This is a genomic window from Methanofollis formosanus, from assembly GCF_019633745.1.
GTDB classification, from domain to species: Archaea; Halobacteriota; Methanomicrobia; order Methanomicrobiales; family Methanofollaceae; genus Methanofollis; species Methanofollis formosanus.
This window is the reverse complement of record NZ_CP037968.1, coordinates 2,713,483-2,944,168: the sequence shown is the minus strand read 5'-3', so window position 1 is coordinate 2,944,168 and position 230,686 is coordinate 2,713,483. Positions and strand designations below refer to the sequence as shown.

General features: G+C 61.0%; 203 protein-coding genes, 2 tRNA genes, 1 pseudogene, 1 CRISPR repeat array and 1 riboswitch (2 of these 208 running past the window's edge). Of the genes and pseudogenes, 99 read left to right on the top strand and 107 right to left on the bottom strand.

Going from position 1 to position 230,686, the window contains the following annotated elements; all coding sequences use genetic code 11:
• The 3 genes in view from E2N92_RS13415 to E2N92_RS13405 are tightly spaced (at most 12 nt apart) and all read right to left on the bottom strand, a layout consistent with a single transcriptional unit that may run on beyond the window.
• Window positions 1-594, bottom strand: partial view of a type IV pilin N-terminal domain-containing protein gene (locus E2N92_RS13415; RefSeq protein WP_220681644.1) — the 5' portion only. It extends 18 nt beyond the left edge of the window; 594 of the gene's 612 nt are visible here — the first part of the coding sequence; it begins with the start codon at window positions 592-594; its stop codon lies beyond the left edge, outside the window.
• A gap of 12 nt (window positions 595-606) precedes the next feature.
• A complete protein-coding gene (locus E2N92_RS13410; protein ID WP_220681643.1) occupies window positions 607-1,200 on the bottom strand; it encodes a type IV pilin N-terminal domain-containing protein in 594 nt (197 codons plus the stop codon).
• Window positions 1,194-1,835 (bottom strand): type IV pilin N-terminal domain-containing protein, encoded by a 642-nt coding sequence (locus E2N92_RS13405; protein WP_220681642.1) that lies wholly within the window; start codon window positions 1,833-1,835, stop codon window positions 1,194-1,196. The genes E2N92_RS13410 and E2N92_RS13405 overlap by 7 nt, the downstream gene beginning before the upstream one ends.
• A gap of 297 nt (window positions 1,836-2,132) precedes the next feature.
• Between E2N92_RS13405 and E2N92_RS13400 the strand changes: the two genes are divergently transcribed.
• The 7 genes from E2N92_RS13400 to E2N92_RS13370 all read left to right on the top strand — a co-directional run bounded on the left by E2N92_RS13400 (window position 2,133) and on the right by E2N92_RS13370 (window position 12,174).
• On the top strand, window positions 2,133-4,754 hold the full coding sequence (locus E2N92_RS13400) for a hypothetical protein (RefSeq protein WP_220681641.1): 2,622 nt from the start codon (window positions 2,133-2,135) through the stop codon (window positions 4,752-4,754).
• Window positions 4,755-6,462: 1,708 nt separating this feature from the next.
• On the top strand, window positions 6,463-8,016 hold the full coding sequence (locus E2N92_RS13395) for a type II/IV secretion system ATPase subunit (RefSeq protein ID WP_220681640.1): 1,554 nt from the start codon (window positions 6,463-6,465) through the stop codon (window positions 8,014-8,016).
• Window positions 8,013-9,812: a type II secretion system F family protein gene (locus tag E2N92_RS13390; protein ID WP_220681639.1), complete on the top strand. Its 1,800-nt coding sequence runs from the start codon at window positions 8,013-8,015 to the stop codon at window positions 9,810-9,812. Before E2N92_RS13395 ends, E2N92_RS13390 begins: the two co-directional genes overlap by 4 nt.
• 10 nt (window positions 9,813-9,822) lie before the next feature.
• Window positions 9,823-10,227 carry a type IV pilin N-terminal domain-containing protein gene (locus E2N92_RS13385; RefSeq protein WP_220681638.1) on the top strand — a complete coding sequence of 135 codons (405 nt, stop codon included), beginning with the start codon at window positions 9,823-9,825 and terminating at the stop codon, window positions 10,225-10,227.
• A 1-nt stretch (window position 10,228) separates the two neighbouring features.
• Window positions 10,229-11,098, top strand: a complete 870-nt coding sequence (locus E2N92_RS13380) for a hypothetical protein (protein ID WP_220681637.1) — start codon at window positions 10,229-10,231, stop codon at window positions 11,096-11,098.
• Window positions 11,095-11,652, top strand: coding sequence for a type IV pilin N-terminal domain-containing protein (locus tag E2N92_RS13375; RefSeq protein WP_220681636.1), 558 nt, complete (start codon window positions 11,095-11,097; stop codon window positions 11,650-11,652). Before E2N92_RS13380 ends, E2N92_RS13375 begins: the two co-directional genes overlap by 4 nt.
• 3 nt (window positions 11,653-11,655) lie before the next feature.
• Complete coding sequence (locus E2N92_RS13370) at window positions 11,656-12,174, top strand: type IV pilin domain-containing protein (RefSeq protein ID WP_220681635.1); 519 nt, start codon at window positions 11,656-11,658, stop codon at window positions 12,172-12,174.
• Window positions 12,175-12,218: 44 nt separating this feature from the next.
• On the opposite strand, the pseudogene E2N92_RS13365 reads toward E2N92_RS13370, so the two are convergent.
• The 10 genes and pseudogenes from E2N92_RS13365 to E2N92_RS13320 all read right to left on the bottom strand — a co-directional run.
• Window positions 12,219-12,566: pseudogene (locus E2N92_RS13365) on the bottom strand (RNA-guided endonuclease InsQ/TnpB family protein); the annotation flags it as partial.
• A 168-nt stretch (window positions 12,567-12,734) separates the two neighbouring features.
• Complete coding sequence (locus tag E2N92_RS13360) at window positions 12,735-13,295, bottom strand: winged helix-turn-helix domain-containing protein (protein ID WP_220681633.1); 561 nt, start codon at window positions 13,293-13,295, stop codon at window positions 12,735-12,737.
• A gap of 153 nt (window positions 13,296-13,448) precedes the next feature.
• Complete coding sequence (locus E2N92_RS13355; protein ID WP_220681632.1) at window positions 13,449-14,855, bottom strand: MFS transporter; 1,407 nt, start codon at window positions 14,853-14,855, stop codon at window positions 13,449-13,451.
• 550 nt (window positions 14,856-15,405) lie between these two features.
• Complete coding sequence (locus E2N92_RS13350; RefSeq protein WP_220681631.1) at window positions 15,406-16,704, bottom strand: APC family permease; 1,299 nt, start codon at window positions 16,702-16,704, stop codon at window positions 15,406-15,408.
• Window positions 16,705-17,625 carry an acetamidase/formamidase family protein gene (locus E2N92_RS13345; protein ID WP_220681630.1) on the bottom strand — a complete coding sequence of 307 codons (921 nt, stop codon included), beginning with the start codon at window positions 17,623-17,625 and terminating at the stop codon, window positions 16,705-16,707.
• 335 nt (window positions 17,626-17,960) lie between these two features.
• Entirely contained in the window at window positions 17,961-18,740 is a 780-nt protein-coding gene (locus E2N92_RS13340; RefSeq protein WP_220681629.1) for an ABC transporter ATP-binding protein, read from the bottom strand.
• Window positions 18,734-19,789, bottom strand: a complete 1,056-nt coding sequence (locus tag E2N92_RS13335; protein WP_220681628.1) for a FecCD family ABC transporter permease — start codon at window positions 19,787-19,789, stop codon at window positions 18,734-18,736. The genes E2N92_RS13340 and E2N92_RS13335 overlap by 7 nt, the downstream gene beginning before the upstream one ends.
• A 6-nt stretch (window positions 19,790-19,795) precedes the next feature.
• On the bottom strand, window positions 19,796-20,983 hold the full coding sequence (locus E2N92_RS13330) for an ABC transporter substrate-binding protein (RefSeq protein WP_220681627.1): 1,188 nt from the start codon (window positions 20,981-20,983) through the stop codon (window positions 19,796-19,798).
• A complete protein-coding gene (locus E2N92_RS13325; RefSeq protein ID WP_220681626.1) occupies window positions 20,980-21,453 on the bottom strand; it encodes a hypothetical protein in 474 nt (157 codons plus the stop codon). The genes E2N92_RS13330 and E2N92_RS13325 overlap by 4 nt, the downstream gene beginning before the upstream one ends.
• A gap of 101 nt (window positions 21,454-21,554) precedes the next feature.
• Window positions 21,555-22,298: a SagB/ThcOx family dehydrogenase gene (locus E2N92_RS13320; RefSeq protein ID WP_220681625.1), complete on the bottom strand. Its 744-nt coding sequence runs from the start codon at window positions 22,296-22,298 to the stop codon at window positions 21,555-21,557.
• A gap of 95 nt (window positions 22,299-22,393) precedes the next feature.
• Here E2N92_RS13320 and E2N92_RS13750 point away from each other — a divergent pair, with 95 nt between their 5' ends.
• Together E2N92_RS13750 and E2N92_RS13310 are read left to right on the top strand one after the other, a co-directional pair.
• Window positions 22,394-23,686, top strand: coding sequence for a universal stress protein (locus tag E2N92_RS13750; RefSeq protein ID WP_220681624.1), 1,293 nt, complete (start codon window positions 22,394-22,396; stop codon window positions 23,684-23,686).
• A 92-nt stretch (window positions 23,687-23,778) separates the two neighbouring features.
• Window positions 23,779-25,425: a bifunctional metallophosphatase/5'-nucleotidase gene (locus E2N92_RS13310; RefSeq protein ID WP_220681623.1), complete on the top strand. Its 1,647-nt coding sequence runs from the start codon at window positions 23,779-23,781 to the stop codon at window positions 25,423-25,425.
• On the opposite strand, the gene E2N92_RS13305 is transcribed toward E2N92_RS13310, so the two are convergent.
• Window positions 25,402-26,070: a DUF2115 domain-containing protein gene (locus E2N92_RS13305; protein ID WP_220681622.1), complete on the bottom strand. Its 669-nt coding sequence runs from the start codon at window positions 26,068-26,070 to the stop codon at window positions 25,402-25,404. The genes E2N92_RS13310 and E2N92_RS13305 overlap by 24 nt on opposite strands.
• A gap of 264 nt (window positions 26,071-26,334) precedes the next feature.
• Between E2N92_RS13305 and E2N92_RS13300 the strand changes: the two genes are divergently transcribed.
• The gene (locus E2N92_RS13300) at window positions 26,335-26,484 is read left to right on the top strand and encodes a hypothetical protein (protein ID WP_220681621.1); all 150 of its coding nucleotides are present in this window, start codon (window positions 26,335-26,337) and stop codon (window positions 26,482-26,484) included.
• 298 nt (window positions 26,485-26,782) lie between these two features.
• On the opposite strand, the gene E2N92_RS13295 is transcribed toward E2N92_RS13300, so the two are convergent.
• Complete coding sequence (locus E2N92_RS13295) at window positions 26,783-27,424, bottom strand: hypothetical protein (RefSeq protein ID WP_220681620.1); 642 nt, start codon at window positions 27,422-27,424, stop codon at window positions 26,783-26,785.
• Window positions 27,425-28,031: 607 nt separating this feature from the next.
• Complete coding sequence (locus tag E2N92_RS13290) at window positions 28,032-28,406, bottom strand: YigZ family protein (RefSeq protein ID WP_220681619.1); 375 nt, start codon at window positions 28,404-28,406, stop codon at window positions 28,032-28,034.
• 84 nt (window positions 28,407-28,490) lie between these two features.
• Here E2N92_RS13290 and E2N92_RS13285 point away from each other — a divergent pair, with 84 nt between their 5' ends.
• The 4 genes from E2N92_RS13285 to cutA all read left to right on the top strand — a co-directional run bounded on the left by E2N92_RS13285 (window position 28,491) and on the right by cutA (window position 32,424).
• A complete protein-coding gene (locus tag E2N92_RS13285; RefSeq protein WP_246589245.1) occupies window positions 28,491-29,027 on the top strand; it encodes a cupredoxin domain-containing protein in 537 nt (178 codons plus the stop codon).
• Window positions 29,028-29,051: 24 nt separating this feature from the next.
• Window positions 29,052-29,975: a radical SAM protein gene (locus E2N92_RS13280; RefSeq protein ID WP_220681618.1), complete on the top strand. Its 924-nt coding sequence runs from the start codon at window positions 29,052-29,054 to the stop codon at window positions 29,973-29,975.
• An 881-nt stretch (window positions 29,976-30,856) separates the two neighbouring features.
• Window positions 30,857-32,104: a Glu/Leu/Phe/Val family dehydrogenase gene (locus tag E2N92_RS13275; RefSeq protein WP_220681617.1), complete on the top strand. Its 1,248-nt coding sequence runs from the start codon at window positions 30,857-30,859 to the stop codon at window positions 32,102-32,104.
• Entirely contained in the window at window positions 32,104-32,424 is a 321-nt protein-coding gene (gene cutA / locus E2N92_RS13270; RefSeq protein WP_220681616.1) for a divalent-cation tolerance protein CutA, read from the top strand. The genes E2N92_RS13275 and cutA overlap by 1 nt, the downstream gene beginning before the upstream one ends.
• Window positions 32,425-32,427: 3 nt before the next feature.
• On the opposite strand, the gene E2N92_RS13265 is transcribed toward cutA, so the two are convergent.
• From E2N92_RS13265 to E2N92_RS13255, 3 genes are read right to left on the bottom strand one after another with little or no spacing between them, the layout of a single operon-like run.
• A complete protein-coding gene (locus tag E2N92_RS13265) occupies window positions 32,428-33,237 on the bottom strand; it encodes a proline dehydrogenase family protein (RefSeq protein WP_220681615.1) in 810 nt (269 codons plus the stop codon).
• 37 nt (window positions 33,238-33,274) lie between these two features.
• Window positions 33,275-34,843 carry an aldehyde dehydrogenase family protein gene (locus E2N92_RS13260; RefSeq protein WP_246589244.1) on the bottom strand — a complete coding sequence of 523 codons (1,569 nt, stop codon included), beginning with the start codon at window positions 34,841-34,843 and terminating at the stop codon, window positions 33,275-33,277.
• Between the two features lie 13 nt (window positions 34,844-34,856).
• Complete coding sequence (locus E2N92_RS13255; protein ID WP_220681613.1) at window positions 34,857-36,167, bottom strand: acetyl ornithine aminotransferase family protein; 1,311 nt, start codon at window positions 36,165-36,167, stop codon at window positions 34,857-34,859.
• A 599-nt stretch (window positions 36,168-36,766) separates the two neighbouring features.
• Between E2N92_RS13255 and E2N92_RS13250 the strand changes: the two genes are divergently transcribed.
• Both E2N92_RS13250 and E2N92_RS13245 read left to right on the top strand, forming a co-directional pair.
• Window positions 36,767-37,897 (top strand): aminotransferase class I/II-fold pyridoxal phosphate-dependent enzyme, encoded by a 1,131-nt coding sequence (locus tag E2N92_RS13250; RefSeq protein ID WP_246589243.1) that lies wholly within the window; start codon window positions 36,767-36,769, stop codon window positions 37,895-37,897.
• Window positions 37,898-37,956: 59 nt separating this feature from the next.
• Window positions 37,957-40,695, top strand: a complete 2,739-nt coding sequence (locus E2N92_RS13245) for a cation-translocating P-type ATPase (RefSeq protein ID WP_220681612.1) — start codon at window positions 37,957-37,959, stop codon at window positions 40,693-40,695.
• Window positions 40,696-41,443: 748 nt separating this feature from the next.
• On the opposite strand, the gene E2N92_RS13240 is transcribed toward E2N92_RS13245, so the two are convergent.
• On the bottom strand, window positions 41,444-41,929 hold the full coding sequence (locus E2N92_RS13240; protein WP_220681611.1) for a universal stress protein: 486 nt from the start codon (window positions 41,927-41,929) through the stop codon (window positions 41,444-41,446).
• A gap of 807 nt (window positions 41,930-42,736) precedes the next feature.
• On the opposite strand from E2N92_RS13240, the gene E2N92_RS13235 reads away from it, so the two are divergent.
• The 3 genes from E2N92_RS13235 to E2N92_RS13225 all read left to right on the top strand — a co-directional run bounded on the left by E2N92_RS13235 (window position 42,737) and on the right by E2N92_RS13225 (window position 49,903).
• The gene (locus E2N92_RS13235; protein ID WP_220681610.1) at window positions 42,737-44,743 is read left to right on the top strand and encodes a methyl-accepting chemotaxis protein; all 2,007 of its coding nucleotides are present in this window, start codon (window positions 42,737-42,739) and stop codon (window positions 44,741-44,743) included.
• 107 nt (window positions 44,744-44,850) lie between these two features.
• On the top strand, window positions 44,851-49,089 hold the full coding sequence (locus E2N92_RS13230) for a response regulator (protein WP_220681609.1): 4,239 nt from the start codon (window positions 44,851-44,853) through the stop codon (window positions 49,087-49,089).
• Window positions 49,090-49,537: 448 nt separating this feature from the next.
• Complete coding sequence (locus E2N92_RS13225; protein ID WP_220681608.1) at window positions 49,538-49,903, top strand: SpoIIAA family protein; 366 nt, start codon at window positions 49,538-49,540, stop codon at window positions 49,901-49,903.
• A gap of 541 nt (window positions 49,904-50,444) precedes the next feature.
• Here the strand turns inward: E2N92_RS13225 and E2N92_RS13220 are convergent.
• The gene (locus tag E2N92_RS13220; protein WP_220681607.1) at window positions 50,445-51,230 is read right to left on the bottom strand and encodes a pyrroline-5-carboxylate reductase family protein; all 786 of its coding nucleotides are present in this window, start codon (window positions 51,228-51,230) and stop codon (window positions 50,445-50,447) included.
• 509 nt (window positions 51,231-51,739) lie between these two features.
• Between E2N92_RS13220 and E2N92_RS13215 the strand changes: the two genes are divergently transcribed.
• On the top strand, window positions 51,740-52,549 hold the full coding sequence (locus E2N92_RS13215; protein ID WP_220681606.1) for a fasciclin domain-containing protein: 810 nt from the start codon (window positions 51,740-51,742) through the stop codon (window positions 52,547-52,549).
• A gap of 663 nt (window positions 52,550-53,212) precedes the next feature.
• Here E2N92_RS13215 and E2N92_RS13210 read toward each other — a convergent pair.
• Entirely contained in the window at window positions 53,213-53,608 is a 396-nt protein-coding gene (locus E2N92_RS13210; protein WP_220681605.1) for an SHOCT domain-containing protein, read from the bottom strand.
• A 108-nt stretch (window positions 53,609-53,716) separates the two neighbouring features.
• On the bottom strand, window positions 53,717-55,531 hold the full coding sequence (locus tag E2N92_RS13205; protein WP_220681604.1) for a PAS domain-containing protein: 1,815 nt from the start codon (window positions 55,529-55,531) through the stop codon (window positions 53,717-53,719).
• A gap of 205 nt (window positions 55,532-55,736) precedes the next feature.
• Between E2N92_RS13205 and E2N92_RS13200 the strand changes: the two genes are divergently transcribed.
• The gene (locus E2N92_RS13200) at window positions 55,737-56,966 is read left to right on the top strand and encodes a BaiN/RdsA family NAD(P)/FAD-dependent oxidoreductase (RefSeq protein ID WP_343222850.1); all 1,230 of its coding nucleotides are present in this window, start codon (window positions 55,737-55,739) and stop codon (window positions 56,964-56,966) included.
• Window positions 56,967-56,970: 4 nt separating this feature from the next.
• On the opposite strand, the gene E2N92_RS13195 is transcribed toward E2N92_RS13200, so the two are convergent.
• The gene (locus tag E2N92_RS13195) at window positions 56,971-57,429 is read right to left on the bottom strand and encodes an EVE domain-containing protein (RefSeq protein WP_220681602.1); all 459 of its coding nucleotides are present in this window, start codon (window positions 57,427-57,429) and stop codon (window positions 56,971-56,973) included.
• An 89-nt stretch (window positions 57,430-57,518) separates the two neighbouring features.
• On the bottom strand, window positions 57,519-58,199 hold the full coding sequence (locus E2N92_RS13190; protein WP_220681601.1) for a potassium channel family protein: 681 nt from the start codon (window positions 58,197-58,199) through the stop codon (window positions 57,519-57,521).
• Between the two features lie 106 nt (window positions 58,200-58,305).
• Window positions 58,306-58,367: riboswitch (Fluoride riboswitch) on the top strand.
• Between the two features lie 4 nt (window positions 58,368-58,371).
• Between E2N92_RS13190 and E2N92_RS13185 the strand changes: the two genes are divergently transcribed.
• Together E2N92_RS13185 and E2N92_RS13180 are read left to right on the top strand one after the other, a co-directional pair.
• Window positions 58,372-59,229, top strand: a complete 858-nt coding sequence (locus tag E2N92_RS13185; protein ID WP_220681600.1) for a prenyltransferase/squalene oxidase repeat-containing protein — start codon at window positions 58,372-58,374, stop codon at window positions 59,227-59,229.
• A 23-nt stretch (window positions 59,230-59,252) separates the two neighbouring features.
• Window positions 59,253-59,651, top strand: coding sequence for a hypothetical protein (locus E2N92_RS13180; protein WP_220681599.1), 399 nt, complete (start codon window positions 59,253-59,255; stop codon window positions 59,649-59,651).
• A gap of 90 nt (window positions 59,652-59,741) precedes the next feature.
• Here E2N92_RS13180 and E2N92_RS13175 read toward each other — a convergent pair whose 3' ends face one another.
• The gene (locus E2N92_RS13175) at window positions 59,742-59,981 is read right to left on the bottom strand and encodes a DUF2173 family protein (protein ID WP_220681598.1); all 240 of its coding nucleotides are present in this window, start codon (window positions 59,979-59,981) and stop codon (window positions 59,742-59,744) included.
• 593 nt (window positions 59,982-60,574) lie between these two features.
• On the opposite strand from E2N92_RS13175, the gene E2N92_RS13170 reads away from it, so the two are divergent.
• The gene (locus E2N92_RS13170) at window positions 60,575-61,066 is read left to right on the top strand and encodes a HEAT repeat domain-containing protein (RefSeq protein ID WP_220681597.1); all 492 of its coding nucleotides are present in this window, start codon (window positions 60,575-60,577) and stop codon (window positions 61,064-61,066) included.
• A 606-nt stretch (window positions 61,067-61,672) separates the two neighbouring features.
• On the opposite strand, the gene E2N92_RS13165 is transcribed toward E2N92_RS13170, so the two are convergent.
• A complete protein-coding gene (locus tag E2N92_RS13165; RefSeq protein ID WP_220681596.1) occupies window positions 61,673-62,077 on the bottom strand; it encodes a pyridoxamine 5'-phosphate oxidase family protein in 405 nt (134 codons plus the stop codon).
• 62 nt (window positions 62,078-62,139) lie between these two features.
• On the opposite strand from E2N92_RS13165, the gene E2N92_RS13160 reads away from it, so the two are divergent.
• From E2N92_RS13160 to E2N92_RS13835, 5 genes are all read left to right on the top strand, one after another.
• Complete coding sequence (locus E2N92_RS13160; RefSeq protein ID WP_220681595.1) at window positions 62,140-62,919, top strand: winged helix-turn-helix domain-containing protein; 780 nt, start codon at window positions 62,140-62,142, stop codon at window positions 62,917-62,919.
• 25 nt (window positions 62,920-62,944) lie between these two features.
• Window positions 62,945-64,447, top strand: a complete 1,503-nt coding sequence (locus E2N92_RS13155) for a methanogenesis marker 14 protein (RefSeq protein WP_220681594.1) — start codon at window positions 62,945-62,947, stop codon at window positions 64,445-64,447.
• 11 nt (window positions 64,448-64,458) lie between these two features.
• Window positions 64,459-64,698, top strand: a complete 240-nt coding sequence (locus tag E2N92_RS13150; RefSeq protein WP_220681593.1) for a hypothetical protein — start codon at window positions 64,459-64,461, stop codon at window positions 64,696-64,698.
• A gap of 125 nt (window positions 64,699-64,823) precedes the next feature.
• Entirely contained in the window at window positions 64,824-65,009 is a 186-nt protein-coding gene (locus E2N92_RS13145; RefSeq protein WP_246589241.1) for a type II toxin-antitoxin system prevent-host-death family antitoxin, read from the top strand.
• Window positions 65,010-65,016: 7 nt separating this feature from the next.
• Window positions 65,017-65,283: a type II toxin-antitoxin system RelE family toxin gene (locus tag E2N92_RS13835; protein WP_220681592.1), complete on the top strand. Its 267-nt coding sequence runs from the start codon at window positions 65,017-65,019 to the stop codon at window positions 65,281-65,283.
• A gap of 307 nt (window positions 65,284-65,590) precedes the next feature.
• Here E2N92_RS13835 and argF read toward each other — a convergent pair whose 3' ends face one another.
• From argF to E2N92_RS13120, 4 genes are read right to left on the bottom strand one after another with little or no spacing between them, the layout of a single operon-like run.
• On the bottom strand, window positions 65,591-66,526 hold the full coding sequence (gene argF, locus E2N92_RS13135) for an ornithine carbamoyltransferase (RefSeq protein ID WP_220681591.1): 936 nt from the start codon (window positions 66,524-66,526) through the stop codon (window positions 65,591-65,593).
• Window positions 66,523-67,818, bottom strand: a complete 1,296-nt coding sequence (purD, locus tag E2N92_RS13130) for a phosphoribosylamine--glycine ligase (RefSeq protein WP_220681590.1) — start codon at window positions 67,816-67,818, stop codon at window positions 66,523-66,525. Before purD ends, argF begins: the two co-directional genes overlap by 4 nt.
• A 27-nt stretch (window positions 67,819-67,845) precedes the next feature.
• Window positions 67,846-68,358 (bottom strand): orotate phosphoribosyltransferase, encoded by a 513-nt coding sequence (gene pyrE, locus E2N92_RS13125; RefSeq protein WP_220681589.1) that lies wholly within the window; start codon window positions 68,356-68,358, stop codon window positions 67,846-67,848.
• Complete coding sequence (locus tag E2N92_RS13120; protein WP_246589359.1) at window positions 68,352-68,852, bottom strand: CDP-2,3-bis-(O-geranylgeranyl)-sn-glycerol synthase; 501 nt, start codon at window positions 68,850-68,852, stop codon at window positions 68,352-68,354. The genes pyrE and E2N92_RS13120 overlap by 7 nt, the downstream gene beginning before the upstream one ends.
• Before the next feature lie 178 nt (window positions 68,853-69,030).
• Between E2N92_RS13120 and tes the strand changes: the two genes are divergently transcribed.
• Complete coding sequence (tes, locus tag E2N92_RS13115) at window positions 69,031-70,500, top strand: tetraether lipid synthase Tes (RefSeq protein WP_220681587.1); 1,470 nt, start codon at window positions 69,031-69,033, stop codon at window positions 70,498-70,500.
• A gap of 292 nt (window positions 70,501-70,792) precedes the next feature.
• Here the strand turns inward: tes and E2N92_RS13110 are convergent, their stop codons facing one another.
• Window positions 70,793-71,728, bottom strand: a complete 936-nt coding sequence (locus tag E2N92_RS13110) for an ornithine cyclodeaminase family protein (protein ID WP_220681586.1) — start codon at window positions 71,726-71,728, stop codon at window positions 70,793-70,795.
• A 238-nt stretch (window positions 71,729-71,966) separates the two neighbouring features.
• Here E2N92_RS13110 and E2N92_RS13105 point away from each other — a divergent pair, with 238 nt between their 5' ends.
• Both E2N92_RS13105 and E2N92_RS13100 read left to right on the top strand, forming a co-directional pair.
• Complete coding sequence (locus E2N92_RS13105) at window positions 71,967-72,557, top strand: hypothetical protein (protein WP_220681585.1); 591 nt, start codon at window positions 71,967-71,969, stop codon at window positions 72,555-72,557.
• A 101-nt stretch (window positions 72,558-72,658) separates the two neighbouring features.
• Window positions 72,659-73,462 (top strand): ATP-grasp domain-containing protein, encoded by an 804-nt coding sequence (locus E2N92_RS13100; protein ID WP_220681584.1) that lies wholly within the window; start codon window positions 72,659-72,661, stop codon window positions 73,460-73,462.
• 537 nt (window positions 73,463-73,999) lie between these two features.
• Here the strand turns inward: E2N92_RS13100 and E2N92_RS13095 are convergent.
• The 8 genes from E2N92_RS13095 to E2N92_RS13060 all read right to left on the bottom strand — a co-directional run bounded on the left by E2N92_RS13095 (window position 74,000) and on the right by E2N92_RS13060 (window position 79,862).
• Window positions 74,000-74,287 (bottom strand): UPF0058 family protein, encoded by a 288-nt coding sequence (locus E2N92_RS13095; protein WP_220681583.1) that lies wholly within the window; start codon window positions 74,285-74,287, stop codon window positions 74,000-74,002.
• Between the two features lie 55 nt (window positions 74,288-74,342).
• On the bottom strand, window positions 74,343-75,566 hold the full coding sequence (dnaG, locus tag E2N92_RS13090) for a DNA primase DnaG (protein ID WP_220681582.1): 1,224 nt from the start codon (window positions 75,564-75,566) through the stop codon (window positions 74,343-74,345).
• A 130-nt stretch (window positions 75,567-75,696) separates the two neighbouring features.
• The gene (locus tag E2N92_RS13085; protein WP_220681581.1) at window positions 75,697-76,029 is read right to left on the bottom strand and encodes a DUF167 domain-containing protein; all 333 of its coding nucleotides are present in this window, start codon (window positions 76,027-76,029) and stop codon (window positions 75,697-75,699) included.
• 192 nt (window positions 76,030-76,221) lie between these two features.
• Window positions 76,222-77,487 (bottom strand): dihydroorotase, encoded by a 1,266-nt coding sequence (gene pyrC, locus E2N92_RS13080; RefSeq protein WP_220681580.1) that lies wholly within the window; start codon window positions 77,485-77,487, stop codon window positions 76,222-76,224.
• A 14-nt stretch (window positions 77,488-77,501) separates the two neighbouring features.
• On the bottom strand, window positions 77,502-78,497 hold the full coding sequence (hypE, locus tag E2N92_RS13075; protein ID WP_220681579.1) for a hydrogenase expression/formation protein HypE: 996 nt from the start codon (window positions 78,495-78,497) through the stop codon (window positions 77,502-77,504).
• A complete protein-coding gene (locus E2N92_RS13070; protein ID WP_220681578.1) occupies window positions 78,494-78,835 on the bottom strand; it encodes a hydrogenase maturation nickel metallochaperone HypA/HybF in 342 nt (113 codons plus the stop codon). The genes hypE and E2N92_RS13070 overlap by 4 nt, the downstream gene beginning before the upstream one ends.
• Window positions 78,836-79,060: a HypC/HybG/HupF family hydrogenase formation chaperone gene (locus tag E2N92_RS13065; protein WP_209629221.1), complete on the bottom strand. Its 225-nt coding sequence runs from the start codon at window positions 79,058-79,060 to the stop codon at window positions 78,836-78,838.
• Window positions 79,061-79,553: 493 nt separating this feature from the next.
• Window positions 79,554-79,862, bottom strand: coding sequence for an Hsp20/alpha crystallin family protein (locus E2N92_RS13060; protein WP_220681577.1), 309 nt, complete (start codon window positions 79,860-79,862; stop codon window positions 79,554-79,556).
• 136 nt (window positions 79,863-79,998) lie between these two features.
• Between E2N92_RS13060 and E2N92_RS13055 the strand changes: the two genes are divergently transcribed.
• The 4 genes from E2N92_RS13055 (at window position 79,999) to E2N92_RS13040 (ending at window position 84,940) form a co-directional block, all read left to right on the top strand.
• On the top strand, window positions 79,999-81,321 hold the full coding sequence (locus E2N92_RS13055) for a sodium-dependent transporter (protein WP_220681576.1): 1,323 nt from the start codon (window positions 79,999-80,001) through the stop codon (window positions 81,319-81,321).
• 346 nt (window positions 81,322-81,667) lie between these two features.
• Entirely contained in the window at window positions 81,668-82,462 is a 795-nt protein-coding gene (locus tag E2N92_RS13050; protein WP_220681575.1) for a class I SAM-dependent methyltransferase, read from the top strand.
• Window positions 82,463-83,281: 819 nt separating this feature from the next.
• Window positions 83,282-83,701: a tRNA (N6-threonylcarbamoyladenosine(37)-N6)-methyltransferase TrmO gene (gene tsaA, locus E2N92_RS13045; RefSeq protein WP_246589237.1), complete on the top strand. Its 420-nt coding sequence runs from the start codon at window positions 83,282-83,284 to the stop codon at window positions 83,699-83,701.
• Window positions 83,702-84,535: 834 nt separating this feature from the next.
• Window positions 84,536-84,940 carry a pyridoxamine 5'-phosphate oxidase family protein gene (locus E2N92_RS13040; protein WP_220681574.1) on the top strand — a complete coding sequence of 135 codons (405 nt, stop codon included), beginning with the start codon at window positions 84,536-84,538 and terminating at the stop codon, window positions 84,938-84,940.
• A gap of 793 nt (window positions 84,941-85,733) precedes the next feature.
• Here E2N92_RS13040 and E2N92_RS13035 read toward each other — a convergent pair.
• From E2N92_RS13035 to E2N92_RS13005, 5 genes are all read right to left on the bottom strand, one after another.
• Window positions 85,734-86,921 carry an argininosuccinate synthase gene (locus E2N92_RS13035; protein WP_220681573.1) on the bottom strand — a complete coding sequence of 396 codons (1,188 nt, stop codon included), beginning with the start codon at window positions 86,919-86,921 and terminating at the stop codon, window positions 85,734-85,736.
• A gap of 239 nt (window positions 86,922-87,160) precedes the next feature.
• Window positions 87,161-90,265 carry a PKD domain-containing protein gene (locus E2N92_RS13645; RefSeq protein ID WP_246589236.1) on the bottom strand — a complete coding sequence of 1,035 codons (3,105 nt, stop codon included), beginning with the start codon at window positions 90,263-90,265 and terminating at the stop codon, window positions 87,161-87,163.
• 59 nt (window positions 90,266-90,324) lie between these two features.
• Complete coding sequence (locus E2N92_RS13015; protein WP_220681572.1) at window positions 90,325-91,539, bottom strand: hypothetical protein; 1,215 nt, start codon at window positions 91,537-91,539, stop codon at window positions 90,325-90,327.
• A gap of 826 nt (window positions 91,540-92,365) precedes the next feature.
• Window positions 92,366-92,761 carry a hypothetical protein gene (locus E2N92_RS13010; protein ID WP_220681571.1) on the bottom strand — a complete coding sequence of 132 codons (396 nt, stop codon included), beginning with the start codon at window positions 92,759-92,761 and terminating at the stop codon, window positions 92,366-92,368.
• Window positions 92,762-92,795: 34 nt separating this feature from the next.
• On the bottom strand, window positions 92,796-93,758 hold the full coding sequence (locus E2N92_RS13005) for a radical SAM protein (RefSeq protein WP_220681570.1): 963 nt from the start codon (window positions 93,756-93,758) through the stop codon (window positions 92,796-92,798).
• A 139-nt stretch (window positions 93,759-93,897) separates the two neighbouring features.
• On the opposite strand from E2N92_RS13005, the gene E2N92_RS13000 reads away from it, so the two are divergent.
• The gene (locus tag E2N92_RS13000; protein WP_220681569.1) at window positions 93,898-94,134 is read left to right on the top strand and encodes a hypothetical protein; all 237 of its coding nucleotides are present in this window, start codon (window positions 93,898-93,900) and stop codon (window positions 94,132-94,134) included.
• 169 nt (window positions 94,135-94,303) lie between these two features.
• Here the strand turns inward: E2N92_RS13000 and E2N92_RS12995 are convergent.
• The 3 genes from E2N92_RS12995 to E2N92_RS12985 form a co-directional block, all read right to left on the bottom strand.
• Window positions 94,304-94,375, bottom strand: a tRNA-Thr gene (locus E2N92_RS12995).
• A 133-nt stretch (window positions 94,376-94,508) separates the two neighbouring features.
• Window positions 94,509-95,222 carry a sugar phosphate isomerase/epimerase family protein gene (locus E2N92_RS12990; protein WP_220681568.1) on the bottom strand — a complete coding sequence of 238 codons (714 nt, stop codon included), beginning with the start codon at window positions 95,220-95,222 and terminating at the stop codon, window positions 94,509-94,511.
• 61 nt (window positions 95,223-95,283) lie between these two features.
• The gene (locus tag E2N92_RS12985) at window positions 95,284-95,964 is read right to left on the bottom strand and encodes a hypothetical protein (protein ID WP_220681567.1); all 681 of its coding nucleotides are present in this window, start codon (window positions 95,962-95,964) and stop codon (window positions 95,284-95,286) included.
• A 1,099-nt stretch (window positions 95,965-97,063) separates the two neighbouring features.
• On the opposite strand from E2N92_RS12985, the gene E2N92_RS12980 reads away from it, so the two are divergent.
• The 17 genes from E2N92_RS12980 (at window position 97,064) to E2N92_RS12900 (ending at window position 112,059) form a co-directional block, all read left to right on the top strand.
• Window positions 97,064-97,627, top strand: coding sequence for an archaellin/type IV pilin N-terminal domain-containing protein (locus tag E2N92_RS12980; RefSeq protein WP_220681566.1), 564 nt, complete (start codon window positions 97,064-97,066; stop codon window positions 97,625-97,627).
• 12 nt (window positions 97,628-97,639) lie between these two features.
• The gene (locus tag E2N92_RS12975) at window positions 97,640-98,248 is read left to right on the top strand and encodes an archaellin/type IV pilin N-terminal domain-containing protein (protein WP_220681565.1); all 609 of its coding nucleotides are present in this window, start codon (window positions 97,640-97,642) and stop codon (window positions 98,246-98,248) included.
• A 48-nt stretch (window positions 98,249-98,296) separates the two neighbouring features.
• A complete protein-coding gene (locus E2N92_RS12970) occupies window positions 98,297-99,079 on the top strand; it encodes a hypothetical protein (protein WP_220681564.1) in 783 nt (260 codons plus the stop codon).
• Between the two features lie 12 nt (window positions 99,080-99,091).
• Window positions 99,092-99,577 carry a flagellin gene (locus E2N92_RS12965; protein ID WP_220681563.1) on the top strand — a complete coding sequence of 162 codons (486 nt, stop codon included), beginning with the start codon at window positions 99,092-99,094 and terminating at the stop codon, window positions 99,575-99,577.
• Window position 99,578: 1 nt separating this feature from the next.
• On the top strand, window positions 99,579-100,061 hold the full coding sequence (locus E2N92_RS12960; protein ID WP_220681562.1) for a hypothetical protein: 483 nt from the start codon (window positions 99,579-99,581) through the stop codon (window positions 100,059-100,061).
• Window positions 100,062-100,066: 5 nt separating this feature from the next.
• Window positions 100,067-100,807 (top strand): archaellum protein ArlH, encoded by a 741-nt coding sequence (arlH, locus tag E2N92_RS12955; protein WP_220681561.1) that lies wholly within the window; start codon window positions 100,067-100,069, stop codon window positions 100,805-100,807.
• Between the two features lies 1 nt (window position 100,808).
• On the top strand, window positions 100,809-102,683 hold the full coding sequence (locus E2N92_RS12950; protein WP_220681560.1) for a type II/IV secretion system ATPase subunit: 1,875 nt from the start codon (window positions 100,809-100,811) through the stop codon (window positions 102,681-102,683).
• 3 nt (window positions 102,684-102,686) lie between these two features.
• Window positions 102,687-104,288, top strand: a complete 1,602-nt coding sequence (gene flaJ / locus E2N92_RS12945; protein WP_220681559.1) for an archaellar assembly protein FlaJ — start codon at window positions 102,687-102,689, stop codon at window positions 104,286-104,288.
• Window position 104,289: 1 nt separating this feature from the next.
• On the top strand, window positions 104,290-105,423 hold the full coding sequence (locus E2N92_RS12940) for a hypothetical protein (protein WP_220681558.1): 1,134 nt from the start codon (window positions 104,290-104,292) through the stop codon (window positions 105,421-105,423).
• Window positions 105,416-106,210 (top strand): CheF family chemotaxis protein, encoded by a 795-nt coding sequence (locus E2N92_RS12935; RefSeq protein WP_220681557.1) that lies wholly within the window; start codon window positions 105,416-105,418, stop codon window positions 106,208-106,210. Before E2N92_RS12940 ends, E2N92_RS12935 begins: the two co-directional genes overlap by 8 nt.
• Before the next feature lie 76 nt (window positions 106,211-106,286).
• Entirely contained in the window at window positions 106,287-106,649 is a 363-nt protein-coding gene (locus E2N92_RS12930; protein ID WP_220681556.1) for a response regulator, read from the top strand.
• Between the two features lie 2 nt (window positions 106,650-106,651).
• A complete protein-coding gene (gene cheB, locus E2N92_RS12925) occupies window positions 106,652-107,686 on the top strand; it encodes a chemotaxis-specific protein-glutamate methyltransferase CheB (RefSeq protein ID WP_220681555.1) in 1,035 nt (344 codons plus the stop codon).
• Window positions 107,679-109,595, top strand: a complete 1,917-nt coding sequence (locus E2N92_RS12920; RefSeq protein ID WP_220681554.1) for a chemotaxis protein CheA — start codon at window positions 107,679-107,681, stop codon at window positions 109,593-109,595. Before cheB ends, E2N92_RS12920 begins: the two co-directional genes overlap by 8 nt.
• 8 nt (window positions 109,596-109,603) lie before the next feature.
• Window positions 109,604-110,218, top strand: a complete 615-nt coding sequence (locus E2N92_RS12915) for a chemotaxis protein CheC (RefSeq protein ID WP_220681553.1) — start codon at window positions 109,604-109,606, stop codon at window positions 110,216-110,218.
• Between the two features lie 11 nt (window positions 110,219-110,229).
• Complete coding sequence (locus E2N92_RS12910) at window positions 110,230-110,721, top strand: chemotaxis protein CheD (protein ID WP_220681552.1); 492 nt, start codon at window positions 110,230-110,232, stop codon at window positions 110,719-110,721.
• Window positions 110,706-111,725, top strand: coding sequence for a ligand-binding sensor domain-containing protein (locus tag E2N92_RS12905; protein ID WP_220681551.1), 1,020 nt, complete (start codon window positions 110,706-110,708; stop codon window positions 111,723-111,725). Before E2N92_RS12910 ends, E2N92_RS12905 begins: the two co-directional genes overlap by 16 nt.
• A gap of 52 nt (window positions 111,726-111,777) precedes the next feature.
• A complete protein-coding gene (locus E2N92_RS12900; RefSeq protein WP_220681550.1) occupies window positions 111,778-112,059 on the top strand; it encodes a hypothetical protein in 282 nt (93 codons plus the stop codon).
• 46 nt (window positions 112,060-112,105) lie between these two features.
• Here the strand turns inward: E2N92_RS12900 and E2N92_RS12895 are convergent, their stop codons facing one another.
• The 3 genes from E2N92_RS12895 to E2N92_RS12885 all read right to left on the bottom strand — a co-directional run bounded on the left by E2N92_RS12895 (window position 112,106) and on the right by E2N92_RS12885 (window position 114,531).
• Window positions 112,106-113,281: a hypothetical protein gene (locus E2N92_RS12895; RefSeq protein ID WP_220681549.1), complete on the bottom strand. Its 1,176-nt coding sequence runs from the start codon at window positions 113,279-113,281 to the stop codon at window positions 112,106-112,108.
• A 333-nt stretch (window positions 113,282-113,614) separates the two neighbouring features.
• Window positions 113,615-113,923, bottom strand: a complete 309-nt coding sequence (locus E2N92_RS12890) for a hypothetical protein (protein WP_220681548.1) — start codon at window positions 113,921-113,923, stop codon at window positions 113,615-113,617.
• Between the two features lie 8 nt (window positions 113,924-113,931).
• Entirely contained in the window at window positions 113,932-114,531 is a 600-nt protein-coding gene (locus tag E2N92_RS12885) for a hypothetical protein (protein ID WP_220681547.1), read from the bottom strand.
• A 141-nt stretch (window positions 114,532-114,672) separates the two neighbouring features.
• Between E2N92_RS12885 and E2N92_RS12880 the strand changes: the two genes are divergently transcribed.
• From E2N92_RS12880 to E2N92_RS12870, 3 genes are all read left to right on the top strand, one after another.
• Window positions 114,673-114,912, top strand: coding sequence for a hypothetical protein (locus tag E2N92_RS12880; RefSeq protein ID WP_246589235.1), 240 nt, complete (start codon window positions 114,673-114,675; stop codon window positions 114,910-114,912).
• A gap of 596 nt (window positions 114,913-115,508) precedes the next feature.
• On the top strand, window positions 115,509-115,934 hold the full coding sequence (locus E2N92_RS12875; protein WP_220681546.1) for a fasciclin domain-containing protein: 426 nt from the start codon (window positions 115,509-115,511) through the stop codon (window positions 115,932-115,934).
• 329 nt (window positions 115,935-116,263) lie between these two features.
• Window positions 116,264-117,052, top strand: coding sequence for a hypothetical protein (locus E2N92_RS12870; RefSeq protein ID WP_220681545.1), 789 nt, complete (start codon window positions 116,264-116,266; stop codon window positions 117,050-117,052).
• Window positions 117,053-117,179: 127 nt separating this feature from the next.
• Here the strand turns inward: E2N92_RS12870 and E2N92_RS12865 are convergent, their stop codons facing one another.
• The 8 genes from E2N92_RS12865 to E2N92_RS12830 all read right to left on the bottom strand — a co-directional run bounded on the left by E2N92_RS12865 (window position 117,180) and on the right by E2N92_RS12830 (window position 122,495).
• Window positions 117,180-118,448 carry an STAS domain-containing protein gene (locus E2N92_RS12865; RefSeq protein ID WP_220681544.1) on the bottom strand — a complete coding sequence of 423 codons (1,269 nt, stop codon included), beginning with the start codon at window positions 118,446-118,448 and terminating at the stop codon, window positions 117,180-117,182.
• A 10-nt stretch (window positions 118,449-118,458) separates the two neighbouring features.
• On the bottom strand, window positions 118,459-118,866 hold the full coding sequence (locus E2N92_RS12860) for an ATP-binding protein (RefSeq protein ID WP_246589234.1): 408 nt from the start codon (window positions 118,864-118,866) through the stop codon (window positions 118,459-118,461).
• 2 nt (window positions 118,867-118,868) lie between these two features.
• Complete coding sequence (locus E2N92_RS12855) at window positions 118,869-120,239, bottom strand: PP2C family protein-serine/threonine phosphatase (RefSeq protein ID WP_220681543.1); 1,371 nt, start codon at window positions 120,237-120,239, stop codon at window positions 118,869-118,871.
• Complete coding sequence (locus E2N92_RS12850; protein ID WP_220681542.1) at window positions 120,239-120,595, bottom strand: STAS domain-containing protein; 357 nt, start codon at window positions 120,593-120,595, stop codon at window positions 120,239-120,241. Before E2N92_RS12850 ends, E2N92_RS12855 begins: the two co-directional genes overlap by 1 nt.
• A 142-nt stretch (window positions 120,596-120,737) precedes the next feature.
• Complete coding sequence (locus E2N92_RS12845; RefSeq protein ID WP_220681541.1) at window positions 120,738-121,370, bottom strand: class I SAM-dependent methyltransferase; 633 nt, start codon at window positions 121,368-121,370, stop codon at window positions 120,738-120,740.
• The gene (locus E2N92_RS12840) at window positions 121,357-121,857 is read right to left on the bottom strand and encodes an FKBP-type peptidyl-prolyl cis-trans isomerase (RefSeq protein ID WP_220681540.1); all 501 of its coding nucleotides are present in this window, start codon (window positions 121,855-121,857) and stop codon (window positions 121,357-121,359) included. The genes E2N92_RS12845 and E2N92_RS12840 overlap by 14 nt, the downstream gene beginning before the upstream one ends.
• Before the next feature lie 79 nt (window positions 121,858-121,936).
• Window positions 121,937-122,245, bottom strand: coding sequence for a DUF1894 domain-containing protein (locus E2N92_RS12835; RefSeq protein ID WP_220681539.1), 309 nt, complete (start codon window positions 122,243-122,245; stop codon window positions 121,937-121,939).
• A gap of 178 nt (window positions 122,246-122,423) precedes the next feature.
• Window positions 122,424-122,495, bottom strand: a tRNA-Thr gene (locus E2N92_RS12830).
• A gap of 393 nt (window positions 122,496-122,888) precedes the next feature.
• On the opposite strand from E2N92_RS12830, the gene E2N92_RS12825 reads away from it, so the two are divergent.
• On the top strand, window positions 122,889-123,875 hold the full coding sequence (locus E2N92_RS12825; RefSeq protein WP_220681538.1) for a glycosyltransferase family 2 protein: 987 nt from the start codon (window positions 122,889-122,891) through the stop codon (window positions 123,873-123,875).
• Window positions 123,876-124,382: 507 nt separating this feature from the next.
• Here E2N92_RS12825 and rfbB read toward each other — a convergent pair.
• The 6 genes from rfbB to E2N92_RS12795 form a co-directional block, all read right to left on the bottom strand.
• The gene (gene rfbB, locus E2N92_RS12820) at window positions 124,383-125,339 is read right to left on the bottom strand and encodes a dTDP-glucose 4,6-dehydratase (protein ID WP_220681537.1); all 957 of its coding nucleotides are present in this window, start codon (window positions 125,337-125,339) and stop codon (window positions 124,383-124,385) included.
• Between the two features lie 21 nt (window positions 125,340-125,360).
• The gene (locus tag E2N92_RS12815) at window positions 125,361-126,437 is read right to left on the bottom strand and encodes a glucose-1-phosphate thymidylyltransferase (RefSeq protein WP_220681536.1); all 1,077 of its coding nucleotides are present in this window, start codon (window positions 126,435-126,437) and stop codon (window positions 125,361-125,363) included.
• 465 nt (window positions 126,438-126,902) lie between these two features.
• Entirely contained in the window at window positions 126,903-127,298 is a 396-nt protein-coding gene (locus E2N92_RS12810) for a thioredoxin family protein (protein WP_246589233.1), read from the bottom strand.
• Between the two features lie 93 nt (window positions 127,299-127,391).
• Window positions 127,392-127,664, bottom strand: a complete 273-nt coding sequence (locus E2N92_RS13830; protein ID WP_425515769.1) for a PGF-pre-PGF domain-containing protein — start codon at window positions 127,662-127,664, stop codon at window positions 127,392-127,394.
• A gap of 148 nt (window positions 127,665-127,812) precedes the next feature.
• The gene (locus E2N92_RS12800; RefSeq protein ID WP_220681535.1) at window positions 127,813-129,312 is read right to left on the bottom strand and encodes a serine hydrolase; all 1,500 of its coding nucleotides are present in this window, start codon (window positions 129,310-129,312) and stop codon (window positions 127,813-127,815) included.
• 694 nt (window positions 129,313-130,006) lie between these two features.
• Complete coding sequence (locus E2N92_RS12795; protein WP_220681534.1) at window positions 130,007-131,014, bottom strand: phosphate signaling complex PhoU family protein; 1,008 nt, start codon at window positions 131,012-131,014, stop codon at window positions 130,007-130,009.
• Between the two features lie 146 nt (window positions 131,015-131,160).
• Here E2N92_RS12795 and E2N92_RS12790 point away from each other — a divergent pair, with 146 nt between their 5' ends.
• From E2N92_RS12790 to phoU, 4 genes are read left to right on the top strand one after another with little or no spacing between them, the layout of a single operon-like run.
• Window positions 131,161-132,024 (top strand): phosphate ABC transporter substrate-binding protein, encoded by an 864-nt coding sequence (locus E2N92_RS12790; RefSeq protein ID WP_220681533.1) that lies wholly within the window; start codon window positions 131,161-131,163, stop codon window positions 132,022-132,024.
• Between the two features lie 37 nt (window positions 132,025-132,061).
• Window positions 132,062-133,900, top strand: coding sequence for a phosphate ABC transporter permease PstA (gene pstA / locus E2N92_RS12785; RefSeq protein ID WP_220681532.1), 1,839 nt, complete (start codon window positions 132,062-132,064; stop codon window positions 133,898-133,900).
• Between the two features lie 3 nt (window positions 133,901-133,903).
• Window positions 133,904-134,668 (top strand): phosphate ABC transporter ATP-binding protein PstB, encoded by a 765-nt coding sequence (pstB, locus tag E2N92_RS12780; RefSeq protein ID WP_220681531.1) that lies wholly within the window; start codon window positions 133,904-133,906, stop codon window positions 134,666-134,668.
• 7 nt (window positions 134,669-134,675) lie between these two features.
• Complete coding sequence (gene phoU / locus E2N92_RS12775; protein WP_220681530.1) at window positions 134,676-135,329, top strand: phosphate signaling complex protein PhoU; 654 nt, start codon at window positions 134,676-134,678, stop codon at window positions 135,327-135,329.
• Here phoU and E2N92_RS12770 read toward each other — a convergent pair.
• Together E2N92_RS12770 and E2N92_RS12765 are read right to left on the bottom strand one after the other, a co-directional pair.
• Entirely contained in the window at window positions 135,322-136,290 is a 969-nt protein-coding gene (locus E2N92_RS12770) for a TIGR00341 family protein (protein ID WP_220681529.1), read from the bottom strand. The two genes, phoU and E2N92_RS12770, sit on opposite strands and share 8 nt — an antisense overlap.
• A 908-nt stretch (window positions 136,291-137,198) precedes the next feature.
• Complete coding sequence (locus E2N92_RS12765; protein ID WP_220681528.1) at window positions 137,199-139,301, bottom strand: acetate--CoA ligase family protein; 2,103 nt, start codon at window positions 139,299-139,301, stop codon at window positions 137,199-137,201.
• Window positions 139,302-139,435: 134 nt separating this feature from the next.
• Here E2N92_RS12765 and E2N92_RS12760 point away from each other — a divergent pair, with 134 nt between their 5' ends.
• A complete protein-coding gene (locus E2N92_RS12760; RefSeq protein WP_220681527.1) occupies window positions 139,436-140,380 on the top strand; it encodes an EF-Tu/IF-2/RF-3 family GTPase in 945 nt (314 codons plus the stop codon).
• Window positions 140,381-140,694: 314 nt separating this feature from the next.
• The gene (locus E2N92_RS12755) at window positions 140,695-141,564 is read left to right on the top strand and encodes a hypothetical protein (protein WP_220681526.1); all 870 of its coding nucleotides are present in this window, start codon (window positions 140,695-140,697) and stop codon (window positions 141,562-141,564) included.
• Between the two features lie 642 nt (window positions 141,565-142,206).
• Here the strand turns inward: E2N92_RS12755 and E2N92_RS12750 are convergent.
• The gene (locus tag E2N92_RS12750; RefSeq protein ID WP_246589231.1) at window positions 142,207-142,443 is read right to left on the bottom strand and encodes a hypothetical protein; all 237 of its coding nucleotides are present in this window, start codon (window positions 142,441-142,443) and stop codon (window positions 142,207-142,209) included.
• A 1,027-nt stretch (window positions 142,444-143,470) separates the two neighbouring features.
• On the opposite strand from E2N92_RS12750, the gene E2N92_RS12745 reads away from it, so the two are divergent.
• The gene (locus tag E2N92_RS12745) at window positions 143,471-143,884 is read left to right on the top strand and encodes a hypothetical protein (protein WP_220681525.1); all 414 of its coding nucleotides are present in this window, start codon (window positions 143,471-143,473) and stop codon (window positions 143,882-143,884) included.
• A gap of 16 nt (window positions 143,885-143,900) precedes the next feature.
• Here E2N92_RS12745 and E2N92_RS12740 read toward each other — a convergent pair whose 3' ends face one another.
• Window positions 143,901-144,305: an FxLYD domain-containing protein gene (locus E2N92_RS12740; protein ID WP_220681524.1), complete on the bottom strand. Its 405-nt coding sequence runs from the start codon at window positions 144,303-144,305 to the stop codon at window positions 143,901-143,903.
• 261 nt (window positions 144,306-144,566) lie between these two features.
• Here E2N92_RS12740 and E2N92_RS12735 point away from each other — a divergent pair, with 261 nt between their 5' ends.
• Complete coding sequence (locus tag E2N92_RS12735; protein ID WP_220681523.1) at window positions 144,567-145,415, top strand: hypothetical protein; 849 nt, start codon at window positions 144,567-144,569, stop codon at window positions 145,413-145,415.
• A gap of 291 nt (window positions 145,416-145,706) precedes the next feature.
• Here the strand turns inward: E2N92_RS12735 and E2N92_RS12730 are convergent, their stop codons facing one another.
• The 5 genes from E2N92_RS12730 to E2N92_RS12710 form a co-directional block, all read right to left on the bottom strand.
• On the bottom strand, window positions 145,707-146,435 hold the full coding sequence (locus E2N92_RS12730) for a flavodoxin family protein (protein ID WP_220681522.1): 729 nt from the start codon (window positions 146,433-146,435) through the stop codon (window positions 145,707-145,709).
• 153 nt (window positions 146,436-146,588) lie between these two features.
• On the bottom strand, window positions 146,589-147,017 hold the full coding sequence (locus E2N92_RS12725) for a tetratricopeptide repeat protein (protein WP_220681521.1): 429 nt from the start codon (window positions 147,015-147,017) through the stop codon (window positions 146,589-146,591).
• A gap of 247 nt (window positions 147,018-147,264) precedes the next feature.
• Window positions 147,265-149,049: a DNA mismatch repair endonuclease MutL gene (gene mutL / locus E2N92_RS12720; protein WP_246589230.1), complete on the bottom strand. Its 1,785-nt coding sequence runs from the start codon at window positions 149,047-149,049 to the stop codon at window positions 147,265-147,267.
• A complete protein-coding gene (mutS, locus tag E2N92_RS12715; protein WP_220681520.1) occupies window positions 149,046-151,700 on the bottom strand; it encodes a DNA mismatch repair protein MutS in 2,655 nt (884 codons plus the stop codon). The genes mutL and mutS overlap by 4 nt, the downstream gene beginning before the upstream one ends.
• Window positions 151,701-151,771: 71 nt before the next feature.
• On the bottom strand, window positions 151,772-152,092 hold the full coding sequence (locus E2N92_RS12710; protein ID WP_220681519.1) for a HEAT repeat domain-containing protein: 321 nt from the start codon (window positions 152,090-152,092) through the stop codon (window positions 151,772-151,774).
• Between the two features lie 486 nt (window positions 152,093-152,578).
• Between E2N92_RS12710 and E2N92_RS12705 the strand changes: the two genes are divergently transcribed.
• The 6 genes from E2N92_RS12705 to E2N92_RS12680 all read left to right on the top strand — a co-directional run bounded on the left by E2N92_RS12705 (window position 152,579) and on the right by E2N92_RS12680 (window position 165,541).
• Window positions 152,579-153,049 carry a peptidylprolyl isomerase gene (locus tag E2N92_RS12705; protein WP_220681518.1) on the top strand — a complete coding sequence of 157 codons (471 nt, stop codon included), beginning with the start codon at window positions 152,579-152,581 and terminating at the stop codon, window positions 153,047-153,049.
• 94 nt (window positions 153,050-153,143) lie between these two features.
• Window positions 153,144-153,512 (top strand): hypothetical protein, encoded by a 369-nt coding sequence (locus tag E2N92_RS12700; protein WP_220681517.1) that lies wholly within the window; start codon window positions 153,144-153,146, stop codon window positions 153,510-153,512.
• A 567-nt stretch (window positions 153,513-154,079) separates the two neighbouring features.
• Window positions 154,080-158,558: a NosD domain-containing protein gene (locus tag E2N92_RS12695; protein WP_220681516.1), complete on the top strand. Its 4,479-nt coding sequence runs from the start codon at window positions 154,080-154,082 to the stop codon at window positions 158,556-158,558.
• Between the two features lie 1,099 nt (window positions 158,559-159,657).
• Complete coding sequence (locus E2N92_RS12690) at window positions 159,658-160,839, top strand: hypothetical protein (RefSeq protein ID WP_220681515.1); 1,182 nt, start codon at window positions 159,658-159,660, stop codon at window positions 160,837-160,839.
• Between the two features lie 17 nt (window positions 160,840-160,856).
• Entirely contained in the window at window positions 160,857-164,423 is a 3,567-nt protein-coding gene (locus E2N92_RS12685; RefSeq protein ID WP_343222849.1) for a NosD domain-containing protein, read from the top strand.
• A gap of 17 nt (window positions 164,424-164,440) precedes the next feature.
• On the top strand, window positions 164,441-165,541 hold the full coding sequence (locus E2N92_RS12680; RefSeq protein ID WP_220681513.1) for a hypothetical protein: 1,101 nt from the start codon (window positions 164,441-164,443) through the stop codon (window positions 165,539-165,541).
• A gap of 74 nt (window positions 165,542-165,615) precedes the next feature.
• Here E2N92_RS12680 and E2N92_RS12675 read toward each other — a convergent pair whose 3' ends face one another.
• Window positions 165,616-166,824 carry an ATP-binding protein gene (locus E2N92_RS12675; protein ID WP_220681512.1) on the bottom strand — a complete coding sequence of 403 codons (1,209 nt, stop codon included), beginning with the start codon at window positions 166,822-166,824 and terminating at the stop codon, window positions 165,616-165,618.
• A 122-nt stretch (window positions 166,825-166,946) separates the two neighbouring features.
• Between E2N92_RS12675 and E2N92_RS12670 the strand changes: the two genes are divergently transcribed.
• Window positions 166,947-167,684, top strand: coding sequence for an SAM-dependent methyltransferase (locus tag E2N92_RS12670; RefSeq protein WP_220681511.1), 738 nt, complete (start codon window positions 166,947-166,949; stop codon window positions 167,682-167,684).
• Between the two features lie 46 nt (window positions 167,685-167,730).
• Window positions 167,731-169,254, top strand: a complete 1,524-nt coding sequence (locus tag E2N92_RS12665; protein WP_220681510.1) for an MBL fold metallo-hydrolase — start codon at window positions 167,731-167,733, stop codon at window positions 169,252-169,254.
• A 1,193-nt stretch (window positions 169,255-170,447) separates the two neighbouring features.
• Here E2N92_RS12665 and E2N92_RS12660 read toward each other — a convergent pair.
• Window positions 170,448-170,588 carry a hypothetical protein gene (locus E2N92_RS12660; RefSeq protein ID WP_220681509.1) on the bottom strand — a complete coding sequence of 47 codons (141 nt, stop codon included), beginning with the start codon at window positions 170,586-170,588 and terminating at the stop codon, window positions 170,448-170,450.
• Between the two features lie 287 nt (window positions 170,589-170,875).
• Entirely contained in the window at window positions 170,876-171,184 is a 309-nt protein-coding gene (locus E2N92_RS12655) for a ferritin family protein (protein ID WP_220681508.1), read from the bottom strand.
• 323 nt (window positions 171,185-171,507) lie between these two features.
• On the opposite strand from E2N92_RS12655, the gene E2N92_RS12650 reads away from it, so the two are divergent.
• Genes E2N92_RS12650 through E2N92_RS12635 form a run of 4 tightly spaced genes read left to right on the top strand, consistent with a single transcriptional unit; the run spans window position 171,508 to window position 174,782 of the window.
• Window positions 171,508-172,404 (top strand): glycine betaine ABC transporter substrate-binding protein, encoded by an 897-nt coding sequence (locus E2N92_RS12650; RefSeq protein WP_220681507.1) that lies wholly within the window; start codon window positions 171,508-171,510, stop codon window positions 172,402-172,404.
• Between the two features lie 16 nt (window positions 172,405-172,420).
• Window positions 172,421-173,545, top strand: a complete 1,125-nt coding sequence (locus E2N92_RS12645; RefSeq protein ID WP_220681506.1) for an ATP-binding cassette domain-containing protein — start codon at window positions 172,421-172,423, stop codon at window positions 173,543-173,545.
• Complete coding sequence (locus tag E2N92_RS12640; RefSeq protein ID WP_220681505.1) at window positions 173,545-174,180, top strand: ABC transporter permease; 636 nt, start codon at window positions 173,545-173,547, stop codon at window positions 174,178-174,180. The genes E2N92_RS12645 and E2N92_RS12640 overlap by 1 nt, the downstream gene beginning before the upstream one ends.
• Window positions 174,174-174,782, top strand: a complete 609-nt coding sequence (locus E2N92_RS12635) for an ABC transporter permease (RefSeq protein WP_220681504.1) — start codon at window positions 174,174-174,176, stop codon at window positions 174,780-174,782. The genes E2N92_RS12640 and E2N92_RS12635 overlap by 7 nt, the downstream gene beginning before the upstream one ends.
• Window positions 174,783-175,403: 621 nt before the next feature.
• On the opposite strand, the gene E2N92_RS12630 is transcribed toward E2N92_RS12635, so the two are convergent.
• The gene (locus E2N92_RS12630) at window positions 175,404-175,880 is read right to left on the bottom strand and encodes a pyridoxamine 5'-phosphate oxidase family protein (RefSeq protein ID WP_220681503.1); all 477 of its coding nucleotides are present in this window, start codon (window positions 175,878-175,880) and stop codon (window positions 175,404-175,406) included.
• Between the two features lie 58 nt (window positions 175,881-175,938).
• The gene (locus tag E2N92_RS12625; RefSeq protein ID WP_220681502.1) at window positions 175,939-176,223 is read right to left on the bottom strand and encodes a DUF427 domain-containing protein; all 285 of its coding nucleotides are present in this window, start codon (window positions 176,221-176,223) and stop codon (window positions 175,939-175,941) included.
• 466 nt (window positions 176,224-176,689) lie between these two features.
• On the opposite strand from E2N92_RS12625, the gene E2N92_RS12620 reads away from it, so the two are divergent.
• A complete protein-coding gene (locus tag E2N92_RS12620; protein WP_220681501.1) occupies window positions 176,690-178,081 on the top strand; it encodes a WD40 repeat domain-containing protein in 1,392 nt (463 codons plus the stop codon).
• Here the strand turns inward: E2N92_RS12620 and E2N92_RS12615 are convergent.
• Window positions 178,078-178,971, bottom strand: a complete 894-nt coding sequence (locus E2N92_RS12615; RefSeq protein WP_246589228.1) for an HhH-GPD family protein — start codon at window positions 178,969-178,971, stop codon at window positions 178,078-178,080. The two genes, E2N92_RS12620 and E2N92_RS12615, sit on opposite strands and share 4 nt — an antisense overlap.
• Window positions 178,972-179,581: 610 nt before the next feature.
• On the opposite strand from E2N92_RS12615, the gene E2N92_RS12610 reads away from it, so the two are divergent.
• A complete protein-coding gene (locus E2N92_RS12610) occupies window positions 179,582-180,037 on the top strand; it encodes a ferritin-like domain-containing protein (protein ID WP_220681499.1) in 456 nt (151 codons plus the stop codon).
• A gap of 16 nt (window positions 180,038-180,053) precedes the next feature.
• Here E2N92_RS12610 and E2N92_RS12605 read toward each other — a convergent pair whose 3' ends face one another.
• From E2N92_RS12605 to E2N92_RS12585, 5 genes are all read right to left on the bottom strand, one after another.
• A complete protein-coding gene (locus tag E2N92_RS12605) occupies window positions 180,054-181,385 on the bottom strand; it encodes a deoxyribodipyrimidine photo-lyase (RefSeq protein WP_220681498.1) in 1,332 nt (443 codons plus the stop codon).
• A 1,093-nt stretch (window positions 181,386-182,478) separates the two neighbouring features.
• Window positions 182,479-184,224 (bottom strand): ABC transporter ATP-binding protein, encoded by a 1,746-nt coding sequence (locus E2N92_RS12600; protein ID WP_220681497.1) that lies wholly within the window; start codon window positions 184,222-184,224, stop codon window positions 182,479-182,481.
• A complete protein-coding gene (locus tag E2N92_RS12595) occupies window positions 184,217-186,004 on the bottom strand; it encodes an ABC transporter ATP-binding protein (RefSeq protein ID WP_246589226.1) in 1,788 nt (595 codons plus the stop codon). The genes E2N92_RS12600 and E2N92_RS12595 overlap by 8 nt, the downstream gene beginning before the upstream one ends.
• 91 nt (window positions 186,005-186,095) lie before the next feature.
• The gene (locus E2N92_RS12590) at window positions 186,096-186,416 is read right to left on the bottom strand and encodes a hypothetical protein (RefSeq protein ID WP_220681496.1); all 321 of its coding nucleotides are present in this window, start codon (window positions 186,414-186,416) and stop codon (window positions 186,096-186,098) included.
• Between the two features lie 113 nt (window positions 186,417-186,529).
• Window positions 186,530-187,942: an MFS transporter gene (locus E2N92_RS12585; protein ID WP_220681495.1), complete on the bottom strand. Its 1,413-nt coding sequence runs from the start codon at window positions 187,940-187,942 to the stop codon at window positions 186,530-186,532.
• A 116-nt stretch (window positions 187,943-188,058) separates the two neighbouring features.
• Here E2N92_RS12585 and E2N92_RS12580 point away from each other — a divergent pair, with 116 nt between their 5' ends.
• From E2N92_RS12580 to E2N92_RS12565, 4 genes are all read left to right on the top strand, one after another.
• Window positions 188,059-188,535: a YbhB/YbcL family Raf kinase inhibitor-like protein gene (locus E2N92_RS12580; protein ID WP_220681494.1), complete on the top strand. Its 477-nt coding sequence runs from the start codon at window positions 188,059-188,061 to the stop codon at window positions 188,533-188,535.
• A gap of 250 nt (window positions 188,536-188,785) precedes the next feature.
• On the top strand, window positions 188,786-189,070 hold the full coding sequence (locus E2N92_RS12575; RefSeq protein WP_220681493.1) for a hypothetical protein: 285 nt from the start codon (window positions 188,786-188,788) through the stop codon (window positions 189,068-189,070).
• Window positions 189,071-189,263: 193 nt separating this feature from the next.
• Window positions 189,264-190,523, top strand: coding sequence for an AAA family ATPase (locus E2N92_RS12570; protein WP_220681492.1), 1,260 nt, complete (start codon window positions 189,264-189,266; stop codon window positions 190,521-190,523).
• Between the two features lie 2 nt (window positions 190,524-190,525).
• Entirely contained in the window at window positions 190,526-191,140 is a 615-nt protein-coding gene (locus E2N92_RS12565; protein ID WP_220681491.1) for an RloB family protein, read from the top strand.
• A gap of 179 nt (window positions 191,141-191,319) precedes the next feature.
• Here E2N92_RS12565 and E2N92_RS12560 read toward each other — a convergent pair whose 3' ends face one another.
• From E2N92_RS12560 to E2N92_RS12515, 10 genes are all read right to left on the bottom strand, one after another.
• On the bottom strand, window positions 191,320-191,850 hold the full coding sequence (locus E2N92_RS12560) for a hypothetical protein (RefSeq protein WP_220681490.1): 531 nt from the start codon (window positions 191,848-191,850) through the stop codon (window positions 191,320-191,322).
• A complete protein-coding gene (locus tag E2N92_RS12555; RefSeq protein ID WP_220681489.1) occupies window positions 191,851-192,180 on the bottom strand; it encodes a transcriptional regulator in 330 nt (109 codons plus the stop codon).
• Between the two features lie 1,377 nt (window positions 192,181-193,557).
• On the bottom strand, window positions 193,558-194,511 hold the full coding sequence (locus tag E2N92_RS12550) for a hypothetical protein (RefSeq protein WP_220681488.1): 954 nt from the start codon (window positions 194,509-194,511) through the stop codon (window positions 193,558-193,560).
• Complete coding sequence (locus E2N92_RS12545) at window positions 194,512-194,904, bottom strand: type IV pilin domain-containing protein (protein WP_220681487.1); 393 nt, start codon at window positions 194,902-194,904, stop codon at window positions 194,512-194,514. It abuts the gene before it with no gap.
• Between the two features lie 2 nt (window positions 194,905-194,906).
• Window positions 194,907-196,724: a type II secretion system F family protein gene (locus E2N92_RS12540; protein ID WP_220681486.1), complete on the bottom strand. Its 1,818-nt coding sequence runs from the start codon at window positions 196,722-196,724 to the stop codon at window positions 194,907-194,909.
• Window positions 196,699-198,318: a type II/IV secretion system ATPase subunit gene (locus tag E2N92_RS12535; protein ID WP_246589225.1), complete on the bottom strand. Its 1,620-nt coding sequence runs from the start codon at window positions 198,316-198,318 to the stop codon at window positions 196,699-196,701. The genes E2N92_RS12540 and E2N92_RS12535 overlap by 26 nt, the downstream gene beginning before the upstream one ends.
• A 162-nt stretch (window positions 198,319-198,480) precedes the next feature.
• Window positions 198,481-199,110 carry a hypothetical protein gene (locus tag E2N92_RS12530; RefSeq protein ID WP_220681484.1) on the bottom strand — a complete coding sequence of 210 codons (630 nt, stop codon included), beginning with the start codon at window positions 199,108-199,110 and terminating at the stop codon, window positions 198,481-198,483.
• 88 nt (window positions 199,111-199,198) lie between these two features.
• Window positions 199,199-200,614, bottom strand: a complete 1,416-nt coding sequence (locus E2N92_RS12525; protein ID WP_220681483.1) for an ABC transporter ATP-binding protein — start codon at window positions 200,612-200,614, stop codon at window positions 199,199-199,201.
• 5 nt (window positions 200,615-200,619) lie between these two features.
• Window positions 200,620-201,483, bottom strand: a complete 864-nt coding sequence (locus E2N92_RS12520) for an energy-coupling factor transporter transmembrane component T family protein (RefSeq protein WP_220681482.1) — start codon at window positions 201,481-201,483, stop codon at window positions 200,620-200,622.
• On the bottom strand, window positions 201,416-202,024 hold the full coding sequence (locus tag E2N92_RS12515) for an MptD family putative ECF transporter S component (RefSeq protein ID WP_220681481.1): 609 nt from the start codon (window positions 202,022-202,024) through the stop codon (window positions 201,416-201,418). The genes E2N92_RS12520 and E2N92_RS12515 overlap by 68 nt, the downstream gene beginning before the upstream one ends.
• Window positions 202,025-202,304: 280 nt before the next feature.
• Between E2N92_RS12515 and E2N92_RS12510 the strand changes: the two genes are divergently transcribed.
• The 3 genes from E2N92_RS12510 (at window position 202,305) to bchH (ending at window position 207,589) form a co-directional block, all read left to right on the top strand.
• Window positions 202,305-203,006: a type IV pilin N-terminal domain-containing protein gene (locus tag E2N92_RS12510; protein WP_220681480.1), complete on the top strand. Its 702-nt coding sequence runs from the start codon at window positions 202,305-202,307 to the stop codon at window positions 203,004-203,006.
• Between the two features lie 2 nt (window positions 203,007-203,008).
• Entirely contained in the window at window positions 203,009-203,575 is a 567-nt protein-coding gene (locus E2N92_RS12505; RefSeq protein WP_220681479.1) for a type IV pilin N-terminal domain-containing protein, read from the top strand.
• Window positions 203,576-203,791: 216 nt separating this feature from the next.
• Window positions 203,792-207,589, top strand: coding sequence for a magnesium chelatase subunit H (bchH, locus tag E2N92_RS12500; RefSeq protein WP_220681478.1), 3,798 nt, complete (start codon window positions 203,792-203,794; stop codon window positions 207,587-207,589).
• Window positions 207,590-207,601: 12 nt separating this feature from the next.
• Here bchH and E2N92_RS12495 read toward each other — a convergent pair whose 3' ends face one another.
• The 7 genes from E2N92_RS12495 to E2N92_RS12465 form a co-directional block, all read right to left on the bottom strand.
• Complete coding sequence (locus E2N92_RS12495) at window positions 207,602-208,204, bottom strand: TolB family protein (RefSeq protein ID WP_220681477.1); 603 nt, start codon at window positions 208,202-208,204, stop codon at window positions 207,602-207,604.
• Between the two features lie 9 nt (window positions 208,205-208,213).
• On the bottom strand, window positions 208,214-208,693 hold the full coding sequence (locus E2N92_RS12490; RefSeq protein WP_220681476.1) for a hypothetical protein: 480 nt from the start codon (window positions 208,691-208,693) through the stop codon (window positions 208,214-208,216).
• Window positions 208,694-209,000: 307 nt separating this feature from the next.
• Window positions 209,001-209,174, bottom strand: coding sequence for a hypothetical protein (locus tag E2N92_RS12485; RefSeq protein ID WP_220681475.1), 174 nt, complete (start codon window positions 209,172-209,174; stop codon window positions 209,001-209,003).
• A gap of 23 nt (window positions 209,175-209,197) precedes the next feature.
• Complete coding sequence (locus E2N92_RS12480) at window positions 209,198-209,455, bottom strand: hypothetical protein (RefSeq protein ID WP_220681474.1); 258 nt, start codon at window positions 209,453-209,455, stop codon at window positions 209,198-209,200.
• Window positions 209,456-209,716: 261 nt separating this feature from the next.
• On the bottom strand, window positions 209,717-210,913 hold the full coding sequence (locus E2N92_RS12475) for a TolB family protein (RefSeq protein WP_220681473.1): 1,197 nt from the start codon (window positions 210,911-210,913) through the stop codon (window positions 209,717-209,719).
• 21 nt (window positions 210,914-210,934) lie between these two features.
• On the bottom strand, window positions 210,935-212,563 hold the full coding sequence (locus E2N92_RS12470) for a hypothetical protein (protein ID WP_220681472.1): 1,629 nt from the start codon (window positions 212,561-212,563) through the stop codon (window positions 210,935-210,937).
• A 3-nt stretch (window positions 212,564-212,566) separates the two neighbouring features.
• Window positions 212,567-213,613: a P-loop NTPase family protein gene (locus tag E2N92_RS12465; RefSeq protein ID WP_220681471.1), complete on the bottom strand. Its 1,047-nt coding sequence runs from the start codon at window positions 213,611-213,613 to the stop codon at window positions 212,567-212,569.
• 209 nt (window positions 213,614-213,822) lie between these two features.
• Here E2N92_RS12465 and E2N92_RS12460 point away from each other — a divergent pair, with 209 nt between their 5' ends.
• The 6 genes from E2N92_RS12460 to E2N92_RS12435 all read left to right on the top strand — a co-directional run bounded on the left by E2N92_RS12460 (window position 213,823) and on the right by E2N92_RS12435 (window position 219,210).
• Window positions 213,823-214,320, top strand: a complete 498-nt coding sequence (locus E2N92_RS12460; protein WP_220681470.1) for a hypothetical protein — start codon at window positions 213,823-213,825, stop codon at window positions 214,318-214,320.
• Window positions 214,317-215,510: an ABC transporter substrate-binding protein gene (locus E2N92_RS12455; RefSeq protein ID WP_220681469.1), complete on the top strand. Its 1,194-nt coding sequence runs from the start codon at window positions 214,317-214,319 to the stop codon at window positions 215,508-215,510. Before E2N92_RS12460 ends, E2N92_RS12455 begins: the two co-directional genes overlap by 4 nt.
• A 7-nt stretch (window positions 215,511-215,517) precedes the next feature.
• On the top strand, window positions 215,518-216,573 hold the full coding sequence (locus E2N92_RS12450) for a FecCD family ABC transporter permease (RefSeq protein ID WP_220681468.1): 1,056 nt from the start codon (window positions 215,518-215,520) through the stop codon (window positions 216,571-216,573).
• Window positions 216,567-217,352, top strand: a complete 786-nt coding sequence (locus E2N92_RS12445) for an ABC transporter ATP-binding protein (RefSeq protein WP_220681467.1) — start codon at window positions 216,567-216,569, stop codon at window positions 217,350-217,352. The genes E2N92_RS12450 and E2N92_RS12445 overlap by 7 nt, the downstream gene beginning before the upstream one ends.
• 30 nt (window positions 217,353-217,382) lie before the next feature.
• Entirely contained in the window at window positions 217,383-218,126 is a 744-nt protein-coding gene (locus tag E2N92_RS12440; protein ID WP_220681466.1) for a class I SAM-dependent methyltransferase, read from the top strand.
• A 514-nt stretch (window positions 218,127-218,640) separates the two neighbouring features.
• Window positions 218,641-219,210 (top strand): YIP1 family protein, encoded by a 570-nt coding sequence (locus E2N92_RS12435; protein WP_220681465.1) that lies wholly within the window; start codon window positions 218,641-218,643, stop codon window positions 219,208-219,210.
• Window positions 219,211-220,411: 1,201 nt separating this feature from the next.
• Here the strand turns inward: E2N92_RS12435 and E2N92_RS12430 are convergent.
• The 3 genes from E2N92_RS12430 to E2N92_RS12420 all read right to left on the bottom strand — a co-directional run bounded on the left by E2N92_RS12430 (window position 220,412) and on the right by E2N92_RS12420 (window position 223,740).
• On the bottom strand, window positions 220,412-221,821 hold the full coding sequence (locus E2N92_RS12430; RefSeq protein ID WP_220681464.1) for an amino acid permease: 1,410 nt from the start codon (window positions 221,819-221,821) through the stop codon (window positions 220,412-220,414).
• A 297-nt stretch (window positions 221,822-222,118) separates the two neighbouring features.
• Window positions 222,119-223,051: a hypothetical protein gene (locus tag E2N92_RS12425; RefSeq protein ID WP_220681463.1), complete on the bottom strand. Its 933-nt coding sequence runs from the start codon at window positions 223,049-223,051 to the stop codon at window positions 222,119-222,121.
• Window positions 223,052-223,236: 185 nt separating this feature from the next.
• Window positions 223,237-223,740, bottom strand: coding sequence for a hypothetical protein (locus E2N92_RS12420; RefSeq protein WP_220681462.1), 504 nt, complete (start codon window positions 223,738-223,740; stop codon window positions 223,237-223,239).
• Between the two features lie 110 nt (window positions 223,741-223,850).
• Here E2N92_RS12420 and E2N92_RS12415 point away from each other — a divergent pair, with 110 nt between their 5' ends.
• Window positions 223,851-224,096, top strand: a complete 246-nt coding sequence (locus tag E2N92_RS12415; protein ID WP_220681461.1) for a hypothetical protein — start codon at window positions 223,851-223,853, stop codon at window positions 224,094-224,096.
• 53 nt (window positions 224,097-224,149) lie between these two features.
• Window positions 224,150-224,533, top strand: coding sequence for a VOC family protein (locus tag E2N92_RS12410; protein WP_220681460.1), 384 nt, complete (start codon window positions 224,150-224,152; stop codon window positions 224,531-224,533).
• Between the two features lie 19 nt (window positions 224,534-224,552).
• On the opposite strand, the gene E2N92_RS12405 is transcribed toward E2N92_RS12410, so the two are convergent.
• Complete coding sequence (locus E2N92_RS12405) at window positions 224,553-226,007, bottom strand: SulP family inorganic anion transporter (protein ID WP_246589224.1); 1,455 nt, start codon at window positions 226,005-226,007, stop codon at window positions 224,553-224,555.
• 149 nt (window positions 226,008-226,156) lie between these two features.
• Here E2N92_RS12405 and E2N92_RS12400 point away from each other — a divergent pair, with 149 nt between their 5' ends.
• Complete coding sequence (locus E2N92_RS12400) at window positions 226,157-226,579, top strand: universal stress protein (protein ID WP_220681459.1); 423 nt, start codon at window positions 226,157-226,159, stop codon at window positions 226,577-226,579.
• On the top strand, window positions 226,576-226,773 hold the full coding sequence (locus E2N92_RS12395; RefSeq protein ID WP_220681458.1) for a hypothetical protein: 198 nt from the start codon (window positions 226,576-226,578) through the stop codon (window positions 226,771-226,773). Before E2N92_RS12400 ends, E2N92_RS12395 begins: the two co-directional genes overlap by 4 nt.
• A gap of 6 nt (window positions 226,774-226,779) precedes the next feature.
• On the opposite strand, the gene E2N92_RS12390 is transcribed toward E2N92_RS12395, so the two are convergent.
• The gene (locus E2N92_RS12390; RefSeq protein ID WP_220681457.1) at window positions 226,780-227,172 is read right to left on the bottom strand and encodes a hypothetical protein; all 393 of its coding nucleotides are present in this window, start codon (window positions 227,170-227,172) and stop codon (window positions 226,780-226,782) included.
• Between the two features lie 150 nt (window positions 227,173-227,322).
• On the opposite strand from E2N92_RS12390, the gene E2N92_RS12385 reads away from it, so the two are divergent.
• Window positions 227,323-228,480 (top strand): ORC1-type DNA replication protein, encoded by a 1,158-nt coding sequence (locus tag E2N92_RS12385; protein ID WP_220681456.1) that lies wholly within the window; start codon window positions 227,323-227,325, stop codon window positions 228,478-228,480.
• Between the two features lie 98 nt (window positions 228,481-228,578).
• A complete protein-coding gene (locus E2N92_RS12380) occupies window positions 228,579-229,160 on the top strand; it encodes a 3'-5' exonuclease (RefSeq protein WP_220681455.1) in 582 nt (193 codons plus the stop codon).
• A gap of 179 nt (window positions 229,161-229,339) precedes the next feature.
• Window positions 229,340-230,686: direct repeats of the CRISPR family, unit length 29 nt; unit sequence CGGTTCATCCCCACGCGTGTGGGGAACTC (it continues 7,101 nt past the right edge of the window).

Genomic DNA, 230,686 nt, shown 5'->3' with positions numbered 1-230,686 from the left:
TTTGCTGTAGATCTCCTTGCCGCTTGGCAGGTGAATGAGTTTCACCTCGACAGGACTCCCCTCACCAAAGCCATATTCGTCGTTGATGATATCGAAGCCCAGGATACCGGCGCCATAGTTGCTGCCGGTCCCGATCGTCGTCCCTGACGAGAGGATATCTCCCGACATAAAGGTGAAGCTGCCGAAGTCCACTTCAGGGTCGCCAGGACTCCCTTTCGAGACATCGTTGAGGAACGGGATCTTGACCTTCTTGCCGTCACCGAAGATGTCCCGTCCTCTCACGAGCGGCGTGATCTCGTTGCTATGGGGAAGGCCCCCGGGCTCGGTGTAGAAGGTGAGGATCTTCAGGTCCTTTGTCGGGATCGGATCCCCGCCCAGGTGCTCGAAGGTCATCACGTACTCGTTGCCGCTCTCGCCGCCGTTCGAGGTGATCTTCACGTCGATCGCGGCCGATGGGGCCTTCTCGGCGTTGCCGCTGAGGTTGCCGGCAAATGCCCCTGCCACCGCAGCGATGATGATGGTCACGACGAGCATCAGCATCACGCCGACGACCGGCGAGACCGCTTCATTTCCGGTTTTGTGTTCCTGTTTCATATCTCATGCACCTCACGGATTTTCGTGCGGCGCCCCAAACACGCTACTTGCGAGCACCTGGCCTGATTTGCGGTCGGTGAGCGTGAACGAGTTGCCCATCCCCCATTCCAGGCCGATACTGGAGTAGGACTGGCCTTCACGGTAGACACTGTAACCCATCATCCCGAAACCCCGGTTCGTATCGGCGTAGACCCTGAACTTCTCTCCGGGACGCAGGGTGCAGTAGTTCTCGTAAAAATCGTGCCCGGTCACTCCCACCTTCTGGAACCGGTCCTTGACACTGTCGTCGAGATGGCCGACGTACCGGCCGTGGTCTCTGGCGAATTCGTCGAAGTACCCGAACTCGCACTGGGTGTTCCCGCACCGAAGTTGGATCTGCAGGTCGCGCAGGTCGATCGGGTCGCCGCCGGCGTGCTCGAACTCGAGGCCCTGGAACCCTGAGGTGAGCACCGGCCCCACGAACTTGATCTGTGCGTCCGGGGCCTTCGCCTCGTCGTTGGCGAGACCTCCGGCAAAAGAACTGACGACCGCCGCAATGATGACGGTCACCACCAGCATCAGCATCACGCCGACGACCGGCGAGACCGCTGCATCTCTGTCTACCATACGACCTCCACATCCTTGTCGAAGATGAATTTCCCGCTAGGTTTGTGGACGATGGTCACATGGACGATCGCACCCTCGCCAAAGCCGTACTTATCTTTGTCATCGATATCGAACCCCAGAAGAGGATCGAGATCTCGACTCGGCCAGTTCTGCATCATCCGGCCGGGACGCCAGAGATAATTCCCGAAATCCTCTCTATTGTCCACTCCCATCTCGTTGAGAGAGGGCAGGCCGTCGTTGTTCACCTGGGGTTCGTTGAAGGGATCGAGACTATTGTCCCATGAGTTTGCACCACCCGAAGTAAGCGAACCGTCGATGGTGTGTTTGATCGTCTTGCCCGCATTGTTCACATCCTTGCCGAGATAATGAGTAGGGACCGTGTAATAGGTGATGATCTGCAGGTCGTGCGTCTTCAGGCTGTCGCCGCCCAGGTGCTTGAAGTTCATCAGGGGGTCTGATGCCCATGCCATCCCCGGGTTCATGATGATCTTCACATCAATGGTGGCGACCGGCGCCTGCTCGGTGTGTTCGCCCATCCCGCCGGCGAACGCGCTGACGATGGCGGCGATGATGATGGTCACGACGAGCATCAGCATCACCCCGACGACCGGCGAGACTGCCTCGGTGGGGGGCATCGATCTCCTGGTCACAGGGGTGCCCTCCATGCGTAACGATGTCTACTGGGGTCCATGTTCTCTTCAACCTCGCATGATAATCAAAAATACTTTTTCTAATTCAAAGTAATTTGAGACATCCTGATATAAGCGTACCTCTTAATCAATCTTCCTTTGGGGCCTATTTTTGCTTTTTTGAGGTGCAAGGTCGGCATGCGAGGTCGCATTCCGACATTGCATTGCAGCCAAGATAAATAGAACTAAAGCAAATAATTTTGAAAATCCCAGGGGATACCAGGATCCCGGAGTGTCAGAGATATGAACAGTTACCGGAATGCAGTATTGCTATGTATATTCTTCATCGCCGCCGGCACTCTCGTCCCGGCGGTCTCGGCACGTTTTGCCACATCAGAAGGGCCGAACGCCGGGATCGGGAATGGCGACACCGTCTTCCTCGGCGAGAGAAACGTCAACTTCTCGGCCTTTGCAGACCCTGCAAAGGGCGAACTGAGACAGATGGTAAGGATAGAAGATGGAGAACCCACCGACCCCATCCAGATCGCCGACTTCGTCGCGACCTCCATCCCGCGCGGGATCGCCGTCAATGCGAGGTATTACCCGGTCTACTATGATCCTGCAACCGGGACCTTCACCGACCCTGACACCGGCACATTCTGCTGGGTCCAGGACGCGGGGGCGTACCTCGGCGACCTCAAGGTCAGGGTCTACGACATCGACATCACGCCGACGCCCGCCCTTGCGAGACCTGAGACGATCCCCTACACCATGGGCGTCCAGTTCCTCCTCCCCGAGAACACCCTGCCGGTCACCGAGTTCAACGGGCCCTGGTACGAGTACGAACTCAAAGGCACGGTCAAGACCACCGAGGTCGTAAACCTCGACGGGGAACACCTCTCCCTTGAAGACCTCTCGGGAAACCCGGCCGAGGAAAACCGAAGGTTTGCCTTCACCTTCGCCGACCAGGACGCCGTCGACCGAGACTCCCGGGCGACGATGACCTTCAGGATGACCCTCAACGACCTCGATTACGAGCGGTCGTGGACCTTCAATGTACAGGACTACTCGCTCGCCCTCCAGCTCGCCGACACCTCGACCGAACGCGGGAAAGACCTCGGACTCACCCTGCACGGCGTACCCTTTACCCAGTATGTCCTCTCTCTTGAGAAAGCACCCGACTATCCCTTCTTCTCAGGGGGCGGATGGGACAGCAAAGTTTCGGACTTCAAGATAACCGCCCACCCGGGATGGGACGGCACGGCCGCTCTCCGCATCGAGATCCCGCGTGCCGCTCCCCTCACCACCTATGCCGTGCAGGCAAAAGACCCCGACACCGCGGACCAACCGGTCTCGGCCACCTTCATCGTCGCCGCACCCTCGGGTTCGACGAGCGACCTGGTCTTTGAAAATCCTGAACTGGACGATTACTCCTACGCCCTTGGAGACATGATCAAACTGCACGGCTGGTGCAAGAACGTCAAAGAGAAGATCCCGATCTATCTCTATGCGACCGGCCCGAACCTCCATGAGAACGGCGCACCCCTCACCGACCCGACGCGCGAGGTCGTGGACGGCGACACCTCCACCTTCACCGTCACCTACTATGACCCCTTCTTCAACCGCTGGGACTACCAGTGGTGGACCCACTATTATGCAAGGGCCGGATGCGAAGGGGAGACCTACACTGTCCATGCCAACTTCGACCCCATCGGCTACATCTACAGCGCTCCCGACGGTGCAGGGAGTTTCGAGGGCGATGCCCCGCCGGCATGGGAGATCGCGCTGAACGAACCGACCATCAATGCAAAGTTCGACGAACGTTCGGGATCGGTCTTCGCCCAGGGCGACCGCCTCTATTCCTGGTGGCATGCCAGGGGCAGTCCCGGCCTCACCGGCATTGCGGCCACCCATGGCCACCTCAAGTGGTACATCTTCGGGAACAACTTCAGGTACGCCGACTATGACGCCCATTTCCCCATCTACGAGGGTTCGTCCTCATCGGGTTCACTCCTTGACGACAACGGTCAGGGAGATCTTCCCATCGGAGTGTACGGCTTCGATTATGCCCGCAACTTCACCTACGACCTCACTCCGGGAGAGTACTACATCGTCTACCAGCACCCGGGACGCAACAACCAGTTCGACCTCCTCCCTGAGAACAACCCCTACTTCAGGGGACGGGTGAACGAGGTCGTCGATGCGACGAACAAAGTTCCCTCGGCCCGTGTCGGGTCGCTGGAGGCAAGGGAGGCGGCGCAGGCGCTGACCGACGCCCTCGACTCGCCGTATGTTGACGACATCTATGTCATGGACACCTTCACCGTCGAAAAACCCCGGATCACCATCTCGTCGCCAGGCGACGTGGCCGTCGGGGAGAAACTGACGGTAAAGGGCACGACCAACCTCGCCGGTGAGAACAAGGCCGCCGACGACGTGGAAGTCGGAGATGAACTTGCCCTCACCGTCAGCCGCCTCGACCTCGACGCCGGGCACAAGGGGAACGCGGCCATGAAGTTCAAGACCATCTACACCTACCCCTCGACAAAACCCGACCCCGCAACCGGGAAGCGGACCTTCGTCTTCGAAGACGTGGAGACCGCCTCCTGGTACCCGGGACAGTACCTGATCACCGTCGAGTGCAAGGACGCCAGGTACAAGCAGACCCTCTCATTCGAACTCCTCGGCGAAGGAGTACGCCGCGACACGACGGCAACCGACCCGGCACACGACCCGGCGCTCTCTGAGAACCCGTCGCACCCGGCCGCCTCCTCGACTCTGTCGTGGGAGGAGGAGGACGAGGAGTGGCCGACCCCCTATCAGACGACGGTCCCGACGACCACGCCGCAGCAGTCTGCCGGGCTCCTGCCGGTCGCGGCATGTGCCTTCCTGCTCGCCGCCCTCATACCCCCGAGGAGGTGGTGACCATCGACCTCAATTTCGACGAGTCGTTCTTCAACACCGTGATCGTCGTCCTGGTCATCGGGATCGCGGTCATTGGCGTTCTGGCAGGCCTGAAGATCATGGGAGTCTTCGACCCCCTCGCAGACCCGACGACGCCGTCCGTGGAGACGGGAGACGAACCCGACCCCGGCCTACTCAGGCAGCCGACCGGACCGGTCGCCGGCCAGAAGAACTACTCATGGGAGTTCCTGGGCGAGAGCATGACGATGGACCTGTACATCAGCAACAGTACCTATCAGACCTTCACGCACCGGCAGCACCCGGGCGTCATGGATCCCGACCCTGAAACGCTCGCCGGGACCGCCGACTATGTCGTGACCGACGGCGACGGCGACACCGTCGGGAAGGTCGCCGCCTGGTTCCTGGAGGAGAGCCGGGAACAGGGATGGGGCGACTATGAGACCGTCTCCAACCTGCTCGCCTTTGTCGGGAACATCACCTACACCACCGGCCAGAAGCGCCCCGCATACCCGGTCGAGACCCTGGTCAGGGGGGAGGGGGACAGCACCGACCACGCCGTCCTCGCCGCCGCCGTGCTTGAAAGAATGGGCTACGCCGTCTCGCTCCTCTCGTACCCCCCGACCTACGACCGGCGCACTCTCATACCGGGCGCCACCGCCGTCGGTCTGGTCTGTGACGACTCGGTGCCTGGTCGGCGGTATGGCGTGAATGCAACCACCCCGGCCGGCACGTTCGTCTACCGTCCGGCCGACGGCACGGTCACGGTCGGTCCGCTGCCCCCGGCATGCCCCACAGAAGGTGGCTGGTACGCCGGCGAGGCGGTCTGGAGCGCGGGCGAGAATGTCACCGGCGCCCTCGGGCAGGCCAGGTACTACCCGGCGAACCGGACCTTCGTCACCTCGCTTACCCCGGACGCCGCCGCCGACTTCAGGGAGAAGAGCGGCGAGGAGATCACCTACGTCATCGAGGACGCCGTCTGGACCGTGCCGCTCACCGTCTCTGCCGCATGGACGGTGGAGACCGATAAAGTCGGGACAGCCCGCGGCGCCTACGACGCCATGGTCCCGGTCTTCGTCGGCGGCGACGGCCTCTGGTACGGCCGGGGCCTGACCCGGAACGCCGGGATCACCGACGACCTCACCGCGGCCAGGAGGATGCCCCTTGGTGAGAAGACGCCCTTCGCCACCGGCGAGGGCCTGACCGACGTCCTCCGCATCCCGACCCCGGACCGGGCGGGCCCGGCACCCGCCGACGGGTGGCCCGACCGATCAGAGGAGTATTATACCGACCGCTGGGTGCCTTCCGGGGTCACCTGGACCCATGACGGCGACTGGAAACTCTTCGACCACACCCTCGACATCGGCGAGGACGGTGCGCTCTACGACCCCTGGGGCGAGACACATCTCACCAGCCCCGCGGCATGGCGGATCTCGTACGAGATCCTTGAGAAGGACAAGGAATACTACAAGAAGATGACCCCGTACAGCGACGTCCGCTTCGCGGTGTACCGCATCGACGAGACGACCGGCACGGCCGAACTCGAACGGACCTTCGGGTGGCAGAGCCGGTGGGGCGCCGAGAACGAGAACCACGAAGCCGTCTTCGGACCCGGCACCTACGACGTCGCCGTCTTTGTCAGGAACTGCAATGTCGAGGTCGAGATCGAGTACAACCAGAAAGCGGAGATCGAGCCCTGCGGAGGCTGGATATGAACCTCAGCCTCTCCGCGCTCATAGGGAAGATCCGCCCGGACGGTCCCTCAGGGAATGGGGCCGGCCCTGAGACCGCCCCGCCGCGGCCCCTCGATCTTCCGCCCCTGAACGGCGACGGCGACGGAGACGGAGACGTCCTCGACCGATACTGGCTCGTCCCCCCCTTCTCCTATGCGAGCGTCGTCAGGACCGGTCCCGTCAACCTGCGCTACGAAGTCGTCGAGCCGAAGGTGACCGAGAAAGAACTCGTCGTCCTGGAAGAGACCTTCGAGCACCTCAGAACCGCCCTGGTCTATGACAGTCCCAGAAAACGGGGCGAGATGGACCTGGACCCCGACCTCGCACGGAAGGTGATCCGTTCCTTCGACCCCGAGATCGCCGACGAACGGGTGGAAGTGCTCTATTACTATCTCCGCCGCAACTTCCTGGGCTACGGGAAACTCGAACCCCTGATGCACGACGAACAGATCGAGGACATCACCTGCAACGGCGCCGGGGTGCCGCTCTTCCTGTATCACCGGCGGTACGCGAGCATCGAGACCGACTGCGTCTTCGACGACACCGAACTGAACAAGTACGTGCTCAAACTCGCCCAGAAGGCCGACAAACAACTCTCGCTCACGACGCCGCTCGTCGACGCCGCCCTCCCCGAAGGGTCGAGGGCGCAGATCACCTACTCTGACATCATCTCCTCGAAAGGAAGTTCGTTTACCATCAGGAAGTTCAAGGCCGACCCCATGACCCCGGTCGATCTCATCGAGAACCATACCTACGACGCCGACCTGATGGCCCACATCTGGCTCGCGGTCGAGAACCACAAGAGCATGATCATCTCAGGCGGGACCGCGAGCGGCAAGACCTCGACGATGAACGCCGCCTCCTTCTTCATCCCGGCGGTGGCAAAGATCGTCTCCATCGAGGACACCCGCGAGATCCAGCTCCCGCATGCCAACTGGCTCCCGATGCGGACGCGGGAGAGCGCGAACGTGAGCGGCACCGGGAATGTCGGGATGTTTCGTCTCCTCAAGGCGGCGCTCAGGCAGCGGCCAGAGTTCATCATCGTCGGCGAGGTGCGTGGCGAAGAGGCGCAGACCCTCTTCCAGGCGATGAACACCGGGCACACCACCTACTCCACCCTCCACGCCGGCAGCGTGAAAGAGGCGGTCAACCGTCTCACCCACGACCCCATCAGCGTCCCGGTGGCGATGTTCGGTGCTCTCGACCTCATCCTGGTCCAGAGCCTCCTGTACGAAGGAGGCCGGGGATTCAGGCGGTGCCTCTCCCTCAACGAGGTGGCGGTCGAGGGCGACGAGATCAGGTGGGTCCCGCTCTTCACCTGGGACCACCGGCAGGACCGGTTCGTGCGGGTCTATGAGACCTCCGAGGTCTTTGGCGACATCGCCTACCGCCATGGGTGGGACCGGGCCGACCTCGACGAGGCGCTCGCCGTCCGCCGGGCGGCCCTGGAGACGATGGCCGCCGGCGGCGTGCACGATCCGGTCGAGATCGGGCGGCGGGTGCAGGAGACGATGGTGCAGGGACAGGCATGAACGGCACACTCTTCTCCAGACTCTCGGGGGGCGACGAACTCGCCCGATCGCTCCAGGCGGCGCATATCCCCATCCCGGCCGGAAAATATTCCAGGATGGGCCTGGTGGTGACGCTGCTGGCAGGCTTCGTCTACCTCTGCGGCGTCCTCTTCCTGGCCCTGTACGGGATCGAGGTCAACATCGTCCCGGTCCTCCCGTACGGCGTGACCGTCCTCCTCGGCTTCTTCGTCCTGGTCGGCGGGATCTACGGTGCGACATACTCGTACCCGGCCCTCCTGGCACGGGGGCGCAAGGCGCAGATCGACCTCGACCTCCCGTACGCCATCACCTACATGCAGGCCCTCTCCTCGACGGTCACGCTGTACGACATCTTCAGGCACGTCTACGAGGCCGGCGACCTCTACGGCGAGGTCTCCAAGGAGTGCGGGCTCATCGTGCGGGACGTCGAACTCTTCGGCCTCGACCTCCTCACGGCGATGCGCAATGTCCAGGAGGTCACCCCCTCCGAGAACTTCAAGGAACTCCTCAACGACCTGGCCCTGGTCTCCCGGAGCGGCGGGAACCTCACCCACTTCTTCGACTCCAAGTCTGAGACCTACCGCGAACTTGCACGCCAGGAACTCGACGCGCTTCTCCAGATCCTGGAGATGATCGCGGAGATCTATGTGACCGCCTTCGTGGCCGGACCGATCGCGATCATCATCATGCTGGTCGCCCAGAACCTCACCGGCCAGAGCCAGCTCGAGGGCGTGATGCCGTTGATGTACATCGGTCTGCCCCTGGGTGCGATGGCGCTCATCTTCATCCTGTACATCCTCCTCCCCTCCGACAACCTGGAGGTCGCGCACCGTGAGGTCAGGGAGGCGGAGTACACTGCGGAGATCCTGGACCGCGACTCTCTGGAGGAACCGGACGAGAAGTTCCTCAAACACCTGGAGTCCAGGAAACGCTGGCTGCGCCTGATGGATATCCTCCGCCACCCGTTCAGGTTCTTCATCTCAGACTACCAGGTCGGGGCGGTGATCGGCGCCGCTCTTGCTGCCGTGGTCACGCTCCAGTTTCGGGCGGGGGCGTTCAACGCCGTCTTCCCGGCATACACCACCGAGGCCTTCCTCTGCGTCGTGATCATCGCGGCGGTCTTCCCGGTGATGATCGCCTACGAGGCCCGCCGCCGGTACGCGATGAAGGTGGAGTCGCAACTCCCTGAGTTTCTCCGTGAGATCGCGGATATGCGCGACGTCGGGATGACCCTGCAGGGCGCGATCTTCATGATCGCACAGAGCAAGATGGGTGTCCTCTCCTCTGAGGTGCGGGTCGTCTCAGAGGAACTGCGCTGGGGGTCGAGCATCTCGAGCGCACTCGTGCGCATGGAGGAGCGTATCGGTCTGGTCTCGGTGAAGCGGGCGATCTCGCTCCTGGTGCGGGCGAGCGAGGTGACCGACTATATCAGGGAGATCCTCACCATCGCGATCAGCGACCTCGAACATTACCTGAAGATGAAGACCAAACGGTTGAACGTCTCGTTCGTCTACCTGGCCGTCATCTATCTTTCTTTCGGGATCTACCTCTACTCGGCCTACCAGATGAACGTCGCCTTTGTCTCCAGTTTCGAGGCCTACGACGTCACCTTCGACCTCACTTCCAATATCAGCGATATGTTCCATATCGCGATCATCCTCGGGTTCTTCTCAGGGATCATGGCCGGACAGCTCTCCTCGAACAACGTGCTCGCGGGGCTGAAGCACGCGAGCGTCTTCCTGGCGGCGTCGGTCGTCCTCTTCATCTTTATCCTCTGAGGCACGGACAATGAACAGCGAAAAAAATCATGACGAAGCGGTCTCCTCGGTCGTCGGCGAGATGGTGCTGATGGCCCTGGTGATCATCCTGGTCGCTCTCTTCTCCACCTCGGCCTTCCATCTCCTGCCCGGCGACCGGGAGGACTCGGTCGATGTGCTGATGGACAACACCACCGATTCGGTCACCTTCTATCACAAGGGCGGGGACTGGGTGGAGAAGCGCGACCTGCGGGTGATCGTCATCGACGACGACGACCTGACAAGGACTGAGTTCGGGGCCGAAGCGTTTCTCCTCTCCCCGGACACCGAGGCCTTCGACCTGGGCAGCAACCTGACGATGCACACCCATCTCGGTGGCGGGGAAATCGTGCGCCTTGCAACGAAACGGAATGTCATCTGTTCGGAGGAGATCTGAGATGCGTGAACAGGACGAAGCAGTCTCGTCGGTCGTGGGGCTGATGCTGGTCCTTGCGATCATCGCGACGGTCCTGGCGATCTACTCGGCGACCTATCTGCCCGGACTCAAGCAGCAGTCCGAGATCGTGCACACGCACGAGGTGCAGGACGCCTTCGCACGGTTCGGGGGCGAGATCGAGCATGCGGTCGCGCAGAAGTCATGGTGTCGTTTGAGCGAATCTTTCGCCCTCGGCGGGGGAGACGTCCTCCTCAGTCCGGGGAAGTCGAGCGGGACGCTCTTGGTCAGTGAGGGAGAGCCGCTTCTTGCGGAGGTATTCTTCAACGAGATCGAAGGCGCGGCCTCCAATGCAAGCCTCGTCTCCATCGCCTACCAACCCTCATTCACCACCTGGGAGCCGCAGGGCTACACCTGGCAGTACGGGTACATCAATGTGACCAAGGGGGAGAAGGAGACCCCGCTTCATGATTACACGATGGACGAGGTGAAAGCCCCTCCGTTTGCACGATCTTTTGTCGAGATCAGGGACGAGAGTCCTCAGGGCTCAGGTGCCTGCACCAACCTTACGGTGACGCTCGTGAAGATGCATCCGGGAGATAAGGCCACGGTCACCGGGAACGGGATGGCAAATCTCTGTCTCGTCTCGACGGTGCCAGAACCGGAGAAGAAGGAGACCGACTATCTGGAGGTGCGGGTGAATAAGGACATCGCACTCCCTGAGTTCGCATCGGCGGTGAACCAATCGGTTGTGACGGCCTGCACCGCTCTGGCCGATTATCCGAATGTGCAGTATGACAGCGGCGCCCTCCGCTTCTCCGCCCCGGTCACCGTGACGGTGCGGACCGTCGATATCGAGGTGAACGCACGATGAGAAATGATGCAGCGGTCTCGCCGGTCGTCGGGACGATGATCCTCCTGACCGTGGTGATTATCCTGGCCGCCGTCGTCGCCGCCTTTGCCGGCGGGGCGGCGGAGGTGCAGCAGGCCGCGCCAGAGGCAGAGGTCGCGGTGTACCCGGCGGGCAGCGGCGACGACGTCGTCCTCGTCTTCGAGCACCGTGGGGGGGACGCAGTGCGGACTGAGGATGTGAAGATCAATACCTGGGTCCACCTCCCTGACGGCGGTCTGGCGGCGTCGGCCCACACCGCTCTCTCGAACCGCTCGGCCTGCGGCGACTCCCGGGTCCGCCTCCCGGCGGTGCCCGGCGATGCCCCCTCTGATACGAGAGAGTTCGGGAAGGCGGTCTGGCGGCCGGGCATGATCGCCGTGACCGGTGATACAGCCGCGACAGCGGCGTTCCTGGGCCTCGGCGACGCAACGTTCCGCGAGTGTGTCGAGAAGGAGGCGGTGCTGGAGGTGGAACTCCTCCACCTGCCGAGCGGGACGGTGATGCAGAAGAGTACAATGCTCCTGAAGGAGGGATGAACGATGAGAATCACGTGTGAAGAGGCGGTCTCAGAGGTGATCGGGGTGATGCTGATGATCTCGGTCACGCTGGTCATCGTGGGCCTGGTGGCGGTGTACGCCACCGGCGCGGCGAGCGGGGACGAACAACCGATCAGGGCAAGTCTGCTTGCGTCTGAGGTGGCCCAGGGTGGAGATGGGGGATATCAGGTGGTCTTTGAGCATATGGCCGGCGACCCGTTCACGCTGGACCAACTGGAGGTGAGTCTGGGCATACGGGACGACCTCGCGCAGCATATCGTCGTCAGGAACGATCCCGGCAAACCGCAATATCTCCAGAGTTATGCGGAGAACGGCAAGGATGTTCTTCTCGGCGACCGGTTCGTCCTCTGCGACGACGGGGACGGCAGCAAGAAAGAACTCTCCTGGCAGGGTGACGGAGGGGCGTTCACGGTCGAGGAGGGTCATTATCTTACCTACCGTTTCATCGACCGGCGGACCGGGGCCCCGGTCTCGTCAGGCGAGATTGCGGTCGAGATGTGATCTGTGACTGCTCCCCCGACTGAAGTCGGGGGCATCCTGGGATGTTACCCCTGAGATTGCAGCCCCAATCTCATACTATTGATCGCCGCGTTCTGGTCGCGATCCATCTCCAGCCCGCAATGCGGGCAGGAATGAACACGATCAGAAAGCGTCTTGGCGACGATCATCCCACATCTGGAACATTGCTGTGATGTATTCCTGGGGTTCACCAGGACCACGCGTGAGCCAGCATCCTCCGCTTTGCTCTCGGTGATCGTGATGAACTGATTCCAGGCAACATCTGCAATGCTTTTTGCCAGATAATGGCTCTGTTCCATTTTTATGACGTTCAGATCCTCGAACACAATGGTACCGAACCGATCCACCAACTTCCGGGAAGTCTGGTGAGCAAAATTGAGTCGTCTTGCTTACATAATGTTATCGGAGGACGGCATTCACCTCCCCACTGAAGTGGGGAGCACTCTGCCTGTTTTCTTCGTAGAGATCATCGTGATGGGTCTCTTCGGCGGGGGCTGGCCGACCCCCCGGAACTCCGGGATGACTTCCTCACGAAAAAAATATCATACCGGCCGTATGACGGCGACGGCCCCATAGTCTTGGTCTTCGAAGACGACCGGGACGGTCCAGACAAAATAGGCGCATCCCTCGCCTTCGAGGAGGTGCCAGGTGTTCTGGTCGTCTCTCTCCCCTCTCATGGCCTCACCGAGGCGGTCGGACGTTCCCAGGAGACGGAGGATCGCACAGGATGCCTTCGAGACGTCTGAACCGGCGACGGCGGTCTCGTCGAGATCGAAGAGATTGCAGAAGTGTGCATTGGCACGCCTCACCCTGAAGTCCGAACCGATCGTAACAGCGGCATCGGGGAGGAACGGGAAGATGGCCGAGACCGGGAGACGGTGGGCGAGGCGGTAGACTCTGGCCGACCCGACGACCTGCATCTCGACCCTGCCGGCGATGACGAGCATGTTCAGGTACTTCGCGACAGAATTGCGGTTGAGGTCGATCTTGCGGGATATGTCGGAGATCGAAAGTCCATGGGTCTCCTCTTCCAGTACGGTGAGGATCCTGATCCTCCCGTCCTCGCATCCTGGTGCCGGGTACGGTTCCCTTTCCTCTTCCATATCCAACTTATTTTCTTTATAGTAACATAAATTGATTAACCTCGCGCTCTGAGATAGAGCCGTTTCAGGAGTGCATCCGCCCCAGGTACGCCGTCGGTGGCTCCGGGAGCGCATGGGCTCTGAAGCACGCCGGGTCCGCACCTCGATTTTTTTTCAGGCCCGGTGCGGATCCTCCCGCACCCGCCCCCGTGCAAGAGAGAAGAAGATCCCGACGACGCAGAGGGCAGCAAAGAGCATGAACGCCAGATTGATGCTCGAGAGGAGGGGAGCGTGCTCGGCCGGGGTGATCGCCACCCGCCCGATGACCACCGAGAAGATCATCATCACGATCCCCATCGAGAGCATCATCCCGACCTGCCTGGAGGTGGCGAGAGTCGCGGAGGCCACCCCGTAGTACCGCTTCTCCACCGAACTCATGATGGCGTTGGTGTTCGGCGAGGAGAAAAGGGCGTAGCCGGTGCCAAGGACGACAAGGGAGATGAGGATGTACGGGACAGGGGTCTCTTCGGTGAGGACGGTGAGCAACGCGAGGCCCGCGGCCGAGAGGGTCATCCCGACCGAAGAGACGATCCTGGGTTCGACCCGGTCGGAGAGGCGGCCGGCCGCCGGGGAGATGAGGGCCTGCACGACCGGTTGGGCCAGGAGGATGAGGCCTGCGGCCTGGGGGTCGAGGCCGCGGTTATACTGGAGGTACAGGGAGAGGAGGAAACTCACCGCAAAGGTGGCGCTGTAGTTGATGAGCGCGGCGATGTTGGAGAAGGTGAAGACATGGTTCTCGAAGAAGAGGCGCACCTGGAGCACCGGGCTCTCGGTGTGCGACTCCTGCCAGAGGAAGAGGAAGATCCCGACGACGCCGACGGCGATGAGCCCGAAGCCCGTCGCTTCAGGGAGGAGGGTGAGGCCGTACATCAGCGCGAGGAGGGTCGTGCCGTAGACGACCGACCCGATCAGGTCGAAGCGTTCGTCTCGGGGCGTCGACCACTCGCCCCTGGCCCGCAGGGTGAGGGCGACGGCGATGAGGCCGAGCGGGACGGTCACCAGGAAGATGCTCCGCCACCCGAGGTGCTGGGTCAGCACCCCGCCGAGGAACGGCCCCATCGAGAGGCCGGTATAGACCGCGGCCACGTTGATCCCGAGCACCCGCCCGCGCTCGCCTGCCGGAAAGACCGCGGTGAGCACCGCCACGGCGGTCACGGCGATCATAGCAGTTCCGACCCCCTGCACCATCCGCAGGGCGATGAGGGCGTTCACCGTGGGCGAGAGGCCGCAGAGGAGCGTCGAGAGGGTGAAGATGGTGATCCCGGTCAGGAAGATCTTCTTCATTCCGTGGATGTCGGCGAGTCGTCCGAAGGGGACGAGACAGATCGCCGAGGCCAGGAGATAGGCGGTCTGGATCCAGCCGAGCAGGACGGCATCGGTCGCGAACTCGGCGCCGATGACCGGGAGAGCGATGTTGATGGACGAACTCATGAAGGGCGTGAGGAACGAGGCGACGGTGGCGATGACGAGAATGCACCGCCGGTCAGGCGCGGTGCATTCCCCAGGTGGACGGACACTCATAATCAGTGAGAAGGGATGGTCTCTGCTCAGATATGAATGCCGCGACAGCGCTGCCTCGAAAAGAAGCATGGCCATGTTGTACAACAAAATTGTCAGGTAACAATTCTGTTATGCTCCATTCCAGGACTACCATGAAAATGATCTCGGAGATCGCCTCTCCGGGTTTTCATGATGATTTGATCATAAGGCTCGATCACCATCTGGATCGAGACTCTTTCTGGCCATCACTACTCTGCCTTCCCTGCTCCAATCGCAAGCCGGGCTTGATGGATGGAGGAAGGCGTGATGATCCGATACGCCGCCCACAGAGAGCATAAAGAATGGTTCCTTGCTCTCTCCTGCCGGGGGGAGACCCCCCGGACCCCCCACGACGAAGATGGGTGGGGGCGGCGATGAAGTGGTCGCCCTATGTGGTGTCCTGCTCCGAAGAGGGAGCAAGGATCCACTCACCAGAGACCACCAGGAATGTTCATCCCGTGTGCTTGAGGCGTGCTCTCGCTTCATGAGTGATTCAACAAAACCCAAAGCCGAGCAAAAGAAAAGAAAAAAATTATTCCACCGGGAGGGTGGTCTTCACCTTGAAACCCCTCGTGATGAAGGCAAGGTACACGATCCCGATGATCACCCAGACAAACCCGATCTCTTTTGCGAAGATGTCGAGACCGTACCAGATCGCCCCGGTGAGGAGGAACCCGATCGCCGGGATGACGGCCAGTTTCGGGGTGCCCTCGATCTTGACGTACCGGTACGCGAGCGAGAGGTGCAGGAGCATGAAGGCCGAGAGCGCCCCGAAGTTGACCAGGGACGAGAGGTCCTGGAGGGTCAGCACGTAGAGGAGCACGCCGGTGACGGCAGCGACGCTGACGATCGAGATGTAGGGCGTCTTGTACTTCGGGTGGAGCCTGGCGAAAGCCGCCGGGATATGGCCCTGGCGTCCCATCGAGAAGAGAACACGGGAGACACTGGCCTGGGCGGCGAGACAGTCGCCGACCCCCCAGGCGATGACCGTGCCGAGCATCGCGAGGATCTGGAGCCAGTCCCCGCCGGCCTCCTGGGCGATGAAGAAGAAGGCGACGTCGGGATCCTCGAAGGTGGCGCCCGGGTGGATAACCGCACCGAAGTAGGTGAGCGAGACGAAGAAGAAGGCGATGAGCGGGATGACCAGGACGACGGCCTTGCTCACGACTTTCCGCGCCTCGACCGTCTCTTCGGCCAGGGTGGTCATCATGTCGAAGCCCAGGAAACTGAGCACCGCCACCGAGGCGCCCGAGAGGATTGCCCCCGCACTGAAGGTCTCCGGGTTATAGAACGGCGCAAGCGTGAACGAGAGCGACGGGTCGGTGATGATCTTTGCCGCGGCTACGATGACAAAGATCGCAAAGACGGCGATCTCGAAGAAGAAGAGCGCCATCGTGACCCGTGCGGCCTGCTTGATCCCGAGGATGTTCAGGATGGTCGTCGGGACGAGGAAGACGAGCGCCCAGAGATAGAATGCCACGCCGGTCGCGGCTTCAAGCCAGAGGGCCGAGACCAGGACGACCAGTCCGGGGATCAGGATATAGTCGAGCAGGATCGCCCACCCGGCTATGAACCCGATATGGGGGCCGAACGTCTCTCGCACATAGGCATAGGCCGATCCGGCCTCAGGGAAACGGCGTGAACACTGCCCGTAGACCCAGGCGGTGACCGACATGACGATCGCAGCGAGGAGGTAGACGAGCGGGACGTGCCCTTCGGAGAGGACGGCGACGATCCCGTAGATCCCCATCGGGGCGATGGGGACCATGGTGATGATCCCGAAGGCGAGAAGATCGCGCATATTCAGGACGCGGTCGAGTTGTTCGGCCATTTATGCCTCCGTATGCAGCGCCTCGAGGAGCGCCCCGAGCGAGACGTGGGTCTTTGGGATACGTACCCGAACGGTCTTTCTCGGGTTGACGAGCTGGCTCACTCCGGCGTCGACGACGAGGCTTGCGAGCATATAGGCGTCCTCCCAGGAGAGGTCGTTGGCCTTCGCAAGGGCGCGGACGGCACAGGCGAACCCCTCTTCAAAGGCCGCGGCCAGGTCCTCGTTGGAGACCAGGATCGAGAAGGCGTCCTCAGTCTCGACGACCGGCCAGGCCGGGGCGAGATCCTTGCAGAGGTCGACTTCCACGGTGACCTCGGCCGGCACCTCGCAGGCGGCGACGCAGGCCTCGCCGTCGCCCATGACCGCATGGACGTCGCCGAGCGCGAGCAGGCCGCCCTCATGGAAGACCGGGAGGTAGAGGGTTGCGCCGGCACCGATGAGCGTGGTGTCAAGGTTGCCGCCGTGCCTGCCCGGGTTGCCGCAGGAGACTTCTTCGTCTCCGGCGACGCCGATTACTCCGACCATCGGGCGGGCCGGGATCCTGATGCCACAGAACTCGACGATGCCCTCGTTCACCGGGCAGCGTCTGGTCGTCGCCTGTTTCGTCAGGGCGCCGAGGACGCCGGCGTCAGGGACGGTGACGATGGTCCCGAAGGCCCCGGGGGCGATATCGAGGATCTTCACCCTGAGGGCGTCGCCCCGTACGGCGCCTTCGATAGCCACCGGGCCGGTTGCCGGGTTGACGCGTGAGAAGTCGATCCCGGTCACGAACTGGTCTTCTGCGGTGATCTGGTTGGAAAAACAGTCCAGAGTTTTGAATCGTACGATGCTTCCCGGTCCGACCGTCTCCACCGTGTTGTTGGAGGGGCCGAAGGCAAAGATGCATCTGTCGTCATGTATTTGATGGAACGAACGCTGCATATGCTTGAAAGCTCCTGGCAGTCATCCATGGGAATGATATACCAGAGTGTGCGGTTGGCGCCGATGCAGGAAATAGAATTCGATTTCTTTCAGTTATGCGGGTCTGGATCGGGGATCTCATCAAATATTGGGGCTGATGTGTTTTTTCGGGGATGTTCCGGAGATTATGACTGCGATTCAAAAAATAGAATGCAAATTATACCTTCAAAGGGATGTCATCCCCGACCTCTCTGCTCCTCCCTTGCCGGGTACCGAGCGCCCCATGGCATGCCATGGCAGGGCACGGGTTCCCGCACCGCCAGGGTGAGGGGGCGCGCAGATCCTCCGTCTTTCTCTCAAAGGTCAGGCCGCGGCCTGAGCGGGAAGATATAGGGCACCCCGTCGCGCTCCTCGACCGCCGCCTCGACCCCATAGACCTCGGCGATGAGGTCGGGGGTGAGCACCTCGGCCGGTGGGCCGCTGGCATGGACCCGGCCGTGCTTCAGAACGACGAGCATCGTGCACGAACGGGCGGCGAGGGTGAGGTCGTGGATGGCCATCACCACCAGGCGCCCGTCGCCCTCATGGGCAAGCCTGCCGACCGTCTCCATCACCTCCATCCCGTTTCTGAGGTCAAGGGCGCTCGTCGGTTCGTCAAGGAGCATGAGCGGCGAACCCTGGGCCAGGGCCCGCGCGACCATCACCCGCTGCCGCTCCCCGCCGGAGAGGTCGCGGAGCCGTCTGAAGGCGAACGCTTCCACCTTCAACGCCTCCATTGCCCTCACCACTGCCTCCTCGTCCTCCTCGCTCACCCGCCAGGAGAGGTGCGGGCGGCGCCCCATCAGGACGGTCTCGTAGACGGTGGCGTGCGAGTGGTTCGTGATCCCCTGCGGGACATAAGCGACCCGTCTGGCGACCTCGGGCCTGGGAAGAGAGGCTACAGTCGCTCCGTCAAGGAGGGCCGTTCCCTCTGGTCTGAGTATCCCGTCGATGCACTTGATCAGCGTCGTCTTGCCCGACCCGTTCGGGCCGACGAGTCCGACCACTCCCGGGCTCTCCGCAGCAAACCCGACCCCTTCGAGGACCGGTCGGTCGCGGTACGAGAAGGAGAGGCCTTCCACCTCAAGCCTCACCACCCGGCGTCCCTCCTGCGCATGAAGAGATAGATGAAGAACGGGACACCCAGGAAAGCGGTCATGATCCCGACCGGCAGGACTGTCGGGGCGAGGAGGGTCCTGGCCAGGCTGTCGGCCCCGAGGAGGAGGAGCGCCCCCACCAGTCCGGAGGCCGGGAGGAGGAACCGGTGGTCGGTGCCCACCACCATCCTGGTGATGTGTGGGGCGACGAGGCCGATGAACCCGATCGTCCCGGTGAAACAGATCACCGCCGCGGTGAGAAGCGAGGCGATGAACATGAAGATGGTCATCGAGCGGTTGACCGGGACGCCGAGGCTCTCGGCGATCTCGTCGCCCTCGGCCAGGGCGTTGAGGTCCCAGGCGCGGTAGACGAGGTAGGGCATGCAGACCAGGAGGAGAGCGGTGACGATCCCGAGTTTCGGCCAGGACGACCGATCCAGAGACCCGAACATCCAGAAGACGACCTCCTGGAGTTCGTCGGCTGTTCCCAGGTACTGCAGCAGCGAGGTGACCGCCGAGAAGAGGTACATCAGAGCGATACCGGCAAGGATCATCGAGGTGGCCCCCATTCCCCGGTACCTCGCCATCGCATAGATGATGAAGGCCGCGAGGAGCGCGAAGAGGAAGGCGTTCCCGACGATGAGATAACTTCCGCCGACAAAACCGGCGCCGAGGACGATCGCCACCGAAGCGCCGGTCGAGGCGGCCGAGGCGATGCCCAGGGTGAACGGACTTGCCAGCGGGTTCCTGAGGATCCCCTGCATCACCACTCCCGCCACCGCGAGTCCGAACCCGGCGGCGACGGCGAAGAGCACGCGGTGGAGGCGGAAGTCCCAGACGATCGTCTTCGCCAGATCTGATGACTCAAAAAAGTCAGGAAAGAGTCCGGCGAGGACGGCGCGATAGGCCTCGGCGACCGAGAACCCAGCGCTCCCGAGGGTGACGGCCACACCGATCAGGGCGAACAGAGCCAGAATGGAGGAGAGAAAGAAGACCGCCCTTTTACGCCGGGCGGCCGCTATTTCTTCCCTGAGTGCGTCTGGTGTCATGGGGGATCAGGGGTAGACAAAGATCCTGTCGGCTGGATCGATGTCCAGGTGCTGGAACTCCTTCAAGTAGGTGCGGTGGAGGGACTGTGGGTCGAGGGTCGAGGCAAGATCAGGATAGTACCACTCGGCAAGGTAGGTCATCCCGATGAAGTGCTGCGGGCCGCCGAAGATGTTGTTGTGGAGGAGGTGGAGACGGTCGCCCTTCACGGCGGTGAGGCTCTGCCACCCCGGCCGCGCGGCGAGGGAGTCGTAGACTTCGGCGACCTTCTCGTTCTCGGTGTCCGCATACCCGCCGTATGGGTAGGCGCCTTCGCCGATGAGTTTGACGATCACGTCAGGATCGGCGGCGATGACCGCTTCGGGGTCGACCTCAGGGTAGTCGGTCGGGAGATCTGAGAAGATGTTCTTCCCGCCTGCCAGGGTGATCTTCTTCTCATATCCTGACCCGGCCGATCCGGTTTTGTAGTCCTTCCAGTTCTCCAGATAGACCGTGGGACGCTCGCCCTCAGGGGCACCGGCGTTGGCGGCCGAGAGGTTCTCGAGGGCACCGGTATAAAAGGTGGCGAAGCGTTCGGCCCTGGTCTCCTTGCCAAAGATCGTGCCGAGTGCCAGAACCTCGTCGGCATAGGTCTCAGGGGTGAAGCAGTCGAACCTGAAGACCTTCACGCCAGGGATCGAGTCCTCGAGTTTTCGCTGGATCTCGTCGCAGGACTCCTTGCTGGTGGTGGCGTACAGGAAGACGGTGTCGGGCTGAAGGGTGATCACCTGCTCGTAGTCGGGGGACCAGATACTCCCGACCACCGGGGTCCCCCGGTACTCGGGGAAGAAGGACTCCCGCTCTACGGAGTACTTGTCCACCCCGACGACCAGGGAGGGATCCACGCCAAGGGTCCGCATCGTCTCCAGGGTCTCCCCGTTGAAGACGACGACCCGCTTCACCGGCCCGTCGAGGGTGATCTGCCGGCCGGAGAGGTCGGTGACGGTCCGCGATTGTTTCGACGGGATGGCGAGGTGGGACGCGGCCCCCTCTACGGTCGCCAGGTCAGGGGCGTCCTCTCCACCGGTGAGGAAGGAGAGGACCATCCTGACAAACTCATCTTCAGAGACCGTGTCGGTCGGGGCCTGGAGGGCGGCCGCCGGCGCGGTGGTGAGGAGGAGGAGAACGAGAAGAAGAGTGAAGGTCCCTGCTCTCACTGACGCCGCCCCCTTGCGATGATAAGGCCGGCAAGCACGGCGATGAGGAGAGCCGGGGCCGGGCCTGGCGAACCTGCGGTCTCGGTGGCCCCCGCCCCGTCGACACCGATGCGCGAGGGCTGGATGGTGCCGTTGAGCCGGTTGACGAAGTCATACCATTCTCCCGTGATCTCGCCGCTTCCCTTTTCGGGAGCGACGATCTGGTAGGATACCGAGGTCTCGTTGAGCAGGGCAAAACAGATTCTGTCCTCATCGGCCGCCACCCGGTCGGCCGGGAGACTGCTCCCTGCAAAGGCGAAACCGGGTGGCAGGTGCTCGACCACCCCTCCGGCGGCGATCTCCTCAATCGACAGGGTGACATCCACCACACTCCCGGCCTCGGGTGCCGGGGTGCTGAGGGTGCGCTCGACATCGGCGGCACCGGTCAGGCAGGGGAGGCCGGTGAGGCAGATGCATAGGAACAGGATCAACACTTTCCGCATGCGTATCAGTCCAGATGTACGTGATTCAGCTATGACATCACGGGTTAGAAACTTTGTGCTACTCGGTCAGAATAAAAACAGTATGAGTATTACCCCTTCTGCCCTACCGCGGCGGCGTAGATGGCGAAGAGCCTCTCACCGTCGAGGCCGAGGAGAGCATTGAGGGCGTCGTCGTCGAAGGCGGCCATGGCACAGACCCCGCACCCGACGGCTTCGGCACCAAGATAGAGGTTCTGGCAGGCATGCCCGGCGTCCATGAAGATGTACCGGTAGCCCCGCTCGCCGTACCGCCAGGTCATCCGGGAGATGTCGGCCGCCCAGAGGAAGACGACGGCGGCGTTGCCGACCATCGGCTGGCTGATCAGCGCCTCCTCGACGGCTTCGGCAGCGTCCTCAGGGGCTTCGATCTCTGAGAGACCATGTGAGAGGGCTGCATAATGGTACAGCCCCGGTGCAAGCCCTTCCACCTGATTTATGAGGAGATAAGTCTCCAGAGCGTGGCGTGCCCCGGCCGACGGCACGGTCCTGAAGGTCCAGGCGTCTCTGTAGACCGAGGTCACACCCTGCGAGCACCAGAGAAGGTACGAGAGGGTGGCAAGCGGCAGGGGTTCCGGAGCATAGGTGCGAACGCTCCGTCTTCGGGCGATCGCCTCGACCAGGTCGACCGGCCTGAGGTCGGCATCTTCTGGAGGCGGGAGCGATGTCACCGGCCCGGCATGCGGGCGCTCGAGCGGCGGTTGCGGCCTGCCGAGCACCTGGTCTGACGGTGCGAGGTACACAAACTTCGTCTCTTCAAGAAAGGTACGTCCGGTACGGCTCATTGTTCTCTGCATGGGCACACCCGTACCGGGCAGGCATGAAAAGATTTGCGCCGGATCAGACCAGAGGGTATTTAGCCGGAGAGGCCCCCACCCGGTATCGAGGGATTATGGTTTCCTGGCTCTTTGATCGGGTGGTCTTTGCAACAGATTTTTCTCAGAACGCAGAGGAGGCGGGAGCGGTGGTGCCTCTCCTGCCGCGCCTCGGGCGGGTGACGCTGCTCCATGTTCTCGGGCCCGGGGAGGAAGGGCGACCGTGGTTCGCAGGTCAGTCGTTGCAGTCGCCCGAGGAAGCGGCGGAACGGGCGCTCTCAAAGTGTGCCGAAGCGTACCGGAGGACCGGAGTGAAGGAAGTCGGGTACCGCATTGTCCGTTCCGGGGACGGGGTGGTCGCCACTGCGGTCCTGACCGCGGCCAGGGAGGAGGAGGCGACGGCGGTCGTCGTCGGCGCCCAGGGATACGGACTCATCGGCACGCTTCTTCTCGGGAGTGTCTCGACCAGGGTGCTGGAGGAGGCAGGGGTCCATGTGGTGATCGCCAGGGACGGCGCCGAAAGACAGCGTCCGGGAAACACTCCGGTCCTCTGCCCGGTGGCCTTCGGCCGCCCGTCACGAGAGGCGGCGGCACTCCTTCCCGCCCTCGGGGCCGATGAGGTGGTGCTCCTCCATGTGCTCACGAGTGGTCATAGCGTGGAGGAAGAGCAGGCCGCCGAGGAGGAACTCGCGAGGTTGAAGAGTCACCAGGAGTCCTGCGGAATCGAGGTGCGGACCCTTCTCAGGACCGGCCGGCCCTCCGACGAGATCGTCAGGACGGCCAGGGACGCAGGGGCCGGGCTGATCGTCATCCCTCGTCTTGGCAGGACCGACTATATCAGGAACATCCGGATCGGGAGCACCGCCCTGGCCGTCGCCAGGAAGGCGCCGTGCTCGGTCCTGGTCCTTGCCCGGCCCTCCGACCTCCACGAGGAGGTACGTGAACTTGCGCCCGAGGAATTCCCACTCGCCGAGGATATCTGGACCGGGTACCACGGGCAGACGGCCGACCCGGCGACCGACCGGATCTTCGGGCTCTTTGTGGAGGGGACGCTCGCGACAGTGGCCAGGTGCCGCCGCCACCCCGACGGTCTGGAGGTGGACGGCGTCTTCACCCCCATGGAGATGCGAGGCCGGGGGTATGCCAGGAAGGTCACCGAAGCGCTGGTCGGTGCCTGCGGCGGAGAAGACCTGTACATGCACTCGACCCTCCAGCTTGTCGAATTTTACGGGGACTATGGTTTTGTCTCCATCCCCGAATCCGACCTCCCCTCCTCGATCAGGGCGCGGTTCTCCTTCGCCATCGGCGACCTTGAAGGGGCGAACGTCCGGCCGATGATGCGCCCGGCCTCCGACGGTCTCCCTGAATAATACTCCGGCACCTGCCGGAGAAAAGACCAACTATTATTTTCCGGCCTCCCCCACTGTAGAGGGTGAAAATACCGTCCGCTCTCTCTCCCAGCATGAAGGCCGTACTGCTCCTCCTCGCTGTTGGCCTCCTCACGCTCTCGGTCTATGGTGCGGCGTCGCTCCTCTCCCATGAAGGTCCACGAGAGATCGCCATCATGACGACGGCCGACCTCCACGGCCACATCTTCCCCTACGCAAACGACACCGGCGCGAGCGTCGGGGGCATCGAGCGGATCGCGAGCGCGAAAGATGCGATCGCAGCAGATGTCGACGGATGGATGCTGCTCTCGGCCGGAGACGACCTGACCGGTCCGCTGTACGCCACCTATGGCGGCGAACCAGAACTGAAGGCCATGAGCCTTGCCGGGTATACCGCGGCCTGCCCGGGCAACCACGAGTTCGACTATGGGGTGGCACATTATCTGAATGCCACCCGCCATGCCGGGTTCCCGCTCCTCTCGGCCAACCTCGAGATCGGCGACGCCGACCTCGCCGCGGTCATCAGGCCCTCTACAATCGTCGAGGTCGACGGGATCAGGGTCGGGCTCTTCGGCCTGATCACCCCCGACCTCGCTCTCATCACCAACCCCGGCCCGAACGTCGCGGTCGACCCCGACTATGTGGGCACGGCCAGAGACGAGGTGAAGGTCCTCAGGGACGAAGGCGCCGATATCGTCGTCACTCTCTCGCATATGGGCGCGGCCTGCGACGAAGACCTTGCACGGCAGGTCGAGGGGATCGATCTCATCGTCGGCGGGCATGACCACACCTATGTCTGCGAGAGCGTCGACGGCCCGGACGGGTGGACGACGCTCATCGTCCATGACGGCAGTCAGGGCGAGTGTCTCGGTGTCCTGAGGTGCACGATAACCGACGACGGGATCGAGGACTGGCAGTGGGAGACGGTGCCGATGGACGAATCGGTCGGGTCCGACCCGGCGGTCAGGGAGTATCTCGCGCCCTTCAGGGAGGCGATGGAAAAGCAGGAGCAGGAGGCGATCGGCGAGAGCACGGTGCCGATCGACGCCGTGAAGGCGCACCTGCGCACGCGGGAGATGCCGCTCGGCGACCTGGTCGCCGATGCCTGGCTGGCATGGTTCGACAAGGCCGAGGTCGCCGTTGTCAACAGCGGGGGGATCAGGGGCGACCGCGTCTTCCCGGCAGGCCCGATCACGCGGGGGATGCTCGCCGAGATCTTTCCGTTCGGCAACGAGGTCGTGGTCGTCAGCATGAACGGGACCGAGGTGCGCCGGATGTTTGAGATGAGCGCATCGGCCCTTGGCCCCGACTTCGAGGGCATTCAGGAGTCGGGGTTCCTCCAGGTCGGCGGGGTGCGGGTGGTGATTGACCCTGCGATGCCTGCCTATGCCGCGGTCTATGATAAAAAAGCGGTCCAGGAAGTGCGGTGCGAAGGCTCACGGGTGCAATCGGTGCTGGTCTGGAAAGACGGGGCATGGGTGCCGGTCGCGGACGAAGGCGTGTACACCGTCCTGGTCAACGAGTATATTGCGGGAGGAGGGGACGGGTATGCCCTCTTCGCCGATATACCGGAGGAACGAAAACTCAGGACCGGGATCAAGGTCATCGAGGCGGTGGAGGCCTATGTCAGGGCCCGTTCGCCCCTCGCCCCGGTCACCGACGGGCGGTTCGCCACCTCTGCCGGATCAGGTTCTTTCTCATCCGTGGTAGTGCCGGCGTGACTTTTCGATGACCCCTAATTTTTCGATCCTCTCCATCTCGTCCCGGCGGTGGAGGGAACAGACGCCGGTGTCCTGCCGCGCCGGGCAGTACGGGCAGAGGGAGAAGGGGACATCACCTTCCTTCTCCCTGACCGGACAATAATATACCTCGCCCTCGGCGTAGACTTCAAGCCCGCCGGGGAACGGCGTCCCGACCGGGTGGGCGGGGCGGCCGCGGACGTACATGGTGTAGGCCGCAAGGAGATACTTGAGGAAGAGGAGGTCGGGCTCTTTCCCGGCCGCCACCCTGGCCCGGCAGGCCTCCGCGACCATCTCCGCGTAGGCAGGGAGGGAGGCGTCCACCGGGCCATCTTCAAGGTTCTTCTCGCCCCGGCAGGTGAGGGCGAGGTCGTGGTACGCCCCCATCACCTGTTCCTCCACCTTCGGCAGGAGGCGGCGCCGGTATCCTGGCTCGAGGTCTTCGGTCTTTCTCCTGAAGTTCCCCATCATCGCCCGCAGGTCGGTGACCTGGAAGAAGGAGACCCCGCGGCCGACGACCGCAAGGAGGTCACGCTTCGTCTCCGCACCTTTCATCTCCGCACAGATCGTCTCTACTTCTTCCGGGGAGAGCAACGTCCCGCTCTTCTCCCGGGTCGGGGCGAGCACCTCCTCCCACATCGCCGGCCCGGGAGCCGGGGGCGGCGTGATGCTCTTCGGTGAGGAGCGACAAAAAAGTCTGTTGAGGAATTCTGGTCCCACAGAAAAAAGTCGGCGCCCGGTGGAGAAAAGAGTGCGTATCCGGGTCAAGGGGATAGTAGCAACTTGGCCCCGCAGTTGGGGGTCAGGTTCACCTCTTCGCTGTCGGCCAGAATCCGCACGACGAAGGCGACATCGTCGGCGACCGGGCCTGGGAGGGACAGAGGTGTCGTAGTGGGTGCAGACCACGACGGTCAGGTTGCTCTCCCCCTCCTTCATACCGACGACATTCCAGGTCGTGACCAGGTCTCCCGCCGGCATCCTGGCCGGGCATGGCTCCAGCGTGACGGTGAGTCCGTGACTCTCCATGCTCCTGACTATTGAGGCGGTGGCCCCGGCATCTTCGAACCCGACAGTCTGTACGTATCCGGTCAGGGCGATCAGGGCGGTCTGCCGACGCCCCGAAGGTAGGGACGAAGAAGAGCAGCAAGAGAAAGAGAGCCCTATTCACCGTCACGGTCGAGAAAAACCCGAAATGGAGCGTATCTAACTGCAGGGGCAGGGTGCGGGTCTGGTGGTGCATCCGGTCCCTGCATGGACGCCGGATCGACGTCCGTGTTCTGAGATCTGTTTCTAGAATTATATAGCAATTCTGAGCTATTTCTATACAGGCAGGGCGCTCCTAGGCAGGGCTGACGGGACTATCTGGACGCGGATTTTGCGGATCACTCTTTCTATCATTCGGCCACAAATCGGGTACCAATTTAGAATAGAGCTTGATTTCATCATTTTTCTGGTCATATCCGATGTACACCCTCTCACCCGCTTCCTCCTCAAACTCCCAGAAGTACGGCATGACCGGTTCGCCGCCGGAGACGCTCACCATGCGTGCCTTCCATTTCCCACCGGTGTAGCCGGCATTGCGGAGCATGAGGATCGCCGCCGTGAAGGGGGGGTGCATCCACGCGACGGTCCCTGAGAGGTCATGTCTCCATTGAGAAAAATCCGGTGTTCCGTTTTCAGAGACGGAAATTTGTGCGACCGCCGTGACCTCTTCCCGATGGAACGGGACCAGATAGAAGTCGCGGATATTCCGGTCCAGCGACCGCACCAGAGTGGCATCGCCGGCGACGGCGCCGGTAAGGTTGGAGGTGAAGTGCCGTTCCGCCTCTCTGACGACCGCCGGAATCTCGTCGGGCGGGACGATCTCGAGCGAGACCTGCGGCCCTCCGTGGCCGGGATGGAAGACGAGGAGGACACCGAGACCGACGAACGCCACCACGAATGTCAGGAGGAGTGCCGTAGCGAGAAGCCTGAGTTTCATCTGAAGTCACCTTTCAACAGGCGGCGATATTATTTTCTTAAATATATATTTTTTTGATGCATGTTGCGGAAGTTGCTAGTTTAAACCTATCCTGTTCTGTAAACCTGCCCTCACGGAGGGATCGATGACGGCGTATCCCAGGCCGTTCCACGTCCTCGTGCCCGGGGTTGCAAATCCAGGTTCTCATCTAAATTGGGCTCTGTTGAATCGGGCATGAGCCTGGGGTTCATGCTGAATTACCATGAAAATGATCCTGACGGCCCTCTCTTCAGGTTTGCATGAGAGATTTAAATCACTATATTCCGTTGAAGCCAATACGCAGATTATAGAGAGTTCTTCTGATGGATCGGCCGCACAATCGTCGAGATTTACATGCCAGCTCGCGCCAGGGGACGGCATGATGCTCGACTTCGATTCGCTCCTAGAACGGAAGGATGAGGGTCAAGAATCGATCCAGTTCTGAGATGATATTTTCATCACGTATGCTTGAGGCGGGCGCTCGCCTCATGAAAAATTCTACAAAGCCCAAGACCGGGAGAGACTTCAGGGATATGATCTGAGAGTGTTTCTGGTATCAGGTGTTTCCCGGCGCACCACCAAAACCCTCTCATCCCTCATGCAGATAATACTCGGCCACACTCTCACCGGCGTCCCTGAAGGCCCTGGTCACCCCGCCGGGGCCGAGCTTGATCCCGCCGAAGAGTCGGGAGACGACGAGAGCGTGGTGGTCGAGGGCATGTTTTTCCAGGACGCCGAGGATGGCCTTGCCCGGATGACCGACCTCGCCGTCGTTTTTGGTGGCCTCGACCGGGTCTCTGCCCGGCAGAAACCGCACGGCAGAACAGTGGTGGGCGGCCTTGCGGTACATTTTTCTGTGGAGGTCGAGCACCTCCGCAATCTCGTCGGGGTCGTCGAGGGCATAGAGGTGGGCGTAAAAGCGCGATCTTTTCACCTCGGTCTTCACGGCAGCGAGTTCGCGCATCACTCTAGGGTTCGATGCCCCGGCATATAGAGAAGCCCGAAAGATATATGAACTGGTATAGCCCTGTGCGGCACCATGCATGCTATGGTACGCTTGCTGGCACTCGCCGCCCTGGTCGCCCTGGTCATGGCGGCCGGGTGTACGGGGGAACCAGGGACGACAACACCCACGCCGACACCTATAGAGACGACCGTGACCGAGACGGTTACCGAACCCGTAACCGAGACCATGACTGAGACCGCAACCGAGACCACCGTTGAGGTCGTGAACGAGACAACGAATGAGACGACGAACGAGACCGAGACCGAGGAGATCGTGTCCTCAGGGGAGAGCGTTACCTTTGACCTGAGCGCCCTGAACAACCAGTTCAACACCGACGAGATCAGCGTCCCGGCCGGGGCGCCGGTGATCATCAACTTCGACAACCAGGACGAGGGGGTCGACCACAACTTTGCCGTGTACGAGACCGAAGCCGCTGTCGAAGTGATCTTCCGCGGCGATGTCATCACCGGCCCGGCCCAGATCTCCTACACGTTCACTGCACCCGAGGAACCAGGGGACTACTTCTTCCGCTGCGACGTCCACCCGGCACAGATGACCGGCAGGTTCGTCGTGACCTGACCAAACACCGCCAGGTTCTCACCAATGGGAGAGAGGGAGGCCTCATACCTCTCCCTTCTCAGGAGCGGGGAACTTGCACGCCGGGCCGAGGCGGCCCGGGCGATTCTCTCTGCCTGCACGCTCTGCCCGCGGCAGTGCAGGGTCGACCGTCTCCATGGAGAGCGGGGATATTGCCGGAGCGGGGCAGACCCAAAGGTATCGAGTTTCGGGCCGCACTACGGGGAAGAGCCAGAACTTGTCGGCCGGTACGGTTCGGGGACGATCTTTTTTTCCAACTGCACGATGCGTTGTGAATTTTGTCAAAATTATTCCATCAGCCAGGAGGGCGCCGGGTATGAGGTCTCCTGCGACGACCTTGCCATGATGATGCTCGCCCTCCAGCGACGGGGCTGTCACAATATCAACTTCGTCACCCCGACCCACTATGTTCCCCAGATCCTGGGGGCGCTGGTGATCGCCGCCGGGGCCGGGCTCTCCGTCCCGCTCGTCTACAACACCGGCGGCTACGACTGCGTCCATACCCTCAAATTCCTCGACGGAGTCTTCGACATCTACATGCCCGACGCCAAGTACGGCGACGACGAGACCGCACGCCGTCTCTCCCATGCCCCACACTACACCCGACACATGAAGGCCGCGCTCCTCGAGATGCACCGGCAGGTCGGCGACCTCGTCGTCGACGACGAGGGAGTCGCGGTGCGGGGCCTGATCATCCGCCACCTCGTCCTCCCCGACGGCCTGGCCGGGAGCCGCGAGGTCTTTCGTTTCATCGCCGAGGAGGTCTCGCGGGATGCGTACGTGAATGTCATGGACCAGTATCGCCCGATGTGGCATGCCGCCGCGGAAACGGCGCCGTGTCAGGAGAGTCTGGGGCGTCCGTTGAGGGTGGAGGAGTACGAGGAGGCGGTGGCGGAGGCGCGGCGGGCGGGGTTGTATCGGGGGTTTTGATGGGCCGGGGGTGTCCGCCCCCTCCCGATCAAGAATTTAGGGATATGCTCACTATGAAACAAATTTCATCAGATAAGCATGAGCAACGAGTTTATGCTCGATTCAATACAGTCCTCAAATCGCTGATCATGGGCTGAAACGCCTCAATCATGTTGATCGCACCTCCGTCAGCGGGTACAGACGAACCGGCCCACGTTTCCCCCGTGCTAGATCCCGAATTTTATTTATTGGGGCATAATACGAACCGATCCCAGGTATATCAATTTGAAACGGCCCATAATTCCGTGAAATCATCCCAACGACCCCTGCAGTCAAATCGACGATACGAACTGTGCCCCCTGTATTTAGGACTGTATATCGGCTCGAAACGTCGATTGGAAAAATTCGGGTCGAAATTTCAACGACCAGATCTCCTGTGGTAGACCTGACGACGCGCGGAACTGAAAATTTAGATTTGTTGTGTTGTGTCAAAGCAACCGCCCCCAATTCTGCCGTACGGCGGCGTTCGACGTCGGATCGATCGAGGATCCGGTGAAGGTTATCCTAATAATATGACGGTCAATACCGTCCGGTACTGATTTTAGCACTTTTTCACGCTCCTAATCCCGATTTGCTGAGGAATTATAATATTGTAAAAAATAATTTGACGTAATAATACATGAAGATAGATTGACCAATTAATGCAGTATGTATGTATTTTCGATTTTTGATGATTTTTAGTCGGCCGATATGGATCGATCTGGCATGTTGTGCTATATTGTGCAGTATGTAAATTTTTTCCTCTTGCTACAATTTGAATTTGGTAACCAAGGGGCGCGCAGTGAACTCCCCCACCCCTCGACACCATATTTATCTCAGCGCGCGAGAATGCTGCCCTCACTATGAGCACGACCGGGCTCCTCGAAACCATCATCAGGCATGTCTGCACCTGCGTCGCCGACCTCGGACTGGACGCCGAAACCGAAGCCGCCCTCACGATGCCGATGCGCGAACTCCATGTCTCCATCCCAGTCAGGATGGACTCAGGGAAGATCAGGGTCTTCGAGGGGTTCAGGGTCCAGTTCAACGACGCACGCGGGCCCACGAAGGGGGGGATCCGCTACCACCCCGACGAAAGCCTGGAGTCGATCCGGGGGCTTGCGGCGATCATGACCTGGAAGTGCGCCCTCCTCGGCCTCCCGCTCGGCGGGGCGAAGGGCGGCGTGGTCTGCAATCCCAAGGAACTCTCCGAGGCCGAACTCGAACGGCTGAGCCGGGCCTATATCAGGGCGGTCTCCAGGTTCATCGGGCCCGACGAGGATATCCCCGCACCCGACGTCTACACCAACGCCCGGGTGATGGCCTGGATGATGGACGAGTACTCCAGAATCGCCGGGAGAAACGCCTTCGGGGCGATCACCGGCAAACCACTCTCGGTCTGGGGTTCTGAAGGCCGCGTCGACGCCACGGCAAGGGGCGGGTGGTACGTTGTCGAAGAGGCCGCAAAGGACGCCGGGATCGACCTTGCCAGGGCGACGGTCGCGGTCCAGGGCTTCGGGAACGTGGGGAGCCATGCCGCCCGCCTCGCCTCCATCCTCACCGGGGCGAAGGTGGTGGCGGTGAGCGACAGTCAGGGTGGGGTGATGAACCGGGAGGGCCTCGACATCAACCGCCTCATCGAGCACAAGCACGCCACCGGGGGGGTCGCCGGTTTTCCGGGCGGCAGGAAGGTGAGCAGCGCCGACCTCCTCACTCTCGACGTCGACCTCCTCATCCCTGCGGCCCTCGAGAACGCGGTCACCCAAGAGAACGCCGGGGAGGTGCGGGCCGGGATCGTCGCCGAGTTTGCGAACGGCCCGGTGGCCGTGGCGGCCGAGAGCGCCCTTGAAGAGAACGGGGTGCTCCTCCTCCCCGACATCCTTTGCAACGGCGGCGGGGTGGTCGTCTCGTACTTCGAGATGGTGCAGAACGCCACCCTCGACCACTGGGACGAGGCTGAGGTCGACCGGCGACTGCGCAAACAGATGAAGGACACCTACCATAGCGTCCACGAGAAGGCCCTCATCTCCGGCACATCGCTGCGCCGGGCGGCCTACTCCATCGCCGTCACCAACACCCTGGACGCCATGCGGACGCGGGGGTGGGTCTGATGGACACTGAGTTTGTCGTCGTCCTTTGCACCGCCCCGTCCGGTGACGCCGAAGAGATTGCCGGCCTGGTCGTCGAGAAACGGCTGGCCGCGTGCGTGAGTCTCTTCGGGGTGGGGTCGGTCTTCTGGTGGGAGGGGAAGATCACCAGCGAGCGCGAAGAGCTCCTGGTCATCAAGACGAGAGGCGATCTTCTCCCCGCCCTCACCGCCACCCTGAAGGGAGCGCACCCCTATGATGTCCCTGAGATCATCGCCCTCCCGGTCATCGGCGGCGACGCCGACTACCTGGCCTGGGTCGCCGGCGAGACACGGGAGAAATGAGCATCAGGGGAGCGGCATCCTCCCCAGTGCCCGCAGGGTCGCAAGGTAGCGACGCCGCCGTTCCACATAGGCCCCCGCCGCCTCGCCGAAGGGGAGGTACTCCCTCACCTTCCACCCCTGCCCAGCCATCTGCTCTTTTGTCCGGTCGGCCAGCCCGGTCAGGAAGGCGAACTCGACCTGCTCCTTCGAGGCGCCGCCGGCATGGAGGAGCCATGCCACCAGGTCGGGGTCGTGGGTGCCGACCGAGAAGGGACGGCCTGAGGCGATGAGCCTGGCGGCGACACTTTTGAACCGGTCCTGGACCTCGAAGAAGTCGTCGGCGTCCCCGAGGTACGCTCCCTTCACCAGGCGCGGCCTGGTCCCGGTCACTGCGAGGTGCGAGAGGTCGTCGACCGTCCGGTCGAGATAGGCCTGCACGGCAAGGGTGAGCGGGGGCTCGGCGGTCGCACACCGATACGCCGCCTCCATCGCGAGGTCCACCAGCCCCCGTCCCTCCATATCGAGTTCGATGGCGACGCCGCGCCGTTCGCCCTCGCCGACGATTGCGTCCAGTCGCTCGAGCGCACCCTCGGGATCGATGACCCCTCCCAGCGCAGTCAACTTCACCCCCACCGCGGCGTCGAGTTTGCGTTTGTCGGCGGCACGGACGGCTGCATTATATTCAGACGCCCACCTCTTCACTTCGTTTTTGTCTTTTGCAAACTCCCCGATCGGGGTCAGCGTGCACACGATCCCCTGCCCGTTCCTCTCCCGGCACCTCGCCACCGCCTGCTTCAGGTCGGGGAGGTGCCAGCGTTCCATGGCCAATCGCATGCCGGTGAATAGCAGGGGGGCCAGAAAAAGGTGGTGGTCAGAGGCCGTTCTGGCTGCTCTGCGCCTGCTCGCGGAGGTACGAGAGGAGATAATACGGCCCGCCGACGCCCTTCCCCGCCGACCCGCTCGCCTTCCACCCGCCGAAGGGTTGCACGCCCGGCCACGCCCCGGTCGTCGCCCCGCCCTGCCGGTTGGCATAACAGACCCCTGACCTGATCCCATCAAAGAAGGAACGCACCTCCTCCGGGTCTTCAGCAAAGATCCCGGCGATCAGACCGTACCCGGTATCATTGGAAAGTCGAACCGCCTCATCCAGAGATGCGACCGGTTGCACACAGAGGAAGGGGACGAAGAGTTCGTGCTTCATCAGGGGGTGGCTCTCGGGGAGGCCGGCGACGACCGTGGGCTGCACATAGAATCCGCGGGCCAGGGCACCCTTCTCCAGCACCTGCCCGCCGGCCAGCACCCGCCCGCCGTCCTGCCGGCATCTGGCGACCGCCGCCTCGAAGGTCTGTTTTGCCTGCGCCGAGATGAGTGGCCCCATGAAGACTTCCCGCTCCCGCGGGTCGCCGACGACGATCTCCCCGGCCCGCCTGATAAGCATCCTGGCAAACTCTTCGGCGACCTCGTGCTGGACATAGACCCGCGAGGTGGCGCTGCACTTCTGCCCGCCGTACCCGAATGCGGCGCGGGCCACCCCTTCGACCGCCTTCTCCAGGTCGGCCGTGCCGGTGACGATGCAGGGGTTCTTGCTCCCCATCTCGGCCACCACCGGTTTCGGGTACGCCTGCCGTGCCAGGAAGGTACGCATCAGCCACATTCCCACCTCACGTGACCCCGTGAAGGCGATCCCGTCGACCGCCGGGTGGGCGGTGACCACCTCGCCGAAGGGGTGGCCGGGGCCGGTGACCAGGTTGACGGCGCCGTCCGGCACCCCCCCTTCGACAAAGGCCTCATACAGACGGATGCCTGAGAGCGGGGTCTTGCTCGCGGGTTTGAGCACGACCGTGTTGCCGGTGAGGAGGGCCGCCCCAGCCGCCCCGGCCGCGAGGACGAGCGGGAAGTTGAAGGGCGATATGACCGCCCAGACCCCGTGCGGGCGCATCACGCTCCGGTTCGTCGCCCCCGGCACCTCTGGCCGCATCGGGACGACGAACCCGTCCGCCCGCTCATAGAGGTCGCAGTGGTACCGTATCATGTCGACGGCCTCCCCGACCTCGGCGACGGCCTCGGCCCTGGTCTTCCCGGCCTCCATCGTGATGAGGGCGGCGAGGTGGTAGACCTCGCGTTCGAGGGCCGTCGCCGTCGCCCGCATCGCCGCCACCCGCTCGGCCGGGTCGGTCCTGCTCCATGCCGGGTATGCGTCCCTCGCCACCTCGACCGCCGCCTTCGCTTCCTCCTCGCCGGCCTGCTGGAAGTGGCCGGTGATCACCTCCTGGTCGACCGGCGACCTGACTGCAAACTCCCGTGTCGTCGTAAACTGTTTCCCGCCGATGAAGAGCGGGTGGCGGTGGCCAAGCCGGCTCTCCAGGTCGGAGAGGGCCGCCTCATAGGAGGCATGCATCCCCTCGTCCGATTCCAGGCTGACATAGGTAACTTTTCTCATCTTCATCAACTCCTCAGAGGCCTTCCATCGCCTCGTCCAGAACCGCAAGCCCGGTCCTGATCTCCGCTTCGTCCATGACGAGCGGCGGGGAGAAACGGATCACCGACTCGCCCGCGGGGAGGAGGGTGAGTCCCCGCTCGAACGCTCGCACCAGGGCGCGGTTCCTGGTCTCCCGCGCCGGCACCCTGCTCACCCGGTCCTCGACCAGTTCGATCCCGGCCATCATCCCGACCCCGCGTACGTCCCCGACGACCTCGTGGCGTTCCTGGAGCCGGCGGAGCCCGTCGAGGAGCACGGCCCCGGCCTCCCTCACGTGCTCCCCGAACCCTGGCGCCTGCATGATCTCGAGCACCGCCAGTCCCGCGGCGCAGGCCACATTGTTTCCGCCGAAGGTGCTGGCATGCGATCCCGGCGGCCAGTTCATCACCTCCTCTGACGCGACGGTGGCGCCAAGCGGCATCCCGCCACCGAGGGCCTTGGCCAGACAGACGATGTCGGGGACGACGCCCCCGTGCTCGGAGGCAAGGAACCGCCCGGTCCGGTAGCACCCGGCCTGCACTTCGTCGGCGACCAGGAGGATCCCGTACTCGTCGCAGAGTTCCCGCAGGCCCCGCAGGAACCCGGGCGGCGGGACGACATACCCTCCCTCGCCCTGGATGGGTTCGACAACGATGGCCGCCACCTCCTCAGGCGAGACCTCGGTTCTGAAGACTTCCTCCCTGAGGTACCTGACCACGTCGACGGCGCAACTCACCGATTCGAGGCCGAAGGGACGGTACGGGTCGGGGTACGGGGCATGGATCACCGGCAGGAAGGGGCCGAAGTGCTTCCGCTGGATCACCTTCGTCGCCGTGAGGCTGAGCGCCCCATAGGTCCTGCCATGGAAACCGCCGTAGAAGGAGATGAAGTACTTCCGCTTCGTGTGCCGGCGGGCAAGTTTGAGAGCGGCCTCCACGCTCTCCGCGCCCGAGTTGGAATAATAGACCTGATCGAGTCCGTTGGGGAGCATCTTCACCAACTCCTCGGCAAACCGAACCGGCACCTCGGAGCAGAAGTCGAGGAACGCCCCGTGCGACAGAAGCCCCGCCTGTTCCCGCACCGCCTCGACGACCGCCGGGTGGTTCCACCCCACGTTCATCACCGAGATCCCGGCCGTGAAGTCGAGGTACCGGTTCCCGTCCACGTCCCAGAGGTTGGTGCCCGCGGCCCGTTCGATGACCAGCGGATACTCCCTGGCCATCGACTGGGAGACGACCCGCCGGTCCCGTTCCAGAACGGCCCGGGCACGCGGTCCCGGGGGTATGGTCGTGATGAGCGGTTCCATGGTGGAGATATCGCGTGGGTATATAATAATGAGCACATGCCGAAATCGATCAGAAGGCTGAACCGCCACGCGGATCAACGGGGTTGGTTCCGGAATTGTGCGGGGGAGAAAAACCTGATCACGCTCCTCACGACCGGGAGGCGGTTGGGAACACCACGGCCCGCTGCCCCCGGCACCGATGTTTGGGAAGGCACGTCGATCAGAACGGCCGCCCCAGATCGTCGAATCTTCACCATTGTCTCGCGCCGGGGGGAAACCCCCCGGACCCCCCACGACGAAGATAGCCGAGGGGCGGCATGATGCTCGACTTCGATTCACTCCTCGAACCCAAGGATGAGGATCAAGAATCGATCCAATTCTGAGATGATATTTTCATCCCCTATGCTTGAGGCGTGATCTCGCCTCATGCCCAATTCTACAAAGCCGAAAATTCTTCAGGGGGGGGCACGCCTGATCATCACGCCTTTCCCATCTTCACGCCGGGGGGCGGTCACCACCCGAGACCCCCGGAACACAGATCGGGCAGGAAAGGCAGAGGGCCAATCATTCAGAAGAGAACGCTCTCCCTCGCCGACATCCTTTATCCGCCAGAAAAACCAATGTCATCTCTTATGCATCTTCAGGACTTCAGACTCGAACGTTTTCTTGCACAGTACGAGTTCTCGGCCCCCCACCTCCTCTGCACCTCAGACTGCGAGTCGGTGCACCTCGCCGACCTGCTTTTGATGGAGGACGGGGCCGAAGAACGGTTCAAAGATCTCTGGCTCGGGTACACCGAGTCGGCCGGCGGCCCTGAGGTGCGCCGGGAGGTCGCCGGGATATACTCCGCAATCGCTCCCGACGATGTCCTTGTCACCGCCGGGGCGGAGGAGTCGATCTTTCTCTGCATGCACGCCATGCTCGGCCCCGGCGACCACGTCGTCGTCCAGTCCCCGGCCTACCAGTCCCTCCACGAGGTGGCACGGTCCATCGGGTGCCGGGTCTCGCACTGGACGCTCCGCGACGAGGACGGGTGGCGGCCCGACATCGAGGCCCTCAAGGACCTGGTCACCAGGGAGACTGAGGCCGTGGTCATCAACACCCCGCACAACCCGACCGGGTGCCACATGACCCATGAGGAGTTTCGGGCGGTGAGGGACATCGCCGAGGACGCCGGGGCCTGGGTCTTCTCAGACGAGGTCTACCGTTTCCTCGAGTACGACCCCGCCGACCGCCTCCCACCGATGGCCGATATCTACGAGAAAGGAGTCTCGGTCGGCGTGATGTCCAAGGCCTTCGGGCTTGCGGGCCTGCGGATCGGGTGGACGGCAACACGGGACGCCGAACTGCGCCGGCGGGTCGCCGCCCTCAAGGACTACACCACCATCTGCTGCAGCGCCCCCTCCGAGTTCCTGACCGCCCTCGCCCTCAGGCACACCGAGGAGATCGTCGGCCGCAACCTCGGGATCATCAGGTCCAACCTCGCCCTCCTGGACGCCTTCTTCGCACGTCACGCCGACCGCTTCGCCTGGGTCCGCCCCACGGCCGGTGCCATCGGCTTCCCGCGCCTGCTCACCGATGAGAGCGCGGAGGCCTTCGCCATCAGGACCGTGCAGGAGAGCGGGGTGCTCCTCCTCCCCTCGACGGCCTACGAGTACGGAGACAGCCACTTCAGGGTCGGGTTCGCACGGACCGATCTGCCCGCGGCCCTCCGGGCCTTTGAGGACTATCTCGACGGCAGAACTGCCTGATCACATATATAGCAGAGACGCGGAGAGACCCCGGGCAGATGCCCTGCCGGTGAAGGCCGATGGCGATCTATGCCGGGGACCGCGAGGAACTCTATGCCCGGACCGAGTCACGGGAGGAGGGGCTGACCGGAGCGGAGGCCGCCGAACGTCTCGGCGTCCACGGGCCAAACGTCATCCAGAAACGGGAGAAGAAGAACTATTTCAGGGTATACCTCCGCCAGTATACCCAGTTCTTCGCCGTCCTCCTCGAAGTCGCCGCCGTCCTCTCACTCATCGCCGACGCCTCGGCGCCGGGCGAAGGCTACGACATCCTGGGCTATGCGATCGCGGGGGCGGTGGTCATCAACGCCACCTTCGCCTTCTGGCAGGAGTACAAGGCCGACCAGACCGTCGAGGCGCTGCTGCGGCTCATGCCCTCGATGGTGACGGTGCGGCGTGAGGATGTCGCCGAGACGGTGGACGCCCGCGAGGTCGTGCCCGGCGACGTCCTTCTCCTCGAAGAGGGCGACCGGATCGCCGCCGACGCCGTGCTGACCGGGGTGAACTCGCTGTACGTCGATCTCTCCACGCTCACCGGAGAGTCGAGGCCGCGCCACCGGACCGCAGAGCCCTCTATAGCGGCATCGGTCCTTGAGGCCAGGAACGTCGTCTTTGCCGGGACCACCGTCACCTCCGGGAACGGGACGGCGGTGGTCTATGCCACCGGCCGGAAGACCGAGTTCGGGAAGATCGCCACCCTTGCAAAAGAGGTGGAGAAGCGCCAGACCCCGATGCAGAAAGAGATCGTGAGGATCACCCGGATCCTCACCCTTGCCGCCGTCCTGGTCGGCGGAGTCTTCTTCGTCCTCAGTTATTTTGCCGGGTTCGGGCTGCTCGTCGCGGCGATCTTCGCCCTCTCCCTCATCGTCGCCAATGTCCCGGAGGGGATGCTCCCGACCATCACCCTCTCGCTCTCGCTTGCAAGCCAGCACATGGCGAGGCGAAACGCCCTCATCAAGAACCTCGACTCGGTCCAGACACTCGGGAGCACCACGGTCATCTGCACCGACAAGACCGGGACCCTGACCAGGAACGAGATGACGGCCAGGGTGATCGTCCTCTCGAGCGGGGAAGAGGTCTCGGTCACCGGCGAGGGCTACCTGGGCGACGGCGAGGCGGTCATCAAGGGGCGGACCGAGGGCTCCGACGAACGCCTGGAATTTTTCCTCATGGCCGCGCTCCTCAACTGCCGGGCGGCGATCGAGGGCGACCACCTCCATGGCGACCCCACCGAACTCGCCCTCGTCGCCGCGGCCAGGAAGGCCTGCGTGGGGCCTATGGGATACGAGAAGGTGGCCGAGATCCCCTTCACCAGCGAGCGCAAGATGATGTCGACGGTCCATGCAAAGGACGGTGCCCGTCTCATCTTCACGAAAGGCGCCCCCGAAGTGGTCCTCCCGAAGTGCCGCGCCTTCCGGGACCGCACCGGGGCGGCCGTCACTCTCGACGAGGAAGAGCGGGTGCGGATCGCCGCACACGCCGAAGACCTGGAGAGGCAGGCCTACCGTCTCCTCGCGGTTGCGTACGGCGAGGGCGATGAGGAGGAAGATCTCGTCTATCTCGGGCTCATCGGGCTGATGGACCCGCCCAGGGCCGAAGTGCCGGGCGCGGTCGCGACCTGCCGGCGGGCCGGGATCAGGGTGATGGTCCTCACCGGCGACAACCCCATTACCGCGGGAGCGGTGGCGGAGGCGGTCGGACTCTCGGTGGATAGGGTGATCACCGGCGACGAACTGGCCGGGATCTCCGACGAGCGCCTGGAAGAGATCCTCAAAGACGAGGACGTCCTCTTTGCCAGGATGCGTTCGGACCAGAAACTCCAGATCGCCACCGCCCTCCAGAAGAACGGCGAGGTGGTGGCGATGACCGGCGACGGGGTGAACGACGCCCCGGCCCTCAAGAAGGCCGACATCGGGATCGCCATGGGCCTGAAGGGGACCGAGGTCGCGAAGGAGGCGGCCGACATGGTCCTCATCGACGACAACTTCTGCTCCATCGTCGCCGCCGTCGAGGAGGGGCGGACCGTCTACTTCAACATCAAAAAGTTCGTCACCTACATCCTCGCCTCCAACGTCCCCGAGATCGTCCCGTACATCCTCCAGTTCTTCCTCAGGATCCCGCTCCCGCTCACCGTGATCCAGATCCTCTCCATCGACCTCGGCTCAGACATGCTCCCCGGCCTCGCCCTCGGTTCCGAGCGGCACGAGAAAGATATCATGGAGATCCCGCCGGTGGGAAAGACCGAGCGGATCCTCGACCGCGAAGTCTTCAAGCGAGGCTACTTCTTCCTGGGGATCATCGAGGCGACCGCGGCGATGACCGCCTTCCTCGGGTTCCTCTTCCTGATGGGCTGGCAGTACGGCGACCTCTCCATCGCCGGCACCGAACTCCACCGGCAGGCGATGACCATGACTCTCCTCGGGGCGGTGACCTGTCAACTCGCCAATGTCTGGACGCTGCGTTCCTGGGAGTTCTCGGCCTTCGAACGCGGCCTCTTCACCAACAAACTGCTCATCGTCGCCGTGGTCCTGGAGGCGATCTGGATCTACCTCCTCCTCACCGCACCGTCAGTGCAGGCGATCTTCAACACCGCGAGCGTCCCGCCCGCCTACCTCCTCCTGCTCATACCCTTCCCGATCCTCCTCTTCGTGTCTCACGAGTTCTACAAATATCTCATCAGGCGCCGGACCGGGAAGGGGATACACCGGGCGGAGGAAGAACCTCTTCCGTCTGAGTTGTGCGGGGAGAATGAGGAGTGAGAGGGGCGACGGAACGATCTCCCCGACGATAGGAACGAGTCGTCACCAGCATGTATCTTGATGATATGATCGCCGGAGAAGACAGAGGACTCCGGCGCGAGACGGTGGTGAAGATTCTAAGTCTGGACGGTACGCCTGATCATCACGCCTTCCCATCCCCGTGACCCTGCAGATGGAATCGGGAGGGGGGAGAGCCGATCACTTTTCAACAGGATCACACGTGATGCCGTCCTTCCCTCCCGCGAAACGGCAGAAAAGGCCCTGTAGAAAACATCCTCTTTTCATCACCTCAGCCCCCTGTGACCTTCATCCATCGCCTTCCCTCATGCTCACTCCAGGGGCAGCGCCCCCGGCACCGATGTTTGGGAGGGCGTGATGATCAGATGTGCCGCCCTCATCGTAGAATCTTTCCTGGAATCTCGCACCGGGGATTTCACCCCCGGACCCCCCACGACGAAGATAGGTGGGGGCGGCAATGAAGTGGTCGCCCTATGTGGTGTCCTGCTCCGAAGGGGGAGCAAGGATCCACGCATCAGAGACCAACAGGAATGTTCATCGCGTATGCTTGAGCCCAAGGTTCATGCCCGATTCTACAGAGCCGCAGAAAAAAAATCCTGCAATGGGGACGGCATGATCTGATCACCATACCTTTTTCGTCGTCGCGACCCCGAAGATTGGACCTGGAAGGTGAGGTGAAGATCATGAGGAGATGCAGCCCCTGAGATCGGTTCTCATGCCCGGAAAAACTTCACCGGCCGATGCAGGCGTTCTGCGTCTCCCTGGTCACGATCAAGACCGGCACCGTCGACTTCCTGAGCACCTCCTCGGAGACCGAACCAACCACCGCACCGGCGAGGTTGCTCTTGCCGTGGCTGCCCATCACGACCAGGGAGACCCGTTCCCTCTTGGCCGTGGCCAGCACCTCGACGGAGGGGTAGCCCTTGCGCACCTCGGCCTTCGCCTTCATTCCGGCGCCTTTGATGACCGAGAGGATGCCGTTCAGTTTCTCCTGAGCGTTCTCCCGCATCCGACCTTCGAGTTTGGCGTCGTACTCGACCATCCGGTCGCCGGCCAGCCACCCGATCCCGGTCGAGACGAGGTCGATCTCCCGCTCGTCCAGTACATGGACGACGACCACCTCCTCGGTGCCGGCGGCCTTAAGAGTCTTGATATAGTCGAGGGCCTTGTATGAACATTCCGAAAAATCAGTGGGGTACAGCACTTTTCTGAACACCGAGGTCACGCTCCTTTCAATCAGAGATATCCTTGTTCCCTGAGGATATGAATCAGACCCTTCCCGTGCGGCTCTGGGCATGGGAGATCTGCCGAATGGATCGAAAAAAGGTTTCAAGAATCGGGCCCATGAAGAATCGGGGATGAGGCGATAGGTCGCCTCAAGCATACCAGATGAAAATCTATATCGCAGTCTTCTGAGGTGTGGAAAGATCGATCCTTGATCCTTCTCCTTGTAACCGAGGAACGAAGAGAAATCGAGCATCATACCGCCCCCTGGCTTTCTTCGTCCGTGGGGGTCCGGAGGGTGCAACCCCCAACTGCGAAATGGGGATGAAGATTCTACAATAGGGGCGGCACGCCTGATCATCATCCCCCACATTCTCCTGCAGGGGAAACCTTCACACTCTTGTCCGGATCACCTCCTCTAAACTCTCATCTGAGCAAAGATCCCACGCCTTTTCTCTCTCGCTTCCGCCAGGGGCTTCACCTCATAAAGGATAAATCATCCCAGCAGTCCCTAAAAATCCATTTGTTTCTCATTATTGGCATGAAAATCTCCTAAAAAGGCAATATATTGGCCTTAATGGACCATGATAAATACGTTAACTATATTAATACGAATCATATGGTTAATGGAAAATTATAAGCTCTTCCAATAATAACCTGAAAATATCCCCTTCTGTAGATAACGTCGGCAATAAGGGATCTATTGCGGCCCTGACCCCAAATATGGCCGTATGAGATCCCTTTTGTTCATCGGCCCACACAAAACACAGGGGCGGGAATGCTTTCCGAGGCAACATTTATGAAAATACAAGAGATCATCGGGGCTCTGGATGCCGTACCGGGAAAAGGGCCTCAAGTCCATCTGGACGAGACAGCGTGCGATACCGACCTCAGGCCAATCGCCGCCGCGGTCAACCGCACCATCTCCCGAAGATGGGATATGCAGAGACGAGTCGACGACCTCAACACAGACCTCACTCTCTACCAGGCCGCCGTCATGGAGAATCCCACCCCCATGCTCCTGCTGGACAGAGACCTTACGGTCGTCAGGGCAAACCGTGCCTTCACCGTGACGAGCGGGATCGGTCAGCGGCAACTGACCGGGATGGATCTGCGCAATCTCTCCGCCACCACGGTAAAGGGCAAAAGGATCATCGACGCCCTTCTTCATAATACCCATGTATCCGGCGAATGTATCGTCGATCTACCGGCCGGGAAAAAATATCTGAAATATCAGGCTATCCCGAACATCGACCAGGACGCAGGGGTTGAAAATCTCCTGCTGTTCCTCGACGATATCACGGAAGAACGGAAGCGAGATGAGGAAACCAGAAGAGCGATCGAGGAGGGGAAGCAGAGAAACGAATGGTTTGCGACTGTTCTCAACACTATCTCCTATCCGATCTCGATCACCGACCGCTCGATGAACTGGACCGGGGTGAACCGCGCCTTTGCCGAGACCTTCGGCATCGACCGCACCAAGGCAATCGGGCGGCACTGCAGTGCCACCAACGGCCCGCTCTGCCACAACGAGAACTGTATGATTAGACAACTCCAGAAGAGCGGGAAGGAGCGGATCGCCGCCACCTTCGAGCATGGAGGCAGGTTCCTCAAGGTCGGCGCCGCCCACCTCACCGATGACCGCGGTGACCGAATCGGCTACATCGAGATGATTGAGGACATCACTCCCCTCATGCGGCAGCAGAAAGAGGCCGAAGAGCAGGCCGCCCGGCTTGCAGAAAGTGCACGCGAACTCAAGGTTGCCATGGACGCCATGGCAAGACAGGACCTCACCTTCGCCCTGGAGGTCCGTGAGGACGATCCCCTCAGGAAACTCAAGGAGAACTATCAGGAGACCAGAGAGGGACTCAGGGGCGCGACCCTCGACCTCGCCGGGGCTATCAGGGAGATCACGGCCGGCACCGCGGACGCGAGCAGGAGCGTTGAGGAGATCGCACGGGCCGTTGAACAGATCGCGGCCCAGAGCCAGAAGGCCACCGACGATTCGAGGGCCGAACTCAACGATATCGAAGAATCAGCCGGGGCGATGGTCGGTCTCTCGGCGGCGATCGAAGAGGTGGCCAACACCTGCCAGGAGGTGCTTCAGGTCACCGAGAAGAGCGCCAAGATCGGTGAAGAGGCGAGCAGACTCGGCCAGACTGCCGCGGCAAAGATGGAGGAGGTGAAAGTCGCCTCAAAGGAGAGTGTGGCGGAGATCACGAGACTGAACTCCCAGATGCAGGAGATCACCAAGATCGTCAAACTGATCACCGACATCTCCAACCAGACCAACCTGCTTGCGCTCAACGCCGCGATCGAGGCGGCAAGGGCCGGCGAGCACGGCCGCGGCTTTGCCGTCGTCGCGGGTGAAGTGCGGAACCTTGCCGGAGAGTCGAAGAAGGCCACCGGCCAGATCGAAGACCTCATCGCCACCGTCCAGGCACAGAGCACCCGAACTTCGCGGGAGATCGAGGGTTCCTATGCCGAGATTCATGCCGGGATCGAGCGGGTCGGCAAGACCCTCGACGCCCTTGACCAGATGGTCCGAATGTCGGCAGAGATCAGGGCGAGCGTGACCGAGATCGCAAAGGCCACCGAAGACCAGGCCAACGATGCGACCAGGGTTACCGAGGCGATGGAAGGAACGAAGGAAAAGACGAGGGCGAACCTGAAGGCCGTCGAGGAGGTGGCCGCCCTCCTGGAGGAAATCTCGGCCTCGGCTGAGGAGGCGGGTGGCGGAGCCCAGGAAGTCGCCGGGATGGCGGCGCATCTCGAGGGGATGGTCGACCAGTTCAGACTCGATTGAGATCGCCATCAGGGCCGGGGATCCTCTACCCCTCTCCTGACTTCCATCCTTCTACCAGGAGGGATCGATCACAGCGGTTATATTCCCTGAATGTTATGAAGAAGAAGATGTTCTCCGTCCTCTACGTCGACGACGAACCGGCGCTCCTTGAGATCGGCAGACTCTTCCTGGAACGTTCGGGGCATCTCGCCGTTGAGACCGCTCGCTCGGCCGCAGAGGCGATCGAAAAACTGCATTCACAGAAATACGACGGCATCATCTCAGACTTTCAGATGCCCGAGATGGACGGGATCGAGTTTCTCAAGTATATCCGCACCCACTTTGGCGATCTCCCATTCGTCCTCTTTACGGGCCGGGGCAGGGAAGAAGTGGTGATCGAGGCCCTGAACCATGGGGCCGACTTCTATCTTCAGAAAGGAGGCGATCCGGTCTCCCAGTTCGTCGAACTGGAGCACAAGATCACCCTTGCCATCGAGCGGAAGGTGACGATGGACGAACTGCGCGAGTCCAGACAGCGGATGGCCGATGTGATCAACTTTCTCCCCGACGCGACCTTTGCCGTCGATCTTGAAGGAAAGGTGATCGCCTGGAACCGGGCCATCGAGGAGATGACCGGCGTAAAAAAAGAGGAGATCCTTGGAGAAGGGGATTTTACGTACGCCATACCCTTCTACGGGGAGAGAAGGCCGCTCCTCATCGATCAGGTCCTGGCCGAGGATAAAGAGGCCAAGAGCACCTATCCCCGCGTCATACGAAGGGGTAACAGACTGATCTCGGAATTTTTCGTGCCGCACCTGTACGGGGGCAGAGGCGCCTATCTCTGGTTTATCGCCTCACCGCTGTACGACACGAAGGGCACGATCATCGGGGCTATCGAATCGATCCGCGACGTCACCGATCGGAAACGGGCCGAGGAAGAGCGAGAGGCCGCCCATCAGAAACTTCTGGACATCATCGACTTCCTCCCTGACGCCACCTTCGTCATCGATACCGACCGAAGAGTCATCGCCTGGAACCGGGCCATCGAGGAGATGACCGGGGTGAAGAAGGAAGAGATGCTCGGCAAGGGGGATTATGCCTATGCCTTCCCCTTCTACGGGGAGACCATGCCGATCCTCATCGACCTTGTCCAGGAACCGGACGCCGAGTTCGGACCCAGATACCACTATCTGGAACGCGAGGGCGATACCGTCGTGGCCGAGATGTTCCTTCCCCTTCTCTCAGATGGCCGCGGAGCATATCTGTGGGGGAAGGCTTCGCCCCTGTACAACGATCAGGGGGAGATCATCGGTGCGATCGAATCACTCAGGGACATCACCGAGTACAAGCAGGCCGAAGACGCACGCCTGAATGCCATCGTGCAGGGTTCCCCGATCCCGCAGTTTGTCCTCGACGGCGATCACCGTGTGGCATACTGGAACGAGGCGCTGGAGGCGTACAGCGGGATCAGGGCCGCGGAGATCATCGGTACACGGGACCACTGGGAGGCGTTTTATCAAGACAAGCAACCGTGCCTGGCAGACCTGCTCATCGACGGCATGCCGGCCGAGTCGGCACTCACGGGAGAGGAGGGGGAGAAGTATGCGAAGTCGCGGTTTATCGAGGGCGCCTACGAGGGCACGGCCTTCTTCCCTGAGATGGGTGAAAGCGGGACATGGCTGCACTTCACTGCGGCCCTGATCCGGGACGCCAGGGACCGGGTCATCGGGGCGGTGGAGACTCTTGAGGACATCTCCGAGCAGCGACGGACCGAAGAAGCCCTGAAGGCGTCGGAGGTTAAGTACCGCACCCTATTCGAGAACAGCGGGAGCCCGGTGATCATCGTCGAGGAGGACACCACCATCTCGCTCGTCAACCGGGAGTTCGAGAGACTCAGCGGGTATGCCCGCGAAGAGGTGGAGGGCCGGATGAGCTGGCAGGAGTTCGTGGCATGCGAGGCCGACCTTCAGAGGGTAACCGGATATCACCGGTTGCGAAGGATTGAACCCGAACAGGCCCCGCCGGTTTATGAATGCCATTTCAAAAACCGGGCTCTGGAAGTGAGAGACGGGCTCATATCGGTTGCGATGATTCCGGGGACGCAGCAGAGCATCGTAGCCGTGATGGATATTACCGGGCGGAAAAAAGCGGAAGAGACCAGGCGTCTCGCCGACCTGATCCATTTCATGCCTGACGCGATCTTCGCCGTCGACCTTGAGGGGAAGGTGATCGCCTGGAACCGGGCAATCGAGGAGATGACCGGGGCTGCGGCGGCGGAGGTCCTGGGGAAGGGCGACCACGCCTATGCCGTCCCGTTTTACGGGGACCGGCGACCGCTCCTCATCGATCTTCTCTCCTCCTCCCCCGAAGAACTGGAAGAGAGAGCATATCACAAGATCGAGAGGCACGGAGATTTTCTGATCGCCGAGACCGGAGAGGCGCGGCCGCAGGGAAGGGAGGTGGTCCTGAAGGCATTTGCCGCTCCTCTCTACGACGACTCGGGTGAGGTGACCGGTGCGGTACAGAGCATCCGCGATGTCACGGAGTTCCGGCACGCCGAGGAGGCATTACGGGAGAGCGAGACCAAGTACCGGTCGCTCTTCGAGTACGCGAACGACGCGATCCTGCTCATCAAGGACGGCCAGATCACCGACTGCAACACCCGTGCCCTCACGATCTTCGAGTGCACCCGCGAGCGGTTTGTCGGCAGCACCCTCTCTGCATTCTCACCGTCTCTCCAGCCCGACGGTTCGGACTCGATGGAAACGGTTTCCAGGAGGATCCGGGGTGCTTTGTCGGGGGAGTCGCAGTTCTTCGAGTGTCAGTGTCACACCCTGGGGAAAAAGCCGTTTTTTGCCGAGGTGAGCCTGAACCGGATCCAGCTAGGAGACGAACGGTTTGTCCAGGCGATCGTCCGCGATATCACCACGCGCAAAGAAGCCGAAGAGGCGCTGAAGAAAAAAACTTACGACCTGAACGAGCGGGTCAAAGAGTTGAGGTGTCTGTACACCATCTCACACATCCAGGAGGAGGGGGCGCCGATCGACGGAGTGATGCAAAGAATCGCGGACGTCATTCCCCCGGCCTGGCAGTATCCGGCGATCACGGCGGTACGGATCACCGTGGACGAGAAGGAGTATCAGACTGACACCTTCCGGGAGACCGGATGGACACAGGAACGACAGATCGTGGTCGATGGGAAACCGGCCGGCAGGATTGAGGTGGTGTACCTCGAAGAACGGCCCGAACGGGATACAGGGCCGTTCTTGAAGGAAGAAGAAAACCTCATCACCATTATCGCCCTGCGGATAGGGCAGTTCATCACGCGTAAACGGGCGGAAGAGGCGCGGAGCGCTTCAGAGGCAGAGTTGAGGGCGTTGTTTGCGAGTATGACCGATGTCGTCATCGTCTATGATGCTGAGGGGCGGTACCTGAAGATCGCACCGACCAATCCGGCGCTTCTCTACCGACCAACGGAAGAACTGCTCGGGAAAGCCGTCGGCAAGGTGCTTCCGGGCCCGCAGGCCGGGGTTTTTCTCGACAACATACGGCAGGCACTGGAGACCGGGGGGGCGGTGAACTTCGAGTATCGTCTGTCCATCGACGGCCGGGAGATCTGGTTCGCCGCCGTGATCTCTCCCATGACTCCGGACTCGGTCATCCTGGTCGCGCGCGACATCACCGAAAGAAAGATCGCGGAGATGGCGGTCAGGACGGCAAATGAAAAGCTCAACCTCCTCTCCAGCATCACCAGGCATGATATTCTCAACCAGCTCACGGTGCTGCACGGCTATATCGGGCTTACGAAGACGGAGACGACCGATCCCACCTTGCTTGGGTACATCGAGAAAGAGGAGATGGCCGCCGAATCGATCCGCCGCCAGATCGAGTTTACCCGGGACTATCAGGAGATCGGGGTCGCGGCCCCCGCGTGGCAGGACGTGCACCGGACTATCGCCAGGAGTGTTCGGACCCTTGACCTGGGGGCGGTGGACCTTTCGATCGCGTTCGAGGGGCTTGAGGTCTATGCCGATCCCCTCCTCGAGAAGGTCTTCTTCAACCTGGTGGACAATGCCCTCAGGTATGGGGAAAGTGTCACGACGATCCGCTTCTCCTGCCTGGAGGACGAGGAGGGGATCACCATCGTCTGCGAAGACGACGGTGTTGGGATCCCGGAAAAATTCAAAGAAGGGATCTTCAAGAGAGAGTATTACAAGAATACCGGCCTCGGACTCTATCTCTCCCGCGAGGTCCTTGCCATCACCGGACTTCTGATCCGGGAGACCGGCGAGGCAGGAAGAGGCGCACGGTTTGAGATCTCGGTCCCGAGAAGGGGGTACCGATTTGTCGGGGAGAGAAGAGCATAGACTCTGGAGAACCGGGCATGAACCCCGGGCTCAAGCACACATGATGAACAGTCTGCGATGGGGGCGGCCATCGCCCGGCAGAAACATCGATCGAGGATTCAAAAAAGTTTTAATCATGAGGTCATCCCAAAACTCTTCGGCCTTGATATGTGACGAGAAGACGTTTCAGAAGTACGGCGCCGTTCAAGAGATTGCTGCCGCCCCTTGGCTATCTTCGTCGTGGGGGGTCCGGGGGGTCTCCCCCCGGCGGGAGAGAGCAAGGAAACACGCTTTCTTCTCTCGGTGGGCGGCACGGCTGATCAGTCCAGATACTTTTAGGATATGCTCCATTTTAAGCGGCTGTCTCTTTCCAATGTTCTTTTTCACTTCATCCCGGATTGGTGCGAAGTGGGGAGTATTATTATATTGATCTATCTCTTCCAGGTGCGAAAACACGAGAGGCAGAGGTATGATCGAGAAACTTAACGAGAGCAGCGGGAAGGTCGTGGGCTACCGGGTGAGCAAAAAGTTGACAACTGCCGATTATGACCGCATCTTCGCGGATGCTGAGGAGGTCGTCGAGGAATATGGGGCGATCAGGATGCTCTGTGATATGGAGGAGTTCCAGGGCGTCGGACTTGCGGCGCTCTGGGAGGACTTCGAGTTCGGGGTAAAGTACGGCCGATCGGTCGAACGTCTGGCGATCGTCGGCGATGCGGCGTGGGAGAAGTGGATTGCAAAACTTGCCGTCCCACTCTATGCCCATGAGGGGCGGTACTTCCCTGAGAGCGAGCGGGATGCGGCATGGGCGTGGCTGCGGGAAGGGACGGGGTGACGGAGATATTTCAGGGCGATAAAAACGGCCCGCATTTTGCGGTATCGAAGAGAAGGAATTTACTTTGATCCTCAGTCTGACCCCTTCACCTTCCTCCTCCTCGTCAGGAACGGGCATCATTCGGGTCCTGGTGCGGCATCGGCAAGCGTTTGATCGTCGATTTCCCGGCTTTGTTGAATCGGGCATGAAGCGAGAACACACCTCAAGCATGCTTGATGAAAATTTCTCATTGCTTGCTCTCTCTTTTCAAGACAGAAGAATCGGTGGAGTGCTTGTTCTGTCGCCGCCCCCACCGACCCTCGTCGTGGGGGATTCCGGGGGTGCAACCCTCCGGCGCGAGACGGGGATGAAGATTCGATGATTAAGGGCGGCCGATAACTCTGAGGAAGTTTCTATCCTCTGCGTATCGGCTTCAAAGGGATATAGCGAGTTCAAACTCTCATGCAAACCTGAAGAGAGGATTGTCAGGATCATTTTCAGAGTAAATGCCCTTGATGGCTCTCTTCGACGGGGGCTTGCCGCCCCCCGATCCCTTCGCCGGTCACTCCTCCTCACCGAGCGCTGCTGCGATCATGGCGTCAAAGACGCGGGGCCCTTCTTCGCTGATCACCGCCACGCCCTTCGCCGTGATCCCTCCTTCGGTAGCGACCCGCGATATGACCTCATCAAAACTGCTCTCTTCTTTTTCGAGCAGCCCGGCCGTCCCGGCGAGGGTCTCTGTTACCAGGAGGTCGGCAAGTGCCGGGGAGACCGCACCCCGCCGCACCGCCGCCGCGGCAAACTCTTTCATCATGGCGGCGATGAAAGCCGGGCCACAACTGGTGAGGAGCGTGAGGAGTTCGAACGCCTCTTCCTCCACCTCGACGGCCCGGCCGATCGCTTTCAGGAGGGTGCGGACCAGGTCGCGGTCCGCCGCCGTCGCCCGTTCACCGAAAGCGACGAGGGAGGCGCCTTTCAATACTTCCGAGGTGAGGGTCGGGATCACCCGCACCACACGTGCGTCGGTCCATGCGTGGAGGTCGGCCAGCGGCACCTCGGCGGCGATGGAAATGAGCAAGATCTGCGAGGAGAGAGCGTCGCCGAGTTCCCTGAGCACATCTTTCACCTCGCAGGGCCTGACGCAGAGGAAGACGACTCCGGCCTCGCGGGCCACGTCCTGGCAGTCTCTGCCGATGCGTATTCCAGTCTCCCGGGAGAGGGCGGTCGCCCTGCTGGTAGTGCGGTTGTACGCGATGATCTCCTCCGGGGCGGCCGCCCTGCTCTCAATAAATGTTCTGACGAGCATGCCGCCCATACTGCCCGTGCCGATGACGCCGATCTGAACCATAGTCTGTCTTTTGTATTGATCGGAGGCCGGGATAAAACCAGAGATCAGGTGCACGTTCATCACGAGTCACACCATATGCCGGTGAGAGCCACCTCTTTTTCCATTCGACAGCAAAAAGCCAATATTGGACAATGAGACTCTCAAAAAATTGCTGAACGATAGTCAGAATATCGATCCACGGTCTCGAAGCCCTGCAGGATGTGTGACGGAGGAGAGCAATACATCGGGGAAGCGGGAGACGGCGACTCACGATACGGCCGGCTCTAAAATAGAGAAGAGTATGTGTTCTATAATGCACTTGATCGCCTCTGCATGGCTCTTACAGAAATATTCATATAAAATAACTGAGTTTCTCAGGGGATGCGGGGGACGCATTCTCCAGTAGACGACAGCACCACAAGGACTACCATGCAACCAGCGGAGGCCATATATCTCATCTATCCAACCCGTTCGCCTGCTCATCACTGTCATTACGACTTCCCCCGTAGGACGCAAAATGAGGTGATCGTATGAAAGGAATGGAGATGTTCAGGGCTTTCCTGATCTGCGCCATCTTCATCGGTCTCTGCATTGTCCCGCTTGCTTCTTCACAGGAGAACGTCACCGACGAGCTGGACAATGTCACCGATGAGATGGACGAAGAGATGGACGATGTCACCGATGAGATGGACGATGTCACCGATGAGATGGACGAAGAGATGGACAATGTCACTGACGGCACAGGCGATCTGGTTGCGATGATCGCAGCAGACGAGAACCTGAGCATTCTGTCGACTGGAATTGAAATGTCGAGTGCAGAGCAACTCCTCGCTCTTGGCGGCCCGTACACCGTCTTCGCGCCCTCTGACGAGGCCTTCGAAGCTCTAGAACTTGACATGGCAGAAAATGAGTCCGTCGAAAATGAGTCCGTCGAGAACGAGTCGGTTGAAGCCGAACCTGTTGAAAACGAGTCCACTGAAAACGAATCGGCCGAACTTGTGTACATCCTGGCGAACCATATCGTGCTGGGCACATACGACTCGACCACTCTTGTCGACATGGCTGAGGAGAACGGAACCGTGCAGACACTCACCGGTGAGAACCTCACGCTCACTCTCGACGCTGAGGGCGGGTTGATGGTCAACAATGTCACCGTGATCATGCCTGATATCGAGGCGGAGAACGGTATCGTCCATGTCGTCGACGGTGTGCTGCTGCCCGAGGGGATTGCAGTTGAAGAAGAGGTAGTCGAAGAGGAACCAGTCGAAGAAGAGGTAGTTGAAGAGGAACCGGTCGAAGAAGAGGTAATCGAAGAGGAACCAGTCGAAGAGATGACATAACAAATCACGATGCGTTCGGCTGAATAGGGATGTCAGAGAGGGGAAAGAGATTTGTTTTTACCCCCTGCATCCCGTTTTCATTTCTGAAGAATCGGTATGGAACCCGGGCTCATGTATCCGTCTACACAGCCGATTTTTGGGATTCTGGCTTTTTGAATCAGGCATGAACCCCTGGCTCAAGCATATGGGATGAAAATTTCTCGTCGTTTGATCGCTCTCTCTATTCAAGACAGGAGAATCCGGGGGGATCGTGTTCCATCGCCGCCCCCACCTATCTTCGTCGTGGGGATCCGGGGGTTTCCCCCGGCGCGAGATTGTGGGAAAGATTTGACAATTTGGGGCGGCCGATCCATCAGAGGAATTTTCTATCCGCTGCGTATCGGCTTCAACGGGATATGGCAAGTTCAAACGCTCATGCAAACCTGAAGAGAGGATCGTCAGGATCATTTTCATGGTAAACCCTCACCTTTTCTGGGTGCGAGCGTGATTCAAGCGCCTTCCCCTATCTTCTCGCCGGGGGCGCCACCTCCGGACCCCCGGAATGGCGATTGAAGTGGGGGAGGCAGAGGAATAACTGGAAAGTGGCTCGATCCTGATGATTGATCGAGCCAGGGATATTTTTGGGATATGCTCCATGGTAAACCCCCCGTGAAGGGCGGCACCTCACAACTGGAGGATCTTCTTCTTCTTCGCTTCAAACTCCTCATCAGTGATGACACCCTTCTCCTTCAGGGCCGCGAGCCGTTCGAGTTCGTCGAGGTACGACTCCGACTGTGCCTCCTCGATCGTCCTGACGTCCTGGTCGGTCAGTTCCTGCTCCTTGATACCCAGGTCGTCCATGGCGATATTGAACTCGTCTTCAGAGAGTTCGTCGATCTTTTTTCCGGTGTATATCTCGATCCGGTCGATGTCCTGCTGGCGTACCTTGACGGCGTCCGCCGTCCCGCCGACGGCAAGCGCCACCATTCCCCCAGCAAGGGTCGTCCTCCTGAACTGCCGGCGCGTCACCCGACGTGAGGTCCGCCGGGCCGTCCGTCCGGCGGCGGGTCTTTGCATCATCTCTTCATCCCCTCTATGCCGGGCCCCGGGGTCCGCCGCACCCGGGGCCACCGGTGATCTGGCATACCCGGCGTCCTGATATTAGAAGATTGTGCGGCGTTCCCCTGCTCACGCCCGACCTGACCGGTACGCCTCGACCGGCACCAGGATCTCGAAGCGCGCTCCTTCACCCTCCCCACCGGTCTCTCTGATCTCGATCCCCGAGATCTCCAGCACCTCCTTTGAGAGGAAAAGCCCGAGTCCGGTCTTTCTCCCCACTCCTCTCTGAAAGATCCGCTCTTTCTCTGCGGTCGGCACACCGACGCCATTGTCCTCGATCACGATCGTCCCTACCGGATCGCCGGGCACAAAGGAGACGGAGACCTCGGTGACCCTGCCACCATGACTGGCCGCGTTCTCAAAGAGGTTGTAAAAGACCTTCTCAAGGAGAGGATCGGCAAAAACCTCCAGGTCGCCGACAGACTCGGTGTAGGCGATCTCTCCCGGGATGACCGCCGCCGCCCGCTGCAGGAGGTCGGAGACCCGCTGCCATTCGGCACCATGGACCCCCAGGTTCTCATAATCCCGGGTAAACGAGATCTGCTGCTCGATCCACCGGGTCGTCTCCTTGATCTTTCCGACCATCGGGGCCAGTTCGGAGTCTTCCGGGATACCTTTCTCGACCTCCCCGGTATAGAATGTCAGGGCCATGACCAGGTTGAGGATGTCGTGACGGGTAATGCCCGAGAGAAGAGCAAGTTTTCGGTTCGCCACCTCAAGGGCCTGGCGCGTCATGGTGATCTCGGTGACGTCGACCCCCTTCTCGATATATCCCACCAGGGTGCCTCCATCGTCATGGACCGGATAGGTGGTCATATGAAAGGTCCGGCCGTCGCGACGGGTCACCTCGTCTGAGACGGCCTTCCCGCTTTCGACAACACGGGGGATCCGGCACCACCGGCACCGCTTCTCGCTCTTCCAGACGACCTCATAACAACGCCTGCCGATGATCTCTTCCTTCTTCATCCCGAGGAGTCTGGCGGTGGCGTCATTGATCCAGATGATCCGACGGTCGCGGTCCAGGTAGATCATGACATCGTCAACAGAGTTCAGGATCAACGCCTTCTCGGCTTCAGATTGCTGCAGGGCCCGTTCAAACTGGATCTCGGCGGTCAGGTCGACGAGCGTGGTGAACTGATGGTACGGCTGCGCCACTCCTTTGCCCGCGTGCGGGATGCTCGAGGTCATCACCCACCGTTCCTCCCCCGAGACCGGGTCCTTGATCCCGACCAGTTTTCTGCATTTTTCCCCGGACCTGAGGGCGGCCTCGGCCGGGTGGTCCTCTCCGTCTTCGCAGACGGCATCCCAGCACGGGTCTGTCAGGTTCTTCCCGAAGAGTCGGGTGCGGGCCAGGCCGAGGATCGCCTCGGCGGCCGGGTTGGCGTCGATGATTCCACCGCCCGCGTCCTGGTAGACCACTCCCTGATTCATCGTCTCGAAGAGCATCCTGAACTTCTCCTCAGAACGACGGAGTCTCTCCTCGGCATTCCGTTGTCTGGTGATGTCGAGGACAATCCCGACGAGGCCGTCGACGTCCCCGGACCTGTCGGTGTACGTCGCCTTGTAAAAGACGACGCGGCGGGTCATGCCGTCGCCGGACCGGAACGAGAACTCGTACTCCTGGACACCGGCGTTGGCGAGGAGTTCAGTGTCCCGGATCTGGTAGGTCTCTGCGAACTCCGGGGGGAAGATGTCGTAGACTGTCTTCCCGATGATCTCGTCCTTTGCTAATCCGACAAATTCGGCGAAGGCGGAATTGCACCCGAGGTAGACCTGCCGCGTGTCCTTGTAGAAGAGGGGTATGCTGATGCTGTCGACCAGGCGCTGGAGGAAACCTGGTGCATCGTCCTGTCCCGAGGGGATTTTGTCAGGGGGAGAGTTCACCTGAATAATACCATTATCGTGTTGCTCGATATCTACTTTTCGATAATATAATCTTTTTATTTCGCCAGTGTTTTAGAGAAATCTAATAATATTATCTATTTTGAGGCACCATTTCCCGAAATCGTTGGATGTGGCCGGCCGACCGCGTCCGTGTTCCCATCAGATAATGCTAAGATCCCTCGCGCTCCACACATACCGGGATACTGTGGCCATTCAGACGATCATCATCATCGGCGGCGGGCCTGCCGGTCTCTTCTGCGCCATCCATGCTGCGGGAGAAGGACGGCGGGTGCTGGTGCTCGAGAAGAAACCGTCCTGCGGGAGAAAACTCCTCATCACCGGGACCGGCCAGTGCAACCTCACCCATGCCGGGGAGGTCGCCGGGTTCTTCGACCATTACGGCGACCACGGGAAGTTCCTGCGACCGGCCCTCCGGAGTTTCACCAACCGCGACCTCGTCGCGTTCTTCGAGGAACACGGCCTTTCGACCGTCACCGAACAAAACGGCAAGGTCTTCCCCGAGAGCAGGAAGGCCGCCGATGTCCTGACCCTTCTCCTTGATGAGTGTAGGCGGATGGGCGTGGAGATCAGATGCAACGAGCCGGTGAAGGAAGTCGCCGCAACGGAGAACGGGTTTGTGGTCCGCACCGGGGCGGTCTCCTACCCTGCCGACGCCCTTGTCGTCGCCACCGGCGGGGTCACCTACCCGGCCACCGGCTCGAGCGGCGACGGCTATGCCATGGCCAGGGCGCTCGGGCACACGGTCACCGCGATCGCCCCGGCCCTCGCCGCCGTCGAGGTGCAGGACCACCCCTTCGCCGACCTCGCCGGGATCTCGTTTGAAGGCCTTTCCATCTCACTCTTCCGCGAGAACAAAAAGATCCGTGAGCAGACCGGCGACCTCCTCTTCACGCACGCCGGACTCTCGGGGCCTGGTATCCTCCACCTCTCCAGGTACATCGCCGCCGGCGACGTGCTCAGGATCTCGTTCCTCCCGCCCACCACTCGCGAGGCCCTCGCCGCCGACCTCGTCGAGAAGACCGCCTCGAACGGGAACCGTCTGGTCAGGACTGTCCTCAACGACTACCCCCTCCCGGATCGCTTCATCCGAAAACTCCTACACGCCGCCGGAATCGCCGACGACCTCACCGCCGCTCACCTCGATAAGAAGGCCCGCAACCGGATCGTCACCCATCTCATCGAGTGGCCGCTCACCGTGCAGGCCATCTCCGGCTTCGACGAGGCGATGGTGACGCGAGGCGGGGTCTCGCTCGACGAGGTCGACCCTAAGAGCATGACCTCGAAACTGGTGCATGGCCTCTATTTCATCGGCGAAGTGCTCGACATCGACGGGGATACCGGGGGCTACAATCTTCAGGCGGCGTTCTCGACGGCCGTGGCGGCGGCACGGGCGATTGTGCGGGAAGAAGTATGACCTCTCAGTCCCGCGGCGTCTCGGCGGCCTTCATGATATAGGCATAGTCCTCCTCCGGGATCGTCCGCATCGCCTGTCCCCTGATATGCCCAGACCACTGCTTCTTGTTGGTGATGAATGCCAGTCTCGGGATGAGGGGTTTGAACTCAAGGGGCGGGTCGAAGATCTCTATGAGTGTGAGCCTGACCCGCAGCGGGAAGACCTCGTTCCCAAGTCCGGGAGGCAAGGTGAAGATCTTTTTTCTGTCTTCATAGACCACTGAGGTGATCGCAAAACACCCGGTGATCGCCGGCGGGAGCGTGGTGTCCCTGTCGACCACCTCCCACCCGACATAGACGAGAAGGGTGTCGCCTGGTCCGGTCTTCGTGATCTGGTTGACATATCGTTTCGAAACGCCCCAGATCAGTTTTTTCTCGATGACGGCGGCGTTGTCGCGGTTGGCGATGGCGAGCCAGTGAGTCATGAAGCCCTGCTCTGGTGAGCAGCGTTATCAGGGTATCGCCGGGAGGGGGGGGGTCATATGAGAGTGTCCGGGAATTTTGATCTCTCTGCCTACCACTCCATCGATCCCACAAGCCTTGCGATGAGCACCGCAATATAGATCGTCCCGGTCACCGCCTCGAAGGAGGCAGCCGACTCAGCCGCCGGGGAGAGGGGGTAGATGTCCCCATATCCCAGGGTGGTGATGGTGACGAAGCTAAAATAGACATAGTCCATCAGAGAGAGCACGCCTCCGGGCCCGGTCCCGCTGTCGTAGGCAAACGATCCGGGCTGGATCTCGTCCATGAACTGGTAGATCTGCGCCCAGGCAAGTCCCATGATCAGATAGACGCTGATCGCCCCGGCGATGGTGTCGCCGGTGATCGTCCTGGCCCTGAGCACGATCCCCAACAAATAGACGGCGAAAAACGAGAAGAAGAGGATGGCAAAGAGGTGACCGGTGATCTCGCCGGCAGCGGAGGGGAAGAGATATGAGATCCAGCGGGCGGTGATTGCAGGGATGGCAAGGAGCATGATGAAGATGAGAAAGTATCGTTTTCTCTGTGCCGCAAAGACCCCGGTGATGATGACCATGGAGAAGAAGACGAGAAAGAGAGGGTTGAGTTCTGGGTACATCACGGCCATCGGGATGATGAGGAGAGTAAGGATCAGGAAAAAGAGCAATATTCTGAACCGATAAGCAGAAAGTCCATCCAACCTGACCCTCAGACTCTCACGCCATCTCCCGTGCATCCTGATCACCCTGCAGATAAGTCTCTGTTCATATGAGTTTTTGCATCTCCGGGAGATGGACCGCCATCCTTATCCTCTCCCCCCCGAAACACTCTCTGATCAAAGACCGCATGCCGGCGATGACGTCCGCCTTCAAATGCCGACCAGGCTGATGACGTCTGCATGAGGTTCTATGCTCCCCGATGAGATCTCCTATTCCTGTATCCGATATATCGCCGAAAGGCGGTGCCCAGACGGCGGCTACTGTTTCTACCGTCTGAACGAACCAAACCCTGCGGACACCTTCTTCGCCCTCGACACCCTCCGTCTCCTCGGGGCGATGCCGGACGATCCCGACACCGCCTGCTGGCTCCTTGAGAGGCAGGGAGCGGACGGCCGGTACCATTCGCTGGAGAGCAGCACTTATGTCCTCTCGTCTCTCGCGGCCCTCCACCTCAGGCCAGAGCGCGACCCCCTCCCCTGGCTCTCGTCGGTCGTCCCCTCCGCTCGAGGCGGTGGCACGCGCCCGGTCGAGTCGACGAGTCTGCTCTCCAGGCCGTACTTCTTTGTCAGGCTCTGCCAGAGCCTGGGAGTGCCTCTTCCCCCCACGGTGCGGACAGCCTTCATCGACGCGGTCAGGGCCTGCCGCCACCCCGACGGAGGGTACGGCGGCGGCCCTTCCACCCTCGTCGAGACCTATCACGCCCTTGCTATCTCCGCCGCCCTTGGAAATCTTCACCCTGACACCCGGACTTTTCTCGCCCGCTGTGTCCACCCCATCTATGGATACCTGAACCTGCCGGGGGCGGTCCCGGCGTATCTGGAACATGTCGCCGCAGGCGTCGGAGTCGCCCGTCTTCTCGGGGTGCCGCCGGCAGACGGTGCCGGAGCATGTGTCCGCCGCTGCCAGCGGGAGACTGGCGGGTTTGCGCGCTCGGTCTTTGGCGGGACGGCGACGCTGAAGTATACCTGGCACGCCGTCACGACGCTCGACGCCCTCGAATGTTCTGGAAAAACACTTTCGGACCGCACGCACGCCGAGACTTCATAACCCCGGGACGCGGACAGGAACCTATGCACGCAGAGATCGTCATCAGACCGGCCGCCGTCACCGTTCTCGTCGCACCCAGGGAGGAGGTCGCCCTGGCCGTCAGGGAGACGAATCCGTCGCCGCTTTACTTCTGCGGGAGGACACACCCGGTCCTCGACGTGATCGGCGGTATGTTCGCCGGGGATGTGGACGTCTGGCCAGTGCGGGACGCCAGGGAAATCATTCTTCTGCTCGGTGAAGTAAAACGGCAGAGCATCGTGGTAGAACACGACCCGGCCTTCTATGCCCCGTGCCCCGAATGTGCGGCGGCACTCGGCCGGACGCTTCGGGAACGGGTGCAGAGGAGTCGGACAACGGTGGTCTATCTCGCGACGAGGAGGGATGGGTGGCTGGACGAAGTCGAGGAAGCCGCATGGTCATAGGTTCTCGAATATTTTTCGCACCGTAAAAAAAGAGGACAGGATCGTCCCCTTTGGGATCCGTCCTGTCGGTCCCCGCCATCTGGCGTAACTTTACCTCATCGGGGCGGCGAACTTCTGTCTGGACACCGACTCCGCCGACATTACCCGGTGCAGGTGATTGAAGTCCACCTTCGTCGTCTCAATGAAGATGCACCGGTTCCCTCCCATAATCACCGTCCAGTCCCCTCCGCTGTACATCCACACCCGCCGGGGCACCCACTTCATCGAGCTCATCGCAGTGTCCTCGCAGACCTCAAAGAGAACATATCCCGGTTCTGTAGAATCGGGCATGAACCTCTGGCTCAAGCATACGCGATGAAAATTTCTCGTCGCTTGATCTCCCATATTCCGACAGGAGAACTGGTTGATACCCCGCTCCATCGCCGCCCCGCCCCTATCTTCTCGCGGGTGGTTCGGGGGGCGGCCAGCCCCCCGAAGAAATAGCCATCCCAAGCATTTACCATGAAACCGATCCTGACGATCATCTCTCCGTGTTTGCATAATGGTTTGAATCCACCAAACGCTTTCTGGACTGGTACGCACATTACAGATCCATCTTCTGAATGATCAGCCCTCTGCCTTCCCGGCCCTATCGCAATTCCAGGGATCCGGGGGCAGCGCCCCCGGCGCAAGGGTGCGGGAAGGCACATCGATCTGATCGGCCGCCCTCCTCGCAGGATCTTTCTCGCTGTCTCGCGCCGGGGGGAAACCCCCGGATCCCCCACGACGAAGATAGGGGCAGGGCGGCAACAACTTCTTGAACGACGCCGTGCTTCAGAAACGTCTTCCATTCCTGCCGGAAGGCAAGCACACTCTCGACAAGACCGAACGGTCCGTTGATCGACCCATGCCTATCTTATACCTTCCCCGCCTACCAACCATCCATGCAAAACCCCGCAAACCCCGATCTCTCGGATGAAACCCTTCCTGTCGAGACCGATCTCGCACCTTCCCCGGAGGTGCTCGACTGCGCCGTCGAGAACGACCTCGAAGGGCTCACCGACTATCTCTTCCATGGTGAGTCGCAGAAGATCAGAGAGGACGCTGCCCTCGCCATCGGGATGATGATGGGAGAACAAGCCGTCGAGGCTTTCATCGAACTCTTCGGTCAGGAAGACAAGGATCTGCGGATGGCCGCCTCGTGGGGGCTCTCGGCCATCGGCGTCCCCGCGCTCGACGGCCTGATCGCCGCTCTTGCCGAAGGCGACGCCGTCACCAGGACCTGGGCCGCCTACACCCTCGGGACCATCGGGCACTGCAAGGCCGACACTCCGCTCACCGAGGCGCTCAAAGACGAGGATCCCCAGGTGCGGTGGTGGGCCGGGTGGGCCCTCGACCAGATCCTCAAGCGGAACAGCAGTTGCTCGAGCTGCTGATCTCATCTCCTATCTTTTTTCGGCTTTGTAGAATCAGGCATGAACCCCAGGCTCAAGCATACGCGATGAAAATTTTCTGAGCTGCGCTACGGCGTGTGGGCGGGATCCCAATCCTCGCGACAGGACCTTTGGAAGATCTGGTTTCATCGCCGCCCCCCGGCTATCCTCGTCGTGGGGGTCCGGGGGCAGAGCCCCCGGCGCGAGATTGCGGGAAAGATTTGGCGATTCGGGGCGGCCGATCCATCAGAGGGATTTTCTATCCTCTGCGTATCGGCTTCAACGTGATATGGCAAGTTCAAACTCTCATGAAAACCTGAAGAGAGGATCGTCAGGATCATTTTCATGGTAAATCATCATGATGGTTCTCTTCGCCAGGGGGCTTGCCGCCCCCCGAACCCCCCGCGCGAGCGATAGGCAACGGACTGCAACCCCCCTTTCAGGGTCATTGCTCCGCCTTCCGCCCAATCTTCATCCTGGGGGTCCGGGGACTCTCCCCCCGGCGTGAGCATGAGGGAAGGCGATGGATGAAGGTCACAAGGGGGTTGAGGTGATGAAAAGAGGATGTTTTCTACAGGGCCCGAAAAAAGAAAAAAAAGGTTCAGCAGTTCAGAGCAGTTTTTCCCCGGCTTCAGGGCCGGGGGTGCAGGAGAAGACCTCGGTGACCTTGACCACCAGGAGGTTCTTGGCCGGGGCCTTGGCCATCTTGGCGAGGACGATCTCGCGCATCTTCTGGAACTCCTCGCCCTCGGAGACGACCTTCACGTCGCCCTTGATCTGGAAGCAACCCTTGACCTCCGGCCCCCAGAGATAGAGGGAGAGTTTCGGGTTCTCTTTGACGTTGGCGAGCGTCTTCTTCATGAAGTTGTCCGCGATCCAGATCGTCTCATCGTCGACGAGCATGCAGAAACCGATCGGCACGACATTCGGTACGCCGTCCTTCGAAGCGGTGGCCACCGGGAAGACTCTAACCTTGGAGAAGGCCTCTTTCATCTCTTCATTCAGTTTAACCATGGTGATCATCCCTTCTATGAAATTCAGCAGATATATACCTGTGTGTCAGAAAACTATACCTCATGACATCTGCTCCAGAAGAATGCACCTGCGGGCAGGAGATCAGAGACGAACTGCGGGCCATCAGGAGAGAACTGCGACATCTCACCGAGGTGAGGGACCACGGCTACCTCGACGACCTCATGGCCGGACTGCGGAAAGAGTACGGGCGGGTGGCCATCGGCGCCCACCTGGAGAGCGTGCAGACCGGACTTGAACAGCACCTCGATCCCGGATGTGCACAGCGGGAGCAGTGCGCCGAGGTCTTCTACCGGATCATCAGGGAGAGCGCCCTCAAAGTGGGAGACGGCACCGTCACCCCCGACGAGATTGTTGCACAGAAAGAACAGCTCCTCGCTCTCAAGGAGAAGGCTCCCTCCTCGACGTGCAACGCCTGCTTTGACGCCACGCTCCTGCTCCTCGAAAAACAGGCAGAGATCGCCGAAGGATTCGGCCTCAGAGACGACCGGGGCAACGCTGAGATCGACGACATCCCGGTGGAAGAGACAGTGAGAGACCTCCTCGAACCGGCCGCCAGCGTCCCGAGACTCAACGTTCTCAAAGCCCTCGCCGAAAGTTCGCTCACCTTCTCAGATCTCTCCAGGCTGACCGGCCTGCGCGGTGGCAACCTCCTCTTCCACCTCTCGCGGCTCGAAGAGGCCGGGCTGATCGTGCAGCGTCGGAACCGGGGTGAATACCATCTCACCGGGACCGGGTATCTCTGCCTCCAGGGTATCGCCGGGATCTGCACGGCGCTGAAGCCGGCGAAGAAGAACTCATTTGGTCAGGATAGAAAGATATAAAGTCTCCAGAAGGAGAGAAAGGTATATGTGCGCCCGTTTTCTTGACCGCTTCTTTAAACCGAAGCCATATATCGTGGAGAGCGTACCGCCCCCCTCGGTCTCCCACGGTGCCGGGATGACCGTGCCCGAATACAAGGTCAAGCCCTACTTCATCGTCGCCTCGGTGGAGATGGGCAACACCACCACCAAGTGTATCCTCACCGGCACCAACCTGGAGACCGGCCACACCTATGTCATCAACAAGACCGTGAAGATGAGCAGGGACGTCAGACCGCCAAGACCCGGCGAAGAGGTCTTCGGGAAGACTCTGGACGGGACCGAGATCACCAGAGAGTCGGTCACCGACCTGGTCCGCGACACCCTCCTCCAGTGCCACAGGGATGCCGGACTCTCGATCACCGACGACCTCGACTTTGTGGTCAGGAGCACCGGCGTGGTGGCGGCGATGGACTCGCCCGACCAGGTCGGTGATTTCGTGATCGCCCTGGCCAACGGGTGCCTCGCGGCCGGTGTCCCGCCCAAGAAGATGACTCCCCCGATGTCCAAGGAGAACCTCACGAAGAAACTCCAGCAGCACAGTTTCGCCGACAAGGTCGTCTTTGTCGGGGCGGTCGCCGGCGTCGTCCCGCCGGTCGGAAGTTCGGGCGTCGAGATGGTCGCCAACGAGATGGAAGGCGAACTCGCCATGGCCGGGATCAAGGAAGGGGCGAAGAACACCCCGGTCGACTTCCGCAACCCCTGCATCTCTATCGACTTCGGGACCACGCTCGACGGGCGGATCACCTCCGACGTCGCGCCCGGCGATCCCGACCCCTTCGCAAAGACCATCGGAAACTTCTGCGGGCTTGCAGGTTCCATCCCCGACTCCATCGTCAGGGGCACCGGGCAGGTCGAGGGGCGGACCGGGACGGCGCTTGATATGTTCGGCGACAGGAGTGCTCTTGAAGGTGTCTCCAGGATCGGGAGGAGCGCCGGGATCGTCGAGGACTATGTCGGACAGATTCATCGGCATATCGACATCAGGCGTGTCCCGCCCGACCGCGAACGCTTCGGCCGGGTGCCGGTCAACTCCAGGATCGCCCACGACTCAGGGGTGGTCCTCATCGGCTGCGACGTCGGGGAGAACGGGAGCGAGACCGGAGCACTCAATACCCTCGGTGCAGAAATCTATGAGAAGTACGGCAAAGGTCTGCTCACCGATGTGATCGACCACGTCTGCTCCGAGATGGCCCTGCGGCTCATCGACGTCGCCGTCGAGCACGAGATGGTTCCTGAGAACTCGTCCATCGGCTTCACCGGTCGGGCGGCGATCTCCGGGAAGAAACCGCAGTATATTCTGAACGGGATCGCGGAACGCGGGCTGTACAAAAACCCACAGGACCATGTGGTCTTCGTGGACGACGGGCTTGCGAGGGGCGCCGCCCTGATGGGCAGGTGCATGAACTCCCTTGGCAAACCGAAGAACCCGCTCGGCGGCGTCCGCGGCGGACGGTGCATCATGGCCGAGCGGATCAAGATCGGAAAATGAGGCTGAACAGAATGGCAGAGGAAGAAGAACTCTTTGACCTCCTGATCCCGCCGGGCGTTCCCAGGTCGGCGATCAGGGCGATCATCGAAAAGTACGACGTCGACCTGGTCGACCGGGCAGAGCAACTCAATTTCGCCAATATGGAAGGGGACACCCGCTACCTCCTCGCCTTCCGTGGGAAGAAGGACGTGCTCGTAGAGGCCGAGAAAGATCTTCGCGCGATGGTCCGCGAGTTCATCGGCGAGGACTGAACTCTTTTTTTTGCTCTTCACCGTGAGCCGCGACTTTCCAGCCGTGCCGCTCTGATGTGGAGCCCTTCTCTTGTATGGAGAGATGGGTGATTATATATGACCCATAGCATACAAGAAGATCTGGGATGGTCGAAACGATGGGAGATGTAAAAGAACAATATATTGTCGATGAACACGGAAAGAGGGTTGCAGTCATCCTCCCTCTCCATGAGTACGAGCGGTTGCAGGAAGATCTTCACGATCTGGCTGTGGCAGCGGAGCGACATGAAGAGGGGACAATCAAATTTGAAGAATTGAAAAAACGACTTTGATCTATCAATGGGCCTCTATGAGATCCTTGTCAAGGCAGGTGCGGAGAAAGATATCACACGCCTCCCATATGATGTTGTTCCACGGATTCTCAAAAAGATCGAGGCCCTTTCTGAAACACCAATCCCACATGGGGCACGAAAAGTGAGCGGTACCGAATCTCTGTATCGGATCCGGGCCGGTGATTACCGGATCATCTATGAAGTATCCCATGAACGCAGGCAGATTACAATAGTTTATGTTCGTCATCGGCATAGTGCATATCGCAGGCTCTAATCGGATGTATTTTTCTCATTTTCGGGGTTTGTAGACATCATCTTGATGGTTCTCTTCGCCGGGGGGCTTGCCGCCCCCCGGTCCCCCCCGCGCGAGCGATAGGTGGCGGACGGCAATACCTTCTTCATGGTCGTTGATGGTGCCTTCCCGACCTGATCTTCATCCCGGGGGCGCTGGGGGAAGGCGGTAAAATCATACTCGAACCCAGAAAGTGAGGTTTTCTACAAAGCCCATTTTTGAGCTTTGTAGGAGCCGGAAAGAAGAGTTTCAAAAATCAAAATAAGAAAAAAGCGAAGGGAAAAATCCCTCACTCCATCCCGCAGGAATGGACCCTGTCGCTGAGGAGGTGGACCAGCAGCGCCTTCTGGGCATGGAGGCGGTTCTCGGCCTGGTCCCAGACCACGCTCTGCGGCCCTTCGATCACCTCGTCGGTGATCTCCTCGCCCCGGTGCGCCGGGAGACAGTGCATCACGATCGCATCGGGTTCGGCCCGCCTGACCAGGTCGGCGGTGAGGGTGTAGCCCTTGAAGTCCCGCAGACGCATCTCGCGCTCTTCCTCGTTCCCCATCGAGACCCAGACATCGGTGTACAGGGCATGCGCACCTGCCGCCGCCTCTTCGGGCGTCTCGCAAAAGGTGACCCGCGCCCCGCGCTCCTCCGCTTCCTCGATAGCCCATGCCGGCGGACGGTAACCCGGCGGCGTCGCCACCTGCAGTTCGAGTCCGGTGAGGGCCGAGGCAAGGAGCAGGGAGTTGCAGACATTGTTCCCGTCGCCGATCCACGCGAGCCGGAGCCCCTCAAGGGAGGAGAACTGCTCCTTCAGGGTCAGGAGATCGGCGAGCACCTGGCACGGATGGGCCTTGTCTGAGAGCCCGTTGATGACCGGGACCGAGGCATATTTCGCAAACTCCTCGATGGTGCTGTGGCGGTAGGCCCGGATCATCACCGCGGAGACGAACCTGGAGAGCACCCGTGCGGTGTCCCTCACCAGTTCGCCCCGGCCGAGTTGCATGTCGGCCGGGTTGAGGAAGAGGGCATGGCCGCCGAGGTCGTGCATCCCGGCCTCGAACGAGACCCTCGTTCTGGTCGAGGCCTTCTCGAAGATCATCCCGAGACTGCACCCCGGCAGGATGGCGTGCGACTTGCCCGCCGCCCGGTAACTCTTCAGCCGCGCTGCACCGTCGAGCAGCGCCTCGATCTCGATGGCATCACAGTCCAGAAGCGTTAAAAAATCCTTCTTCATTGTATTTCCCTCATATGTGCGATCCTCTTCTCAAGGACCGCCCGCTTGCCGATGTCGTGCCTGTACCAGACCCCGCCCCGGACCAACCCGGCGGCCGCCTCGGCCTGTGCCTCGGCCTCCTCCAGATTGTCGCCGATCCCGACGAAGGCCATCGTCCGCGAGGTGAGGGTCGAGAGGTGCCCGTCCTTCTCCTCGATATTGGCATAGTACAGGAGGGCGTCGCCGTAGTCGCCGATAGTGATCGGGGACCCGGCCACCGGAGCCTCAGGATAGCCCTCGGGCACCAGGTATTTGCAGACCGTCGCCTTCGGTGCGAACTTCACATGCGCCTGGGAGAGTGTGCCCTCGACGATCCGGCAGAGCACATCGGTGAAGTCGGACTCCAGGATCGAGAGGACATTCATCGCCTCTGGGTCCCCAAAGCGGGAGTTGAACTCCACTACCTTCGGGCCGTCCCTGGTATTCATGAACTGCCCGTACAGGATGCCGCGGTACGGCTGCCCCTCGGTGATCATCGCCGCCACGGCGTTGCGCATGATCTCGAGGGCCGCCTCGTAGTCGACACGCGAGACAAAGGGCAGAAGATGATCTTCAAGGGAGTACGTCCCCATCCCCCCGGTGTTCGGCCCGACGTCACCCTCATAGGCCCTTTTATGGTCCTGGACCAGAGGCATCGGCACCAGGTGGTTGCCGTCCACGAAGGCCTGGAGCGTAAACTCCTCGCCGATCAACCGCTCTTCAAGGACCACATCGCCGCCGAGGCTCTGCACATATTCTTTCGCTCCCGCGGCGTCGACCTGTTCGCCCATTACCTTGACGCCCTTCCCGCCGGTGAGTCCGATCGGTTTGACGACGAGGTCGCCGTCGTAGGCGTCGATGTAGTCGCAGGCACCGTCGGCGTCGCCATGGAAGACGCGGTACAGCGGGCACCCGGCGATCCCGTGCTTCTCCATCATGGTCCGGCAGAAGGCCTTGTCGGTCTCGAGCCTAGCCGCCATCCTGGTGGGCCCGACGCAGGGGATGCCCGCCTCGTGGAGCACGTCGGCGATCCCGGCCTCCAGGGGGGCCTCAGGACCGATGACGGCATAGTCGACGGCGTGCTCGGTTGCGAACGCCGTCACCTCTCTGACGTCCGTCTCTTTCTCGAGGAGCACCTTTTCAGAGAGCTGAGCGATGCCAGGATTCCGCCTGGCCATGACAGAATAGAGTTTCACGTCGCTGTTGCGGGAAAGGGCGCGAACAATTGCGTGCTCTCTGCCTCCACCGCCCACAACAAGGATCTTCATGTCCATACGTATACACTCCGGCAAATAAATTGATTACAGGTCCATGATCTCTGAGACCGTCGTCAGCGGTACGAGTGCGACCCCTTCCCCGGCAAAAGTCTCGGACGCGCCGCTCTCCCGGTCCACGACCACGGCCACGGCGACGACCTTGGCCCCGGCCTCCCTGAGTGCCCTGACACCGAAGAGTGCGGACCCGCCGGAGGTCGTGACGTCCTCGACCAGGAGGACGGTCTTCCCCTCGACGTCGCCGATGATCAGACCGCTCTTCCCGTGCGACTTCTCTTCCTTTCTGATGATCGCATAGGGCTTGCCCGAGGCAAAGGAGGTGGCGACCGCCAGGGGGACGGCACCGACGGCGACGCCGGCGACGACATCGAAGGTGAACTGCCCGGCGAACGCCTCCCCGATCGCCCTGAGGAGGATGGGGTCGGTGATCGCCGACTTGATGTCAAGGTAATACGAACTCTTCGCCCCTGAAGCCAGGACAAAATCCCCGAACTGGACTGCTCCGTGGGCCTTGAGCAACGCTGCGACTTCTTTTACCATGGTACTTTCTTCACTCCTATCAGATAACCTATGATATTTGCGGCACGGTGGAGGAGGGGCGTGAGGACGAGGATCCAGAGGAAGACCAGGAGGTCCACGTACCTGACGACCCATTCGTACTGGAAGATGAGGAGGAGGACGAACGCCCCGACGACCAGGTCGTACTGGTCGGCGATGAGCCACTCCTCACCGCTCTCCTTGCCGAGTCTCCGCTTGAAAAAACTCTTGGCCATGTCGCCGAGAAGGGCACCGGCCGCCAGGAGCGTGACCGTGACGATCGTGTGCTCGGGGAGCGACGACCATCCAAAGGCCTCCCTCAGCGCGATCTGGATGAGCCCGACGGCGACACCGGCGGCCACGCCCAGGAAAAAGCCCCGGAAGGTCTTGCCGTCCCCGAGGATCCTCCGCCCGTCCCGCCAGTTCTTCCCGAGGTCGACCGGTGTCCCCCCGCCCAGAGCGGCGGCGGCAGAGTTGGGTACATATGCCGGGACCATGATCCAGAACGCCGTGATCAGGGCCGATCCCACGTCAACGATACTAATAATACGAATCCCCTCAATTCCTACTTAGAGTTAAATGCCTGTCGGGTATAAACAATCTGTCAACGCCCGGCATGGCTGGTACCATATATTATTGGAACGCTATTGTAAAGACAATGCCGGTGGATGAGATATGCTCCTGAAAGAAACCAAAAGCCTTTGCCCGATTTGCAGAAAAGTCCTCGATGCGGAGATCACCGAGGAGGACGGGAAGGTCTGGATCACCCGCACCTGTCCCGATCACGGCGAAGCGAAGAACCTCTACTGGTCAGATGCAGAGATGTACAGGCGTTTCGACGCGTACGAGGCCATCGGTGCCGGCGTCCAGAATCCCCAGAGAGAGGCCGGCCCTGAGGCCTGCCCGGGCGCATGCGGTCTCTGTTCCAACCATCATTCAGGGACGCTCCTTGCCAACATCGACCTGACGAACCGGTGCAACCTCAACTGCGACTTCTGCTTTGCCAATGCACGGGCCTGCGGATTCGTCTACGAACCGAGTTTCGACGAGGTGATCGGGATGATGGCGATGCTCAGGGAGGAAAAACCGGTTCCGCCACCGGCGGTCCAGTTCTCAGGCGGCGAGCCGACGATGCGCGACGACCTCCCTGAGATCATCTGGAAGGCCAAGGAGATGGGTTTCTCCCAGGTTCAGATCGCAACAAACGGGATCAAACTGGCAAAAGACATAAACTATGTCCAGGAGCTCAAGGACGTCGGGCTCAGCACCGTCTATCTCCACTTCGACGGCGTCACCAGGGAGACGAACCCGATCCTCCCCACGAGCCTGAAGGCCGTCGAGAACTGCAAGGAGATCGGGCTCGGCGTCGTGCTCGTCCCCACGGTCATCAACGGCAGGAACGACCACGAAGTGGGAGCAATCCTGAAATATGCCGCCGAGCATGTGGAAGTCGTCCGCGGCGTCAATTTCCAGCCGGTCGCGTTCACCGGGGCGGCGAGCGAGGACGATATCAGACGGGAGCGGGTGACCATCCCCGACCTCGCCGATCGGATCGAGGAGCAGACCGAGGGAGTCATCAAGAAGGAGTTCTTCTACCCGGTGCCCTGCGTCATCCCGATCTCCGACCTGGTCGAAGCATATACCGGCAAACCGCAGGTGCGGTTTACCACCCACCAGCACTGCGGTGCGGCGACCTATGTCTTTGTCGAGGGCGACAGACTGATCCCGATCAACGAGATGGTCGATGTCGACAAGTTCTTCGAGGCGATCGACAGGATGGCCGTCAAGATGCAGCATGGCGGGACGATCAACAAGTACATGTCCCTGCTCGAGGGCGTCAAAGAGATGAGCGCCTCGGCATCGAAAGGCGAGGTCAACGGGACGAAACTCTGGAAACTCCTCGGGGAGGCGCTGGTCTTCCAGAACTTCGACGCCCTCCGGGACTTCCACTGGAACGCCATCTTCATCGGCACGATGCACTTTATGGACAATTTCAACTACGACGTCGAGCGGGTCCAGCGCTGCTGTATCCACTATACGACGCCGGACGGCAGGATGATCCCGTTCTGCACTTACAACTCGGGCCCGGTCTATCGTGAAGAGGTCTGGAAGAAGTTTGCACAGCCCCTTGAGAAAAATGAGTGATTTCAGGGCTCTGTAGAAACCACCCTCTTTTCATCACTCCAACCCCCTGCGAACCGAATCCATCGCCTTCCATCATGCTTGTGCCGGGGGCGCTGCCCCCGGCACCGATGTTTGGGAAGGCGTGATGATCCAACGTGCCACCCTCATCGTAGAATCATCACTACCGTCTCGCGCCGGAGAGCGGCGATTGAGAATGCGATATGCCTGAAGCGTGCTCTCGCCTCATACCCGATTCAACAGAACCGTTCATTGCATTCAATCGACGAACTTTTGTTCTTGATTCGTCATGGGGTCATGGGAACTTCAGTTCGGTTCCCTCCCCCGCCTCCATGACAAGAGCCGCGATGGCCAGGTCCTGGATCGCAAGCCCCGTCGAGTCGAAGAGCGTGATCTCACCCGCATTCTCCCGTTTTTTTCTCCCGCACACCACATCGCCGAGGGTGCCCGCAATCTTGTCGGCGGTATAGAGGCCGGTCGAGATGGGGACGTTCACTTCGCCCGAGTGAACGGCCTGCTCCATGTCGTCGACAAAGACGCGGGCGTGGGTGAGGAGCGCGGGGTCGAGTTCCTCTTTTCCGGGTGCGTCGGCGCCGATGGCATTGATGTGCGTTCCTTCGTGGATCCATTCTGAGCAGACCAGCGGTTTTCGTGAGGGGGTGGTGGTGACGATGAGGTCGGCGTCGCAGGCACGCTCGATCGAGGACGGGGCGCAGGTGATGGTGTCGAAGAGATCGCCGAACCGCACCGCGTTCGCAGGCGTCCTGCTCCAGACCCGCATCTCTTCGATCTCCAGGACCGCGGCGATGGCGTTCACCTGGGCAACGGCCTGCCGGCCGCTTCCGACGACGCCGAGCGTCACCGATCTCTTCGGGGTGAGGTACTTTGCGGCGACCGCCCCTGCCGCACCTGTCCGCAGGTCGGTGAGGAGCGTGGCGTTGAGAACTGCTTCGGGCATCCCGGTCGCGGGGTCGAGGATGACGGTGAGGGCCATCACGGTCGGTAGGCCGATCTTCGGGTTTTCGGGGTGGACATTGACGATCTTGACGCCGGCAACACCAAGGCGGGGGAGGTAGGCGGGCATGGTCCTGAAGTCCCCTTTTTCAAAGTTCACATAGACCTTCGACGGCATCTGTGCCCGCCCTTCGCCGTGTTCCCTGAAGGCCTCCTCGATGGCCCGGTTGATGGCGGAGAGCGGGGGGAGCATCACCCCTTCGGGATAATATTTCATGGCCGACATACTTGTATCAAGATACTAATCCCTGCCGGTGAGATGGGGTGATGGTCCCGGAGGAGATCGGGATCGAATAAGCAAAAATCGAATTCACATATGAGAGCAGCAGGAGATCGAGAGACCGGTACCGAACCGGAGACCGATACCCGAATGGCCCTGCTGGAGAAATCCGGGTCCGGCACCTGGCATCAGAACGCTTATATGAACTGACGCGGTTGAACGGATGGGGGTGTGCATGCCATATACGTACTATGCCCATGGTCTGACGACGGTCCATCACCTCTTTCTTGACCGTCTGGTCGAGGTTCTCAAAGAGAGCGGAGCTGAAGTGGTCCCTGATGACTCTGCCGGTTGGACGTTGATCCAGATCGCCTGGAGAGGAGAGTACGGGGCCCTGGAAGTGAGACGGGCGGGGCCGGACCTGCAGTTCGTCTACCGCCCCGATTCCCCCGGTGAGGAGAAGAATACGGGCCCGGTCGTCCATCATCTCACTCTGGCACTCATTGATATCGACGACGAACTCAGGGCCATGATCGAGGGGGAGGAAGAAGGGCGTCTCCATGGTGGGGACGATGCGGCGGAGGAGATGAGACGGCACCTCCAGGATACCGGGAACGAACTCCTCTCGGTCAGGGACGAGGTCCGGCAGTTGAAAGAACGCGGTGAGGACGTGAGCCGGCCGGAACGGCTGCTCAGGCGGGCTGAAACCCTCTACTCCGGGGCGGCCTCCGATCTGGACGCGGGCCGCACCCCCGCGGCGCTGGGGAAGGCCCGCGCCGTCGAGACGCTCCTCGAGAAGGTGGAGGCCGGACTCGGCGAGATCTGAAGGTGCCCGGGGCCGGATAGATACTTTCATCCCCTCCACCGGCCGAGTACTGGTACATCAGACCGGCCCCTGCCGCCGGCGACCTGAGAGCGTGAGCGAGCATGATCCGCATCATACCAAAACCGACCGACACCCCCGACGACAACTCGACCGCCATGGTGATCAGAGAACTCAAACAGATGGGAGCCGATTTTTCGCTTCTCGACCTGGACGCCATCGACCCCCTCGCCGCAGAGGTCAGCGGCGACCTGATCTGGGTCTGCGGGATGAAGCAGGACATCCACCAGTTCGAGTGTCTGGACGTCCTCTCCTTTGAGAACCTGGTCATCAACCCGCCCGACGCCATCGCCACCTGCGCAAGCAAGGTGAAGACGACCGCACTCCTCCTCAAGAACGGAGTCTCTTCACCGGAAACGCTCTTCACGGCCTCCCATGATCTCGCTGCCGCCTTCCTGGCCCGTCACGGCCAGGCGGTCATCAAACCGGTCTACGGCTATGACGGGATCGGGGTCTGCCTCATCAAAGACGAGGCAGAACTCGGGGAGGCCCCCTATTATCTCCAGGAGTATGTCCCCAACGACCGCGACTACCGTGTCTTCGTCATCGAGGGTGAGGCGGTCGGGGCGATCTGCCGGCAGTCCCCGCACCTCACCCACAACATCCACCAGGGCGGAACCGGCACCCCGGTCGAGGTCAGCGCCGAGATGCAGGAGGCCGCCGGTGGGGCCGCGAGAGCGGTGGGCGCAGCGTACTGCGGCGTCGACCTTCTCGAGACTCCAGACGGATATACGGTCCTCGAAGTGAACGGCACCCCGAACTGGCACTGCATGGCAGCGCCGATCCCGCGCCTCCTTGCGGAGCACCTCGTCGAGAAGGAGCGGGAGTTCAGGAAGAACGGGGAGTAGGTGCCTGGAGAGTTGGGGTATGACCCGATCGGAACCGAATCAGGAGCATTGTGCTCCCCGCCCTATCCTCTTGCGGGACGGCAGAACAGATTCGGTGATGAGGGAACGGCACATCCGATCGTCGCACTCGCCCTGTTTTCCTGACCCCGAAGATAGGACCGCCCGACCGCCCTCATCACAACAGAAGAGCAGACATGATTCCCGCCCCGTGCCGTCCCCCATCCTATCCTCTCGCGAGACGGCGGAACAGATCCTGCGAAGTGGGACGGCATGTCCTGATCGTCACGCCGTCTCGTTGTCATGACCCCGAAGATAGACCAAGGACGGAGGGGGAGCCAATCTCTTTCCAGCGGGATCACGCGCCCTGCCATCAGATCCGGGACCCCCTCCTGAGACGATCCGAATACGTTCTACCAGAATAAATCGATCAAAAAATGACTGTCTCAAATACATTCCGTGGAACGGAAAAGAAACTGGGATTCACGCCCGCCCACCGGCCGGTCTTGAGATCGAACTGGCCGGTGAAACGGCCCGGATTCATTCGAAGTTGCGCTCCAATTCTTTTTCGGCCCGTTCTGCGAGATCCTTCATCCGTGCCGAGATCCTGGTCGAACCGGTGAACTCGATGTCCTTCATGGCACTGGCCAGTTCCTGCCCGAGCACGAAGATCGCATGTTTGTGCTCGAGTTTGCTCTTGTGGATCTGCGAGGGATTGATCCGCAGAGCGGAGTACTGGGGAAACTTCAGTTCAGCGTTGACCAGTTCAAAGTAGTCCTTGATCTCGACAAGGATCTGATGCAGGGTAATCAGTTCTTCTTTATGCATGTCCAGACCCGGAAAGAGAAATAGGAAATTTTATTATATATATATTTGCTCCGTGCTATACTTTCTTGATTTTCATGAGCCGCAGAGATAGCGGTCTCTTGACGATCTCCTTGAACTCGGGAGCGGCGACAAATTCGATCCCCTTTGCAAGGAACGCGTCGACCAGGTGCTGGTCCACAGGGTAGTCCAGCACAACCCCGGCAGTATCGGGATCGACCGTCTCGAGGGCATCCTCCACCTTGCCGACGCCGACCTCGGCGATGAGGCCGTAGTCCGCGTCCAGGAACCTCGCGGTCTTCTTCCCTTCCACCTCTCGCACCTGCTGCTCAAGCGTCGGGCCGGTGACCTCCGCAACGCGGGAAACCTCTTCTTCCCCGGACACCTCGCTGACGATCACCTCCGCTTCCTCTTTCACCGGGATCTCGACCTTCTCGGGCACAGGCTCCTTCCCCTCATCAAGCTGCTCCCTGAAGTACTCCACCGGCATCTTGTTCCTGAGGGCCTTGATGATCTCTTTTCTGGTCAGGTCCTCCACGCTCTTGCCTCGCGGACAGAGGGCGACATAGTCGATATCGGCCACCTGCAGGAGTTCGCGCAGGATGAGGTCGCCACCCCGGTCACCGTCAAGGAACGCCGTCGCCGTTTTCACCTCGCAGAGTTTGGCGATCACCGCCGGGACCTTCGTCCCTTCCACCGCGACGGCGTTCTTGATCCCGTACCTGAGCAGGTTGATCACATCGGCCCGTCCCTCGACGACGATGACGGCGTCGGACTCGTGGACATTCGGGCCGGCCGGGACTCGTTCCTCCCCCAGCACCCCGATCTTTTCGATCCGCATCGACTCCCGGACATCGTCGAGGAGTTCGGTCGAGTCGATGGCGGTCTCGTCGAAATGCGTCAGCAGGAGCTCCTTCGCGCGCTCCACGATCTGCTTGCGCTTCGTCACCCTGATGTCCTCGATCCGCTCGACCCGTGCATGGGCGACGCACGGCCCGACGCGGTCGATCGTCTCCAGGGACGCCGCAAGCACGGCGGTCTCCGCCCGGTCCAGGGACGAGGAGATGAGGATCTCGCCCCGTGTTTCGCCTTTCTTGCTCGCGATATGGACGTCTATCCGTCCGACCCGCCCGGTCCGTTGGAGATCGCGCAGGTCGAGGTCTTCGCCGAGCAACCCTTCAGTCTGGCCAAATATGGCCCCGACTACGTCAGGTTTCTCGACCACCCCCTCTGCAAACAGATGAATGTGAATGAGATACTTGGTCGTATCAGATGAGTACATGGTAAGCCTCCAGAGTATGTCATATCAGGATTACTATGACAGACCATAGATAACAGTAGTAGATATACCGGGAGGAATACTTATAAGCACCCCCGGAACCGGGAGCGGCCCCCAGGAAAGAACAGGCGATCTAGGCCTTTAGAAGGACAGAGAGTCTCGAAACCGCATCTTCTCTTGAGATGCCTGCAATTTCGATTTTTTTGGTGCTTGAGATCGCACCCGAGATGATGCTCACCGATGACTTCGGGACCCCGAATGTCCCGGCGATGAGATCGAGAATCGCGCGGTTCGCCTTCCCGCCTACCGCCCTTGCGGCGACATGGCAGACGACGGCCTTGCGCCAGGGGTTGTAACCGGCCGGGAAAGCGTCTTTTTTACACCCAGCAGAAACGTCGATGGTGATCACGGCGCCGTTGTCGGAACTGAGAACTGCATCGCCAAAAGAATCCACAAGAACCACCATAGTATGTCGCCCGGCGCTAACGACCATGGATCACCAGTGGCATGTGCCTATCTTCACCTGGTCTTAACCCTCGCGCCGGGCGGAATGCCTGTCGCACGTCCGGGTTGTCCCGCAGCTCATATCCAGGTCATCGCCAATCGAATCGCGCGGGGACCTATGGGCGTGCATGTATCGGCATTGTAGTATTTGGGCTCAGGGATTATAGCCTTTGCCAGGGAGCCAGGTGCTGCCTGACCCGAAGTACTCGTCGTCCCGGACGACACACGCGCCGTCCATCACCACGATCGCGGGGAAGACGGCGTCCGTTCCCTCGAAGGGCGTCCAGGTGCATTTCGTATGCAGGGCGTCGGGGTCGATTGAAGTCGGCTCCTTCGGGTACAGGGCGAAGTCGGCCCGCTCGCCAGGCCCGAATCCGGCCGGGGCGATGCCGAGGATCCCGGCCGGGTTGACCGCCGTCTTCTCGATGACCGACGCGAGGGAGAGTCGGCCTGAGACGACTTCGGCCATCAGGAGGGGGAGCATCGTCTCGACGCCGGGTACCCCGGACGGGGCTTCCGCAAAGGGGACCGCCTTCTCGGCGGCGGTGTGCGGGGCATGGTCGGAAGCGACCGCGTCGATCGCGTCCCACCGACTCCAGAGTGCTTTTCGTTCTTTCTCGGCCCTCAAGGGGGGGTTCATCCTGGCATGAGTGTCATCGGCCTCGAAGTGCTCCCGGGAGAGGAAGAGGTGGTGAGGAGTTACCTCGACGGTGCCGACGGGGTCGGCGGCGTCGACGGCCGCGGCCGAACTCATATGGCAGAAGTGGACCCCCCCACCGCGGGGTACCAGACGCCCCACCGCCCGCACCGCCGCCGCCTCGGCGGAGGCGGGCCTGAGGCGGTCATGCTCGGCAAGACTCTCCGGCGCACCGGGGAGCGGGTCTTCGGCATGGACGGTGGCAAGTGCCCCGAGGTCTCGGAGCGTCAGGAAGGCCCGGCCGAGCACGTCAGGGGGCACCGCCTCGCCATAACTGGACGGCCCGGCAAAGACTTCGCCGAAGGCCATCGCACCGGCACGCCAGAGGGCCGGGAGGTCGGCGCCGGGCACCACCCCGGCGTTGACCGCGAACCGGCACCTCGCCTGCCCGGCCGCCTCGGCGACACGCGCCTTGAAGGCGTCGGGCGCGGTCAGCGGCGGGATGGTGTTGGGCTGATCGACGACGACGGTCACCCCGCCGAAGAGGGCGCTCGTCGTCCCGGTCGTCCAGTCTTCCTTGGCCGACTGCTCTCGCCCGCCCCTGAGGTGGGTGTGCATGTCCACCGCAGCCGGCAGGCAGAGGAGGCCCGTGGCGTCGACGCTCTCGTCTGCCGGCAGGCCGGCGCCGATATGGAGCACCCGGCCCTCGCCGAGGCTGAGGTCGGCCACCCGGCCGGAGGGGAGGGTGACCCCCCTGAGCACCAGCGCCGCACGCCCGGCCATTTCTGTTTCCTCCTTTAGCAGACCCTTGGCACCGGGTCGCCGATCGGCGCTTCGATAAACCGCTCGCCGCCGATCTTCGTCTTCATCACGACGCCCGAACCTTCGGTGACGCGACCGATGATCGCGGCGTCCTTGCCATATTTGTGGGAGCGAAGTGCCCTGAGCACCGCTTCGGCGTCGTCGGCCGCGACGCCCATGATCGTCTTGCCCTCGTTCGCCACCTCGAGGGGATCGATCCCGAGCATGGCCGCGGCGCTCCGCACACTGGTCCGGATCGGCAGGGCCTCTTCGTCGATCTCGACGTGGACGCCGGCCTTGCTCGCCATCTCATTGATGGCGTTGGCAAACCCGCCGCGGGTCGGGTCTTTCATCGCGTGGATATCGCCGGCCGCAAGCGCCTTCTCGACCATACCCCAGAGTGGTGCGACGTCCGACCTGATCTGCTCGCCCAGGTCGAACCCCTCTCGGTGGGCCATGATCGCAAGCCCATGGTCGCCGAGGGTGCCGCTCGAGATGATCACGTCGCCGGGCAGAAGGCCGCTGTCCCTGACGACATGGTTGGCAACCCCGATCCCGGCGGTGTTGATGACGATCCCGTCGAGCGAGCCGCGTTCCAGTACCTTCGTGTCGCCGGTGACGATCGAGGCCCCGACTTCGCCGAGGGCGGCGTCCATCGAGGCGACGATCCGCTCCAGATCGGCGACGTCGAAACCTTCCTGGATGACCATCGCACACGAGAGAGCGATCGGCCGCCCGCCCATCATCGCGAGGTCGTTGACCGTGCCGGAGACGGCGATCCTGCCGATGTCGCCGCCGGGGAAGAATATCGGGTGGACGACGTGGCTGTCGGTCGTAAAGACGATCTTCTGGTCGCCGACCGGGATCACCGCCCCGTCGTCGAGGGACTCGAGCCCGATCCCGCCGGCATTGTTGTTCTCGAACTTCGTGATCACGCTCAGGAGTTCGCCCATCACTTCTCCACCCGCACCATGCATCAGGTTGACTTTCATGATTCGTTCACTTCGATCTCGATATTGGTAACTACGATCTCTTTTCCTTCGACAATATGGGGGAGCCCGCCGCACTGCGGGCAGACAAACTTCTCGTCCCCTTCGTACCCGCACTCGCACCTGGTACGCACCTTCACCGTCCAGCACTCCAGACGTGTCCCGGCAAAGAGGGGATCGTCCTCCACGATCACCCCGAAGAGAAACTCGACCTGTTCCGGGTTCACCATCGCCATCTCGCCGACGTCGACCTTGACGGTCGTGACCTCAGTGGCCTCGTTCTCGACCGCGGCCCGTTTGGCGGTGGCGAAGATGTCGTATGCTATGCTGTACTCGTGCATTTACTCTTCCATTGCTGCGTAGACTTCTTTGAAGAGCTCCCTGGTAGAGAGGCCCTCCTCGCGGCTGAGCTTCTGGATGGCAAAACCGACATGGACGAGGACAAACTCGCCGATCTCGACATCGACCAGGTCGAGGCGGACCTCCTGTTTGAGGTCACCGTAGTCGACGACGCCGATATTGCCGTCCTTTTTCTCGATCACTTCGGCAGGAACTGCAACACACATCGTATTTCCTCAGATAGTGAGTATGGGCGCCGGAAGTAAAAACACCTTCCGAAGTGACATGGCAGAAAAAGGCCGTGAAAAAACCGGGATGAGACATGGAGATGGCTTGGGTGGGTTGTATGAGATGTGTTTCCATGAGCATATCCCGGAAGTATCGGGGAGAGGCTGAAGATTCACCTAGATCGGTTCTGTAGAATTGGACATGAGGCGAGATCATGCCTCAAGCATACGGGATGAAAATTTCTCGTCGCTTGATCGCTCTCTTTCAAGAGAGGAGAATCGGATGGGATCTAGTTCCATCGCTGCCCCCACCTATCGTCGTCGTGGGGGGTCCGGGGGCACGGCCCCCGGCGCGAGATGGCAGGGAAATTTCGACGATTGGGAGCGGCCTATCTGATCGACGTGCCTTGCCCCCCGAAACCCCCCTGGAGGGTCGACCTCAGGGAGAGGGGCCGGCGTCACAATTACCAGGCCTCCATTCCTCCACATCCCGTCAGGTGATTGGGATCCCGATCCCCCGCTCCTGCGGTTTCTTGTACGGGACGTCGATGACAAGCAACCCGTTGTGATACTTCGCCTTCGCCTTCTCGTAATCGATGGGGCAGCAGGTGGCGTACGAACTGGCGTACGAACCGACATCCCGCACCCCCTCCTTCGAGGCCCGCACGAAGAAACTGTCGTCATGCATGCTCAACAAAATATCCTCCTTTGCCACGCCAGGCAACTCCACCTCGATGTGCAGGTGCTCATGGTCCTCGTCAGGCATCGCATACACCACCGGTGCGACCTTCACCTCGGCCATCTCAGATCACCGCCCGGAGTGAGCGACATGCTATATAAATCACCTCCTCCATAGCCCGTGCGGGAGGATGGAACATCGGTGAACGGCAGACTTTTCCGGGCAACCGATCCGGCATTCAGAGATTTCGGATGATACTATGTCTCCAGAAAGTACCGATTCCACAAAACGGGCCGAGTGGTCGCGCTACGGGTTCGTCCTCGCGGCGATCGGATCGGCCGTCGGCCTTGGAAACATCTGGCGGTTCCCCTATGTCGTCGGTGAGAACGGCGGCGGAGCCTTCCTCATCCCCTATATCATCTCGTTCTTCTGCTTCGGGATCCCGCTGATGATCCTCGAGTTCACTGTCGGCAGGGGGTTCAGGGGATCGGTGGTGACCGCCTTCGGACGACTCCACCCGCGGCTGCGCCACCTCGGCCTCCTCCCCTTCGTGATGACCCTGGTGGTCTTCAGTTACTACTCGGTCATCGCCGGGTGGACGCTGGCTTATATCATCTTCTCGGTCACCGGGTACATGGACTTCAAGACTTTCACCTCCTCTCCTCTCCCCCTGATCACCTTCTTTGCGACCATCCTCCTCGCCGGAACGGTGGTGAAGGTCGACCTCAAGGACGGGATCGAGCGGGCGAACCGCTACCTCATGCCGATGCTCGCCCTCGCCCTCCTCATCATGTTCGTCCAGGCCCTCGCCCTGCCGGGCGTGCAGGCCGGACTGGCCTACTACCTCACCCCCGACCTCTCGGTCCTCTCCGACCCCGGGATCTGGGTGCAGGCCGCGGGACAGGTCTTCTTCTCCCTGAGCATCGGCTTCGGGGTGCTCCTCACCTACGGGAGTTACCTCTCCGACTCGGCGCCCATCCCGCGTTCGGCGGCGGTCGTCGCAGGCGCCGACTTCCTGGTCGCCCTCGTCGCCGGGGTCATCATCTTTCCGGTCGTCTTCTCCTTCGGCTTCGACCCGGTCTCAGGGCCGCAACTCGCCTTCATCACCCTCCCCAGGATCTTCTCGACGATGGCCTTCGGCTCATTCTTCGGAGCGCTCTTTTTTATTCTCCTTTTCGTCGGGGCGCTCTCTTCGATCCTCTCGATGGTGGAGGGTGGGGTGGCGACGATGGTCGACGAGTGGGCCTGGCCGCGGAAGAAGGCAACCTACCTCGTCTGCACCCTCGCCGCCGTCATCGGTCTCCCTTCGGCACTCAGTTATGCCGGGTTCAATCTCACCCTCTTTGGCGCACCCTTCCTGGACACCGTCGACCTCCTCTTCGGGATACTCCTGGTCCCGGTCTCGGCCTCGGTGATCTGCCTCGCCTTCTCGTGGCTCTGGAATCCCGAATCGCTTCTCGCCGAGGCGAACAAAAACAGCAGATTCAAATTTTCGAGAGCCGCGGTCTACTACCTGCGGTACGTCGTCCCCCTCCTCCTGCTCGTCACCCTCGCGAGCACCGTGGCCATGACGCTCCTCTGATTATTTCCCTCGAATCAAGACGAACCTCTGAAGCAGAGCATGACCCCCCCTCTTTTCCGTCTCGCCGATCGGGGTGTGATGGAAATTCAACATATCTATTTAACAATAGATGCGCATAAAATGGTACCATTTATATCGTATATCACACTATATCCCATGTCACAGACTGCCCCCGGCCGTCTCCTTTGTGCTTCAGGCAAAAAAACCCCGATAAAAATTCAGAATCACAAAATATCGGCATTCATCTAGCGCAAACGACCGTGATCGTTCCCGGAGATGGACAGGGTAGGGAGAAGAGATCATGATATCAAAAGCGATTGACTGGAATGATGAATGGAGGAACATGATGGAAAAGTGCGCCGGTTCCGTCGTCCCCGCCTCTGCACAGCACTGGGAGACGGCCGAGAGTGCACGGCGTTATCTCCACGATTATGGCCGGGAGAGCGCCGGTCAGGTCGACCGCGTCAATGCAACTCTCGAAGCGCTGCCCCTTGCCCCTGACTCGCGGGTGCTCGAGATCGGGGCCGGGCCCGGCGTGCTGACGGTTCCCATCGCATCAAAGGTCGCTCATGTGACCGCCGTGGAACCCTCGGAAGGGATGATGACCGTGCTGCAGGAACACATGAACGAAAAGGCGGTCGAGAATATCAGGTGCGTTCAGAAGTGCTGGGAAGAGGTTGCCGACGAAGACCTCGAACCTCCCTACGATCTTGTCCTCGCCTCGTTCTCACTCGGAATGCCAGAGATCAAGGCGGCGATCGAGAAGATGATCGCACTATCCTCCGGGCAGGTATGTATCCTCTGGTATGCTGGAAAACCGCAGATCGAGACTCTCTATCGTCTGGTCTGGCCGCATCTTCACGAGACCGATTACTCCCCCGGGCCGAAGGCCGACGTCCTCTTCAACCTTCTCTATTCGATGGAGATCTATCCTGATGTGAAGCACTTCGATTTTGAACAGGTGCATGTGTTCGAGTCCTATGATCAAATGGCCGAATATTTCCAGTGCGAGCACCATATCCCCTTTGACACTGGAAATCCAGGGATAAGGGCATATCTGGAAACCTATATCGAAGAAATGGACGACTGGTTCGTGCATTCTGAACAGTGGCCCTGCATGATGTTTCAGTGGGAGGCGTAATGATACTGCACCCCCAGAGATAGGCTGGAACGAGATCTGGACGGACCGGTACGAACAGAACAGTAGATGCTAAGGTTCATGGGAATGCACAATGGTCTGGGCGTCGAAGGAGAGAGCGTGTGAATTTCTTGACCGGACGCGGCGGGTTCTTGCCGATCGACCCGAATATCGAGTGTCGACCGGGGGAACATCGCCGCCGAGAACGGAGGTTTTGTCCACCAGGGGAGAATACCAGCGTGAAGATCTGGTGGGAGGTGGAGGGAGCCAGTGGCTGCCTTTCGTGCAGATACTTCGACAATGACTGTCAGCCTTGAATCCGTTCCTCTCTTCTTCTTTTGCTCTGTGCAGGATGGCGGATGATCGTTGATCGCGATTGCCAGACACCAGTCCTGGCAATAGGTGCCACTACCTGAGGATGGCAACGGAAGATTATGAATGGCTGTCAGGGCAGAATGAAGAGGAAATTCCCTGGATTGAATAACTTTTTACCGTGAGTAAAAAACAATCCTAAAAGGGTATCATTTTATCAAATACAAATCCATATATCTTTTAATTTGCCGTCTGGAAACAGAAGATGCCATGTTCTCTGTTCATGTTGATGGGGACAAGGAAAGAATAAATGTACCAATGAAATGCTGATTTCAAGAGAGGCAGAGAGAGATTATGGACGAAACATCTAAAAAACCGGTCCCTGCCGGTGGTGACACACCCGGCGAAATGATCCTGCGACCTGTGGGAGTGGTCAGGAACACAATCAAAGAACCTTTTCTGATTGCTGGCGATGACGGCATTGCCATGCGGGGAGATCTTGACGATACTATGAGACGTGTCCGTGAAACAGAAGAGGAGACTTCAGAGATCATCATCAACATGGACCTGATCGAGACCCTCGACGGTATCGAGGATTATTCTCACCTGACGGTGCTGTACTGGGCGCATGGCGTTCCTGAAAAGAGCCGGATCCTGACCCGGGTGCATCCGATGGGGAGAAAGGATATCCCTGCGACCGGAGTGTTCGGCACCTGCAGCCCCGCCCGACCAAACCCCGTGCTTATGACAGTCGTGCGTCTCTGCGGACGAAACGGGAATGTGCTGGAAGTCGCCGACCTGGACGCGATCGATGGGAGCCCGGTCATCGACATCAAACCCTATGTCAGGGACTTCTTCCCCCAGCATGATGTGAAGATCCCGGAATGGATGCAGCAGATCCAGCGTGAAGTCAACAGAAGCGATCGGTGATCTCTCCTTCAGATCTTTTGCAGGACAAGGAATGAAAAAAGGGCTCTGTAGAAAACATCCTCTTTTCATCACCTCAACCCCCTTGTGACCTTCATCCATCACCTTCCCCCAAGCTCACGCCGGGGGGTTCCGCCCCCGGATCCCCAGGATGAAGATTGGGACGGAAGGCGGAGAAATGACCCTGAAAGAGGGGGTTGCAGTCCACCGCCTATCTTTGCGCGGGGGACCGGGGGGCGGCAAGCCCCCCGGCGAAGAGAACCATCACGATGATTTACCATGAAAATGATCCTGACGATCCGCTCTTCAGGTTTTCATGAGAGTTTGAACTTGCCATATCCCGTTGAAGCCGATACGCTGAGGATAGAAAATCCCTCTGATGGATCGGCCGCCCCCATAGACGAGATTTCCCTGCCATCCCGTGCCGGGGGCTCAGCCCCCGGACCCCCACGACGAGGATAGCCGGGGCGGCGATGAAACCAGATCTTCCAAAGGTCCTGTCGCGAGGATTGGGATCCCGCCCACACGCCGTAGCGCAGCTCAGAAAATTTTCATCCCGTATGCGTGAGGCGTGCTTTCGCCTCAGGAGCAATTCTACAGATCCAAAATCTCTGATTTTCGATTCGCACCCCTCCGGCGCGAGACGACAGTGAAAATCCTGCGATTGAGGAGGCCCACGATCATCACATACCCGCCCCTTACATCCTCTGATTCCACGCCATCCCGGATCCTCGCTCGCTGTAGCCGGGGGTGTGCCGCCCCGAAGAACAATGGATCCCCATCTCCCTCATCCCCATCCCGTGACATTTTTATCTCGCCGCAGGACAATGGGGAGGTATGGTACGTCTGAACGAGAAGATGAAGGAGATCTTTGAGAAGGCCCCGGTCTATCCGCTTGCAACCGCCTCAAAGGCGGGTGAACCGAACGTCGCACCGATGAAGTCGGTCTGGCTTGTCGACGACGAGACGGTCTGGGTCGCGGACAACTTCATGAAAAAGACCCTCGCCAACCTCGAAGAGAACCCGCGGGCCGCGATCTATCTCTGGGGGCCCGAGACCGGCGGCTGTATCCAGGTGAAGGGCGACGCAAAGATTCTCACCTCCGGGCCGGAGTACGAGAAGATGCGGGCCGAGGTGAAGGCGAAGTCGGAGAAGTACCCGGCAAAGTCGCTGATCGTCATCACGATCACCGAGGTCTACACCTGCGCTCCCGGTGCCGGTGCAGGGGACGAACTTCTTTAAACTTTTTTTTGGTTCTATATCACATCTCGAAACCCCCGACCGGGAGGCGGTTGCCGCCCTATGGCTATCTTCGTCATGGGGTTCTCCTCCCGGCGCGAGATGGCGATTGAAGATTCTTCTACGATGGGGAGCGGCACGTTCTGATCATCACACTCGCCCTGTTGTCATGACCCCGAAGATAGAACCTAGATGGCAGTGGAATCATGCACCCTGCCGTCCCCACCCTATCCTCTCGCGGGACGACAGAAAAGATCCGTTGATGAAGGGACAGCACATCTGATCATCACACTCGCCCTGTTGTCATGACCCCGAAGATGAATCCTAGATGGCAGTGGAATCATGCACCCTGCCGTCCCCCGCCTATCCTCTCGCGAGACGACAGAAAAGATCCGTTGATGAGGGGACGGCACACCTGATCATCACACTCGTCCTGTTATCATGACCCCGAAGATAGAACCGGAACGGGAAGGGGCTGATCGCTTTTCAGGGGATCACACCGACCTGTGCTGTTCCCCCGGCCCCTGAGATCCCTCCTCAATCCTCTCTCTTCTTCCCGCCCCTTGCACGGGCGTACCGGAGGGTCATAGGGTTCATGCCCTGCGATCATATCAGGGTCACGAAGGCCGGAAGAGAACCGATATTCTCGTTGCGTTGCATGGATACACCTCGCGGTATGGGTCTGTCGAAATACAAGCCGATACGAGCGCGGGCAGAGGGTCTTTCTTCTCTTGCTCTACGACCGGCGCTGGCGCTCCGATTGGAGTGAATACGTTTCAAAACCGCAAAAAAAAGATTAGTTCTTCCTGACCTTCTGGAGGAGCCTCGCCTGCATCCCGAAGTACTTCGAGACCCCGACGGCGTCGCACTGATCGATGGTCTTTGAGTCGAAGGAGACCAGGTCGTCGGAGTACAGCGCCTGCGGTGCGCTCCGGCCCATGATGTGCACCCCACCCTTGAAGAGCATGCAGTCGACCGTACCGGTGACCCGCTCCTGGGTGGTGTCGACGAAGGCGTTGAGGTCGGCGTACAGCGGTTCGTGGACCAGACCCATGTAGGCGAGTTCCGACCACTTCGCGTCGATGACCTGCTTGAAGGCGAGTTCCTGGCGGGTGAGCACCAGCCGCTCCAGATCGTGGTGGGCGGCGAGGAGGACGGTGGCGGCCGGGTGCTCGTAGTTCTCTCTGGCCTTCAGGCCGAGGATCCGGTCTTCCATCATGTCGTTTCTCCCGACGCTGTGGCGGCCGGCGATGACGTTGAGTTCTTTGATCAGGTCTTCGCCTGCCATCGTCTTCCCGTTGAGGGAGACCGGCACGCCCTGCTCGAACCCGATGGAGATGACCTCGGGCTCGTCGGGGGCGTCGGTGAGGGAGGCGGTCCAGGCATAGATCTCCTCAGGGGGATGGTAGGCCGGATCCTCGAGTTTCCCGCCCTCGATGCTCCGGGACCAGAAATTCTCGTCGATGGACCAGGGCTTCTCCTTCTTGACCGGGACCGGGATGCCGTGCTCTTCGGCGTACTCGATCTCCCACTCCCTGGTGAGGTTCATCTCCCTGATCGGGGCGACGACCTCGTAGCCGTGCGCCCTGAAGATGAAGTCGAAGCGGAGCTGGTCGTTGCCCTTGCCGGTGCACCCGTGGGCGATGGCCACGGCGTCCTCCTTCCTGGCGACGGCCACGATCTCTTCGGCGATGAGCGGTCTGGCGAGTGCGGTACCCATCGGGTAGCCCTCGTACGACCCGTTGGCCTTGATCGCTCTGAAGACGTGCTCCCTGACGAACTGCTCCCTTGCGTCGATGGTGTAGTGGCGGTCCGCAATCTTTTCGCCTTTCTTCGTGGCTTCCTCAACCTCGTGCTGCGGCTGGCCGACGTCGACTGCGACGGTGACGACCTCATCGAAGCCATAGTGCTCCTTGAGGAGGGGAACGCAGATCGAGGTGTCAAGCCCGCCCGAGAAGGCAAGAACAACTTTTCCTTTTCCCATGTCTGATGCTCCAGTGTGCTCTACGGGTATACCCACTATTCATTGGTGCTCTCAGACTTTTAATCCTCTGGACCGCGACAGGGCACCCTCACCGGGAGGACGGTATTTTTCAGTCTCGGGCCGGCAAAAATGAGGTTCAGGGGGGAAACGTCCTGGCGTCTGCGTCCCCCCCCTCTGTTTCGGCCGTTTCCATTGGATGGACGACCGGGCAATGTATGGCGGGGTGCTGTTCACACCCTTCAGATCGTCTCTTCAGGCGTCATTTCTTCTTCCGGTGTCACTTCCTCTTCTGGCGTGATCACCTCCTCAGGCGTCACCTCTTCTTCCGGTGTCACTTCCTCCTCGGGCGTGATCTCCTCTCCTGGCGTGACGGTGATGTACCCCGCCTTCGTCTCGGTATCGGTCTCGGTCCCGTCGGAGACCGTCAATGAGACAGCATAGGTACCAGCAGCGGGGAAGGTGTAGGTCGGCGCCGGTTCGGTCGAGGTGTTCCCGTCGCCGAACTCCCACAGCCATGACGTCACCGCACCGACCGAGAGATCGGTGAAGGCTACCGCAAGCGGCGCGGGGCCCGAGGTCGGTGTGGCACTGAAGTCGGCGGAGAGTGGGACCACCGGTGCCGTCACCTCGATGTAGTCCTGCCGTTCGAACGAGTCCTCGGTCGTCCCGTCAGAGACCGTGAGGTTCACGGTGTACACTCCGGGTGCTGCATAGATATTGGTCGGGTTCTGCTCGGTCGAGGTGTTCCCGTCGCCGAAGTCCCACAGCCACGACGTCGGTGCACCCTCCGAGGTGTCAGTGAACGCTACCTCCAGCGGTGCGGCTCCTGAGGTCGGCGTGGCGCTGAAGTTTGCGGCGAGCACGATCGGCGGTGCCGTGACCTCGATGTAGTCCTGGCGCTCGAGCGAGTCTTCCGTTGTCCCGTCCGAGACCGTGAGGTTCACGGTGTACACTCCGGGCGCCGCATAGACATTGGTCGGGTTCTGCTCGGTCGAGGTGTTCCCGTCACCGAAGTCCCACAGCCAGGACGTCGGTGCACCCTCCGAGAGATCGGTGAAGTTCACCTCCAGCGGTGCGGTGCCGTTCTGCGGATCGGCCGTGAAATTTGCGGCGAGCACCGTCGGTGCGGCGGTGACGTTGATGTAGTCCACCTTTGTCTCGGTGTCGGTCTGCGTCCCGTCAGAGATGGTCAGGTTCACGGTGTACAGGCCAGACTGATTGTAGACATAGGTCAGGTTCTGCTCGGTCGAGGTGTTCCCGTCGCCGAACTCCCACAGCCAGGACGTCGGCGATCCGATCGAGGTGTCGGTGAAGTTCACCTCCAGCGGTGCAGTGCCGTTCCGCGGGTCGGCCGTGAAGTTCGCGTCGAAGGCCCCGGGTGTGACATTGAGTTCTCCCGTACTGGCCGTGAGCAGATACTCGTCCAGCGCCGTGCTCAGGACCCGCGCCTCATCGATGACGAGATCGGTCTGGCCGGCAAGGTCGCCGCGGACCGTCAGGGTGCAGAGCGTGATCTTCTCTTTCCCGGGATCGGTGATCCCCTTGACGCCCGAGAGCTGGACCGAGTCTGCCGGCAGCGGCGAGACCATGGGCCCTGACTTCACCCAGGGCGGCATCTCGACGTCCACGATCTCGGCGATCGCCGGGTCGGTGAGTCTGATGTCCATGAAGTAGAAGGCGATCCCCTTCTCGGCCCGGTCCATCACGACGTCATAGGTGGTGTTCTCCCCCTCGGCCACCTCTGCCTCTTTCGGGACAAAGGAGAGTCGCGCCTTGAGTTCTTCTGCAGAGACCTTGATGTACCCGACCTTCCTCTCGGTATCGGCCGATTTGCCGTCCGAGATAGTCAACGAGACGGTGTAAACCCCCGGTTTCGTGTAGGTGTGCGTCGGGAACTGGGCCGTCGACCCTTTCCCGTCGCCGAAGTCCCAGGCCCACGACGTCGGCGATCCGGTCGAGAGGTCGGTGAACGCCACGTCCAGCGGGGCGACACCGCTCCTCGGGAAGGCCTTGAAGTCCGCGTTCAGCGCCGGCGGCGGCGCGGGCCCTGGTCCGGGCGGTGGCGCCGGTGGCTCTTTCGGTCCGAGCCTGATGATGAAGGCGTCGAGCGTGCAGTTCGTGAGGTCGGTGAGATCCTCACAGATCCCGGTCTCGCCTCCGATCGCATAGCCGCCGTCGGCAGTCGCTATGATGGCGTGCGGATCGTTCTCGAACGGACCGATGGTGTAGAAGTTCCGCCACTCGATCTCGCCGGTCTCGTTGGTCCCGATAAGATAGACGGCGTTCTGCGGGTTGGCTGGCGGGTCGCAGTGGCATGCAAGGATAAAACCGCCTTCAGGTCTCTCGACAAGGTCTTCCGCCCAGAAAGTCTGCGAACAGGCGGTATAGATCCTGGCCCACTCGACCTGCCCCTCGGCGTCGGTCTTGATCATCGCGGCGGCCGCAGTCTCGGGTTTCTCGAAGACGACCCTGCCCGCGACGGCGTACCCCCCGTCGGCGGTCGAGACCACCTTCACCGACCTGAAGTCGCCCTCGGCCCCCTGCGAGGACCAGTTCATCTCACTGGCCGCGTAGTACCGCTCCCAGATCAGATCGCCGGTGGCGTTGGTCTTTCTGAGGAAGGCGTCAGTCGTCCCGTTGGTCAGGTCGACCGACGTCCCGGCGAAGACATAGTCCCCGTCATCGGTCTGCAGGACCGAGTACCCGGCATCGTCGATGTCCCTCATGTATCCATTCGCCCACTCCACGCCGCCGGTCTCGTTGGTCTTCACCAGATACGCGGCATTCGGCGCTGCCGGCGGGTTGTTCCGGCCGGTCAGGACAAAGCCCCCGTCATCGCAGACCGCGACATCCTGGACCGCCTCCCAGGTGGTGCTCACGTTCCCGGTCGGCCCGGTCCAGAGCACGGTGCCGTTCTCGTCGGTCCTGACCATCATCGCCCCGTCGGTCGATGCATTCGCCAGGTCGATGAGTCCGAAGCCCCCCAGGATATAGCCCCCGTCGAGGGTCTCCTTCACCGCGTTCGCCGTGTCGTATGCGGCGTAGTCGTAGGTCTTGTTCCAGAGCAGTGTGCCGTTCTCGTCGGTCTTTACCAGCAGCATGTCGCTGGTCGAACCATTCTGCACCTTCCCGGCAAGGATGAAATCGCTCTCGTTGGTCTCCTGGAGCGCATAGCCGTAGTCGTTGTAACCCGAGTCGTAGGTCATCTGCCAGCGCTCTTCCGGGATCTCCACGCCTGCTGCAATGCCGGTCAGGGCGAGCAGGACCGCGAACAGGATCAGGATGGCTGTCGCTATCCTGTACCTTCCCGGCCGGTACGTCCCGGCCGCGGATACTCTTCTCATCATTCCCCCTCCTGGTGGCGGGTGGATGGGGCCGGGAAGGGATAAAGGTAACTGGCCTCTTACCCGGTCTGCTCCTGCCCGGTCAGGAGGATGAAGAGGTCCAGGCTCTCCAGACCGGTCTCGGGGTCGATGGTCAGGGTCTCTCCCGTGACGGCATATCCACCCCCGGTGGTCACGATGATGCTGTGGGGATCATTATCAGAGGGATTGAGGAAACCCGGCGTGGCGTCGACCTCCCATTGAGACGTCCCGTTCTCGTCGGTCCGGATCAGGACGACCGCGTTGGTAGGGTTGGCGAGGGGGTCGAGGTAACAGGCAAGGACGAAACCGTCGTCGGGGGTCCGGACCAGCGATTCGGCCCAGAAGTCTCCGTCTCTCTGGTAGGTCCAGTTCCTCTCCATCGTCCCGTTCTCGTCGGTCAGGAGAAGCACCGCGGTGGAGACCGGTCGCTCCGGGAACGTCACTCCGCCCGCGACGGCATAGCCCCCGCCGGCCCTGCGGGCAAGGTCGGGAGCGATCATGAGGGCCCTGATGTCGCTGAAGACCGGCCAGATCTCGAGGGCCGGGAAAGTCCGGGTCCAGGTGAGGTTCCCGTCTGCCCCGGTCGTCAGCAGAAAGACCTCCTCTGAGGCGGAAGAAAGGCCGGCGACGGCGTACCCGCTCTCTCCTGCGGTCGCAAGGGCGGTGGCCCTGCTCTCGTTGAGGTCTTCATAGATCTGCACCCATTCGACATGACCGCTTTCGTTCGTCCGTATCAGGGCGGCCGTCTCCTCCCCGCCGGGTGCAAGGGCCGACCCCGCCAGCACATACCCGCCGTCGTCTGTCACGACGAGGTCGCGGACAGGGCCGTATTCGGTGACATTGATCCCCTCGGGTCCGGTCCAGAGAACCTCGCCCTCAGGTCCGGTGCCGATCAGCGCCGGGTGACCGTCTTCTTCGCCGGCCAGCACGTACCCGCCGTCGGCGGTCTGCCTGACGGCATAGGCGGCGTCCGCGCCGGAAAGCGCGTAGGTCCGGTTCCAGAGGACGCTGCCGTTCTCATCGGTCCGCAGGAGCAGCATCCTCTCAGACGATTCGTTTCGTGCCGTCCCGGCGACGGCATACCCACCCACTTCGACCTCGATGATGTCGGCACCCAACTCGTCGGCCCCACCGTCAAAGACGGTCCACTGCAGGGGACCGGGTGCTTCCGCCGCCGCCGTCCCGACACCACAGACCGCGGCGAGGCAGACGAGCAGCGCGACCGCACGCCATGATCGATATTCTCCTGCCATCTCTCATCTCTCCCTCCACATTGCGGCGGGAGATGACCTACTTCAGCAATAAAGATTGTCCCGATCTTCCCGGCCCTTCGCATCGGACGGTACCGGACGGGGGAGAAGATCGAGCGGTTCACGAAGAGCGACAGGGTGACAGAAGGACACCTCCCGGACCCCCCACGACGAAGATGGCCGGGGGGCGGCAATGGAACACGGTCTCCACCGATTCTCTCATCTTGGAAAGAGAGAGAGCAAGCGAAGAGAAATATTCCTCTCGTATGCTTGAGGTGTGATATCGTCTCATACCCAATTCTAAAAAGCCAGAGAGTCATTTTTTTCTTCGCGCCTGCTTTGCACCCGGCGCTTTCTCGCCGGCAGCCGCCGATCGATGATCGGAGTATGCATGCAGCGTACCCCCGGTCGTTTACACCCGCACCGGGATCACGGCCGGAGAGACCCGTCTCACGATCATCGGTGCCGGGTGTTCTCCGGATCGTGTGCAAATTATCAGGGGTAGCTGTACACACTTCTCTCTCTGTACTCTGTACACAGATCAAGGTCAGGATCGGTTCTTTTCCTCGGCCGTCACGTTGTCACCACCCTGGCGCGAACCGGGCGCGAGGGTGGAAGGATCGGGTCCGTCGTCGTCGGTTCAGACGTCCGCCTTCGCCGTCCACTCGCGGGAGACCGGGTGATCGAACGAGAGATCATTCTTGATCTCCCTGACCCGTGAGTACAATGATCTGACCTTTCGTGCCTCTCGAATCTTTTTTTGATGACCGAAAAGGGGCCCTGTAGAATCGGGCATGAACCTCTGGCTCAAGCATACGGGATGAAAATTTCATATTGCAGGTCTCCGGGGTGTGAGATGATCCTTGATCCTTCTCCTCGTGATAGGGGAAAGGCAGAGATCTCTTGACCTGCCGCCCCCTCCATCATCGAGTCTGTTTCGCCATCTCACGAGAAGATAACCGGGGGCGGCGAAGATTGGTGTGATGCCGCTGAAAAACGATCGGCCCTCTCCCTTCTGGATTCTCTCCTCAGGATCATGATACCAGGACGGCATGCCGATCAGAACATGCCGCCTCCTCTCGCACGATCGTTCCTGCCGTCTCGCGAGGAGATGAGGCGGGTGCGGCGATGGATTGAGGTCTCCACCGTTTTTCCTGTCCGAATATGGGAGATCAAGCGACGAGAAATTTTCATCCCGTATGCTTGAGGCGTGCTTTTTCCTCACGCCTAATCCTACAGATCTGTATCTACGGAACCTATTAATCCGATTCCGAGGCCGGACCTGATTGTCTGGGGCGGAAAAACGTCCCTCTTTCTTCGGCTTTCTCTTCGATCAGTTCTTCTTCGAGCAGGTACTGGATATATTTCCCGACCTCGTTTCTGTGCAGCCCGGTGATCCGGGCCAGGTCGTCGAGGGTGCAGGGCCGCCTTCGTACCATGGAGAGGATGAACTCCGAGGTCTCCAGGTGGAACGAGCCCACGGTCTCGCGCGAGGGGAGGTCGTCGATGATCTCGACGGGTGCGGTGGTGATGGCAGATGCGATCTCCCTGAGCCGCGTCTTCTCCGCGGGCCTGACCCAGACGGCGGCGCCGGGCCGGTCGAGGGTGTTCACCTGGACTTTGTCTGGTCTGATCCGTTCGACCGCCCTTGCAATCGCGGCGACCTCTTCGTCGCCGTCGTTGACGCCGGGGACGATGAAGACCTCGAGCCAGAGTGCACCTGCGTACTCCTCCCCGAACCGCACGATGCCGTCGATCACCGCCGCCGGGGTGATCGAGGGGTGCGCCCGGTGGATCTCCCTGAAGGCCTCGTCGGAGACGGCGGTGAGGGTCGGGACGACGAGGTCGGCCCTGAGAAGGGCGCGGCGCACTTCGGGATCGGAGAGGAGGCTGCCGTTGGTGAGGACGGCCACCCGGTACTCCGGAAACTCGTCCTTGATCATCCCGATCACCTCGCCGATCCCGGTGTGGAGCGTCGGTTCTCCTGACCCGGCGAGAGTGAGGTAGTCGAGGGCGGGGGAGGTGGCGAGGTACGCGCGCAGTTCCCGGATCACCTCGTCGGTCGGGACGTACTCTTTTCGCTCGACGGTGAGGCGAGTCGTCGGGCCGCACTCGCAGTAGACACAGTTGTATGAGCAGGTCTTGAATGGTATGAGATCGACCCCGAGCGAGACCCCGAGACGTCTGGACGGGACCGGGCCGAAGAGATGATGGTAAGTCATAATCTGCTCTCTGGATCTGACCTGTTCGATGAAAAAGCGTTCTGTCCCGGCATCCTCGATGGTCGTCCCCGCGAGCATGGGCACGAAGGTATAATAACGCAGAAGCCCCTGCCCCGCATGGTTATGGGGAGTGGCCCGGATGAATGACAGTTTCGACAGCACCTATATCATCAGAAAGGAACGCTTCGATGAGTTTCTGGCCGACGTCGAGGGCCTGGCGCTGACGGCCTATACGGTGCCCGCGTTCACCGCGCTGGACCTGTACCTGCTCATCGACATGAACCGGGACATTGCGGTGCGGGTGGTGTGGCGGCCCGAGACGACCGTGAAGGAGATCAAGGCTCTGGATGCGAAGTGGTTCCTGGAGGATTACTGATATCATGAAAGGGTGGACGCCGCCCGAGTCGCCTGTCTGATATGCGCGCCGCGGTCAATCGCCGCGGCACCGCCTCTGCTCTCCAGGGATGCAGAGGAGGGAATGGATTTCGCGAACAAAACGAATGCTGCAGAAAAACACCGAAAAGAACCGAACAAAAGCAAATGAGAGCCTCGGGCGGGAATCGAACCCGCGACCTCTTCCTTACCAAGGAAGCGCGATACCGCTATGCCACCGAGGCACCTGTTCATCCTGCAGGTGACCGGGTCACCCGTGCACAGATGCATTACATAGGTGGTCGTATCTCCTATAAAATGGTGTTGATTGTTCCAGATATGAAAAAGAATAATATCCTGCGTATATTGTGGAGATATCTATCCATATAACTCTTCAAGCCTCTTCATGCTCTCGATGGCGCCTTCGATCCCCTTCACCTCGATCACCGGGTCGACACCGTCTCTCCTGACCGCCTCCATCACCGCGGCGAAATCGATGGTCCCGGTGCCCACCGGCGAGTGCGTGTCGGCACTCCCGTCATTGTCATGGAGATGGACGTGGGCGATCGGGTGGTCGAGGAAGGCAGGGAGACACTTCCGAATGTTTGCATGCCCTACGTCGAGGACAAAACCCACATCGCCGGGGAGCGGGAGTTCGTCGGGCGTCTGGAGGAGGAAGAACTCCCATGCCATGTTCTCCACCGCATACCGAATCGACCGCTCCTCCGCCGCCGCCGAGAGTTCGTCCAGCGACCGTCCGAACTGCCGGCGCGCCCTCTCTCTGTCGGCCTCCCACGCGAAGTAGCCCGGGTGGATGACCACATCGGCGTTCACTTCCGCCGCAATGGAGAAACAGTCGGTGATAACCTCGACGCTCGCCCGCCGGATCGGTTCGAGGGTGCTGGCGATGTTGACGCTCCGGGAGGGAGCATGGATGGTGTAGCGCAGGTCATGGGAGAGGAGGGGTTCTGCGCTCTCGATGAAGTGAAGCCCGTCGTCCATCACCTCGACATATCCAGTCAGGGCCGCGATCCGGTCCAGCGCCTCGGTGAGGGGACGGTCGTAGAGGGCGTAGGTGGAGATCCCGTACATAAGAGAGAATGAAACACGGGATGATAAAAAAGAGTGTGCCGGGGGTGAGCGGCCTGCCGGCCTAGGTCTCCTCTGGCCCGACGTACCGCTCAGGCACCATGATCTCGAGGTCATAGGACCTGATGCAGCGGGTGTTGATTACAAACCAGTAGTCGCCGCTGCCCTCATAGAACTGTTCGGTCCAGCCGCTCTTTGTGTCGCCCCTGGTGACATTGCCGCTCTTGAAGTCGGTGTACGGGTGGGAGAGGATCCGCACGAACCGGTTGGGATCGTTTGCGTCCATCACCTGGACATTGAAGAAACAGTACTCGGTGTTGTACGGGTCGGCATCGTACCAGAGTTCCCAGTACGGGTACGGGATGTGGATGATCTCGGTCGTGCCGCTCCCTTCGCCATGGACCTCCGCATAGGTCGTCATCTTGTTGTTTGGCCGCGACGAGGTGGGGAACTTGACCGCCTGTAAGGTCGGGTCGTCCGAGATATTGATGCTGTACGATCCGGGGTCCACAAACCCGATCTCCCTCGGTTTCCCGTCCCAGGTAGGCGTCGGCGTGGGCATCGGTGTCTGGGCCGGGGCCACGGTCACCGTGGGCGTCGGGATGACGCCGACGCCCGCCTCCCCTCCTGCGCCTGGTATGGCCTGGCCGGGCGTCTCTCCCTGGACCATCGGCTTTACGACAAAAGCGACGATGATCACAATGGCGATCCCGGCCACCAGGCTGATTATGTCTTCCTTCTCCATCTCTCTGCTCTCGATCTATGTGAAGCCTTGCCATATAATAATGCTTCCATCTTTGAATTTGCGGCTTTGCCAGGATTTGTCGAAACCATGCCCCAGATTTGATGAAAATGGGATGAACTCCAACGGGCTCAGGAATACCAACGCTGTTGAATCAGGCATGAGCCGAAAGTACGCCTCAAGCATACCTGGAGGTCATCCCAAAACTCTTCAGTCCTCCCCCTCTCAGAAGAGAGCGATGGATGTGAAGAAAATATCCTCCCCTTTTCGTTGCACACCCATGCATTCATGCCTTCCCACACCACCGCGCCGGGGGCTCTGCCCCCGGACCCCCTGGATTGCGATTGGAGCGGGAAGGCAGAGCGATGATCGTGAAGACAGGATGCGATCCCCAGCCAATCTTCATCGGCGGGGGGTCGGGGGGCGGCCAGCCCCCCGGTGGAGGAGAGGGTTCAAAATTTCTGGAAGGAAGCGCTTCGGTTCGAGGAGATGGCCGCCCCGGGTGAGTTTTGGGATATGCTCCTGATGAAAATCTCATATCGCAGTCCTCAAGGGAGTGGAAGGATCGATCCCTGACCCTTCTCCTTGCGACAGGGCAACGGTCAGAAATCTCTGAGCCTGCCGCCCCCGCCCATCCTCACCGTGGGGGTTTCCGGGGGGCAATGCCCCCCGGCGCGAGACGGCGGAGAAGAGTTTGCGATGGAGAGCCGCCGCCTGATCATCACGCCTTCTCCAGCATACGCACCGGGGACAGCGCTCCCCGCGCGATCGATGCGGCATTGTAGGTATTCGAAGGACCGACCCCACAGAAGGAAAAGGATTCTTACGGCTTTATTTTATGAAAGATTCCAATTATACCATTCATTTAATCCACAGCGAAACCGAGGATAATGATCTGACCCCGGCACCCGTGCAGGGGCCGCCCTTTTTTATCGCCAATAAATTATTTATATCTGCATTCTCAGGTTAAATTGTGATTATCGAGTGTAAAACCCAAAATTAGTACTCAAATTAAATAGTAAACTATATATCTACAAACACAAATCAACTGATTAGGAATGTTGGACGGGTCCAACGTTCACTGATCACTTAGGGTGAAGTTATGAGAAAAATCGGAAGCAATGATGAGGCATTCACCGGTCTCGAGGCTGCGATCGTCCTGATCGCGTTCGTCGTCGTGGCCGCGGTGTTCTCATACGTCATGCTCGGCGCCGGGTTCTTCACCTCGCAGAAGAGCCAGGAAGTCGTCCACACCAGTGTGGCGCAGACGAGCTCATCTATGGATATCGCGGGCTCCGTCATTGGCAACGCAACGGTTAACGACAAAATTGGAAATGTCACCTTTTATGTCCAGTTGACCTCTGGTGGTTCACCTGTTGACATTGACGAGGTTGCCTATGTTCTCTCTACGAAGGACGAACTCGCGATCCTTGAACCGGGGAACGCCAACGTCGTAATCGACAAGGCCGTCAAAGGTGACGGGGACGATCTCCTTGAGAAGAACGAGATGATGAAGATCACGGTCAATGCAAAAGGTGCCCCCGTGGACATCGGGCCCAGTGCCAAGTTCACCATCGATGTCAAGCCCTCTGTCGGTGCAGCACTGCCGATCGTGAGACACGCGCCTCCGGGCATCGTTGCCGGAGAGTATTACGAGCTCGTGTGAGGTGAAATAGAAATGAAGTTCATGAGAAATGAAGAAGGTTTCACCGGTCTCGAGGCTGCGATCGTCCTGATCGCCTTTGTTGTCGTGGCCGCTGTGTTCTCGTATGTCATGCTCGGCGCCGGGTTCTTCACCTCGCAGAAGAGCCAGGAAGTCGTCCACAGCAGTGTGGCGCAGGCCAGTTCGAGCGTCGAGGTCGTTGGCAATGTTATCGGTCTTGGGGATGGTAGCAACCATGTTGATTATGTTGACTTCACCATCGCCACGACCGCTGGCGGGAGTGCTTTCGACCTGAACAACCTTGTGATGACCTACTGGGACCAGAAACACAGTTCAGTCATCACAAATTCCACGAAGATCACGCCCACCGGCATCACCCTCGACACCACCAAAACTCTCACCGCAGGGCAGTGGGGCGTCATTAAGTACATGAACGACCAGGACGGCGGCTCCTATGACTCGATTGTAGAGCCCGGCGAACAGGTTGTCATTGAAGTTGCGATCCCGAACGACCTTGGCGTCAACGAGGCGTTTGCCATCGAATTGAAACCTGCAGTCGGTGCGACCCTCCAGGTCAAGAGGACCACCCCGCCGCAGATCGACGATGTGAACGTCCTCTACTAACCCCCTTTTTTTGAGGTGCGCCTCTCCAGAAGGGAATGGTGACGTGGAATGACGGTGAACCAGGCACAGGTTGATCAAATTCTCAGCGCCGCGTCGGCTGACGATCCTGAGGTCAAACTCGCGAACCTTGAGCGCGAGGTCGACCTCATCAAGTCTTCGATCAAAAAGCTCCTCATCGACATCAGGGAGCGGATGAACGAGATGGAGAACCCCTTCGTCTTTGCCGCACACGGACTGGCCCCGGCGCCCGCCATGGAGGCGGCAGACGCCGAAGAAGAAATCGAAGAAGAGGAAGAAGAAGAGGCGGTCGAGACCAAACCGAAAAAACAGAAAAAACCCGACCTTGCCGCCGACCTCGCCGGCCTCCAGGCCGACAGCGAGATGCTCGCGGCACTCCAGGCGCAGATGGCCGCCGCGCAGCCCCTGCCCCCAGAGCACCCCAAACAGAGCAAACTCCGGCTCCAGAAAGTCCACCGGCTCTTTGAATGGACCGGCAAGGCCGTCAGGAAATACGGCCTCGACCGCCTCGAGATCATGCTCGACTCGTACTCCTCGATGGGCTACCTGGAAGGCGACGAGATCGCCCAGGTCAAGGAGATCGCCAGGCTCATGCCCCCGTCTCTCGGCGAGGCCGACGAGATCAAGGCAGAAGAGTTCGTCTCCGAACTCTACGTCCTCAACCGTATCCTCGACCCCAACGACACCACCCTCGACCGGGACATGATCCAGGTGCTGATGGACAACAAGCGCGCCGGCGTCGAAGCCGCCAGAGAAGAGCACACCGATAAAGAAAGTAGTGAGGACTGGATTCAGTCGCTGGAACGGATCTAAGGGACATGATGGATGTCGAGCGAGACCATTACCACCGCAATTTTTCTGATCACCGCAGTCGTAGCCGCTGCGGTGCTCGTCAACGCGATCTTTCCCATCATCTACACCGTCTCTGACTCGGCAGGCTCGGCATCCCATGCCGCAGACCAAAGGCTCAGGACCGACTTCAAGATCATCAACACCTTTGCAACGGCCGGCGGGCAGGACGCCAAGATCTGGCTCAAAAATATCGGATCTTCGCGGCTCTCGGCCGGAGAACTGAAGTCCTCCGACATCTTCATCGGCGTCCCCGGGAACTTCGACCGCGCCGCGTACGGCACCGACTGGCAGTACACCATCCTCGACGGCGCCGACGACTCCTGGCTCCCCGGGGAGACCGTCCGCATCGACATCACCGACAACGCCCTTCTCCCCGACACCGAGGGAGAGACCGTCTACTTCCAGGTCGTCCTGCCGGGGGGTGCGGCCAGGACAAAAGAGTTCACGGCAGGGGTGTGATATGGGCGCGGCATCGGTGATCGCATCCGCCATCTCCATCGTCCTCATCGTCGTCGTGGCCTACGTGGTGATGGGGGGCGTGCTCATCACCGCCGAGACGGTCGCCGACGCCCAGAGCGCGCGGCTGCAGCAGGAAGAACTCCGCCTCCACACCGGGATCGAGATCACCGGCTACACCCTCAACCAGGGCACCTCGACCCTGTACCTCAACCTGACGAACACCGGCAGCGAACCGGTGCTCACCTACGACCAGATGGTCGTCTTCACCGCCGCAGCAAACACTTCTCCTGTCTACTACCCCTACGAACCGGCAGGAGGGGCGGGGACCTGGTCCTGGCTCACGATCAGCCCGGACCTCGTCCACCCCAAACAACTCGACCCCGACGAGGCGATGAACCTCTCGGTCAGGTACACCGGCGACCGCCCTGACTGGGCCCAGGTGACCACCCCGAACGGAATTTCCGACTCGATATATCTGAGGTGAGAGAGATGGAAGACAACGGATCACTCGGAGACCTCCTTGGAGGATCAGACAGAAAGATCCTCTCCACAGGGAACAACGAATTGGACAAGAAGATCGCCGACGGCCTGCCCCTCGAGTCGCTCACCCTCATCGAAGGGGAGAACGACACCGGCAAGAGCGTGCTTACCCAGCAGATCGTCTGGGGCGCGATGAAACAGGGGCTCAACGTCGACCTCTTCACCACCGAGAACACCACCAAGAGTTTCATCAACCAGATGGAGTCGATGAGCCTGGACATCTCCGACTACTTTGCCTGGGGATATATGCGGATCTTTCCCCTGCACACCGTCGGTTTCGAGTGGAAAAAAGAGGACATGCAGGGCATCCTCCAGGCCATCATCACGCAGATCCAGCGGAGCAAGGCAGAGGTTGCGGTCATCGACTCCCTCACCCTCTTCACCGAGTACGCCTCCACCGACATGATCCTCACCTTCTTCACCAACTGCAAGAACCTCGTCGATCACGGCAAGACGATCCTCATCACCCTGCACACCTACGCCTTCGAGGCCGACACGCTGGTGCGGATCCGCTCCATCTGCGACGCCCACCTCTTCATGAAGAAGGCGCTCGTCGGCGACAAATACGTAATGATGCTTGAGGTCGTAAAAGTACGCGGGGCACAGCGGACCACCGGCAACATCGTCAGTTTCGAGGTCCACCCGGGGTACGGCATGAAGATCATCCCGATGACCTACGCGAAGGTCTGACATGAGTACAGGCACAGGACTCTCCATCTCGGCATTCCTCCCCTTCAAACCTGAAGCAAACGAGGACCTGAGCGGCTGCTATGCCGACATCGAGTCCTCGGCCCTGTACCGGATGCTCCCCTCCAATGCGCGGGAGTATGTCAAGCAGAGTCCTCACCTCCTCGAGTACCTCAACATCTTCCCGGTGAACCAGTACGGGATCCCGCTCTTCTTCTCAGAACTCGGGCGGGACGCCAAAAACATCGAGAACCTCAACCTCATCTACCCCGCCGACGGCGACACCTTCATCCATATCCTCCAGGACCCCAACGACGTCCGGAATTACTATATCCCGATCGAGCCCTCCTTCCTCCACAGCGTCGGGTTCCTGATGCCTGCGGTCGAGGCGCGGCTTATCGACCTCCTGGACGCCCTGGATACCGACCCGATCACCAACGAGGAGCGGACGGCGGTCCTGAAGAAACTGATCAGAGAGATCGTGTACATCCAGGAACCGGGCACAGAGATCAGTGCCGACCTCCTCGGCGGCGGCGGCCAGAAGACCTCGGTCAAGGACAGGATCGTCACCTTCCTCAACACCGACTTCTCGGCAAAGAAGAAGCTCGACACCAGCGAGGTGGACAGAGGGATCACCAGGCTCCCTGACGGGCGGATCGTGGTCACCCCCCAGGAGTACCGGGCCCTCGAGTACATGATGGTCAGGGACAAGATCGAGATGGGCATCCTCAAGCCCTTCCTCTCAGACCCCTATATCGAGGATATCACCTGCGACGGCGTCGGCCCGATCTTCATCGAGCACAAGACCTTCAAGGGACTCAAGTCGGTGATCGGGTTCACCGAGTCCTCAACCCTCGACCACTTCGTCATCAAGATGGCCGAGCGGATCAAGAAACCGATCACCTACCGCAACCCGGTGGTGGACGCCACCCTCCCGGACGGTTCTCGTATCAACATCGTGTACGGCAGCGACATCAGCCGGCACGGGAGCAACTTCACGATCAGGAAAGTGAACGAGGAACCCCTCTCCATCCTCCACCTCATCAGTTCCAAGACCTGCGACTACATGGTCGCGGCGTACCTCTGGATCTGCCTGGAGTTCGGGATGTCCCTCTTCGTGAGCGGGGAGACGGCAAGCGGGAAGACGACCACCCTCAACGCGATCACCACCTTCCTCCCGCCCGAGAACAAGATCGTGACCATCGAGGATACCCCCGAACTGACCGTGCCGCACAAGAACTGGACGCGCGAGGTCGCGAAGGGCAAGGGCAAGGGCGAAGGCGAGGGTTCGGACGTGACGATGTTCGACCTCCTGAAGGCCGCCCTCCGTCAGCGCCCCAACCAGATCCTGGTGGGCGAGATCCGTGGTGTCGAGGGGAGCGTCGCCTTCTCGGCCATGCAGACCGGCCACCCGGTCATGAGCACCTTCCACGCCGCGTCGGTGGAGAAGTTGATCCAGCGTCTCTGCGGTGACCCGATCAGCATCCCCAAGACCCACGTCGACAACCTCAACATCGTCATCATCCAGAGTGCGGTCCGCAGGCCCGGCGGCGGGACGGTGCGGCGGATGCTCAGCATCAACGAACTCGTCGGCTACGATCCCCAGACGCAGGGTTTCTCCTTTGTCGAGATGTTCCACTGGGACCCGGTCACCGACGAGCACGTCTTCTGCGGGCACGGGAGCAGTTTCCTGCTTGAGAACAAGATCGCCACCCTCCTCGGTATCCCGGAGAGCAAGAGAAACGAGATCTACTTCGAGGTCGAAAAACGGGCGAAGATCCTGCAGAGGCTCAACGATGCCGGGTATATCCGGTTCTGGGACCTCTTCCATATGATCGCCAAGATCAAGAAACAGGGTCTCCTCAAGATCGAGGTCTGAGAGATGTTCGAGTCGGTGAAGAGCAAACTCGCCGAGAAGAACGGCGGGCAGATCCCCTTCGAGGGCGAGATCGAGACGGTGAAAGATAAAATCGCCCAGATCTCCGAGAACAAGAAGATGGAAGGGGACCTGGTCTTCATGACGACGTACATGGCCTCGGCGATGACCGCCGACGTCTCCAGACCCGAACTCTTCGAGTACACCGCCCACCGGTACGAGTACATCTCGACAAGGTACATCCAGAAGGTCGTCTTCTACGTCAAACGCTGGAACTACGGGTATGCCGAGGGGCTCAGGATGGTGGCCGACCGAGTCAACAACGACATGCTCAGGAGCATGTTCAACCGGTACGCCAACTCCATCGAGTCGGGTGTGCCGGACGCCGATTTCCTGGAGATGGAACTGGGCACCGCCCGCAACGTCTATCGCAACACCTTCGAGCAGGGCTTTGAGATGCTGAAGAAGTGGGGCGACGCCTATATCGCCCTCCTCTTCTCCTCAATGTTGGTGGCGATCATCATCATGATCTCGGTCGCGATCTACGCGCCGAGCGGGATCGAAACCGCCCTCAACACGGCCTACGCCCTGGTCCTGCTCACCTCGGGCTTCGGCGTCGCCCTGATGTACCGCGCCGTCCCGGTCGACGAGAAGACCATCAACCGTTCGATGAACCACTGGTGTTCGCGCGAACAGGCGATGATCGACAGGTTGCAGAAACCGATCCTTGCGATCACCACGCTCGGCGTCCTCCTCCTGCTTCTTGCCGGGGTGAACACCGGGATGGTCTACCTGATGATCGGTCTCCTGCTCGCCCCCCTCGGGATCATCGGTTATATCGACAACCACAATGTGATTCTGAGGGACGAGGACTTCCCGGCATTTATCAGGGGTGTGGGATCGATCATGGAGGGGAAGGGCACCACCATGGTCGAGGCGATCCGGGAGGTCGACCGCAAGTCGCTCGTCGCTCTCGAACCCCTCATCAACTCGGCCTATACGAAGTTGAACCTGGGCCTCGACGAGGCCCTGACCTGGGAACGGTTCATCGGCGACTGCGGCACAAACCTCATCGCGAAGTACATGAACATCTTCCGTGACTCGGTCGCCCTCGGCGGCGCCCCCGGGGTCATCGGCAAGATCGTGGGATCCTCCATGCTCTCGCAGGTGCTCCTGCGCAGGAAGCGCGATATGGTGGCGACCGGGTTCATCGTCCTCCTCGTGCCCATGCACATCGCCATGGTCGGGATCTTCCTGGCCCTGTACGAGATCCTCCACACGATGTCGGACGCCATCACCGAGGTGATGGCGTCGCTGGGCGACAACCAGGCGGCCCTCACCTCCTCGGACTCGATCGCGGGTTCGATGATGGGCTCGATGAATATGTTCGTCAACTTCCCCGAGGACAAGATGATCCCCTTCGTGATGATCATCCTTCTCTTGATCACGCTGGCCAACATCGTCGCGGGCAAGATCGTGATGGGCGGCGACCGGTACATGGTCTACTTCCTCTCGGCCCTCCTCTTCACCATCACCGGAGCGCTCATCCTCCTCGTACCCCCGGTCATCCAGATGTTCTTCCAGATTCCCCAGTTTGGAGCGGTTTAACATGAAAAAGATCAGGTTCCCCACAATCGACCCGACCGTCAGGCGGTTGCTCATCTTCCTCTCGACGGTGACCATCGGATCAGTCTTCATCCTCTACGACGTCCCGACCGAACTGCTTGTCGTCGGGACCGTCGCCGCCGGGTGTCTCACGCTCTTCATCTTCGGGGCCGCACACCTCTCGGACCTGAAGCCGAGCCAGATCAAGAAGGCCATCAGAGAATTCAGGGCCGGGAAAAAGAAGGCCGAAGGGCCGGTGCAGGTCGGCACAGAGAAGAAGCAGGGCAAGGGTATCGTTGCGTCTCTCCGTTCGGCGTGCGCCCAACTCCCCGGGGCCTTCGGCGACAGTGCCGGGCGGCTGAAGACAACGCTCTTTCACAAAGACGAGAAAATAAAAGAGATCGATTCGGCGCTCGAGGCCGCAATGGCGGCCCCAGGCGGAGCGCCCGAGGCCGTCCGCGAGGCAGGGGGGCCCGGCGGCGGCCTCGACCTCGGCGACGACGAGTTCGGCGACGAGGATCTGGAAGGACTTGACCTCGGCGAGGGGGGCCTCGCGGTCTCCGGGCACGGCCTGGATATCCCCCTCGATGCCGAGGTACCGGGGGCGGCGGTCGACGCCTCGGCGGTCTCCGCGATCCTGGAGGCACACGCCGAAGAACTCGAGGAGTTTGCAGAACTCGGAGAGATCGAGGACCTGGACAACGACCTTTCCGAAGACCTGGAAGGCCTCGACGAGGTCGATCTCGACTCGCTCGACCTCTCCGATGCCGATATCGACGGGATTCAGCCTGAACCGGAGGATGAGGAGGAGGACTCGTCCCTGACCGAGGCGCTGCAGGCCGATCTCGCCCCGCAGCCCGATGCCGGCGGCGGGGCGGCCCCGGCCGCCGGGGAAGAGGGAGGGAGCGGCGGCCCCGACATGCTCGCCTTCGCGACCGGCAGCGGGGACCCGAACGACCTGATGAGTCTGCTCAAGGACGATGTCAAGAAGAAAAGGGCCGAAGACCATGACAGTCTGCTCCGCGACCTCAAAGGGAAGAAGTTCGAGGCCGAGAACCTGGCCGGAGAACTTGAGGAGACGCTGGGGATGTTGAGGACAAAGACGGTGAAGAAGAGCAAGGTGCATTCGAATGAGTAGTCTTCCGGTAAAGATCGAAGTGCAGGGGAAATGGACTGCTGCAAAACTTTCTCTGGACGCCGAGGGTATGAAGTCCTCTGACAATGCCCTCGCTGTCCCGTACAAATCGATCGTCGACCTCGAGGCGAAGGGCAGTGTCCTCGCCATCACGGTAAAGGGACAGCAGGATCCGCTCAGGATTGCGTCAGTCGCAAAGGTGCTCGGGATTCTGAAGCGACAGATCCTCGCCTCATGCAGCGCGTACCGCCTCAGCACCTTCTTTATGTCCCCGGCGGTGAGGGGCGGAGTCTTCGTCAAGAACGCAAACTGGGAGAAGGGTGGCATCGCCGTTCTGGTCTCCGGGATCTGGTTCTTCTCGAAGGACCGCCAGATCTGCGTCCCCCTCAACGACGTCGCGTCCATCGAGATGACCAAGCGGGAGGTGCAGGGCAAGAACATCGACGTCATCAAGATCGACCATATCGAGGACGGCGACGTGGTCACCAGTCTGGTCCTCTGCCCGGTCACGACGCTCCAGGTGCTCTACAATTTCCTCAAGGAGTCCACGAAGGGGATGGACATGGCGGGCAACGAACTCGATCCGCAGTCGGCGCAGGTCGCGATGCTTGTCTACAGCGGGATGGACACGGCCTCGATCGAGAATATGCTCACGCTCTCGCAGCGGGACGTCGACCATATCTACGACACCCTGATCCAGCAGGGCCTTGCCGAGGTGGTCGTGACTCGAAGAGAGGTCAAACTCACCACAAAAGGGGTCAGGTACATCTCAGATGCAACAAAACTATAAATTATTTTATTTTTAAGCGCATCTCAAAACAGACACGTTTATTAAACGGCGCTCTCAAATAATAGCTGGGAGCACCATGGGTACGATCCTGATTGTCGATGATACGCTCTTTATGCGAACTCTCCTGAAGAATATCCTCTTTTCCGGAGGGCATACGATCGTCGGTGAAGCCGAGAACGGCGAAGAGGCGATCGCCAAGTACCAGGAACTGAAACCTGACCTCGTCACGATGGACGTCGTCATGCCCAAGAAAAACGGCATCGAGGCGCTCCAGGGGATCAGGGAGATCGACCCCAACGCCAGGGTGGTCATGTGCACGGCGGTGGGCCAGGAACAGATGGTGAAATTGGCCGTGAAAAGCGGCGCAAAGGGCTACATCGTCAAACCGTTCCAGGCCCCGAAGGTACTTGAGGAGGTGAAAAACGTCCTTGGGGCCTGATCATGATCAGGGTTCTAATTGTCGATGACTCGGTCTTTATCCGCACAATACTGAAAGATATCTTCGGCAGATCGCCGGAGATCGAGGTTGTGGGGACAGCGTCCGACGGTGCCGAAGCACTCGAACTGATCGATACCCTCAGGCCCGACGCGATCACGCTCGACATCGAGATGCCGAAGCTGAACGGGCTTGAAGTACTCGAGAGGATGAAAGGGTGCCGCCACCGCCCGAAGGTGATGATGCTCAGTTCCCTCACCGCAAAGGACGCTGAGCACACCAGAAAAGCCCTGGCCCTCGGTGCCGACGACTTCATGCTCAAACCCACCGAGATCTTCAAGGTCCGCGGGATCGAGGAGGAACTGGTCACCAGGATCAAACACCTCATCGAGATCAGGGCGGCGGTCAAGGCCACGGGACGCCGGGACCGCGTCGCCAGAAAGGTGGTCCTCTTCGGGTCGTCGGCCGGCGGGCTCCAGCAACTCGACCTCGTCCTCTCCAGACTCTCTTCTGACCTGGACGCGGCGGTCGTCATCACCCAGCATATGCCTGCAGGGTTCACCGCCGCCCTTGCCGACCGGTTCAACCGGATCTGTCCTCTTCCGGTACGGGAGTCCGAGAACGGAACCCTCCTGAAGGAAGGCGAGGTCGTCATCTCGAAGGCCGGGTATCACACCGTCATCTCGGCGGCCCTGACCGGCGAGGGAATCCGCGGCGGCAAGATCGTCCACTCCTCGGCACCCCCGGTCCACGCGGTGAGGCCGGCGATTGACAGGACCTTCTCGTCGGCGGCAAAGGTCTTTGGAAAAAGGACGCTCGCCGTCGTCATGAGCGGCATGGGCAGCGACTGCGGCGCAGGCGCCGCCGATGTCAAGGCGGCCGGCGGGACGGTATACGTCTGTAAAGAGCACGACTGTCTCGTCTACGGGATGGCCCGTTCGGCGCTCAAAACCAACAGCGTCGACCGGACGGTCTCTCTGAGGCACATCCCCGAGGAGGTCGTGGAAGCGGTCGGAAGAATGGAGGCAGATCATGGCTGATATGGAGGATTATAAGGAACTCTTTGTGGTGGAGTCCAGGGAGAGCAACGAGACCATCGCCCAGGCGCTCCTGAACCTGGAAGAGTGCAACGACCGGGAGACCATCGACGAGATCTTCAGGTCGGCCCACACCATCAAGGGCGCCTCGGCGTCGATGGGCTACATGAACCTGGAAAAGCTCTGCCATACGATGGAGGACGTCTTCGACCTTATCAGGAACGGCAAGGTCGTGGCGTCCGCACCGCTCATCGATGTCTTTCTCGGGTGTACCGACGAGATCGAAGCGCTGCTCGATTCGATCGAGAGCGGCGGCGACGACCAGGGCGAGAATATCGAGGACCTGGTCTCGGCCCTCGAAACCTGGAAGGAGAACGGCAACCGGGTGGACGCCGCCCCGGCCGACGAGGCCCCTACAGATCCCGACGATCCCGCAGAGGAGGAGACGGTCCAGGGGAGCGGCGAGCGCTACCGCGTGACCGTCACCCTGGTCCCCGAATGCTCGATGAAAGATGTCCGCGCCATGATCGCCCTCTCCAACCTGGGCGAGATCGGCCGGATCATCTCCGCCGAACCGAAAGTCGAGGCGATCGAGGACGGGCAGTTCGAGGACCATTTCGAGGTCGTCGTCGAGAGCGAGGACGGACCTGAGGCGGTCCAGGCGGCCGTCGCCGGGACCGACATCGCCAGCGTCGAGGTGACGTCGGCTGACGCTCCTGCCGCACCTCCAAAGAAGAAAGAGGCAAAACCGCAGAAATCCGAACACCACGGGAAGCAAAAGGAGATCAAGAACATCAGGGTGGACATCCATCTCCTCGACCAGATGATGAACCTGGTCGAGGACCTGGTCATCAACCGCGGGCGCCTCAAACAGATCGCCGAGAAGAACCAGATCAAGGAGTTCGACGAGGCCCTCAGCATGGTCGGCCGGTCGGTGGCCGACCTCCAGAACTTGATGATGCATATCAGGATGATCCCCCTGAGCCACATCTTCAACCGCCTCCCGCGGGTCGTGCGCGACGTGGCCCAGCACGAGGGCAAAGAGGTGGACTTCATCATCGAGGGCGGCGAGACCGAACTTGACCGGAGCGTCATGGACGGGCTCAACGATCCCCTCCTGCACCTGATCAGGAACGCCGTCGACCACGGGATCGAACTTCCCGAGGAACGCATCGCCGCCGGAAAACCCGAAAAAGGGCGCCTCCACCTCTCGGCGATGCGGGACCGCGACAATGTCGTCATCAGGATCGAGGACGACGGTGCCGGGATCGACGTCGACCGGGTCAGGACAAAAGTCGTCTCGAAAGGGTTGCTCACCGAGGAAGAGGCCGACGCCCTCTCCGAAGACCAGATCACCGACCTCCTCTTCAGCCCCGGCTTCTCGACCGCCGAGACGATCACCGACATCAGCGGCCGCGGGGTCGGCCTGGACGTGGTGAAGGCCGCCATCGAGTCGATGAAGGGTTCGATCAATGTCAGGTCGGTCGAAGGGAAGGGGACCTGCTTTGAACTGGTCCTGCCGCCGACGATGGCCATCGTCGAGGTGATGATGGTCAGGATCAACGGCCGGCGGTGTGCGATCCCGATCAGCAACGTCGTCGAGGTGGCGATCCTCAAGAGAGACGCCGTCCACCGGGTCGGCAGCAGTCAGGTGATCCTTCTCCGCGACGAGGTGCTCCCGATCCATCTGCTCAACGATATGTTCGGCGGTTCCAACCATGGCGAGGTCCTGGTGGTCCTCCAGTACGGCTCCAAGAAATGCGGTATCGTGGCCGATGTCGTCGAAGGCCAGCAGGAGGTCGTCGTCAAACCGCTCAGCACCCTCATCGGGAGTTGTCCGGGCGTGGGCGGCGTGACCATCCCCGGCGACGGCGAGGTCGTCCCGGTCCTTGACGTGAACACAATGATCTGAGGAATATCATGAAACTGACAGAGATACAGGCAGACGCACTCGGGGAACTCGGGAACATCGGGGCGGCCCATGCCGCGACGACCCTCTCCCAGATGCTCATGAGCGACATTGAGATGGACGTACCGTCAGTCGATATCATCGATATCGCCCAATTCTACCAGTGTGTGGGCGACGAGAAGGTCGCACTGGTAGTCTTCAGGATAGACGGCGGTGTCGAAGGGGAAGGTTTTGTCGTGATGATGATGCCGCTCCCCTCGGCGATGAGGATGACCAACACCATGCTCGGCATGGACGACATGGACCGGGAGATCAACGAGATGGACCAGAGCGCCATCATCGAGATCGGCAACATCATGGTCTCGGCGTTCCTGGACGCGACGGCCACGCTCCTCGGCATCGTCATGCTCCCCTCCCCGCCGGCGCTCTGCATCGATATGGCCCATGCGGGCATGGAGGCGCTCATCGCGGAGGTTGCCATGGAGACCAACGATGTGGTCATCTTCAGGACGAACCTGACCTGCGGCCAGCACGCGATCGACGGGACGATCCTGATGTTCCTCACACCTGAAATGCTCGGCAACCTGCTCAGCCTCCTCGAGGCGCTTACATCGCAGGGTATGTGAGGGAGAACTCAATGGCCGAGTTTCGACCCATCGATGTCAATGCCCGGTTTATAGGGATCGGCGAGTACTATGTGGGCAGGGACGCCATGACCACCATCGGGCTCGGTTCCTGCATTGCCCTGATACTCCATGACGAGCGGCATGAGGTCGGGGCCATGGCCCATGTGATGCTCCCGGAGAGCAAGGGCCAGACCGACCGGCCCGGAAAGTATGCGGACACCGCCCTGGCGACGCTGCTCGAGGGTCTCGGGCCCTTCGGGTCGAGGAACGGTTCGATCCGGGCGAAGATGGTGGGCGGCGCCAATATGTTCGGGTTCAACGACAACAACCTCAATATCGGCGAACGGAATATCGAGGCGGTGCACAGGGTGCTCGACGAGCGGCGCATCGCCCTTGATGCGGAGGATGTCGGCGGGAAGGTCGGGCGGTCGGTGATGTACAACCCGAAGGCAGGCGGAACGATCGTGGTCAGGAGAGCGGACGGGGTATGCGCCGAGCTCTGATCGCCATCGTTTTTCTTGGTCTCATTGTTTTTTTCCCGGTATCGGCAGACCTGACGGTCTTTCTCCCTTCCTACGGTGGTCTCTCCTCCACACAGGTCCATGATTGCACGAACGGGCCCGGGGGCGAGGTGGTGATGGCGACCTCGGACGGTCTCTCGGTGTACGACGGAGCGAACTGGACAACCTATCATGCGCCAAAAGAGTACATGCCCGAGTCTCTCCTTTCAGATACGATTCTTGCAGTTGAATATGGGCCTGAGGGTGCGCTCTGGATCGGGACGACCCTGGGCCTCCAGCGTTTTGACGGCCAGAACTTCCAGACCCTCGCCGACCAGCACCGCCTCAAGAATCCGGCGGTGATCGCGTTGCAGCGCTGGGACGATGTGATGTGGGTCGAGACGCGGAACAGCGGGGTTCACCGGGTGGAAGGCGAGAACTGGACCTGGTACAAGCCATTCAAACCGGGGTCGCCGGCGAGTTATGCCCTCGAGGACATGGGCCTCGATCCGATGGGCGGTCAACTCTACTGTCTTTCCCATGACGGACTCTGGGCCGTCGGCACGAATGCCAGCGCCGGGTTCAGGCCGGTCACGCTGCACGGCATGCCGCTTCGCGGCTACGACGGCGTGAGGACCGATCCCTTCGGAGGGGTCTATCTCTTCAACAGCAGTGCGGTGGTCCATCTCGGACCCGCAGGAAGACTGACGCTGGTGCTCCGCTCTTCCGACCTGAAATCCGACGGCTGTGCGCTCAGGGACCTCGGCCCCGCCCCCGACGGGACGCTCTGGTGTGCGACCGATCGCGGGATCGTCTGGTGGGCGGACGGGGGCGTCGCCGATGTGATCGATCGTGCGGACGGCATCTGGTCGCCGGCGATCAAAAAGGTCTTTGTGGACTGCGGCGGACGCTGCTGGTACTCGACGTCCACGGCGGTCGGATATGTTGTTCCAGAGAATTCGACCCTCGTCCCGATCGCCTTTGAAAGGCCGACGAGGGGTCGGTGACAGTTGATCGGGCTTTTTTGAAAACCTTGATCACGCTCTTCGAGGGGCGGCGATGGAACACGATCCCCACCGATTCTCCTATCTTAATGTGGGTGATCAAGCAACAGGAAATTTTCATCCCATATGCGTGAGGCGTGCTCTCGCCTCATACCCAACTGTAGAAAACATCCTCTTTTCTTCACCTCAACCCACCCGTGAACCGAATCCATCGCCTTCCCTCATGCTTATGCCGGGGGGCGGCATGATGCTCGACTTCGATGCACTCCTCGAACGCAAGGATGAGGTTCAAGAATCAATCCAATTCTGGTATGATATTTTCATCCCATATGCGTGAGGCGGGCGCTCGCCTCATGAGCAAATCTACAGGGCCGCAAGTTCGTTTATCGAGGGACCAGTCGGCGCCAGCAATAGGCCTCCACCGCGTCGAGATAGGCCTTTTTTGCTTTTTTTACCCGTGTTTCCTCTTCTGAGAAGATATCGTGGGCGAGGTAGTTGATGAGAATGAGATAATGGTCGAGCGACGGATAGGTATCTCTCATGATCCTGATGCGGGTGTAGACGTCCTTTTCAAGTCCTGAAAAGAGCGAGAACGAGAGGTCAAGGAGACCGAGGACGTCAGGGGGCATTCTTTTTTCTTCGGCCTGTTTTCTGAAGGTCTGATAACCTGAACGTTTCGTCGTCCTCAGGGCCAGGAGCATGCCGTAGTAGAGTGGTTCGCTGCTTTCGGGTGCCTGCTGACGCATCTGTTTTACGACGTCCGCCGCCCTCGAGCCGTTCCCCTCTTCGATGGCGAAATGAAATGCCTCGCGCAGGAGCCCCATGTCGTCGTAAAAACGGGCCCTGGCGATCTTGAGCATCTCGTTTCTCATTTCGTGGTTGTGATCGGCCTTTGCTTTCGCAAGACCGAGTCTGACGAAGGCCGGGTTGCTCGGGAACCACTCGATGGCACAGGTGATCATCATCCAGAAGATCCTGAGGAGGGCCGGGTCGGTGCCGTAGGGAAGAGCGGTCTTGATGCTCCGGTGGACCCGTGCGAGTTCGAGCATCTGCTCTCTCGCGTTCAGTTCCATCTCGCTCGGAACCTTTGTATCGCGGTGGCGGGCGATCTCCTGGAGGGAGAGGGCATAGTAGCAGTAGGCCAGGGTTGCATGGGCCATGATGTCGTGGGAGCGGTATTTTCGGAGGTAGGGGATTGCATGGGGAAAGGCGCCGGCCTTCACCATCCTGAACCCGGCGGCGATCTCAAGCCCGGCCTTCGGTTTTTTCCCTTTTTTGAATCTCGCGGCGTTCTCGATGACGGTCTCGACAAAGTCGGCGTCGGCGGCTCTGGGAGAGGTCTCCAGGATCTTGAAACTGATGGCGTCCAGAAAGAGGTCGTGGTCTTTTGAGTCGAGGAGGGGGAACGAGGAGTTGAGGGCCGATATGACATAGCCATAGAAGACCGGCAGTTTTTCATCGATTTTATGATGGTTTTTCTGTATGTAGTCGAAGAAGTCCAGTTTCAGCATCTCGATCCGTTCGTACTGGACTGCTTCGGAGAGTGTCTCGCCGCGCATATCATACTCTACTACAAGAGACGAGGTATTATATTTTGGCAATTTATTCCGGGAAAAATAAAGATAAGTGCTTTATGACATGCTCCGACTTCCTCGAGCCGGAAAAACTGTTCATGAGACAGCGTGTTGAATCGGGCATGAACTCCGCGCTCAAGCATGCGGGATGAACATTGTTCAGAGCGGTGTTTCGAGGTGTGGAGGAATCGATCCATATCAATTGCGGCAGGGTATCAGGAAGACACCTCTCAGTTGCCAGCCCCTGGCTATCCTCGTCGTAGGGAGTTCGGGAGCAGAGCCCCTGGCATAAGCAGGAGGGAAAGCGATGGATTCGGTTCACGGGTGGGTTGAGGTTATGAAAAGAGGAGGTTTTACCATGAAAATGATCCAGACGTTCAATTCTGGAGTTATGGATGAGAATTCGAAGACACCAATTTCCCTCATATCCGATATACGGAGAACAAAACCACCCTCAGAACGATCAGGCGTGCCGCCCTCATCGCACGATCTTTCCTGCCGTCTCGCGAGAAGATAGCCGAGGGGCGGCGATGGATTGAGGTCTCCACCAATTCTCCGGTCTTGAAAAGAGAGAGCAAGCGACGAGAAATTTTCATCCCGTATGCTTGAGGCGTGCTCTCGCCCCATGCCTAATTCTACAGGGCCAGAAACTCCTTTTTCGTCTCCATATTCATCGTGAAGTGCGCGTGCCGACACTCGACGATGAGATAATACTCGCCGTTCGAGACCTCGATATTCTTGACGACATGCCCCGGTCCGCACAGTTCCATCCCTTCGATGATGGTATTGGTGCTGGCATCGACGAGGATGGCCCTGAAGAGAGTCGATCCCGGATTGTTGTCCGGGATGACGGTGCAGTTCATCCGCCATATCGGGTAGGGAACGGTGAAGGTGCCGGTGACCCCACCGTGTTCCTCCTCTAGAGACGCAAAGACGACGCACTCTTTTGTTTTCCAGGAGGGGTCCGAGGCTCCGAAGAGACTGATGTTGTCCGGGAGGAGGTACGTCTTATATTTGAGGACCGGTTTTTCGACATAGCCGAGTTTCGACGGCGCAGGGAGGGAGACAGGCGTCGGAGACGGCGTCGGATCAGGCGGATGCGTAAGGGGCGGGTGCTGCCCGTCGTCGATGCCGTCTATGGGCGGGCGGTCGTCTCCCCACCACTGCACGGCCGAGGCGACGAGGATGACGATCACGACACCGGCCGCAACGCTCAGGAGGTCCCCTGAAGACATGATCTTTCTATGGGATCTGGGGTTTGAAATACTTTTTTAATATTTTACCAGTATTAAAAGTATATATTGCAATAATTTGTTAGTTTTCTCTTTTTCAAAAATTAAAAATCTATAAATGATAGCACTCCAATCTATATTTCAATGGAGCTCCCGGAATTCAGGACCTGGGTCTTCCTGTACCTCATCTCCTCGGTGGCCCTCCTCTGGGCGGCGTTCCTCTCGGCGCAGGGGGTCATGCTCTGGATGAGCATGCTGCTCGTGTTCATCGTCGTCGGGGCGAACTTCCTGGTGGTCGTGGCCGAACTCAAACGGGGCGCGGCACAGCGAGAGATGATGAAAAGACTCTCCGCCATCGAGACCGAGGCGGAGACCGCAGAGTGATCGGTCCGGCCCCCGATCTACGGACCTGGTCAGGAACAGACCGGAGGGAGGGTTTGTCCCTGGCAGGTTCTTGCTGTTTTTTACTCGAACGTTGTAGAAAAGGGTTAGCCCTGTAGAATCGGGCATGAAGCGAAGGCACACCTCAAGCATACCTGATGAAAATTTTTCGTCGTTTGATCTCTCTTTTCAAGACTGGAGACTCGATGGAGACTTCGCTCCATCGCCACCCCTGCCCATCTTCCGTCCGTGGGGGTCCGGGCGGCAACGCCCCCAGGCGCGAGACGGCGGTGGAAATTCTGCGATGAGGGGGACACGTCGGATCATCAGCACCGTCCCGGACAATCACCGCTTTTCTCAAACTCCCGGTACCCATGACCTGCAATCCCTCCACCATGTCCCGCTCCTTTCGAGGTTACCATTCCCCCGGCGTCGCAAGGCAAAAGGGTCGTAAGACCGCCCGAACCCGGACGGGACGGCGGGACGGGAGAGAGTGCCCTGACGCCCGCATAATCACCCCGGCAACCGGGCTGATTTCCGGCCGGATCTGTTAAATATGACGAGATTCCATGGGGGGACTCCCGTGGAGGGAATGAGAGATGCAACAGAGAGCAGTTCAGGCACAGAAAAATATTGTGGAGACTGCGATCGAGGCCGGGCAGTTCAACACATTGGTCGCGGCCGTGAAGGCCGCGGGCCTGGTCGAGACGCTTAGCAGTCCGGGGCCGTTCACGGTCTTTGCACCCAACGACGCCGCCTTCGCCAAGATCCCGAAGGAGACGATCGACCACCTGATGGAGAACCCAAGCCAGCTGGCCGAGGTCCTGAAATATCATGTGATCTCGGGCACGCACATGGCCGACGACATCGTGAAGATGCGCTCGGTCAGGTCGCTGCAGGGTTCGGACCTCGAGATTGACACCACTCGCGGCGTCCGGATCAACGGGGTCAGCGTCATCCAGCCCGACATCGTCTGTTCGAACGGCGTCTGCCATGTCATCGACTCGGTGCTGATCCCGAAGTAACTCTTTTTTTGCGGTGTAGAATTCGGCATGAACCCCGGGTACATGCTTGATTCTACAGAACCCTCGATCGATGCTCTATCCCGCCAAACCCGACACGATGGAGAATACCGAGGCGGATCCGTGCTCGTTCCTGGGGATCGGAGAAGCCACCACGACAAAATTATGAAATAATACCTGACGATAATAACTTCAATTCAATATCAAATACTTTTTAAATCTCCGATATGATAATTGTCCAAATTATTCGGGTAAAATCTATATGTATAACTCCCTATACCCCTGCACAGATAGTCGGGCCGAAATTCCCCCCTATTACCTGAGGCAAGATGATGGGACTCTCTGATATATCTATAACCAGACCAGAAGAGAAGAAAAGACCGAAAAAGATCGGGTGCCACGGCAGTCACTGGGACACCCTGCTCACCTCCGAGAGCGAGGTCCAGGCAGCAGTTGTCAATGCCCTGGAACAGGCCGAAAGCCTGAAGATGGTCGAGAAGGGACGCAGGACTGTCCTTACGGCGCAGTCGGGGGGAGAGGCCCTGAAGACTTGCACCGTCGTCGTCGACCAGGAACTCTGCACCGGCTACCCCTTCATCACGGAGGGCGTCGTCCACGAGGTCGAGGTCGAGGAGGTCGACGAGTGGATGAACGAGGTCGAGGGACAGGTGAGGGGCCGCATCGGCGAGGCCCGGGTGGCCTTCTTCGATACGCTGTATTTCAAGAACCGGGAGCAATACAGATCCGGCGGCCGATACCGCTTCGCTCTCTCCGCTCTTGCCTATCAGCTCAGGAGAGCAAATCCTGGAACGGTGACCGGCCCTGACGGGAAAAAACTCTCACCGGGGCATATGGCGGCATACCTCCCCTTCCGGGGTGGGGATGTCGACGACTTCATCTTCCAGACTGAGGTCAATCAGGTCAAAGAGCTCACCTTCAGGACGCGGACGGTCTACCAGATCACCGTCCCGCTCTTCAGAGAGATGCACGGAGAGGAGGAGGACGACGTGGAGATCGTCCTCTATGCCGCCGAGCATGTCACCGGCGGGTATGTCCCGAAGGTCGGCGATCTCATCACAGGGGCCATGTGGCTCCAGGGGCATCTGGTCGAGGGCTCTTGAAGGCCGGGGCCCATCGCTCTATCGCCGGATCCACCTCTCATCGCGCGGGGAGAGCGGGGGAGGGGTGAGCGTGCAGACGTCGTAGTCGCCTCCGCCTCTCATCGCGCGGGGAGAGCGGAGGGCGTTCTCACTCACGCGTGGCGGGCGTGACGTACGCCACCCCCACCTTTGCCCGCCGCAGCCGCGTCGAGCCCAGGAGGTGGCAGACGTCCACGACCTCGCCCTCGGCAAAACACCGGTCGATCCCTTTTTCCAGGCTCGCGCCATCGTCCCAGGGGACGTGCCTGAAGACCGCGCCGTGGGCATGGTAGCAGAGGTCTTTTTCATCGGGTTCGCCGGGGAGCGTCGGGCAGAGGGCGGCGATCTCCTCCTGGCCCGCGGCGGCACGGTCGGCCGCGATCCCGAAGGCGAGGAGGGTGTCGCCGCCGTGCCGCAGGTCATCCCGCCGATCAACCCACCGGTCGAACTCGTCAGGACCGAACCCTTTCTCCGCGAGCGGCACCTGCGTCATCGCCGCACCGGCCACCCCGGCGGTCACCCCCCAGAGGGCGGTCGCAACGACCCCGCCGAAATCGGGGCGGCGCCTCTCTGCCAGGGCAAGGAGAGCGCGGTACAGCGCTTCCAGGGTGAAGCCCTCCTCAGAACCCGCCTCGACGACCGCCACCTCATGGAACGGCCCGTCGAGTGCCAGGTCGAAGGCGGTGTACGCCACCCCCTCGCCGCCGCCGGGAAACGCCGGCACCAGGAAGTCGGGGGCACCGTGGCCGTCGGTCGGCAGCCAGGCCACCGCCCCGCGCAGGGCGACCATCTCGCCGAGACGCTCCGTCGCCTCGTCGCGGCTGCCGCCGAGCGCCCCAATCCCGAGGGCGTACCCGAGGTCAGAGAGCGGGACGGCCCGCACCTCCTCGCGGGCAAGCCGTGCGCTGAGGATGGGATCGAGGGCACCGTGCATCCTGAGATGAGCGGGCGCGCGCGTGCCCGGTTCGAACCTGACCTTCATTCCGTCCACCTCCACCGCGGGCTGTTCCAGGTCGGCAATGAGCGAGAGGCTTTCCTCCTTACGCAGACAGATCCTCCTCGCCTCCTCCCGCGATGGGACAATCGAGAAGACGCGGTCGAACCCGGCCATCGAGAGCACCTCCATGGGGTACTCCTCCACGCTGCAGAGGGTCATGCACCCTCCCCGCGCCTTCATCTGCTTCTGGAGAGCGAGGAAGACCCGGATCCCGGCGCTGCTCAGGTAGTCCGTCCCGGCAAGGTCGACGACCACCGCCCGGTCGTCGTCCTGCAGGGCGCCGTCGATCCCTGCCTTCAGTTCTTCAGCCGCATACCCGTCGAGCCGCCCGCTCACCATGACGGTGAGGAGGGCGGCCTCCCGTTCGGATCTCATCTCCATAAATCTCTCCTCAGACGTTTTTTCGAAGTTTCAGGACGTTGATTCCGTCCCGGTATTCATATGTCATCTCATCGGTCATCGTGCGGATAAAGTGAACCCCGAGCCCGCCGATCGGCCGCTCGTCCGCGTCCCCCTCCAGGTCCGGCGACGGGGCGACGGTCGGGTCGAAGGGCGGGGCCGCGTCCTCGATGACCACCACCGCCGCCCCCTCGCCGGCCCGCTCGCACGAGAGCCGGATCCACCCTTCCGTCCCGGCATAGCCGTGGAGGACGATGTTCGTCACCGCCTCGTCGACGGCAAGTTCCATCTCCTGCACCGCCTTCGGGGAGAGGCCGAGGGCCCTGAGGGCGTCGGTGACAGAGGCCAGCGCCCCGGGGAGGGATGAGAGGTCGGCACTGACGGTGATGCTCCCGGTCACGTTCACTCCCCCTTCAGCACCATCACCGTGATATCGTCGTCCTGCGGCCCCTCGCCGGCAAAGGCCCGGACTGCGTCCCGGATCTCCCGGATCATCGCCGCGGCCGGGAGCGTCCTGGCGGCCCGCACCGTCTCCTCCAGACGTTCGTTCCCGAAGGCCTCGCCCTCGGGGCTGAAGGCCTCGGTCACCCCGTCGGTGAAGAGTACCAGGAGGTCGCCGACCCCGAAGGTCACCTCGCCGGTGCCGTACTCCATATCCTCCATGGCGCCGAGCGCCACCCCGGTCGGGGGCAGGGAGATGAACTCGTCGGTGCCGTCTCTGAGAAGGAGCGGGGGGTTGTGGCCGGCATTGGCATAGGTGAGAGTCCGGGTCTCTTCGTCGAGGACGCCGTAGAAGAGGGTGACGAACATCCCGGTGTCCGACTCCTCGAGGAGCATGGAGTTCGCGTCCTCCAGGGCAAGGGTGACGTCGGGGTGGCGGGCCGCCATCGCCCTGATGATCGTCCTGGAGAGGGCCATGTAGATCGCCGCCGGCACGCTCTTGCCCGAGACGTCGGCGATGACCAACCCGGTCTTTCCTTCCTGGAGACGGATGGCGTCGTAGAAGTCGCCGCCCACCTCGCGGGCCGGGCAACTCACCGCAGCCAGGTCGAAGCCCAGCATCGTCGGGATGCTCCGCGGGAGGAAGGTCTGCTGGATCTCGGCGGCGACCTTCAACTCGGCCTTCTTCACCCGGAGTTCTTCCTGGTAGGTGTCGCGTTCGGTCTGCGTCCGCCGTTCGGTGACCAGGTTGGTGATGATGAAGGCGAAGACGAACATCCCGATCGCATTGGCCAGGACCATCGGGACCGAGACCTGCCTCACCAGGGCCAGGGCCGCGTCGAAGGGCGAACAGGTGAGGAGGACGATCCCCATGTGCAGCGCCTCCATCCCGACGGCAAAGGCGACGACGGTCTTCACCTCAGGCACCGGCAGGTCGCCGCGGCGGAGAAGCAGGTAGACGCCGCCGCCGAGGAGGCCGGCGAGCACGGTGGAGACAGCGCACGGGACAGCGGTGAACCCGCCCATCCCGAGCCTGAACCCGCCACCGATCAGTCCGGCCCCGATGCCGACGATGGGGCCGCAGAAGACCCCGGCGACCATCGGCCCGAGGTCCCGGACATTGATCGGGGCGCCGAGCACCTCGACGCCGCTCAGGGTGCCGTAGATGGACAGGGCACCGAAAAAGAGGATCAAGGCGGCCGATCCTTTCGGGGTGAGCCGTCGCTCCAGGGCGTCGGTGAAGGTCCGGGTCCTGGTGATAAAATAGGCCGCGACGACGATGACGCAGATCATCTCGAAGAGGACGATGAAGTCCCCGACCTGCGGCGTCATCAGGTCTGTCCCTGCGCCCCCATCGCCCCGTCGACGTCCTCATAGACCGAAAAGATCCTGAGAAAGCCCGAGATCTCAAAGACTTCCTGGACGAAGGGGGTGAGGGCGGCGAGGGCGACGGACCCGCCCTGTTTCTGGAGGGCCTTGTGGGTGGCCAGCAGCACCCGCAGCCCCGAACTGCTGATATAATCGAGCCCGGCCATATCGACGAGAACCTTCTTCTGGCCGTCGTCGACGAGCGGGGCAAGCGTCTCCTGGAGGGTGCCGGCCGAACCCGCGTCGATCCGCCCGGCGACCGAGACGATGGCCCACCCGTCCTGTATTCTGACAGAGGTGTCTACGGCGTCTTCTTTCACAGAACAGTTTTCTTTCCCCTGAATGTATAAGTAGGTTCTTTTCCGTTTATTCAGGTGATCTACCACATACACAGGATTCTATAACCGCTTTGCTGAATCAATCCTGAGCCTGGAGGACGCCTCAAGCATACGTGATGAAATTCTACAGAGCCGATCGTTCCGGTTTCTCAAAGACCGCCGCGATCTCCGCGCGCGGGTGGTCCACCCCCCGCACCCTGAGCGCCCATCGCCGGGTCGTCACCGATAGGGGGACGAGATCCGGAAAGAGGGCCGCGGCTTCCTCCTCGGTGAAGTAATGGACGAGGATCCCGCCGCCCCGCCGGCAGGTGCGGGGCTCGACCTCCTCTCCGTTCCCTGCACGCATGTCCGTGACCGAGAACGCCCGAAAATAGAGACGCCCTCCCTCCTTCAGCACCCGGCCGCACTCCAGGGCGGCGGTCCGCCGGTCGTCGCCGCGCAGGTGCCCGAGGAGATGAAGGGCGCAGACGGTGTCGAACGACCCGGCCCGGAAGGGGAGACGGCGGACGTCGCCGACGAGGAGGTGCGCTCGAGTCGTCCTGGCGGCGAGGGCGACCGCACTCCCGGCGATATCGAGGCCGACGACCGTCGCCCCCTGTCCAGTCAGGCCGGAAAGGGTCTTGCCGTTGCCGCAGCCCAGTTCAAGCACCCGGTCACCGGGCGCCGGGCGGGGGAGGTCGTGAACCGCCCCGCCCCAGAGCGCGCCCCGCTGCCGGTAGTCGCGTTCCCAGGCCCCGTCCCTCTCAGGCGTTTCCATGCGTCTGGATCGAGAGCAGGGTGATGGTGAAGGTGAGGTCCTCGCCGGCGAGGGCGTGGTTCCCGTCCATGATGATGGTCGTCTCGTTCATCGCCGTGACGGTGAAGCGCGCCCAGTTCTCGCCGTTCTTCATCAGGAACATCTGGCCGATGGTGATGTTCTCCGGGAAGGTGGCGCGGTCCACGTATTTCATCCTCGCCGCGTCGTACTCCCCGTAGGCGTCGGCGGCCGGGATGGTCACGGTCACCGACTCGCCTTCGGCAAGCTCGAGGACCGCCTTCTCGAATCCTGGGATCACTTCGCTGTTCCCGATGGTGAACGAGAACGGTTCTTTCCCGACATTGGTGTCGAAGACCGTGCCGTTATCGAACGTGCCGGTGTACTCGACAGAGACCGTGTCGCCGGTCGTCGGTTTCGGAGCGGCGCCGACGCACCCCGCGGCGATCACCAGCACCGCGACGGCGACGAGGCCGACCAGAGAGTTCATCCGAGTCATCACCCCATGGTTTGCGCCTGCGAGGTCTTCAAGTACCCGCACCGCGCCGAGGGGCGACGGAAAAAAGGGGTCAGTCCTTCTTGAGGTCAGCCCGGATCCTCTCGATCTCGTCGGGGGTGGTGTCCATTTCCAGGACGTCGGTCCCGAAGCAGGGCCTGGTGAAGGTGAAGATGAGTTTTCTCTTTCTCTCTTTGATCCCTACAAGCATCGGGCCCTTCCCGAGGATACAGATATTGCGGATCTCATAGTCGCCCGGGATCTCGTAGTGCTCTCGGGCATGTTTCCTGACGTACTCGTTTGCCTCTTCTTCGGACATGTCCCTGACGAGAACCTTCGTCGGCAGTCTTTTGATGCAGTGCGGTTTGCCCATATCCGGCATGGTCTTCCCCCTGGGTGAGCAGAATGGTTGGGCAGGTCTTCAATTTAATCTTCCCGGTGGCGGACCGGGAACCGGTGGGAGGGGTCGGCGCCTCCCTTCGTCGCCTCACCCCGAGACACCGGCAGGTCATCATGACGATATCATAGAAACGAGGCAGGGCTTTGAACAAAAGGTAGAGAGCCCCAGGCGAGACTTGAACTCGCGACCTGCTGATTACAAGTCAGCCGCTATGCCACTAAGCCACTGGGGCAGGATCCATTCTATGTTGGTCCTCTGTGATGAAAAATCTGGCGATGCCTCCCGCCGTCGGACGGAGCGTTTGGGCTGCGGTGAACGAGCGAGACAGTCGCCGGCGACTTCTTCTTTTTGCAACTTCATTTTGGCATCTTGCCAGATCCTTCCCCCCCGATAAGAGGCCCTGAAAAGAACGACATCCATATCAGGTTCGATCAGGCGGACCTCTGGACCAGAATGGTCTGCTCACCACCAGCGAGGAGAAAACCATATATATAAGATTATCATTTAGGTCTCATTCATAAACCGTCCGGGAATATTTCCATGACCCGGATGATGCCGGTCCTGCCTCCTGGTGCGACGGACCGGTGAGAGATCTTGAATCCTGGTTTTCATTGGGGGGGACCACGTGAGATCAGAGGCGATTGTACATCATTATAATGAGGGGACCGCTCAGCAGGGGACCGTGATCATCGGCCCCGAGGTCAGGCGGCGGCCCGTCGACCGATCGATTGCAGCGATACCATGCTATAACGAGGCCCTCTCCGTGGGCTCGGTCGTGCTCAAGGCGCGGCGATATGTCGACGAGGTGCTGGTGGTCGACGACGGGTCGACCGACGACACGCGTGCCATCGCGCAGGAGGCCGGCGCGATCGTGATCACCCATCAGAAAAATGCTGGAAAAGGGGCGGCCGTGAAGACGGCCCTTGAATATGCACGGGTGCGGGGCTTTGCGTATCTCGTCCTCCTCGACGGCGACGGGCAGCACGACCCCGACGAGATCCCGAGCCTGCTCGCGCCGGTGAGGGAGGGCGACGCCGATCTCGTCATCGGGTCGCGTTTTCTGGACGACACAAAGAACGGCATCCCCTTCTACCGACGCATCGGGCAGGGGGTGCTCACGACGATGACGAACATGGACTCCCGCGTCAAAACGACCGACTCGCAGTCCGGGTTCAGGGTTCTGGGCCGGAGTGCGATCCAGAACTTCACCATGGACTCGGAGGGCTACAGCGTGGAGTCGGACATGATCGCAAGCCTCGCCGAGAAGGGCTCCAGGATCCGCGAGGTGCCGGTCTCGGTGAAGTACGATGTCCCGAACAAGCACAAGAAGCACCCGCTCACCCACGGTTTCGGCGTCCTGAACAACATCGTCAGGAACATCGGTTTCAAACACCCGGTGATAACCTTCGGCTCCTTCGGCGGGGCGCTCCTCTTCCTCGGGTCGGTATCCTGGTATGCGGCGGCCGCCGCACCCTTCGCCGCGGCCCCCCTCCCGCTCGGCCAGTCTCTTCTGGGCATGCTCTTCATCACAGGCGGGCTCCTCCTTCTCGCCCTGGGCGTCATCATCAGTTATCTCGCCTATATCTTCAGGGGAAGAGAGAAGGGGTCGTGAGACCTCGATCGTTTCTGTTTTTTTGGCTGGCTGTGGAGGATTCTCCGAAGGGAGGCGCCCCACCGATCATCACTTGCCTTCCCACGCCCTCGCGCCGGGGGCGCTGCCCCCGGACCCCCGGGATGAAGATAGGACCGGGAAGGCTGAACAAAAGATCCTGAAAGACGGGATGCCGTCTTCTGCCTATCGAATCGCGCGGGGGGACCGGGGGGCGGCTAGCCCCCCGCAGAGCTATTCAGCAAGAAGTTTTCTACAAAGCCGATTTTCGAGATGCGAGTGATAACGAGCAGGAGAAACACGAAGTGTTTCGAGTCGGCCCCCCGGCGCGAGACAGCGGCAGAGATTCTTTGATGAGGGCGGCACATCCGATCATCACGCCTTCCCCTCATCAATCGTGCCGGGGGCTCCGCCCCTCGCGTGAGCATGAGGGAAGGCGATGGATTCGGTTCACAGGGGTTGAGGGAATGAAAAGAGGATATTTTCTCCAGAGCCATTGAAAAAAAAGATTCAGGAATGCGCCAGCAGGAGCGGGGCATACCACCGCTCGTTCTCCTGGTACCACCGGCAGGTGTGCCTGAGGGCGTCCATGAAGAGGAACCTGGGTTTCCACCCGATCTCGCGCATCCTGGAACAGTCGAGGGCGTAGCGCCGGTCATGCCCCGGCCGGTCGGCCACATAGGTGATGAGGCTCTCGGGCTTGTGGAGGATCGCCAGGATCGCCCGCGCGATCTCCAGGTTGGTCCGCTCGTTCCCGCCGCCGATGTTGTAGGCCTCGCCCGACTCCCCCTCCTCAGCGGCGACGGCGATCCCCTCGCAGTTGTCGACGACGTAGATCCAGTCCCTGATGTTCTGGCCGTTCCCGTAGATCGGGAGGTGCTGGTCCCGGAGCGCCCGGAGGATCAGGACCGGGATGAGTTTTTCCGGGTACTGGTACGGCCCGAAGTTGTTCGAACTCCGGGTGATGACGGCGTCGAGGCCGTAGGTGGTGTGGTAGGCCTTCACCAGCATCTCGGCCCCGCACTTGCTGGCCGAGTACGGGGAGGACGGGCACATGGGGTCATGCTCCCGCGAGTAGCCGTTCGGCACGCTCCCATAGACCTCGTCGGTGCTCACCTGGACGAAACGCCCGACGTCGTGGTGCAGGGCGTGTTCGAGGAGGGTATACGTGCCGAGGACGTCGGTCCTCACAAAGACCCCGGCGTCCTCGATCGAACGGTCGACATGCGTCTCGGCGGCGAAGTTGAAGAGGAGGTCGCAGTCGCCGAGCGCCGCCACCTCGTCGGCCGAGCAGATGTCCCCCCTGACAAACTCGATCTGGCCGTTGAACCCATGAAGGTTCTCCATTCGTCCTGCATACGTCAACTTGTCAAAGACCGTAATCTCTGCCTCCGGGTAGCGCGAAAGCAGCAGACGGACAAAGTTGCACCCGATAAACCCGGCCCCGCCGGTGATGATGATCTTCACGTTGCTTGTTCCCCCCATTCTTCAGATGACCACATTCGAGTTGTCGCCGATCACGAACCGCCGCCCGCCAGGGTGCCGGCCGTTCCGGTTGATGGTCACGTTCTTTCCGATCAGACTCTCCACGATCCGTTCCGAGTTCATGATGACCGTCCCCTCCATCACGATCGAGTCCTCGATCTCGGTGTTCGCAAGGTGCGAGCCGTTGCCGATGCTGGTGTACGGCCCGAGGTAGGTGTTGGAGATGATGCAGTCGTCGCCGATGATCACCGGACCCTTCACCACCGAGTTCTCCTTGATGACCGTGTTCTTCCCGATCCGGCACCGCCCCGCGACCGTGCTTTCCTCGACCCGCGCGCCGCCCGGGCCGTCCCCGTTCTCCGCGACGAGGGCGTCGAGGATGAGGCGGTTGGCGTCCAGCAGGTCTTCGGGTTTGCCGGTGTCCTTCCACCACCCCTCGACCAGGTTGTAGGTGACGTCATGGCCGTTGAGGATCAGCCAGTGAAGGGCGTCGGTGATCTCGAGTTCGCCCCGCCAGGAGGGTTTGATCTGCTCGATCGCCTCGAAGATCCTGGGCGTCAGCCCGTAGATCCCGACGATGCCCAGGTCTGAGGGCGGGTTTTTCGGCTTTTCCAGGAGCTGGACGATCACCTTCTTCTGCTCGTCGACGAGGGCGACCCCGTACTCCTCCGGGTGTGCGACTTTCGTGAGGAGCAGGCTTGCTTCTGCCCCTGAGTCCCGGAACTCCTGCACGAATTTCTGGATGCCGCCAAGCAGGATGTTGTCGCCGAGGTACATCACGAAGGGGTCGTCCCCGAGGAAGGGTCCCGCGACCTTGACCGCGTGGGCCAGGCCGCCGGGGTGGTCCTGGTTGATGAACTTGATCTCCGCGTCCCATTCGTGAGCGGTCACCTCGCTGATGACCTGCTCCCGGTTCGGGCCGATGATGATCCCGATCGAGTGGATCCCTGCGTCGATAAGGTCCTGAATGCAGTAGAAGAGTATCGGCCTGTTGGCAACCGGGATCAACTGCTTCTGCTGGGAGTACGTGAGTGGTCTGAGTCTGATCCCATGGCCGCCGGAAAGAATTAGCCCTTTCATGCTGTCCCCCACACAGCCATTCATTCCCCGACCAATATATAAATCCTTCCCCTGGGTCGGGGAGGTGTCAGGACCAGATATGCATATCGGAGGGTCCGATCCGGGATATTGCAAGAAATTACTCAGATCTCGGGGCGGGGGGTGCGGGATACTCGAGAGCGGTGGCTCATGGAATGGGATCACAGGAAAGTGGAGGGACAGACGCCTCAGAAAAAAGACACATGTTACGGGGGGGACGTGTCACTGAGACCCCTGCTCGCTCCAGCATTATGGTTGACACCAGCAATATAAATAGATTTCTATTTTCATTTGAATTCTTTGTCCCCCATTTTCGCCATAATATAATTCCGATCGGGGGGACAGAGGCGGGATATGATACCGATACCATTCTGCGAAATCCCAACTCAGGAAGCTCCCTTCCACCCATCGAGGGCCCAAAAAACGTATGAAGGCGATCGGAGACTTTCACCCGTATCCGGTGATCTCGTAATCGATCTCCCGACTGCTCCGGACACATGCCTCCCCGTGTTCCAGAAACTCCCGGATGTTCTTCCTGAGCAGGGCCGGGAACGCCGCCCCCACGATCTCCTGGGCGGGACGGCCCCGGCAGAAGAACTTGAAGGTGGGTGTCTGCCGCACGCCGTATCGTTCGACGGTCCAGGGGTTCTGCGAGACGTTCAACCGGGCAAAGAGGAGGTCGTTCCCGAACTCCCCGGCGAACTGCCGGAAAAACGGTTCGATCTGTTTGCAGAAAGGGCAGGTCTCGCTGTAGAACATGATCACGACGGGTTTCTCGCCCTTCTCGACCCGCCCTTCCCAGGTGCTGTCGTTCACCTCCACCAGCGTCTTCTCGTCGGTCATGGCGATCAGAGGGGAGATGGTCGCCGGGGTATTTTTAGCTTGCCCGGCCCCGGCGAAGGATGTCGGGCGAGAAAAAGAAGGGGGAGAGAGGGGTTACTCTCTCTTCCTGACCGCCATCGCGGCGATCGCTATCGCAACGACGAGCATCGCCGCGGGGAAGGAAGTCTGCGTCTCGGACGGGGCCGCGGCCGCGGCCGGCGAGGAGGGATCGCCGCCGATCGCAAAGAGGGAGCAGCCCGGACTCCTGGCCGAGAAGTGCCGGGTGGTCGCGTCATCCTCATCGATCGCTGTCGGCAGAGGCCCCCATCCTCCGTCGCAGTAGCGGTACAGCACCACGTCCGCGGGGTCGAGACCCTGCTCCTCCAGCCACGCCTTCGGGACGCTGAAGGAGAAGACGACGCTCTCGATCGCGTCCCCGGTCGTGAGCAGGAGGGAAGGCGATGGATGAAGGTTACAGGGGGGTTGAGCTGATGAAAAAGAGGATGTTTTCTACAGAGCCGTTTTTCTGGCCCGTTCATGCCCGGGCAAACGGTCCGTAGTCATCCGATGAAAAGCCGGTGACTGTTCCCGACGGTTTTGCGGCAAAGGTGAGATAGCCGACTGCATCGTCGGGGTTCGGCCACGAGAGGTACCAGGTATCGCCGGTCTGGTGTTCCAGGGTGCCAGGGTATTCTGCCGGACCAAGCAGGACGGTCATGGTGTCGGCGTCCGGTCCCGCGGTAAGAATCATCGTGCCGTACAGGTCGCTGGTGTACGTTCCCGCAACCGCGGACGCCGGGATCCCTGCGGGCTGTGCATCGGTCGGCACCTCCATGCTCATTAAAAGGGAATACCATCCTTTCTGGTTGAGTTTTTCCCGTGCCTGCAAGTCGACTCCGCTTCTGTCGATGTAGCGTTCGAGGAATTCGTCTCTTACGGCCTCGGGAAATACCGTCAACTGCTTGTTTGCGATCACCACGAGGCCGACTTTCCTCTCCGGGACGAGGATCACGATTGACCTGACCCCTTCAAGCGCCCCGTTCTTCTCGATGACCCGCTCGCCCAGGAAATGATAGGCGTCACAGCCGAGGCAGACCGCACCGTCGGGATCTCCCAGCGGGCCGGCACGTCCTGCGACCAGGCTCGCCGTATGGATCTCCGCCACGGTCTGTTTCGAAAGAACCTGCTTCCCGTCGATCGAACCGTTGTTGAGCATCATCCGCAGAACCTGCGTCATGTCGCGGCCGGTGGAGACCACCTGGCCGCCGGCCGGAAGCGCTGCCTCTTCGAGCGGGATGACGGTGACATTTCCCTCACTGCCGCCATGGGCAACGACATGGTTGTCGTCGAGGTACAGGGTCTCGGGATGGGCTCCCGAGCGGGTCATGTCGAGCGGCCGGAGTATCCGGGCGTCGGTCAGGTTCTCCCAGCTCCGGTTGTCCGTGCCTGCCGCGACTTCCCCGGCAATGAAATATCCGGCATTCGAGTACGCGTATTTTTCCCGGAGCCCGTACGGCAGGTCGAGGTATCGCATCCGTTCGAGCATCTCGCGGTTCGAGTACCCGAGCCGGCCCAGCATATCGCCGTCGTATTCTTTTAAGCCGGTCCGGTGGGCAAGCAGGTCCCGGAGCGTTGCGTGCCCGGTGACATAAGGCTCTTTGAACGCAAAGTCCGGCATGTACGTGACGACCGGCGTGTCCCAATCGAGTTTTCCTTCGTCAACGAGCGTGCCGATTGCCTGTGCGGTGATGTACTTGGTGACCGATGCGATCTGGAACCTGGTGTCAGGGTCCACAGCTCCGGGTTTCCCAATTTCACGGACGCCGAACCCTTTCAAGTACACGACCGAATCGTTCTCGACAATACCGACAACGGCGCCCGGAACTTCGTATTCAGTCATCGTCCGGGTGACAAACGCATCAAAGCCGTCGAGTTTCCCGGCGGACCGGATCTCCGATGTCGGCTGGGTGCATCCCGCAGCAAGGATCAGGGCGGCGGCGATAAGGATCATGATCAGGGGGATCTTTTTGGGCATGATGGATACACTCGAGGATTATTTTGATGGACATATATATCTGCGGGTTTTGTCTGCGAAAATCAGGAACGCCGGGGAGACGGCAACGGCATCGCCGGCCTATCGTAAAAAATAGAGGACATTTAAGAAATCCCGGTTTTTGTTCATGACATCTTCACCGATTCATCGTACAAACTTTCTTGGGCTGTGTAGAATTGGGCATGAACCGCCGGCCCAAGCATACGGGATGAAAATTTTCTGAGCTGCGCTACGGCGTGTGGGCGGGACCCCAATCCTCGCGACAGGACCTTTGGAAGATCCGGTTTCATCGCCGCCCCCGCCTATCCTCGTCGTGGGGGTCCGGGGGCAGAGCCCCCGGCGCGAGGGTTCGGGAAGGCACGTCGATCAGATCGGCCGCCCTCAATTGCAACATCTTCCCCGCTGTCTCGCGCCGGGGGGCGGCATGATGCTCGACTTCGATTCACTCATCGATCGCAAGGATGAGGGTCAGGAATCGATCCAGATCTGATCTGATATTTTCATCGCGTATGCTTGAGGCGGGCGCTCGCCTCATGAAAAATTCTACAGAGCCCTTTCTTGAGTATACATCTTCAGGCCGTTGACCTTCCCGCACTGATCTCCATGCGGCGCCCGCACCCCCGGAAAACGCGCGAAAGGGAAGACGAGCGATCACGAAGCCCCGCACCCCCTCCGCTCACGCCCCTTCGTCGATGAGGTGGTTGATGACCGTCTCGCAGATGTCGCCCGAATATTCGCCGGTCCGCCTGATGCTGTCTGAGAGGGCGACGACCGCCGTCGCCGTCGCCGCGTCGAACTGCATCGCCTCCTCATTGATGGCCCGCGCCTGACTCTCCAGGTCAGGCAGGCGTTTGAGGGTCTCGTTGGCGGCCTCCAGGTCCTGGCTGAAGAGCGACCTGAGCGCCTGGTCGAAGAGCGTCTGGGAGGTGGCGCTCGCCTCGCGGACCATCCCGGTCACCGTGCCGGTGGCGCCGTCGTCGAGGAGCAGGATCGCGTTCTTCGCGACCCGGGTCGCATGGTCGCCGATCCGCTCGATGATCCGCGAGATGAGGAAATAACTCATGACCATCGAGGGGCTCACGCCCATCTTCCTGGAGAGGTTGGGGTCGGCGAGTACGAGATTGGTCTGCCTGGCGACGAGCCAGTGGAGGCGGTCGACGTCGTTGTCCCGCGTCAGCACGTCCTCGGCCAGGCGCCGGTTCCCGCTCGTCAGCGCCTCGACGCCGTCCCGGTGCATCCCGCGCACCAGCACGCCCATCCGCTTGATGGTGTTCTGGAAGGGCATCTCGGCCGGGCTGAGGAGGTCTTTGATGGTGATCGAGGTCTCGGTCTCGTCCACCACCTCCTGGCCGATGGCCATCTGGGTGAACTGCCGCACCTGGATCCTGATCTGCGGCGGGAGGCGGGCCCGGGCGAAGAGGGTGATCGTGGTGTACCCCGCGATGTAGGCGCCGATGAGGCACCTGAAGATGAACGTCTGGTCGGTGGCCGCACTCACCTCGAAGCGCTTCTCCCGCTGCGCCACCTCGGGGGTGATCTTCGGGGTGACGAGGAGGGTGCCGTCCGGCTGGGTGATCAGCCCGACAGGGTCGTTTTTCCGGATCCCGGAGGTCTTCACCCACTCCTTGGGGAGGGAGACGATATAGGAGGAGCCGCCGGTGACCTGAACTTTCCTGATCTCCATTCAGGGTTTTCTTTTCCCGTCGAGGATATATGTGTTTGTATTTGCTCTATAGTGATACATAGTGTCCAATAGGTATAGGGAGAAATATGGATTCTGTCGAGAGGGGTTATATTTTTACGGTGAGAGTATGATGTCGGCGAACTACCATGAAGACCATGAAATCCACCATCCTTGTCGGGTGCGTCCTGGCACTCCTCGTCGGCGCCGCACTCTTCACCGGGTGCATGGGCACCGGCGACGGCCCCACCCAACCGCCCGAGGCCCGGGAGAGCATCTCGGTCACCGGGTCCACCACCGTCCTTCCGATCGCCCAGTTGACCGCCGACCTCTTTATGGACACCCACCCCAAGACCGAGATCCAGGTGAGCGGGGGCGGGTCCAGCGTCGGGATCCAGGCCGTCGGCGGGGGCACCGCCGATATCGGCATGGCCTCCCGCGACCTGAAAGACGCGGAGAAGACCCAGTTCCCTGACCTCGTCTCGCACGTCGTCGCCCTCGACGGGATCGCCCTCATCGTCCACCCGTCCAACACGGTGGGCCCGCTCACCACCGCCGAGGTGAAGGCGATCTACAAGGGCGAGACCGTCAACTGGAAGGGGGTCGGCGGGCCCGACGAGACCATCGTCGTCGTCGGCAGGGACAGCGCCTCGGGCACCCGCGAGTTCTTCCACGACTCCGTGATGGAGAAGGAAGATTTCGTCGCCACCCAGCTCGAGAAGAACTCGAACGGTGCGGTCCAGCAGACCGTCGCCCAGACACCGGGCGCCATCGGCTACGTGGGCCTGGGCTACCTCGACGGCTCGGTGAAGGCCGTCCCGATCGAGGTGAACGGCACCCCGGTCGATCCGAGCGTCGCCACCGTCACCGGCGGCCAGTACCCGATCGCCCGTTCGCTCAATATGTTCACCGACGGCGAACCGACCGGTGTGGCACAGGAGTATCTCGACTTCATCCTCAGCCCGGATGGTCAGCGGATCGTGGAAGAAGAGGGTTTCGTCCCGGTGCAGTAAAGCTCTCCACCCTTCGGGCTTTTTTTTGGAGTCAACCATGTCAGAGACCCACCAACCGCGGAGGGCCGGGCTGAGGAACCTCAAAGAGCAGGGCGTTCGGTCGCTCTGGTTCCTTGCCGCGTCCTTCGCCACCCTCACCGTCTTCTTCATCCTCCTCTTCCTGCTCAACAACGCCCTCCCCCTCTTCGCCACCGTCAGCCCGCTCGAGTTTCTCACCGGCGGCACCTGGAACCCGACCGGCGCCGTCCCGGCCTACGGGATCTGGCCCCTCGTCGTCGGCACCCTTCTCGTCACCCTGGGGGCGATGGTCATCGCCGTCCCCCTCGGCATCGGGAGCGCCGTCTGCCTTGCCGAACTCGCCCCGCCGCAGGTGAAGGCCGTGGCAAAACCTGCCATCGAACTGCTTGCCGGTATCCCCTCGGTCGTCTACGGGTTCTTCGGCCTCATCGTCCTCACCGACTGGCTCAGGATCGCCTTCGACGTCCCTTCGGGCGAGAGCTGGCTGGCCGGTTCCATCCTCCTCGGCGTCATGGCCCTCCCGACGATCATCTCGGTCTCCGAGGACGCTCTCCACAGCGTCCCGTCGTCGTACCGGGAAGGGAGCCTCGCCCTCGGCGCCACCAGGTGGGAGACGATCAGCCGGGTGCTCGTCCCCGCGGCCCTCTCCGGGATCACCGCCGCGGTCATCCTCGGGATGGGCCGGGCCATCGGCGAGACGATGGCGGTGATCATGGTCACCGGCAACGCGGCGATCATCCCCGACCCGATCACCAACCTCCTCTCCCCGATCCGCACGCTCACCGGCACCCTCGGGATCGAGATGGGCGAGGTGGCCGTCGGGAGCACCCATTACTACGCCCTCTTCGGCGTGGCGGTGGTCCTCCTCTTCATCACCCTCGCGGTCAACCTCGTCGCCCTCCGGATCATGAAGACGATCCGGGCCGGGGAAGGGACGGCGAAGAAGCGCCGGGGTCTGAGCCTCCGTCCGGTCCGCGAAACGATCGGTCGGCTCGCCGCCCTCTTACCCCGCCCCCTCTCCAGAAAGAGCGTGCAGCACCTCACCTTCGCCCTCCTCTGGGCGGCGGTCGGGGTGGTGATCGCCGTCCTCGCCGTCATCCTGGGCTACATCATCGTCAACGGCCTCCCGGCCATCAGCTGGGAGTTCCTCACCCAGCCGCCCCGCGACCTCGGGCGGGCCGGCGGGATCTTCCCGGCGATCGTCGGCACCCTGTACCTCGTCGGCGGGGCGATCCTCTTCGCCCTCCCGATCGGGATCGGGGCCGCGGTCTATCTTTCAGAGTACACCCGCGGCGGCCGGGTGACCGCGGCGATCAGGACCGGGATCGACCTCCTCAACGGCACGCCCTCCATCGTCTTCGGGCTCTTCGGGTTTGCCTTCCTGGTGATCTATCTCAACTTCGGGGTCTCGCTCATCGCCGGGATGATCACCCTCGGGTTGATGGTCCTCCCGACGATCATCAGGACGACCGAGGAGGCGCTGCGGAGCGTGCCGGCCTCGGTGCGGGAAGGCAGCCTCGCCCTCGGCGCCACCAGGTGGCAGACGATCAGTCGGGTGGTCCTGCCCCCGGCCGTGCCGGGCATCCTTACCGGCACCATCCTCTCCGTCGGCCGGGCCGCGGGGGAGACTGCGCCCATCCTCTTCACGGCGGCGGTCTTCTCCACGCGTTTTCTCCCCTCCTCGCTCGACGAACCCGTGATGGCCCTGCCCTATCATCTCTACATCCTGGCGACCACCGTGCCGGGCGCAAAAGAACAGCAGTACGGGACGGCCCTCGTCCTCCTGGTCCTGGTCGTCGGGATATACGCCGCGGCCATCGCCCTCAGGTACCGTTCAGAGAAGAAGATCCACTGGTGAACCATGACAGAGAACGACACAATCATCACCGCCCGCCACCTCGACCTCTACTACGGGGAGCACCACGCCCTCAAGGACATCGAGGTCGGGTTTGCACGGCACCGGGTCACCGCCCTCATCGGCCCTTCGGGATGCGGGAAGTCCACCCTGCTCCGCTGTCTCAACCGGATGAACGACCTGGTCGAGAATGTCAGGATCGAGGGGGAGGTGCGCTTCGACGGCACCGACATCTACGCCCCTGAGGTCGACGTGGTCGAGATCAGGAAACGGATCGGGATGGTCTTCCAGCGGCCCAACCCTTTCCCCAAGTCCATCTACGAGAACGTCGCCTACGGCCCCCGCGTCCACGGGGTGCGGAACCGTTCGGCCCTCGACGCCGTCGTCGAGAAGAGTCTGCGGGACGCCGCGATCTGGGACGAGGTGAAGGACCGCCTCGACGCCCCGGCCTTCAGTCTCTCGGGCGGGCAGCAGCAGCGGCTCTGCATCGCGCGGACCCTGGCCGTCGAGCCCGAGGTGGTGCTGATGGACGAGCCCTGTTCGGCCCTCGACCCGATCGCCACCGCGAAGATCGAGGGACTGATCGAAGCACTGAAGACCCGCTACACGGTGATCATCGTCACGCACAACATGCAGCAGGCGGCACGGGTCAGCGACTCCACCGGGTTCATGTACCTCGGCGAACTCGTCGAGTTCGGGGAGACCCCGCAGGTCTTCGAGGCGCCGCGGGAGGAGTTGACCGAACGCTACATCACCGGCAGGTTCGGGTAGGTGGAAGATGAGCGACAAGTTTCATGAAGAACTGGACACTCTCAGAGATGAGTTTCTTGAATACGGACATTTTGCACGCGGAATGCTCGTCGACGCCTTCGAGGCCCTGAAGAACGGCGACGAGGACCTGGCCGGGTTGGTGCTGGCGCGGAAAGACGAACTCGCACGCCGGTCCGATGATTTCGACGAGCGGCTGCTCACCCTCATCGCCCTGTACCAGCCAATGGCTCAGGACCTGCGGGCGATCATCTGCACCATCAGGATGAACGCTTCGCTGTACCGCATCGGGCGCTACGGCAAGGACATCGCCCTGCTGGTCCCCCCTTTCGCCGGCGCCGGCCACCACCTGGGACGGATGCTGAACCTCCCCCACATGGCGGGAATCGTCGTCTCGATGGTCGACGACGTCCTGAAGGCGTACGAGACGAGGGACGTCTCGCCGATCGAAGATCTCTCGGCCCGCGACGACTGTGTCGACGACCTCCGCTACTCGGTCTTCCGCGAGGCGCTCACCTATATGATGGAGGATCCGCGCAACATCGAGCGCGGGATGGACTATGTGATGGTGGCCCGTTACCTCGAACGGTGCGGCGATCATTGCTGTTCGATGGGCGAGAAGGTCCATTTCATGCTGACCGGCGAGCGGATCGAGATCAAGTGAGGGTCAGGCTGAGTCCGAAGAGGATGGCGAGGAGGAGGGCCACGGCGAGGGCGGTCCTTACCATCGCTTTCCTCGCGGCGACCTGCTCGTAGTACTCGCGGGCGCCGATTCCCAGCACGAGGGTGGCGATGAGCGCTCCGGCAAGCATCCCGACGACGTTTTCCAGGACGAGCACGCCTGCCTGGAGGACGCGGTCGGTGAGGAGGACAGTGGCGATCCCGGCCACGACGGTCGGCGGGAGGAGGGCGGCGGCGATCGCGACGCCGGCGATGAGGTCCGACATCCCGCGGTCGAGGGCGAGCACCGCCGCGAACCCAAGCAGGACTGCCATGAGTATGTAGATCGGGCTGACGACGGTGCGCGAGAGGATCTCTGGGGTGACGGCGAGCGGGACGAGGAGGTGGAGGCCTGCGGTGGTGAGGGCCGAGAGGACGAAGACCGAAAGGAGGAGGGCGGCAAGGACCGAGAGGCTCCGCAGGCCGTCTTCCCCGCGGCCGACGGCGACGCTGATCGCGAAGGCGTAGATGGGCCCGAGGATCGGGGAGAGGAGCATGGCCCCGATGATCACGGCGGCGTTGTTGAGAAAGAGCCCGGTGAGGGCGATGAGTCCGGCGATGGAGGTCATGGCCAGGGTGCCCGGGCTGAGGCGGAGGTACGGTCTCGTCGTCTCGACGAGTTTTTCGATGGGGGTCTTCTCGGTCTTCTCCGCCTTCTCTTCTGCCCGCTTGAGGTACGGCGAGATAACGAACTCGGGCGAGGAGACCTCTATAAGATTCTCTTTGTACCGCAGGTCGATCGTCTCCCGCACCTCATCGATGAAGGCGTCGAGGTCGGTGTCGGGCAGAAAGACCTTCACCTCGTAGACCGGGTCCTGCCTGAGGACGACGTGGTGGTGCTCCTCGAGGATGGAGGCGAGGTTTTCGTAGTCCTCTTTGCGTGCGTTGATCAGGACTTTTTTCATATCGGCAACGTTTCTCTCTTTGATGGGTTCGGTAGAAAGTTTTTGGTCGCGGGGTTTTGTAGAATTGCCCATGAATCCCGGGCTCAAGCATACGCGGTTGAAAATTTCATATTGCAGGTCTCCGGGGCGTGGAAGGATCCTTGATCTTTCTCCTTGTGACAGGGGAACGACCAGAACTCGAGCACCGTGCCGCCCCCACCTATCCTCTGTTCCCGGGGGTCCGGGGGGCATGGCCCCCCGGCGCGAGATTTCAGAAAAGATTCTCCGATTGGGGCGTTACGTCTGATCATCACGCCGTCCCACACTCTTGCGCCGGGGGCTCTCTCGAAAGCCTTCGGCTTTCTCATGCTCGCTGACGCTCGCAGCCACCGGACCCCCGGGATGAAGATAGGGCGGGGGAGGCAGAGGATGAATTGTTCGGAGAGTGGATATGTCCTATGTGTATCAGCTATGGGGGAGCATGGAAGGATCAAATCCTCATGCAAACCTGGAGAGACAGTTTTCTGGATCATTTGGTAAATTCTCTGGGTGGCTATCTCTGCGGGGGGTTCCCCCATGGAGAGAGGATAGGCGGGGGCGGCATGCTCAGAGATTTCTGGCCGATCTTCTGTCGCAAGGAGAAGGATCAAGGGGCTCTGTTGAATCGGAGGGGATCCCTATCCTCGAGACAGGGCACCCGGAAGATACCGTTCAATCGCTGCCCCTCGGCTATCTTCGTCCGTGGGGGTCCGGGGGTCTCCCCCGGCGCGAGATTCCAGAATAGATCCTCCGATTTGGGGCGGCACACCTGATCGACGTGCCTTCCTACATCTTCACGCCGGGGGCTCTGCCCCCAGACCCCCGGGAGGGCGATAGGGCCGGGAAGGCAACATCGATGAACATAGCCCCCCAGAGTGGGCCAATAGCACTCACGGGGGCGGCGGCGGCAGGGGTGCGGTCCTGAACCGTTCCCTCTCCTCGCGGCGGTCGCAGGCAGGGCGCGCCCCGCTCCCCCGCCGCTCGCTCCGAAGCACCGTCCCGACGGCCCTGAAGGCGTCCTCGATCTCGGGGAAGTTCGGGATGCAGTGTTTCTTGAGCACCCGCACCGCCCCCCGCATCGTCTCCCCGCCGAGGAGGCAGGGGACCACCATCTTCCCGGTTTTCCTGGAGAAGCGCACGATCTCGTGGGCGATCTCGACCGGGTTGAGGACGGCCGAGGGGACGGTGACGACGAAGGCGATGTCCCAGGCGTCCTGGTGCTCGATCATCACGTCGAAGACGCGGGCGTACCGGCCGGCCCCGCCGTCGCCGACGATGTCCATCGGGTTGGCGCGGTTCCAGATGGGCGGGAGGACGGCGTCGAGTTCCCTGAGGATGTCGTCGGGTATGGTCTGGAGGGCGACGCCGTGCCGCTCGGCATAGTCGGAGGCGAGGACGGCGAACCCCCCGGCCCCGGAGATGACGTAGGCGCGCTCGCCCTGCGGGTAACCCTCCGAGGCGAGGAGTTCGCCGAGCTGGAAGGCCTCCTCGATGGACCCTGCCTGGAGCACCCCGGCCTGCCTGAAGGCGGCGGCGTAGACCTCGTACGATCCGGCGAGCGACCCGGTGTGTGAGGAGGCAGCGGCCCGGCCCTTCGCGGAGGCGCCGGACTTGACGGCGATGACCGGGACGGTTGCGGTCACCCGCCGCGCCGCCTCCAGGAACCGCCGGCCGTCTTTCACCTCCTCGACATAGAGGATCGCCGCCCTGGTCGCCGGGTCGGCGGCGACGGCCGGGAGGAGGTCGGCGAAGCCGAGGTCGGCCTGGTTGCCGACGCTGACGACCGCCGAGAACCCGGTCTCGGTCATGACGCTCCAGTCGACGACGGTGGTGATCACGGCGCCGCTCTGCGAGAGAAACCCGAGGTGGCCCTTCTGCGGGGCGATGGGGTCGAAGGTGGCGTTGATCCCCTGGTGGGGGAGCATCAGCCCGAGGCAGTTGGGGCCGAGGAGGCGCATTCCGTATTTTTTAGCCATGGCCGCGGTCTCCTCCTCGAGCCGCTGCCCGGCCTCGCCGGTCTCGCCAAAACCCGCGGAGATGACGACGGCGAGGGGCACGCCCTTCTCGCCGCATTCCCGCACGACGCCCGGCACCAGCGAGGCCCTGACCGCGACGACGGCGAGGTCGACCTCGCCCCTGATCGCCCCGACCGAGGGATAGGTCGGGAGGCCGAGCACCTGCTCGCGGTGCGGGTTGACCGGACAGAGCCGGCCGTCGAAGCCGAGCAGGTTTCTCATGACGGCGTACCCGACCTTGGCCGGGTCGGCGGAGGCCCCGACGACCGCAATGGTCCGGGGCTCTGGGAACGTAAAGGGGGCAATCTCGGGCATCTGCTTAACCTCCGGGGTGCCGGCGACGATCCGGGCGTCGACGGCCGCGACGCCGTCGGCGTACAGGACGAGGGGGTTGATGTCGAACTCGAGGACCGCCTCGGTCTCGAAGAGGCGGGCCGCCGCGAGGACGGCGCGGACCAGCGCCTCCTCGTCGAGGGGCGGGGCGCCGCGGTAGCCCTTCACCAGAGGATAACTCCGCATCTCCTTCACCATCGCCCGCGCCCCGGCCTCGTCGATGGGGAGCACCCTGAACGAGACGTCCCTGAGGAGTTCGACGAGGGTGCCGCCGGTCCCGACGGTGAGCACCTTCCCGAAGGCCGGGTCGGTCGTCCCGCCGATGAGAAACTCCCGGCCGGGCGGGAGGTGCTCCTCGACGATCACTCCTTCGAAGTGTGCGTCGGGCACGGCCGCGGCGGCGGTGCGGACCTGTTCGTAGGCCGCCATGACCCCGATCCGGTCGGCGACGCCGGTCACCACTCCGCCGACGTCGGACTTGTGCACGATCTCGGGGGAGACGACCTTGATCACCACCGGGTAGCCGATGGCGCTGGCCGCGGCCACCGCCTCCGCACGGTCGCGGGCGAGACGGTGGGCGGGCACGCCGATCCCGTATTTCTCCAGCAGGGCATAGCCTGCGGCCTCGTTGAGTCTCTCTCTCATCTGCCGGCACCATCCCGCGATTCTGACGGTGAGTATATACATCTGCCGCTTCGATCCGGCCCGGGCGAAACCCGGTGATCCGGGCGGTTGCCCGCCGGAGAACCATTATGCCGTCCTCCTGCCAATACCTAACCATGGCAAACCTCACGGTTGCGGTGCTGGGCCCCGCCGGGTATGCGAAGGACCTGGGCAAGAAAGGGACGAGCACCGACATCACCTTCTACAACCTCAAGAAGGGCGCCGATACGATCACCTTCATCGAGCCGACCCGCTATCCCGACCGTCTCGCCCCGCTCTTTTATGCGGCGTCGATGGCCGACGCGGCGGTCATCGTGGTGGACCAGCTCGACGCTGTCTTTGGCGAGTGTCTGCTGATGCTCCGGGCGGCCGGGGTGCCCCGCGGCTTCCTGGTGCTGCGCAACTACATCGCCCCCGAGCAGGTGGCCCCGCTCCTGAAGGGCCTGGGCCTCGAGGGCTACGAGTGCGTGGAGGACGACCTCATCGTGCTCAGGGAGCGGCTCCTCGACGAAGCCTCCCGCGCCCATGCCGACGCCGAGACGAAGGAGACCTGCATCGTGCCCATCGACCACTTCTTCAATGTCCGCGGGATCGGGACCGTGATCCTGGGCACCGTCGCCGACGGTACGCTCAGGAAGCACGACGACCTCAGGGTCTTCCCGACCGAGAAGACGGCACTCGTCCGCTCCATCCAGAAGCACGACGACAACTTCGACGAGGCGACGGTGGGCGACCGCGTCGGCCTCGCGCTCAAGAACGTCGACGAGGAGGACCTCGACCGCGGCTACGTCCTCTCCAACGACCCCACGCTCAGGTACGAGACCACCGTCACCGGCACCCTGGACCTCGTCCCGGTCTGGAAGACTCCTGTTACTGAGGGGATGGTCCTCCATCTGGGGCACTGGGTACAGTTCCTGCCGTCGCGGGTCGTTGCCGTGGAGGGCAGCCGCGTCACCGTCGAACTGGAGAAGGAACTGGTCTTTAAGGACGGTTCGAAGGCGGTTGTGACGTATCTCGAGGGTGGGAGTCTGCGGGTGGCCGGGACGATCACTCTGGAGTAATCTTTTTTTGAGAGAGGAGAGATGATTCTCCTCTTTGTGAGGGGAGGTCATCTTCAAATCACAATAACCCGAAAAAACTTTGAAATCGCAAATATTTCAGATTAAATGATAGAATCCAACTTAAGATCAAAAAGTCCCCCCAATAACGACCTAATCAGCAAAATAATCCCGTTTAAAAATATTTATCGATGATCGCACCATATTTTAATTACATGTCTAAGGGAAAATACTATCTAACAGTCCCATTGATTTTATTGTCATTTTGTTTGATTTGTGGATGCACTTCATCTTCGCATGACTTACAAACAGATGGAATGTCAAAACAAGAAATAATCGCTAGTTCTATAGAAGTTCCATATGATGACCTGTTCAGATATAATGAAAGATATATCGGCAACGTTGTTCATCTGACAGGTCAAGCAGTACAGGTTTCTGAAACTGGAAATAAAGACTATATAATTAGATTAAGCACAAAATGTCATGGTTTCGGCGTATATTCAGGTGATATTGTCTGGGTTGAAATTAATAATGCAGATGTGCGGGTACTGGAAGATGATATGTTAGACATTTATGCAGAGGTCGTAGGCATAGAATCATATACGACAGTATTAGGGAATGAGGTCTCCTTACCTGCTGTTGTTTCCAGAGTCTATAGAATTATAGATGAGGATAGTGTTTCAACGGATTTTATGAGTTGGGGTCAGGATGCAAATAGAGATATCGATGATTCTGAGACCCTCGATCTTGAGGATAGATACAAGTTCAGGGACGCACCTCATGGAAACACGATCTCGGTAAAAGTCGGGCCAACCAAGCGGTTGAGTCATTACACCACAAAGATAGGGGAAAAGTCAACCAAGCATGAGGCGCAGGAAGGGAAGGAGTTCCTCTGTGTGCTTGTAGAGGTCTATCACCTCGGCTCAGGCGGCGAGGGATCCACATGGTTCTATACCCCAGGAGTGTCTGAATTTTCCTTCATTCTTGATGGCAGAGAATACTCCCCTAAATATCTAAGCGGATATCTCGAAGGCGTCGGTTCCATCTACTCCAGTACCACCCTCGAACGTAAGGAGCATACCTCCGGTTACCTTGTTTACGAGATCCCAACCAGTTCTGACCTTGCATCCACATACCTTCAGGCTGATCTCAGCGAGGATGACTCCCCCATCTGGAAACTGGGATAAATCAAACTTGAAATCTATCTATTTTTATTCGTATTTTTTCTGATCGGGCAAATAATTCTGGAATTCATCCCAAAACTTTCAGGCCTTCCTCTCGGAGAAGATGGCGATGGATGATGGTTGAGCCTAAGTTTGCCACTCCGCTCACATTTCTCAGAATGTGGCAGAATAGAATTTGACCGTTCCAGGTATCTGGAAAAATATCTCCTGAAACCTCCTCATTTTGGCTTTCAATTTCTGATGGATCTGACGTTCAGATAATAAAACGTGCATTTTACCCACACATTGAACGCAACGGTCAAATTCTATTCAGACTCTTGTGGGCTCTGGAGAGACCATCTTCTTTTCATCACTCAACCCCTCGGTGAACTGAAGCCATCGCCTTTTCTCATGTTCACGTTCGGGAGGGAGATCCCCCTGACCCCGAAGATAGGAGCGGGAAGGCGAAGAAATGGCGATGAAGAGGGGGTTGCCGTCCACCGCCCATCTTCACGCGGGGGGGTCGGGGGGCGGCCAGCCCCCCGTCAAAGAGAACCATCTAGAGGAATTCTGCAAAGCCCTATTTCGGATATTTATGGGACTTGAAGCACCTCCAGAAGCCAGGTGGCAAACTCAGGATAATAAAGAGAGCCACCCCCCTCTCAATCACCCACAACCCCGCCCCCCAAACCCCATCTCCACAAACTCCCCTTCCCCCTCGATGCGGTCCATCTCCTCAACGAACCGCCGCTTCTTCTCCTGCTCAATCATCGAGGCAAGAAGATCGTCGTACGTCTGGCCCGGGCCTTTCAACGCGGAGAGGTCGGACCACACCTCTTCCGATACGGGCACATACCTGGTGACGGCCATAGGAGGACAGTACGTATCGGTGATATTTCCCATGATCGACCCCCCACACTCAGCCCCCGCCGGAGAGGCGATCACTTTCGCACCGCACGGCCCATATTTATCCTCGCGACCGTTTCATGATCGTTCATGCCACAGCGATGTGGCGAAATACCTCGGCATGAGCAGACCCTTCTGCTCCTCCGGGAATGAAGACCTCGAACCCGACACCGGCACGTTACCGCCGTATCGCCGGTGTGTGTTCGGGAGCGGCCCATGGCAGACCGCTTCATGATGGTCAGGATCCGTCCAACCTTCACAGAACTTTTTTTCACATTTTTTGGCTTTGTAGAAATGCTCAGGATGGCTATTTCTGCGGGGGGCTGGCCGTTCGAAGATCAAAGATCTTCTCGACTCCCTCCGGTCGTCCCCCCGGATCCCCCGCGAGAAGATAGGTGGCGGATTGCAACCCCCTCTTCATGGTCATCTCTCCGCCTTCCCGACCCAATCTTCATCCCGGGGGTCCGGGGGCAGCGCCCCCGGCACAAGCATGAGGGAAGGGGGATTCGGTTCACAGGGGGTTGAAGTGATGAAAAGAGGATGGTTTACCATGAGGTCCTCCTAAAACTCTCCTGACTTCCCCCTCTACCAGAGATAAAGAAAGATGATGGTGTAAAACTCCCTTCTCTTCATAGCGTGAACATCCATTTCTCGCCTTCTTCTATCCTTTCACCTGGTGCTCTGCCGCCCGACCCCTATCTTCGGGGGGTCCGGGGGGTCTCCCCCCGGCGAAAGAAAGCGGAAGAACATTTTTTAGTCTCTATGTAGGGCGGCACGTCGATCGGTCTGCCTTCCCGCATGCTCGTGCCGGGGGCTCTGCCCCCGGACCCCCGGGATTGCGATAGGGGCGGGAAGGCGCACGTGATGATGCTGAAAAGGGGATTACCGTCCTCCACCCTATCTTCTGCGGGGGGAACGGGGGGCAACCAGCCACCCAGCGGAAGGTCTGCGATCAGAATTTTTGGAATGAAGGGTTTTGATACGGACGAAGATTCATGTTCGGGATACTTTTGGGATATGTTCCATGAAAATGATCCTGGCGATCCTCTCTTCAGGTTTTCATGAGAGTTTGAACTCGCTATATCCCTTTGAAACCTATACGCAGAGGATAGAAAATTCCTCTGATGGATCGACCGCCCTGAATCGTCAAATCTTTCCCGCAATCTCGCGCCGGGGGAAAACCCCGGACCCCCACGACGAAGATAGGTGGGGGCGGCGATGGAACACGATCCCCCCAGATTCTCCTGTCTTGAATAAAGAGAGAGAGCAAACGACGAGAAATTTTCATCCCGTATGCTTGAGCCAGGGATTCATGCCTGATTCTACAGAACTCATTTTTCGGGCCCTGGAAAGATCAGCTCGCGTGAGCCCGGACCCAAACGCCTCCACTCTCAAGATCCGTCCGGGAAGGCAAGAAGATCTTGAAAAGGCATTCTAAAAAGCCGTTAAAAAAATTAGGAACAGTTTCCAACAATAGTTTCGAAATTGTAATAACCCTCGATATCCGAAACCAGATAAGTCACATTATATTCCCACGACTCTCCGGGCTCAAGATCTCTGACGAGATCAGACTTCGTTCGTAGGAGAACGCCGTCTTTGTCATAACATTTGACATCGACCTGAGCAGACGAGAGGGTTTCATCACCGACATTTTTTGCGGTCCCGCCAACGTGGAGGTATCCTTCCTGACTCCAGTCATATTCACGGTACACGATTTCCAACTCCCCCCCATGAGAACTTGAATTTGCCTGGATGGACTGAGAATCATATGCTTTGTCTGCTGGTCCGGAACACCCTGCAGTGAGAATAACCGCTGCAGAAAGAACAAGAAGCGCCGAAAGTAACTTCAGTGTATTCATCTGTATAATTGCACTTTAAAGGCATAAATATCTCCCATTTACAAACAAGAGCACAATTTTCAGCCCACTGATGACGGCCCATTCGTGCATTTCAGTCTTGAGAACCAATGTATGAGTGAACCGGAATATCTTCAGTCTTCGATCTCACGGATGAGTTCTGGGAACCGGACACAGATTTTTCCAAAACGCTCAGACCCCAAAATATCCCCACCCAGACAACACATGATCATCCATATATCTCCCACCGTCAACGAACTCCCCATGGGAAGCCTCCCAAACATCGCAACAAAAATCGCTCTCGCCCTCGTCATCCTCGTCGCCATCCTGGTCGTCTCCTTCGCACTGATCCTGGGCTACTTCACGCTCACCGCACCGGAAACTTCACAGGCGGTCCACATCTACGACCTCGAACTCTTCACCACCGGGCCGCTGGAGAACGCGACCCTCCTGGTCCCCCTCCCCTCCTATTACGACGCAGCCACCGGAAAGAACGAGACGGTCGTCGACCTCTCCCGCACCAGTTTCGAAAACTTTGATCAGGATACCATATCGGTCGAGATCGAGGAGGTGAACGGGGTGCCGATGCTGAAGATCGCGGCCGACCGGATCGCTCCGCTCTACACCAACCGGATCGAACCGATCCTGGCCATGCCGGGCGAGAACGAATCCGACCTCCCCCAACCGACGCATATCTATTCAGACCAATACTCGGAGGAGACGCCGGTGCCGGTCGCGATGGAACTGAGTATGTACGACACCGCGGTCGACCACGAGATCGATACCAGGACGCCGCTCGGAAAAGAACCCCTCTTCATGCCCTACCGGATCACCGAGAATATCAGCGGGTCGGAGGGGGGCATGGACGGCGACTACTACCTGAGCGAGGGCGCCTCAGGCCACCTCATCGAGGTGCCGTTCATCCTCTCCTACGACGCCGACGACGAGAACGTCCTCACCATCTCCACCGAGTTTCAGGGGACCAACCAGTGGTGGGTGCTGGGGTGGCAGTCGAACTCGTACCGGGAGAGGATCAGGCACGAATTCGAGGGGGCGTGCAACGGGACATATCAGGTGAGAGGCGTGCTGATCACCGGGGAAGGGGTGTACTGAGAAGAGACCGCCACCCCTTTTTCCGACAGACCACGGGCCCCCGGTTCGCGCCGATTTCCGCCCGTTTTATCGCCCTCTCTCGTCCCCTCAACGGCATCGATCCGACCCAAACATCAGACCCCACCGGAAAACCCGCCCTCGGCCGGATATGGGGGCGGTTTCCGGCGGCAGAACGGCCTAAAACCTCAAAAATGCTGTTTTCCCGAACGCGGCCCATTCTGTCAGATTTGGGGGGCCTGAAATCAATAATAGAGCCCAGAATGGAGAGATCAGGGGGCCAGAGCACCGACCCTAGCCCTTCCTGGCCCACAGGTCGTCCCAGTACTGGTTGACCCCCTGCCGGTAGAAATCGAGAAAATCCGGCGACGGGATGAGGGGTTGTTCGAGGCGCTCTCTCGTCTCTTCGGAGAGCCGGCCGGCCGTCACCACCTCTTCCCCGGCCGCCCGCACCAGTTCCCGGTACCCCTCGACCGCCTCCGCAGCGGCCGGTTCGGTCAGCCAGGGCCCGCCGCCGCGATAGATCTCGGCGACGAACTCGGTCTTGTAGTTGCGTGCCATCCGCTTCGTCAGCAGCCTGAGCACCTGAAAGTGGCTCTGTTCAGGGAAACCGCAATTCGAGATCATCACGAACTTCGGGACCTTCCCACCGCGGGTGGGATGTACCGTCTCTCCCCCTTCGTCCACCTCAAAATGGGGATCTCCGGTCGGCAGGAGGCGGTCGATGAAGACCTTCAGGTGACTGGAGATGTTGTCGTTGTGAAGCGGCGTTGCAAAGACGACGATGTCGGCGGCGGAGTAGCGCCCGATGAGGTCTTCCATATCGTCTTTCAGGACGCACCGCCCCGCCGGCGACGCCCAGCACTGAAAACACCCGAGGCAGTGTTCGATCTTTTTGCGTGCGAGGAAGACGTTCTCCACCTCGGCGCCCGCCTGTGCCGCCCCTTCGAGAAAGGCGTCGACCATGACGTGGGTGCCGCTCTCCTCGGCCCTGGGGCTCCCGTTGAATGCCACGATTTTCATTGGTTCCACCGGGGCGGGATGGGATCATGGGGATATGAAGGTTGTGGAGGGGGAGAGAGGGGTAGTTACCTCATTGTCTCACCCGCATCACGCATCATCACGCATCATCACGCATAAGATCACGGCGGCTCCATACCCGGCTCTCCCCCCATCTCAATCCCCACAATATCGGCGGATCATCCCGGCCGCATTGTCCGCCAGTTCGGGATCGCACCTCGACGCGTTCAGGAAACACGCCTCCGCCTCATCGTATCGTTGCAGGTTCACCAGCGCGACGCCCTTCACATACCAGGCCATGCCGTATTCCGGGTCCAGTGCAAGCGCCTGGTCGCAACTCTTCATCGCCTCCTCGTTCTGACCGTTGTTGTTGAGGTAGACCAGGGCCCGGACGCACCACGCCGTGGCATTCTCAGGCTCCGACGCCACCTGTGCGTCATACTCTTCCTGGGTCCGGTTCAGGGATTCTCTGACCTGGGACAGACTTTCGAGATCCGGGCCGCCGGTACCGGCAAGACACCCGGCGCTCAGGAGGAGGAGGGCGAAGATCATGCAGAGGGCGATGGGGAGGGAGCGAGGGGTCATGGAGAGGAATTATATTTTGAATGCCATTAATCGTGCGGTCGTCGCCGAACTTTCTGTCGTTTTCATGGAGGTCATCCCAATACTCCCCTGAACCCTCGGGATGGCAATGAGGCTGAGAAGGCAACATCCATGATCGTGAAGAGCATCGTGCCGTCCCCTGCCTATCTTCGTCGTGGGGGTCCGGGGGTGAAACCCCCGGCGCGAGACAACAGTTCAAATCGTTCGGACGGAGGCGCCCTCTCCCCCCTCACGTCCGCCGAAACATCGCCGCCATCTCGTCCGGCGAAAAAAGAATCACCGTCGGCCGCCCGTGCGGGCAGGTGTACGGGTTCTCGGTATGCGCCAGTTGCTCGACGAGCCGCTGCATCTGCTCGGTGGTGAGGGGATCGCCGGCCTTGATCGCACCCCGGCAGGCCACCCGTCTGGTGATCGCCTCCCGCCTCCCCACCGGGTCGGAGGGGCCTTCACGCACCAGGGCGGAGACGAGGTCGCGGATCACCTCGGGCTCCTCGAGTTTGCCCAGGACCACCGGGATGGCGTTCACCGCGAAGGTCGAGGGCCCGAACTCCTCGACGACGAAACCCTCCTCCGCGAGGAGGGGGAGGGCCTCGCGGACGAGTTCGACCTCGGTGGGGGAGAAAGTGACGAGCACCGGGACGATCAGTTCCTGGGTTTTCGGCCCGCCTTCCTGCTTTGCCTGCACCTGCTCGTACAGGATCCGCTCGTGGGCGGCGTGCTGGTCGATGAGCACCAGCGAGCGCCCGCCGGTCGAGCCGATGATATAGGTGGCGTCCACCTGGCCGAGGACCGTCACCTCCGGGAGGCGGTTGCGCTCCGCGCCCGCGAGCGGGAGTTCGGTCTGGCGGAGGCGGCGGTCAGACTTCGCATACTGCGCCGGGCTCTCGGCGACGCCATGACGGGGGGCGGGGGTTGAGGGGGCGGGAGCGACCGGGCGGGCCGGACGACGCGGCACCGGCGCCGGGACGAAGACCTCCGCCTCCCGCTCCCCGACGAGGAGGTCCTCGCCATGGAGCGCCGTCCGCACCGCGTCGGTCACCGCCTCGTATACCTCGCGCTCATGGGTGAAGCGCACCTGCCGCTTGGTCGGGTGGACATTGGCGTCCACCAGGCCCTGGTCGGTCGTGAGGGCGAGGAAGGCCACCGGGAAACGGTTCGCGGGAAGCAGCGTCCCGTACCCCTCCTTGATCGCCCGCACGATCCCGGCGGAGTAGACCGGACGGCCGTTGACCGAGAGGAAGATCTGGTACTGGTCGGCCCGCGTATGGGACGGGCGGGCGACAAAGCCCCCGACCCGCACAAACCGGTTCCCGCCGCCCGCCGGCACGAGGGCGCGGGTGAGGTCGGTCCCGAAGAGGGCGCCCGCGGTCTCCCGCAGGTCGTCGGCGGCATGGGTGGCGATCCGTTCCCGGCCGTTGTGGAGGAGGCGGAAGGCGACCTCCGGGTGGGCGAGGGCGGTCTTCTCGACGACCCCGTGGATGTGCGCCAGTTCGGTGTGGAGGGACTTGAGGAATTTCCGGCGGGCCGGGGTGTTGAAGAAGAGGTCTCTCACCTCCACGCTCGTCCCGTCGGGCGCCCCGACCTCGGCGACCTCGGGTTCGCCCCCGCCGCGGACCCGCACCCTTATCCCGGCGATGACCCCGCGGTCCCGCGGCTTCGTGACGATGGTCACCTCCGCGACCGAGGCGATGCTCGCGAGCGCCTCCCCCCTGAACCCAAGGGTGTGGAGGCGGTCGAGGTCCTCGATCTCCCGGATCTTGCTGGTCGCATGTTCTTTGAACGCGAGCACCGCATCGGCCCGGCCCATCCCGATCCCGTCGTCGACGACCCGCACGCCGGTGACTTGCCGGCGGTCTGAGGTCACCTCCACCCGCACCAGACCGGCGCCGGCGTCGACGGCGTTCTCCACCAGTTCCTTCACCACCGAGGCCGGGCGTTCCACCACCTCGCCGGCGGCGATCTGGTTCACCGTGCCGGTCGGGAGCACCCGGATGGTGGCGTCCTGCATACTCATGCCGATCCCTCCTTACGTGCCATATCTCTCAGTTCATAGAGTTTTTCGAGAGCGACCCGCGGCGTCATCGCGTCCGGGTCGAGGTCGCGGAGCGCTTTGAGGACAGGACTCTCTTCGACCGGCGCGGGAGCGGGCGCCGGGTCGTCCTGCGGGGGGTTTGAGAAGAGAAACATCTGCGCCGAGTGCTTCCGGCCCGTCTTCCCCCCGTTCCTCGCCTCCTGTTCCGTCTCCTCGAGCACCTTCCCGGCCCGCTCGGTGACGGCCCGCGGCACCCCGGCCAGGCGGGCGACATGGATCCCGTAACTCCGGTCGGTCGCGCCCGGCACGATCTTCCTGAGGAAGACCACCTCAGACCCGGTCTCCTTCACCGCGAAATGGTAGTTCTTCACCCGCTCCAGTTCCTTCTCCACCTCGATGAGGCGGTGGAAGTGGGTGGCGAAGAGGGTCCGCGGCCCCTTCGCCCCGGTGCCGTGGAGGTACTCGAGCACCGCCTTCGCGATGGAGTAGCCGTCGACCGTGCTCGTGCCCCGCCCGATCTCGTCGAGGACGACGAGGCTGCGGGCGGTGGTGTTGTTCAGGATATTCGCGAGTTCCTGCATCTCGACCATAAAGGTACTCCGCCCGCTCGCCAGGTCGTCTGAGGCCCCCACCCTGGTGAAGACGCGGTCGACGATCCCGACCGAGGCGGCGGCGGCCGGGACAAAACTCCCGACCTGGGCCATCACGGTGATCAGGGCGACCGCCCGCATATAGGTGGACTTGCCGGCCATGTTCGCCCCGGTGATGATGAGGATCTGGTCGCCGGCGCCGTCGAGGCGGGTGTCGTTGGGCACGAAGGTGCCGGGCACCATCTCCTCGACCACCGGGTGGCGCCCGTCCCTGATCTCGGTGTCCACCGAGTCGTCCAGGCTCGGGCGCACATAGTTGTTCCTCACCGCCACCTCGGCGAGGGCCGCATAGACGTCGAGGAGCCCGACCGCCCGCGCCGTCTCCTGGAAGGCCGGGACGTCGGCGGCGAGCGTCGTGAGCAGGTCGGCGAAGAGTTCGGCCTCCAGGCCGAGGAGGCGCTCGTCGGCGTGGGTGATCATCGCCTCCTTCTCCTTGAGTTCGGGGGTGATGAAGCGCTCGCCGTTCGCCGTCGTCTGCCGGCGCTCGTATTCGGGCGGCACGAGGTGGAGGTTGGGCTTGGTCACCTCGATGGAGTAGCCGAAGACCCGGTTGTACTTCACCTTCAGCGACTTGATCCCGGTCCGCTCCCGCTCCTGCTGCTGGAACTCGGCGATCCAGTTTTTCCCGGAGCCCGAGACCTCCCTGAGGTCGTCGAGTTCTTTCGCGTACCCGTCCCTGATGAACCCGCCGTTCTTGAGGTTGGCCGGGGGATCGTCGACGACGGCCCGGGCGATGAGGGCGCTCACCGCCGAGAAGTCGGAGACCCCGGCGAGGGCGTCGGCGATCCGTTCGGGCAGGTCGCCGCCGAGGAGGGCGCGGACCGTCGGGAGAGTCTCGACCGAGGCCCTGAGAGTGACGAGGTCGCGGGGCGTCGCGTTGCCGTAGGCGATCCGGCCGGCGATCCGCTCGATGTCGGCGCATCCCCGGAGGGCGTCGCGGAGGTCGCTCCTGAGCCCGGCGTCGCGGTGGAAGAACGCCACGGCGTCGAGGCGGGCGTCGATCGCCGCCGGCGAGATGAGGGGGTTGACCAGGAACTTGCGCATCGTCCTGCTCCCCATCGAGGTCGCCGTCCGGTCGAGAAGATGGAGGAGCGTCCCCTCCTTCCCCTCGCCCTGCATCGTCTCGGTGATCTCCAGGTTCCTCAGCGTGATCGCGTCCAGGGCCATCCGATCGGCCGGGGCCCTGACCGAGAGGCCGGTGATGTGAGTGAGGGGTTTGTACTGGGTCTCGGTGGCGTAACTGAGCGCCGCCCCCGCGGCCCCGACCGCGGCCTTCATCTCATCGCCGCCGCACCCGAAGCCGTCGAGCGAAGGGGTCCGGAAGTGTTCCAACAGGATTGAACGGGCCCGCGCCGGGGCGAAAGTCTCGGGGCGGTACGGGGTGAGGAGCACGCCGGCCTGGGAGAGGCGGGTCGAGAGGGCGTCGGGGAGGGGGGTGCCGGTGATGCACTCGTGCGGGTGGTAGCGTTCCACCTCGGAGAGGACCGGGGCGATATCGCCGTCTTCCCCGACCGCCTCGACGAAGAACTCGCCGGTCGAGACTTCAAGGAAGGCGAGGCCCCACCGCCCGCTCTTGCCGTCCGGGGAGAGGGCCATGAGGTACCGGGCGCCGGGCGAGGCGATCATCGAGGCGTCGATGACCGTGCCCGGCGTGACCACCCGGACCACGCCGCGCTTGACGATCCCCTTCGCCTTCTTCGGGTCCTCGAGCTGCTCGCAGATCGCGACCCGGTGGCCCTTCGCGACAAGGCGGGAGACATAGGTCTCGGCCGCGTGGTACGGGACGCCGGCGAGGGGCATCTTCTCGCCGTCCTTGTCCTTGCCCCGCGAGGTGAGCACGATATCGAGCTCGCGGGCGACCACCTCGGCGTCAGGACCGAAGGTCTCGTAAAAGTCGCCCATGCGGAAAAAAATGATGCAGTCCGGGTGTTCCTCTTTCATCGCGTAGAACTGCTGCATGGCCGGGGTCATCTTGCCGCTCATCGTGTATGAGGTCGGCTCCCAACCTTAAGGTAGTTTTTCAGGGGGCACCACACCCCGGCCAGACCCCGGTTTCAGACCCGGAGAGAGAGTTTCCGTTTCAGGACCTCGAGCGCCTCTCCGGCGATCTCCTGCACGTCGTCGTCCCGGTCGCCGAGGGCCCGGAGGAGGGGGCGCTGTGCCCGCGGATCGCCGAGCCGGCCGAGGGCCCACGCCGCCTTCGTGCGCACCCGCGGGTCGGGGTCGCCCTCCAGCGCCTTGATCAGCGGTGCAACCGCTCTGGAGTCACCGATACGGCCGAGCGCCTCCGCCGCCCCCCACCTGAACTCGGGCCTCTCGTGGTTGAGGTTTCTGAGAAATTCCTGCACCACCAGTTCCCGCTCTTCCTCGTGCATGCACCCCCATAGGCACGGCCGATGAAAAACCTGCCTAAAGGGTTCCGGGGGAGCGGGCGCGGGGCGAGGGGGTGCTGCGTGAAGATGCTGCGATTGAGGGGGCGGCCGGTCTGATCGACCTGCCTTCCCGGGGGTTCCGGGGGCAGCGCCCCCGGCGAGAGTGTGCGGGAAGGCGTGATGATCGATGTGCCGCCCCTCTCGCAGCATCTTCCCCGCCGTCTCGCGCCGGGGGTTGCACCCCCGGCCCCCCCCGGACAGAAGATAGGCGGGGGCGGCAATGAGATGATGGTCTCACAAAGTGTCCCGCTCTGAAGGGGCGAGCACGGATCCAGATACCCTGGAGACTCACAATCATTTTCATCGCGTACGTTTGAGCCAGTGGTTCATGTCTGATTCAACAGAGCCGGAGGATGATCATTATTCCCCGGGGTCGCCCGCCGGCAAGGTCTATAAAGTGTCACCCCCATGAAACAGGGAGGAGTTATCATGGCAGAACATCCGGAAGGATCAAAGGTCGTCCTGCACACGACGATGGGCGACATCACCATCCAGCTCTACGCCGACATGCCGATCACCGCCGGCAACTTCGAGAAACTGGTGAAGGAAGGCTTTTACGACGGCGTCATCTTCCACCGCGTCATCCCGAACTTCATGATCCAGGGCGGCGACCCGACCGGGACCGGGATGGGCGGGCCGGGGTATGCGATCCCCGACGAGTTCACGGCCTCGAACAGGAACGACCGCGGCACCATCTCGATGGCGAACGCCGGGCCGAACACCGGGGGAAGCCAATTCTTCCTCAACCTGGTGAACAACGTCCACCTCAACCCGATGCACCCGGTCTTCGGCAGGGTGGTCGAGGGGATGGAGGTCGTCGACGCCATCGGCACGACCCAGACCGACCGGCAGGACCGGCCGCGCACCGAGGTCAGGATCACGAAGGCCGAGGTGCTCTGAACCTTTTTTCTCCCATTTTTTCCCGTTTCTTCGCGGGCTCTCTCCTACCCCCATCCGCAGATTTATCCCCGTAGATTCGTACTTTTGTACGCACATGGACGTCAATTTCAAGCGTTACGGGCTGTACCTGGTCAGGTGGCAGCTCTCTACCCCTCTTCTCGCCGGCGTGCTCATCCTCCTCGCCACGATGGACCCGCTCACCGCGACGGTCATCGCCAACCTCATCGGCGGGCTCATCTTCTTCTGGGTCGACCGGTTCATCTTCACCTCGAAGGTGCTCGCCGCCCAGTGGGAGGTGAAGGAGAACATCAAGTGCGTGGACTGCGGGAAGGTCTGCCGCGGTTACCGGCTGGTGAAGACCACCAACTACGACAAGACCGACGACCACGCCCCTGAGTTTCGGTGCGAGGCCTGCTCGGAGAAGAAGACCGAGGAACTGCGGGCACGCGGCGTGGACTGTTGAGGTGCGGGGTGCGGACCCGATCCTTTTTGTTGAACTTGCCGGCGGGAGGATTCCCCCGGTGCGAGACGACGGTGAAGGTGCGGCGAAGGGCGGCGAAGGGCGGCCCGTCTGATCGGCACGCCCCCCTGAAGAACAGTCGGCCGCCGACCCTCCGTCGCCCCCTTCACGGGGCGGGTGCATCTCCGGGCGTCCGCTCCCTTCCGGCCTGGAGGCGGGCGCATCCCGGATCGCCCCCCATGCTGCCGGATCAAGCCGGGTTCCGGGACAAGGGATGGATATCACGGATTTTTTCTCCATACAGCGCCACGATCGTGACCATATTCTTCATATGACGTTTTTTCCCTGTTCAAACGCTCATTCTTTCCTGGATCGTCCCCCGCAGCGACGGCGGGAAATTCACAAGGTCTGTTTAACATAATTAACAGAAACATGAAAATCCATTTATATTGTATGCCCAGAGATGATATCGATCTACAATTTACAGGACTATATCACATGAAATCGAAAACCGATCGGTCATACAAATTATCCAACCATTCTCATCTCGAAGCGTGGATAAAACCGGGAGTGTTCCTCCTTGTCCTCCTCCTTGCCGGCCTCCTCCTGGCGACGCCGGTCTCGGCCGGGACGGCGACGACCGAGTTGACGGTCTCCAAACTGGCAAAGGACGGGACGTTGATCGCACAGGAGACGGTCGACTATCGGTGGATGGAGGAGAATCTCCCGATACAGGGAGACGGCGTGACGCATTACTATCACCAGGGGCCAGAACTCGGGGAGGAGGACGAAGAACGGCTATGGAACCCTCAAGAGGACGGGAACATCCCGGAAAAGGACTATCATGCCGTCAAGGGGACCGACGTCAGAGATCTCTGCGAACTGGTCGGCGGGATGAGCCCGAACGACACCGTCACGATCAAGGCCAATGACGGAATGGGCAAAAATTTCGAGTACCGGAACGTCTACAACCCCGACCCCAGGCAGGGGCCGATGGTCGTCACCTGGTGGCGGCCTGACACGGGGTATGTCCCGAACTATTTCGACGGGATGCGCCTGATCTTCTTTGCCGACGACTCCACCAACCCGTGGGGGTGGCATGTCTTCGGGAACTGGGACATGCACGAGTGCATGGACGAGAAGTACTGGCACTATTACGTCTCCGGCGGGGTGGATTATCCGGCGACCACCGGAATGGCGGTAAAGTACATCGACCGGGTCATCATCCGTTCGCAGGACCCGGCGCCCCCCTTCAGGGTCAACTTCGCCGCGAACCGGACTTCAGGATATGCCCCTCTCGCCGTCGCCTTCACGCCCGAGACCTCGGGGACGGCACCGACCGAATGGCACTGGGACTTCGGCGACGAGACCGACCCCTCGCCGGATGAACAGCCGGTGCATGAGTACACCGAACCGGGCACGTACAATGTCACGCTCACGGTGACGGCCGCGGAGGGTACGGTTGTCTGGACTAAGAAGCGTTATATCAGGGTGAGCGAGCGGCCGGTGCTGACCGCCGTCTCGGTCTATCCTGCGGATGCGACGGCGGTGGTCGGGAAGACGAAACAGTTTTTGGCCGTCCCGAGGGACCAGAACGGCGAACCGATGGAGGACGTCGCGGTCTCCTGGTCGTGCGACAACGAGACGGTCGGGACGGTGGACCCGGCCACCGGGCTCTTCACGGCGCTGGCAGAGGGGACGGCGACGGTGACGGCGACGGCAGGCGAGGTCTCGGGGTCAGCGACCGTGACGGTGGCCCAGGCGCCGCCTGCGGCGAAGACGATCGTCGTCGATCTCGACGGGGGCGGGGATTACACCACCATCCGTGAGGCGGTGCTCTCTGCCAATCCCGGAGATACCGTTCTTGTCAGGGACGGGACGTACACCGAGAACGTCGATGTCGGCAAACGCCTGACCCTCGTCTCAGAGCACGGCGCTGCAGCCACGACGGTGAAAGCAGTGAATACTCGCGACGACGTGATCGCCGTGAACGCTGATAACGTCACCATCGAAGGGTTTGCGCTGACCGGGGCGACGAACGAGGGGGCCGGGCTTCTCCTGGACGGGGTGCGGGACTGCTGCGCCGCAGATGTCGCCGCGTCCTCCAACTATCAGGGGATCGTCCTGAAGGATGCAGAGAACGTCACTATCCGCAATTCTTCGGCAAATAAAAACGCACAAAACGGGATGTCCCTCAATGCCACGAGAAATTCAGCAATCACCGGATGCACGATCTCCGAGAATACATTCAACGGTATCTGTCTCCAGAAGGCGGACAGGACAACGATCCAAGACTGTACAGGATCCTGGAACGGCGTATATCATATTGACGTGACCTATTCGCCGGATACGACGATTGAAAACTGTTCCATGACCTCAAGCAAGAAGTCCGGGTTGCGCATAACCGGATCGGACGGGTCGTCGGTGCTGAACAGCGCCATCACGGAGAGTGCATTATTTGAGATCGTGCTGGGTACATCATCTGATCTCGTACTGGAGGGGAACACCTTCACCGGGAGCGTACCCATGAGCAGTGACGGCATCAAGGGGGAAGGCCGGTTCGAGAATCTCACCATTGATAATAATATCATTTCCAGAGGGATGAACCTCGGGAGCATCGCAAACGCCACGGTATCCGGGAATACTGTCTCAGGCGGATATTGTGGGATTATAACATCTTCCAGCGACAGCCTGATCTGCGACAACTCGATTGTCGGGAGTTATAATGGATTATATCTGGGTCAATCGAAACGAAACGTCATCGTCAACAATACATGCTCCAGATGCGGGAAAACAGACCTTTACCTCAAGAGTGCGAACGAAAACCAGATCTACCTGAATACCTGGGCCAAGACCAAAGATGGAACCAGCAGCGGCAAGACCAGCTGGATCAGTGAAGGCTCCTCGAATATGGTCAACACTCCAGAACCATGCGATTACTGGTACAACGGCACCCTCTACCAGGGTTATCTGGGCAACTACTACTACAACTACGATGGGACCGATGCGGACGGTGACGGTATCGGCGACACTCCCTATATCGCCTCGGCGACGGATCACGATCTCTATCCTCTGATGGAACCGGCCGACCACTACGAGGTTCTCCCGCCGGTGCCGGAGGTGCAGTGGGGGCCGTACCTGACCGGGACGACGACGAGCGGGACGACGGTCAACTGGAAGACCGATATCCCGGCGGCCGGGATGGTCGAGTACGCCGCTGAAGCGTACTTCACCGAGCACGGGGAGTACGACCGCAATGTCTCCGCCTCCGGCGAGGGGGTGCTCAGGCACGTGAACCTCACCGATCTTGCGCCCGATACCCGCTATCATTACCGCGTCCACGCGGGCAGGAATGTCTCCGCGGACCTGACCTTCAGGACCTTCCCTGCGACCGGGCCGTGCACCTTCATCGTCTACGGTGATACGCAGGAGCAGATCTCCGACTTCACGCAGCTGGAGCGGCACAAACTCGTCGCGGACCGGATCGCCGCGGAGGAGCAGGACGCCGCCTTCGTGGTCCATGTCGGCGACACGGTCTGCGACCCGAACAACCCTGAGGAGTGGGACCGGTTCTTTGCGTCCGGGCGGGCGCTGTATGCGAACACGACGCTGTACCCGACGCGCGGGAACCACGAGTACTGGGACGATGCCGAAGCGTTCATGGCGGTCTTCGCGGTCCCCCACTGGTACTCCTTCGACTGCGGGGACGTGCATGTCGCCATGCTCGACTCCAACGACGATGTGGGGCCGAGGATGGATGAACAGACGGCGTGGCTCGGAGAGGATCTGGCGGAGAGCACCGCGTCCTGGACGTTCGTCGCCTTCCACCACCCGCCGTACAGTTCGGGTACCCGCCATCCGGGCGGATGGAAGAACTTCCGTACGCTCTGGGGGCCGACCTTCGAGGCGAACGATGTCGATGTCGTCTTCAACGGGCATGTCCATTCGTACCAGCGGTACCTGGTGAACGGCACGCAGTACGTCGTCGCGGCGACCGGCGGCGGCCCGCTGTACACTCTCACCGAGGAGAAGGAGGCCGGATACCAGAACAGCCTGGAGTTTACGCTCGGCTATACGCGGGTGACGGTGGACCCGGCGAACGAGACGGCGACGATGGAGTTCGTGCCGGTGGCCAACGTCTCCGAGGACAACAAGGAAGTCCTCGGCATCCGCCCGCCCGGCGAGGTCTTCGACCGGGTGGTGATCGACCGGAGCGGGGTGCCTGATCTTCTCGTCACCGGGATCGAGGTGCCGGATCTCGATCCGGGCGTCAATGCGACGGTCACGGCGAGGGTCGAGAACCGTGGAGGCAAAGACGCCGACGCCTTCGCCGTGGTGTTCGCGGTGGACGGTGCGAAGGCCGGGACCGAAACGGTGGCCCGGCTTGCGGCCGGGGACCATGCGGATGTCTCCTTCGTCTGGAGACCGGCGGCCGAAGGGGTCTACGAACTCTCCGTCATCGCCGACCCCGACGGCGCCGTCGAGGAGGCGGACGAGGAGAACAACGTCTTCAGGCGTGTCGTCGTCGTGGGCGCGGGCGGCGACGATTACGATACGCTCACCCTCATCCCCGGCTGGAACTTCGTCTCGGTGCCGAAACGGCTGGCGCCCGGCGCCGACACGATGGCGGTCTTCGAGGCGGTGGACTGTGCGGGCCACTCGATCTTTGGGTACGTCCAGCCCGACGGCTGGCGGGTGCTCAAGTCTGACAACCGGCTCGGGGTGCTGGACGGGATCTGGATCTATGCAAACGAGAGCACCGCCGTCGGGCTGACGTACAACCCCGACCTGCGACAGGTGCCGCCGATGAAGCACCTCGCGCCCGGATGGAACGCGATCGGGTTCTCGGACACCGTCCCCGCACCGGTGGAGGAGACGCTCCAGTCGGTGGACGGGGCATGGTCTTCTCTTGTCGGGTTCGACAGGATCAGACAGGAGTACAGGCCGGCCGTCACCGCCGGGAGCAACCTGGTTCAGCATATGGGGCCAAAGGAGGGCTACTGGATCTTCATGAGCGAGAAGGGAGATCTTGCGGCGATAGGCGCCTGAAAAAGGGCACCCAAATTTTTGAAATACCGAGAAAATATTTTTTAGCCCTGCAGAATTCCTCTGGATAACCATCTCTGTGGAGGGCTGGCCGCTCGAAGACGTGCGAGTCTTCTCGAACTCGCTGACGCTCGGTCCCGCCGGTCCCCCCCGCGAAGATAGGTGGCAGACGGCAGTATCCTCTTGAACCAAATAAAAGTGAGGTTTTACCATGAGGTCATCCCAAAACCCTCTGTCAGGATCTGCGACCGGAAGACATTTATGAAACACGGCGTCGTTCAACAGATTGCTGCCGCCCCGCCCCTATCTTCATCGTGGGGGTCCGGGGGTGAAACCCCCGGCGCGAGACGGCGATAAAGATTCTGCGATGCGGGCGGCAGGTCTGATCATTCCATCACGCCTTCGAAGCCCGGTGCCGGGGGCCCTGCCCCCTGACCCCCGGGATGGCGATTGGACCGGGAAGGCAGAGAAATGGCCATGAAGAGGTGTTGATCCAGAGATTGTTCAAGCCCGGGATACTTTTGGGATATGGTCCATGAAAATGATCTCGAAGATCGGCCCTCCAGGTTTTCATGATGATTTGATCATACCAGGCCCTCTCATGACCGATATGCGGCGGACAGAAACACCTTCTGAATGCTGGGCCGGGAGGGCACAATCGATGAACATGAAGAGGGGGTTGTCTTTCCCACTCCTATCCTGACGCGGGGGGACCGGTGGGAATAGCACTCTCGTGGGGACGACGGTCTGAGCATATCCGTCATGATCAGGTGCGCAGAATACAAAATGGTTTATTTTTTTCTTTTTTCCGCACATGGCGACCAAATCGCCAAAATGGATCCTAAATCCAGATGAAATTGCCACATTTTCAATAATGTCAACACTTTGGAGAGATTAACCGGCATGAAGCAAGAAATTTCAAGATTTAAGGCCCTCAAACCGGCCGGTTCTGGTCAAATACGTTAATGTGATATACTTAATATATTTTACTAAATCATGAAAAGAGATTTATAGATCGTCTGATTGAAGATCAATTGTCAAAGAAAAAAGGGTTAGTGAAAAAATGAGTTTACGTAGCATTGTATTGGAAAAAAGAACCCCCATGGCACTGCTCTGCCTGTGCATTGCCATCGCCCTGATGGCAGCACCGGCAAGTGCAGCAGGAACAACGTACGTAGAGGTCACGAAGTACGCAGACAACAACTACTCCACCGTTGACCGGTCGGAGAACCTTAGTTACACCTATCTTAAGAGTCTGGACGGCGATGTCGTGAGCAACGGCGACATCTACATGCAGGGCCCGGTCTTCCTTGACGAGTGGATCGACGCCGGTCTCAACGAGAACGACTACAACAACTGGGACCAGACCGAGGAAGGAGTCAACCTCGTCAGCTACGGCGGCCACAACGGCACCTCCCTGAAAAACATCGTCAGTGAGGTCGGCGGCATGACCACCGGCGACGAGATCGCGATCAGGAGCGTCGGTTCCAAGACCTACACCATGTGGTTCAACGCCACCCATGTCAACAGCCAGAACTCAAGGCTCGGCGACCTGGTGCTGACCTGGTGGGACTCCGTCTATGGCGACGTTCCGACCTGGGGCGACGGCATGCGTCTCTACTTCTACAACACAACCGACAACAACTTCACCAACTGGGACATGCACGAAGCGCTGCCCTCCTGGTACTGGAAATACTGGGTCAACAAGACCGACAACAGCGCATACCCCTCCGCAAAGGGTCTCTCGGTGAAGCAGGTCAACACCATCGACATCTACCCCCCGCACCGCTATGACTTCGCCACCGGCGGCGACACCGTCGAGTATGCGTACGAGGGCGGCGTGACCGGCGTGCCGAGCGCCAGCAATGTGCCGAACACCCCGTTCGCCAGCACCGCAAACATTGCCTCCGATGACAACCAGGTTGTTTCTATCTCAGCCCCCACTGATCAGTATGCTGCCCAGCGCTTCGTCTTCAACGTCACCGAGAGTGCGAGCAACATCGAGAAGCTCGCTGTCACCTGGAACGGCACCGGCACCCATGCCAGCACCCCCGGCGCCGACCTCTACATCTGGAACAGCAGCAGTTACGAACTCCTCCAGGGCAGCACCAGCGGCAGCGAGGTCACGCTCACCGGTGAGGAGACCTCAAGCATCAGCAACTACGTCGTCAACGGCAACGTCACCGTGCTCGCGAAGCAGAAGGGCGCTACCGACAGAGACACATCATCAACCCTCTCGACTGACTACGTAAAGCTCGTGGTGACCCATCACCACACCAACTAACCCTTTTTTTCTTTTCTATGGTGATTTTCATGAAAAAAACGATTGGAATTTTCTGCCTTATTCTACTTGCTCTCCTCATCGCACCCGCAACGGCGACGACATGGTACCTCCATGACGGTGACGACATCAATGATTACACACGTATTTCAGGATCAGTAGAGACAAAACCAGGAGACGCCATCTTCCTGTACAACGGCACCTACTCTCATTTTGACGTACAGAAACCACATCTCTCCATCATCGGCGAGGGCGCCGATCTGGTGATGATCGACTGCAGGGGAGGTAAATATATTGGTTTGGGAACTGAGCACTATGATGCAGATACAACCAGAACATGGATTGAAGGATTATTGGTGACCAACAGCACATTTGGTATTACTTTTTCTTCCACCAATCCCGTATGTGGTTCAACATTTACACGTTGCGTTTTTGACGGGATGACGGAATCAGTTCATATTAGAGGAAATAAAACCACATTTTCTCACAACATCGTCAGAAATTCCACTGCAAAATATTCTGCAGTTACGGTCGACAAAGTAGACTGTGTTGTCTCAGACAATCTCTTCATAAACAGTACAGGATCCGGATTGACACTCCAGGGGAAGGGTTCATCTTCAAACAACACCATCGTCAATAATACATTCAGTTCCTCTTCCACAGCAGGGCTTGAATTTTACAAGTCCGGTGGCGACAACATAATCTATCTCAACGAGTTCATCGACAACGCCGCTGACGTGATTTCAACCACATCACCGGCCCAGATCTGGAACTCCACCGCCCCCCTCACCTACACCTACAACGACGCCATTCACACCAACTACCTCGGCAACTTCTGGTCCGACTACACCGGCGACGACGAGAACAACGACGGCGTCATCGACGCCCCGTACATCCTCCCCGACAGCCTCGGCACCGACCACGCCCCGCTGAAAGCGACGCACGACGCCTACGCATCACCTGAACCGCAGACGCGGTACGTCGACGCCGACGGCGGCGAAGGAGTCTACACCACCATCTCTGATGCGGTCGCGGCCTCGAACCCCGGCGACACCGTCGTCGTGAAGGACGGCGTCTACACCGAGAACGTGCTGGTGGACAAACTGCTCGTCATCCGCACCGAGAACGGCGCCGGCGCCGTGACCGTCACCGCCGCATCAACCGACAAACCGGTCTTCGACGTCGACGCCGACGGCGTGACCGTCGAAGGCTTTGCGGTCCGCGGCCCGACCGACGAGCACGTCGCGGGCATCGAGATCGTCGGGTTCGACGACTGCATCGTCAGGAAGAACGACTGCGCCGGGTGCTACAACGGCGTCCACCTCGGCGGCGACGCCACCGGCAACACCGTCGAAGAGAACTCTTGTCACGAGAACACCAAACGCGGCCTCAGCCTCCGCGACACCGTCGCCGGCAACCTCGTCTTCAACAACACCTGCGAGAACAACGCTGAAGCCGAGATCTGTATCAAGGACGCGGCAAAGGGCAACACCGTCTGGGCCAACGCCTTCCTCGGCCCCGTCGAGATCAAGACCGCCAACACCTACCACTCGCCCGAAGAGGTGACCTACACCTACCGCGGCGGCGAGTACACGGGCTGCGTCGGCAACCACTACACCGGATACCCCGGCACCGACGCCGACAAGAATGGCATCGGCGACACCCCGATGTCCTTCGGCACCTACAAGGACGAGTACCCGATGATGGGCGAGTGGCAGACCGGCGAGATCATCCCGACGGTCCCGATGCTCGCCACCGTCGCCGTCACCCCGGCCGACGCCGAACTCGAAGAGCACGAGACCTTCCAGTTCACGGCCGCAGGGTATGACGACACCGGCGCGGGAATGGAAGACCTCGTCTTCACCTGGACGAGCAGCAACACCACCGTCGGGAGCGTGAACGCCACCGGCTACTTCGAAGCCCTCGCCGGAGGCACCACGACCGTCACCGCGGAGAGCGACGGGGTGCAGGGCACCGCGAGCATCACCGTCCTCGCCCTCGCCGACCTCCCGAAGATCAGGATCGTCAAGTACGCCGAAGACGGCAGGACCGTCGTCGACGAGACCACCGTCACCGTGCGGTGGATGAAGAAGAACCTCGACGTCTACGGCGGGGATAACGGCGTCGAACTCCACTTCCAGGGCCCGGTCTTCAGTGACGAGTGGAACGAGACGCATCCGGGCGAACCCTACAACTTCTGGGACCCTGAAGAGACCGTCAACGCCAACCCCGGCAAGATCAACGAAGTCGTGAAAGGCACCTCCCTGCGCGACCTCTGCAACCTCGTCGGCGGCGCAGAAGAGGGCAACGAGATCAAACTCACCGCCAGAGACGGATACGCCGGGTCGCTCCCGTACGCCTCGGTCTACGAACCGGCGGCCAGACAGGGCGAGGCCATCATCGCATGGTGGACCGAGGAGAAGGGCGACGTCCCGGCATACCGTGACGGTCCCCGCCTCTTCTTCATGGCCCCTGACGGCATCTTCGGCAACTGGGACATGCACGAGTGCCTCCCTGAATGGTGCTGGCACTACTACGACAAGATGCCCGCGGTCGCCGGCATATCGGTCGCAAAGGTCGACACCATCGAGATCATGCCCGCACCCAGACAGGACTGGAGCCTCACCCTGAACGGCGCGATCAACGAAGAGATCGGCCGCACCTACTACGAGCACGGCGTCGAGTGCAGCGGCAGCATCCACCGTGTCGAATGGACCGACGGCGGACAGACCTGGTCGGGCCTGGCACTCTGGCTCCTCTGCGGATGGGTCGACGACGGCCAGTCGCACGGCGCCGGGGCGTACCGTGACGACCTCGCCGACGCGGGATACACCGTCCTCCTCGTCGACTACGGACCCGACGGTATCGCCGGCACCGGCGACGACCGCACCGTCGAGTTCGCCAGCGCAGACGTCAAGAGGAACAACAACATCATCCTCGCCAACGAGATCGACGGCATGCCCCTCGCCGAGAGCGACTGGCCGCTCAGGCTCGTCGGCGACGACGTGCCCGCCGAGAAGCGTCTCGGCAGCATCGACGCGGTCAGACTCCTCGGCCTGCCCGGGAGCGACGGCGACATGACCCTCATCCTCCGCAAGGGATGGAACTTCGTCTCGGTCCCGCGGACCCTCGCACCAGGCAACGACACCGTCGCCCTCTTTGAGAACGTCGACTGTGCCGGCCACTCGATCTTCGGCTACGACGGCACGGACGGCTGGGAAGTCCTCAAGAGCGATGCTCCGGTCAAACCGCTCGACGGCGTCTGGATCTACTCCAACACCACCGCGACCGTCGCCCTCACCTTCGACTCGCTCAAGCCAACCACCGCACCCACAAAGGCCCTCGTGCCCGGATGGAACGCCGTCGGGTTCTCCGACGTCAGTCCGGCACCGGCAAAGGACGCACTCGCATCGGTCAAAGATGCATGGGCCATCCTCATCGGCCTCGACGCCGAAGAACAGGCCTACGCACCCTCGATCATCAACAGCGGGAGCGGGTCGCACTCTGACGAGAGAGACCTCAACCCCGGCGAGGGCTACTGGGTCTTCATGCGGACCGGCGGCACCCTTGCCGCCATCAGCATCTAAATTTTTTGAGGAGTAGAATGAAAGGCAGAACAGCAATCATCGTGCTCATCGTCGTGATGGCGGCCCTGGTCGGCAGCGCCGCCGCGGCCGACGAGACACCCGTCGTCCCGCAGGAGTTCAGCGGGACCGTGACCATCGACGGCAACCCGGCACCGGCAGGGACCGTCATCGAAGCATCGATCGACGGCACAGCGTACGGCACCCTCACCACCGACACCAAAGGGGTCTTCGGCGGCGTTGAGAAGGACGACGACCGGTTGGTCGTCAAAGGCGGCGGCGACGTCGTCGGCAGGACGATCACCTTCACCGTCAACGGTAACAAAGCCGCACAGACCGCAGTATTCGAACCCGGCGAACTCGGAAACCTCGCCCTCGCGGTGAAGACCGGGGGCACGCCTGGCGGCAACACCGGCAGCGGCGGGGGCGGCGGAGGCGGCAGCCCCTCGAACCCCGCACCGGTGAAGACCGTCGCACCCTCCCTCGAGGCACCGGCAGCACCGGTCGTCGGCAGCACAACGCTCGCCACCTCCGCTACCGGAACGGTGGACGAGCCCGCAGCCGTCGTCTCATCCGACCGGATCGCAACCCTCTCAGTACCTGAAGGAACCGCGGCCCACAACTCCGAAGGCACGCCCCTCGACGAGATCACCATCAGGCCCGCGGCGCCCGGCGAGGTGCCCGACGCCGCCGGAGAAGAGACCGGGTTCGTCGCAGCAGGATACACCTATCTCTGCGGACCCGCCGGCGCAACCTTCGACCCCGCCATCACCCTCACCTTCGAGATCCCGGCGGAGAAATGGAAAGACCTCAAAGAGGGTGACCTCACGGTCAGGTGGTACAACGCCGAAGCAGGACGATGGGAAGAGATCCCGACGACCATCGACTATGAGACCATGACCGTCACCGCCGAAGTATCACACTTCAGCACCTTCGCACTCTTCACCGCCGCACAACCGCCCTCCGCCGGAGACGCCGACCGCCCGGCAGCACAGGTCACCGACGCGACCAGCGTCGACGCCACCGGCGGCGAGACGACAGACCGGACTCTCCCCATCGTCGCGGGCGTCCTCCTCATCGTCGGCATCGCCGGTGCCGCGATCTACCTGAAGAAGAAATAATTCAGACCTCTCCCTCTTTTTTGGCTCGTGATTTTACAGAATTCTTTCTTCTATCGTGCCGATCCGGCTATATATCACACCAGATACGAAACGATCGGGTCCATCTCCCGATACCCGACCAGCTGCCCTGCCGTTCGACGCTGGGACTGGTCACCCCCATAGACCACAAACGATCGGTCCGGCGTGTTGCCGGAGAGTCGATTCCAGTGTGTGATCTCTTTGAAGAAGTCAGGACTTGCCGTTCGACTCGACTTGATCTCGACCGGGACGAGATCCCGTCCTCCATATTCGATGACGCAGTCGATCTCATGCCCCGACTTATCCCGCCAGAAGTAGAGATTGGACTCTTTGCCACGATTAAACCGGACCTTCAGGAACTCGGATATAACAAGCGATTCAAAGAGCCCCCCCTTTAATGGATGGAAACAAAGATCGTCGGCACTCTGTATCCCGGCCAGGTGTGCGGCAAGACCGGGATCGGTAAAGTAGAGTTTTGGCATTTTCACAAGCCGCTTGTTGAAGTTTTTGTGGTGAGGCCTGATCAGGGTGATCAACAATGACGTCTCAAGGAGAGATAGCCACGCTTTCGCCGTGTTATGGGTGATGCCGCAATCGTTGGCAAGGGACGAGTAGTTTACCACCTGGCCGGACCGATGGGCACACATCTTCATGAACCTCTGGAAGGCCGAGAGGTCCTGTACCTGCCTGAGAAGACGGAGATCACGTTCAAGGTACGTCTGGATATATGACGAATAGAAATCTGCCGGGTGAATGCCGCTGCTGTAGGGGCGGGGAAAGAGGCCGGCATAGAGGAGGTCTTCATACCGTTCGACCTCAACTCCGGCATGGGCAAGTTCTCTCATTGAGAGCGGGAGGAGTTTGATGATCCCGACCCGACCGGCAAGTGACTGGGAGATCCGCTCCATCATCAAAAAGTTCTGGGAACCGGTGAGGATGAACTGTCCTGGCCTCTGGTGCCAATCTAAAACGCCCTGGAGATAGGAAAAAAGTTCAGGAACCCGCTGGATCTCATCAAAAATTGCGCCGGTCTTTTCATAGTGTGCAAGAAAACTGCGCGGGTCTTCTTCTGCGAAGGCGCGGGTGTCGGGATCTTCCAGTAATACATAGGGCAGATCCGGGAATACCGATCGAACAAGTGTCGTCTTTCCAGACTGGCGGGGGCCGATCACCGACACCGCTGGAAATCCACAGGCAAGGGCCCGGAGTTTCTCCTCAGCGTCCCGCCTGATGATGGGGGTCTTCCCCTGCACGGGGTTGGACATATTGTAAATCCAATTTACAATTTGTCCATATATATCTGCCTCCCTCATGACAGGTCACACCACTCATGATGCACCTCCTCACGCCGATGCCCCTATATCCCACCGCCCTCCACTCTTCTCCAATGGACTACTACGACCTCATCTCCATCTCCACCCGCGACATGGCCATCATGAACCCCACGACCCCTGAGAAACTCAGGCGGGCCGGGGCGATGGCGGGCCTCGCGGCGGGCGAGGAGGTGATCGAGTTCGGGTGCGGCTACGGCACGGTGCTCACCACCCTGGCCGACGCCTTCGGGATCCGGGGACGGGGGATCGACCTGCGGGAATACGCCTGCCGGCGAGCAGTCGAGCAGATCGCGGCGGAAGGGTACGCCGACCGCCTCACCGTCACCTGCGCCGACGTCCTCGACGCGACGCCCGACCGCGCCTACGACCTCGCCGCCTGCATCGGCTCCACCCACATCTGGGGCGGCCTCGCCCCGGCCCTCGAGGCGATGGCCGCCTGGCTCAAACCGGAGGGACGCCTCATCGTCGGCGAACGCTGCTGGCAGCACGCCGCCGTCCCGCCCGACTTCGCCAGGGCCTGGCCCGACGTCCTCACCGAGTACGAGATCTTCGGGTGCGCGAGGGACGCTGGCTACGAGGTGCGGGGCGTCCTCCACGCCACCGCCGACGACTGGGACGCCTACGAGTCAGGCAACTGGGGCGGACTCCTCGGGTGGCTCGAGGAGCACCCGGACGCCGACGACGAGGAGGCGGCCGAGGTGCGCGAATACCTCCACCGGATCCAGGACGAATTCGCGGGGTACGGGCGCGAATATATGGGATTCGGGCTCTACGTGCTCGTGCCGGTATGAAGCGTGACGAGGTTTAATACCGCTCACGGAAAAGTTATACCCGACTATGGAGACCAGGGAAGAGAAGTTCTCCTTCATCGCCCGCATGCCCGACCGCCCCGGCGCCCTCCAGCAGGCGGCCGCGATCGTCACCGAGCACGGCGGGAACATCAACCGGATCCAGTACAGCCGACGCATCGACCCGAGAACGGTATTCTTCGAGGTGACCGCACCGAACGAGGCCCACGCCGCGATCAGGCACCGCCTCGCCGCCATCGGCTACCTCCAGACCGCCCTCCCCGGCCCCGGCATCCTCCGTTTCCACGTCCATCTCCCTCACACCTCCGGCGCCCTCGCCGCCTTCCTCGACCTGACGACGAAGGCACGGGCCAACATCGCCCTCATCGACTTCGACGACGCCGGCCCCCACCCGGACCGCGTCACCGTCTCGGTCAGCCTGGAGGAGAGCGGGCAGGCCGAAACCCTCCTCGACGCCCTCAAGTCGCGCTACCCCCTCGAGATCCTGGAGTACGACACCACGGGCAGCTCCCTCGACGAGACCGTCTTCTACCTCTGCTTCGCGCAGCGGGTCAGGGAGATCATCGGCCCGGCCGGCGACGGCTTCCTCCTCCGCCTCCTCCACGACATCAACCACGTCGTCCAGGAACTCGGGGCGCGGGGCGAAGACCCGCGGGCCGTCTTTGCCAGCGTCCTGCAGACCGGCGAAAGCCTGCAGCGGACCTGCGGCGACGGCTTCTACGCCGACGTCCAGCAGGTGGCGGTCACCCCCGAAATGGACCTCTACTGCTTCCAGTTGCCGGGCGGCGGGAGCGTCTACCTCCTCAACACCCCCGAGGAGAGCATGATGATCGACACCGGCTACGGCATCTACTACCCAGACGTCATCAGGATGCTCAACCACTACGGCCTGGGCAACGGCACCAGGCTCAGGAGGGTCCTGCTCACCCACGCCGACGCCGACCACTGCGGCGCCGCCGGGTTCTACGAGGCCCCGGCCATGATGCACCCCACCTCCGCGGCGATCATCGAGACCTCGAACCGCGCCTTCGCCTCGCCGGTCGAGGGCTCGGTCCTTGAAATGGTCTACACCACCATCATCAACCTCTTCTCGCGGTTCAACCCGCCGGAGAACTACACCCTCTTCGGCGGCCCGACCGGCGAGACTCGCGGGATCTTCCCGGTCCTCCACCGCTTCACCTTCGGCGGGCTCGAGTTCGAGGTGCTGGAAGGGTTCGGCGGCCACGTGCAGGGACTGGTCTACGTCTTCTGCCCGAGCTGCGGCCTCCTCTTCACCAGCGACACCGTCATCAACTTCGGCAGCCTCACCGAGAAGCGCAAGACCTACAGTTCGCTCGCCGACTTCCTGGTCACCTCGGTGAACGTCGACTCCGCAACGGCCAGGCGCGAGCGCCACGCCCTCATGGAGATCGCGGCCGAAACCGATCAGGCCCTCGCGGAGAAGGGGCGGCGCTGCTATGTCTGCGGCGGGCACGGGGCGGTCTCGGTCCTCGACGAGAACGGGAGGCTGGAGGCCGTCGGCGAAGTGGAGCACTACACCCACCAGGGCTGAGCGCACCACGGCATCGTCGGCGACGCCGGCGGTTCTCCCTCTTTTCAAGACCGGCGAGCCGATGGAGGCCGTGTTCCATCGCCGCCCCCCGCCTATCCTCTCGCGAGATGGCGGGACAGATCGTGCGATAGAGGGCGGCACGTTTTGATCACCATACCGTCCCCCCGTCATGACCCCGAAGATTGACCCCGCATGGGAGCGGGATCACCGCCGTGCCGTTCCCCGCCCTATCTTCTCGCGAGACGACAGAACAGATCCGGTTATCGGGGGGCGGCATGTTTGGATCATGACGCCGTTCTGTTTTCATGACCCCGAAGATTGGAGTGGGACGGTAAGAGGCGATCATCATTCAACGGGATCACGCATGGTGCCGCCCCCGCCCTATCTTTTCGCGAGAAGGCAGAACAGATCCGGCTATCAGGGGACGGCACGTTTTGATCACCATACCGTCCCGTCCCCGTGACCCCGAAGATAGAACCCGGACGGGAGAGTGCCGATCTCTATTCAGCGGGAGCACGCCACTCTTCGCCGCCCCCCCTATCTTCTCGCGAGATGACAGAACAGATCGGGTTATCAGGGGGCGGCATGTTTGATCATGACGCCGTTCTGTTTTCATGCCCACGAAGATTGGGGTGGGACGGTAAGAGGCGATCATCATTCAACAGGATCACGCGTGGTGCCGTCCCCCGTCTTATCTTTTCGCGAGATGACAGAACAGATCCGGTTATCGGGGGGCGGCACGTTTTGATCATCACGCCGTCCTGTTTTCATGACCCCGAAGATTGACTCCGGGACGGGAAACGGCCGATCATTACTCGGCGGGATCACGCGTGGTGCCGTCCCCGCCCTATCCTTTCGCGAAACGGCAGAACCGATCGATGACGAGGGGACGGCATGTTTGGATCATGACGCCGTTCTGTTTTCATGCCCCCGAAGATTGGAGTGGGACGGTAAGAGGCGATCATCATTCAACAGGATCACGCGTGGTGCCGCCCCCCGTCTTATCTTTTCGCGAAACGGCAGAACAGATCGATGACGAGGGGGCGGCACGTTCTGATCGTCATGCCGTCCCGCCGTCATGACCCCGAAGATAGAACCAGGACGGGAGCGGGATCACCGGCGTGCCGTCCTCCGCCCTATCCTCTCGCGAGACAGCAGAACAGATCCGGTGACGAGGGGGCGGCACATTCTAATCACCATACCGTCCTGTCAGCACGACCCCGAAGATAGAACCAGGATGGGAACGGGATCACCGGCGTGCCGTCCTCCGCCCATCCTCTCGCGAGACGGCAGAACAGATCGATGACGAGGGGGCGGCACGTTCTGATCGTCATGCCGTCCCGCCGTCATGACCCCGAAGATAGAACCAGGACGGGAGCGGGATCACCGGCGTGTCGCTCCCCGCCCGTCCTCTCGCGAGATGACGGGAACGATCATGCGGCGGGGGACGGCCAGTCCCCCACAGAGAGAACCAACCAGAGGAATTCTACAAAGCCCAAAACCCAAAAATCATCTCAAAAGTGTTCCCGCTCAACCATCCCGATACAAAAGAGAACCAGGGAGAAAAAGAGTGGTCTGTCCCTGCTCTCTCAAGATGTTCAGAAGATTCTCTCCAGGACCCCTACTTCTTCTTCATCCCCTCGATCAACTCTTCGACCTCGTCGGCGCCCTCCCGATAGAAGGCCTCCTCCTCGGGATAGAGTTCCTTGAGCAGACGGAGGAACTCGCCGGCGTGCACGATCTCCTCCTCGGCGATGTCCAGGAGGACCGCTTTGGCCAGGTCGTTCTCGACCGACTCGGCAAGTTGCTGGTAAAGCTGCACGGCCTCGTACTCGGCGGCGACCATATACCTGATCGCCCTGACGAGTTCCATGTCAGTCAACTTTCTCCCATACGCAGTCCCTGCAAAGGGGTTGGCAAACTCAGGCATTCTTCTTTCCTCATATCTTCCAGACGGCGCGGTTGCTTATATATCTAATCTTTTTCGCCCGGCGCCCGCCGATTGCCGGTCTGATCCGATCAAACGACCCCGGGACCGGGCTGTGCAGAAACCCCTGGTCGTACCCCTCGCGAGAATACGGTGGGGGAAAAACCGTGCTTCGCGGGGGACCGGGGAGCGGCCAACCCCCCGCAGAAATAGCCATCCAGAAAAATTCTACAAAGCCCGGAAATCCTCTTTTCATACCCCGGCCACCGCCGCCTCCGGGCAACATTTAAAATCTATGAACGGCACCTCCCTTCCGGGGGACGAGAATGAAAAGATTGATGACCGCAGGTGCGGTCCTCGTGGTCGCCGCCCTCTGCATCGCCGGGTGCACCGAGATCCCCGGCATGGGCGGCGAGACGGTGGTGGTCGGGGCCAAGACCTTCAACGAACAGTACATCCTGGCCGAGATGGTCGCCCTCCTCCTGGAGGACGCCGGGTACACGACCGAGATGAAGGCAAACCTCAACGACCTCTCCCTCTTCGAAGGGATCAAGAAAGACCAGGTGGACGTCTATGTCGAGTACACCGGGACGGCCTACTCACAACTCCTCAAACTCCCGCCCATGGAAACCTGGGAGCCCGAGGTCGTCTACGCCGACGTGGTGAAGGGCCTGGAGGCCGAGAACATCACCGTCCTCTCGCGCCTCGGGTTCAGGGACGACTACACCATCGCCGTGCCCGAGGCCTGGGCCGAGGAGCAGGGCGTCACGAAGGTCTCCGACCTCGCGCCCCATGCCGGCGAGATGGTGCTGGTGACCGACTACGTCTTTGCCGAACGCGAGGACGGCCTGCCGCAGGTGGCGAAGGTCTACAACTTCACTTTCAAGGAGGCGAAGCCGATGTCGCCGACGTTGATGTACGACGTGATCAAGAGCGGCGAGGCCGACGCAATCACCCCGTACACCACCGACACCAGGGTGGACCTCTACGACCTCCGGGTCCTGGAGGACGACCGGGCGGCCTTCCCGCCGTACCACGCGATCCTGCTCGCAAACGAGAAGATCGCCGGCGACGAGAAGGCGGTCGAAGCGCTCAGCGTGCTCGCAGACCGCATCGATGCCGACACGATGCGGCGGCTCAACCATGAGTTCGATGTCGAGAAGCGGGAGGCACGGGCGATCGCCCGCGACTATCTCGTCGCGGAAGGGCTGATCCAGGGGTGAACCCCACCCACCCCTCATGACGCGCCTCTTCGAGCGGGTCGACGCCGTCGACCTCGCCGGGCTCACCAAACGTTACGGCGGGCGCTCCGCCGTCGAAGACCTGGACCTCGGGATCGAGGGCGGCGAACTCCTGGTCCTCATCGGGGCGAGCGGATCGGGGAAGACCACCACGCTACGGATGATCAACCGCCTCGTCGAGCCGGACGACGGGACGGTGCGGATCAACGGCACCGACACGAGAGACCTCGAAGTGGTCGCCCTCAGGCGGAGCATCGGCTACGTGATCCAGGAGGTCGGGCTCTTCCCGCACATGACCGTCGGGGAGAACGTCGGCCTCCTCCCCACCCTCGAAGGCTGGGACGCGGCGCGGGTGCGGGGGCGGGTCGACGACCTCCTCGACCTCGTCGACCTCCCGCCCGAGACCTATGCCGCCCGCTACCCCAGAGAACTCTCCGGTGGGCAGCAGCAACGCGTCGGCCTCGCCCGCGCCATCGCCACCGACCCGCCGCTCGTGCTGATGGACGAGCCCTTCGGCGCCCTCGACCCGATCCTGCGGCGGCAGTTGCAGGACGAGTTCGAGGAGATCAAGGCGGCGCTCGGCCGGACCATCGTCTTCGTCACCCACGACATCGACGAGGCCTTCAAACTCGGCGACCGGGTGGGGGTGATGCACGACGCCCGCCTCGTCCAGGTCGGGCGGCCCGAAGAACTCATCCTGGACCCGGCCTCGGATGTCGTCGCCAGGATGGTCGACGCCGACCGGAAGTTCAGGCACCTGGAGAGTCTCCGGGTGCAGGACCTGATGCTCCCGCTCCTCAGGTCGTACCTGGTGCCCGGCGAGACGGCGGTCGGGCCGGGCTTCGAGGCGATGATGGAAGGCGACGTCGGCGTCGCGGTCGTCACCGAGGGCGACCGGGTGGTCGGGACGGTGCGGCGCCGGGAGGCCTACACCCGTCGCCGCGACGAGTCGACGATGGCGGCGATCGCCGCCCCGCCCCTCGTCTTCGCCCCTGCCGACCCGCTCCCGACCGCCCTCGCCGACCTGAAGAAGGCCGGGGCCTCCTTCGCCCTGGTGACCGACGACGACGAGCGGCCGGTCGGCCTCCTCCTCGCCGACGAGGTGCTGATGAGGCTGGTCTGATGGACGGCGGGATGCTGGAACTCTGGCAGGACTACAACCTCACGGCCAGGACCTTCGAGCACCTGGCGATGTTCTCGGTCGCCCTCCTCCTCTCGGTGATCATCGGGTTTGCCGTCGGCGTCCTCCTCTCCAGGCGGCGGCGCTACGCCGGGGTCTCCTTCGCCGCCCTCAATACCCTGGAGACCTTCCCCGACCTCGCCCTCCTCGCCATCCTCATCCCGCTCCTCGGGATCGGGGCGGTCCCGACCGTCGCCGCCTGCGTTCTCTACTCCATCCTGCCCATCGCCCGCAACACCTACACCGGGCTGACGAGCGTGAGCGCCGGGCACGTCAACGCCGCCGAGAGCATCGGGCTCACCGAACGCGAGGTGCTCGTCCATATCCGCGTCCCCCTCGCCCTCCCGATGCTCGCCGGGGGCGTGCGGATCGCCGTCGTCTTCACGATGGGCATCGTCACCCTCGGCGGCCTCGTCGGTGCCGGCGGACTCGGCGTCCCGCTGCAGACCGGGATCTTCAACAACATCCCCGGCCTGATCCTCCTCTCCGGCGCCTGGGTCGGGCTCCTCGCCGTCCTCTTCGACGGCGTCGCCGCCGCCGTCGAGCACCGCCTGAACCGGAGGTACGGGTCATGGTAGCCATCGCCACCGTCCTCGCCGCCTCGCTCCAGCACGTCGCCCTCGCCTACTCGGCCCTCCTCGTCGCCGTCGCCCTCTCGGTCCCCCTCGCCGTCCTCTCCCTCTCCTCCCGCACGCTCGCCTCGGTGGTGATGACCGGCGCCAACCTGGCGCAGGCGGTGCCGAGCCTTGCCATCGTCGCCTTCGTCGTCCCGCTCCTCGGGATCGGGTTTTATCCGGCGCTCATCGTCCTGGTGCTCCGGGCCCTCCTCCCGGTCGTCAAGAACACCTGGATCGGGCTCTCGAACGTCGACCCCGGTATCATCGACGCCGCCGTCGGCATCGGGCTTACGAACCGCGAGATCACCTGGCGGGTCAGGTTCCCGCTCGCCTACCCGGCCTTCTTCGCGGGCGTGCGCTTCGCCGCGATCCTCACCAACAGCGTCGCCGTGCTCACCGCACTCATCGGGAGCGGCGGGCTTGGCAACCTCATCTTCGAGGGGATCGCCGGCACCAACACCCAGACCCTTCTCGCCGGCGCCCTGCCGGCGATCCTCATCGCCGTCCTCGTCGACGCCGGACTGGCGGCGCTGGAGCGGCGGGTGGTGTACGAGGGGGCGTGAGGGGCGGGTGTTTTCATGCAAAATGATCCAGACGTTCAATTCTGGATTTATGGATGAGAATTCGAACACATAAATTTCCCTCATACCTGATATGCGGAGAACAAAACTGCCCTTCAGGATGATCAAGCGTGCCGCCCTCATTGCAGGATCTGTACCGCCGTCTCGCGCCGGGGGGCGTTGCCCCCCGGAACCCCCACGACAAAGATAGCCGAGGGGCGGCGATGGAACAAGACCCCCATTGATTCTCCTGTCTTGAAAAAGAGCGATCAAACGACGAGACATTTTCATCACGTATGCTTGAGCCCGGGATTCATGGCACATTCTACACAATCTTGTGAGACATATTCTGCATTTCATGTCGCACAAGATCTTTTGTGAGACATAGGTGTCTCACAACCGGTCTCCCCTCTATAATCGGTGCGGGCTTCACGTCGGCCTCCCATTGCGCGATCGAGTCGCAGCGGCAGAAAAGAAAATACTGAAGAGAAAATTGCCGTCCCGCTCCAATCTTTGTGATAAGGGGGTTCGGGGAACCCGAACCCCCGCCGGACGGCGATAGAGCGGCACGGCTGATCAACCGATCCCGCGAGGACTCTCCTCCTCCCCCCACAAAAAAAAAGTTCAGAGATTTTTCAACGCCACGATATCGACGACGCCGGTCAACTTCCAGATATTGGAGCGCTCCTCCGAGGCGATCGCCTCGATCGGTTCGCCGGGTTTGTGGCCGAGGGCCGCCAGGATGTTGGGGGAGAGGGCCCGTTCATCGATCATCTCCACGAACTTCTTGCGCACGATCTTCTTCTGGATCGCGTCCTCCTCCTGGACCAGGTAGCCCTGCATCGTCACGAAGGTGTAGCACGAGAGGTCCTGGGTGTACTTCTCGATCTCCACCGAGACATAGGGGCTCTTCCTGAAGAGGTCGTTCTTGCGCCCGTACTTCGTGGAGAGGAAGTACAGAAACTTGCCGTCGAAGACGTACAGGAACGGGGCGATGTACGGGTACTTGTTGCCCTGGAAGGCGATGCGGGCGACATAGCCGTCGGTGATGAGGGCGTCGTACTCCTTCTTCTCCATCTTCGGGATCTTTACAATCTCCATGGGTGCTTCCTCAGTGCGTTTCTCCTGCACCCCGGTAAATAGATTTTCATTCGCATTTTCAGTCACGAACCTTCACTCCCTTCCAGAACGAAACATAATTGCGGATCTGTTCGGCCGCAGGTTTCGGATCAGGATAATACCACGCGGCGTCCCTGTTCACCTCGCCTTCCACCACGACCGTATAATACCGGGCCTCCCCCTTCCAGGTGCAGACCGTCTTCGTCGGTGATTCCTTCAGATACTCGAAACGGACGGACTCCGGCGGAAAATAGACATTGCCCTCGACCAGCATGACGTCCTCGCTCTCCGCGAGCACCGTTCCTTTCCATTCGGCCTTCGGCATCGTCACCCCCCGCTCCCTACCTGGAGCGCGCGAGGGATAAGACTTTCCCGGCCCGCCAGGGCCTGACCGTTCCGCGCCCACACCGCCGGGTTCGGGCCGGCAACAACGGTGCGATGGACGCGCACCCCGGGGAAAACCGGCGCCTTCCCGTCACCGCCCCGCGGACCCGGCGCCCCTCCGGGGAAGAACCCCCGGGCGCGGCGGCGGGCGGCCCGCCCGGAAACGAGGGCCTGAGCAGAAACAGACCATTCCCCTTCACCCCGCGATGAGCCGGCCGGATCCCGGAACCCTGCGCCTAATACCCCGGCCTCCTCCCCTCGCTCACCCCCGGCGACCCCTTCGATCCCGGAGAAATCCCCCATAATTCGAGTTGTATCGATGGGAACGATTATACCTTCAGAGAGGAGAGCTGTGAAAATAATGGCAGTATCGACTATCAATCCGGGCGCGGGCCGGAGGCGGTAAGGTGCGACCCTTTCTGCACATCGCGCTCTGCCTGGCACTCCTGCTCGTCCCCTGGGGCGTCGCCGCCGACGAGCGGCCCGAACCTCTCTGGGACGTCGCCCTGGGAAGCAAAGTTCTTTCGACGGCGGTCTCACCGAACGGCGCCTACGTCGCCGCCGGGACCGACGCCAACGGGGCGATGCGCCTCTTCGACGGCGAGGGCAACCAGGTCTGGGAGGTGCCGACCGGGTCGCCGGTCTTCCAGGTCTCCATCAGCGAAGACGGGAAGTACGTCGCCGGCGCCTCCGACCGGGTCAGGGTCGTCGACCAGAACGGCAAGGTGACGGCCAGGATCGACGACGATGGTTACTTCGCCTACAGTGCGGCCATCTCCCCAGACGGCAAACACGTCGCCGCGGGCTTCGACAACCACGTCTTCGGCGTCTACTCGTCCGGCGGGTTTGCCGAGTGGATGGGAACCCTCGGCGACGACGCCGCCAGCCTCGCCCTCTCCAGGGACGGCCGGTACCTCGTCGCAGGCAGCAAGGACGACACCGTCTCCTTCTTCGGCGAGCAGGGCACCCTCCTCTGGAGTTACGAGACCGGCAAGACCGTCGGCAGCGTCGCCCTCTCCCCTGACGGCGGATACGTCGCCGCCGGGTCGATGGACCGCCAGGTCTACTTCTTCGACCGGGACGGCACCCTCCTGTGGACTTATGAGCCGGGCGAGCACGTCTTCGGCGTCGCGGTCGCGCGGGACGGCGAACGCGTCGCCGTGGCCGCCGGGCACACCGTCACCCTCCTGGACCGTGAGGGCGAGGAACTCTGGACCTACGACGCCGGGACCACGGTCTTCTCCGTCGCGATCACCCCGGACGCCGGGATGATCGTCTACGGCACCGGCGGGAACGACAACCGCCTCGTCGCCCTCGAAGGAGAGAAGATCAGGGACGCCGGCGCGGACCGGGGCCCGGTGACCACCCCGGTCGTCTCAGGTAACAGAGGCGGGGAGAACGGGAGCACGTACCTCGCCGACTCCTTCGTCCTCGCAGGCGAGGAGACCGAATCCGCGGAGGGCGCCGCGGTCACCGACGTGCTCCGCCGCACCGCCGACGCCGACGCCAAGGTGACGGTCAGGATGACGGTGGACGCCGCCTGGGTCGCCGCCCACGGCGGGCCCGACCGGGTGAAGATCGCCGCCTGCCTCCCTGACGAGAACGGTGAGGCGACGACGGAGGCCGAGGCGGTGCCCACCCGGTTCGTCGGCTACGACCCGGAGGACCGCCTCATCTTCGAGGGGAAGTCGCCGTACTCGCTCACGGCGTACGGGATCGTCGCCGTCGCCGGGAACCCCGCCCCGATGGGCGCCTTCCCGGCCATCCCCACCCTCGCCGTCCCACCGGGCGGCGCCTAAGGGACCCGGTACTCCCCTTCCTCCTCGGCCACGAACCCTTCGGCCAGGAGTTTTTTGAGGACCCGCGTCCCTCTTTTCTCGTCGACCCCTCCTTTTGCGAGCAGTCCTTCAGTCGAGAGCGTCCCGTGCTCCAGGAGGGCCTTCAGCATCCGGCCCCGCACCTGCCGGTCCGACCCCTCGAAGGGCGCCTGTCTGGTGTACGACGCACTTCGGCGGTTCGGGTTGGGGTAGCGTTTCTTGAGCATGGTGCCGTAGTCCATCACCGCCCAGTAGAACTCCCGCGGGTGCGCCGGGTCCAGGGTCATCGCCACCAGCGGGAGGATCTCGGCGTCCCGCACCTCCTCGCGGCCCCTGAAGAAGAAGTGGATGAAGAGCCGGCGGACATTGGTCTCGATAAAGACCGTCGGGCGGTTGTGGACGAAGGCGGCGACTGAAGCCGCTGTCGCCTTCCCGATCCCCGGAAGGCGCTCCAGGACCGCCGGGTCGTCGGGCACCTTTCCGCCGAAGTCCCGCACGATCGTCTGCGCCGCCTGCCTGAGGGCAAGCGCCCGCCGGTTGTACCCGAGCCCCTGCCAGGCCTCCAGCACCTCCCGCTGCTCGGCGGCGGCGAGGGCGGCGAAGTCCGAGAAGCGCTCGATAAATTCGGGATACTTTTTGCGCACCCGCTCCACCTGCGTCTGCTGGAGCATCACTTCTGAGACGAAGATCCGGTACGGGTCGTCGGTCTCCCGCCAGGGCATCTGCCGGGCATGATGGCGGAAATAGTGGCAGATCACCTGCCTGAATCGTGCGCATGCCTCGACGCCCGGCCCCTCCTCTCGCAGGGCCGCTTCAAACGCCCGGACCAACCGGGCGTGCTCGTCGACAGAGGTCGTCTCGCTGCCTGACACCGATAGGATCAGGGGAAGAGGGACAAAAAAGGTTGAGGTGAGGGGCGTTGCCGGGAAGAGATCCTGAAGGGGATGGTACCCCTTAGTCCCCGGCATGAAGATTGGGAGAGAGGCGGAGATAACCATCCTGACGAGAGCGATGCCGCTCCCGGGATGGCGATAGATGCGGGGAGGCCACGCTCGAGATCCTGATGAGGACATCTGGCGGAATCCTCGATCTCTCCCGTCATGAGAGTGCAACAGAGGGGAACACCCACCACTGCCGCCCTCGGCTATCGTCGGCGTGGGGGTCCGGGGGTGAAACCCCCGGCGCGAGATATCGGTGAAGATTCTCCCATAGAGGCGGCACGGCTGATCGATAGACCTTCCACCTCAAAACTTTCGAACGTGCGCCGTCCCACACCCTCGCGCCGGGGGCGATTGCCGCCCCCGCCCTATCCTCACGCGAGATGGCGATGAACATTCTCCGATAGGGGCGGCCCGTCCGAGATCCCATCCCCGCCAGAGCGATCCGCCAGGATCCCAGAAAGCTCCGGGCGGCCAGCCCCCGGCCTCGCGGATACCTATATATATCGAGACCGGCCCTCTCTCCCACCAGAGGGGGACAGGTATGAGGACCGAGGATTATCGACAGATCATTGCGAGTGCCATCGACAAGGAGGTGGAGGCCTATGTCTTCTACGAGGAGATCCGGGACCGGGTGAACGACCCGGCGCTCCAGACGCTCTTCCGGGAACTCGCCTCCGAGGAGCGGCAGCACCGCAAACTCCTGGAAAACTTCCTGGCGGCGAGGCCGGCGGAACTCCACTTCGACGAGTCGAGGGACTACAAGATCTCCGAGACCTTCGACCGGCCGGCGCCGACGGCCGAGATGAAACCGGTGGAGGGGATCAAACTGGCCATCAAACGGGAGGAGGACGCCGTGGAGATGTACCGGCAGTTCGCCGAACTGAGCACCGACGCCGACCAGAAAAAGATCTTCGAGGAACTGGCCAGGATGGAACTCGGGCACAAGGCGCGGCTCGAGGACCTGTACACCGAGGTGGCCTTCCCGGAGGTCTGGTAGAGGGGAAAAATCCCTCCTACTCTTCGCCGAACCGCGCCGCATATCGGTCGGCGTCGAACTTGCGCCTCAGCCCCCGGGCGTTCATGTATCGCACTTTCCCGAAGACCGGCCGCTCTTTCCAGGCCCGGTCGTGCTTCCCGAAGCACCAGGCCACCCCGGCATACCCGTTCGGGTCCCGGCCGTCCAGTTCGTAGCGGTTGTTGAGGGTGAGGAGCGTATGATAGGCCTCCTCCGGGGTCGAAGACCATTCGAGCACTTTTTTGCCCCAGTACATCCGCATGTAGCCGTGCATCTTCCCGGTAACGAGGAGTTCGCGCTGGGCGGCGTTCCAGTAGGGATCGTGGGTCTGTGCCGCCTCGAGGTCGACGAGGGCGTACTCGTACTCCCGCGGGTCGCCGGCGTGCTCGGCAAGGGTCTTTGCCGCCCAGGCGGGGAGGCAGGCCGGCGAGGCGTAGGCGGGGTTGTAGCGGACGAAGTTCATCGAGAGTTCGCGGCGCACGACCAGTTCTTCGAGGTACGCGGCGGCGGACGCCCCTCCGACCGCCCTGACCCTGCGGGCGACCTCGAGGGGTGCGATCTGCCCGAAGTGCAGGTACGGGCTCATGCAGGAGAGGACGGCGGCGTTCGGGTCGTTGCGTTCGGTCGCGTACCGCCCGAGCCCCTCGCGGAGAAAGCGGTCGAGGAGACGGCGGGCTGCAGCGAGTCCGCCGGTGAAGGCCGCAGGCCCGGCGTCCTCCGCGGCCCCGATGGTCCTGAGCAGGTCGGCGGGACGGTCGAGCCCGAGGGTCTCGTGGTTCTCATCGTCTGCCGAGCGCACCCGCACCGCTCTCTGTGCAGGCGAGGTCGGGAAGGGTTCGAGGTGCCGGGCGATACGCCGCCTGAAGGTCGCCGCCGACCACTCCTCCTTCGCGGAGGCCGTCTCCACCGGCACGACGACCTCGCCCTCCACCTCGACGAGCGGCACGGCGAGGCGGTCGGCAAGGCGGGTGCGGTCCTCCACCTGCCCGTGCAGGTAGCCTCGGTCCGCGACCACCAGCGCCGCGTCGTCCGCGAGGCCGGCCACCACCTCGGCCGGCGGCCCGGCCCTGAGCAGGAAGGCGATCCCGCGGTCGGCCAGACATTTTCCCGTCTCGGCAAGCCCCTCGAGCATGAACCCGAGGTGCCGGGCCTGCCGCCCCTCGCCCCGCGGGTCGAGGCAGAAACAGACGAGCAGGGGTTTTTCGAGGCGGTTTGCCTCCGCGACCGCGTGCTCGAGGGCCGGGTTCCCCTCGGCCCGCTGGGAGGCCTGCATCCAGTACAGCACATGCTCGCCTCGTGCCGGCGGGCGGCGGTTGAGCCTCCTGAGCATGCCGGGGGATCGGAGGGGGAGGAGATAAAAGAAATCCCGACCCCGGAGAAAATCCTGATACCACGGATCTGCCCGGGGGCGAGAAGATGGGGGACGGCATGGGGCACATGATCCCTCTGAATAATGATCGGCCCTTTACCTTCCCGGTTCTATCCTCGGGATCATGACGACGAGGACGGCGTGATGATCAGAACGGGCCGTCCCCCATCACTGAATCTGTTCTGTCATCTCGCGAGAGGACGGCACGGGGCGGTGTTCCTGCTGAGAAAAGATCAGCCTTCTCCCTTCACGGTTCTATCCCCGGGGTCATGACGACGAGGACGGCATGATGATCAGAACGTGCCGCACTTTTTTGTAGAATCTTCCCCGTCGTCTCGCGAGAGGATAGGGGCGGGCGGCACCACGCGTGACGCCGCTGAGAAATGATCGGCCCTCTCCCGTCCTGTTCCTATCTTCAGGGTCATGACGACGAGAAAGGGGTGACGATCAGATCATGCCGTCCCCCATCGCCGAAATTTTTCCACCGTCTCGCGAGAAGATAGGGTGGGGAACGGCATGGAGTGGTGTGCTCCTCTGAAAAAATATCGGCCCTCTCCCGTCTGGGTTCTATCTCCAGGGTCATGACGGCGGGACGGTATGGTGATCAGACCGTGCCGTCCCCTGATCTCCGGATCTGTTCTGTCATCTCGCGAAAAGATAAGACGGGGGACGGCACCACGCCTGATCCTGTTGAATGATGATCGCCTCTTACCGTCCCACCCCAATCTTTTGGGGCATGAAAACAGAACGGCGTCATGATCCAAACATGCCGTCCCCTCGTCATCGATCTGTTCTGCCGTTTCGCGAAAGGATAGGACAGGGGACGGCACCACGCGTGATCCCGCCGAGTAATGATCGGCCATTTCCCGTCCCGGAGTCAATCTTCGGGGTCACGACAGCGGGACGGCGCGACGATCAGATCATCCCGTCCCTCCATCGCCGAATCTTTCCCACCCTCTCGCGAGAGGAGAGGGCGAGGACAGCGGCGAGTGATGTTCATCTCTGCCCTACCTGGGTGAAGAGCGCGCCCGGGATCTCGACATGACCTTCCCGGTCAGATCGACCACTCCATACTCTGGCGCTGCAGACCGACCATATGCTTATACAGCCCTCCCTGCTTGAGCAACTCGTCCGACGTGCCCTGCTGTGCCACATACCCGCCGTCCAGCACGACGATCCTGTCGGCATTCGCGACCGTCCGCATCCGATGGGCGATGACCAGCACGGTCTTATCTTCGATCAACCGCGAGAGGGCGGTCTGGATCTTCGTCTCATTCTCGACATCCAGCGACGCCGTCGCCTCGTCCAGCAGGACGACCGGTGCGTCCTTGAGCAACGCCCGTGCGATGGAGATCCGCTGGCGTTCACCGCCGGACAACGTCGACCCGTTCTCCCCGATGACCGTCCGGTACCCCTGCGGCAGGCGGGAGACGAACTCATCGCACATCGCCGCCTTCGCCGCCGCCATCACTTCTTCGTCGGTCGCGTCCCTTCTCCCGAGCCTGATATTCTCCATCACCGTGCCGTTGAAGAGCACGACGTCCTGGAAGACGATGGCATAGTTTCTCAGCAGCGCTTCGGGATCGACCGTCGAGATATCCACGCCCCCGAGCGTGATCGTCCCGCGGTCGACATCCCAGAACCTGGCCGCGAGTTTCGTCGCCGTGCTCTTCCCGCCGCCCGAGGGCCCGACCAGCGCCGTCACCTCGCCCTGTCTCGCGGTGAACGAGACGTCGTTTAGCACCTTCTCGCCCTCGTTATAGGAGAAGCCCACATGATCGAAGACGATATCGTAGCCCTTCGTCGAATACTCCTCGACACCCTCCTGCACCGGGTGACGCATGATCTCGTTCATCCGATCGATGCGGACATCGACATGGATGATCTCCGCGATATTCGCGATGACCCCGGAGAGGGGATCATAGATCCTGGACGCCGCGATCATGAAGATCAGGAAGGTCAGCAGATCGGTCTGGCCGGCGATCAGCAGACTGCTCCCGACCAGGACCACGGTCGCCAGTCCCAGTTTCAGGACCATCTCCGCACTCTTGACAAACACCCCCGCGGTGAACTCCGACGAGATCTGTGCCCTCTCGGCCTCGTCCAGTTTCCGGTCCAGACCGGCAAGATAGGCCTCTTCCCGGTTGTAGGCCTTGATCTCCTGCACCGTCTCCAGGCACTCCTGGATCCCGTCCGCACAGGCACGCTTTGCGCGGTAATGCTTCTCGACCCCACTCTTGTGTACTCTCTTCGAACCGAGGATGATCATCAGGGCGACCGGTATCACCCAGAGCAGGGCCAGGCCCATCTGCCAGTCAAAGACCAGCAGCCCGATCCCGACCAGGAGCGTCGAGATGCTCGCGCCGATCAGCTGCGGGATCGCATGCGAGAACGCATGCTCCAGCTCGGCACAGTCGCCCATGACGGTGTTGGTCAGGTCAGAGAGGTCTTTCTTCCCGAAGTACGACAGCGGCAGGTGCCGCAGTTTCTCTGCCAGCGAGATCCGGCGCGTCGCACTCTCGGCATAGGTGGCGACGAAGACGCTGGTATACTGGTACCAGTGGCAGACGTACATTAATCCCAGGATGAGCACGCCCAGCACCGTGTAGAGCACGATGTCGGGCGGCTGACTCGCCGGCGCCCCGAAGATCGGTTTCAGGAGGGCATCCAGGAGGAGGACCAGAAGACCCAGGGGCGCCATCAGACTGATGTCGGCAAGGGCACAGTACAGACTCCCTTTGATGAGGTCCTTTGCGCCCTGTTCGCTGAGCGCGAACCGATTCTGTAGATATTTACGCATGACTTTCCTCCTTTCCCACTCTCCATTCTACGGAGTGCCGGTATTCGCGCCACATCTCTGCATACAAACCGTTCTGTGCAAGGAGTTCGGCGTGGATTCCCTCTTCTTTCACCTCGCCGTCCTTGACGACCAGGATGCGGTCCGCGTTGCGCACCGACGAGAGCCGGTGGGCGATCATCAGCACGGTCTTGTTTTCGGTCAGTTTCTCAAAGGCGCGCTGGATCTGGTACTCGTTCTCGGGATCCGCAAATGCCGTTGCCTCGTCCAGGACGATGATAGGGGCGTCCTTGAGGATCGCACGGGCCAGGGCGATACGCTGCTGTTCGCCGCCGGAGAGATACACCCCGTCTGTCCCGACGACGGTGTCGAGGCCCTGCGGGAATTTGTCGAGGATCTCGGTGCACCGGGCCAGTTCTGCCGCCCGGAGTACTTCCTCGCGGTCGGCACCAGGTCTGGCAAACCGGATATTCTCCAGGATGCTCGTCTTGAAGAGGCGGGCGTTCTGGAACACGAACGCAACCTGGTCCATCAGGTGGTCGGACGCCATCTGCCTGACGTCCGCGCCGCCCACCTCGACCGCGCCCTCCTGCACGTCCCAGAAGCGGGGGATGAGACTTGCAATGGTGGTTTTCCCTCCGCCCGATGGCCCGACCAGCGCATAGGTCTTCCCTTCGGGGATCTCGAAACTGACGTTCCCGACCGCCTTCTTCTCGCTCCCCGGATAGGCGAACGAGACGTTCTTGAAGGCGACCGAACGGCCTTTCGGTTGCCGGGGGCGGGCGGGTTCGGGGAGAGGGTCGTCGTCCAGGAGTCCGCCGACACGGTTTACCGCTTCCATCGCGACAAAATACCCTTCTGCCAGACGCATGACCTTGTTCATCATCACCGCACAGACCGGCGTGAAGAGGATGTAGAAGATCAGGTTCAGGAGGAAGGCCTGGTAGTCGGGGGCGTGCGCGATGAGCAGCAACCCGGCCGGGACCAGCAGGACGAAGGTTCCGTTGAGGGCGATGGTGTATTTCGTCATCGGCGAGCGGCACCGGATCGCATAATCCAGCACCCACTCTTTGTAGTTCCGAATGGACTGATGGAAATTTTTGAACGAGTACACCGTCTGCTGGAAGACTTTGACCACCGGGACGCCGCGCACATATTCGACGGCCTCGGTGTTCATCTCTTCCAGGGCGTCCATGTATTTCTGGATCGAACTCCGATCGCCCCCCATCATCTGCTTGAGATAGTAGACGCTCACGACAAGCGGGATGAGGCTCACGAGACCCAGTCTCCAGTCGAAGACAAAGAGCAGGGCCAGGATGGCGAACGGCATCACCACCGCACCGGCAAGGTCGGGCAGGAGGTGTGCCATGAAGGTGTGCGTGATCGAGGCGTTGTCGTCGATGATCTTTCTCATGCGGCCGCTGGTGTGCTGGTCGAAGAAGCCCAGGGGCAGGGTGACGATCGTGTGCATCGCCTCTTTTCTCATGTTCTTCTCGACGCGGAACGCCGCCAGGTGGGAGCACATCAACGCGGCGAAGTAGAGCACAACGCTGAGCAGGGCAAACCCGACCGCCAGCCAGCCGTACCAGGTGACGCCGGCGGCGGCGGAGAGGTCGGGCCATGCAGCAAAGACGTCCCTGACCACATACCAGATACAGATATACGGGGCCAGGGAGAGCACGGCACTGATCGCAGACAGGATGCATGCCGTCACGATCAGGACGCGGTGCCTGCCTGCAAGTTCAAAGAGCCATGGAATCCCTTTTTTATCGCTGTTTTTCACAAGAATTCCCTCTTGATTTGTTCAGATGCGATTGATACCCGGCCGGTTTCGTCGATGCTGCAACGAGACGGGGGGCATGACGCATTTACTCCTAAAAATTCTGCGGTTCGGCGGCAATCAAGGAGCGCCGAACTCTTTTCGGGAAGAGGGGGGTTTTCAAGGAAATTTCGGGACGGCGGTCGAAACCGAACGGCGGGGTGGCCGGCGGGGTTTCGGGGTTGGGAAAAAGGAGTGTATTGAATTCGGCATGAGCGCTACGCTCAGGCATGCGGGATGAAAATTTCTCGTCGCTTGATCGCTCTCTTTTCAAGACTGAAGAATCGATGGAGGCCTTGTTCCATCGCCGCCCCTCGGCTATCTTCTCGCGAGACGGCAGGAAAGATCGTGCGATGAGGGCGGCATGTCGGATCATCACGCCTTCCCATACCCTCGCGCCGGGGGCGCTGCCCCCGGAACCCCCGGGATGAAGATAGTGCAGGGAAGGCGAGGGACGATCCCGAAGAGGGTGGTGCCGCCCTTCGGCGTTCACCTCCGGCCGGCGCCGTCGCGTTTGGGGTCCTGCAGCCGCCCGCCGATGAGGAGGACGACGGCCGCGATGCAGATGACCGTGACGAAGATCCCGAGGAAGGCATCCCCGGTCGGCACCTCCACGCTCCACCCCGGCACCGCGGTGGTGTGGAGGGTGAGGAAGATCCCGGCGATGATCGGGCCGATCATCCCGCCGAGGTTCTGGACGGTGTGGTAGACCGCGGTCCCCACCCCGGTCTCCTCGGGCCGCACCGAATCGACGACGATGATGGTGTTCGCGGTGAGGGCGACCGACATCCCGGCATTGTACACGAGCCCGGCGACGACGAGCGAGGCGACCGAGAGCGGGAGGAAGAGGTAACAGGCCGCTCCCGCCGCCACGACCGAGGTGCCGAGGATCATGGCGGCCCGCATGCCCCGCCGCCTGATCAGCATCCCGGTGAGCGGCCCGCAGATCATGTCGGCGATCGCCCCCGGCATCATCACGAGCCCCACGGTCAGCCTGGAGAGCCCGAGGCCGGTCGGGCTCTCGATGAGGTAGGGGAGTGTCTGGATGATGATGAACGAGATCATGCAGACGAAGAACCCGACCGCCAGGGCGATGAGCACCGGCGGGTTCCTGATCATCCCGAGGTCGACCACCGGGTCGGGGACCACCTGCTCGGTCCGCACGAAGACCGCACCGAAGCCGACGGTGAGCACGACGCAGAGAAGCACCTCGGGCGAGGCCCACCCGACCTGCCCGCCCATCGTGAGGGCGAGGACCAGGGTGAGGAGCCCGCCGGTGAGGGTGGCCAGGCCCTTCCGGTCGATCGCGGCCCTCCCGGCCACGGGCGAGGGGAGGATGACGATGGCCATCGCCAGGAAGAGGAGCACCACCACCGGCGTGACCACATGGAAGGTCATCCGCCACCCGACATGCTCGATGATCCAGGAACCGACGAACATCCCGACAAACGCACCTGCGCCAAACATCGCGGCGATGGTCCCGATCGCGACCGGCACCTTCTCTTCGGGGAACTGCTCCCTGATCAGGGCGTAGCCCAGCGGGAAGAGCCCCAGGCCCGCACCCTGCAGCGCCCGGAAAAAGATGAGCGACCAGATGTCTGGAGCCCATCCGCTCGCAAAGACGCCGACGAGGTAGACCCCGAGGCAGAGGAGCATCATCCGTTTCTTCCCGTAGAGGTCGCCGCACTTGCCGATGACCGGGGTGACGATCGCCCCGACGAGGAGGACGATCATCAGCACCCACGAGGTCCAGACGCCCGAGACCCCGAACTCGTCCTGGATCACCGGGAGCGCCGGGGTGATCATCGCCTCGGTGAACATCGTGGCGGCGACGGTGATGCAGAGGATGAAGAGGGCGGCGAGATGGTACCGCGGGTCGTTGAGAGAGAAGGGTGGTTTCACGTTATCGACCGGAACAAAATTCCATAGTTCATATGTTCTCCGACCTCATCATCCTTCGCCATGGGTGCAGAAGGTATATTAATCGCCGGTACGGATGGGAGTGCGGGGGACCGAACATGATCGGAAAAACGGTCACAAAACTGAGTGTCAAGATCGCCGTCCTGAAACTCCCGCCCAACTACACCTGCGACGGCGAGGACGTCTCGCCGGCGATCGGTCTGGGAGGCGTGGACATCGACCGGACCAAATCGCTTGCCCTCATCGCCGACGACCCGGACTCGCCGGGCGGCGGGGGGTTCACCCACTGGCTGATGTGGAACATCGAGCCGGTGCGGATCATTCCTGAGGCGATCGCGAAGGACGCCGAGATCGCCTTCCCCTTCTCCGCACGGCAGGGGGAGAACTCCTTCGGCAAGGTCGGGTACAGCGGCCCGTGCCCGCCGCGGGGCGAGCAGCACCGCTACCAGTTCCGGGTCTTCGGCCTGGACGCCGACCTCGACCTGCCGGCCGGAGCGAAGAAGAAGGCGCTTCTGGACGCGATGGAGGGGCACGTCGTCCAGTACGGGGACACCTACGTGCTGTACGGGAGGTGAGGGCGCCCTCCCGTTTTTTCAGGCACCCATAGTTTCTATATTTTATGTCGGGAATTTTTATTTCGAGTTCCTCCGATCGCCCATGTGGGCGTGATGGCATCTGGGTACCTCCGACGGATCGAAGGACGACACCATAGGTTCTCTTCTCCTCCTGCTGCTGCTGACCGCGTTCATCTACGGCGTCCTCCCGTCGATCGACGGCGGAGAGTTTGTCCTGGGGGCGGAGGTCAGATACGAGTCCGGGTATGAGGTGGACCTCGTCACCAACGCGAGATACGAGATCTGGGTTGTCGAGTGCTATGGCGGCCCGGAAAGGATCAGCGTCCTGGTCCACAAAGGCCCGTATGTCGTCTTCGACGATACTTTCGACCTGATGCGTCCCGAACACGACTACCTCCCGTACAAACCGGAGTTCAGGGTGAGGGAGGACGGCACCTATATGGTACATGTCAAACCCCTGGACGAGGGAGTGTTCAGGATCGGGATCAGGCGGTATCCGCCGGGGATTCTTGAGGGGATCTTTTCTGAGGGGTGATGGAGAGCCCCACCGGATCCAGACATAACTCAAAAATGTAGGCTTTGAAGCGCTGCAAGGGAGGCAATCAACCACTCTAGATGGTGATCTCAACCGGTTTGTATATGGGAAACCGACAGCGCATACACACACGATTCTACGAAGTTTTCGTAGAATCGATACTTTTATCAAGCATCACTGGATAGTACACAATATGCTGATCGAATATAGTGTCGAAAATTTTCGGTCCATCTCCGAAAAAACGACACTCAGTATGTTAACCTCCAAAGAGAGGAAAAAAAACTATAATCTGATAAAAGTAGAGGATAATCCAAACGTTACAAAACTGCTGAAAAGTTGCATAATTTACGGTGCAAACGCATCAGGCAAGACCAATCAGATCCGTGCCCTCGACTTGATCAAATACATTGTCGTCGAATCCAATCGACTAAACAAAGGAGATAAATTACCCTATTTCCCGTTTGTACTGAGTGCCGACTATGAAGGGAAACCTACGAGATTTGAACTTGATTTTATAAACAATAATACCGAGTATAAATATTCTTTTTCATACAATGCAGAAGAGATCATTTCTGAAGAACTCAGTTACTTTCAAGGAAAACATGAACACTGTGTCTTTCAACGAAATAGAGATACGCTGGAAGCATTTGATGATGAAGATGAACTGAAGGGACTCTTCAAACATACCGGAAGTAATGTTCTGTTTCTCTCAAAGGCTAACAACGAGTATAAACCGTTTGGGCCGGCATTTGAGTGGTTTAATATTAACCTAAATTATTTCGAACATCTTTCAAGGATTCCTGCAGATATTGCCATTGATTATATGGATAAATCCAAAGAAAATAAAGAAAAAATCTTAAAGATTCTGAAATATGCTGATTTCGATATTTCTGATCTATCCAGCAATAAAATAAAAGTGAACCGGTCTGAGATTCCCGAATATATTCTAAATGTAATCGAAAAAAGTGAAAATAGAAAAATAAATGATGGTGACATCATAAAAAATGAATTAAAAAGTATTCACATAAGAGACGACGGTCTGGAAATAATCAATGACTTTTCAAAGTTTGAATCTGCAGGAACCAATCTGTTCTTCAAGATCCTTGGCATTCTTCTGGACTCGTTTGAGAATCATCAGAGGGTGCTGGTATTTGATGAATTCGACACCAGTCTGCATCCTGATCTGATCATGTATCTCCTGAAGATCTTTCATGATGAAGAGTACAATAAAGCCAATTCGCAGTTGATCGTCACGACGCACAACACCAGGATTCTTTCATCTGATTTCTTCAGAAGAGAGCAGATCTGGTTCACTGAGAAGAAGAAAGACACAAAAAATACCGATCTGTACTCACTGTACGACTTTGAGGGGCGAGTTGATCGGTCCCTTGAAAAAGCGTATTTCACAGGGCGTTATGGGGGATTGCCTGACATTGTTGACAGGGGATTTTAAGGATGGCGAGATACCGAACATCCCGAGGGCTTTCAAAAAGGATCCGAATTTTTATTTTTTCCGATGGAAAAACAGAAATCAATTACTTCGATCTGAAAAAGAAAGACCTTCCCAGGAATAGGAATTTATCAGTCGAACTGATCCCCACAAACATAAAAAGTGCGGTAAAATCAGTCAATTATATCAAGCGTTACTTCTCTCGAAATGACTATGGTCTGAATCAAAATGATAGAGTTTTTTGTGTTTTTGATATGGATACTGCTGATAATGAGGATCTCAGAAGAGCAATAACAAAAATGCCGGGTTATATGCATCTTATTATTTCAAATCCAGATTTTGAGTTCTGGTTTTTACTCCATTATGAATATTATCAGGAGAGACTTGCAAACAGAGAACCGATAGAGAAATTAAGGAAACACGAGAGAGCGTATGAAAAGCCAAACGTGATAGAGATCTACTCTTCATTAAAGGAAAAGGAAGCATTTGCAATACAAAATGCACAACGACTCAGTTTTTATCATACCAGAATCGGCCATGATCTCTATTCCACTGCCGCAAATCCATTTACCAATGTGGATGAAGCAATCTCGTTCATTAATAATCACTGTCAGACCTGAAATCAGATTTCATTGATCACAAAAAGTAGAGATCTTCATCCTCTTTTTTCCGTTTCGTTCATCACCATTTCAGATCCCTTAGATGGGAAAGTTATGGGATGATGAAAACACGACGACACGTCACTCTCCCACCGAACCGCCACCTCAAGAGGGGAATGACAGGAGGGTGGGGGGCCCCCTCAGTACCTCAGTGACCGGATCGACGCCTTCTGCATCGGCCCGACCTCGTCTTTCAGCCATTCCAGGTCTTTTTGCGCCGGTTCGAAGAGAAACTCCTTGACTTTTGAGACGCCTTTTGCGATCTGGGTGTCGCGATAAAACCCTTTCTCCTGCTTCACGATCCGAAGTGCTTCGACAGGCGACTTCCCCATCTGGCTTACGAGCAGGGCATAGGTTGCACCGATCTCAAGAAGAGACGGAGATTTCTGAAAGAGTTCGTCCAGAAATTTTACCGTCTCGATCTCTTCGCTGGAAAGGGAGACGGCGGTTTCCAGGTCTCGAAATTCCTGAGAATGAGCATAATAATCTCCGGTGAACTCAGGCGAATAGGGACCTCTGATATACAGATCGAAAGGATACCGAAAGTCCACCCCCTTGATCTGGAGTAGACAGACGGTTTTCTGTCCGATGAGTTTACTCTCGAACTCGTCTCGATCCAGGGAAAAGCCGATCTCATGAAATGCGGCAATCGCCCTCTTCCAGTCTCCCATCTATTCATCACCTCCGATCAGCAGACCAAACCATTTTTTGATTTTTTTCCACTCTTCAAGGCCTACGGGAGTGATCGAATAGAGTTCAAGATTTTTTGATTCGAACGTCACCTTTTCCATGCGGAGATATCCCATATCGACAAGCGCGTTCAAATTCGAATAGGTCGAGCCGTCATTGCCGATCTTCAGACTGTTCTTGATCTGCCGTGCCGTGGCGCCCTCGTCGCCAAGGTCTGACAGGGCCCAGAGAATTTTGATCCTGTTCAGTGAAAACAGATTCGAGTTTAAATTTTCAGCCCAATCGACAACATCCAGAAGATTCCCTTCCATATCAAACCCCTCCACACCATCTGATCTTTGAACCCGACCGATATTCTCCGACTTGAAGTTTCAATTAATTGATGGATTCAATGATATATGATGGTTGGGGGTGGCGGTTGTTCAGACCCACCACAGACACCCCCTTCTCCCGACACCCACGATCCCGATCGCCTCTTCCGAAGCATCACTCCAGATCCCCATACGAATAGAGAGCAAAGTCATGACAGGGTGTGGGGGACAGATCCCCCTCTTTCAAGGGCAAATTCGATCGGTGTGTCCCCTCACGCACCCGGCCCCGACCGGGTGGACCCCTGAAAGGGGAGTGGATCATATGAACAGATACCCGGACATGCGGGTGGTTCTGAAGATCTCTGCCATGCTCCCGTCGGCACAACCCGAAGAGCCGGAAGAAGTGCTTGCCGCAGTGAACGGAGAGACGGCGGCCTGAGAGGCCACCGACACCTCATCTCATTCTTGATCTCTCCGGGCAAACGATCACTGTGCAGGCAGTCCCCACCCGCGCCCCCGATCCCCCGGCACCCGGACAAAACCGAACTATTTATATAAATCTCAAATATATATTCTCACAAATCCAGGAAGACCTATGACCGGACAGATCCCCCCACAGACAAAAAGGTCGGAGAGTCGATCGTCGAAAGAACCGCAGATGAGCGACATCATCATCCAGGCGCTCGAAAAACGCGAGGGAAAAAGGTAATCTGAAAGGGCCCGACATTCATCGGTGCCGGCCCGGGCGATGCCGGCGGAAGCAACGTCCTCTCTTTTTTCGGCTCTGTAGAATCAGGCATGAACCCCTGGCTCAAGCATACGGGATGAAAATTTCTCGTCGTTTGCTCTCTCTCTATTCAAGACCGGAGAATCTGGGGGGGTCTTGTCCCATCGCCGCCCCCACCTATCTTCGTCGTGGGGGTCCGGGGGTTTCCCCCGGCGCGAGATTGCGGGAAATCTCGACGACGGGGGCGGCAGATCCATCAGAGGAATTTTTTTATCCTCTGCGTATCGGCTTCAATGTGATATGACGAGTTCAAACTCTCATGCAAACCTGAAGAGAGGATCGTCAGGATCATTTTCATGGTAAACCATCCTTTTTTCATCACCTCAACCCCCTATGAACTGAATCCATCGCCTTCCTTCGTACTCACGCCGGGGGCTCCGCCCCCGGACCCCCGGGATTGCGATAGGGGTAGGAAGGCGGAGAGATGACCGCAGAGAGGGAGGTGCAGTCCACCTCCCTATCGTGATGCGGGGGGACCGGGGGGCGGCCAGCCCCCCGCAGAGATAACCATCAAGAGCATTTCTACAAAGCCCTTTTTTTCGTTATTTTTTATGCAGATCTCTCGGGCGCCGACCGGACGGCACCGTGGATCAGTACGCCATGACCGTGACCCCGGCCACCCTGACCCCCACCTCCACCGGCGTCGCCGTCCGGTCGATCTCGACCGAGACCTCGTCGCAGTCCGGGCCTGCCGTGACCGTCAGGTTGCCGAGATTCCCGCATCTCCCGGCGAGTGCGGAGGCCGTCGCGTTGCACTTCTCCAGGAGCATGGCGGTGAGGGGCACCGGCAGGTCGCGGTTCACCCGGATTGTGATCACATCCGGCTCTTCCACCGTCTCGACCTCCGAGACGGTGCAGTCCAGAGCGAGGGTCCCGAAACCGTTCCCGCTGGCAAAGTGGCGCTCGCCTGCGGTGAAGTTCACGACCTCGATCTCGACCGCGGTGCAGTTCGTCGTAGAACCGGTCACGGCGCCGGTCTCATTGTACACCGGGAAGGAGTGGACGCGGGCGTCGAGGTCGAAGAGGGTCGCCCCGAACCCCGAGCCGTTCACATGCTCCGCGACCTCGGCCATCGTGGCAAACTCCAGGGGCGTCTCGAGGCCCGCCTTCGAGATGTTCACATACCCGTACCGCCACCGGTAGCCCTGGTCCTGCCAGTAATTCCCGGACGGCGTGTACGAGCAGGTGACGAGCATCGACGTGACCGTCGTCGACGCAGTCGCGTTCGAGAGCGTGACATTCATCAGCCACGCCGGCTCCTGCCCGACCCGCAGCGTCCCCGACGACCTGGCCGGATTGATGACGATGCTCCCGCCGCCGAGCCGGACCCGCTCGCTCAGCCTGAGGTCCTGCTTGAGGGACGCAGCGAGTTCGAGGTCGGAGGAGAACCTCAGGAACGCCTCCTCGACAGCCTCGAGGTGCTCGATCTCGTCCTGCGCCTTCATCGACGGGACCACGACCACATGCACCACCGAGACGAAGGTCACCAGCACGGCGAGGATGAGCATCACCGCGATCACCGGGGAAACCGCCGAGTCGTCCATTTACCCGAGCCTCCCGGTCATCAGCACGATCCGCGGCGTGAACACCCTGAACTCCTCCCCGCCCGCCGGCCGGTGGGGGACCGTGATCGCCCCGCCGAGGTCGACCGTCGTCGCGTCGGGCGTGCAGTCGAACGAGGTGTGATCGAACCGCTCCATCGCCGTCCCGTTGCTCACCGTCACTGTGATCTCAGAGACCCTGACCCAGTCGCCCCCTTTATGCCAGAGGGTGAAGTTGTCGCTCGTGTTCGTGACCAGAAAGGTGACCGACGGGTCGCGGTCGTCAGGGATGAACGAAGAGACCGAACACCCGAAGACCGCCACCAGGATCAGGACAAGGGCGATCATCAGCATCTCGCCGACGACCTCCGATACCCCCTCAGAATTGTCTCGCATTCTCATACTCCGATAAAATATACAAAGAGCCAGATCGCCGCGAGCAGAAAGACGACCACATGCTTGAACCCGGCCAGAATGCTGCTCGTGCTGAACTGTCCGGCCATGATCCCCGAGATCGTCCCGAGGATGATCGAGATCCTGAACATATCGGTCAGGCTGCCTGAGATATCCGGGCTCGCTCCGCCCATCCCGATGAAACTTACGATAAAGGCTCCGTTGAGTTGATATGCCGTGTACAGGAAGATCCCGAAGGAGAGGTACACGATCATCACATAGGTGAACGCCGTGTTGAACCGCTCCTTCTTCATCCTGAGGTAATGCTCGAAGTCGCCGATCGCGATCATCAGGATCTCCCTGAGGTTGTCGGTGACCTGGCTCGCCCTCATGACGAGGGAGACGACCCGTTTCACCGACACCAGCCCGATCCGCTCTTCCATCCTGACGAGGGCGGTGTTGAGGCTGGAGCCGCGCTTGATGTCGGAGGAGACGACGCGGAGTTCGGTGGTGAGCACCCCCATCTTCGCCCCCGAGATCCGGTGGATCGCGCCCTGGAGCGTCATCCCGATGTCCTTCATGTCGGAGAGCCCGCGGAGGAACTCCGGGATCTGGGCCTCGACCCTGGAGACGTACCACCGCCGCCCCTCGTAGGCGACGAGCACCGGGAGCATGAAGGCGATGATGACGAGCGAGACCGAGACCTCGAACCGGTAGGGCTCGAAGACGTCCCCGTACGGGCCGTTCAGGAGGAGATAGGCGCTCGTCCCGGCCGCAACGAAGCCGAAGAAGACCGAATAGGTGTAATCGGCAACATAATACCTGAGAGGGTGGCGGAGGACGTCAAGGGCCCGCAGATAACTTTTCTTCGACCGGACACGTCTGGCGAACGTGTCGTCCGCCGACGGGTCCGCGAGTGCGGTCGCTTCGGCCGCGTATTCGAACTCCTTTACCTCCTGGCGGGAGATCGTGAGCGAATCGCCGGGGATCAGGAGATAGAGGAGCGCGATCATCACGGCGGCGCCGCCAGGCAGGCCGACATAGAGGAGGGGCATGAGGTCGGTGAGGGTGCCGGTCCCGGCCAGGTCCTGGGAGACGAGCATGATGATCAACGCGATCGGCCCGGCCACGAAGGCGGTGACGTAGACCTCGGCCATGATCTCGATCGTCTTGAGGGTCATCGCCATCTCCATCCTGGCGTTCTCTCTGAAATGGTCGGAACGGGCCGCAAGAAAGGTGGAGATGCTCCCGCCGGAATCGGAGAGAGAGATGAGGTCGTTGAGAAATTCGCCGAACTTTTCCGAGGGCGTGACCGAGATGAGGGACCGCATCGCCGTGTGAAGGTCGTCGCCGAAGATCTCGACGTCCCTGACGATCATGCCAAACTCCCGCGAGACCTCGCCGAAGAGATTCGACTCTTCCCCGACCTTCCTGATCACCTCGTAGAGCGTGAGGGTGGTCGAAAGCGCCTGCATGTAGGTGATCGCATGGGGGAGGTCCAGTTCGATCCTGGTCTTTCTCCCGGCGGCGACGATGGAGGGGTAGGCGTACAGGGCGAAAAAGACCCCCGGCACCATCAGCAGGAAGAGGAACACCCTCGAGGCGACGTCAGGGACGACCGAAAAAAACGAGATCTCCAGTTGGTTCGTCGAGAGATACGCGATGATGCCGAGATAACAGAGCAGAGATACGATCGTCCCGGCGATCATGAGGGTGCAATACCGGTCCGCGGCGATCGGGATGTGGGCGGCCCTCAGGGTCCGCCGCAGATCGGTCGCCTCGTGGAGATGGAGGAATTTATGCCGCAGGGACCGGTACGCCATTGGACTTCTCCAGGTTTCTGATCGCCGCCAGGAGGTCGGCGGCCGTCTGATACTTGTCCTTCGCGGCGGAGGCGAGGAACAACTCGCGCATCGCAAGGTGCCGGCCGACCTCTTCGTCGTCCCATCCATGCATCGCGGCGATCTCGTCGAGGATCTGCGATCCGAATGCAACCCGCCGGAACCGTCCTGCACGCGGATCCCACTCGTACAGCGTCGACCACTTCACCTCCCCGGCCGGGGTCACCGAGATCTCGTGGAGAGAATCGCAGCGTCGACGGATCATCCCGTTCTCGTAATGGAGAGACTGGATCACGATGAGGTCGAGGGCGCCGAACATCGCCCGCGGGACATTGATCGGGTCGTGGGTGAGGCGGTTGATCGCCTCCTCGATCGTGCCGGCGTGGAGGGTGGAGTAGGTGGTGTGGCCGGAGTTCATCGCCTGGAAGAGGGTCTGCGCCTCCATCCCCCGCACCTCGCCGACGATGATGTACTCCGGGCGCTGACGGAGTGCCGAGCGCAGCAGGGAGAAGAGGTCGATGTCCGCCTTCGTCGAGATGATGTTCGTCTCCCTGGTCTGGGTGGGGAGCCAGTTCTCGTGCGGGAGCTGGATCTCCCGGGTGTCCTCGAGGGAGACGATCTTCGCGTTGGAGGGGATGAAGAAGGAGACGGCGTTCATCGTCGAGGTCTTGCCGCTGGCCGTCCCGCCGACGACGAGCATGCTCTTGCGGTTCTCGACCGCAAGCCAGATGAGAGCGAGCACCTCGGGCGAATAGGTGTCGTATGCGATGAGGTCGAGGGGGGTCATCGGTTCGCTCTTGAACTTCCGGATCGTAAACGAACTGCCGCGGGTCGAGACGACGTTGGAGAAGGTGAGTTGCGTGCGCGAGCCGTCCGGGAGGGCGGCGTCGACGAGGGGGGTGGTGAGGGAGATCTGTTTGTCGGCCTTCTGCGCGAGTTTCATGATGAAGAGGTTCAGTTCGTCGCCGGTGAACCGGATCGTCGTCGGGAGACTCGAATGGACGCGGTGGTAGACATAGACCGGGACGCCGTCGCCGTTGCAACTGATGTCCTCGATCTGTTCGTCGTGCATCATCCCGTCGATCTTGCCGTATCCCAGGAAGTTGCGCCCGAGGTAGTAGTGCAGGACGCCGATGCGCTCATCCGCGATGCCCGGGTCGAAGTGGCGGATGATCCTGGCGACGTCGGAGAGCTGCAGGTTTGTCCGGCTTTTTGTCTTCGGATCGTCCAGCACGACGGTGTCCCTGAGATATTCGTGCGTCTCTTCAAGGAGGATCAGTTCCCTGGAGGTCAATGGGGGTTCGACGAGGCGGTAGGTGAGGACGTCGGCGGCGTCCCTGAGGATCGCCGCGTACGAGTAGGGAGGTCTGAGCCAGTAGCGGTCGATGCAGGTCTGTCCGTTGTCGCACGAGAGTTCGGGGAAGGCCGGGAGGTCGGACCCGTTCCCGCCCCGGTCGTCGGAGGCGACCGGCATTTCGTCGGATTTCCGCCACCCTCTCCCCATCTGCCACGGGATCGAGGAGCGGAGGGATCTGAACATGTCGGCCACTCCGCTTCCGCTATATCTGCCACCCATATGCATTACTCTGCGACAATGTCGCATATAAGTGTGGCGATTTTTGTTACGAAATATTATACCTTAAAGAATTGATATGCGAAGCCTGCAGGGCGGTGCGAGTGGATTTCACACCCCCGCACGGGCGAAGATAAAAAAAAGAGGGTTTCGGACGATATCGCTTCAGAAGTATTCCCAGAACTCGAACGCGTCCTCGTCGGGCGGCGCCGGGGTCTCTTCCGGCGGGGCGTCGGCGGTCAGGATCCTGAAGTCGACGGCGATCCGCCTCCCTTCGATATTGAGGTGGTAGGCACCGGCCCCGTATATGACGATCTCCTGCTCCCGGTTGCCTGAATAGATCCGGCCGTACCCCTCCTTCACCCGTTCCTGACCGGTACCGTCCCTCACGCTGACAACGAAGTAACTCTCTCTCGGATCGTCGGACCGGGGGGTTACGTTGAAGGCGATCACGCAGGGGGGCGCGGCCACCTCGACGGCGTAGGCGTACGAGGTCTGATTGTAGATGGATTTTCTCTCGTGAAAGAGGGTGCCGAGCACCCCGGAGCCGTTGGTTTCCGGCACCGGCAGAGGGCGCAGCGCGAACCTCTCGCCCTCCCCGGCCGCAATCGGTTCGGCCGGTCGGACGGTGCTTTTTGTCTCCCCCAGGGCGACCGCGCTCCGGAGCGGGGGGTCCGGGAGCGGCGATGTCTGCAGGTCCCCGGACGGCGTCTCGACCGCCCCGGTCTCCGCGCTCTTGGAGACGGTGATGCACCCGGCGATCGCCGGCAGCGCCAGGATGATTACAAAAATCATAGAAATTATGAATAAATTGTATCTTTTCGCCATTGAGTTCACAATTTTTCCTATATTTGCTCCCATATTAATCATTTCGCATCCGGCCTCAGGGCACGACCTCGTCGGCCACCCTTCCCCCCTCCATCACGACGATACGGTCGGCGTAGGCACGGGCGAGGTCGTGGTCGTGGGTGATCAGGACGACCGTCCTCCCCTCCCGGTTGAGGCCCTCGATGAAGTCCATCATCTGCATGATATGCTCGTGGTCCTGCCCGGTGGTCGGTTCGTCGAGGACATAGACCGCCGGGTCGGTCGCGAGGACCGAGGCGGCCGCGAGGCGCTGGCGCTCGCCGCGGCTGAGGGTGTTGGGGTCGCGGTCCTCGAAGTCGGTCAGGTCACCGGCCGCGAGGGCCTCGCGCACCCGGTGGTCCCGTTCGTCCGGCGAATACCGCCGCCCCTCCAGCCCGAGGGCGACCTCCCGCGAGACGCAGTCAGAGAAGATCTGGTGGTTCGGGTTCTGGAAGAGGAACCCGACGCCGGGCGCGACCTCGCGCGGCTTCATCGCCCCGACGTCCCTCCCGAGGACGGCCACGCTCCCCGCGGACGCCCGCAGCAGCCCGTTGATGTGCATCGCAAGCGTGGACTTTCCCGACCCGTTCTCCCCGACGACCGCGACGAACTCCCCCGCGCCGACGGTCAGGTCGACCCCCCGCAGGGCGCCGGTGCCGTCGGGATAGCGGTAGTGGACGCCCGAGAACCTGACCGCCTCCCGGCGCACCGGCGGGGGCGGGTGCCGGCGCCGCGGCCGGTAGCCCCACCCGAGGTCCTGGGGGGTGACCGACGAGGCGTCGACGTCCCGCGTCACCCGCCCGTCTTTCATGCAGACCACCCGGTCGGCATGGGGCAGCACCTCCCGCACCCGGTGCTCGACGACGACGACGGTCCTCCCTTCGTCCTTGTTCAGGGCCCGGATCGTCGCGAGCACCCCGGCGGCACCCTCCGGATCGAGGTCGGCGGTCGGTTCGTCGAAGACGAGGGTGCGGGGGTTCATCGCCAGGACCCCGGCGATCGCCGTCCGCTGCTTCTGCCCGCCGGAGAGGCAGGCGACCTCACGTCCCCGGCACGCCTCCATCCCGGTCAGGGAGAGGGCGGCATCGACCCTTCGCGCCATCTCGCCCGGCGGGACGCTCTGGTTCTCGAGGCCGAAGGCGACGTCCTCCTCCACCGTCAGGGAGAAGAGTTGATTGTCCGGGTTCTGGAAGACCAGTCCCACGTCGGCGGCGAGTTCGTGGACCGGAAAATTCCGCGTCTCCTTCCCGTCGATCCTCACCGACCCTGTCATCTCCCCGTCGACGAGGTGGGGGACGATGCCGTTGAGGCCGAGGCAGAGGGTGGACTTCCCGCATCCCGACGGCCCGGCGAGGAGGACGAACTCGCCGTCCTCGATCGCGAGGTCGACCTCCTGCAGGGAGGGGCGCAGGGCGTTCCGGTAGGTGAAGGAGAACCGGTCGATCTCGATCATGGCACTCACACCCCCGCCAGTGCCGCGCCGAGCAGCAGCACTGCAACGACCGCGATGGCGACCATGCAGGAACGGTCGGCCGGCCCGAAGGCGATCTCTACATAGGCGCTCCGCCCGACGCCGGCCCCGAAGGCGCGCGACTCGGCGGCAAGGGCGAGCTGGTTGCACCGCCGGATCGAGGCGAGGACCAGGGGGGAGAGGGAGTACTCGATCATCCGCCGGCCGGTGAGCGGGATCCCCCGCGCCCGCTGCGCCGTCAGGATCATCTTCCACTCCTCAAAGACCGTCGGGACGAACCTCACCGCCGTCGTGACCATGAAGGCGAGGAGCGGGGGGAGGCCGAGCTTCGAGAGGCCGAGGACCACCCGGTTGAGGGGCGTGGTCAGGACGAGGGTGAGCGAGGCGTTCAGGATCGCAAGGACGCGAAAGGCCTGGACAAAACCGTACGCCGCACCCGCCAGGGTGAAGGCGACGCCCCCGGTGAAGGCCCCGAGATAGGGAGCGTCCGGGGCGATCAGCCAGAAGAGGGGCTCGGCGCCTCCGGTCTGGGTCGAGAAGAAACCCTGGGAGAGGGTGGTGCCGACGGCGACGAAGAGATAGAAGGCCGCCACCTTTGCCCCCACCCCGCCGGAGGGCCGGGCCGCGACAAACGGGACGAGCGAGACGCCAAAGAGGCAGACGAGCAGGACGGGATCGTGCAGGACGACCGCAAGGACGGTCACCGTCGTCAGCCAGAGGATCTTCGTCCTGGGGTCGAGGCGGTGGACCGGGGTATCGCGTGCAGCATACTCGAAGATAGGATCACCCCACGAGCGCGGCCTGCGCGCGGTTTCCGAGCGTGAGCCCGTACAGGGCGGCCGGGACCGCAAACGCGATGTTCACCGGAAGACTGGCAAGAAAGACCCAGACCGGGAACTCGATCCCCTGGAGGCGCATCACGACATAGTAGAGCATGTACAGCCCGACGGCGCCCCAGAGGACCGCGGCAAAGACCATGCCCGGGCGCGTCCAGATCCTCCGGCCGAGGACGAGCGTCGCCCCGTCCAGGACGAGGCCGTATGCGATGTAGGAGAGGATGAAGAGGGGAGCGCCGGCGAGCGGCATCGCGACGAGGGCGGTGATCAGGCAGAGGAGGGTCGCGGTGCCGACCTTGCGCACGGTGGCGATGCAGGCGAAGAGCACGATCCCGGGCAGGAGGGTATGGAGGATAAAGGGCCCGAAAAAGGGCACGATCATCGAGGCACCGTGGAGAATATTGCCGAGCATCCCCACCATGATGCCGAGCGCCCCGAACATCGAGATGACGATGATGTCGGTCGTCGTAAACCGTTTCGAGACGGCCGGGTCATGCCCGGATCGTCTATCTTCGCCCATATACTGGGCCTGAACGTGAACGCTGTCTGCTCCCATGCTTTCCTCCGTGTCGGGCATAGATTTTACAAAATACTATAAATATCACACCTTTTGTGATCCTTTTGCTGAAACCGGATCCCTTCTCTCTCCTCCGCCCCTGCGGCACCCCGGCCCGCCGGCGGGCATGGATCCGATGGAACCGGAAAGCCGTGTGATTTATGATTAAATTATGTATTTGTTGATACAAATTAATAAGTTTTATATTACATTTTATGCTACCAGATCATACCATGGTTTTCATCCATAATACTCAAAGCCATCGGAGAGGAGAGTGCGCATGAGATTTACACCAGAGTGCCGTGAAGAGGCGGTCTCCCCGGTCGTGGGCGTGATGCTGATGCTGGTCGTCACGCTCATCATCGCCGCGGTCGTGAGCGGGTTTGCAGGCGACCTCGCCTCGAGCCAGAAGAAGACCCCCACCATTACGATGACGACCGAGATCGTGAACACCGGCTATTATTACGGGAGCGGGATCACGATGCGGGTCATCTCGGTCAGCGAACCGATAGCCACCGGCGACCTCAAGATCGTCACCGACTGGGTGGCAAAGAACGGCGAGAGAAATTCGGTCACCGTCCTGCCGAACATCCCGAACGTCAATTACGGCAGCTACAACTTCACCTCGCCCTTCGCCACCGGCAGCGGCGTGGAGTCCTTCGGCCTCAACAACGTGAAAAATCCCGGACAGTACTTCGGGAACTACACCCTGACGGCCGGCACCCTGATGCGCGCCTACCCCACGGGGGCATGGGGGCCCGGATCAGGCGAGGACTTCGGGGGATACGGCGTGACCAGACCCACGTACGAGTACAAAGACGGCTTCGGCTATGACAACAGCACCGACATCGACTTCATCCAGGCCGTGCTCGGGAAGAACTGGAACAACCTCAGGGAAGGGGACGTGGTGAACGTACGCCTGGTCCACACTCCGTCCGGGAAAGTGATCTACAACGAAGAAGTGAAAGTGAGGGGGATGTGATGATGATGGCAAAGGATGAGAGCGCGGTCTCGCCGGTCGTGGGCGTGATGCTGATGCTGGTGGTGACCGTGATCATCGCCGCGGTGGTCAGCGCCTTCGCCGGTGGGATGGCCGAGACGCAGTCGAAGACACCGCAGGTGACACTGAACGCCAAATACGCCCAGTCCGAAGGGTTGACTCTCTACCACGAGGGCGGCGACACGCTCGGCATCGGCGAGTTCAAACTGCTCCTCCACCCGTCGTCCAACTACGGGAGCATCGAAGAGCAGACCTATGTGGACGAGATCGATCCCTTCCTCATCGAGAACGGCCAGGGAGAGATGTGGTACAGGGACAGTGGCGGCAGGCAGATCTCCAGGTTCGGACCCGGCGATATCGCATACATCAGCGTCGAGAACTGTTCGACCGAGAAACTGACGCCTGACCTGGGCTACAAACCCAGCCCTCGTGCCCCATACATCAACTACGGCATCAACAACTCCAAATACATCGGGTCGTCCTTCTTCCTTGAAATGGTGACCCTGGACGGGAAGATGATCGCAAAGGTGGAGGTGCCGGTCCGGGCGTAGATCGTTCTGTTGCAGGAATCCAGGAGGATACACCTTCCATTTTTCGTCGTGCCGGGCATTTCGGCCTCGCTCCGGAGGGGCTGCCCGGCCATTTCATACTTATGTATAAAATATGTTGACTTTCTCAGAAAAAACGAATCATATTTATTATGTTGGTCCCCCATCTCTTTCTGTGAAAGACCTCATGAACAGACCCCCCGACAGGAGGCGGCCGGGATGAAGATCACCGCCATTTCCACGGTCTCCTCGAGACGGTTTTACGACGCGGTGCGGCGGCTGAACGAGACCTTCGGCACCGCCGTCGAGCTGCGGATCTACTATCCCCACCAGATCAACAACGAGGAGTGCGACGAAGAACAACTCCGCGACGACCTCGCATCGGCCGACGCCGTCCTCCTCGACATCCGCGGCCAGGGCCGGGCCGACGAGATCGCGTACGCCGTCCTCGCGGGCGGGACGCAGACCGTCGTCAACATGATGGCCCCGATCGGCAGGATGATGGAGATCACCCGGCTGGGCGCCTTCTCGGGCCGGGAGTTCATGAAACGCTTCGAAGAGCGGAGCGGCGGCGAGGGACGCAGGCGCGGGGGAGACCTCGTCTCCGAGGCCGACCGGAAAAAACTCAACGAGAACGTGAGAAACATCCAGAACTCCGTCGAGTCCGCGGGGAGGAACTCAAAGATCCCGGCGCTCCGCGACGCCGCCGCCTATGTCAGGGCGACGAAATACTGGCGCCACGGCGGCGAGGAGAACTATTACAACCTCTTCCTCTTCCTGCTCAAAAACTACCTCGGCCTCCCCGACCTCCCTGACGCCGCCGACCCGGTCGAGTACCCGGACTTCGGGATCTTTCACCCCGAACTCGGCTACTTCACCGCGAAGCCCGACTACCTCGCCGCCTGCGGCCACACCCCGGACCGCCCGGCCGTCGGGATCATCTTCCACGGCGGGATGCACCTGGACCAGAACATCCCCCAGATCGAGGCCTTCATCAGGGCATGCCCGGAGTTCACCTTCGTCCCGGTCTACACGAGCGGTGCGGAGAACCTGGAGGCGATCAGGACCTACTTCTTCGAGGAGGGACGGGCGGCCGTCGACGCCGTCATCAACCTGATGTGGTTCAGGATCAACGGCGGCCCGCTGGGCGGCGATCCCGACGAGACGCTCCGGCTCCTCAAGAGCCTGGACGTCCCGGTCTTCGCCCCGGCCTCCATGTTCTCCCAGGAGATCGAGGCCTGGGAAGAGGATACGGCGGGGCTCTCGCCGGTGATGACGATCATGGCGGTGATCTGGCCCGAACTCGACGGATGCATCGAGCCCATCCCCTGCTGCGCCCTACAGACGACCGAGATCGACGGCTGCGAGGTGAAGGAGGTCGCCCCGATCCCCGACCGGATCGACCGGATCTGCGGGCGGCTGAAGAACTGGCTCAGGCTGAAGAGGACGCCGAACGCCGAGAAGCGGGTGGCGGTCCTGGTCTACGACTACCCACCCGGCGAGGGGAACATCGGCGGGGCCGCCTACCTCGACGTCTTCGTCAGCGTGAAGAGACTCATGGAGCACCTCCGCGAGGAGGGCTACACCCTGGAGGTGCCCGACGAGCCCCTGCACGAACTCTTCGAGAAGAACTGCGTCGTCAACTCAGGGAAATGGCACGGGACCGCCGAGACCCTGGCACACAACGCCGGCCTCCCCGCCCCGGAGTACCAGGACTACTTCTCCGGGTTCCCGGCCGAGGTGCAGGCCGACGTCGTCGAGGCGTGGGGCCCGCCGCCGGGCCGGGTGATGACCGCGGGCAACGCCCTCCTCGTCCCGGGCCTTGAGTTCGGGAACGTCTTCGTGGGCATCCAGCCCGCACGCCCCCCTCTCGACGAGAGCGACCTTGCGAAGGCGACCCACGACAAGACCAAGCCCCCGCACCACCAGTACATCGCCTACTACTACTGGCTCAGGGAGGTCTGGAAGGCCGACCTCGTCTTCCACGTCGGCACCCACGGCCTCGCCGAGTTCATGAAGGGCAAGGAGATCGGGATGAGCGGCCGGTGCTTCCCCGACATCCTCATCGGGGAGATGCCCCACCTTTACATCTACCACATCCTCAACACCTCGGAGTCGACGATCGCCAAACGCCGCCTCTACGGGACGATGGTCAGCTACAACTCGCCGCCGTACTCGACCTCCGACCTCTACGAGCGCTACGCAGAACTGGAAGAACTCATCGACGAGTACGAGGAGGCGACGGCCCGCGAGCAGGCGTTGCGGGCAGAGCGCGTCGAGGAGAAGATCCGCACCCTCGCCGAAGACCTGCACATGACGGCGACGAGCATCCCGGAGATGCACGTCGAACTCTACGAGATGAAGCGGAGCATCATCCCGCAGGGGCTCCACACCCTCGGCGAGGTCTACGGGATGGACGAACTCATCTCGTTCGTCGAGTTCGTGCTGCGGTACGACCGCGACGGGATGCGCTCCCTCAACCGGATCCTCGCCGACGCCGGCGGCCTGGACTACGACGCGGCGCTCCGCGACCGCGAGACCTATGCCGCCGCCCTCGACAGGGTGGACCGGGCCTGCAGGCCGATCGTGGAACGGTGCATCCGCGACTCGGTCGCCGCCGCGGGCGAGACGAGCGGGCTTACCGGCCCCCTGCGCGAGGAACTCGAACGGACGCTCGCCTTCGGGCTGGCACTCGCCGAAAACTATGCCGACAACGGCAACGAGATCACGAGTTGCCTGCGCGGGCTCTCCACCCGGTACATCGAGCCCCGTCTCGGCGGCGACGTCGTCCGCACCCCGGACGTCCTGCCGACCGGGACGAACATGAACCAGTTCGACCCGACGAAGATCCCGACCCGGACGGCGGCCGAGCGGGGGGCCGAGATCGCCGCCAACACCCTGGACGCCTACCGTGCGGAGGGCGGGAAATACCCCGAAAGCGTCGGGATCGTCCTCTGGGGGTTCGAGACCACGAAGACCGGCGGGGAGAGCATCGGGCAGGTGCTGGAGTATCTCGGGGTGCGGGTCGTCCGCACCGCCGGGGCATGGCACCCGCAGCTCGAGGTGGTCCCCCTCCAAGACCTGGGCCGTCCCCGCATCGACTGTCTCCTCACCATCTGCGGGTTCTTCCGCGATATGTTCCCCAACCTCATCGCCCTCCTCTCCAGGGCCTTCGCCCTCGTCTCGGACCTGGACGAGCCCGAGGAGATGAACTTCGTGAAGAAGCACTCGCGCGAGAACCTGGAGAAGTTGACCGCCTCGGGGACGACCGACCCGACGACGGCGAGGCGGATCGCCTGCGCCAGGATCTACGGGCCGCGTGCCGGGGAGTACGGCACCCGCCTCCTCCAGCTCACCGAGGACTCGATCTGGAAGGAGGAGCAGGACCTCGCCGACGTCTTCATCGACTCCATGAACCACCTCTATATCGAGAACATGCACGGGGTGCGGGCCGACGACGCCTACCGCTCCAACCTCTCCAGGGTCGAGATGGTCTCGCAGGTCCGCGACTCCCACGACTACGAGGTCACCGACCTCGACCACTACTTCGAGTTCTTCGGCGGGCTCAACCGGGCCGTCAGGTCGGAGTCGGGCCGGGAACCGATGATGATGATCTCGGACACCACGAAGGAGGTGATCCAGACCGAGGGGATCGGCGACGTGATCAGGCGGGCGACGAGGACGCGTCTCCTCAACCCGAAGTGGATCGACGCCATGCTCGAGCACGACTTCCACGGGGCGCAGGTGATCGAGGAGCGGGTCTACAACACCCTCGGCCTCGCCGCCACCACGAACGCCGTCGACAACTGGGTCTGGTCCTCCATCGCCGAACGTTTCGTCTTCGACGAGGAGATGCGAAAGCGGCTCGAGGAAAACAACCGGTATGCCACCGCCGGCCTGATGGAACGGCTCTTCGAGGCCGAGAGCCGGGGCTACTGGGACGCGACCGAGGAGGAGATGGCGAAGATGCGGAGCGCCTACCTGGATCTCGAAGGGGATATCGAAGAGCGGATCTGAGGGCGCGGGCCCTCATCTCACCTCCTCTTTTGCGGTCTCCTGATCGTTTTCAGACCTCATATGCCACCAGGCAATACAGCCTGCCGGCAGGACGAAGAACAGGATATACGAGATCATGATCGAAGGCCTGCTTCTCGATGGCCTCTCGAGGTCGACAACGAATCCATTGTCATAGCCTCTATTTTCTATGAGGTATGCGACCCTGGTACCCTCACCCGCCCAGGACAGCAGGTAACTGTTCTGGAAGGAGGCAGCAAAAATTTCATCGAGCGCTCCATCACTCGCATGGAGTATCCCGACATGGGCTAATCGTGGGCTTTCAGACGATATGAAATCGTAAAGGATGTCTCTTCCGTCCGGACTCCATTCAAGATGACTGCACCTGCCATTCTCGCAGCACGCGATCCTGAATGGGTTTCCACCGTCCGGATCGCAGAGGATAATATCCCCGAATGATGAGCAGGCAATCCTGTCGCCGGAGGGATTCCAGTCTGATCGTTCGGGCCAATCCCTCCTCGCATCCCCGGCATCAGTGACCGCAATGGATACGGTGGAGTCATGCAGGTTCGCAATATAAAGGCCGTTTGTGGGGCTCTGGCGGCCATCTGGAGCCATAAATGAGATTTATTTCCCATCGGGATCCCATGATGGCTCATAAATCTTTTCAGACGAATTGAAAATGTGTATGGATTCACTGGTTTCGAGATCATAGATGAAAAGGGCATACGGCACCGACCTGTTGGAGAGCACCAATGCAAGCTGCGTGCTGTCCGGACTCCAGGAGAGATACCGAATCTTCGAGTCGTTCAGCATCTCGTCCGCGACGACGTATTTGTGGGGCTCCGATGCCATGCCGTAGATTCTCAACTTTGACGATACACTTTCAAACGCCGCAAATTTATCCCCTTCATTATTTAATACAGGATAGAACGAGACGGAATAGTAGACTTTCTCACAATTCAGGCCGCTAAGATCGGAGAGATAGATATTGTTCCCGGTTTGATAGAGCATCCGATCGCCCGAAAGGTCAATAACCCGACAATGTTCGTTCTCCACCGGCTGGATAGGTTCGGTCGCGAATTTTTCACCGGCGATCACATCCACACCAAAGGGATATGCGAGGGCAGACGCAAGAACTATCAGGGCTATTGCAGCGATTGCTTTTTTTCTCTCATAGGATTACCGGGTCGTTTGAAGCTTCGATTTCTCCTATTATCGGCTGTCGTATGGCGAACCGTGAGGTCTATTCGCATGTCGATCCCCGGGCATCGGGGTTTTGTTCTCCGCACTGGATTCCGGATACCTGCAACGATTACGGCTCTTGGCGGCCATACGAATCAAAAAATTCCATTTAAAACATTCGTAATGAAAAGCATCTCGGGTTCAAACAGAAGATAGTGGACAACAACCGCTAGACAAATACAGCGAAGAACACAACACCATGCACTTTTTTTCCGCTGTTTACAATCTCGAACGCCTGCGACGGGTGCCGGTAGAAGAGGTAGATCAGGTGCAGGTAATCAGGCGACCCTCTATTTCCCGGTGCGGCGAATCCTTTTGATGTAGCATCAGTTTCTTCTTTCATAATCATACCCTCCCACAATTTTATCAAAGTACAACAGGATTCTCCCCGGCTGTTATCTGGATATCTTTACTTGTTTCAAGACTCTCCCCCTCAACGTACGTTTCTACTAATTTCATCGTGACGTTAAATTTCACACAACATTCAGGTTGTACCCACACCACCCACCTGAATTGATTAACAACGAGGTCATCCCAAAACTCTTCAGTCCTCCCCCTCTCAGAAGAGAGCGATGGATGTGGAGAAAATATCCTCCTCTTTTCGTTGCGCATCCATGCATTCACGCCTTCCCACCCCACTGCGCCGGGGGCTCTGCCCCCGGACCCCCGGGATTGCGATTGGGTCGGGAAGGCAAAGCGATGATCGTGAAGGCGGGATGCGATCCCCCGCCAATCTTCATCGGCGGGGGATCCGGGGGGCAGCCAATCCCCCGGTGGAGGATAGGGTTCAGAATTTCTGGAAGGAAGCGCTTCGGTTCGAGGAGATGGACAGCCCAAGAGAGTTTTGGGATATGCTCAACGTAAGGTGATCGACCGCCAGCCACATCACACCCTCCAATAGTATTCAAGGACGATCGATACTGCGCACATCACGATTGCGACACAGAGGGCGAAAAGTGCAATTAAAGCCGGGTCATAGCCTGCCGCTTTTTCCAGGTCCATCAGGTGCCCACCTTCATGGTTGAAGAGGACTATCCCTTTCCCATCTTCAGTCCAGGTGAACGGAAGCACGTTGAGAAAACCTTCGGTGTACTCTGCAAAGATCTCCTCGTGGCCCGTTCCATCAGGGTTGATCAGGTGCAGTCTGCTGTATTCTCCCTTTTTCACCTGTCCGGTTTCATATCCCTGACCGAGCCCGTCACGGGTCAGGTAAGCAATTTTATCCCCGGTTGGGCTCCATTTGAGGAGAAATGTGTTTCCATCATCAGTCAGCTGATGTTCATGACTCCCATCGGCAGTAATGGTGAAGATATTCCCGGCTGACATATAGGCTATGTTCGTACCCGCAGGGTTCCACTGGCATAATCCATCCAGACCCGCAGGGCTCCACTGGCACAATCCATCCAGGATGCTATGCTTTGTTTCAACATTCTCTTTTATTTTGGTGATATCCGAATCTGCAGAATCGACGATATAGATCGAAGCTCTCTCGTTGCCTCCTGCTTTGGCCAGTATTGCGATTCTTCTGTTGTCGGGGTTCCAGTCGTAGTACGAGAGATTGGCAATGCCGGTCATCAGGTCCTTTTTCCAACTTCCGCCGGCATCTGCAACGGAGAGTGAATAATTCTCAGATGAGTTACTCTGGAGATAAGCGAGCTGCTCCCCGTCCGGGCTGAAACGTGGAATGTTATGAAGATCCCACTCCCACCGACTGCCGGTATAACCAAGTGGTATCTGTACGGCTCCACCGGTTTCTGTGCTGTAAACCCATAGATTGGGATCGGAGTACGATCTATACGCAACCTTCGTCCCGGTATTATCCATCACGGGAAATGAAAGTAAAACCCCTCTACAATGAATTGATACTTCCTGGTTGCTATAATAATCGAGTACGGTGATGTGGGAATTGCCGGACAAGTACAGCACTTTTGTATCCTTGAGATCGCCGATATTGTAAGTCGGGAGTTGTTCGCAAACCTTCGTCATCGAGCAAGCAGAATAATCAGGTGTAAACCCATACTGGTTTAAAAAGCTTAAACAAACGGCTAATAATAGCAGCAGTAAAAGTATTTTTTTAATCATATCCTGCCCCTCCCGATCGTGTCAAAGTGCAATTGGATCCTGCGAAGAATCGATGCTGATCTCCTCATTTAATTCCATGAAATCATCAGCGTTCTCAAATAACTTCACATTCAGGTTAAAGCGAATTGTTTGATCCTTATTAACCCATACAATCCATCGAATATAGTTCGTTACATCGCAGGGGCCAAAGATAACGCCGGAAGTCTCCCGAACGTCCTCATGCTCCTCATAGGCAAAACTTTCATAAATTCGCTCGATCCGCGTAGTATCCGCAAGACATAATCCACATAACCGTGAAAACACAAATGCAGCACTTATCAGCTGACAGCCGGGGATCGGCAATATTCCAAGGACGCTACACACGAGATCGTAGGCAACCGTATTGTCACTAATATTCCGTATCTCACCATCTTTTAATGGGAAGATGCCGTAACATAAAGGATCAAAAGCTGAAAATAATACCTGTTTGTCTTTATTTTCTGTCTCCTCAATGTCAATTTGAACTATGTCGAAATCGCTTAGATACATCCTGTCATCATAGTGAGAAGCAACCGCGCTGCGTACTATCGGCGGTTCTCCTCCTTCATCATCCGTGATGGATCCTCTAACTGCAAGATGGAAGAGATAGATCCAGCTACCGTCCGGCAGTTGACACTTTTCAGAACGTAATTCTTCGCTAAGGTATGTCATCAGAGTAGCGTGTGTTACGACAAGATAGTGATCGGTGTGTGTTCGGGAGGTTGCCTTCGTGAAAGTCTTGCAGAGAACTACCTTTTGCGTCCCAAGAGGGGGATATTCCGTAACATTCCAGTCCCAGAAATCTTCAACGGTGGTCCCGTCCTTTTTTGCGACAACCTTGATGGTGTGGCTACCAAGGGGCACGGTACCGAATTCATGCGAGATCGCCGTATCTTCGGACGATGACTTCTCCAACAATCTGTCGTTCAGATAAAGTTCCAGTAAACAGGGGATGTTGACGCTTGCCTGGAAGACCCTCTTGCCTTCGGCATCATAATTGCTCACGCTATCCGCAGAAGGAGTTACAAAGGTTATCACGGGCTGTTCCAGAATCTCCCATGACCACGTGAACGAATCGCTCCCGTTTGAGTTAGACGCAGTTACGACCACGCTATGGGTGCCGGCGGAATATTCGGAGAAATCGCATTCCCACGCGGCATTGGTCACGGCATTAAATCTGCGTTTTTCCTGTCCTTCAACCGAGAATATTACCGTCGTCGACTGATCGACGGTCGCTCCGAAGGTTCTTGTATTCGATCCTCCGGGGACGTTCGAGATGCTCTGCTCCAGCGGAATCGTGCTCGTGATCTCGGGTGCGGATGTAACGGGAGTCTCCGTGATTACAGCATGGATGATCCTTTCCGTCGATCCCGCCGCGTTTGCCACGACTATCCTGATGATGTTTTCGCCGGTTTCAACGACTGTTGTCGCGCGGTCGAAGAACCATGATACAAAGGTCTCATAGGTGCTGACTGTAAAGGCGACAACATCATTTAACCAAACATCAACAGTTGATGCCACATCAATTGTTATTTCAAACAGACGATCAAAGAAACTCTCTACTGTATCAATAATACAGTCGACTGCAGGTTCAATTGAAGATATAATCGGCACTGTTACAACCCCTCCCATGCTTCACACCTCCAGGTACCCTTCGCGGATCAGATACTGCGGAAGCACCCAGCCATTACAGAAGAGCATATTCTCTTCCCGCCAGATCATCTCCCTGTCAGGATAGGGCCGGTAGGTCCAGAACCGGTTGTTCAGCCTGAAGTAAGGGCTCCCCTCATCGCCGAGCGGCGTGCCGACGGGTTTCTCCTTGATGGTCGAGACGATCCTGGAGAAGGAGTCGCGGTTCTGCAAGACTTCTTTCGGGGATTGTAAACCGTCGAGGTAGACCGAGGGCTTGTAACAGATGACGTCGGATTTTTCCGGACGGTCGCGGAACTTCAGCGCGGTGCCGCCGCACATCCCGATGACAGCGAGGTCGTAGTCCTCCGCCCTATAGCGCTCCATGAAGGCTGCATAGTCGTAGCCGTACCAGGAGAGCCGGGGGAAAAGATCCCAGAATTCTGCCGGGAATGCACCGACGGCGATGGCGGTTCTGTCGCTTCGGGGCAGGGTCATCTGCGGTTCGATCGTGTCCGCAACAAGGAGTTCAGGACGATGGATCAAATGCGACGTATCGACGAACGGGCCTTCCACCTCTTCCGGCACCTTTGTGACGATCCGCTGCACGGTTCGATCCCTGACCATGTCCCAGAGTTCCATCAGGTCGGGATGATGCGCCGGGAGTCGGCGGCTCCACCTTTTTTTCTGGAAGGCGGCAACATATCCTTTCCAATCGTTCATCGCCTCGTAGGGGACGGTCTCGTTGATCCGGTCGAAGACGTCGACGTACGCCGCGCCAATCGGTGCATAGGGCCAGGTGACCTCGAAAAGGTAGACATCGTAGCCTGAAGGCACCCACTGCTCGAAGTCCTCCCGGCCCTTCGCCGCTTCGAGCGGTATGGTGTAGTGGCGGCATCCGGCCGACAGGTAGGCGTGCACGTCGCTCTGCCCCTTGTTCTGCTGCAGGCAGGCCACTCGCAGGCCCTGCTCGCGGAAGTGGCGATGGAGCAGTAGCGCCGTGGTCGTCTTTCCGGCGCCGGGGATGGAGGCCAGTACATAGATTTTGCTCATGAATCTTCTCTAATTGTTACGTTTTTACATATTAGTAACATTAGATCTCACCAAAGAAAAGTATAAGTCTATCGATCCGCGATTTTCACGCAGCACCCGGCGCACCGTGCCGCAGGGCCTGCGCCCCCGTAAAAAAATCGATTCATTTTTTCGCGCCATCATATCACAAAAAGGAAGATATATATCACCAAATCTTACAGATCCATACAATGAATTTACCAACCGCCGCAACCACCCTGATCATCCTCTGCATGCTTGCCGCCCCCGCACTCGGGGCGGACGGGGGCGTGGTTCGGAGTGTCTCGACCGACACGCTCGCGGCCGGCGGGACCGTCGAGGTGACCCTCGCCCTCCCCCAGGGATCGATGATGGGGATCGTCGAGACGGTCCCGGACGGCTTCGCCTTCGCGGGGACGACCCAGCCCGAAGGCCGGTACAAAGTCACGGGCCGGCAGATCATCTTCTCGGCCGTCAACGAGACGGCGATCGCCTACACCCTCCGCGCCGACGCCGGCGGGAGCGGGACGATCACCGGGCTGTGGGAGGACGTCCGCACCGGGACGTCGGGCGAGACCCCGGCCACCCGGATCATCGCCGCAGCGGCCGCCGCAGGTGCCGCCACCCCGGACCCACACAAATCGCCGGGATTCGGCCTCATCGCCGCCGCAGGTGCGGCGCTCGTCGCCGGCCGGAGGTGTCTCCGATGAAGGCCGCCTCGCTCGTCGTCCTCCTGGCCCTCCTCATCGCCCCGGCCGCCGCCGCGGCGGTCCCCACGACGCCCGAGGAGATCAGGGCGGTCGCCGAAGACGTCCTTGCCGACGAGATCATCGCCTGCATGGAGGCCGAACACTGCGGCGGGACCGTCGACCACCTCAGCCGCGCCGACCTCAGGGACGCCGCCCTGAACTATCCCCGATACCCCCGCCGGATCGAGGACTCGACCGGGAAGACGATCACCATCGTCCGGCCCCTGACGCGGATCGTCGCCTACAACGGCCACTGGGTCACCCCGCTCCGCCAGGAGGAGAAGGTGATCGGCGTCGCCAACTCGGCCGTCAGGATGGCGGTGATCAACCCCTACGTCAGGGAGAAGATCGACATCGGCGGCGGCGGCCCCACCCCGCCCGACATCGAGAAGATCTACGCCTGCAACCCGGACGCGATCTTCACCTACGTCACCCTCGGCCCGGGCGACGACTTCTTCGTCGACAAGATGCCCCCCTCGGTCACGGTCGTCAGGATGGACTTCCTCGAACCCTCCTATCTCAGGGACGAGATCGAGAAGATCGGCTACCTCCTCGACTGCCAGGAGGAGGCCGCCGCGTACGTCGCGTGGCACGACCGCTACGTCGACGAGATCAAGGAGAGGGCCGCGGCGATCCCTGAGGACGAACGGATCAACGTCTTCATCGACGTCGGCAGTTCGGGCGGTGCGGACCGGCGGACCGCCTCGGCCGGGACGTACATGCACACCCACTGCACCGACGCGGGCGGGATCAACGTCGCCGCCGCGACCGTCGACGCCTCGACCGGCATCGTCAACACCGAGTGGGTCGCACAGCAGGACCCGGACGCGATCCTCGGCCTCTGCTACGCCGGGGGCTACGAGACCGACGACCCGACGGCGCTCGCCGACCACTACCGCGACATCACCGGCCAGAAGATCCTGACCTTCACCCCGGCGGTGAAGGACGGCCGGACGTACATCATCTCGTACCGCTACGCCTACGGCCTCCAGTACCCGGCGGCACTCGCCACGATCGCGAAATGGTTCTACCCCGACCGCTTCGCCGACCTCGACCCGGCGGCGATCAACCAGGAGTACATCGACCGCTTCCACGGCGTCGACTACGACGTCACCGAACACGGGGCCTTCGCCTATCCCGACGCGGGGTGAAGAGGAGATGAACGAGACCGACCTCGCGCAGGTGCGGGCAGACTACACCGGGTACATCAAGAGAAAATGGCTCCTTGTAGCCGTTTCTCTCTTCATCCTCATCACCCTTGCCGGCTTTGCGGCAAACCTCGGCAGCTACGACCTCTCCCTCATGGAGGTCTACTCGATCATCGCATCCGGCCTCTTTTCCGAACCCACGACCGCCGAAGAGTGTGCGATCCTGGTCAACCGCCTCCCGCGGATCGTCTTCGCGATGATCGCGGGGTTCGGGCTCGCCGTTGCCGGGACCGTCATGCAGGCGATCCTGAAGAACCCCCTTGCAAGCCCGTTCACCCTCGGGATCGCCTCGGCCGCGGGCCTCGGGGCCTCCATCGCCTTCATCCTCGGCGCCGGGATCGGGAGCGGGATGTACCTCGTCATCGGCAACGCCTTCGTCTTCACCCTCATCGCCTCGGCCGCCGTCTTCGGACTCGCCTCGATCCGGGGGTTGACGCCGGGTTCGATGATCATGGCGGGAATCGCGATCATGTACCTCTTCTCGGCGATGACATCCTTCGTCCAGTACTTCAGCGACGCCGACAACCTCCAGCAGGTGGTTTTCTGGATGCTCGGGAGTCTGGACAAGGCGAACTGGGACATCATCACCGCAACAGGCGTCATCCTGCTCGTCAGTCTCCCCTACCTCTTCTGGAAGGCGATCGACCTGAACGTGATGGGCGCCGGGGACGAGAGCGCCAGGAGCATGGGCGTGAACGTGAAACGGGTCAGGATCGCCTGCCTCAGCCTGACCTCCCTGATCACCGCGGGGATCATCTGTTTCACCGGGACGATCGGGTTCATCGGGCTCGTCGCACCCCATATCACCAGGATGATGGTCGGCGGGGACCACCGCTTTCTCCTGCCGGCGTCGGGCCTGCTCGGGGCCGTGCTGCTCCTTGCGGCCGACACAGCGGCGAGGACCGTCATCCCGGGCCAGGTGATGCCGGTGGGCGTGATGACCGCCTTCTTCGGCGTCCCGTTCTTCCTCTACCTCTTCATCCGCAGGGGGAGTGGCGATTGGTAACGCTCACGATCCGCGACCTCACCTTCTCCTACCGGAGCGCCCCGGTCCTGCAGGGGCTCTCCCTGGAGGTGGGGGAAGGCTCGGTCCTCGGGCTCGTCGGCCCCAACGGCTCGGGAAAGACCACCCTGATCAAGTGCATCGACCACATCCTCAGACCGAAAGGGAGCATCCTCATCGATGACCGCGAGATCGCCCGTATGGAGATCGAGGAGATCGCACGGGCCATCGGGTATGTCCCGCAGAGTTCCCCCCCGATGGCCTCCTTCACCGTCTTCGATATGGTCCTGATGGGCCGCCGCTCGCACATGGGCTGGTGCGTGGGCGAGGAGGACATCGCCGCGGTGGCCAGGGTGATGAAACGGTTGAACATCGACGGGCTTGCGATGAAGAACTTCAACGAGCTCTCAGGCGGGCAGAAGCAGAAGATCCTCATCGCCCGCGCCCTCGCCCAGGACCCGGCGGTACTCCTCCTCGACGAACCGACGAGCAGCCTGGACCTCAGGCACCAGCTCGAGGCGATGGAGTACGTCAGGTCGCTCGTGGACACGACCGGGATCACGGTCGTGATCTCGATCCACGACCTCAACCTCGCGGCCCGGTACTGCGATACCATGGCGATGATGAAAGAGGGCGTCATCGCTGCGGCAGGCCCGCCGGCACGGTTGATCACGGCGGAGAACATCAGGGAGGTCTACGGGGTGGAGGCCCGCCTCCTCGACAACGACGGGGGCGCCCCGGTCGTCGTCCCGCTCAGGGCGGCGGACGCCGGGAGGTCGTGAGACGCCCACATTTTTTGGAGACGAGATCGTATGACACAAATACAGCGATTCAGGGACGGAACCGGGCTGAAAGAGGCGCTCGTCCAGGCCATGGACCGCCTGGAGGAGGCGGGCCTCGTCTACCCCGCGGGGCACCGCGAGCGGGTGCTCGAGCAGTACACGCTCAAAAATGTCCCGTACCCCTATATCGTCCTCCGCGTCGGGGAGCCGCGGATCACGCGGCACTTTTTCTATTCAGAGGCGGTGAAGCACCGGGGAGAGTTCCTCGATTACGGGTGCGGCACCGGGGATGCCGTGCGGCACCTGCTCCGCGACGGCTACCCGCGGGAGATGGTACGGGGGTTCGACCTCACCTGGCAGAGCATCGACCTCGGCATGGACCTCTACGCCGACCGGGAGGAGGTCCGGGACCTCTTTCTGGTAGACGATCGGTTCCCGTTCCGGTCGGAGAGGTTCGAGACCGTCTATTCGGGAAGCGTCTTCCACGTGATCGAGGACGAGGACGAGTTCAGAGAGTACCTTATGTGTGCCCACGACGCCCTGAAGCCCGGCGGGATCTTCTTCGGGTCGACGCTGGGGCTCAGAGACGGAGTCGGCGCCCGCAGCCGTGCCGGACCGCCACGGCTGATGACGCGAGACGAGATGGCCGGGCACATGGCGGCGGCGGGTTTTCGCGAGGTCACGGTGCGTGAGGGGGACCGCACCGGCATGCCGGGTGCGGCGCCCGACTTCTGCGTCTTCGAGTTCTCCGCGAGAAAACCGGCGCACCGGTGATGAAGGCGGCGGGGCGGATCGCAATCGCGTCCCGCCGATGCACAGATCTGAACGCGAGGCACCCGATATGATCATTCAAAGAATGGTGAACCACAGTCAAGATATACCCTAAAAACATACAATCCCTGAAATATACGGTGAGACATGCCAGAAGATCAATCAGCGCGCCCCGACGCCCCCTCCGAACAGAATCCCCGTATGAGCGAGTTCGTCCTTCAGGCCCTCAAGAAAAAAGAGAACCGGAAAGAAGAACCGAACGACGATCACCCTGCAGACCAGGAATCCAACGGGGACGAGACCAGGGATTAACACAGCACCATTTTTCGTCCACGCCTCCGGACCCGCACACCCCTTTCTCCCAGGGGCCGAGTTCTCGCCGGCGAGCGGTCGAGCGATCGCACTCACCCTCTCGAGCCCGGCATCCGGCGCGGGGATGTGACGATCTCGGGAAGGGTTCCCCCGTACCGGAGGAGCATAGAGAAAAGGATATATTTCCCCTTACGATATTCCTATCATGCCTGCAGATCTTGTCGAGCGTATGAAAGGGTTCCTTACGGATCCGGTAGAGTCTTTCAAAGACGCAAAAGGTGACGACCTCGGCGAGGTGCTCAAGTACTTCGTCGTCATCCTCGCCATCAACGCCGTCCTGAGCGGACTGCTGGTGATGGCCGGGTTCAATCTCTACGGCGATCTCTCCGGCATGGGGATCGGGACCGGCGTCGTCGCCGGGATCAGCATGATCATCTGGGGGATCGTCGCCGGGCTCATCGGCCTCTTCGTCATCGGCCTGATCATCCACCTCTTCGTCGTCATCCTCGTCGGGGGGAACGGACTCGAGCAGACCATCAAGGCCGTGGCGTACGGCGCCACTCCCGCCATGCTCCTCGGCTGGATCCCGTTCATCGGGTTCCTTGCAGGGATCTGGTCCCTGGTCCTCTATGTCCTCGGGATCCGGGAACTCCACGAGACCACGACCGGGCGGGCCGCGGCCGCCGTCCTCCTGCCGTTGGTCGTCCTCTTCGTCCTGGGATTCATCCTCCTGGCGGCGGTCATCGCCTTCTTTACGCTCGCCCCGGTGAGCTGAGGGGGGCCACCTCCCCTCTCTGAGGGGGATGATCGAGACGAACGATAACCCTCCCGTCGCCGGGGTGGGCGGGCGGTTTGCCGCGGTGTTCCGGTTGTCGGCAGAGCCCCTTGCCGTGTACGGGTCCGACGAGGTGCCCGCCGACGCCGCCCCTCTTCCGGAGGTTCACCGTTGCAACACTCCCTACCCTGCTTATGAACATCAGTTTCTTTCAGGCCTCGGTCACCTTGTCCATGACTTGAATATCATCCCTGATTCGAATGGCATGTTTCTATGATGCCTTCTTCATCAGTCAGCGGATCGTTGACAAGGACTTTGAATTACAAGTATAAACTCCTAAATCTGAATTTATAATTCTCCTAAAGACATTCGTGTTTTTCTTATACCCATATTCATCCATCCCAAAATGGTGCAGAGCCGTACAGGGAGAATCTATAATATTCGTTACGCCTACCATATGGGTGGTGCGAGAATGACCGAAATGCCCAACGTTTTGTGGCTCGAAGAGATTTCAAAGGACGAAATCTTGTCCTTATTGTCATCCAAGGGTTATCTCGGCGAAATTACCTGCGAGGGGGTGACTGTACCGAAAGCACCGGGAGAATTCACCCCCAAAAAGTGTTGGAGTTTCCGCATCGATGAGGACATCGAAACGGAGTGCCCTAAAAAATTCATGCATCGAGATTTCCTAGATTATATCTTCTTTATTTTCGTTATCATAACAGCGTATCTCCTCGAACAGCAGGTATTATCGATACACAGTTTGATCTTAGCGGCGTTCATTCTCTATCTGATCAAAGATAGGTCCAAAAAACCACCATTCTCACTACCTCTATCGGATCTTTTCAATCACAGAACTCATAAAGCCACACACATATCGTAGTGAAACTGTCGTGCTCAGCCTGCCTACGTAGAGCGGGTGTCCTTATGCACCCCATTCCTTCCGTCTCCCCTCATCAATTCGCGCCGATTTCCGCCGTTCTTTCCACCCCCTCTCGTCCCCGCACCGGCGCCACCCCTTCTTGCAACCTCTCCCCTCCCCGCACACCCCATCCTGGGCCGGATACAGGGGCGGTTTCCATCGGCACACCTGAAAAATACCCGCAAAACAGCACCTTTGAAAACGCGGCCCATTCTGCCAGGATCCGCGGACCGAAAACCGGAAATCCGGGCCTGAACGGGCAGATCAGGGCGTGACCCCCTACAGCCGGTGCACCACCCGCCGTCCCACCTCCCACGCCTCCCGCACCAGCCTGATAAAATTTGCGAGATAGCGCTCTTTTGCGGCGACCCTGCGGAGAAACAGCGCCTCTTCCGATAAAAATTCCTCTTTGAGATGATGAATGTCGGTCTTCGGAGAAAAATAAAGATAGACCGGGACTCCTGCCGCGAGAACGACGGCCCCGACGATCAGATCGGCCGGGAGCGTCGAGACAAGAAGAAAAAGACAGATCCCGATCCCCGCGAGGGGCAGGACCGTCTGCCCGAGGAGCGGACTCGTCTCGTCCTTCAGCACGATAAGCGCAAAAGACGTGAGGAGAAACGAAAACGCGAGATTGAAGACTGAGAACGAGATCAACCCCGGGAGATCCGCATAACCGGAGAGCACGAACGCCACGACCCCTTCAACGATGAGGATGACATACGGCGTCCCATAGCGCGGGTGGAGCCGTGCAAAAATCGACGGGAAGAGCCCGTCGATAGCCATCGCATAGGCAAGCCGCGAACTCCCGAGCATCCCGGACTCGTCCGACCCCGAGACCGAGAACAGCGCCCCGACCGTCATGAGCACCGCCCCAAGAGAACCGAAGAGCACCGTCCCGGCAAGGACGAGCGGCGTCGTGCTCGCCGCCAGCTCACCCCCCGGGACGAGACCGTACAGCACGAAGTTCGTCATGACATAGAAGATCCCGACGATCGCCATCCCGCGCACGATCGCCCGCGGAATGCTCCGGGCAGGATCCTTCACCTCGTCAGCCGGGAACGTCCCCATCTCGAAACCCACATAGGCCCAGAAGACCAGGACCACCGCATATGCCGCGTGTTCCAGGCCGAAGGGCATGAACGGCCGGTAGTTGCCGAGAAAATGGGCCGGGTGCACGACCGCAAAGACGAGTCCCGCAACGACGAAGACGACGAGGGGAAGAAGTTTGATGATCGTGAGCAGGTCGTTGAGCCTGCCTGCCGCCCTGACTCCGAGGATATTGGCGACGGTGAGCGCCCCGATGAAGAGGCCCCGCACCGCCACCTCCGCCGCCGGACCGAGCGGGACGACCGATCCCAGATAGAGGGCGAAGGCGATGGCGAAGACGGGGAGGGCGAGCAGCTCTGCGATCCACAGACTCCACCCGGTGAGAAACCCGTAAAAATCGTCGAACGCCGCCGAGACATAGGCGAACGGCCCGCCTGCCCGCGGGACATAATAACTGCAGTACGCAAACACGACTGCGATCGTCGCGGCACAGATCCCCGCCACGACCCACACCACGATCGCGAACGGCCCGACAAGCCCTGCGGTGAGCGCCGACGCAATGTAGATATCGGCACCCACGATCGACCCGACGATGATGTTGGTCAGGTCGAACTCTGTCAGCGCCCGCCGCAGTCCCATCCCCGTCGCCCCCCGTGCAGATACAAGAGAGGGGAGATAATCGTTCCGCCGTCTCCGGGGTCGGGTCCACCGCGCAATGGCCCGCGCCTTCCCGGGGGGAGCGGGAACCGCTCGTCACCTGGTCCGGACCTGGCGGCAGTGCCCGGCGCAATCACGGTATGTCAGGATCCCCTGACTGAGAAGAGGGAGGGGAGATCCCCTCTCTCCCGATCACGCGAGGGCGGCGGATCGCGACGGCGTCGCGGCTCCCGCACGTTCATGCCCTCGAACAGACTCACGAAAAAAAGGGGACAGAGATCATACCGTCGCCAGCACCGACGCCATGAGCGTATCGTATGCCGCCTTCATCGTGTCGACGGAAACCTCATACGCATCAAAATCTTCCCCGGAGAGCATTTTGTCTGCCTCATACGCGGAGAAAAGAATATCGGCCGCCGACCGGCATTCTGTGACGGCGTCCATCATTGCCTGATACCGGTTCGCGACGGCAACGTTCTCACCGGCGCGAAGATAGGCCGTATCGTTGAACGCCTCCGCTTCTGCCATGAACCGGTCCATTCCTGCATAGAACTCCTCTTTCTCCTCGACGTTGCCGAGGGTGACATACTCAAGCGACTCCCCGACCGTTTCGAGCAGTTCTTCCTGCATCTTCAGGAGGCTGACGGCCGGATCGTTCCCTCCCCCGGGCAGCGTCGCATAGGACGCATCCGCATACTCATCAAAGGCCGACTTCATCAGATCGACGTCATCCTCAAACGCCTGAAGACCGGAAGCCGAGACATTTCCGTTCGTCTCATACTCCTCAATGACCGCAAGAGCAGAAACGATCAGCGCTGTACGCGAACTGTCCACCGCATCATACTCTTCCTTCAGGAGATGGTGATCAGATACTGCCCGGATCTCATCGTTCAGAACGCCTGCCTCGACCATAGAGAAGAGGAACTCCGTCTTATCGTCAGATTCTCCCGATAAAATATACTCGAACACCTCGTTTGTTCCTTCGAGCATCTTCACATGCATCTGGCCGAAGACCACCGCATCGCTCGCGGTGGCATTGAGCAAACCTTCGGAATTTCCGGCCGTACCAGTGGCCGAAGAGTCCGCAGAAGTACATCCTGCGACGGCAATCAGCACCGCAAGCAGGAAAGCCAGTGTCATGCCAATACGTATCTTTTGTATTACCGGATATTCATTCCGGGGCATTAATAAAGCCATTGATTTCTTCCGCACTCCGGATAGGCATTGATTTTCAGAGAGCCCATCGAACCCGATTGGATGCTCTCCCTCCTTCAGGTGCGAGCATGTATCGACCGCCTTCCCCCATGCCAGCCCCCCGCAGAGATACCTATCCAGAGCATTTCTACAAAGCCGAAAAACCGAATATCAGGAGGGGGTGATCCCTCCCGTGTTCACACTCACGCGAGGGCCGCAACCCCGTCGGCCCAGGTCTCGATCGCGTCGCTGATCGCGTCGTTCTCGTAGGACGAGATCCGCACCGAGGTGCGGGTGAAGGCGACGAAGTAAACCTCGCCGCCGGCGTCGTGGCACCGCAGGCGGCACGCGTAGGTCTCGCGGCCCGAGTCGGCGACGGCCGTCCCGCCGACCGCGGTCTCGAGCGCTTCGTTGCCGAGGAGTTCGGTCTTCGCGGCGTTGAACCCGGCAAGGTCCGGCGCACGGGCGGAGGCGGTGCCCAGGACGTCGCCGAACTCGTCCTCGTAGACGATGCGGGCCGTGTAGTTCTCCGCGGCCTTCTCGACGCCGTCGTGGGAGACGCCGGCGCCCTCCCAGGGGGTGCATCCCCAGGGGTTGTTCGTCAGGATGTCCTCGATGATGCCGTTGAACGCGGCAGCATCGGCGATCGGTGCGGTGAGTTTCCGCACCGACGTCTTGTTCGTGGTGGACAGGACAAAGTCTGCCATTGCTCTTTTCACTCCTGCCAGGACTCCCGGGATGTCACCGGCACACCTTCATATTACCATAAGTAATATTAATCTGTCTTAACCGCCATTCTCGGATCGAGGAGATCAGAATGGCCGCCGAGCGTGACCTGCACGAGATGATCGTCGAGACGAATAGGGACGTGAAATGGATCTGCCGGACGCTGGAGCGGATGGAGGCGCGGGACGCCGAGATGGAGACGCGGCTGCGGGCCGTCGAGACCTGGCAGAGCGAAAAGATCGGCGAGGAGAGGCGGGAGCGGCGGGCCGCCGCCTGGGCCGGCGGGGTGGTCGGCGGGATCGTGGCGGTGGTGGTGCGGGTGATGGGACGGGGGTGAGGCCCATACCTTTAAGCAGAGGAACACCCTCTCCCGACGTCGAGGTGAGCGTGATGTTGTCGAAGATGGGAGTCGCACCGACGCTACCGGTCGTGGATCTCGGCCGTGCACGCGCGTTCTACGAAAAGACGCTCGGACTGGAGGTCGTCGATACCGATGAAGATGGGGTCTTCTTCGATTGCGGGGAAGGGACCGTGCTGTACATCTACCGGCGCGGCCCGACGAAGGCCGACCACACCGTCGCGGCGTTCATGGTCGCCGACATCGAGGCCGAAGTGGAGGCCCTCAGGAACAAGGGGGTCGTCTTCGTGGAGTACGACCTGCCCGACCTGAAGACCGTGAACGGGATCGCCGGGAAACCCGGCGACGCGAGGACCGCCTGGTTCAGGGACACCGAGGGGAACATCCTCGGGCTGCACCAGATGGCCCCGTCCTGATCTCTTTTTTTCAATCGGTTCAGGAAAAGCCCCTATCCAGCGTCTCCTGGCTCTCCGGGTTGAGCCCGATGACGTACACCGATTTGCCCTGCTGCTGGTAGCGGTGGACGACGCGGGTGATCGCCTCGACCCCGGACTGGTCCCAGATATGCGAGTGCGAGAAGTCGATCCGCACCTCCGGCGGGTCGCCGGCATAGTCGAAGAGGTCCAGGAAGCCCGCCATCGTCCCGAAGAAGAGCTGGCCCTTCACGGTATAGACCTTCACCCCGTCCTCCCGCGTGGCGGCGGTCGCGGAGATGACCGAGATCTTCCACCCGAAGATCAGGGCGGCGAGGACGACGCCGGCGATGACGCCCTTCGCGAGGTCGTGGGTGGTGACGACGATGGCGATGGTGAGGAGCATCACCGCCGCGTCGCCCCGCGGGATCCTGGGGAGATCTCGAAGAGACTGCCACTCGAAGGTGCCGACCGCGACCATGACCATCACCCCGACCAGGGCGGCCATCGGGATCCGGGCGACGATGTCGCCGAAGACGATGATGAGCACCATCAGGAAGAGCCCGGCGACCAGCGTCGAGAGCCGGCCCGACCCGCCTGACTTGACGTTGATCACCGACTGCCCGATCATGGCGCACCCGGCCATCCCGCCGAAGAACCCGGCGACACAGTTGGCAAGCCCCTGCCCCTGCACCTCCCGGTCCTTGTCGCTCCCGGTGTCGGTCATCTCGTCGAGGATCGAGGCGGTGAGGAGGGACTCGATGATCCCGACGATGACGAGCGTCACCGAGTACGGCAGGATGATGAGGAGCGTCTCGAGGGTGAGCGGGACGGCCGGCAGGTGGAAGGCCGGGAGGGTCTGCGTGATCGCACCCATCCCGCCGACGGTGAGGACGTCGAGGTCCAGAGCGATGGCCGCGGCCGTCGCCGCGACGATGGCGACGAGCGCCGGCGGGACGGCCGTGGTGAGGCGGGGGAGGAGGACGATGGTGGCGACGGTCGCCGCCGCGATGACGTAGACCGCCGGAGGGGCGCCGATGAGGAAGGGCACCTGGGCCAGGAAGATGAGGATCGCAAGGGAGTTGACGAACCCGAGCACCACCGAGTACGGGATGAACCTGATGAACCGCCCGACCTTGAGGCGGCCGAGGGCGACCTGGATCGCGCCGGTGAGGACGGTCGCCGCGAGGAGATACTCGAGCCCGTAGTCGCGGACCAGGATGACCATCACCAGGGCCATCGACCCGGTGGCCGCGGAGATCATGCCCGGCCGCCCGCCGGCGAAGGCGATGACCACGGCGATGCAGAAGGAGGCGTACAGCCCGACCATCGGGTCGACGCCGGCGATGATCGAGAAGGCGATCGCCTCAGGGATGAGGGCCAGGGCGACGGTCATCCCGGCCAGGGTGTCGCCGCGGATGTTGGAGAGCCAGGCCTGCTTGAGCGCGGGCAGATTCGGGGTGATGGGTAGATTCACGGTCAGTCCTCGGGGTTTCGGGTGGCGGTCCGGGTGCAGGGCGGCCGGGCCGCAGGTGGCAATATATAAGGGCGCCGGCAGACTTCAAGGTTTCCGGGTCGGCACGGTTTTAAGCCCGGGCGTTGCTCTTTATGCCACACGAGGTTGTCATGTTTCATTCGGTTCTTCTTGCAGTGGACGGCTCGGAGAATGCCATACGGGCGGCCGAGAGTGCCGTTGGTCTGGTGGCGGCCCTGCCGGAGGCGTCGCTCGCGGTCGTGTACGTCGCCGCCCCGCCCGCACAGTCCAGGGTCGTGAAGGCGAACTTCGACGTCCACGCCCTCCTGGAGGAGGACGCCCGGACGGTCGCGGGCCCGGTCCTCTCCCTCATCGAGGGGGCGGGCGTCCCGTACACCCTGGAGGTCGGGATGGGCGACCCGACGAGCGAGATCCTCGCGGCCGCCGGGAAGGTCGGGGCCGACCTGATCGTCATCGGGAGCCGGGGGCTCGGCGCCCTCCAGGGCGTCGTCATGGGGAGCGTCAGCCAGAAGACGGCGCAGCTCGCGGCGTGTCCGGTGATGATCGTGAAGTGAGGGGCGGCAGGGGCGATCAACACCTTTGCCGGGCACGAGAGAGAGAGCCCGACCGCGTCTACTGCGTCAGCCTCGACGATGTGGCGAGAAACGACGAGAACGTCAACCCGCGCAATCGGCTCGCGGTCGGGATGACGCCGACCTGGACCGGGGCGGAGGAGAGGGCGATCTCGTATCAGCAGGAACGGGTGTAAACGGGGTTACCTGCTGGCCATGGAGTCATAGATCTCGTCGTAGTTCTCGTACCAGAAACTGCCGTACCCCATCGACCCGACCGTCTCGTCGTACCCTTCACCGTCGTCGTCATCGTATCCTTCGTCTTCCGGCCACTCGTCGTAGTCCCTCAGCCTTGCCAGCAGGCTTCTCCGCGACGGCGGCCCGCCTGTTCGTTTCGGATATTTCGGTATGGTCTTATCGTCCGCCGGAGTGGGGGCGGGAGTTTTCGGCACGGACGAGGAACAGAGAGCCCCTTCCAGGATCTTCCGGAGGTGGGGGCCGCCTCGTTCGGCCCATTCGGCGAGGGACTCGTCCGGGGCCTGGGCCGTGGACGTTCTCCCGAACTCTCCGGGCATGGGGTATGGATCGGATTTCATATGTGCTTTCATTCGTTTCATCAATATAATGCCTTTTTATTTTGATCCGGGATATTTTCCCGGGTGATTTTCTGCCGCGGTCCCCCGGCCCTTCACTTTCACCCCGCACGCACGGCCCACCTCTATATCCTCTGGCGGCCACCCCTCCGCATGAAACCCCTCACCGCCGACCAGACGCTCTTCCGCGACCCTGCGGTTTTTGAGTCCGCTCATCTCCCTGAGGTCTTCAACCACCGCGACACGCAGCTCGAGGCCCTCGCCTTCGCCCTCCGCCCGGCCTTCGCGGGCTACCGCCCGCAGCACGCCGTGCTCCGCGGGGTGCCTGGCACCGGCAAGACGACGGCGATCAGGCTGCTCTTCGCCGAGGTGGAGGAGACGACGACGCAGGTGGTGCCGGTGCTCGTCTCCTGCCAGGTCGAGAAGAGTCTGTTTGCGGTCGTCGCCGAGATCTTCCGGGTGCTCGTCGGCCATGCCCCGCCGACCTCCGGGGTCTCGATCAAGCGCTTGATGTCCGAGGTCGCCCATGTCCTCATGGCGCGGGAGGCGGCGGTCGTCGTCTGCCTGGACGACGCCCACTGGCTCCTTGCCGACGGCGGGCTCGACGCCGTCCTCGCCCCGCTGCTCAGGATGCACGAGGTCTGGCCGGCGGTCCGGGTCGGGGTGGTGCTCACCCTCTCTGCGCCCGAGGCCGACCTCGCCCGTGCCCTCGACCCGGGCACGCGGTCGGTCTTCCAGGCGGCGGAGGTCTTCTTCCCGCCGTACTCCGCCGGGGAGGTGCGGGCGATCCTCGGCGACCGGGTGCGGGCCGGGCTGTATCCGGGGGTGATGCCGCCCGCGGTCCTCGACCTCGTCGTCGAGCGGGCGGTCGCCACCGCCGATCTCCGCGTCGGCCTGGACCTCATCGGGCGGGCGGCGAGGGCGGCCGAGGAGGCCGGGCGGCGCACGGTGACCGCCGGCGACGTTCTCGCCGCCTTTGTGGTCTCGAAGAACCGCCACCTCGCCGTGACGATCGAAGGGCTGTCGGCATCGGAGCGGGCGGTGCTCGCGGCGGCCCTCGACGAGGGCCGGGCGGAGGACGGGGCGGCCGGCGCCGGGCAGGTGTACGGCCGGGTGTGCGAGGGGGCGGAGATGAGCTACACGGTGTTTCACGAGCGGCTGAAGAAGCTGGAGCGGCTGCGGCTGGTGGATGTGCAGATGGTGCGCCGGGGCCGGGGGAGGAGGAGGGAGATCGGGGTGAGGGAGGGGGTGGAGGAGGTGCTCTGCAGGACGACAGGCCGGCATGCCGGAGTCGCCGAAGATCAAAAGTGAAGAGACGCAACCTGGACCCGGCCGTTCATCACGGTTCTCGTCGCGACCACCCCGCCGCCGATCGATATATCACGCTCCACCCCGCATATCCATCCAAGATGCCCGACTCATCTCCCGGCACGGTCCTCGTCATCGACACCGAGACGACCGGCCGGATTTTGAACGGGAGAGCACCTCCCCGTCTCGTTGAACTGGCATGGGTGCTCTGCGACGGCCGCGGCACCCCACAGGCCGAATATACGACGACCATTTTTCCCGAAGGCTTCTCGATCCCGCGGGCGGCGGCCGAGATTCACGGCATCACGACCGCCGATGCACGGCGGGACGGCATCCCCCTCCGGCATGCACTGAGAGATCTTTCAGATGCAGCGGAATCGGCCGATTGGGTCGTCGCCCACAACCTTGCCTATGACCGGCGAGTCATCGCCGGAGAATGCGAACGGACCGGGCGTGCCGACCCGTTGGAACCGCTCCGCGGCTGGTGTACGATGAGGGGTTCGGCGAGGTACTGCGGCATCAGGCGGCAGGGCGGGTATAAATGGCCGACGCTTTCAGAACTCCATCTGGCCCTCTTCGGCTCTCCCTATGAAGGGGCGCACCGGGCGCTGGAGGATGCACGGGCGTGTTCCCGATGTTTTTTTGCACTGGTGGACGCGGGGGAATGGAAAAAGGGAGTGTGATCCCCACATGGTGGGGAAAAAATACTGTCACGCGGCCGGATCTGTAATTTCACTATGGTTCAACCCCGAAAGATCGGGGAACATCATCGGCCTACCAAAGAACAGACAATATCATATTGTTTATGGTATTTTATGATAGTTCTGATTGGAGAACGGTGTGTGGGGGAGTCAGCATCATCCGATTCGTTCCCACGCGTGTGGGGAACTCAGAGTTATGGCGACGTCGTGATCCCGCAGGGCCGGTTCATCCCCACGCGTGTGGGGAACTCTCGGCTCCATGCTTGTCGGCAGCCCATGCGACCGGTTCATCCCCACGCGTGTGGGGAACTCTGGTCTACTCCCCCGTCTGCACACTCTGCCAGCGGTTCATCCCCACGCGTGTGGGGAACTCTGCCATCTGCTCCTCGTTGCAGATCCGCAGACCGGTTCATCCCCACGCGTGTGGGGAACTCGATGACCGACGCGGACGGCAACCCGATCCTCAAGGTTCATCCCCACGCGTGTGGGGAACTCCCAGGGTCGAGGCGCGGCAGTGTCCCAACTGTCGGTTCATCCCCACGCGTGTGGGGAACTCAGATACCGGGGCAATCTGATATCCGTCGAAGGCGGTTCATCCCCACGCGTGTGGGGAACTCGGACGATGGCTTACATCGTCTGCCAGTCACAATGGTTCATCCCCACGCGTGTGGGGAACTCGGACGATGGCTTACATCGTCTGCCAGTCACAATGGTTCATCCCCACGCGTGTGGGGAACTCACCAGGGCGACCGGACCACGATAAGAAAGGATCGGTTCATCCCCACGCGTGTGGGGAACTCCACTCACTATATGTTCCATATATTATTCTATACGGTTCATCCCCACGCGTGTGGGGAACTCCGGTGGCTGAGGTCTGATTTCTCAGTCGCTATCGGTTCATCCCCACGCGTGTGGGGAACTCTGTATCCTTCAGAGGCGCAGGTTGCGCTCCTCAGGTTCATCCCCACGCGTGTGGGGAACTCGTCGTCATCCTGCCAAACCAGTTCGACGCGTTCGGTTCATCCCCACGCGTGTGGGGAACTCTTGCGGGCAGAACGGCAGTGTGCAGTGGCCGCCGGTTCATCCCCACGCGTGTGGGGAACTCGGACATCGTTCTCCATCACAGCACCGGCACCGCGGTTCATCCCCACGCGTGTGGGGAACTCCCGAACCGTTCCCGAACCTCGTGGTAGAGGATCGGTTCATCCCCACGCGTGTGGGGAACTCGCGATTCGCTGGAGACAGTGCAAATCCAGGATCGGTTCATCCCCACGCGTGTGGGGAACTCGTTATGTGGCTCATTCGCTACCTCCTATACTACGGTTCATCCCCACGCGTGTGGGGAACTCACATCGAGGTTTTTTTGTGGTGGTGCGGTCCTCGGTTCATCCCCACGCGTGTGGGGAACTCTGCTGTGTTTGGTGCTGGTGTCGAACTTATTCCGGTTCATCCCCACGCGTGTGGGGAACTCATTCGATTCCAGAGAATGCGATAGACCACTATCGGTT

Bases quoted from the DNA above. Each gene is read 5' to 3' on its own strand.
- E2N92_RS13410 (WP_220681643.1), bottom strand. From the start codon at position 1,200: ATGGTAGACAGAGATGCAGCGGTCTCGCCGGTCGTCGGCGTGATGCTG.
- E2N92_RS13405 (WP_220681642.1), bottom strand. From the start codon at position 1,835: ATGCCCCCCACCGAGGCAGTCTCGCCGGTCGTCGGGGTGATGCTGATG.
- E2N92_RS13400 (WP_220681641.1), top strand. From the start codon at position 2,133: ATGAACAGTTACCGGAATGCAGTATTGCTATGTATATTCTTCATCGCC.
- E2N92_RS13395 (WP_220681640.1), top strand. From the start codon at position 6,463: ATGAACCTCAGCCTCTCCGCGCTCATAGGGAAGATCCGCCCGGACGGT.
- E2N92_RS13390 (WP_220681639.1), top strand. From the start codon at position 8,013: ATGAACGGCACACTCTTCTCCAGACTCTCGGGGGGCGACGAACTCGCC.
- E2N92_RS13385 (WP_220681638.1), top strand. From the start codon at position 9,823: ATGAACAGCGAAAAAAATCATGACGAAGCGGTCTCCTCGGTCGTCGGC.
- E2N92_RS13380 (WP_220681637.1), top strand. From the start codon at position 10,229: ATGCGTGAACAGGACGAAGCAGTCTCGTCGGTCGTGGGGCTGATGCTG.
- E2N92_RS13375 (WP_220681636.1), top strand. From the start codon at position 11,095: ATGAGAAATGATGCAGCGGTCTCGCCGGTCGTCGGGACGATGATCCTC.
- E2N92_RS13370 (WP_220681635.1), top strand. From the start codon at position 11,656: ATGAGAATCACGTGTGAAGAGGCGGTCTCAGAGGTGATCGGGGTGATG.
- E2N92_RS13360 (WP_220681633.1), bottom strand. From the start codon at position 13,295: ATGGAAGAGGAAAGGGAACCGTACCCGGCACCAGGATGCGAGGACGGG.
- E2N92_RS13355 (WP_220681632.1), bottom strand. From the start codon at position 14,855: ATGAGTGTCCGTCCACCTGGGGAATGCACCGCGCCTGACCGGCGGTGC.
- E2N92_RS13350 (WP_220681631.1), bottom strand. From the start codon at position 16,704: ATGGCCGAACAACTCGACCGCGTCCTGAATATGCGCGATCTTCTCGCC.
- E2N92_RS13345 (WP_220681630.1), bottom strand. From the start codon at position 17,625: ATGCAGCGTTCGTTCCATCAAATACATGACGACAGATGCATCTTTGCC.
- E2N92_RS13335 (WP_220681628.1), bottom strand. From the start codon at position 19,789: ATGACACCAGACGCACTCAGGGAAGAAATAGCGGCCGCCCGGCGTAAA.
- E2N92_RS13320 (WP_220681625.1), bottom strand. From the start codon at position 22,298: ATGCAGAGAACAATGAGCCGTACCGGACGTACCTTTCTTGAAGAGACG.
- E2N92_RS13750 (WP_220681624.1), top strand. From the start codon at position 22,394: ATGGTTTCCTGGCTCTTTGATCGGGTGGTCTTTGCAACAGATTTTTCT.
- E2N92_RS13310 (WP_220681623.1), top strand. From the start codon at position 23,779: ATGAAGGCCGTACTGCTCCTCCTCGCTGTTGGCCTCCTCACGCTCTCG.
- E2N92_RS13295 (WP_220681620.1), bottom strand. From the start codon at position 27,424: ATGAAACTCAGGCTTCTCGCTACGGCACTCCTCCTGACATTCGTGGTG.
- E2N92_RS13290 (WP_220681619.1), bottom strand. From the start codon at position 28,406: ATGCGCGAACTCGCTGCCGTGAAGACCGAGGTGAAAAGATCGCGCTTT.
- E2N92_RS13285 (WP_246589245.1), top strand. From the start codon at position 28,491: ATGGTACGCTTGCTGGCACTCGCCGCCCTGGTCGCCCTGGTCATGGCG.
- E2N92_RS13280 (WP_220681618.1), top strand. From the start codon at position 29,052: ATGGGAGAGAGGGAGGCCTCATACCTCTCCCTTCTCAGGAGCGGGGAA.
- E2N92_RS13275 (WP_220681617.1), top strand. From the start codon at position 30,857: ATGAGCACGACCGGGCTCCTCGAAACCATCATCAGGCATGTCTGCACC.
- cutA (WP_220681616.1), top strand. From the start codon at position 32,104: ATGGACACTGAGTTTGTCGTCGTCCTTTGCACCGCCCCGTCCGGTGAC.
- E2N92_RS13265 (WP_220681615.1), bottom strand. From the start codon at position 33,237: ATGCGATTGGCCATGGAACGCTGGCACCTCCCCGACCTGAAGCAGGCG.
- E2N92_RS13260 (WP_246589244.1), bottom strand. From the start codon at position 34,843: ATGAGAAAAGTTACCTATGTCAGCCTGGAATCGGACGAGGGGATGCAT.
- E2N92_RS13255 (WP_220681613.1), bottom strand. From the start codon at position 36,167: ATGGAACCGCTCATCACGACCATACCCCCGGGACCGCGTGCCCGGGCC.
- E2N92_RS13250 (WP_246589243.1), top strand. From the start codon at position 36,767: ATGTCATCTCTTATGCATCTTCAGGACTTCAGACTCGAACGTTTTCTT.
- E2N92_RS13245 (WP_220681612.1), top strand. From the start codon at position 37,957: ATGGCGATCTATGCCGGGGACCGCGAGGAACTCTATGCCCGGACCGAG.
- E2N92_RS13235 (WP_220681610.1), top strand. From the start codon at position 42,737: ATGAAAATACAAGAGATCATCGGGGCTCTGGATGCCGTACCGGGAAAA.
- E2N92_RS13230 (WP_220681609.1), top strand. From the start codon at position 44,851: ATGTTCTCCGTCCTCTACGTCGACGACGAACCGGCGCTCCTTGAGATC.
- E2N92_RS13225 (WP_220681608.1), top strand. From the start codon at position 49,538: ATGATCGAGAAACTTAACGAGAGCAGCGGGAAGGTCGTGGGCTACCGG.
- E2N92_RS13220 (WP_220681607.1), bottom strand. From the start codon at position 51,230: ATGGTTCAGATCGGCGTCATCGGCACGGGCAGTATGGGCGGCATGCTC.
- E2N92_RS13215 (WP_220681606.1), top strand. From the start codon at position 51,740: ATGAAAGGAATGGAGATGTTCAGGGCTTTCCTGATCTGCGCCATCTTC.
- E2N92_RS13210 (WP_220681605.1), bottom strand. From the start codon at position 53,608: ATGATGCAAAGACCCGCCGCCGGACGGACGGCCCGGCGGACCTCACGT.
- E2N92_RS13195 (WP_220681602.1), bottom strand. From the start codon at position 57,429: ATGACTCACTGGCTCGCCATCGCCAACCGCGACAACGCCGCCGTCATC.
- E2N92_RS13190 (WP_220681601.1), bottom strand. From the start codon at position 58,199: ATGCACGGGAGATGGCGTGAGAGTCTGAGGGTCAGGTTGGATGGACTT.
- E2N92_RS13185 (WP_220681600.1), top strand. From the start codon at position 58,372: ATGCTCCCCGATGAGATCTCCTATTCCTGTATCCGATATATCGCCGAA.
- E2N92_RS13180 (WP_220681599.1), top strand. From the start codon at position 59,253: ATGCACGCAGAGATCGTCATCAGACCGGCCGCCGTCACCGTTCTCGTC.
- E2N92_RS13175 (WP_220681598.1), bottom strand. From the start codon at position 59,981: ATGCCCGATTCTACAGAACCGGGATATGTTCTCTTTGAGGTCTGCGAG.
- E2N92_RS13170 (WP_220681597.1), top strand. From the start codon at position 60,575: ATGCAAAACCCCGCAAACCCCGATCTCTCGGATGAAACCCTTCCTGTC.
- E2N92_RS13165 (WP_220681596.1), bottom strand. From the start codon at position 62,077: ATGGTTAAACTGAATGAAGAGATGAAAGAGGCCTTCTCCAAGGTTAGA.
- E2N92_RS13160 (WP_220681595.1), top strand. From the start codon at position 62,140: ATGACATCTGCTCCAGAAGAATGCACCTGCGGGCAGGAGATCAGAGAC.
- E2N92_RS13155 (WP_220681594.1), top strand. From the start codon at position 62,945: ATGTGCGCCCGTTTTCTTGACCGCTTCTTTAAACCGAAGCCATATATC.
- E2N92_RS13150 (WP_220681593.1), top strand. From the start codon at position 64,459: ATGGCAGAGGAAGAAGAACTCTTTGACCTCCTGATCCCGCCGGGCGTT.
- E2N92_RS13145 (WP_246589241.1), top strand. From the start codon at position 64,824: ATGGTCGAAACGATGGGAGATGTAAAAGAACAATATATTGTCGATGAA.
- E2N92_RS13835 (WP_220681592.1), top strand. From the start codon at position 65,017: ATGGGCCTCTATGAGATCCTTGTCAAGGCAGGTGCGGAGAAAGATATC.
- argF (WP_220681591.1), bottom strand. From the start codon at position 66,526: ATGAAGAAGGATTTTTTAACGCTTCTGGACTGTGATGCCATCGAGATC.
- purD (WP_220681590.1), bottom strand. From the start codon at position 67,818: ATGGACATGAAGATCCTTGTTGTGGGCGGTGGAGGCAGAGAGCACGCA.
- pyrE (WP_220681589.1), bottom strand. From the start codon at position 68,358: ATGGTAAAAGAAGTCGCAGCGTTGCTCAAGGCCCACGGAGCAGTCCAG.
- E2N92_RS13120 (WP_246589359.1), bottom strand. From the start codon at position 68,852: ATGGTCCCGGCATATGTACCCAACTCTGCCGCCGCCGCTCTGGGCGGG.
- tes (WP_220681587.1), top strand. From the start codon at position 69,031: ATGCTCCTGAAAGAAACCAAAAGCCTTTGCCCGATTTGCAGAAAAGTC.
- E2N92_RS13110 (WP_220681586.1), bottom strand. From the start codon at position 71,728: ATGAAATATTATCCCGAAGGGGTGATGCTCCCCCCGCTCTCCGCCATC.
- E2N92_RS13105 (WP_220681585.1), top strand. From the start codon at position 71,967: ATGCCATATACGTACTATGCCCATGGTCTGACGACGGTCCATCACCTC.
- E2N92_RS13100 (WP_220681584.1), top strand. From the start codon at position 72,659: ATGATCCGCATCATACCAAAACCGACCGACACCCCCGACGACAACTCG.
- E2N92_RS13095 (WP_220681583.1), bottom strand. From the start codon at position 74,287: ATGCATAAAGAAGAACTGATTACCCTGCATCAGATCCTTGTCGAGATC.
- dnaG (WP_220681582.1), bottom strand. From the start codon at position 75,566: ATGTACTCATCTGATACGACCAAGTATCTCATTCACATTCATCTGTTT.
- E2N92_RS13085 (WP_220681581.1), bottom strand. From the start codon at position 76,029: ATGGTGGTTCTTGTGGATTCTTTTGGCGATGCAGTTCTCAGTTCCGAC.
- pyrC (WP_220681580.1), bottom strand. From the start codon at position 77,487: ATGGCCGGGCGTGCGGCGCTGGTGCTCAGGGGGGTCACCCTCCCCTCC.
- hypE (WP_220681579.1), bottom strand. From the start codon at position 78,497: ATGAAAGTCAACCTGATGCATGGTGCGGGTGGAGAAGTGATGGGCGAA.
- E2N92_RS13070 (WP_220681578.1), bottom strand. From the start codon at position 78,835: ATGCACGAGTACAGCATAGCATACGACATCTTCGCCACCGCCAAACGG.
- E2N92_RS13065 (WP_209629221.1), bottom strand. From the start codon at position 79,060: ATGTGTGTTGCAGTTCCTGCCGAAGTGATCGAGAAAAAGGACGGCAAT.
- E2N92_RS13060 (WP_220681577.1), bottom strand. From the start codon at position 79,862: ATGGCCGAGGTGAAGGTCGCACCGGTGGTGTATGCGATGCCTGACGAG.
- E2N92_RS13055 (WP_220681576.1), top strand. From the start codon at position 79,999: ATGTCTCCAGAAAGTACCGATTCCACAAAACGGGCCGAGTGGTCGCGC.
- E2N92_RS13050 (WP_220681575.1), top strand. From the start codon at position 81,668: ATGGAAAAGTGCGCCGGTTCCGTCGTCCCCGCCTCTGCACAGCACTGG.
- tsaA (WP_246589237.1), top strand. From the start codon at position 83,282: ATGAGACGTGTCCGTGAAACAGAAGAGGAGACTTCAGAGATCATCATC.
- E2N92_RS13040 (WP_220681574.1), top strand. From the start codon at position 84,536: ATGGTACGTCTGAACGAGAAGATGAAGGAGATCTTTGAGAAGGCCCCG.
- E2N92_RS13035 (WP_220681573.1), bottom strand. From the start codon at position 86,921: ATGGGAAAAGGAAAAGTTGTTCTTGCCTTCTCGGGCGGGCTTGACACC.
- E2N92_RS13645 (WP_246589236.1), bottom strand. From the start codon at position 90,265: ATGAGAAGAGTATCCGCGGCCGGGACGTACCGGCCGGGAAGGTACAGG.
- E2N92_RS13015 (WP_220681572.1), bottom strand. From the start codon at position 91,539: ATGGCAGGAGAATATCGATCATGGCGTGCGGTCGCGCTGCTCGTCTGC.
- E2N92_RS13005 (WP_220681570.1), bottom strand. From the start codon at position 93,758: ATGACTTACCATCATCTCTTCGGCCCGGTCCCGTCCAGACGTCTCGGG.
- E2N92_RS13000 (WP_220681569.1), top strand. From the start codon at position 93,898: ATGAATGACAGTTTCGACAGCACCTATATCATCAGAAAGGAACGCTTC.
- E2N92_RS12990 (WP_220681568.1), bottom strand. From the start codon at position 95,222: ATGTACGGGATCTCCACCTACGCCCTCTACGACCGTCCCCTCACCGAG.
- E2N92_RS12985 (WP_220681567.1), bottom strand. From the start codon at position 95,964: ATGGAGAAGGAAGACATAATCAGCCTGGTGGCCGGGATCGCCATTGTG.
- E2N92_RS12980 (WP_220681566.1), top strand. From the start codon at position 97,064: ATGAGAAAAATCGGAAGCAATGATGAGGCATTCACCGGTCTCGAGGCT.
- E2N92_RS12975 (WP_220681565.1), top strand. From the start codon at position 97,640: ATGAAGTTCATGAGAAATGAAGAAGGTTTCACCGGTCTCGAGGCTGCG.
- E2N92_RS12970 (WP_220681564.1), top strand. From the start codon at position 98,297: ATGACGGTGAACCAGGCACAGGTTGATCAAATTCTCAGCGCCGCGTCG.
- E2N92_RS12965 (WP_220681563.1), top strand. From the start codon at position 99,092: ATGTCGAGCGAGACCATTACCACCGCAATTTTTCTGATCACCGCAGTC.
- E2N92_RS12960 (WP_220681562.1), top strand. From the start codon at position 99,579: ATGGGCGCGGCATCGGTGATCGCATCCGCCATCTCCATCGTCCTCATC.
- arlH (WP_220681561.1), top strand. From the start codon at position 100,067: ATGGAAGACAACGGATCACTCGGAGACCTCCTTGGAGGATCAGACAGA.
- E2N92_RS12950 (WP_220681560.1), top strand. From the start codon at position 100,809: ATGAGTACAGGCACAGGACTCTCCATCTCGGCATTCCTCCCCTTCAAA.
- flaJ (WP_220681559.1), top strand. From the start codon at position 102,687: ATGTTCGAGTCGGTGAAGAGCAAACTCGCCGAGAAGAACGGCGGGCAG.
- E2N92_RS12940 (WP_220681558.1), top strand. From the start codon at position 104,290: ATGAAAAAGATCAGGTTCCCCACAATCGACCCGACCGTCAGGCGGTTG.
- E2N92_RS12935 (WP_220681557.1), top strand. From the start codon at position 105,416: ATGAGTAGTCTTCCGGTAAAGATCGAAGTGCAGGGGAAATGGACTGCT.
- E2N92_RS12930 (WP_220681556.1), top strand. From the start codon at position 106,287: ATGGGTACGATCCTGATTGTCGATGATACGCTCTTTATGCGAACTCTC.
- cheB (WP_220681555.1), top strand. From the start codon at position 106,652: ATGATCAGGGTTCTAATTGTCGATGACTCGGTCTTTATCCGCACAATA.
- E2N92_RS12920 (WP_220681554.1), top strand. From the start codon at position 107,679: ATGGCTGATATGGAGGATTATAAGGAACTCTTTGTGGTGGAGTCCAGG.
- E2N92_RS12915 (WP_220681553.1), top strand. From the start codon at position 109,604: ATGAAACTGACAGAGATACAGGCAGACGCACTCGGGGAACTCGGGAAC.
- E2N92_RS12910 (WP_220681552.1), top strand. From the start codon at position 110,230: ATGGCCGAGTTTCGACCCATCGATGTCAATGCCCGGTTTATAGGGATC.
- E2N92_RS12905 (WP_220681551.1), top strand. From the start codon at position 110,706: ATGCGCCGAGCTCTGATCGCCATCGTTTTTCTTGGTCTCATTGTTTTT.
- E2N92_RS12900 (WP_220681550.1), top strand. From the start codon at position 111,778: ATGGAACACGATCCCCACCGATTCTCCTATCTTAATGTGGGTGATCAA.
- E2N92_RS12895 (WP_220681549.1), bottom strand. From the start codon at position 113,281: ATGCGCGGCGAGACACTCTCCGAAGCAGTCCAGTACGAACGGATCGAG.
- E2N92_RS12890 (WP_220681548.1), bottom strand. From the start codon at position 113,923: ATGGGGCGAGAGCACGCCTCAAGCATACGGGATGAAAATTTCTCGTCG.
- E2N92_RS12885 (WP_220681547.1), bottom strand. From the start codon at position 114,531: ATGTCTTCAGGGGACCTCCTGAGCGTTGCGGCCGGTGTCGTGATCGTC.
- E2N92_RS12880 (WP_246589235.1), top strand. From the start codon at position 114,673: ATGGAGCTCCCGGAATTCAGGACCTGGGTCTTCCTGTACCTCATCTCC.
- E2N92_RS12875 (WP_220681546.1), top strand. From the start codon at position 115,509: ATGCAACAGAGAGCAGTTCAGGCACAGAAAAATATTGTGGAGACTGCG.
- E2N92_RS12870 (WP_220681545.1), top strand. From the start codon at position 116,264: ATGGGACTCTCTGATATATCTATAACCAGACCAGAAGAGAAGAAAAGA.
- E2N92_RS12865 (WP_220681544.1), bottom strand. From the start codon at position 118,448: ATGGAGATGAGATCCGAACGGGAGGCCGCCCTCCTCACCGTCATGGTG.
- E2N92_RS12855 (WP_220681543.1), bottom strand. From the start codon at position 120,239: ATGACGCCGCAGGTCGGGGACTTCATCGTCCTCTTCGAGATGATCTGC.
- E2N92_RS12845 (WP_220681541.1), bottom strand. From the start codon at position 121,370: ATGGAAACGCCTGAGAGGGACGGGGCCTGGGAACGCGACTACCGGCAG.
- E2N92_RS12840 (WP_220681540.1), bottom strand. From the start codon at position 121,857: ATGAACTCTCTGGTCGGCCTCGTCGCCGTCGCGGTGCTGGTGATCGCC.
- E2N92_RS12835 (WP_220681539.1), bottom strand. From the start codon at position 122,245: ATGCCGGATATGGGCAAACCGCACTGCATCAAAAGACTGCCGACGAAG.
- E2N92_RS12815 (WP_220681536.1), bottom strand. From the start codon at position 126,437: ATGAAAGGGCTAATTCTTTCCGGCGGCCATGGGATCAGACTCAGACCA.
- E2N92_RS12810 (WP_246589233.1), bottom strand. From the start codon at position 127,298: ATGACCGACGAGAAGACGCTGGTGGAGGTGAACGACAGCACCTGGGAA.
- E2N92_RS12800 (WP_220681535.1), bottom strand. From the start codon at position 129,312: ATGCCCAAAAAGATCCCCCTGATCATGATCCTTATCGCCGCCGCCCTG.
- E2N92_RS12795 (WP_220681534.1), bottom strand. From the start codon at position 131,014: ATGGAGATCAGGAAAGTTCAGGTCACCGGCGGCTCCTCCTATATCGTC.
- E2N92_RS12790 (WP_220681533.1), top strand. From the start codon at position 131,161: ATGAAGACCATGAAATCCACCATCCTTGTCGGGTGCGTCCTGGCACTC.
- pstA (WP_220681532.1), top strand. From the start codon at position 132,062: ATGTCAGAGACCCACCAACCGCGGAGGGCCGGGCTGAGGAACCTCAAA.
- pstB (WP_220681531.1), top strand. From the start codon at position 133,904: ATGACAGAGAACGACACAATCATCACCGCCCGCCACCTCGACCTCTAC.
- phoU (WP_220681530.1), top strand. From the start codon at position 134,676: ATGAGCGACAAGTTTCATGAAGAACTGGACACTCTCAGAGATGAGTTT.
- E2N92_RS12770 (WP_220681529.1), bottom strand. From the start codon at position 136,290: ATGAAAAAAGTCCTGATCAACGCACGCAAAGAGGACTACGAAAACCTC.
- E2N92_RS12765 (WP_220681528.1), bottom strand. From the start codon at position 139,301: ATGAGAGAGAGACTCAACGAGGCCGCAGGCTATGCCCTGCTGGAGAAA.
- E2N92_RS12760 (WP_220681527.1), top strand. From the start codon at position 139,436: ATGGCAAACCTCACGGTTGCGGTGCTGGGCCCCGCCGGGTATGCGAAG.
- E2N92_RS12755 (WP_220681526.1), top strand. From the start codon at position 140,695: ATGTCAAAACAAGAAATAATCGCTAGTTCTATAGAAGTTCCATATGAT.
- E2N92_RS12750 (WP_246589231.1), bottom strand. From the start codon at position 142,443: ATGGGAAATATCACCGATACGTACTGTCCTCCTATGGCCGTCACCAGG.
- E2N92_RS12745 (WP_220681525.1), top strand. From the start codon at position 143,471: ATGAAAATGATCCTGGCGATCCTCTCTTCAGGTTTTCATGAGAGTTTG.
- E2N92_RS12740 (WP_220681524.1), bottom strand. From the start codon at position 144,305: ATGAATACACTGAAGTTACTTTCGGCGCTTCTTGTTCTTTCTGCAGCG.
- E2N92_RS12735 (WP_220681523.1), top strand. From the start codon at position 144,567: ATGGGAAGCCTCCCAAACATCGCAACAAAAATCGCTCTCGCCCTCGTC.
- E2N92_RS12730 (WP_220681522.1), bottom strand. From the start codon at position 146,435: ATGAAAATCGTGGCATTCAACGGGAGCCCCAGGGCCGAGGAGAGCGGC.
- E2N92_RS12725 (WP_220681521.1), bottom strand. From the start codon at position 147,017: ATGACCCCTCGCTCCCTCCCCATCGCCCTCTGCATGATCTTCGCCCTC.
- mutL (WP_246589230.1), bottom strand. From the start codon at position 149,049: ATGAGTATGCAGGACGCCACCATCCGGGTGCTCCCGACCGGCACGGTG.
- mutS (WP_220681520.1), bottom strand. From the start codon at position 151,700: ATGAGCGGCAAGATGACCCCGGCCATGCAGCAGTTCTACGCGATGAAA.
- E2N92_RS12710 (WP_220681519.1), bottom strand. From the start codon at position 152,092: ATGCACGAGGAAGAGCGGGAACTGGTGGTGCAGGAATTTCTCAGAAAC.
- E2N92_RS12705 (WP_220681518.1), top strand. From the start codon at position 152,579: ATGGCAGAACATCCGGAAGGATCAAAGGTCGTCCTGCACACGACGATG.
- E2N92_RS12700 (WP_220681517.1), top strand. From the start codon at position 153,144: ATGGACGTCAATTTCAAGCGTTACGGGCTGTACCTGGTCAGGTGGCAG.
- E2N92_RS12690 (WP_220681515.1), top strand. From the start codon at position 159,658: ATGGCACTGCTCTGCCTGTGCATTGCCATCGCCCTGATGGCAGCACCG.
- E2N92_RS12685 (WP_343222849.1), top strand. From the start codon at position 160,857: ATGGTGATTTTCATGAAAAAAACGATTGGAATTTTCTGCCTTATTCTA.
- E2N92_RS12680 (WP_220681513.1), top strand. From the start codon at position 164,441: ATGAAAGGCAGAACAGCAATCATCGTGCTCATCGTCGTGATGGCGGCC.
- E2N92_RS12675 (WP_220681512.1), bottom strand. From the start codon at position 166,824: ATGTCCAACCCCGTGCAGGGGAAGACCCCCATCATCAGGCGGGACGCT.
- E2N92_RS12670 (WP_220681511.1), top strand. From the start codon at position 166,947: ATGGACTACTACGACCTCATCTCCATCTCCACCCGCGACATGGCCATC.
- E2N92_RS12665 (WP_220681510.1), top strand. From the start codon at position 167,731: ATGGAGACCAGGGAAGAGAAGTTCTCCTTCATCGCCCGCATGCCCGAC.
- E2N92_RS12660 (WP_220681509.1), bottom strand. From the start codon at position 170,588: ATGACGATCAGAACGTGCCGCCCCCTCGTCATCGATCTGTTCTGCCGT.
- E2N92_RS12655 (WP_220681508.1), bottom strand. From the start codon at position 171,184: ATGCCTGAGTTTGCCAACCCCTTTGCAGGGACTGCGTATGGGAGAAAG.
- E2N92_RS12650 (WP_220681507.1), top strand. From the start codon at position 171,508: ATGAAAAGATTGATGACCGCAGGTGCGGTCCTCGTGGTCGCCGCCCTC.
- E2N92_RS12645 (WP_220681506.1), top strand. From the start codon at position 172,421: ATGACGCGCCTCTTCGAGCGGGTCGACGCCGTCGACCTCGCCGGGCTC.
- E2N92_RS12640 (WP_220681505.1), top strand. From the start codon at position 173,545: ATGGACGGCGGGATGCTGGAACTCTGGCAGGACTACAACCTCACGGCC.
- E2N92_RS12635 (WP_220681504.1), top strand. From the start codon at position 174,174: ATGGTAGCCATCGCCACCGTCCTCGCCGCCTCGCTCCAGCACGTCGCC.
- E2N92_RS12630 (WP_220681503.1), bottom strand. From the start codon at position 175,880: ATGGAGATTGTAAAGATCCCGAAGATGGAGAAGAAGGAGTACGACGCC.
- E2N92_RS12625 (WP_220681502.1), bottom strand. From the start codon at position 176,223: ATGCCGAAGGCCGAATGGAAAGGAACGGTGCTCGCGGAGAGCGAGGAC.
- E2N92_RS12610 (WP_220681499.1), top strand. From the start codon at position 179,582: ATGAGGACCGAGGATTATCGACAGATCATTGCGAGTGCCATCGACAAG.
- E2N92_RS12605 (WP_220681498.1), bottom strand. From the start codon at position 181,385: ATGCTCAGGAGGCTCAACCGCCGCCCGCCGGCACGAGGCGAGCATGTG.
- E2N92_RS12600 (WP_220681497.1), bottom strand. From the start codon at position 184,224: ATGCGTAAATATCTACAGAATCGGTTCGCGCTCAGCGAACAGGGCGCA.
- E2N92_RS12590 (WP_220681496.1), bottom strand. From the start codon at position 186,416: ATGATCCGACATGCCGCCCTCATCGCACGATCTTTCCTGCCGTCTCGC.
- E2N92_RS12580 (WP_220681494.1), top strand. From the start codon at position 188,059: ATGATCGGAAAAACGGTCACAAAACTGAGTGTCAAGATCGCCGTCCTG.
- E2N92_RS12570 (WP_220681492.1), top strand. From the start codon at position 189,264: ATGCTGATCGAATATAGTGTCGAAAATTTTCGGTCCATCTCCGAAAAA.
- E2N92_RS12565 (WP_220681491.1), top strand. From the start codon at position 190,526: ATGGCGAGATACCGAACATCCCGAGGGCTTTCAAAAAGGATCCGAATT.
- E2N92_RS12560 (WP_220681490.1), bottom strand. From the start codon at position 191,850: ATGGGAGACTGGAAGAGGGCGATTGCCGCATTTCATGAGATCGGCTTT.
- E2N92_RS12555 (WP_220681489.1), bottom strand. From the start codon at position 192,180: ATGGAAGGGAATCTTCTGGATGTTGTCGATTGGGCTGAAAATTTAAAC.
- E2N92_RS12550 (WP_220681488.1), bottom strand. From the start codon at position 194,511: ATGGACGACTCGGCGGTTTCCCCGGTGATCGCGGTGATGCTCATCCTC.
- E2N92_RS12545 (WP_220681487.1), bottom strand. From the start codon at position 194,904: ATGCGAGACAATTCTGAGGGGGTATCGGAGGTCGTCGGCGAGATGCTG.
- E2N92_RS12540 (WP_220681486.1), bottom strand. From the start codon at position 196,724: ATGGCGTACCGGTCCCTGCGGCATAAATTCCTCCATCTCCACGAGGCG.
- E2N92_RS12535 (WP_246589225.1), bottom strand. From the start codon at position 198,318: ATGGGTGGCAGATATAGCGGAAGCGGAGTGGCCGACATGTTCAGATCC.
- E2N92_RS12530 (WP_220681484.1), bottom strand. From the start codon at position 199,110: ATGATTTTTGTAATCATCCTGGCGCTGCCGGCGATCGCCGGGTGCATC.
- E2N92_RS12525 (WP_220681483.1), bottom strand. From the start codon at position 200,614: ATGATCGAGATCGACCGGTTCTCCTTCACCTACCGGAACGCCCTGCGC.
- E2N92_RS12515 (WP_220681481.1), bottom strand. From the start codon at position 202,024: ATGGGAGCAGACAGCGTTCACGTTCAGGCCCAGTATATGGGCGAAGAT.
- E2N92_RS12510 (WP_220681480.1), top strand. From the start codon at position 202,305: ATGAGATTTACACCAGAGTGCCGTGAAGAGGCGGTCTCCCCGGTCGTG.
- E2N92_RS12505 (WP_220681479.1), top strand. From the start codon at position 203,009: ATGATGGCAAAGGATGAGAGCGCGGTCTCGCCGGTCGTGGGCGTGATG.
- bchH (WP_220681478.1), top strand. From the start codon at position 203,792: ATGAAGATCACCGCCATTTCCACGGTCTCCTCGAGACGGTTTTACGAC.
- E2N92_RS12495 (WP_220681477.1), bottom strand. From the start codon at position 208,204: ATGGCTCCAGATGGCCGCCAGAGCCCCACAAACGGCCTTTATATTGCG.
- E2N92_RS12485 (WP_220681475.1), bottom strand. From the start codon at position 209,174: ATGAAAGAAGAAACTGATGCTACATCAAAAGGATTCGCCGCACCGGGA.
- E2N92_RS12475 (WP_220681473.1), bottom strand. From the start codon at position 210,913: ATGATTAAAAAAATACTTTTACTGCTGCTATTATTAGCCGTTTGTTTA.
- E2N92_RS12470 (WP_220681472.1), bottom strand. From the start codon at position 212,563: ATGGGAGGGGTTGTAACAGTGCCGATTATATCTTCAATTGAACCTGCA.
- E2N92_RS12465 (WP_220681471.1), bottom strand. From the start codon at position 213,613: ATGAGCAAAATCTATGTACTGGCCTCCATCCCCGGCGCCGGAAAGACG.
- E2N92_RS12460 (WP_220681470.1), top strand. From the start codon at position 213,823: ATGAATTTACCAACCGCCGCAACCACCCTGATCATCCTCTGCATGCTT.
- E2N92_RS12455 (WP_220681469.1), top strand. From the start codon at position 214,317: ATGAAGGCCGCCTCGCTCGTCGTCCTCCTGGCCCTCCTCATCGCCCCG.
- E2N92_RS12450 (WP_220681468.1), top strand. From the start codon at position 215,518: ATGAACGAGACCGACCTCGCGCAGGTGCGGGCAGACTACACCGGGTAC.
- E2N92_RS12440 (WP_220681466.1), top strand. From the start codon at position 217,383: ATGACACAAATACAGCGATTCAGGGACGGAACCGGGCTGAAAGAGGCG.
- E2N92_RS12435 (WP_220681465.1), top strand. From the start codon at position 218,641: ATGCCTGCAGATCTTGTCGAGCGTATGAAAGGGTTCCTTACGGATCCG.
- E2N92_RS12430 (WP_220681464.1), bottom strand. From the start codon at position 221,821: ATGGGACTGCGGCGGGCGCTGACAGAGTTCGACCTGACCAACATCATC.
- E2N92_RS12420 (WP_220681462.1), bottom strand. From the start codon at position 223,740: ATGGCAGACTTTGTCCTGTCCACCACGAACAAGACGTCGGTGCGGAAA.
- E2N92_RS12415 (WP_220681461.1), top strand. From the start codon at position 223,851: ATGGCCGCCGAGCGTGACCTGCACGAGATGATCGTCGAGACGAATAGG.
- E2N92_RS12410 (WP_220681460.1), top strand. From the start codon at position 224,150: ATGTTGTCGAAGATGGGAGTCGCACCGACGCTACCGGTCGTGGATCTC.
- E2N92_RS12400 (WP_220681459.1), top strand. From the start codon at position 226,157: ATGTTTCATTCGGTTCTTCTTGCAGTGGACGGCTCGGAGAATGCCATA.
- E2N92_RS12390 (WP_220681457.1), bottom strand. From the start codon at position 227,172: ATGAAATCCGATCCATACCCCATGCCCGGAGAGTTCGGGAGAACGTCC.
- E2N92_RS12385 (WP_220681456.1), top strand. From the start codon at position 227,323: ATGAAACCCCTCACCGCCGACCAGACGCTCTTCCGCGACCCTGCGGTT.
- E2N92_RS12380 (WP_220681455.1), top strand. From the start codon at position 228,579: ATGCCCGACTCATCTCCCGGCACGGTCCTCGTCATCGACACCGAGACG.